The organism is Ferrimonas balearica DSM 9799 (assembly GCF_000148645.1).
GTDB lineage: Bacteria > Pseudomonadota > Gammaproteobacteria > Enterobacterales > Shewanellaceae > Ferrimonas > Ferrimonas balearica.
Map to the genome: position 1 here is coordinate 1,938,834 of NC_014541.1, position 230,686 is coordinate 2,169,519.

Sequence of the window (230,686 nt, forward strand, 5' to 3'; positions counted from 1 at the left end):
GTAGTTCTTCACGACGACCGGCGCCTTGAAGTGCTCTTCAGCCAGGAAGCGCTCGTGCTCGGAAGCCAGATCGATGCCCCACTCAACCGGGAACTCGAACGTCTTACCGCAGTTTTTCAGGATCTCAATGGCGTCGGTGTAATCCACTTGGGCGAAGTCGGCTTCAACGAAGGACTTCAGACGGGTGATCACCTCTTTGTTGACACGCTGTTCGAAGAACTGCAGGTCATCCATGCGCTCATCCAGCACCGCGCGGAAGCAGTACTTCAGCATCGCTTCGGCCAGTTTGGCGTTGTCTTCCAGATCGGCAAACGCCACTTCCGGCTCCACCATCCAGAACTCCGCCAGGTGGCGGGAGGTGTTGGAGTTTTCAGCGCGGAAGGTCGGGCCGAAGGTGTACACCTTGCTCATGGCACAGGCGTAGGTTTCAGCGTTGAGCTGGCCGGATACGGTCAGGAAGGTCTCTTTGCCGAAGAAATCCTGGTCGTAATCCACCTCACCGTTTTCCAGGCGTGGCAGGTTGTTCATGTCCAGGGTGGAGACGCGGAACATCTCACCAGCGCCTTCACAGTCAGAGGCGGTCAGAATCGGGGTTGAAACCCAGATGAAGCCCTGCTCGTGGTAGAAGCGGTGAATTGCCTGGGACAGGCAGTTACGAACGCGCATCACGGCACCGGTAATGTTGGTGCGGGGACGCAGGTGAGCCACTTCACGCAGGTATTCGATGGAGTGGCGCTTGGCCGCCATCGGGTAGGTGTCCGGGTCTTCAACCCAGCCCACCACCTTCACGTTGGTGACTTTCATTTCGAACTGCTGGCCCTGGCCGGGGGACTCCACCACTTCACCGGTCATCTCAACGGAGCAACCAGCGGTCAGGCGGAGGATCTCATTCTCGTAATTCGGCAGATTATTGGGCGCTACGCCCTGGATCGGATCAAAACAGGAGCCGTCATATACAGCCAGGAAAGAGATGCCTGCTTTGGAGTCACGACGGGTGCGGATCCAACCGCGCACCGTGACTTCGCTGCCGACAGCGTGATCGCCTTTGAGGACGTCCGCAATGGTTGCCAGGGTCATACTCGAAAAGTTCTCCAACGAGTCGTTTACTAAAGGGTTTCCCGGCGTGGCGCCGGACAGGACATCTTACCTTGAAACGCCAGTTTCTCAAGGCCCAATTATCAAGGGCCGAACGGGGATTCAGCGTAACCCAGGTGGCGAACTAACTGTTCAATCATAGCCGCTGTCGCGCCCCAGACATGATGGGGCATAAAGTAGACACCCTGGATGCCGTTGGGACGGCGTACCGGCAGGCGCCAGCGGCCTCTGGCATCGAGAAAATCGGTCAGAGGGGCGTGAAACAGGCGGGCGACCTCCCGCTCCGACAACACCGGACGGAAAGGCTCGGTGATCAGGCCTACCTGGGGGAACACCCGAAACCGGCTGATGGTATGGAACACCGGCAATTCACCCACCCGCAAAACCTGCTCCGGTGGCAGTCCGATCTCCTCCCAGGATTCGCGCAGGGCGGTGTGCCACGGGCTGGCGTCACCGGCGTCCATTTTGCCGCCGGGAAAAGCGATCTGGCCGGCGTGGGTGGGCATATGGGCGGTGCGCTCGGTCAGCAGCAGCTGCAACTGGCCGTCAATCTCCTGCAGCGCAATCAGTACCGCGGCGTCACGCAGCTTCGGGTGGTTGGCCATAACGCTTTTGAGGGGATCCTCCCCATCGCTGCCAGGCTGAAGCTGGAAGCGAAGCATAAATTCCGTGGTGTCCATGGGGTCTCGGGCTGGTGATGATGTTTCCAGCATGCCAGATGATGGCGTGGCTGCGAAGCCCGTCCGTCCGGGTCAGGGTTGGCTGGCGCGGTATTGCTGCAACTTGCGTTTCAGCCAGTCGGCGCTGGGTTCAACGGGCTGTTGCGGGCACTGGATCTGGTAGTCACGACCGGTGAAGCTGCTTTCGCTGGCGGCGTGTTCGATAAAGGCTTCCGCGTCCAGGGTATGGCCTTTACCCAGGATATAGCGGTACTTGCGCTCAATATGGGCGCGCGCATCTTCGCCGTCGTAGGCTTTGCCATTGCGTACAAACTGGCAGGGGGATTGCTCAACCTGGCTGAGCAGGTATTGGATGGCCGCTTCCTCGGCCGGATCGGTTTCGGCGCGCAAAGGCAGGGCAAACAGCAACAACAGGGCAAAACCGCTCAGGCGCATGGGGCGTACCTCGCTGCAATATCGGGCTTCCATGGTGCCTCAGAGTACGCAGGGGATCCAGTGCTGACAGAGCCTGTCGCACGGCGGTTCAGGAATCTGAAAGCGGCCCGGAAAAGGCGTCATTCGATAGGCAGCAGCTCTGTGTTTTGGCGTTCACAATACGGCATCCTCCTGACGGGGGAAATCCGGTTGAAGTGCGTTGGCCCAGATGCACGCTGTCCTGGTGCAGAGTGCCTATAATCCATCGGTAGTGTGGCCAGTCGGGAGAGCCAGAATGGAAAACGTGACCAAGAACGCCACGATCGACAGCAATGACGGTTTTGTTGAAGTGGACAGCGTGATTGATGAGACGGATGCGATCATGGCATTGGTGATTGAAGCGCCTAATGAATCCACTGCCCGAGCTCAGTTCCAACTGTTATTGGACCAGGCTCAGGGCCAGATCTCCGGCGTGACCGGGCAGGCTCAGTGGCAGGCCGGGCGGTTGGACGGCACCCTGCATTTTCCCAGTGCGGCACAGAGGTTGGCGTTTGAGATGGGGCTGCGTTAAGGCGTAATCCAGTAGCGGACACCTTGCGCCTGGATAAAGGCTTCCGCATCGGCGCCGTGCAGCAGCGCAGGCCTGACTTGGACAAGAGTTGATAAAGCTCGTGTGGGTGTATAGGCAGCGAAGTACGGATCATATCAAGGCGCGAAGCAAACAAAGCCTTCATCACGATTCCGGATATATGTCAGCATGCCGCCCTCCATCAACATGAGTTGTATTTTTGATGGTGTCCATATATGTCCAATTGGTCCCTGGATCATCAAGAATGCCCCCGCCTGCTCACTTAGCTTTCAATTCCTCGCTTCGATTACAGTAGATTGAGAACTGAGACATAACAACTGGAGATATATCATGAGACAGCTTAGAGAGCATGAGGTACTTACAGTTTCCGGAGGCCTCCCGTTTGCAGCAATGGCATTGATTCATCTCGCTGGAATGGCCGCTAACGCTTACGGTTGGTATGACTATGCAAAAAATAGAAGCGAACAGTAGGATATTATCATATGAGAGAATTAACAAAAAACGAGATTAGCAACGTACATGGCGGGTTTTGGGCTAGATTAGCAAGCTATCTAAAGTCAGCCGTCAGCCTCTCAGGACACGGAGAGTGGATATACAATGGTGGACAGGACCGCACTATGAATAAGCTATGAGAAGTTTATTTTCTTATTGCCAAAAATATATTAATTTATGTGACTGAAAGGTAAGTTGAGATGGAGTCTCTGTTTGTTGGACTGGTTAGATTCATCCTAGAGATTCCATTTCTCTCAGCGGTGATAAGCTCCTTGCAGGAAAATAAAGAGAAAGAAGGTTGTGACAAAGGCAATAATGACCACTATCAATCCACATCGGTTGAGGAACAAGATACGAATTAGAAGGGCGAACGATTTTAACCAGCGCCGTTACTGCTTTACTTAAAGCCAAATTAAACTAGAGAATTCTATTGTGGAGTCCATTTCCAATCTTAATTAACTCGAAATTTCGTCAATTCAGATTAGGACGCGTGTAGGTTGTTTGTTAGTTACTAACAGTAACCCTGGGGTGTCCAATATCCAGCCCCGCCGAAGCTTTTTGTGTGGTCAGGACCCTCATACCAGCAAAAGCTATGAACTGTAGTGGGCAATTAAATACGGAGACTTGTTTTGACCGATTCTCGGCTTCCGCAGGCGGCACCGCATCGTTATGTTGATGGGGACGCTGCTTGTTGTAGTAATCCATCAGGTGGGCGGTGATGTCCCGTATGGCTTCACGAGCGCTCATATACACCCAGTTGATGGGATCCATTCTGTTTTTAAGCTCCGGAATCACCTCTCCATAAGGGCATTACCTGCAGTTTCCACACTGGCTCATGCTCTGTGTTGTTCTGTATCGCCAGGAACGCTGCCTGAACTTTCGATTGGCATATTGGCTGCCTTGGTCTTAGTGGAGCATCACTCCTGTTGGACAACCTCGCTGCTGATAGGCCATATCAAGCACTTTAACCGCCAAGTCAGTATAGGGCTTTTCTGATATAGCCCAGCCCACGGTTCGACACGTATGAAGGTCGATCACCTCAGCCAAGTAAGGCCAACGACCACCGGCTCAGATATAGGTGATGTCGCCGCACAAAACCAGGTTGGCCTCAGTTACATCGAATTCTGAATCGCCCTCAGTTTTCCGGACTCACCGAGCAGGCGCAATGGCAGTCGGGGCGGTTGGACGGCACTCTGCATTTTCCCAGTGCGGCACAGCGGTTGGCGTTTGAGATGGGGCTGCGTTAAGGCGTAATCCAGTAGCGGACACCTTGCGCCTGGATAAAGGCTTCCGCATCGGCGCCGTGCAGCAACGCCAGGGAACTGAGTAGCCCCGCCTGCAGGCAGGTGGCACCGGCCACGGTTAGCTGGCGGGGGCCGCCTTGGGTGGCCCAGCCGGTTTTGGGGTTGAGCAGGTGGCTGTAACGAACGCCCTGGTGGTTCAGGCAGCGCTGGGTATCGCCACTGGTGGCCAGTGCGCCGTGACTGAGCGGAATGGGGGTGAGCGTGTGGTTCTGCTCTGGCTCAGAGGGGGTAATGCCGACCTGCCAGGGCGGCTGCGCCGGGCAGGACAGCGCCAGATCCCCGCCGAAATTCACCAAGACGCCCACCTGCGGCGCCAACTGCGCCATCAGGGCGGCGACGCAATCCACCGCGTACTCTTTGCCGATGCCACCGAAATCCAGCGCCATCCCCTCGGGCAGAATGATCCAGTCAGGATTCCACTGCACCTTGTCCCAGCCAACCCGCGTCAGCATGGCGTCGATGGCTTGTTGCTCTGGCACCTGCCCGGTACCGTCAAAGCGCCAGAGCTGATTTAACACGCCCGCCGTCAGATCAAACAGGCCGTCGCTTAATCGATAGCAGGTGTCGGCAAAGCTCAGCAGGCGGTGGGTTTCGGCATCAATGGCGACAGGCTGGCCCTTGTTGTGGTTGATGCGATGACACAGGTTGTCGCGGCGGTAGCGGCTGTACTTGGCTTCTATGGCAGCGGTGCGGTTGACCGCCGCTTCCAGCAGGCGTTGGGCCAGATCGTGATCGTCCGTGCGCATCAGCAGCTGGCAGTCACATGCCATGGCAGTGAAATGGCCCAGCCAGTGGTCATGCTGGCGGCGCAGATTCGGGGCCATCAGAAGCGATAGCCCAGCTGCAGGATAACCGCTTGTACCTCGGGGTAGAGCTCCAGTTCGGCCAGTTGTCCCGGGCCGGTCGGGCCATCCGGTTGCTGCAGGTAGTATTCCAGCCGGACTGACGCATGATGTTGACCGACGGGCAGCACGTACTTGAGGCCGAGGGTGTAGGTGTCCATCTCTGCCAGTCGATAATCGGCGCTGGCGTACTCCGGCAGGGGGGCGCCATCTATCAGGTATGGCCGGTAAAACTCTGCGGCACTTTGGCGGTAGAGGCGCAGGTGCGGTTCGAGACTGTGGCCGTTGCTGAACTGCCAGTTAAGGCGAAGGTCGAGGGTGTGGGAGTCGATATCCCAGTCGTCGGTCATAAAGCGATAGCTGACGTCCAGCACCGGTGCGCCAAAATGCGCCTTAGTCTGCCAGAACACCGCGTGCTTATTGCGCTGATCCGGCCGCGCTTCGTAGAGGTGGCGCTGGGCCACACCGTCACCGTCCACCACAGACACCAGCTTAAAGGCGTCGGTCTGGTAACCGTCCACCAGGGCATAGCTGTAATTGAGCTGAGTCACCATCCATTGGTTGATCACCTGAGTCAGCCCCAGCGTCAGTTCGGCAGTTTGCTTATGCTCCTTGGCGTTGCCCCGGGTGGCGGCAAAGGCGGCAGCAAACTCGGCTTCATCGGCAAAGTCGTCGCGCAGTGGCATGGCGGTGAGGGGTAGGGGAGCGCGGCCTTCCGGCTCGATGGTGTCAAAGAACAGGGCGGTGCCAAGGCGCAGGGCGGTGTTTTTACGGTCGAAGTAGCGCACTGCACCGCCATTGACTCCCAGTGAGGTGTAGTCGTACTCCTTGGACAGGCGGGCACCCAGATCGTAGTCCCAGTCGTTATTGAGCGCGCTGCTCCAGCCGACATTCAGCTGCACTCGGGTATCGCGGAAGGTGTCATCCAGCGGCGTGTCGCCGGGGGCTACCGCGTATTCGCCCCGTCCGGAAGGGCGGGTAAAGGTCTGTGCCGTATTCTGGGGAACTGCACCGGTTGGCGTTGCGCCGGTGAGGCTGTCAAAGGTCGCGGCGACGCTGAGTTGCTGTTCATCGGCGTTGAGGCGTGTCAGTTGCAGGGTGCCTTCCAGTGCCGTGACCCGATCTCCGTCTTCACCGTAGTAGAGCAGGGCCGCGTCACCGCGCCACTGGGCGTCGTCATCAAACCAGTCGGCTTGCGCCGGTGCCACCAGGGCCTGACTGGCGATCATCAGGCTGCCGGAGATGCTGGCAAAGCGGCGCTCCTGTTTCAGTTGCATCCGCACCCTCCGCCCGAGGTGCCGCGGCCGCCACTGCTGGCTTCCTTGGAGAAGTAGATATGGTCATCAAAGCCCTTATCCAGCGCGTCGGCTTCCAGTGCCATTCTGGGGTCGGCCAGGGTGGCTCTTTGCCAAGGGTCAACGCCTAGATTGGCGCACCCACTGAGCGCCAGTACCATGATGGCTGCGATGAATCCTTTCATCAGGCCCTCCTTCAGGGCAGGTAATCCGCGACTTCCGCCTTCAACTTATCGCTTTCGCTCTTTCGAAAGCCAACATGACGAAGCAGGATTTCGCCATCGCGGATGAGGTAACTGGTGGGCATCCCCGGCACCTGATAGGCCTCGGCAATGGTCCCTTCCGGGTCGTAATGGATGGTGAAATCGGCGGGGTACTTGGCCAGGAAAGGCTTGGCATCGTGGGGATCAACATCTACGTTGACCGCCACCACCACCAGTCCTTTCGGGCCCAGTTCCTGATGCAGTTCGTTCATAAAGGGGAAGCTGAAGCGACAGGGGCCACACCAGCTGGCCCAGAAGTCGAGATAGACCAGTTTCTCCCGGGACAGCTGAACCACGGTGGTGGCGTTGCCCTCCAGCGTCAGGGCAAAATCCGGGGCAGGTTCGGCCCGGGCGGGGAGAATCAGCAGCGCTGTGCAGAGCGCCAGAATACGGAACATCAGTTGGGACACGACGATAACCTCCTTGCTTCGTGGTCCGGGGTCTGCGCGATTGCGCCGCGCTGTAAACGCGTTACCCCTTGTCCTGGTTCAATAGTGGCAGGATCCGGCTCACCTTATCAAAGCTTTCCTGATATTCGCTGTCACAGTCGGAGTCGGCGACGATGCCGCCTCCGGCCCAACAGTGCAGCCGTCCATCCTTAGCCACCAGGGAGCGGATGGTGATGCTGGTGTCCATACGGCCATGCTGGCTGAGATAGCCGATGCTGCCGCAGTAAAGGCTGCGGCGGTGGGGTTCCAGCTCCTCGATGATCTCCATGGCGCGGATTTTGGGGGCGCCGGTAATGGAACCGCCGGGGAAGGCGCCGCGCAGCAGATCCAATGGGCTGGCGTCGTCCGCCAGAGTGGCGGTGACGGTGCTGACCAGGTGGTGCACCGCCGGGAAGCTCTCAATGGCAAACAAGCTGGGGACACGAACGCTGCCGGGGGCCGCATGGCGGCCCAGATCATTGCGCAGCAGGTCCACGATCATCAGGTTTTCTGCCCGGTCCTTCTCCGCCTGTTGCAGCTCCAGCGCACTCTGGGCGTCCCGGGCGGGGTCGTCGAAGCGGGGGCGGGTGCCCTTGATGGGTTTGGTTTGCACCTGAGCGCCCTGCAGTTGCAGGAAACGCTCCGGCGATACCGACAGCAGAACTGCATCCGGCAGGCGGATAAAGGCGGAGAACGGCGCGTTATTGTGCTGGCGCAGACGCTTGTAGGCTTCCCACTCGTTACCGCCGTAGTCGGCACTGAAGCGTTGGGTGAGGTTGATCTGGTAGCAGTCTCCGCTGGCCAGATAGGCCTGAACCCGCTCGAAACGGTCGCGATATTGGGCGACAGAGAGCTGGTTACGCCAATCGCTCTTTAACGAAAAGCCCGCCTGTCGGGGCGCCTGTGACAGCTGTTCCACCAGCCACTGGTACCGCTCCTGCCACTGGGTTTCGTCGCCCAGTACCACCAGTTCGACCTGATAATGGCCCTGCTCGATCACCAGTGCCCAGTCGAATATCCCTACCGCCATCTCGGCCAGGCCGATGTCATCCTCGGCTTGCTCGGGCAAGCGCTCGAAACGACGTCCCAGATCGTAACTGAAATGGCCCAGTGCACCGCCGATAAAGGGCAGGTCCTCCGGGCCGGAAATGGCCGGACCCAGCACCGCGTTTCGGGTGATCTCCAGCACTTCCAGGGGGTCTTCCTGATACCGGTTTACGTTGTCGCCCTGACGGACCTCGGTTTCTCCGCCCCGGGTGATGACGGTGGCGATGGGGTCAGCGACCAGGATATCGAAGCGGGCGTCCGGGTGCGCACTGGCGAGGTCGTTGATGGCTGAATCCAGCAGCATGGCCCAGCTCTGGTGAGCCAGGTGTTCAAACAGGGCGATGGGGTCGGCGGGCAGGGCGAGCGGGCGACGAAAGTACTGAGGCATGGCGGAATTGTGGTTACAGCTGTTGGTCGGGAGGGTAACACAAAGGCCCTCCCGGCCCAACGGCTCACTCCTCTGTCAGGCGCAGTTCCATCCACACCAGGCGGTGGTCAGAGGAGGCATTGCGATCGGCAATAAGGCGGCTTAACTCCAGACCGTCCACAGGCCAGAACACGCCACTTCGTACTGGCTCAAAGCCAAAGGCTGAGGGCAGAACGTAATCCACCTGCGCGCGCCAATAGGCAGTGTGGTAAGGGCCGTTGGGGTTGTCCGGGCTGTGCAGTTCGCCGCCGGTGCTGCGGGGGCGCTCGCTGGCGTTGACCCGGGGGTGGTTCAACAGTTGATTGATGGCGCCGGGGCGACTCTGGCCTTCGCTGGGCGAGGCGTTGTAGTCGCCGACAATCACAAAGCGGGTGTCCGCCGCCAGTCCACCGCGCTGGCCGGCGTCATCTTCCAGATAATCCGCGTTATTCAGGTAGTCCGCCCACAGTCGGATTTCGTCATGGTTGCGGGCACCGTTGCGGTCTTCCGGGCCATCAAATACCGGCGGCGTAGGGTGCGCCGCGAGAAGATGAATCTGCTCGCCGTTGACGTTGATGGGCACGTCCCAGTGGGATTTGGAAGAGAGCCGCAATCCTCGCCAGGTGGCGTCATCGTAAAACGGGGTGCCGTCCGGATTGAGGATGGGCTGAGCGCCCGGCATACGGTGCCAGGGGAATGTCTGAAACTGGCGAACCTGCTCGGTATCAATGGGATAGCGTGACAACACCACCATGCCGTACTGGCCTGGGTAGAGGCCGTAGCCCCAGGCGTCACCGCCGGTGCCGGAGGCGATGCCATCGCCGTCAATGTCAAAGGGGCTTGGCACCCCGGTGTTGACCGGCGCGGTATAGGCGTAGGGGTAATCCAGCGGTTCACGCCCCTGTTGGCTCACCATCAGATAGTGGCGACGAAAGGCATCCACCCCACGGCTGCGGTCGGCAATGTAGTCGAACTCATTGAGCAGCACGATATCAGGGCGAACCCGCTGCAGGATCTCGGCGATATTGCGGATCTGCGGGTGGTCGCCATTGGCCAACAGTTCACGGAGTCGGTCGGGGTTGGGCTGTTGGCCCCGGGGCGTATAGTTGCCCGCTTCCATGCTGACGTTAAAGGTCGCGACCTTGATGGTGGTGGGGGTAAAGGGGGCAGAGCTGGTTTCCATCGAACTTTCGCATCCGGTTATCAGGGGCAGCAGGCAAAGCAGCGCCCGCTTGAGCAGAGAATAAGGCAACAGTCACTCCTTGTCGTGTCACGTAAACGACCCACCCGCTGAATTGAAGCCGGGAGCGCCACGGCGAAGACAACCTGTCGCTGCATGGTAGTGGATGCAGCGCAGCAAGGCGATGACCAGATTCGGGAGGTGAACGTGCAGATGTAGGGGGCCGTTCAACAAAAAGGGCAGCCAATGGGCTGCCCTTTCTTATCGGCGCAACACTCAGAACGAGGTGCGACGGTAGTGGCGGTACTCGGCGGTCCAGAAGGCGGCGTCGATGGCGTCGCGCAGGTCGCTGTTCTTCACCTTGATGGCCACGCCATCGGCCATGGCCGCTTTGGCGACAGCAAAGGCGATCTGCTTACTCACTTCCTGGATCTCCTCCAGCGGCGGCAGCAGGTTGCCGTCGCCTTTCTGACCCAGCGGTGAGCATTCAGCCAGCGCGCGGCTGGACGCCATCATCATGCCGTCGGTGACGCGGTTGGCGCCACAGGCGATCACACCCAGGCCGATGCCCGGGAAGATGTAGCTGTTGTTGCACTGCGCGATGGCGTAGGTGTCGTCACCAATCACCACGTCCTGGAACGGGCTGCCGGTGGCCACCAGCGCCTTACCGTCGGTCCAGCGCAGGATGTCTTCCGGCACCGCTTCAATGCGGCTGGTCGGGTTGGACAGCGGGAACACGATGGGGCGCTCGTGGTGAGCGGCCATGGCGGTGATCACCTCTTCGGTGAACAGGCCCGGTGCACCGGATACGCCAATCAGGATGCCCGGCTTGGCGTTGTTCATCACATCCAGCAGGGAGACGTTTTCGTGCTCGAGGGTCCAGCCCTCCACCACTTTGGGGTCCTGCACCAGCTTTTGCTGGAAATCGAGCAGGTTGACCATGCCATCCTGCAGCAGACCCCAGCGGTCGACCATAAAGATCTGGCTACGGGCTTTCTTCTCAGACAGGCCCTGCGCCACCATCTCGGCGATGATCGCCTCAGCAATGCCGCAACCGGCAGAACCGGCACCGAGGAAGGTGATGCGCTGGTCTTTGAGCTCTTTGCCCTGGGCCTTACAGGCGGCCAGCAGGGAGCCGACGGTCACTGCGGCGGTGCCCTGGATGTCATCGTTAAAGCAGCAGATTTCGTCTTTGTAGCGCTCCAGCAACGGCATGGCGTTCTTCTGGGCGAAATCTTCGAACTGCAGCAGCGCGTCCGGCCAGCGTACCTTGATGGCCTGGATCACGTCGTCGACAAACTGGGTGTACTCCTCGCCACCGATGCGGGGGTTGCGCCAGCCCATGTACATCGGGTCGTTGAGGCGCTGCTGGTTGTCGGTGCCGACATCCAGCACGATGGGCAGGCAGTAGGCTGGGCTGATGCCGCCACACGCGGTGTACAGGGACAGCTTACCGATTGGAATGCCCATGCCACCGATGCCCTGGTCACCCAGGCCGAGGATGCGTTCACCGTCGGTAATCACGATCACTTTCACGTTGTGACGGGTGGCGTTGTTCAGTACGTCTTCGATCTTGTCGCGGTTGGGGTAGGAGATAAACAGGCCCCGGGAACGACGGTAGATGTTGGAAAACTCTTCACAGGCAGCGCCCACGGTCGGGGTGTAGATGATCGGCATCATCTCGCTGATGTGGTCCTGCACCAGGCGATAGAACAACGTTTCGTTGGTGTCCTGGATGTTGCGCAGGTAAACGTGCTTGTCCATGTCGTTGGTGAACGCCAGGAACTGTTTGTAGGCACGGGAAGCCTGCTCTTCGATGGTTTCCACCGCGTCCGGCACCAGTCCGGTGAGGTTAAATTCGCTGCGTTCCGCTTCAGAAAAAGCAGAACCTTTGTTCAGCAGCGGGGTTTCCAGCAGCACCGGGCCGGCGTAGTGGATGTAGAGGGGGCGTTTGTTGTCGTCCATTAAATGGGGCCTTTTGCAGCAAGGACTTGGATCTTGGTTTTCGGGCGTGAAGTGTATCACGTTTACTCCGTGGGTGGACCAGGGTTCGGGATCCGACCAGAGCCGGTCGGTGGGGTGGAAAGGGTTCATTGCCGCGGCGCCTCCTTGGCTGCTTGCCTGCGGCATAGAGTAGGCGGCCAGCCTGTTTAAAAAGTTAACCTTTGATTAACCTTTTCCGTCACTTAGAAGACGGCCGCCGTCTGATTGAGGTTATAGCAGGGGGCGCACTTTCACCGGTTTACCCTTGACCTCGCCGCCGTCCAGCGCCGCCAGCGCGGTCGCCACGTACCGCTTGCTCAGGGTGACGTAGCTGTGGTCCGGCATCAGTTCGATGGCGACAATGGCGTCGGCCGGTACGCCTGCGGCTTTGATCAGGGCGCCCATCAGGTCGCCTTTGCGCAGTCGCGCCCGCCGACCGGCATTGACCATCAGCGTGGTCACCAGGGTTGCGGCGACCTTGCCCTCAGGGGGCGTTGGCATGGGTTCGGCGTGTGGGCACAGAGCCTGCACCTGCGCGAGGTTTTGCTCATTGGCCAGGCTGATGGCAACCCCGGCGGCGCTGGCCCGGGCGGTGCGGCCGATGCGCTGGCGGTGGGTATCGCCGTCATTGGCCGGTTCGGCGCAGATCACCCGCTCAATGTCATCGATATCGAGGCCCCGTGCGGCCAGATCCGTGGCCACCAGCAGCGGCGCACTGCCATGACGAAAGCGGATTAGGGTCTGCTCCCGCTGCTGCTGGTTCAGGTCGCCATGCAGGGCCAGCGCCGGACAGCGTTGCCGACCCAGCGCATTCACCACTTCCCTGCAGCTGGCCTTGGTGTTCACAAACACCAGCGTCCGGCCCCCGACCGCCAGTCGGGCGATGGCATCGGCAACGGTTTGCGCATCGGATAACGGCAGCACTCGTTGGGTGATCGTCGGGGCGGCGTCATCCACCACGACCGCCTGTGGTGGTGCTATGGCGGCCAGTTCCGCCGGAAAGGTCGCGGAGAGCCACCACTGTCGGCAGCCCGGCTTCAGGGCGGCGGACAGCGCCGCCAGGTCATCGGCAAAGCCTTCGGCCTGCAACCGGTCTGCCTCATCCAGAACCAGAGTGTTTACCTGAGCCAACGCCAGTGTGCCATCGGCCAGCAGCGCGCGAAGCCGCCCTGGGGTGCCCACCACCAGATGGGCGCCCTGTGCCAGCGCGCGCCGCTGCGCTTCAATATCGGTGCCACCATAGAGTGCGGCCACGTGCAGATTCGCCAGGCAGCGGCCCAGTTGTCGCAGCACCCCCGCCACCTGTTCCGCCAACTCCCTTGAGGGCACCAGCACCAACCCCTGTGGCAGCCGCTGTTGTAGGTTAAGTCCGGCCAGCAGGGCCAGGCCAAAGGCGGCGGTTTTGCCACTGCCGGTGGGGGCCTGCACGCGCACGCTGTGGCCATCCAACAGCCAGGGCAGGCAGTGCTGTTGTACCGGGTTCAGAGGCAGCAGGCCCAGGGAGGCCAGTTGGTGTTGCAGGGAGGCGGGCAGTCGGGCGAGGGTGTCGGTGCTCAAGGGGCTACAGGTCCAGTGTTCAGAAGCGCTTATGGTACCAGAGTCGGACGGGGTGGGAACACGGGGTTTCAGGGGGTTTCCGCTGGCAGTTGCTCCAGCACCAGGGTCTGGCGGGTCAGCCAGTTTTCGCCTTTATCATCCAGATAGTCGACCTGCTCTTCGCGGCTCATGGCACCGGGCAGGCGGCGCCAGATCTGCTGTACCTTGACCGGCCTTTGCTGGCGGTTGGCGGAAAACTCAAAACGCAGGATCCACACCTCATCACTGACGTAGTGAAAGCCGGTCAGCAGGCGGTCCTGCTCATATTCGGCGTGTTCAAACTGCTGGATAATGCGATAGGGCGACACCGTTTCCACCCGCTGGGAAAACTGCGCCTGTGGCGTGGTGATGCGCTCCTCCAGCCACTGCCCGTCCTCGGTCAGGTCGATGCTGACCCGCACCGAGGTCTGGCTGACGTCGCCACTGTCCAGGTTCTGCCCGCGCCAATGCCCCTCCCACTTGCCCTGCAGGCTGAGCAGGGCATCCTGTTCCACTTCGGCGGCGGCTGAAAACGACAGCAGGGCGGCGAGGATCAGTGGGATCGTGGTTGGTCGAGACATGCACGCAGGGCCTCAATTTGTGGGGCGGTCAGGTCCGCACTGATGGTCAGCGCGGGGTGGTCGCAGCCGAAACGCACCGGAGCCCCCTGATTTAAGGCAAGAATCATGCTGTCGTCCAACTCCCAGCGTAAAAAATGCACGCTGCTGGTTTTGTGCTCGTCGCTGCGCTCGAGATCCTCATCCGCGATGGCAAAGACCGGCGCCTGCTCCCCCACCTGAACCCAAACCTTGTGCTCCACCCCCACCAGTTCGGCCAGGGCACGCCGCCGCACGTTCACATCGGCGTACTCCAGCAGCATGGTGGCTTTCCAGTTGCGGCCGTCGGGGATCAGCGGGTTGTAGGCGTCCAGCTCCTCCTGGATGGCGTCGGGCTCAAACACCCGCTCAATCCGCAGCATCTCCTGGATCTGGTACTGGATGGTCAGACGGTCTTCGAACAGCAACCGCAGTGGCTCACCCAGGGTCAATTGCAGGTCTCGTTTGTGGTCCAGCACCTGCTGGCGAAAACCGGCCCGTCGCTGGGCGTACTCCTCAAGTGACCACAAATCCTGTCGGGTCAGTTTGTCCATGATGGGTCTCCTACAGTCCGTACGCCTGCCGCAGCAGGCTGATGGGGTGGGGGGCATGGCTGGCTTTGCCGTCCGCCAGTTTCCGTTGTTCACCGATGTGGCTGGCGGCCATCGGGCAGTCGCTGATGTGGTGGTCCGGCCCGGCCTGATCCACCTGGCGCACCACCGGTCGGGCGATTTTCAGGGCATGTTCCCGGGTTTCCAGCTTGACCGCATAGGTGCCATCGTGGCCGGAGCAGCGCTCAATGGTGGTGATCTCGGTATCCGGCACCAGCGCCAGCACATCACGGGTGCGCGGGCCAAAGTTCTGCACCCGCTGGTGACAGGCCGGTTGATAGCTGACCTTGCCCAGCGTTCCCTGAAACTCGGTTTTCAGCTGCCCCCCTTTGTGACGCAGCCAGAGGTATTCGAACGGATCAAAAAACGCCCGCTGCACCAGCGCCACCTCGTCGTCATCGGGGAACATCAGCGGTAACTCCTGCTTGAACATCAGCACACAGGAGGGGATGGGGGCGATCAGGTCATAACCCTGGCGCACCAGTTCGGCCAGCCGGGGGATGTTGTGTTTGCGCATCCGGTCGACGCTGTTCAGGTCCCCCAGTTCCAGCTTGGGCATGCCGCAGCAGAGCAGGTCGAACGCCGGCTCGATATGGATGTCGTTGTGCTGGAACACCTTCATAAAGTCGTCGGCCAGGTCCGACTGGGTGTAGTTGGCAAAACAGGTGGCAAACAGCGCCACTTTGCCGCTGGTCTCTCCGACTGCGGTGGCGGGAATGGTTTGCACCTGCGTTTGCGCCCGCTGCTCCAGAGTTGGGCGCTGGTAATGGGGCAGAGGGGCGTCGCGGTGCACGCCCAGGGTCTTCTCCAGCGTGACCCGGAACACGTTGGTGTTGCCGACACCATTCATCAGTTGCGACACCCCGGGTGTCGAGGCGAACTTGCCCATGGCGTCGGTATTGGTGAGCACCCGATCCCGCAAGCGGGCGCCATCGCGCTCGAACTTCTGCGCTTTGGCCTGCAGCATCAGGTGGGGGAAATCGATGGCCCACTCGTGCGGGGGCACGTAGGGGCATTTGGTCATAAAGCAGAGGTCGCAGAGGTAGCAGTGGTCCACCACCTTGATGTAATCCGCCTTATCCACCCCATCCACCTCCATGGTGTCGGACTCGTCCACCAGGTCAAACAGCGTGGGGAAGGACTGGCACAAGCTGACGCAACGGCGACAACCGTGGCAGACGTCGTACACCCGCTCCAGTTCGGCCATCAGCTTGTCGTGGTCGTAGTAGTCGGGGTTTTGCCAGTCGATGGGGTGTCGGGTAGGGGCTTCGAGACTGCCTTCTTTGCGGGACATGGCGCCTCCTTATCGCAATCGGCGGGGCGACGGGCTCACTCCGTCGCCCCGGCGGTATCAGCTGTCCAGATTGTCCAGCGCTTTCTGGAAGCGGTTGGCGTGGGAACGCTCCGCTTTGGCGAGGGTTTCAAACCAATCCGCGATCTCGTCGAACCCTTCGTCGCGGGCGGTTTTGGCCATGCCCGGGTACATGTCGGTGTACTCGTGGGTTTCGCCGGCAATGGCGGCCTTTAGATTGGATTCGGTACCACCAATCGGCAGCCCGGTGGCGGGGTCACCCACCGCTTCGAGATATTCCAGATGGCCGTGGGCGTGTCCGGTTTCACCTTCGGCGGTGGAGCGGAACACGGCGGCAACGTCGTTGTAGCCCTCAACATCGGCCTTGGCGGCAAAGTAGAGGTAACGTCGATTGGCCTGAGATTCGCCGGAGAAGGCGTCCTTCAGATTTTGCTCAGTCTTGGATCCTTTCAGTGACATGGGGTCTCCTGTGACGCGTACGCGTTCGATTGCTGCACACAGGATCAAGGGTAGTCAGTGATTTAGCCGACACCGATAGGATTTCCTCAGTGACCTAATCGGCACGATCGATTGATCGGATTGGCGACGACCAGAAAATTGTCGTCGCCAGATTGCCATCTTGTTGGTGTAAGCTGACCAAAGTACGGATAACGCAGGGATTACTTTTGTCAGAGCCCAGGGGTGGAACCCCCGTCACTAAGCGTGAGATTTTTGGCTGGGCCATGTTCGACGTGGCCAACTCGGCGTACACCACCGTGGTGATCACCATCGTCTACAGCGCCTTCTTTGTGCATCACCTGGTGCCGGCGGACTCGGATTGGGGCAACAGCTATTGGGGCCTGGCCATGGTGGTCTCAAATCTGCTGACCATGGTATTGGCCCCGCTACTCGGCACCCTGTGTGACCTGCGGGGCGGCAAAAAAGCCTTTTTGCTGGGCAATATGCTGGTGTGTGCGCTGGCCACGGCTGGGCTGTTCTTTGTCGGTCCCGGTGCCATCGGCTGGGCGATCCTGCTTCTTACCATCAGTAATGTGGCGTGGATGCTGTCGGAGGTGTTTTGCGCCAGCTTCCTGACGGACCTGGCGACCCCGAAAACCATGGGGCTGATCTCCGGCATCGGCTGGGGCGTGGGCTACCTGGGCGGCCTTCTGAGTCTGGTGATGGTGCTGTTTGGGGTGATCACCAGCAGTGCCGAAAGCGACCTTTCCCTCTACATCCAGCAGAATCAACAAGCGATGCTGGCGGTGGCCGCCTATTTTGTGGTGGTGTCGGTGCCCACCATGTTGTGGCTGAAAGACCGTGACCCGGTGCGCCGGGATGTGGGCTTTGGCCAGGTCTGGCAGCATACCTGGCAGCGCCTGAGCCACTGCTGGCAGCTGGCCCGCGCTCTGCCGGCGCTGTGGCGGTTCTTCCTGGTGTTTACCCTCTATTCCGCCGGGATGGCCATTGTCATCAAGTTCTTTGGCATCTTTGTCGATGCCCGCCTGACCCTGACCGCCGCAGAGAAAACCACCATCTTTCTGGCCCTGCAGGTGTCCGCCTTTATCGGCGCGCTGGCGTTTGGCCTGCTGGAGAGCCGGATTGGGCCCAAAGCCACCATCTTTCTCACCCTGTTGTGGTGGATCATGGGGGTATTGTCGATCTACGGCCTGACCCCGCTGTCGCAATGGCTGGGGGTCAGTGAAAACCGCGTCTTTACCGTGTGCGCGCTGTTGGCCGGGTCGGGGCTGGGCTCCACTCAGAGTGCCAGTCGCACCATTGTCGGTCTGCTGACGCCCAACCAGTACAGCGCCATGATGTTTGGCTTCTGGGGGCTGTTTGGGCGGCTGGCGACGATTCTGGGCAGCCTCTCCTTTGCGTTGGTGGCGGATCTGTTCTCTCTGCAGCAGGGTTTGCTGGTGATTCTCGGCTTCTTTGTGCTCGGGGCTGCGCTGGTGCTAAAAGTCCCCATCGAACAGGGGATGGTGACCGCCGGTCACCGGCCTGCAACTTCGGGCAACTGAAACGCAAAACCCCGTTGCCTCTGCTAATTTTTGTTCTGACTCGGGTTGATGGAACAGGGAGCAGGGCATGAACGCATGGCGTTACCGGTTGTGGGCTGGCCTACTGGTCGGCAGTCTGGCGGCCTGTGGGGGAGAAGCGCCCCAGCAGGGGCCGCCACCCGCCGCTGAAGTTGGGGTAATTACTCTTCAGGCCCAACCCGTCACTCTGTCGGTTCAGTTGGCCGGGCGAACCAAAGCGTCGCTTGAGGCCGAAGTGCGCCCTCAGATCTCCGGCATTGTGTTGGAACGCAACTTTACCGAAGGGTCGATGGTGCAGGAGGGGCAGCAGCTCTACCTGATTGACCCGGCGCCCTATATCGCGGATCTCAACCGCGCTCAGGCGGATCTGTCGAAAGCGGCCGCGAATGTGAAAACGGCAAAAAACCGGGCCGACCGCTATGAGACTCTGGTGGCAGCGCGTGCCGTGTCGCAACAGGACTACGATGACGCGCTGGCGAACTACCAGCAGGCCCAGGCCGATGTGGCCACTGCCCGGGCGGCGGTGACCAGCGCCGAAATCAACCTCGATTACACCAAGGTCTACGCCCCGATTACCGGCCTGGCCGGCCGCTCCACCGTGACGGTTGGGGCGCTGGTGACCGCCAATCAGGGTGACCCGTTGGTGACGGTGCAGCAGTTTGACCCCATGTTTGTTGATGTGACCGAATCCAGTCGGGCGCTGAACCGAATCCGGCGACAGTGGGCCAGCGGCGAGTTGGTGCGGCAGGATTCCGCCAAGGTCAGACTCTACTTTGACGACAACGACCTCTATGACCAGGAGGGCGTGTTCCAGTTTGCCGACATCAACGTGGATACCGGCACTGGCACTTTCACCATTCGTACCACCTTCCCCAATCCCGATAACGTCCTGCTGCCCGGCATGTTTGTTCGTGCCGAAATGGTAAAGGGGATTGTGCCTAATGGTCTGCTGGTGCCTGCCCGAGGGGTGACCCGTAATGCCAAAGGCGAGGCAACCGTGATGGTGGTCGAGGACGATAAGGTGGCGCAGCGGGTGGTCGATGCGGAACAGATGGTGGGTCAGAACTGGTTGATCCGGAGCGGCCTGAAAGCCGGCGACAAGGTGATACTGGAAGGGCTGCAGTTTGTTCGTCCCGGAGTGCCGGTAGGCACTGTCCGGGAGCTGGACCAGAAGCAGCAGGGCTAGGGGGACAGCATGGCCAACTTCTTTATTGACCGCCCCGTTTTTGCCTGGGTGCTGGCCATTCTGGCGATGCTGGCGGGCATCCTTTCGCTGGTGCAACTGCCGGTAGCGCAATACCCGAACATCGCGCCTCCGGCCATTCAGGTCACGGCATTCTATCCCGGTGCGTCCGCCAAGACGGCGGAGGAAACCGTCACTCAGGTGATTGAGCAGGAGCTCACCGGTCTCGACGGCCTGCGTTACATCTCCTCGGAATCCGACTCCTTCGGTAACAGCATCATCACCCTGACCTTTGAAGCCGGTACCGACCCGGACATCGCTCAGGTGCAGGTGCAGAATAAGGTGTCCGGGGCCACCGCCAAACTGCCGGAAGTGGTGCAGCGGCAGGGGGTGGTGGTGGAGAAATCCAGTGACACTTTCCTGATGGTGATGGCGTTCTACTCCACCGATGGCAGTATGACCGACACGGATCTGTCCGACTTTGTTGCCAGTAATCTGGAAGACCCCATCAGCCGGGTGCCCGGGGTCGGGTCGGTGCAGCTGTTTGGGGCCGAATACGCCATGCGGATCTGGCTCGACCCGAATCGGCTGGAAAGCTACGGCCTCAACCCCAGTGACGTGACCGCCGCCATTGCCGAACAAAACACCCAGGTCTCCGCCGGGCAATTGGGTGCCACCCCGGTGGTGGAGGGGCAGCAACTGAATGCCACCATCACCGCACGCTCTCTGTTGCGCACGCCGGAAGAGTTTGAAGGGATCCTGCTGAAGGTCGAAGAGGACGGCTCCGAAGTGCGGATCCGCGATGTGGCCCGGGTCGAGCTGGGGGCGGCCAACTACAGCACCATTGCCCGCTACAACGGCCAGCCCGCCAGTGGGATGGGGATTTCACTGGCCACCGGCGCCAACGCTTTGGACACCATGAACGCGGTGAATGACCGCATCGCTGAGTTGCGAAACCTGTTTCCACCGGGTGTGGAGATGCAGGTGCCCTATGACACCACCCCCTTTGTGAAGCTCTCCATTGAGAACGTGGTCCATACCCTGCTGGAAGCGGTGGTGCTGGTGTTCCTGGTGATGTTCCTGTTCCTGCAGAGCTTCCGGGCCACACTGATCCCCACCATCGCCATCCCCGTGGTGGTGCTGGGGACCATGGCGGTGCTGATGGCACTGGGCTACAGCATCAACACCCTGACCATGTTCGCCATGGTGCTGGCCATCGGCCTGCTGGTGGACGACGCAATCGTCGTGGTGGAAGGGGTCGAGCGGGTGATGGAGGAGGAGGGCCTGCCCCCTCTGGAAGCCACCCGAAAATCGATGAAACAGCTGTCCGGTGCCTTGGTGGGGATCGGCATGGTGCTGTCGGCGGTGTTTGTGCCGATGGCGTTTTTTGGTGGCACCACCGGCATCATCTACCGACAGTTCTCCATCACCATCGTGACGGCGGTGGCGCTGTCGGTGCTGGTGGCGCTGATCCTGACACCAACCCTCTGTGTTCAGCTGATGAAACAGGGGCATGGCAGCGGCAGTGACAAAGGGTTCTTTGGCTGGTTTAACCGCACCTTTGATCGCGCCACCAATGGTTATGTCGGTCATGTCGATGGCTTTATCCGGCGAATGGGGCGGTTGATGCTGATTTTCGTCGCGCTGGCGGCGGTGGCCGGTTACCTGATGACCCGCCTGCCCACCAGCTTCCTGCCCGACGAGGACCAGGGCGTGATGATCGGCATGGTGATGTTGCCTACCGGCTCCACTCAGGCGCAAACCGTGGATGTGCTGAAACAGGCAGAGGATTACTTCCTTACCAATGAAACCGAGGCGGTGGCGTCAGTCTTCTCCGTGGCGGGCTTCAGTTTCGCCGGGCGTGGCGCCAACGCCGGTATCCTGTTTATGAACATGGTGCCCTTTAAGGAGCGCACCACCGAGGAGAGCTCGGTCTGGGCGGTGATGGGACGGGCCCAGCGGGCGTTCAGTCAGATCAAGGAGGCGATGGTGTTTGTGTTTGCGCCACCGGCCATCATTGAGCTGGGGACGGCCACCGGTTTTGACATGTACCTGCAGGATCGCACGGGTCTGGGCCATGATGCCCTGATGCAGGGGCGTAACCAGTTGCTCGGTATGGCGATGCAAAACCCCAACCTGATGAATGTGCGCCCCAACGGCCTGGACGACACACCCCAGTTTGTGATCGAGATTGACCAGCTCAAGGCGGAGGCGCTTGGGGTCAGCATCAACGACATCAACAATACCCTCACCACGTCGTTCGGCAGCGCTTACGTCAACGACTTTATCGACCGTGGCCGGGTGAAACAGGTGTATGTGCAGTCGGACGCCCAGTATCGGATGGTGCCATCCGATATCGACTTTTGGTATGTGCGCAACAACCAGGGCGAGATGGTGCCGCTGAAGGCGATCACCAGCACACGCTGGGAGTTCGGATCACCACGACTTGAGCGCTTCAATGGCGTGTCGGCGATGCAGATCCAGGGCCAGCCGAAAGCCGGCATCAGTACCGGGGTGGCGATGACCACCATGGAGCAGTTGGTGTCGCAACTGCCCAATAACCTCAATGTGGCCTGGACCGGGTTGTCGTACGAGGAGCGTGAGGCCGGTGGCCAGGCGGGCGCGTTGTACGTGCTTTCCATCCTGATTGTCTTTCTGTGTCTGGCGGCCCTGTATGAAAGCTGGAGTGTGCCGTTTTCGGTGATCCTGGTGGTGCCGCTTGGGGTGCTTGGGGCGGTGATTGCCACGGGCCTGCGCGGACTGGATAACGACGTCTACTTCCAGGTGGGGCTGTTGACCACCGTAGGGCTGTCGGCCAAGAACGCCATCATGATCGTGGAGTTCGCCAAGCAGTATTACGAGGAGGGCGCCGACATGGTTGAAGCGGCGCTGCATGCGGCGCGGGTGCGTCTGCGTCCCATCCTGATGACCTCGCTGGCGTTTGGTTTCGGGGTGTTGCCCCTGGCCCTCTCCAGCGGTGCCGGTTCCGGAGCCCAGAACGCGGTGGGCACCGGGGTGATTGGTGGGGTGATTACCGCCACCTTCCTTGGGGTGTTCTTCGTACCGCTGTTCTTCGTCTTTGTCAGCCGACTGGCGCATCGCAAGCAAACGTCGCCACCGGCTCCGGAGGCACCAGCACAGGAGGGCGCGGTATGAAACGACCCATTATCGCCGCCCTGGTGGCTGCCGGGCTGGCCAGCGGATGCAGCATGGCGCCGGATTATGAAACGCCGCCATCGCCGGTGGACGAGTTGTGGCCCATCAGTGCCGGAGAGTCCGATCTGGGCAACAGCGCCATCGAGGATTGGCGACAGTTTGTGCTGGACCCACGCTTGCAGGTATTGATTGAACGGTCGTTGGAGAATAACCGCGACCTGCGCATTGCCATCCAGACCCTGCGCCGGGCAGAGGCTCTGTATGGGGTTCAGCGCTCGGAGAAGTTTCCCAACATTGACCTGGGTGCTCAGGGCAGCAACCAGCGTCTCGGTGAAGCGGTGACCGGCGGAGCCAGCACGGTGCAGCGCCAATACAGCGTTGATCTGGGCATGACAGGGTATGAGATCGACTTCTGGGGCCGCCTGGCCAGCCTTGAGGAGCAGGCGCTACAGAACTACCTCGCTACTGAGGAAGCGCGACGCAATACCCATATCGCGCTGGTCAGTCAGGTGATCACCGCCTATCTGACCCTGGCGGCAGATCGGGCTCTGCTCAATCTGGCCAGGGAAACGCTGGAGACCCAGAGCGCTTCCCTGTCCCTGACCCAGCAGAGTTTCGATAACGGTGTGGCCACCGGACTCGATGTGGCGCAGGCGCAGGTGACTGTGGCGATCGCCCAGGTGGACGTGGCCAATTTCACCAACCGGGTGGCCGCCGACATCAATGCCCTGGCGGTTCTGGTGGGCACCGGTTACGACCCCATTCTGCTGCCGGACGGCAGCCGAGAAATCGCGTTGGGGCCGGTGGAGGTCGGGATGCCGTCGGCGATGTTGATGCAGCGTCCGGACATTCGCTCCGCCGAGCATTCGCTGATGGCGGCCAACGCCAACATTGGCGCCGCCCGGGCGACGTTTTTCCCCAACATCTCGCTGACCGCCACGGCGGGTTTCCTCAGTGGCGATCTGGATGACCTGTTCAGCGGCGATGCCCGCAGCTGGAACTTCACGCCGAGCCTGACCATGCCGATCTTCCACTGGGGCGAGCTGCGCGGCAATCTCGAAGTGGCCAAGGCGGACCGGGAAATCGCGCTGGCCCAGTATGAGCAGACCATTCAGCTGGCGTTCCAGGAGGTGGCGGATGCGCTGGCGGCACGGCGGAATCTGTACGACCAGTTCCTCGCCCAGCAGCAGTTGGTGGCGGCGTATCGGGACAGCTATGAGCTGTCCGATCTGCGCTTCCGCCAAGGGGTCGACAACTTCTTCTCGGTGCTGGATTCACAGCGTAACTATTACCAGGCGGAGCAGGACCTGATCAGCCTCAGACTGACTCAGCAGGCCAACCTGGTGGCACTGTTTAAGGCGATGGGCGGCGGTTGGGTCAGTACCACAGAGACCACCGCGTCCACCGAAGGGGATGAGCCTGACGAAGGGGCACAAACCCAGTAAGCCATTGTCTACACTTTAGAGGCGACTGAGTTTTGGGAGGTGATGCTTATGCTGTTGCGAGACACCCAATCGGGTGATCTGGTTGAAGTCATGGACACTTCGGCACTGGTTAACCCATTTTCTGACGCCGTGATGGTGCAATTCCAGTGCGGTCAGGATCTGCCTGATCCGGAGATCTGCAACAAGGAAAATCTGGTGTTCCCCTCCGGCGAAAATCTGCCGGAATGCTGGCGTAACGGACACTATCGCCAAGCCTGACGAAAGCCCCCGGATGGGGGCTTTTTGATCCACCCGCCATAAGCTTCGCTCAATCTGTGCGCCGACTGGATTGTCACCAATGGCCATTAAATCAAAGGGCTGTGTCAATTCGTTCCGTGCCCCGCCTCTGTTAGCTCGCGAAGCATTGACGCTTCGCTAATGCCTGCAATGAAACCAAGTCACCAATGGATATTGCCTAAAAATTATGCTCATATGAGCCGCTGAACGGGTGCGGGTTGAATCAGGAAGTAACGCCCGGCGCTCAGCAATACTCCAAAAACCGATCAGGAGAACAGGGATGCGTCTCACCCCTCTCGCACTGGCCATGATGGCTTCCTCAGTGCTGGTTGGCTGCGGTGGCAGCAGCGACAGCAACGACAACACAAACCAAGGTCCGGGCCCGGTATTGCCGCCACCGCCGGAGCTACTCAACTTTGCGATTGTTGGCATTGCCACCGACGCGCCAGTGGCCAACGCCGCCGTTGAAGTGCAGATTGGTGGTCAGGTCTACTCCGTACAGGCCGATGACAGCGGCATCTATCAGCTGGCGTTTGAGTATGAGGCGGGCAGCCTGGGTGACGATGAGATGGTGGTGATCACCGCCACCGGCGAGGGCAGTCAGGACCACATTCGCCTGATCAGCCAACTGGGCTCATTCAAAGCAATTCAGGCACAGGCTGGCGACAACGGCGTGCTGGAACCGTCCGAATCCTCCCGCACCTCGATTACTCAGATCAGCACCGCCCTTCATCTGTTGGCTCAGGATACCGGGGTATCACTGAGTGATGACGCCGCGCTGGCGGAGGCGGAAGCACAAATTGAAAGTGCGGAACTGCTTGAGCTGGCCGCGCTGATCAAGGTGCTGGCGGATAACCCGGAGTTCACACCGGAGCAGGGCACCATTCTGGAGCTGCTGACACCCGAAAATGGCCAGAGTGTGGAACAAGCCATTGAGGATTACCTGCTGGCGAACGGGCTGATGGACGAATCCGGGCAGTGGTCGGCTTCCTTTGCCGCCGCATTGGCGGAGGCAACCACAGAAACGCTGAATGATCAGGCGGTCACCCGTGCTTTCAGTGCCGATGAGTTGGTCGGTCTCCATGTGGTCACCGCAACGCCGGCCCCCGGTTGGGTGGCAGGGTCAGGCACCCTGATTCAGTTTTACCAGGATGGTCGTGCTGAAGTGCAAAATCCGAATGCCAGCGGTTACATGATGCGCGACAACCTGTCTGCTGATTGGCAGGTTACGGCGCAGGGGCAGGTGGTGCTGAGCTATGACGACGACGCGCTGGGATTGCTGCAGTTTGAAGAGTTGTCCCGTGAAGAGGTGGCCGAGCGTTGGGGGGAATCCGTTGTGCCCGCGGTCTTCGAATCTTTCGAAGAGGTGAAAATGCTGCCCACTCAGCGTCAATACCTGCGCGATAGCCTCATCCGCTTGTCCGATGGTGCGGTAAACACCATCGCCATGGTAAGGGAAAGCAAGGTGCTGATCGTGCTGGACGAGATGGGGATTGAGTGGTCCGGCACCCTGCCGTACTACACCGAAAGCCAACAAACTACCCATAGCTGGCACCTGCCGGGCGATGTGGCGAGCGTTTGGCAAACGGCTCCGACCGGTAGCTGGGCGCTGCCGTTACCTGCCAGCATTAAGGGCCTCTACGATGAGGTCGCCTGGGAGTATTCGGTGGCGCAACAGGTGACGCTGACCGAAGATGGCGATGTGCTGGACGCCCAAGGCAGTGCGTTAGGGGAGTGGCGCTTTGCTGATGGCGTATTGTCGGTGGATACCGAGAGTGGCTGGAGTGTCACCATACTGCCCTATGCCGAAGTGGACGGTTTGCTCAGCGCGGCGGTGCTCACCAACCAGGGGACCATCCGGGACAGTGACATCAGCTGGATTGCCCAGTTTGACCAGGCCACCAGCACGCTGGAGCAGGACCTGGTGCAGCCCCGTCCCTTCGTTCTCAATGCCTGGATCAACACCTGGCAGGCTTCGGTATCTGAGGACGGACTGCTGGATCCGGCGTCTGCTATCTGGGGCTACCTGATGCAAGAAGACGGCACCATGTACCGGGTGTACCCGGATCAGTGGATCGACGGTGACAGTGAGTGGGTGCCGGGCGACTACTACTTCTACGCAGAGAACCTGTTTAACTGGACCTGGCAGAAAGAGGGCGCCCATGAGTTCTCATACCAGGGCGAGCGGGATTACGGCAGTGTGATGATGGATCGTAAGCGCAACTGGACCGCCATCCGGACACTGTCGGACGGCCGTCACCTGGTGCTGGAGCGTTCTTACATGCGGTGGGATTACTACGACACCCCGGAGCTGAACTTCGAAGGGGTATTTATCCTTCCGCGCATCAATGTGCTGGCCCCGCTGGACCTGTCCCGGTACGACGAGATGTATCAGCGCAGTGAGTCGGCGTGCAGTCTGCCCTGGTTTGAAAGCTGCAGCTACAACCCGGCGCCGATGACCACCGAAAGCCTGACCTTACCCCGCGACTGAAAAGGCTAGGCGACGAAAAAAACCACCTGCCGAAGCAGGTGGTTTTTTGTTTGAGGCTTATACCTCCGCCATATTGAGCCAAACGTCGTGCAGGTTGCACATGCTCAGGGCGTAGATGGGGCCGCTGTAATCGGTCAGGGCGAATTCGGTAATGGGGGCGGCGTCTTTCATCGGGTCAAACAGCCGCTCTTCAATAAACTGGAAGTTACCGTCCAGCAGGGTGTGTTTGACGATGTAATGCTCGTAACCCTTCATCTCGTGACCGGTGATCACCTTGACCTTACCGGCCCCTTTATCCACTTCGATCACCGGCAGGTGGCCCGCCACTTTTTTGCTCCAGCGTCCCGGGGCGTCCTGGGTGTAATAAACACCACCGGCCATGGGTGAACCCTCAACGCCTGCCAGCACCTGACGCGGTGCCACCAGAGTCGCTGCCGCGCCGACCAGGCCCAGTCGGATCAGTTCACGTCGTTGCATAGTAGGTCTCCATTGCTCACTGTGTGGGCTGAAAGTGCCCGAATTTGCTCCTATCTATTGGTGGCACATGGAGTCCGGGTTGTCCATTTTGTGAACAGTGACGGGGTTGGACTTTGCTGGGCCAATCGTTCGGCCCGACGTCATCCTGTTAGCCATTGCACGCCACCTGGCCCCAGCCGGTGCCCAGCACCGTTTATGGCTATCGGAAATACGGGCCACGGATGCGGTGCGTGACGGGGATCAAACTCTGGCCCCATCAGGCTCACGGCGCTATCATAGTCGCCACTTCCAAAACCCTACAAAAACACTGGCATAGCAAAAAAGGGCGGGACGCCCGTGGAGTACATAATGGCCGTGATCCAGAAAGCGCATTTTGTGAGCTCAGTAGCGGATGCTTTGCAATACATCTCCTACTACCACCCCAAAGACTTCATCGACGCCTTAACCGAGGCCCACGCCAAGGAGATCAATCCGGCGGCCAAGGACGCCATGGCGCAGATCCTGATCAACAGCCGCATGAGCGCGCAGGGCCACCGCCCGCTGTGCCAGGACACCGGCATCGTGACCTGTTTTGTCAAAATCGGTATGCAGGTGCAGTGGGACAGCGACATGACGGTGCAGGAGATGGTGGATGAGGGTGTGCGCCAGGCGTACTCCAACCCGGACAACCCGCTGCGGGCCTCCATTGTGGCCGACCCGGCCGGTGCCCGTAAGAACACCAAGGACAACGCCCCGGCGGTGGTGCACATCGAGATGGTGCCCGGCGATACCGTTGAGGTGGCGATTGCGGCCAAGGGCGGCGGTTCTGAAAACAAATCCAAGATGGTGATGCTGAACCCCTCCGACGACATTGCCGAGTGGGTTGAGAAAACCTTGCCCACCATGGGCGCCGGCTGGTGTCCCCCGGGCATGCTGGGCATCGGCATTGGCGGCACCGCCGAAAAGGCGGCAGTGATGGCCAAGGAAGCGTTGATGGAGCACATCGACATCCATGAGCTGAAAGCCCGCGGCGCCGAAACCACCGAAGAGAAACTGCGCCTGGAGATCTTTGAGCGCGCCAACAAACTGGGCATCGGTGCCCAGGGCCTGGGCGGCCTGACCACCGTGCTGGACGTTAAGATCAAGAGTGCACCGACCCACGCCGCTTCTAAGCCGGTAGTGATGATCCCCAACTGCGCCGCCACCCGTCACGTTCACTTCCATCTCGATGGCACCGGCCCGGCAGAGCTGCCGATCCCGAAACTGGAAGATTGGCCGGAAGTGACTCAGGAAGCGGGCGACAACGTCAAACGCGTGTTCCTCGACACCATCACCAAGGAAGAGCAGGAGAGCTGGAAAGCGGGCGACGTGTTGCTGCTGAACGGCAAGATCCTGACCGGTCGCGATGCGGCCCATAAGCGCATTAAGGACCTGCTGGATTCCGGCGCGGGCCTGCCAGAGGGCGTCGACTTTAACGGTCGCTTCATCTACTACGTTGGCCCGGTGGATGCCGTGGGTGACGAAGTGGTGGGCCCGGCGGGTCCGACAACCGCCACCCGCATGGACAAGTTTACCGAGCAGATGCTGTCGGAAACCGGCCTGATGGGGATGATTGGTAAAGCGGAGCGTGGCCCGGCCACGGTGCAGAGCATCGCCGACCACAAGTCCGTCTACCTGATGGCCGTAGGCGGCGCCGCCTACCTGGTGGCCAAGGCGATCAAACACTCCCGCGTGGTGGCGTTTGAAGACCTGGGCATGGAAGCGATCTACGAGTTTGACGTGGTCGACATGCCGGTGACCGTTGCGGTGGACTCCACCGGCAACAACGTGCATGAAAGTGGCCCCGCCTACTGGCGTGGCCAAATCGCCGAACTGAGCGAATAAACCTGACCGAAGGCCCCGAGATACGGGGCCTTTTTTGTGTCCTGAACAATACTGTCATCTGGCAAACCGACACGGAGACGCCATGGAAACCCTCACGCTGCTGGGCCAGGTGCTGGCCTTTGTCTCAATGGTGATGGCCGGTGCGCTGCTGAACCGGCTGACCGGTCTGGAGATCACCCTGGCGTGTCTGGCCAGTGGGGTAGGGGCGGGCTTGCTGATCACCACCATGGGCTGGGATGTGGGGTTGCGGGCGGAGTATGTGCAGGACCAGGTGTTTTATCTGTTTCTGCCGATTTTGATCTTCCATGCCGCCTGGTCATTGCCCCCCTCGATGCTACGCCTATGGGCAGGCAAGGCGCTGTTTCTCGCCACCGTGGGGGTGGTGCTGACCGGCGCCATCTGTGCCCTGGTGATCTGGTGGGCCATTGGCCACCCAACCGGCATGCCGCTGGCGATGGCGGCGCTGACCGGGGCGATTCTGTCGGCTACGGATCCGGTGGCGGTGGTGGCCACCCTGAATCGGCTGCACGCGCCCAAAGATCTGGCCACGCTGTTTGAAGCGGAGAGTTTGCTGAATGACGCCACCGCGGTGGTGTTGTTTGCGCTGGTGATGGGCATCGTCCAACAGGAGATGGCCGACCCCAGCGTGCTTGGGGTAGTGCTGGAATTCGCTGTGGTGTTCTTTGGCGGCATTCTGATTGGCGCCGCGCTGGGCTGGCTGGCTCAGGGGCTTATCCGCTACCTGCTGCGGGAGGACCTGGCGATGATCACCCTGTTGCTGCTGGCCTTTGGCAGCTTCTTTGTGGCGGAGCACTGGTTCCACGTTTCCGGCATTATGGCCGCGGCGAGCGCCGCGCTGGTGTGCCGGGCCGGACTGGCCCGGGCCGAATCGAAAGCGATACCCCGATTGAGCGATGGCCTGGAGTGGTTCGGGCTGCTGTTCAATCTGCTGATCTTCTGCCTGATGGGGCTGGTGATCACCTTCGACATGTTTATTGAACGCTACTGGGCGATGGCACTGGCCATCGGCGCCGCGGTGTTCGCCCGCTTTGCCTCCGTGTATCTGTGCCAGGGCATTCTGACCCTCAGTGGCCGTCCGCTGCCTCGTGGCTGGTCGCTGTTGCTGAGTTGGGGCGGGCTGCGCGGAGCCATTGCCATTGCCCTGGTGCTGTCACTGCCGGTGGCGCTGCCGGGGTGGTGGACGGTGCAATCCATGGTGTTTGCCGTGGTGTTGTTCTCGTTGCTGGTGCAGGGCACCACCTTCGCACCGTTGCTGCAGCGGCATCTGAAGTCGGTATGACAGGCTGACAGCGCCACCGGAAAATGCTGTAGCACCGAGGTTGCACATCGGTTGCAAGCGTGGAAAAGTATGGGGGCTCAATACCCTAGCGGTGTTGTATCGGGCGGAAAATCCCGCCAGCCGCCATCAAGATGGGACACAATAACAATGAAACAATGGATTGCTGCGCTGGGCCTGGCGCTACCTCTGGGCAGTGCGTTCGCTGCCGAACCCTTCACCGTTCAACACCTGAACGACCTGAATAAAGTGCACTCTGCGGCGCTGTCTCCCGATGGCAGCACCGTGGTGTACGCCATTAAAACCGTCGACGGTGACCACAGCCAGTCCGACCTGTATCGCCAGGTGGTGGGCGGTGAGGCACAACGCCTGACCTTTGATAAAGGCACCGAACACTCCGTCGCGTTTGCCGCCGATGGCAAGGGCATCTACTTCCTCGCCGCCCGCTCCGGCACCACCCAGTTGTGGTACCTGCCGCTGGCTGGCGGTGAAGCGCGTCAGGTCTCCGATCTGCCGCTGAACGTCGATGGCTTTAAGTTCGATAACGCCGGCCAGCAGGTGGTGCTGCAACTTCGTGTTGATCCGGCCTGTGACACCCTGGCCTGCAGCGCCGAAAAGGCGGAAGCCAAAGCGGAACAGAAAACCACCGGCCAGCACTACACCGGCCTGATGTACCGCCACTGGGACACCTGGACCGATGGCCTGCGTAACCACCTGTTTGTGGCCAAGCTGGACGGCGACACCCTGTCCGAGCCGGTGGACGTGACCGCCGGGCTGGACACCGAAGTGCCGCCGCTGCCGTTCTCCGGTCTGGAAGAGGTGAGCTTCACCCCGGATGGCAAACACGTGGTGTACGCCGCCAAAGCGCCGGGCCGCGACCAGTCCTGGCACACCAATTACGACCTGTGGCAGGTGCCGGTTGCCGGCGGCGATGCCGTCAACCTGACCGCCGATAACCCGGCCTGGGACAGCCACCCGACCTTCTCCGCGGACGGCCAGTTTATGGCCTGGATGGCGATGAGCATCCCGGGCTACGAGGCGGATCGTTTCCGCGTCATGCTCAAAGACCTGCGCTCCGGCGAAGTCAAAGAGCTGGCGCCGGGCTGGGATCGCAGCGCCGGCTCCATTGCGTTTGGTGATGACAGCAACACCCTGTTCGTGACCACTCAGGACCTGGGCCAGGTCTCCATCTACGCCATGGACACCCGCTTCGGTGACCGCATCACCCTGGTGAACGAAGGCAGCAACAGCCTGCAGGCCGCCGCCGGTGGCAAGGTGCTGTACACCCGCAACACCCTGCATGAGCCTACCGACCTGTACCTGATGGACGAAGGCGGTCGCAACCAGACCCGCCTGACCCAGATCAACCAGGACAAGCTGAAGGATGTGGCGTTCGGCGACTACGAACAGTTCACCTTCAAAGGCTGGAACAACGAAACCGTTCACGGCTACTGGATTAAGCCGGTGGGCTATCAGGAGGGTGAGAAGTACCCGGTGGCCTTCCTGGTACACGGCGGCCCCCAGGGCAGCTTTGGTAACCGTTGGCACGGTCGCTGGAACGCCCAACTCTGGGCCGGCGCCGGCTTTGGTGTGGTGATGGTCGACTTCCACGGCTCCACCGGTTACGGCACCGAGTTTACCCACTCCATCTCCAAGGACTGGGGCGGCAAGCCGCTGGAAGACCTGCAGAAGGGCCTCGCAGCCGTGGGCAAACAGCAGCCCTGGCTGGATGTGAACAACGCCTGTGCGGCCGGGGGTTCCTACGGCGGCTACATGATGAACTGGATCGCCGGCAACTGGAGCGACGGCTTTAAGTGCCTGGTGAACCACGCGGGTCTGTTCGACATGCGCAGCTTCTACATGGTGACCGAGGAGCTGTGGTTCCCCGAGTACGAGTTCGGCGGCACCTACTGGGAGCAAACCGAGCGATATGAGCAGTTCAACCCGGTTAACCACATCGACAACTGGCAAACCCCGATGCTGGTGATCCACGGCGCGCTGGATTACCGCGTTCCGCTGGAGCAGGGCCTGGCGGCCTTCACCGTGCTGCAGCGCAAGGGCATCGAGTCCGAGCTGCTGATGTTCCCGGACGAGAACCACTGGATCCTGAACCCGGACAACCTGGTGCAGTGGTATGAGCACACCCTGGGCTGGATGAAGAAGTACACCGCTGAGTAAGGGTGAACTGGTCGAAAAACGGCGCCGAAAGGCGCCGTTTTTTATGTCGTAACGCCAGCAATTGAAAAAGCGTCTGGCTATCGTAAGAAGCCGGTGAAACCCGCAAGCCTGAACCAAGAGGAGGGCAGCAAGACACCGCAAATTGAAGGCCAATTGTGCACCAAAACCCGCTTCGCTGGCACCGGATGACTCAGCTCACGATTTTTCGTACTGGTGCGCAAACGACCATAGGGCGAGCCGGAATGACCTACCGGCAGCCGGGCCGCTTCATTACGTTTCTCTGTGCAACACCAATAACAAATGCAGAGGAATGATGATGAAGACAATAATGACCCAACGGGGTGCCTTAACGCTGTGTGCCAGCGCGTTGCTGGCCGCATTGGCCGGGTGCGGCAGCGACAGTGACGATGGTGGCCCCAGTGAAGAGAACCGCCCGCCGATGACCGTTACGGTATCCGCGATTGCGGTGATTGGGGAAAACACCGCGATCGACGTGCTGGCGGAAGCGACGGACCCGGATGGGGACGAACTGAGCCTGGCCGACGCCACTGTGGTGCAGGGCATTGGTGAGGTCAGCATCAAGGACGGTCAACTCTGGTACAGCGCCGAAGCGTACGGTTCCGCCCGGGTGGAATACACCATTCGTGACGCTCGCGGTGCTGAGGCTCTGGGTTTGCTGGATGTTGAGGTGAAAGCCAGTGTGCAGGAGTATGTAGGCACCGATACCTGTCTGCGCTGCCACCAGGACAAGGCCTCCTTTAAGGAGACCGGCCACAACTACAAGTTCACCAAGGTGGAAAATGGCCAGCGCCCGGAGTTCCCCTTTACCACGCTGAAAGGGGCACTGGATCTCTATGAAGGGGTGGAAAACAGCACCGGTAAGCCGGAAAGCTGGGCCGACATCAGCTATGTGCTGGGGGGCTACCAGCGTCAGGCGATTCTGCTCGACACCAACGGCTACATGATCAACGGCACCAAGGCGATGTTCGACGTGTTGCCCAAGGGTGAAACCCTGACGCCGGATCGTGCCGTGCCGTTTGCGCCGGGTGCCGGCACCGACAGCAAGCCCTACAACTGTGGTACCTGCCACAACACCGGCTGGCGCGACTACACCTCCGAGCCCGGCGACGATCGTAATGAGCACCGCCAGGATGACCTGATTGGCATGGAGGGCACCTTTGCCCTGACCGGCGTGCAGTGTGAAGCCTGCCACGGCGCGGGCAGTGACCACGCCAAGAGCCCGACCAAGGACAACATCACCCTGATCGCCAAAGGCCGCCTGCGTGCCGATCTGACCGCCATGAACATGGCCTATGGTGAGCCGGTCGCTTGTGGCGAGTGCCACACCAAAGCCGGTGAGCGTCACTATCCGGACTACATGACCAGCTATGATGCCGACTTCGGTGGCGATACCATTGGTGGTTACGTTGCGGATTACTTTGAGATGGGCCGGAACGCGGGGGATGCGCTGCTGGGCATTGATCCGGATACCGGCAAAGCCACCGGTGCCAAACGTCTGTTCCATTGCACCGAGTGTCACAACCCGCACTTGTCCACCAACTTCCAGGATAAGCCGGGCCATGGCGACGCGCTGACCAAAACCTGTCAGGACTGCCACCCCGATGTGGGCTTTGCTGATGGCGCGGGCGCCATCCACGAAGCCGCGGCGGAATGCACCGACTGTCATATGCCGATCAACTCCCACCTGTTCAAGATTGACCTGTCGGAGCCGTCAGACAGTCCTTACCACTCCTCTGCGGATGGTAAGTACCGTCAGCCGTGGCTGCGTGCTGACCAATCCTGTAAGGGATGCCACGCCGACAACTACGACGAAGTGGCGGAACGGGTAGGGCGGATCCACAACTAAGCCCCGGTTAACCAGGTGCCGGATGGCCGGCACCTGGTATTGAGCATTCTCTCCCTGAGTTTCAAACGATACACTCCGACACTATGACCGAACGAGTAATCAAACCCACCGCAAAGCCGGCCACCGTCGGGTGTGCGGCCCCTGGCATTGAAGTGATCGATCTCGGCCAGATCTACCGCGAACCCAGCGCCCATTGTGATGACCCATTCCAGCCCCACCGGGTCGACTATTTCTGCTTTATCTGCATCGATCGTGGCCGTGGCTCCCATTGGGTTGATGGGGTGTCGCACCCCTATCAGGATGGCAGCCTGATCTTTATCAACCGCGATCAGCACCACGCCTTTGACCGTAACGACAGCCCCCAGGGCAAACTGGTGGTGATCACCCCAGCCTTTTTTTCCGCCTGTGCGGCCAACATTCGCAACTCCTACTTTGTGCCGTTTCACCTGAGCCTGATGTGCTCGCCGGTGCTGCAGATGGCACCCAGTGACAGCCAAAACTGTCATGGCCTGCTGGAGCAGTTGATTGTCGCCATTGCCGAAGCTGACCAGGACACCACCATCGTTGAGTTGCTGTTTGCGGCGCTGGTACTCAAATTGTCCCGTCAGCGCAGCCTGCAGCGTCCCGCGGCGGATGACCTGTGCCGACGGCGCTTTACTGAATTTCTTAACCTGGTGGAAAACGGGTTTCATCAGAGCCGCGATGCCACGGTGTACGCCGGTAAGATGCACCTGAGCTACAAATCCTTGAACCAACTGTGTAAGCGCTGCAGCGGTCGTACCGCCAAGCAGATCATCGATTTTCGACTGAACCTGGAGATCACCCGCAAGCTTCGGATGAACAGCGACTGTATCCAGTCCATCGCCTTCGAGATGGGATTTGATGACATCACCAACTTTGTCCGCTACTTCAAGCGCCACAACAACGTGACTCCGGCGAACTATCGGGCCGCCTGCCAATAGTGATCCCACTCAGGATTGACCAACGCGGTCAGCCCTTAAGTGCTTGGTTGTCGTTCTGCCTGTAAGCGAAGGTTGGTTTACGCCTGGTCCAGCACCGGCGAGCGGAAGCCATCGGGCTTCAGTGTCACCACCGAGCAGTGCAGGGCATCGAGCAGGCGCTCAGCGGTGTTGCCGATAACAAAACCGGCGATGCCGCTGCGGCACAGGGTGCCCATCACCACCTGGTCAATGCCTTCCCGCTCCACCAACTCAGGGATCACCGTTTCGGTGCCGCCCTCCAGCAGCTCGATGCGTACCTTGTCGGCCGGAACGCCGGAGGAGGCGACTAACGCCTCCAGCCGCTCCAGTCGATGCTGACGCTCGCTTTGGGCGGCTTTGGCGATCTCCGTGTCGCTCCAGCGCGCCCAGGTACGCAGGTAGCCCTCGGCATCCAGTCGCCAGGCATGACAGAGCAGCAACTCAGCGTCCATCCGTTGTGCCATGGCGGCAGCGCGCTGGAGTATGCGTTCGTTCAGGCGGTGAGTTTCCGGCTCGCCGCTGGCCACATCCACCGACGCCGCGACCCGGCGCACCTGGTGTTCGGGCTGGGGCTGAAGTGACCAGATCGGAATCGCCGATTTGCGCATCAGGTGTCGGGTGGTACTGCCGTACTGGCAGGAGGTTTCCTTGTGGCCACGGCGCGCATCAATGCCGATCAGGTCGCACTGTGCTTTGGCGGCGTATTTGACGATCTCAATAAAGGGCTTGCCGCTGGCCACTGCCGTGGTTATCGAGAGGTCAGGATGCTGCTTGACCAGCGCCTCAGCCATCTGGTCGAGTTGCACCTTTTGCTCGTCGATGGTGCGCTCCAGGATCTCCAGCGGGGTAAACTCAGCCCGGCACACCATATCCAGGCTTTCCACCACCGTCAGCAAGATCACTCTGGCCTGGGATTGTTCGGCGTAGCTGAGCAGGGGGGTCATTACCGCGGCCATCGGTTGTCCGGGCGCGAGCGGGATCAGGATGGTTTCATTACGCATGGTCGCCTCCAGAGTTCCAGATTTGAGTAAACGCCTTCTCCCTTTAGCTTATGCAACCATCCGGGGTTCTGTGGGGTGACCTGTGGCGAATGCAAAACGGCGCCACAGGGCGCCGTTTTGCGTGCGGTTGGTACCGCTGAAATGCTACTGCCAGATCTCACCCAAGGTGGTGTCCGGTGAGAAGTGCCAGGCCAGTTGCGCCTGCAACAGTTCGGCGGTGGCCAGGGCATCGGTGAGGGCGTGGTGGGGCTGATAGGCGGGCAGGCCATAGCGCTCACGGGCACGCCCCAAGCGGACCGAGTCCGGCTTCTTGCCCCGAAGTCGGTTAAACCAACCCTGACAGGCGCGGTGCTGGATGGCGGCCTCGATATCCAGAGTGTCCACCACCGGGAACCGGATCCCTTCCCCCAGCCGGGCACGCAGCGCCCGGTCCAAAAACTCGCGCTCGATCTGCTTGTAGTGCACCACCACGATCTTGCCGGCCAGCGCATCCAGCACCTGGTCCAGTACCACCTCCAGATCGGGCGCTTGCTCCAGGTCCGAGTGGGTGATGCCGTGGATCACCACCGATTCCTCATTCAGAGGGCGGTTTGGATTGACGATCCAATGGGCGGAGCCCTTGCACTGGATGCGCTGTTGGGTAAAGGGCACCAGACCGATGCTGATGATGGCATCCTGATCCGGATTCATCCCGGTCGTTTCAAAATCCAGGGCGACGAACGGCACCTGGCTGACCGGGGTGTCCGGGCCAACCGGCAGCGTCTGGTAGAACCGCTTGAGCCGGGCATCCTTTGCGCTATTGGCCAATTCCACAAAGTGCTCAGGCCAGTTTGGCGTATCACTGGTGTCGAGCAGGGCCTGATTTCCCGGGGCGGCTCGCAGCAGGAAGATCATGAATGGCTCCTCTGATAGCGGAACTTAATAAAGCTCTGCGCGTTGCTGAGGATCTGAAACGCGGCCTTGAGGTTACGACGCTCAAAGTCAGACATATTTTCAGGCTCCACACTGTTATCCGGCTGCTCACCGTGCTCGATATCCAGCGCCTGGTGGCGAATGCGCACCATGTAGATCAGCTCCATGGCATCACGGAGATCCTGAGCCCGGCCCTTAGGCAGAATGCCGGCCTCGATGATGTCGTCCAGCCGCTCAAACGAGTTTTTCGCCAACGACCCCACCGCCATGGCGTGCACCCGCACCAGATCGGCCAGCGGAGCGGTGCCCCGGCGCTTGAGGTTGATGGAGTTGCGATGGCGGCCATCCTGCTCCATCACAAAATCTTTGAAAAAGCCCAGCGGCGGCGTCCGGTTGATGGCGTTGTGGGCCATGCAGGCGAGGAAGCGATTGTTGCGTCGGGCACGGCGGACCACAAAGCTCTGCAACTGCTCTGCCCATTTCACCCGGCCATACACCCCCTCAATGTCGAAGAAGATGGAGGAGTTGAGCAGGGTCTTCGGGTTGGGGTGATCGATCCACTCGGCGAAGCACTCCTCCCACTGGGTGTGGGTCATCCGCCATTGTGGGTTGGACGCCATGATGTCACCGGTGCAGTAGCTGTAGCCGCAGACATTCAGGCCGTCGCAGATGATGTCGGCCAGGCGTCGGAAGTAGTCGCCATGCAGTACCTCATCGTAGCTGTCATCGAGGATCAGCGCGTTGTCCTGATCGGTCACGATCAACTGCTCATCCCGGGCCATGGAACCCATGGCCACCAGGCAGTAGGGGATGGGCGGCTCACCCAGCTCCTCCTCGGCGATCTCCGCCAGGCGCTGTTTAAAGCTGCGGCCAATCACCGACATGGCGCTGCCCACCATATGGGCGTTGGCGTCCTCATCCACCATGCGGACAAAGCAGTCCTTCACCTGCCTGGAGACGGCCTGCAACTCATCGACGGTGTGGCAGGTGAAGATGGAGTTCACCAGCAGCAGACTGTTCTGGGATTCATGGCGGAGGATGTCGGTCATGCCAATGATGCCGATAACCTTCTTATCCTTGCGGATCGGCAGGTGATGCAGGTTATAACGCAGCATCATCAGCATCGCCTCAAACACGTAAGTGTTGTAATCCAGCGACACCACATCGGTGCTCATCACGTCCGCCACCGTGGTGTCGGCGGCATTCAGACCCGCGGCCAATACCCGCACACAGAGGTCGTGCTCGGTCAGGATACCAACCAGGGTATCGGCTTCTTCCTCATCGCCCTCATCCAGGTGACGCACCACCAGCAGCGCGGTGACGCTCTCATCCTCCATCAACTGGGCGGCGGCCTGGATGGTGGTGTCCGGACAGACGGTGACCGGTTCACGGGTGATCAGTTTGCGGGCTTTGACGGTGGTCAGGTCATTGCCCTTGGCCTGATTGGAGATGGCGTTGCGAAGCTGGCTGCCATCCTGCAACTCCATAAAGTCGGCAAACTGATCAAACTCATCGCAAAGCGCTTTGAACAGGGCGTCGGGAATGCAGTAGACCAGCGTATCTTCGATCGCTTTGGCCGGCATCCGCACCTTGTTGTTCATCAACAGCCCTTTCTGGCCAAACACCGCACCGCTGTCCAGGCGGTTGTAGAGTTCGCCTTCACGCCGGTAGATCTCAACCACGCCACTGCGGATCAGGTAGAGGTCGCGGATGGTGTCGCCCTGGTTGAGGATCATGCTGTCAGCGCGGTAATAGGCGACCTCGCTGTTGAGGGCAATCTCCTTGAGCTTCTCCTCCGGCAACTCATCAAAGGGCGGGTATTGAGAGATAAAGTTGAGTACTTCCAGCTGTTCGGCTTCCATCTTCGATTCCGGCAAGTATGAAGTTGATGTGATAGCAGACTGTAATGCTAACGGGTTCAAAAAAAGGGGCGCAGGGCCCCTTTTTCAACACTCAGCGTTCGCCTCAGCGAGTCGCGGTGGACAGAGATTTGGCGTTTTTGGCCGGCTTTCTGGGTTCACTGATCAGGCCCTTCAACAGAGAGAAGGTACCGAGCAGCAGAACCAGGGTAAAGGGCAGGCCAGTGGTCACCGCCATCGCCTGAGCCGCCGCCAGACCACCGCCCAGCATCAGGGCAATGGCGACCAGGCCAGCGAAGCTGCACCAGAAGATGCGCTGCGGCATGGGGGCGTCCACTTTACCGCCGGCGGCGATGGTGTCGATCACCAGCGAGCCGGAGTCCGCAGAGGTGATGAAGAACACCACCACCAGAATGATGCCCACCACAGAGGTGATCTCGGCCAGCGGCATCACGTCCAGCATGGCGAACAGCTTCAGCGGCAGTTCGGCGTTAAATACCGCTTCGTAACCGTCGTTGACGTATTGGCTGATGGCGGTACCACCGAAGGCGGTCATCCACAGTACACAGACGGTTGACGGAATCAGGATCACGCAGGTGATGAATTCACGCACGGTACGGCCACGGGAAACCCGGGCGATAAACATACCCACAAACGGTGACCAGGAGATCCACCATGCCCAGTAGAAGGCGGTCCAACCCTGAGAGTAGTTAACGTCTTCACGACCGAACGGCATCGACAGTTCCGGCAGGTAGGTCAGGTAAGACAGGATGTTGTCAAAGAACCCGGACAGAATGGCGATGGTGGGGCCAACGATGATGACGAACACCAGCAGCAGGGCAGCCATCCCCATGTTGATCTCGGACAGGCGCTTCACACCGCCATCCAGACCCGCCACAACGGAGACCAGAGCCAGCGCAGTGATACACAGGATCAGGATCACCTGAGTGGTATCGGTCATCGGCACATCGAACAGGAAGTTCAGACCGGTCATCGCCTGAGAGGCACCGTAACCCAGGGAGGTGGCCAGACCGAATACGGTGGCAACCACAGCCAGGATGTCGATAACGTGGCCAGTCCAACCCCAGATGCGCTCACCAAACAGCGGGTAGAAGATGGAGCGCATGGTCAGCGGCAACCCCTTGTTAAAGGAGAAGATGGCCAGACCGAGCGCCAGCAGCGCATAGATGGACCAGGGGTGCAGCGCCCAGTGGTAGATGGTTGCCGCCATACCCAGAGCCTGAGCGGAAGCGGGGTCGCCCTCGGCACCATTCAGCGGTGCCCAGTCGGTGCGCACACCGTTCTCCACGGTGATGCCACCGAGGGAGGAGCTGAAGTGGGACATCGGCTCGGACACGCCGAAGAACACCAGGCCGATGCCCATACCGGCGGCAAACAGCATCGCCAACCAGCCGGCGTAGCTGTAGTCCGGTTTGGCTTCGGTACCGCCGATTCGGACGCGACCCAGCGGCGTGACGATCAGCGCCAGACAGACCAGCACAAAGATGTTGCTGGCGGACATGAAGAACCAGTCCATATTGGACACCAGCCAGCCACGCAGGCCAGCAAAGAAAGGTTCAACACTTTCGCGAAATGCCAGTGTCAGCACCACGAACATGACGATGGCCATGCCAGAAATGGCAAACACACGGTTGTGGATATCCAATCCCAACGGACCGACTTTGAGGGCAATGTTGTCCTGCCCGATTTGATAATCCGTATCGATCGCCCTGACTTTACCGTCAGGGCGCTGAATACCACCGTTATTATCGCTCACGTTGTACTCCTTTGGTGCGATCTGCGTTGAACAGGTTGGGACCTGTATCAAACCGGTTGTGGTTGGCTTCGGTTCTCTCCGTTTTTGTCAGTTGGTTGAGAGCCGATGTGTTGCCAGAAAACCGCCTGAGAGTCGTTCTCAGGCATTAATGGTTTGTCCCACTGGTGCGGACTTCTGAATCCCCTTCGGTAGCCACCGAAGCGCAAAGTCAGCCGCCTTACCGTTGGCGCAGTCGCGGTTGTTGTTGCTTGAATCACGATCCCGATTTGGCTAAGCAAACCGGGGTCACATTTCTTAAGGGTCCGGATTATCTGTCGTGATGCATCCATAACGCAACATAAATGTGCCGCCAAGTTGTTGAGGTTAGGGCGGTGTTGCATGGCTGTTATTGTGGTGATAGTGAACACGACTGATTCGGTCGGTTTTATGGGGCGTGGTGCAGGAATGGCGGTTCGCAGGGCACCCGCTTATCGCTTTGCGGTGTTAACGCGTTAACACCCGGGGGGGGGGACGGTGCGCTCGACGCACTCGCTTCGATGTGCAGATTTAAGGTGATTGCCACTCTGGTTTCCCAGCGGATGTGTGGACATTACTCCGGGCCCTCTTATCTCTAGCGAGCGCGCATTTTAACGCAAAACGGCCACCAGGTGGTGGCCGATTTGGGACGAGTGGTTAAGATTTAGTCTCGCTTTTTCAGCATCATCATCTGATAGCCGTATTGGCCGAGGTACTGTTCATAGATGGCAATTTCCCGGGCGATGTCCTTGAGCGCAGCAGAGTCGGGCATCTGCGGCTGCAACTCAGACAGTCGTGCTTTCAACGGCTGATAGTAGTTGTCCCAGGCAGCCTGACTTAAGGCAAAGTGGTCAACCACCTGGTAGCCCGCGGCTTCAGCCTGGGCCAGGCGGGTGTCCACGCTCTGCATATCCGGGTACTCCTGGGCAAAGAACGCCTCAGCCGCCTCGCTGCGTTCATCGGTAAGCCACACCATATCGCTCAGCATCAGTATGCCGCCGTCCTGAAGCAGTGGCCGCCACTGCGACAGGGCTTTTGACACCCCCATAATGTAGGCGCTGCCTTCAGCCCAGATCAGGTCAAAGCTGCCGGGTTCAAACGGCAGGTCGGTCATGCTGGCGCAGACCGGTTCGACCCGTTCAGCCAAACCGGCCTGCTGCAGCATCTCGGTCAGGCGCGCCAGTGCCGACGGTTCATTGTCGACGGCGGTGATGGTGGCCTGAGTGTCGCTGGCTAGAATGGTGGTGGCCAGGCCTTTGCCGCAACCCACTTCAAGGATGGCGGAGGGCGTGTGGGGCACCCGACTCAGGGCGCGTCGGGTTTCCGTTTCGCTGCCGGGGCCCCAACGGTCGAGGGTTTCGAAGGCTGCCATAAAGTCAGCCATGTATTGTTCGTGTTCGTTCATGTCTTTTGATAACCATTTCAGTCGCAGGGCCTCTTTCTCGTTGAAACCCTGCTTCATTAACCAATCCAGGTGCGCGTCCGGGGCAACCCGGTCCACGCTCTCGTGCCACGCCTTGAGATCCCCCTGGCCCAGCAGGGCGGCCAGTAAGTCACGGGATTGCTGCTTCTGCGCCAGTTCCTGGTCCAACTGCTGCAGGCGTTGTTGCAGCAGTGGCCGGTCAATCCGGGCATCCAGACAGGCCTGGCACTCCTTCAGGGTGAGGCCCCCGGCCTGCAGCTTCTGAATCAGGCGCACCCGTTGCAGATCCTGATCGCTGTAGAGTCGGTAGCCGTTGGCCTGACGTTGCCCCTGGATCAGGCCCTGCTTCTCGTAATAAAGCAGGGCGGTACGGGATAACCCGACCTGCTGGGCCAGTTCGGAGATGCGGTACATGGGCAAGGCCCTCGTTGTCTGTCACTGTGGCGACTTTAAACTATGAAGCTGTAGACAGGTCAAGCGGGTCTGACCATGTGCAGGGCAAAAAAAACGGCGCCATGGGGCGCCGTTTTTCGAAGGGTCATATCAGAGATTCAGTTGCCACCGCTTTAGCGGCGCCTTGCCGTCGATACCCCGGCCCCAGCGGTCCAGGCTGTCGAGGCGAATCACCCTGACGTTGTCAATCCCTTCCAGCAGGGTGGCGGGCACATCACCGGCACTGAGCACCACCAGGGCGCCTTCCTCTTGGGCCAGCACTTTCAGTTCGGCTTTATCCTGTTCGGTCCAGGTCAGGGCGGGTTTACTGTTGCGCGCCAGCACGAACAGGCCGTTACCGCTGATGAAATCTTCCAGCCGATCATCCAGCACCACCACCGCATCCACACCGGCATTGAGCAGCGCTTGTTGCTGTTGCTGCTGCAACTGGGCGATGGCCTGCTTCAGCCCCGCCTGGTTGGCGCTGATCTTGTCAGCGTGGTTGGGGTACAGCGCTTTGAGATCGCTGGCCAGGATGTCGGTCATGCGGGACAGGTTGGCCGGGTTAAGCCAGACGTAGGGCGAGATCTCGCCGCTTTCCATCTCCCGCGTTACCACGGCGCTGCCTTTTGGGGTCAGGGCGCGGCTGGCGTCCAGCTCAATGGCGCGGATGTTGTGGGCACGGACGTGAGGGTAGAGCGGGTCCGCCGGCCACACGGAGCTGATGGTGATCACCGCATCGGCATCACGGGCGGCTTTGGCCACAGCCTCGCTGCCCTGTCCGGAGAACCAGGCAGGCAGTCGGCTGAGGCCATAACGACGGGGCGGCAGATATTCCACCTTAACCCCGGTGCCATCGGTCAGTTCAGTGGCCACCATATAGGTGGCGGGCAGGTGGGTCAGTAGGGCCGCCTGGCCGGGCAGTGCCAGCAGCAAGGCGGAACAGGCAATCAGAGCACGCAACATAGGGATTATCCTTTGACGACGATGCGGTAGCCGGTGGCCGCCAGAAAGGCGGTGGCCGACAGCAGAATGATGGCGGCGCCGGACGGAATGGGCAGGCCCATCTCCATCGGCAACAGGGTGCCAAGCACACAGGCCAACGTGGCCAGCAGGGCAGACAGGCGGACAAAGGCGCCCATATCCCGGGTCAGCAGGCGGGCGGTGGCGCCGGGGATCAACAGCAGCGCCCCCACCAGAACTGCGCCGATGATCTTCACGGCGGCAATGGTGATCAGGGTGATCATCACCACAAACAGGTAGTCATAAATGGCGGTTTGCCAGCCACGTACCCGCGCCAGATCGGGACTGATGCAGGTCAGCAGCATCCGGTTAAAGGTGGGCACAAAGAACACCGCAATCAGCAGGGTGGCGACCACCAGCAGCAGGATGTCGGCGTCGGTCACGGTCAGGATGGAACCAAACAGCACGTTTTCCAGCAGGTGGATGTTGATCTTGCGGGCCACAAACATCAGCAGCGCGGCGCCACCGGCCAGGGCCACGGCCAGGAACACGCCCACCAGGGTGTCATAGGGCACGTTGGTGCGGTTGCGGATGTAGTGCAGCAGCAGGGCGAAGATCATGCAGAAGCAGAACAGCCCAATCATCGGATTGTCGGTGGGCTCACCCAGCAGGATGCCAATCGCCACGCCGGTCAGGGCTCCGTGTCCTACCGCTTCAGAGAAGAAAGCCAGGCGCTTGGCGATCACCAGGGTGCCCAACGCGCCGAGGATCGGGCCGATAAACAGCGCCGCCACCAGAGCGTTGACCAGAAATCCATAACCAAAACTTTCCGGCAGGTAGCCGGCTGCGGCGCCGTTGGCGGCCAGTTCACGTAACCATTCCATCAGGCCACCTTACGACTGTGGTGCTGGAACAGGTTGGCCAGCTTGTGGGGGGCCAGCACCTGATCGGCCGGGCCGGAGTCGACGATCTCGCGGTTGACGACGTGCACCATCGGATTAGGCAGGCGACGTACGGCCCCGACATCGTGGTGAACGCACATCAGGGTGCAGCCGCGCTGGTTCAGATCGGCAATCAGGTCATCGAGGTAGCGCACGCCGGTCTCGTCCATGCCAGTGGTCGGTTCATCGAGGATCAGCAACTGGGGCTGGTCCAGCAGGGCCTGGGCAAACAGCACACGCTGCTGTTCACCGCCGGACAGCTGGCCCATGCGGCGGTCGGCCCGTTCGGCCATGCCAACCCGCTCCAGCTGGGCCAGCACCTGCTGTCGCTCTTTGCTGGCGCGACGCCAGAACAGCGGGCGGCGGCTCAGGTTCAGCAGCACAAAATCCATTACGGTCAGGGGCAGGCTGGACTCAAACGCCGCTGATTGGGGCACATAGCCGATTGCACCGGGACGATCCGGCCAGTGAATGGTGATGTCGCCGGTAAAGGGGGTGAGGCCCAGGATGGAGCGCAGCAGCGAGGTTTTTCCGCCGCCGTTGGGTCCCATCAGCACATGGCAGCAACCGGCTTCGAAGGTGTGGTCGATGTCCGACAACACCCGCTCGGGGCCGTACTGCAGGGACAGCCCGGTCAGTTCAATGCTGGGTCCGCTCATCAGGATTCGCCTTTTGCCGCAAAGCGGATCGCTTCCACCAGGGTGTTGAGGTTTTGCTGGGTTTCCAGGGCCACTTTATCGGTTTCAAACGGGCCGTGAGTCATGTGGGAGAACTGGTACAACTGCACGCCGGTGGCTTCTTCGATGGTGTCGACAAAGCGGTTGGGCATATCCAGTTCGTAGAACAGCACGTTGATGCCGGAGGCCTTGATGCGGTCGATGGTGTCCTGCAGCTGGCTGGCGGAAGGTTCTACGCCGTGGGCCGGTTCAATCACCGCGTCCACACCAATACCAAACTCCTGCAGCAGGTAGCCGTAGGCGTTGTGGGTGGTGGCCACCTTGATGTTGCTGGTGTCCAGCTCGGCAATCTGGGTGAGGGCGTCCTGTTTCATGGCGCGCAGTTTACCGGCGAAGGCCCGGGCATTTTTGCGGTAGGCGCGGGCGTTTTCCGGGTCCAGTTCACCCAGTTCCCGGGCGATGGTGTAGACCTTTTGAATGGTGGTGTTGATGCCGACGAAGCTGTGGGCGTTCACCGCACCATCGCCAACAGCAGCGCCCATGGCGGGCAGCAGAGCCACTTCCTGGTTGGCATAGATGATGTGCAGGTCCGGGCGGTTGGCTGCCTGAATCACCTGCATGGCAAAATCGTCGTGGCCAATGCCATTGACCACAAAGGCATCCATTTCTGCCAGTCGGCGCATATCCTGAGGCTGTGCCTGATAGTTGTGGGGATTAAACCCCGCGTCCACCAACGGCAGGATGGTGACGTGGTCACCGGCCACCTGGGAGACGTAGCTGTAGTAGGGATGCAGGGCCACGCCAACGGTCAGTTTTGCCTGAGCGGGCAGGGCCAGCGCCAGGCCGGCAAGCAGCGTAACAAGTGCGCGCATCAGTGATCCTTATGAGAGTGTGAAGGGTGTGAAACCAGTTGCTGACAGCCGTTCGCTTTTAGGGCGTTGTCATCGAAGGCCCGGGGGGCGTTATCGCAGACCCACAGCGCTGGTTCGGCGTGCTGGCTGTTGAGCACCAGGGCGTGGTCAGCCAGCAGGCCAAGGTAGATGGCGGCTTGCGGCTGTTGCCACTGGCCCTGGCTGAACGGCGGCAGGAAGGCGTCTTTCAGGTCGTCGACGCCGGGCCAGGCGGCCTCGGCGTCAAAACCGTCGTCCAGATTGTCCTGATGCCAGTCGCGGATCTCCTCGTGGGACAGTTTCAGGTCGGTGGCGGCGACACGCACATCGGTGGGCACCAAATCAAAGGTGACCTGATGCTCCGCCAGATCCGGGCCGCCGTGATGGGCCTGGTGATGGGGCAGCAGCAGTGCGCCAATCCCCAGAATGCCAGCGATGGCCAGGGCCACGTAACGACCCTCTGCCACCCCGTTATCCGCGGCCACCTTTTGGCTGTAACCGCGACTCATCAGCGATCCTTCATCTCAACGACGTCCACCTCAACCGGGGACTCGTGGCCCGGGTCGAACACCAGATAGAAGTCGCCGCCCGGTGCCGGGAAGGTCACGTGGGACTCGCTGTTGGTGCGTTCAATCGCCAGCAGGTTGTCGTCGTAATCAAACAGCTTGATGTCGTAGTTGCTGGCCTGGCCGCCGTCGGTCCAGCCAGTCTTGCAGTGGATCTCGCTGCGATCCTGCTCGAACCAGCACTCCATCAGACCAAAGTGGGCGGCACTGGAAGCGGAAAACAGAAACAGGGATGCAGGGAGGGCGCAGAGCAGGGATTTCTTGTTCATCGGAACTCACAAAGGGGGCCGAAGCCCCCGTACAGCAATCAGTCCAGCTGGACCTCAAAGGTGATGTTGAGCATGGTGCGGTGGGCGTCGGCCATCGGGTCGTTCTCCAGCACCTGGGTGTGGCTGGCGGCAGCGATGTAGCGGCCAGCCTGGGCCGGGGTAAAGGTCACTTCACCCTTGGCGTTGGTTTCCACGGAGATCGCTTCCTGAGACGCGCGGTACAGGGTGCCTTCACGGGTCACGTCCACTTTCAGGCCCTCGACCGGCTCGCCGTTGTAGAGGTACTGGAAGGTCACTTCCTCGTTTTCGATGATGTCGGCCGGGTGGGTTACCGGCACCATCTCAAACCCTTTTTTGGTGGCTTCCAGCGCAGTGCGGTTTGGCGCCATCACGGTCACGTAGCTTTCGCCACGGGGCTCAAACTTGATGGTTTTCACCTCGCGGGCTTCTTCCGGCACGATCAGCTCACGCTCGGCTTTGTTGGCCGGCACGCGACGCTCGCTGTCACGACGTCCCACCAGATAGGTGGTCATGTAGAACGGGGTGCGGCTGTTCACCAGCTTGTGGGTGCCTTCCTCAACAAAGAAGAAGTCGAACACGCTGCGGCGCTTGCCTTTGAACAGGGCATCGGGACGCTCACTGCGGCCGTCCGGCATGATGATGTGGGCCGGATCCGCACTGGTCGGCTTATCAAAGGCAAAGGTGGCGTGGGCCGCTGTCGCGTCTACGGTCACCCATTCGCCTTCCGCTTTGGAGATGGTGAAGTGGGACGGCAGGATCCACAGCGGATGCGCTTGGGCAGTCGCTACCATGCCCAGTACCAGGCCAGCGCCAAGCAGTGTCTTTTTCATGATGATGTCCTTATTGCTCAAGGTTGGTAATTCAGTTCAATGGCGCCCACTTCGGCCATGGGCTGGGTGGTGATGGCGAAAGCGTCGCCGCCCAGGGTGACGCGTTGGCGCACCAGGTCACGACCGCCGTGCTCACGCACCACTTCGACGTAGAGGGTGTATTCGCCCTGTTGCAGGCGCTGGCCGTCGTTGCCGGTGCCATCCCACTTCAGGCTGTGTACCCCGGCGGTGCGGGTGGCAGACGAGTAGCCATCAATGTGTTCGGCGTTGTAGCGGCCAAACTGGCGCCACCAGCGGCGGATGTCTTTCAACCAGTCGGTTTGGTTGCCGGTCCACAGGGCCAGATTGGCGACCGCGTCACGGTTGCTGTCTTCCAGCCAGATGGCGACATAGGGGCGGGCGTAGTTGGCGACATCCAGAGTCGGCAGCTCCAGTTTGACATCCAGCGTGGCGGAGTCCGGCAGCGGTGAGGCCCAGACCGGGCTCAGGCTCAGGGCGGACGCCAGGGCGATGGCAGTAATGCGCATAAGAGGTCCTTTACAAGCTCATCAGATAAAGGGAAACGGTTGCTCCGCTGCCCACCAGGGTCCAGGCCATGGCGGTGCGCAGGGTGCGTTTTTTCGGAACCAGAAGTACCACGCCGGTCAGAACGAACAGCACCATCAGTACCGCGCTAAGGTCGATAAACCAGTGCCAGGCGGCGCCGGTGTTGCGGCCTTTGTGCAGGTCGTTCAGCCAGGCCACGGTGCCGTAATCGGTGACGCTGACTTCGGCCATCGGTTCCAGCAGGTCGATGTAGACCGAAGCGTCGTAGCCCGGGCCTTTGAAATCGAGGGTGACTTCCCCCTCCACCAGCTCGCCATCTTCCACCTCGGTGTAGATCTGCAACGGAGACGCGAGGCCTTTCAGTCCGCCTTGCTGGCGCAGGGCATCCAGCAGGGCCTGTTCGCCACTGGGGTGGCGCAGAGCGTCCGCCGTTAACAGGGCAGGGGAGAGGGGCAGTTCGGATTCAATGCGTTGCGGTTCACCCACAAACCATTCGGGCCGGTTCAGGGTGACGCCGGTAATGGCGAAGAACAGCACCACCAGCAGCAGGCTCATGGAGACGTAGATATGAAGGGTGCGGGACCACTGTTGCACCGGCTTGGAACGAAGCATCCTGAATGCCACTGGTAAATGAGAATGATGCGCACCTTATCAGCGCCCAACCTAAATGGGAACCATTACCATCCGCATTCACACGGATTTACATTCAACAGTGATCCAACTCGCCTTTTCTGGCTTTTCGCAACAAAAATCCAACAATCACAGGGAGATAGGAGTGGTGACTCTGCCGGCGTGACGGCGATCACGCCGAGAACAAAAAATCCTCAAACGGCTTATTAACCACAAATAAACATTGTAATGAGAAGGATTCCCATTTAGATTTGGCGCCAACTTAAGCCCGGAACACGGACCGAATACCGGTTCAATTCATGGAGTCAATGATGATGAAACTCTCCCCCCTGTTCAGTGCCATGCTGATGGCTGGCCTTTGTGCCCCCGCCAGTGCTCTGGCAGTGGAGTCGAACGAGCAATCTGCGGATGAAACCCTGATCGTTCGCGGTAACAGCTTTGACGACTACAAAGTCGACAACGCCAGTGGCGCCATGCGGGGCGATATCCCGCTGCTGGAAACTCCCCAGTCCGTTACCGTGATTCCGGAGATCGTCATCGATGAGCAGCTGGCCACCAGCCTGAGCCGCGTTCTGGTGAACGACGCCTCCGTGACCGGCGGCTCCCAGAAGTGGAACCGTGAAGTGTTCTCCCTCCGTGGTTTTGAGCTGGATTCCGGTAACGGTTACCTGCGCGACGGCATGCAGCACTGGTCTCACTACGTGCAGCCCATCGAAATTCTCGAGCGGGTAGAGGTTCTGAAGGGCCCGTCCAGCATGCTGTATGGCCAGTCAAACCCGGGTGGCCTGATCAATATGGTCACCAAAAAGCCGACCGTTGAGCGCATCTTCGATATCGGTTTTGACGTGGATGACAACGGTTCCACCCGCTACCAGATCGACGCCGGTGGCGCCCTGGTGGAATCCGGTGCCCTGCGTTACCGCGCCGTGGGTGTGAAGCAGGACACGGTAGAAGCCCGCGAATACACCAACGGCGACGAGCGCGAGCGTGACCGCTGGCTGGGCTCCCTGATCGTCGAAGGCGACATCAGCAGCTGGGCCACCCTGTCTGTCCATTACGACAAAACCAGCGACAAGGCGGGTATCGACCGGGGTGCCATTCTGGATGCCAATGGCGATGTGGTGGGTGACCGTGACACCATCTGGGACATGCCCTGGGCCTTTATCGACAACAACATCGAGAACTACGGCGCCAACCTGAACCTGTATCTGGGCAGCAACTGGGAAGCCAAACTGGGCTTCAACCAGCAGAACTACGACCGTCAGCGTCTGGATTCCCTGCCGGGTGATCACAACGTGGCGGAAGGCACCTACGTGGTTCAGGAGTACGATCGTCTGGACGACTGGGAGTTCACCACCGCGTACATGGACTTCTCCGGCCTGGTGCAGGCGATGGGCATGGACCACCAGATCCTGTTCGGCGCCAACTACCTGGAGTACAGCTACCAGCGCATCCTGGCGCGCGGCGATAAGATCACCGTGTCCAACGACGGCAGCAACCTGCCGAACGCGCCGGTATTCGGGGCCGATGACTACAAGGTGTACGACCCGTCCACCTACGACTACTACGGCATCTACCTGCAGGACCTGATGACCATCAACGAGAGCTGGCAGGTGCTGCTGGGTCTGCGTTACGACAAGCTGAACGATGAAGCCAATGGCGATTCTGACTCTCTGCTGCCGAAGGTGGGCCTGATCTACCATCCGGCGCCGAACGCCTCTGTGTACCTGAACTACAGCCAGAGCTTTGTGCCCCAGGGCACCGTGATCAACGAAGGCCCGAATGGTGACGAAGAGCTGAACCTGGATCCGGAGATGGGCACTCAGTGGGAACTGGGCTACAAGTGGGAGCTGTTTGACCAGCGCCTGATGCTGTCCGGTGCAGTGTTCGACATCCTCAAGGACAACATCACCATCACCGAGAACGTGGACGGTTGGGACCTTACCACCCAGGGTGGTGAGCAGCGTCACCGCGGTCTGGAGATGGCCGCGCAGGGTCAGGTCAGCGAAGATCTGTTCCTGATGGCCTCCATGATGTACCTGGATGCCAACTACGAAACCCACGACAAGTACCAGGACAAAACCCCGGTGGACGCGCCGGAGTGGACCGCCAGCCTGTGGTCCCGCTACATGATGACCGAGAGCCTGGCGCTGAACGCGGGTCTGTTCTATGAGGGCGATCGTTTCGCCGACGCGGAAAACACCATCGTGAAAGACGGTTACGTTCGTGTCGATGCCGGCCTGTCTTACGGCATGAAGGTGGCGAACACCGATATGGACTTCCGTTTGAACGTGGAAAACCTGTTCGACAAAGAGTACCTGGGCGGCGGCACCAGCAGCATCAAGGACGGCATCTACAATGGTGACGTGGCCATTGGCAACGGTCGTACCTTCCGTGCTTCTGTGCAGGTGGCGTTCTAAGCCCTCGCAACACCATCGCGTCTAAATAAAAAAAGCGGACCCTTGGGTCCGCTTTTTTGTGCCCCAATGAAGCGGGCGATGTTCAGGCGGTTGCGCGTTTACTGCCAGGGGTTGGCGTGGCGCACAAAGGTCTCGATGTAGAGTGCTTCGACCTTGTCACGGGCCCATTGGGTTTTGCGCAGGAACTTGAGCGAGGACTTGATCGACGGATTACTGCCAAAACAGTTAATGCGGATCAGGTCATACAACTCGTCCCAGCCGTAGTGGTCCACCAGTCGGGTCAGGATCACTTCCAGCTTCAGGCCGTGCAGCGGGTTATTGGGTTGTTCTTGGCTCATGGCACAAGGTTCCTAATGACAGGGGCGCAGGGGGCGCCGGGCGTTGCGGCGCAGTCTACCAGACCCCCGGCGCCGGAGCATCCTCCTGAACTAACCCGGCCGGGTGCACTCCTCCATCAGGTACGCAAGATGGCGGTAGCTGATGCCGCTGTGGCGGGTTAACCCAATCTCACACATGCGGTTGGCGTAATAGCCCTCGCTGATCTGTTCCGGCAGACGCTCTTTAAGATGACGCAAGGCATCGGCGTTGATCTCCGGCTTAAACAGCCCCTTCTCACCGGCAAATCCGCAACAGTAGATCCCGGCTGGCCGCACTACTTCGTCGGCGAAGTGGTGGGCAATGGTCTCCATCTTGCCGCCCACGTTCATGTGGCTGGCGGTGCAGCCCACGTGCAGGGCGACCGAGGGTTTGCGCCGATAGACGGTCAGTTTGTCCATCAGCTCTGACGCCATAAAGTCGACCACATCCACCAGAGTGAAGTCGATCTCCGCGTCCTGCAACGTGCGCTTGGTGCAGGAGAGGGCGTCGATCAGCACCGGGTATTCCCCGTTGTTGGTCATCGCCTTCAGGGCATCAATCATCTCGGTGCGCTTGCTGTCCGCGTTTTTGTAATCCCCTTTGGACTCCCACATCTGGCCACAGCACAGGGCACGGGTGTTGTCCGGTACCCGCACTTCGTAACCGGCGCGCTCCAGCAGAGTTACCATCACCTCCGGCAGCGTGGTGCCGTCGGGATCTTTCGGCGTCGGGCCAAAGGTGCGGCCACCGCAGGCGGCGAAGTAGACCACCACCGGGCGGTCGTTACCGTGCAGGGTCGGCTTGGGCAGGGTGCCGCCACGGGGAAAATCCGGGTCCCAGTAGGGCACTTCGCTGCTGACCTTGCGCCCCAGCGCCATGATCTTGCCGGTGATGGTGTCGCCGGTCAGCTTATGCAGACCGTGCAGCAGGTCAAAGCCGCCGCTCAACACCCGGTTGACCGCGCCGTAGTGGTCGGCCTGGAAATCCAGCACCTTTTGCGCCGTCGAGGTCAACTGCTTTCCGCGCAGCTCCCGCACCAGCATGCCCATATTGTTGTCCACCGGGCAGGCGATGGTGCACAGCTGGCAGGCAGTGCAGGTGTCGATGACGTCGTACTGAGCGGCTTCTCGCATTTGCTGTGCCGCGGCCTGTTCTCCGCTTTGCTCCAACCGGGCGATCTCCCGCAGGGTGGTGATGCGGTGGCGCGGTGACATATTGAGGGAGGAGGTGGGGCAGGTTTTCTCGCAGAAGCCGCACTCGATGCAGCGGTCCACCCAGTCATCCACCACCGCAGCCTGCTTGATCGCCTTAATGTGGATCTCGCTGTCCTCATTAAGAATTACGCCGGGGTTGAGCAGTCCCTGTGGGTCAAAGGCGGCTTTGATCGCCTTCATCAGCTCATAGGCTTTCGGCCCCCACTCCAACTCCACAAAGGGCGCCACGGCACGGCCGGTGCCATGTTCCGCCTTCATTGAGCCGTCGTACTTGTTGACCACCAGATCGGCCACCGCCTGCATAAAACGATCGAACTGCTGAATGTCGGCCTGGCTGCGGAAGTGGGGGGTGATAATAAAGTGGAAGTTGCCGTCCAGGGCGTGACCGTAGATCACTCCCTCGGGATAGCCGTGGATCTGGAACAGCTCGGACAGGTCCGCGGCGGCGTTGGCCAGGTCCTCCACCCGGAAGGCGACATCTTCGATAATTACGGAGGTGCCCTTGGGGCGCTCGCCGCCAATGATGGGAAACAGCCCGGATCGCATCGCCCAGTACTGGCCAAATACGGCGGGGTCGGTGCTGAACTCAATGGGCCGCAGGGTTTCAATGTGGGCGATGGCGTCGGTGGCCTGGCGGGTAAAGCCCTCCAGCGTGGCCTGATCATTGGCGCGGCACTCAATCAGCAGAATTGCGGTGCCTTCCGGCAGTTCGGAAAGCCAGTCGGGCATCCCTTTTTTGCCGGTAACCGATTTGATGGAGGCCCAGTCCAGCAGTTCGGCGGCGGCAACGGCGTCGGTTTTCAGTGGCGGAATGGCTGACGCGGCGTCCACCATATTGCGGAACACCGCCATGGCGGAGGCTTTAAAACGGGCTTCGTCCACGGTTTGATAGGTGACCGACTCGACAAAGGCCAGGGTGCCCTCGGAGCCGACCACAAGGTGGTTGATCAGATCAAACGGGTCGGTGAAATCGACCAGCGCATTCAGGCTGTAACCGGTGGTGTTCTTGATGGCGTATTTATGGCGGATGCGTTCCGCCAGTGTGGTGTCGGCCTGGGTTTCCCGGGCTAATCCGGCCAGGGTCTCCAACAGCTCCGGGCGCGCCCGGGCAAAAGCGACTTTGGACGCTTCGTCCCCGGTATCCAGGCGGGTGCCATCGGCAAACAGCAGGCGGGCACTGGCGATGGTCTGGTAGCTGTTCTGTGCGGTGCCGCAGCACATGCCGGAGGCGTTGTTGTTGACGATGCCGCCGACCATGCAGGAGGCGAGGGTGGCGGGGTCCGGACCGATCTTCTTATCGAAGGGCTTGAGCTGGGCATTGGCATCCGCGCCAATGACTGCGGCCCCCAAAGTGACGTGTTGGTGGTCATCACTGATGGTGATCTGGCGGAAGCCGTCGTAGCCCAGCATCACCAGGATCCCTTCACCTACGGCTTGTCCCGACAGGCTGGTGCCCGCGGCGCGGAAGGTGATGGGGGCGTTATGGTGGCGCGCCACCTCCAGAATGGCGACCACCTGATTCGGCTCATTTACCCGCACCACCAACTCCGGCACGATGCGGAAATAGCTGCCGTCGGTGGACCAGGCAAAGCGCCGTACCGGATCATCCGTCACCGCATCGTGGCCCACCGCGGCCCGCAACTCGCTCAGTACCTGCGCGTAATCGATCGACATCCCGGACTCCTTGGTCGAGCAGACTGTTGAATCGACGATAGGTAATGGCGACGGTAACGTCCAGTGAATTACTGGGTAATGCGTTGCTCTGGCCGACGGGGAAAGTGCTGGTCGAGCACGTACTCGTCGTAGGCGGCCAGGGCTCGGCTCATCTTGGTCAGGTAGCGATTGGCGGCGGCGCGGCTGCGGTTGGGTTTGCGCACCAGGTTGCCCGGGCCCACGTTGTAATGGGACAGGGCACAGGCGTAGGGCGCAAACTGGTCTTCACAGAAGCGGGTCTTGTAGTGCGCCAGCACCACACCGGCACACAGCACATTGGTGCGCGGTTCGCTGACATCGCCGCAGGCAGGCTCCCAGACCTGGGGCATGATCTGGGCGGGGCCAATCGCGCCAACCACCGACTCCGCCTGATCGCGGAAATGGCTTTCGGTGTGGATCAGGGCGGCGATCAGCTCTTTGGGCACGCCGGAGTAGGAGGCGGACTCGAGAATGTAACCGGCGTAGCGCTGGGCTTTGGCCGGGTCGAGTTGGTAGGCCTCGACCAGACGGCGTGCATAAGCCTCCACTTCCTGATGAGGAGAGCGTGGATCAGCGTGAAACTCAGGGAGTGACAGCGCGTGCCGGCGCACGGGCTCAGTAGCGGTATCGCCAACAACGCTATCGCACAACAGGGCTGACGCGCCCAGTACCATACCGCCTGACAACACCCGAAGGGTCATTTTCATGGCGCGCATTATGCCAGAATTCCGGCGCCTGGATTCTAACGCCTTGTAAAAAGTGGGTAAAAGTCTGGTATGCGCTGGTGACTAGTTGTCACCATCTTCGACTGCGATCACCGCCTCACACATCGCCAGCCAGTAGGGCGGCCGCTGAGGGTGGCGTTTCACCTGATGTTCGGCCCGGGTGTGATGGTGGCGCACCCACTGACACAGCTGCGTAAACGCTTCGCTTTGCCAGAACTGGCTTTCGGGGTGGGGTGCGGCGGGATTGGCGCGTCGGGGCAGGCCAAAGGCGTCAGCCAGTTGCTGTTGCTCCTGATCGGTCAAGCTACTGAGGGGCAGGGCATGACGCAGATCGAATGCCCAGCAGCCGGGATGGCCGGGAAAATCCTCACCCAGATAGATTTCGCCCACCGACAGACTGCTGCCCTCTGGGCTTTTCAGATGGGGGCCGTCCGCGCCGACCATCCCTTCCCAGTCGCCACTGGCCAACGTCAGCAGGAAGAACCGGTTTGCCATAGTGCCTCCGGCGGCGCCCGCTCAATAAAGGGGTTACTGCACAGTGTAGGCCGGGAGCGTCGGGCGCAGCGAACCCCAAAGCTGACGCACCAGCAGGGTCATGGTGACGCTCTGGTACAGGATGCCGGACCAGGACAGCAGAGTCAGGGAGAGGGTCAGGTTCAGGGCGCAGCACAGCAGCAGCCCCAGCCGCAGCAGCGGCCCGCGCACCTGAAACACCAACACACTGCTGAGCATGGCGGCCAATACCACGCACCATTCTGCCCAGCTCTGCGCCAGCAACATCCCCTGAAACAGGGCCAGCAGGGCAAAGATGGCGGCCAGGTGAGGCGCGGGGCCTCGGCGGGCCAGGGCAAAGCGAACGGCGCCCAGCAGTTGAACGGCCATCCCCAGGGGGCTGCCAAGCAGGGCAAGGTGCAGGGCGGTCAGGCAGGCGGCGGCCATATTGCCGGTGAGCAGTCGCGAATCCGAGCGTTGGGCATTGGCCCACCAGCCCAGTAACATCGCCAGGCCTCCCAACGCCTGTGCTGCCCAGATTGTTTCGCCCACCACTGTGTTACCCCGTAAAAAAAGGGGCGTATTGTCCGCAATTTCGTCAACCAGTCCGTGACGGTGTACAAAGATTCGACACGGGTTTCGTGGATGTTCGGAAATTGTGGCGTGGCGCAGATTTCGGCAAACCGGGTTCGTGAGCCATTCGAAGAAATGTTGTGCGGTGCCTGGGCAAGGTTTCGATGACCGGTTTGCCAGAACGCCAAAGCCGTCACAGGCCGGACCAATGCACTTGGCTGACGTTTCGAAATGGGTATATTGGGCCCACCTAACCCTATGAGAAGTAAAATGTTCTTCAATAATAATAAGAAAAAATGTTTGGCCCTTGAGGCGGCCAACGCGGAACTGATTGAACGCGAGCAGGGAATGCAACAGCGGGTGGCTCAGCTGGAGTCCATGCTGGCGCAGCGGGAGGGTGAGCTGGTTCAGCGCGAGCGTCAGCATGAGACGGATGCCCGGTCAATGTCGCTGATGCTGCGCAGTTATTACGGCGTCGGTGACGTGCGCCAGACGGTGGCGGACCTGTCAGTGGCGATGCTGTCGCAACGGGATCAGGTTACCGGTTCGGCGGTGCTGTACGACCAGTCGATTCAGGTACTGCAGCATATGCACAGCGAACTTGGCCGGGTGGCCAGTCAGGCGGAAGCCAGTTTGGCCAGTCTGACGCAGCTGAAACAGGTGGCCAAACGGATTGATGAGTTTGTCGGCATCATCGGCAACATCTCCGAGCAAACCAACCTGCTGGCGCTCAATGCCGCCATTGAAGCAGCCCGGGCCGGTGAGCAGGGCCGGGGCTTTGCCGTGGTGGCCGGTGAGGTACGCGACCTGGCCGAGCGCGCCAATGGGGCCAGCAGCGAAATCGGCCAGCTGATGACCCAGATTGAACAGGATACGGAAAGCACCGATCGTCACTTGCAGGACACCCACACCAGCTGCAAAAGCCTGGTGCAGGAGGCGGATGAGGGGCTGCAGGCGGTGCGCGAGGCACTGGCGCTGTCCAAGCAGATGCACGGCGCCATCGAGCGCAATGCCGAACTGGGCTTTATCGAGACCGTGAAGATGGACCACCTGAGCTGGAAAGCGATGGTGTACCGTGCGGCGGTGTCCGGTGAGTGGCAGGGCGATCTGGGCGACCACACCAGCTGTCGCCTGGGCCAGTGGTACTACTGTGGTGATGGCCGACGTCATCATGCCGACAAACCCGCTTACCGGGATCTGGAAGCCCCCCATAAAGCGGTGCATGAGTTTGGCATCGCCGCGCTGGATGCGGTGAAGAAGGGGCAGCCTTCAGCGGACCTGCTGCTGGCGATGGAGGAGGCCAGTGATGCCCTGATGCAGGGGCTGGACCGGCTGGTTCAGGCGTAATCCACCGCAGCAACAGAAACGGGGCCAAAGGGCCCCGTTTTCGATCCACTCAGTCAGGATTACTGACCGAACATCCATTCAGCGACCTGCTCAAAGCGTTCGGCAAAGTGCACGGTGATGCCGGCTTTGACGTAATCGGGCAGTTCGTCGAAATCGCCGCGGTTGGCGTCCGGCAGGATCACCGTGGTGATCTTCTGGCGCTTGGCTGAGATCACCTTTTCACGAATGCCGCCCACCGCCATCACCTGGCCGGTCAGGCTCAGTTCACCGGTCATCGCCACGCCGGAGCGCGGAGCCCGGTTCAGCGCCAGTGACAGCAGCGCGGTGGCCATGGTGATGCCGGCACTGGGGCCATCTTTGGGGGTGGCACCATCCGGCACATGCAGGTGGATATGGGCGTTGTCGAAGTAGTTAGTGGCGTCGCCGTAGTGCGCGAGGCTGCCGCCCTCGGCCAGGTTGGCGCTGACGTAGCTGTGGGCGATGGTGGCAGACTCCTTCATCACATCCCCCAACTGGCCGGACAGGTGCAGGCCACGGCGTTGCTCGTGGATGCGGCGGGCTTCCACCGGCAGGGTGGCGCCGCCCAGCGAGGTCCAGGCCAGGCCGGTAACGATGCCAACGCCACTGAGCAGGTCTTCCGCTTTGAAGCGTGGCATGCCCAGCATCGGTTCAATGTCCTTGATGCCGATGGACGCTTTGTCCTGCTCGCTCTCCATCAGTCGCACCACGGATTTGCGCACCAGTTTGGCCAGTTGCTTCTCCAGTGCGCGCACCCCGGCTTCGCGGGCGTAACCGTCGATAACGATGCGCAGGGCCGGGTCAGAGATGCGCAGCTGGCTGCGTTTCAGTCCCGCCTTCTCCAGTTGACGCGGCCACAGGTGATGTTTGGCGATCGCCAGCTTCTCTTCGGCCAGGTAGCCGGAGAGGCGAATCACGTCCATCCGGTCGAGCAGCGGGCCGGGAATGCTGTCGAGGGTGTTGGCGGTACAGACAAACAGCGCTTTGGACAGGTCCAGACGCTGGTCGAGGTAGTGGTCCAGAAACGCCACGTTCTGCTCGGGATCGAGGGTTTCCAGCAGCGCCGAGGCGGGGTCGCCCTGGTAGCTTTTGCCCATCTTGTCGATCTCATCGAGCATGATCACCGGGTTCATCACCTCGGCCTCTTTCAGTGCCTGCACCAGCTTGCCGGGCATGGCGCCGATGTAAGTACGGCGGTGGCCCTTGATCTCGGCCTCGTCGCGCATCCCGCCCACACTGAAGCGGTAGAAGGGGCGGCCCAGGCACTCGGCAATGGATTTGCCGATGGAGGTTTTACCCACACCGGGCGGGCCCACCAGCAGGATGATGGAGCCGCCAATGTCGCCCTTAAAGGCGCCCACGGCGAGAAACTCCAGAATGCGATCTTTCACGTCTGCCAGACCATCGTGGTGCTTATCGAGCACTTTACGGGCCTTGGCCAGCTCAATGCTGTCTTTGGCGAACACGCCCCAGGGCACCTGGGTCAGCCAGTCGAGGTAGTTGCGGGTGACGGCGTATTCCGGTGAACCGGTCTCCAGCACTGACAGCTTCTGCAGCTCCTCATTGAGGCGTTTCTCTACGGCTTCCGGCAGGGTTTTGCCCTTGAGGCGCTCGCGGAACTCCTCCGCATCGGCGGTTTTGTCGTCTTTGGAGACCCCCAGTTCGCGCTGGATCACCTTGAGCTGTTCCCGCAGGAAGAACTCACGCTCCCGCTTCTCCAGCTTCTGATTCACCTGTTCGCTGATCTCGCTGTGCAGGCGCGCCGCGTCCAGCTCGTTCTTCAGCAGCGCCAGGGTTTTCTCCATCCTCGGCAGCAGGCTGACGGTATCCAGCACCGCCTGCAGCGGCTCCGCCTTGGCGGTGGTGATGGCGGCGGCAAAGTCAGTCAGCGGGGAGGGCTCATGGGGGCCAAAGCGCTCGAGGTACTGTTTCAGCTCCTCGGAGTAGAGCGGATTCAGGGGGATCAGCTCCTTGATGGCCGCGATCAGGGCGATGGCGTAGGCCTTGATCTCCTTGGTGTCCGGGTGCTCATCAATGGGGTAGGAGAGTTCGGCCATGTAGGGCTGTTCGTCACTGACCCAGCGCAGCAGGTTGCAGCGCTCCATCCCTTCGGCAACAAAGTGGAAGTGGCCATCTTCGGTTTCACGCACCTCATGCACCCGGACGACGCAACCGGTTTTGGCCAGCGCATCCTTGTCCAGCAAGCCTTCGGCGGCATTGGACTGCCGGGAGTAGAACAGCGCCATCAGCTTATGATCGCTCTCCTGCACCGCCTGGAGGGTGGCCTCCCAGTGACCACCCTTAACCGCCACCGGCATCACCTGGGCGGGGAAGAAGGGGCGGTTCTGGACCGGCATCACCGGGAGCGTCTCAGGCCGATTGGGCTGAGCCGGGATCAGTTCGGTGCCGGTGTCGCTGGGTTCATCCATATCGAGATGCCAGTCTGCGTTGAATTCGTCGATGGTGTGGGTCATGTCAAACAACACGTTGCCAATGATAGTGGCGATCTGGGGACGGGGTGGGCCGTTTGCAAGTTGTTGTGACCGCAAGTGGTCAGCTTCTGTACAACCGCCGTTGCTGAATCGTGATTTTTGGTCTTACCAGCGGACCAAAGCGCGAGCTTCGTCACGCTTAGGCTCAAAGCCGATGTTGGCAAGGGAACCCGGTTGATAGCCTTAGCGTCAGAAAAATCCGGGCCAGAGAGCCGGAACAACATATTCGACAGGTGGCGGCAGACGCCACCGGCATGATGGACTGTGATGATCGAGATAACCCTGGACACGAAGGTGGTGACCGCCGAAGCTGGCGTGCGCCTGTTGGACTTTGCCAAGGCTCAGGGGATAGCTATCCCCTCGCTGTGCGGCCGCAATACCGATGGCCCCAAAACCCCCTGTGACCTCTGCGTCGTTGAGGTTAACGGCGAGCTGGTGCGCAGCTGCGAAATCACGCTGAGCCAGCCGATTACCGTCATCACCCATTCCGAGGCGATCACCGCCCGCCGCCAAGAAGCGCTGAAGCGTATCCTCTCCGACCACCACGCCGACTGCGAAGCCCCCTGCAAAACCGCCTGTCCGGCTGCCGTGGACGTACAAAGTTACCTCTACCACATCGCTCAGGGTGATGCGGTTAAGGCCACCGAAGTGGTCAAGCAAAGCCTGCCGATGCCGTTGTCCATTGGCCGTGTCTGTCCCGCCTTCTGTGAATCCGAATGTCGCCGTACTCTGGTGGACGAGCCGCTGGCCATTCGTCAGCTCAAGCGTCACGCTGCCGACATCGATCTGGCTGGCGAACCCCACTTGGCCCCCATTGCCGACCCCATCGGCAAGCGCGTGGCGATCATCGGTGCGGGCCCGGCGGGCCTGGCTGCCGGCTACTACCTGACCCACGCCGGGGTGGAAGTGGATGTGTTTGAGGCGATGCCGGAAGCGGGCGGTTGGCTGCGCTACGGCATCCCTGAATACCGTCTGCCCAAAGCGACCCTGGCCCGGGAAGTGGAACTGATGTGCCGCGCTGGCATGCGCATCCACACCAATACCGCGCTGGGCCGCGAGATCAAGCTGGACACGCTGAAGCAGGATTACGATGCGGTCTGTCTGGCCATCGGCGCCCAGAAAGCGGTGCGGATGGACTACCCCGGTTCCAATCTGGATGGGGTGATTCTTGGGGTGGACTACCTTAAGGCGTTCTCCTCCGGCCTGCCGGTTTCCACCGGTAAGAAAGTCGCGGTGGTCGGCGGCGGTAACACCGCCATCGACTGCGCCCGCACCGCCCTGCGCCAGGGCGCGGAAGTCACCCTGATCTATCGCCGCACCAAGGCCGACATGCCTGCCGAGGATTACGAGATCCACGAGGCGGAAGTGGAAGGGGTGAACTTCCTGTTTATGTCGGTGCCGGTGGAAAACGTGGCGGACGACAATGGTCGGGTGTGCCGTGTCAAAGTGGAGCGCCTGGAGCTGGGCGAGCCGGATGCCTCCGGTCGTCGCAGCCCGCAGCCCACTGGTGAGTTCCAGTGGCATGAATTTGATACTGTGATTCCGGCGGTCAGCCAGAAGCCGGACACCAGCTTTATTCCGGAAGGCGCGATCCCGCTGACCCGCTGGAACACCGCTGACGCGTGTCCGGACAACCTGCACACCGGCATCGATAACATCTTTGCCATCGGCGACTTCCGCCTGGGGCCGGCCACCGCGGTGGAAGCGATTGGCGAGGGGCGTCGCAGCGCCGAAGCGATGCTGCGCTTCTTTAAAGAGGGCCAGTTCCGCCTCGACCCGGTTCAGTTCAACGCCCGTAAAGCGGCCAGCCTCAAAGAGGTGGAAGCCCGCTACTACGACGAAATTCCGTTTAAAGCCCGCCTGAAAATGCCGGAGCTTCTGGGCGAGCGCCGCACCGGCTCGTTCGATGAAGTCGAGCTGGGTTTCGGTGTCGATGAGGCGATTGCCGAAGCGGCCCGCTGCCTGGCCTGTGGTTGTCAGAAGAGCCAGAGCTGTGACCTGCGCGACTACGCCACCGAGTACCACATCCGCGACGAAGACCTGCTGAAACCCGCGCCGCAAAAGTTTGCCGTGGACGAAAGCTCGCCCTTTATCCGTCTGGATCGCAACCGCTGCATCAGCTGCGGCCAGTGCGTACAGGCCTGCCGTGAGCAGGGCGTCCACAATGTGCTGCGCTTCCCTGACGGTGCCCCGATGTGCCGGGTTCAGGTGGCCGATGGCGAGCTGATGGCCACCTCCGACTGTGCCCAGTGCGGCATGTGCATTCAGGCCTGCCCGGTGGGCGCGATCACCGCGAAAACCCAGCATCAGCACGGCCAGAAGGACGAGTACAAGAAGGTCAACACCATCTGCACCTACTGCGGTGTCGGCTGTGGCCTGACCCTGCACGTCGATGAGGCGAAAAACCAGGTGGTGAAAGTCACCGGGGTAGAGGGCTCGCCGGTCAACGATGGCATGCTCTGCGTCAAGGGCCGCTTTGGCTTTGACTTTATCGCCTCGCCTGAGCGCCTGACCCAGCCGCTGATCCGCCGTAATGGTGAACTGCAACCGGCCAGTTGGTCCGATGCCATCGCGTACGTCGCGGCCCGCCTGACCGAGCTGAAATCCGAGCACGGCAGCAACGCGCTGGCCGGTTTCTCCTCGGCTAAGGCCACCAACGAAGACAACTACCTGTTCCAGAAGTTTGTCCGTGTGGCGCTGGGCACCAACAACGTTGACCACTGCGCGCGTCTTTGCCACGCCACCACAGTCACCGGCTTGGAACCGGCGGTGGGCAGCGGCGCGATGACCAACGACATCCCCAGCATCGCTGAGTCCGACCTGATCCTGATCATCGGCTCCGACACCAGCAACGCGCACCCGATTATCGCCTCGCACCTGAAGCGCGCGGTGAAGCAGGGCGCCCGTCTGGTCGTGATCGACCCGCGTAAGATCGACATGGCCTTCCACGCCGATCTCTACCTCAGCCAGCGCCCCGGCACCGACGTGATGCTGCTCAACGCGGTGATGCAGGAGATCCTGCGTCAGGGTTGGCAGGACGATGCCTATCTGGCCGCCCGCACCGAGGGGCTGGATGAGCTCAAAGCGGAAGTGATGCGTCCCGAGTACAGCCTTGACAACGCCGCCGCCGTTACCGGCATCGCGGCGGATCAGATCGTCGAGCTGGCGCGGCTGATCGGCACTGCTGACCGTACTGCGGTGTACTACGCCATGGGCATCACCCAGCACACCACCGGCACCGACAACGTTCGTTCGCTGGCCAACCTGCAGCTGCTGTGCGGCAACATCGGCGTGGCCGGTGGCGGCATCAACCCGCTGCGTGGCCAGAGCAATGTGCAGGGTGCCTGCGATATGGGGGCACTGCCCAACTATCTGCCGGGTTACCAGAAACTGCCGGATGACGGCCTGATTGATCGCTTCCAGGCGTACTGGGGCACCGTATTGCCCCGTGATCCGGGCCTGAAGCTGACCGAGATGATCGACGCCATGGCGGAGGGCCAGATTAAGGGCCTGTACGTGATGGGGGAAAACCCGGTGCTGTCCGATCCGGATCAACATCACGTGCTGGAAGCGCTGAACGCGCTGGAGTTCCTGGTGGTGCAGGACATCTTCCTGACCGAAACCGCGCAACTGGCGGACGTGGTGCTGCCGGCATTTGCCTTCGCCGAAAAAACCGGCCACTTCACCAACACCGAGCGCCGGGTTCAGCGCCTGAACGCCGCCGTGCGTGCACCGGGTGAAGCCCGCGCCGACTGGGCGATTCTGCAGGCGGTGGCCAACGCCATGGGCGTGGACTGGCACTACGCCGACGAGCGGGCGATCTGCGATGAGCTTTGTGAGGTCACCCCGAGCTACCGTGGCATCACCTGGGAGCGCACCGAGACCGAGTCACTGCAGTGGCCCTGTCCCGATGTCCAGCACCCCGGCACGCCGGTTATGCACACCGAGCGCTTTATGCTGAGCGAGCGCGCCCAGCTGGCGCCGGTGTCGTTCCGGGTGGCGGCAGAGCTGCCCTGTGACGACTACCCGCTGGTACTGACCACCGGTCGACAGCTGGCCCAGTTCCACACCGGCACGATGACCCGTAAAACCCCCGGTCTTGACCTGATGGCGGGCCCGGTGGCGATGATTGCGGTGGCGGACGCCGAGCGCCTTGGCCTCACCAATGGCCAGCGCATCAAGGTGGCCACCCGTCGCGGTGAAGTAGAGGTACCGGCCTTCATCACCAAGCGGATGCAGCCCGGCGTGGTGTTTGTGCCGTTCCACTTTGTCGAAGCCGCCGCCAACGTGCTGACCAACCCGGCGCTGGACCCGGAAGCCAAGATCCCGGAATACAAGGTGTGCGCCGCGCGCGTTGTCGCCGCCTGATTCTGGTTGGTTAATTAAGAAAGCCCGCAGTGATGCGGGCTTTTTTGTTTGTTGCAGACAAGGGAAAGCAAAACCGATATAACACCTGCCAGAACATTTGAAACCCCGTACAGGAAGTACCATGAAGTTGTTGAAGATTCTGGCGGTTGCAGCGGTAATGAGCAGCCCGGTTCAGGCCAGAAATCTAGGAAGACACCCACTTTTAATCTGATTTAACTCGAAGTTACGCCATTTCAGGTTAGAGCGCGGGTAGGTTGTTGGTTAGTGACTAACAGTGAGCCTGGAGTGTCCTATGCCCCAACCCCGTCGAAACCAAATCAGTTTGCAGGACACCTGCTATTACCACTGCATCAGTCGCTGTGTGCGCCAAGGCTTTTTGTGTGGCGAGGACCCTCACACCGGAAAAAGTTATGAACACCGTCGGGGATGGGTAGAAAAGCGACTGCTCAGGCTGACGGATATCTTCGCCATCAGCGTGTGTGCCTTTGCGGTGATGAGTAATCATACCCATGTGGTGCTTTGCGTTGAACACCAAAAGGCTGAGGGTTGGGATACCCGCACCGTATTGGAACGCTGGCACACACTCTATAACGGTACGCCTCTAACTCAACGATATTGTCAGCCTGAAGAGTACGACCTTATGCCAAAGGCGGAGCGTCTGAGGGTTGAACTGCTAGCAGAGACCTATCGAAAACGCCTGATGGACATCAGTTGGTTTATGCGGGCACTGAACGAACCCATCGCCCGGATGGCGAATCGTGAAGACGGCTGCACAGGTCGTTTCTGGGAGGGGCGGTTTAAGTCCCAGGCTCTGCTGGATGAACAAGCGCTGCTGTCCTGCATGGCGTATGTCGATCTTAACCCGATTCGGGCCAATATCGCCCGTACACCGGAAACCTCAGAGCACACCAGCATTCAACTACGCATCAGAGCAGCCCTTAACGGCCAGCAGCCACAACCACTAAAGCGGTTTCGTACAGACGAAGACGAAGACAACGGCGACACGCTGCCTTGTCACCTGAATGACTACCTGGAGGTGGTGGAGTTTACCGGACGTGCTCAACGGCTGAATAAACCCGGGCACATAGCCGAAACCACACCCGACTTAACCACCCGTCTGGGCATTTCTCTTAGCAACTGGCTCACCCTGACTCAGGGCTTTGAGTACCAATTCGGCTGTCGCGCCGGCACATTAACCAGTTTGCGGCGTTGCCAAAATCATCATGAGGCGGCTCGAATACGTGGTTCAGGTAACGCCAGCCGCTTGTTTGCCGCGTAGAGACATCGATTAACTCCAACCTTGACCGTAATGCACGTCAGTGTAGGCGTGGCTATGTCTATCAAGCGGCAGATGTGTCAGGTTGTGGAACGAATGGGGTCAACAGTCCGGCTGAGTGTCACTAATCGGGCGGAGATTTCGATGGAAAGGGTAAGGAAAGGTTTGTGCTAGCGATGCTGATGCAAAAGTGGGTGATGAGATGGACGCCCCACCCAAACGGCGTCAGTGCGCCAGAATTAAGTTTTACCCCTTAATTCAACAGGCAAAAGGAGCGTCCATCATGACTATTAAAGTTGCTGGGATTGATTTAGCCAAGGCGGTCTTTCAGCTTTGCCTTATGTCTGACGACAACGCAGTGATCTCCAACAAGAAAGTTCCTCGAGCAAAACTGCTGGATGCGATGAGGCAACTGCCTCCTGGCACTCTCGTCGCTATGGAAGCTTGCGCTTCAGCACATCACTGGGCTCGCACATTCTCAAAAATGGGCCTAGCCCCTCGAATTATTCCAACGCAACATGTCAAAGCCCTGTGCCGCACCCAAAAGAATGACGCTACCGACGCCGTTGCCATCTGTGAAGCGGTGTTTCGGCCCAATATTCACTTCGTTCCGGTAAAGACTCTGGCACAACAAGACTTAAAAGCCACGCTGTGCGTTCGTGACCGGCTTGTCGAGCAGCGCACTGCGCTGGTTAACCTGATGCGCGGCATTGCGGCAGAGTACGGCGTTGTTTTTCCACGCACCATTGAGAAATTCCGACAAAGGTTGCCAGAAGCTCTTGAAGACGCCGAAAACGAATTGACCGTCGTGGCCCGTCGTCTACTGCGTGATATGGCCGATGACTTACGTTTGTTGTCACTCGATCTGGATGGTATTAACAACGAGCTGAATCAACTGGTCAAGCAACAAGCACGCTGGCGCGCGTTGTCATCGGTGCCAGGACTAGGCCCGGTTACCATTTCTGCGCTGTTGGCCGAAGTCGGTGATGGGACTCAATTCAGCAATGGTCGGCAAATGTCAGCTTGGGTGGGGCTGGTTCCCAGGCAGCACAGTTCCGGTGGGACACTACAACTTGGGGGGATCAGCAAGAATGGCAACCGACGTCTACGCACCTTACTAATCCATGGAGCAAGAAGTGTTCTGCGCTGTGGCGTGGGAAAAGACGATGCGCTTGGCCGATGGCTCAAACAGTTAGTCATGCGCAGGGGCAAGCACAAAGCCATCGTTGCACTGGCCAACAAGTTGTGTTGGATCGCTTGGTGCCTAACGGCAAGAGATGGCCACTTCGAGTTGTCTAAAGCATTTCATGCTAGCTAGCGATTAGCTCAGAACACCAGGAAGAGAGTACACTCGAAAGCAATGCAAGGTATTGATGGTTAAACGGTTACACCGGCTTCGCGAGAGCCTGATCTGGACAAGAGTCGATAAAGCTCGTGTGGGTGTAAAGGCGGCGAAGTACGGAACACATCAAGGCGCGGAGCAAGCAATGCCTCCATTATGACGCCGGATATATGTCAGCATGCCGTCCTCCATCAACACGACTTGTGCTTTTGAGGGCGTCCATATATGTCCAATTAGACCGGTTTCCAATTACCGGTTTTCCTGCGGATGCAAAGATGGTCATCCCTTTGGTCTTGGGAGCTGACTCATTGGCTGGCTGTTTTGGCGCCAAAGCCGGGTGCTCTAGGGTCATGGCACCTATTTCTCTGCGATTGCACAGACAGTCTCGTTCAATACACAAGATATTGATTTAAAAGGTTATAGTTGCTAGCTTGAGCTGATCCTATTTGGTCTTTTTTTACTTGCCACTAGTGTCAGATGCGACGAATGCGCTGACCTACCGATTAGAGAAATATAACAATGAATATGAATTCGGTTTTTATATCTCTATTTTCTTTCGTTGTTGGGATGTTGGTTTGTTTTTCAATCCTATATGAACAAAATGGTTCTGTTGCAATGGGCCATGAATCTAAAGAGATCAAATATTCTCACGTGAGTAGATTAGTTCTTTACAAAAAACCATGTGATTTTGATATAGAAAGTGTTGATGGAGAAAATATTCACTTCTACGACATTGTAGAGCCTTTGCGTGGTGGTAGTGAATATATTGGGGCACTGGGCTATGATGGATTGGCTGACAATAGATACAAGTACTTTATGGAGCAGGTAACAGACAACGGGATTTATAAATGTGGACAAAGAAATGTAAGGGCTTTTGACGTAAGTGAGAACTTTTTAAAGGGGCTAAGAACCATTCTTTCTGAAAAGGACAATGTCTCCCTATATTACAGGGAAGGATACATTGGAGTAGAGTGGGTAGAATAATTAAACCAATATTACAAAAGTTGCACAAGGGTTTGATTATATTATGGTACGTAGTGAAAGTTAATTGGGCGCACTCTTTGACGACCTTAATTACCCGTAGCTTGTCACGACCCTGTCTAGTTGTTTTTAGCTCGGCGACGGCGGATCGCCGGATGCTGAGTCGTATTGAAGCTTCCCTGCATGTCATGGCGTAAGGACGAAAATGTGGGTGTCCGGTTATCAGTACATCCGGTTATCAGTACATCCGGTTATCAGTACAGTCGCAATAATTATGCTTTTATAAGTTAGCGTGGAGATGAAAATGGATCGCTTTAAGTTGATGAAGGAGTTAGGTGCAAGCCCAGAATCCTTCGGGTTCAAGGAAGATGTGCCTAAGGAAGATATTGATAGATTCTGCCTGATCAAGGAGTTATGGAGCTCGATTGTAAGTAAGGATGACACTTCTTGGATTGATATATATATCAAAGGATCGCAAGTTTCTGGAGCAGCTAATTACATAAAAAGGTTTGGCAGGCATCTATCCCATATGCGCTCTGTTGGAATGTCCGACTCTGACATAGCAGAGGTTATCAACATATCACAGTATATGGCACTATCTGAGGTTATTGGTGTGATTGATATGGGAGTCGCTTCAAAAGCAAAATCAAAAGTTGGAAAAAGTAATGAAATATCTGATTTTGGATTGTTTTTCTGCGATGAAAAAGGCAATCCCTCTTGCTGGGTTGGTTACTTGCACGAATTCATGGAAGAGTCTGCACCAGATGGACAAAAGGAAGGTTATGTAGATCAGCTAACATAATTGGAGTTTTGCTGAATACTCAATTTGATTATTCTGGGTATAATCTATAGAAAGGATTGATAAAAGGTAGCTATGAATTCAGTAGTTGATAGACCTATAAATGGGTATTCGCTTTTGGGTCGAGGACCAGAGTGTACGGGACCGGGTGCGGGATGGACTAGAGATGATGCCATTTACCTTCGTTGCATAATGTGTGGTGATCTTATGCATTCGATGATTAACGATGATTATGAATGCACATGTGGTGAAATGTTTTTTGACTCCGGCGCCTCTCGATTTGGTGCAATGAGTGGTGATGAAAATGTGCTGGTTTACCGGAAGTGCTGAGTATAATAATCTTGCCAGAGATACGTGCCTCTCATTTATTCAATGGGCCGGCATTTCGATTAATGGTCGTTATTTCCTATCGAACTAAAGTGTGAGAGCGTTGCCAGTTACCTGCTTACTTTGGAGCATGCGCTCACCATTGCTTCAGCGATATCTGTCCCAGTGAGTGAAAAGCTAAACCTTCCCAGGTCCCCGGCGTCTATAACCATATCCTGATTATTAAGCGTAGCGGCCCATACGGCATCGGCTTCTTCGCCCAGCAAAAAATACAACCAACCGGATTCCGACTCGGTCTGGCTGGTTGCCTGAAACCTCAATGCTCCGGTACCAATAAAGAGCTCTTGCGGCTTAACGGCTGAGTCACCCTCTACTATCTGAATTTGAATGATCCTGCCTCGAACCTGTTCCCCTCTAATCGAAACATTGGATTCTGGCCGCGTTAACGCAACCACCACAGAGATTTGGGTGTTTTCAATGGCCTGGGTGATTGGCAGCATTGAACGGGCGTAGCAGGTATTATCGCCATAGGAAACTTCCCATCGATTGTTTTCGAGATTCCCGGCGGAAGCGCCGAAAGCTGCAGCAATCAGAATGGGGCTAAATATCTTCATCAGGATTTGTGGCACTTGCCAGTTTGGATTTACAGGTAGTACCAAAGCTATAAAAAATGTGGCTACTTGAGAAGATATACTCGGTCGTCGAACGGGATATCCATTTGATGCTTATCAAAGATACAGGGCAGGCGAATGGCGAGCGCTACCATTTTCCTGTTCAGCTCGCGAGCCACAGGCGCACGCTACGGCCGGTTTTGCGCCTTGAGTCGAAGCCGCGGCGTTAACCGTAGCGTGGGCCTGTGGCCCACGTAAACCCAGTGGATTCGGGCAGACTTAACGGGACACCCACCTTAGTCATTTTCAGGTGTTTAGCATCGCAAGGGCAGGTCGCTTCGCTCATCGGCCAAAGTCGTTTCCGGTTGGCGCCAAATTCTGAAGCAGACAATCGTCGGCAAGCACCTCTTGCGCAACTTTATGCGTACAATGATCGGTAGGCGCACAAATGCTCATGACACAGCGATTTACATGATCTGGATAATCATCTTACTCATCATCACATTAGGCGTCTTCTTGCCGGGGATGTGGGTCAAGCATGTGATGGAAAAGTACGGACAGCCGGCCGATCGTTACCGCAAGCAGGGTAGCGGTGGTGAACTCGCTCGCCATCTGCTCGACAGCCACGGCCTGGGAGACGTCCTGGTAGAGGAGACCGCTGTCGGTGATCATTATGACCCGACAGCTAAGGCCGTGCGCCTGACGCCGACAAACTACTCCGGATACTCGTTGACGGCAGTGACGGTTGCCGCTCATGAGGTGGGGCATGCCATTCAGGATTCACGCGGCGAATCGTTGTTCCTGGCGCGACAGAAACTGGTTAAGGCCGCAATGGCGGGTGAGCGTCTTGCCGGCATTATGCTCATGGCGACTCCGATTATCTTGCTCCTGACTCGCCTTCCGCAGGCTGGGGCATTAACGATAGTGATTGGCGTTGTTTCGATGGCACTGAGTACCCTGGTGCACCTGATTACCCTTCCGGTTGAGTTTGATGCCAGCTATGGCAAGGCGCTGCCGCTTCTGGAGAAAGGCGAGTATCTGCACGACGGTGACCTGAAACATGCGGAGAAAATCCTCAAGGCAGCGGCACTGACCTATGTCGCTGCTTCGCTGACCAGCTTGTTAAACCTGGGACGATGGGTCGCGGTACTTCGTCGTTAGAGTTTAAGCATTCAGAGTAATCGAAAGCTTAAATGACCCCTTGGGGCGCTTTCTGCCACATTCTCGGATTGTTCGTGCGCCACAGGCGCACGCTACGTTTGGCTTCGCACGCTGAACCGAAACGGGCTTAACCAAGTGGAGCCAGGCACCCAATAAACAGCCCGAAGGATCGCTCCTTCGGGCTGTTTTGTCTCTCGTGCACAGCACACTCATTTTTCAGGCAACGGTCCTACTAACAACAGGCCGTCACGGGACTTCTAAGCCAATTAGGCGAGCGTTAACCGACAGTCTGCGCTGACCGGTTTACCTGGCATCGCCACCTGTGTTGGCACTGGCGGACTGCAGCCATTGGATGATATTGCCTGCACTCCTCACGGCGCGGTCTCGCTCCAGCAACTGCCCGGAAGGCGAGAACAGCAGAATTTCAGCGGAGTTGGCCCGATATCTGGAACGGAACTCCTCACCGGTTGGTGAGCCTACCCGAGCGATCAAAAAGAACGCCGTATCGCCAATCTGGCGTCGGGCCTCATTCATCTGTTCTGTCTGGGCGTTGCTGACGGTGAAGTTGGGGTCGTAGACAAACACCACGGCCGGTTTTCCTGTGCCGATCTCTTCATGTGTCGTCTTAAACCCTTTCGGAATCGCGTTAAACACCATGACAGCTGCCAGTACCAGCGTGGCGAGAACGCCCAGCTTGACCCAAGGGCTGCGGCGCGCAGTTGGTTCGGTGTGATGCTGTTTGATAGTCGGGTCCTCGTATCTTGGTTTATGAGTCATTGTTTAATATACCGAATCAGCGGCAGGTTGCCTTTAACCCAGCCTTAATCACGGTGATTCCAGCTTCAGGTTGAGTGAGCCGAGCTAATAGACCCCCTTACGCCGCCACCGGGGTGAGAGTTCAGTCCGCGGGCCTGTTGCCCACGGAAATCCGAAGACAGGGCCTATCCCCCACAACCAAAATGTTCTGCACCTTAATCCCAATCCGGCCCAAAATCCGGGTCAGCCAGTCGCAAGCCCCGGTCCAGTCCCTCAAATGCGGCCATCTGTTCCGCACTCAATACCACTTGTTGGGAATCCAGGTTGGCTTGCAGGTGGTCGGGGTTGGTGGAGGAGGGGATGGTGGCCATGCCCAGTTGGCGGATCCAGGCCAGAGTGGCCTGGGCAGGGGTGCAGCCTGCTTGCTCTGCGACGGCAACGATGACCGGTTCCTCCAGCACGCGCCCTACGGCCAGCGGCATGTAAGCGGTGACCAAAATGTCATTGGCCTCGCAGTGTTCCACCACGGTGCGATTTTGCAGGAAGGGGTGCACCTCAATCTGGTTGGTGTAGAGGCGACCGGGGCCGAGGATGTCGATGGCATCATCCAGCTGCTGGCAGGTGAAGTTGGAGACGCCGATATGGCGGGTCAGGCCGCGTTGCTGTGCCACATACAGTTGAGTCAGATAGCTTTCCATCGGCACGGTGCCATCCATCAGCGGCCAGTGGATCAGCAGCAGGTCTACGTAGTCGGTTTTCAGCTTGCTCAGGCTCTCCTCGACGCTGGCAAGAAAGTGGGCGTCATCCAGTTTGTCCAGCCACACCTTGGTGGTGATAAACACGTCGTCACGGGGCAGGCCGCTGTCCTGAATCGCCCGGCCTACTTCCGCTTCATTACCGTAGATCTGGGCGGTATCGATATGGCGATAGCCCTGCTTTAGGGCGGTCAATACCGACTGGTAAGCGTCATCCTGTTTCAGGCGGAAGGTGCCTGCGCCGAGCAGGGGCATGGTGTGACTCATGATTCGGGCTCCCGGTTTGGATTGGATCGAGCCTCAGTGTTGCTGACCCGAATGACGAGGTAAAGGGGGATTTGGTCGCAACTGACGATAGGCCCGTATGCTTGAAAAGCACAGCAATGCCCCCATAGCTAGCAGTATCAGCGCAGCGCAAGGAGCGGGAATGGCGAAGAGTAAACCGGACCAGAAGTTACAGCAGGGCCTGATGGCGGCCGGGGTATTCCTGGCGCTGCTCTGGGGCATCAAGGCGGTGGAGCTGATAAGCGGCGCGGATCTGTCGGTGCTGGGCGTGCAGCCACAGACCCTGAGTGGCCTCTGGGGCGTGCTGTTTGCGCCGCTGATCCACGGTTCTTTGTCCCACCTGGCGGCCAACAGCGTTGGTGTGTTGGTGTTGGGCGCAGCGCTGTTCTTTGGCTACCCTAACAGCCGCTGGCGGGTGCTGGGGCTGGTGTGGTTGGGCTCCGGCATCGGGGTGTGGCTGTTTGGCCGCCCCAGCCAGCACTTTGGCGCCAGTGGTGTCACCCATGGCCTGTTTTTCTTCCTGTTTCTGGTGAGCCTGCTGCGCCGGGACAAACGCTCCATTGCCCTGATGATGATCGCCTTCTTCCTGTTCGGCGGCATGATCTACTCCATCTTTCCCCGCGAACCCGGCATCTCCTACGAATCCCATCTGTCTGGGGCGATCGCGGGCGTTATCGCTGCGCTGTTGTGGTGGCGGATGGACCCTAAGCCTGCGGTAAAACGCTATGACTGGGAGGATGAAACGGAACAGGAGGCCAGCAACACTGAGGCAGCTGACAGCGATCTGATTGGTGATCTCTGGCAACAGGCGCCGCCGGGGGAGTCGGAGCAGAAGCCGCAAGGCCGGGAATGACCCAGGTGGCATTTTCAGACAACGGGGCCTGACCCGAGGCGTCACTTGCCTGACACAAACTGTTGCCAGTATGTTGCCGAGAACGCGTGTGCAACCAAGGAATGCAACCATGAAACAGGGATTTTCTCGCCGCCACTTTCTGAAAGCCTCGGCGCTGGGCACCGGCAGTGCGGTGCTTTCAATGGGCCTTGCTGGCTGCAGCGATGACAATGACGATGAGGTGGCTCAGGCCAGCGTCAGCTTTTTGCACGGTGTCGCCAGTGGCGATCCCACCACCAATGCGCTGATCCTCTGGACCCGCGTGACCCCGGAGCAGGATGGCGAGATCACTGTCAGTTGGGAGGTGGCCAGCGACGCCGACTTTACCCAGCTGGTGACCACCGGCAGTACCACTACCAGCGTCGAACGCGACTACACCGTTAAGGTGGACGCGGTCGGGCTGGAGTCCGGCCAGTCCTACTTCTACCGCTTCAGCAGTGGCGAAGCCGTCAGCCCGGTAGGGCACGGCAAAACCCTGCCGGTGGGCGCGGTGGAATCCGTCCGTCTGGCGGTGGTGAGCTGTGCCAACTACCCGGCGGGCCATTTTCATGCCTACCGAGGCGTGGCCGAGCAGGAGCTGGATGCGGTGGTGCACCTGGGGGATTACCTCTATGAGTACGGGCAGGGCGGTTACGCCAGCGAAGACGCTGAGGCGCTGGGGCGTCAGGTGGAACCGGCCAACGAGTTGCTCTCCCTGACCGATTACCGCACCCGTTACGCCCAGTACCGCACCGACGCCAATCTGCAGGCGGCCCACGCGGCCCACGCCTTTATCGCAGTGTGGGATGACCATGAGATCGCCAATGACGCCTGGCGTGACGGGGCGGAGAACCACAACGACGGTGAGGGCGAGTACGACGCCCGCCAGTTGATGGCGTTGCAGGCCTACTTCGAGTGGCTGCCGATCCGCCCGCCGGCCAACATGGACACCAGTGACATCATCTATCGCAGCTTCAACTTTGGCGAACTGGTGGGTCTGCACATGCTCGACACCCGGGTGATTGGCCGTGACCAGCAGTTGGACTACGCCAACTACATCGACGCCACTACCGGCGTGTTCGACGCGGCGGCGTTTACTGCCGACGTCAGCGACAGCAACCGTACCCTGCTGGGGGATGAGCAACTGTCCTGGCTGCAGGGCACGCTGCTTAGCCACAGCGCCACCTGGCAAGTGTTGGGCCAGCAGGTGCTGATGGGGCAGATGGTACTGCCGGCGGCCATCGCCACCCAGCAGATGAGCATTCAGGAGTTTGCTGATCTGGCCTACATCGCCCAGCTGGCGCAACGTGCGCAGGCGGGGGATACCCTGACTCAGGAGGAGCAGGCCTATCTGCTGGCCAACGCCAGCCGCCTCACGCCGGAGGTGATCGCCACTCTGCAACTGCCCAGCATCCCCTATAACCTCGATGCCTGGGATGGCTATGCCTATGAGCGGGAAGTGGTACTGGGCACGGCACTGGCGGCCAACGCCAATCTGGTGGTGCTGGCAGGGGATACCCATAACGCCTGGGCCAACAACCTGAGCACCCTGCAGGGGGAAGCGGTTGGAGTGGAGTTTGCCACTGCGTCGGTCAGTTCACCCGGGCTGGAGGAATACCTCGGCATTGCGCCGGAGGATGTTCTGTCCACCGAAGCGGGCATCGTTTCGCTGGTGTCCGGACTGGCGTACCTGAATGCGGCGGACCGGGGCTTTATGACCGTTACCTTCACCGCCGACAAAGCCGAGGCGGAGTGGCAGTTCGTCAGTGACATCAAGTCTGAGCAGTACGCGCTGGATGAGAGTCGCCGTCAGCGTCTGTCGGTCAGTGCCGGCAGTAAGGTGCTCGACCTCAGCTGAATTCAGGCTGATGAACGGACATAAAAAACCCGGGCCAGGCCCGGGTTGTTCCGTTTTTGCAGGGAACGGAAGCACACGTTCGATTAGGGGAGGAACGTTTGCGTGACAAAGACAATACGCCGATTCACATTCACTCGACAGCGACTCGATCACATTTCCTTACATTTAACCGTGGCTTACACCGCTTCCAGCGCATCGTCCAGGCTGGGGTAGAAGTGCACCACGCCCTCAATCGGTTCCACCTTGGCCTTGGCCAGGGTTTTCAGGGGCTGGAACTGCAGTTCGCAGATCAACAGCCGGGTCCCGTTCTCCTGACAACGCTCAATCAATTTATTGAGGGCTGACAAGCCACCGGCGTCCAGCAGCGCCACGCTGTACATCTGCAATACGATGGTGTGGCAGTCGCGACTGAGCTGGCTGATCTCCCCGAACACGTTGTCGGCGGCGGCGAAAAACAGCGGGCCTTCCACTTTCAGGACGGCGGTGTTTTCCGGCAGCGGGCGTTGCACATAGCGGGGGTCGTCACTGATCTCCCGTACCCGGGTCATCTCTGCCACCTCTTTCATAAACAGCAGGGCAGCAAGGGCAATCCCCACACTGATGGCGATCACCATGTCGAACACCACGGTCAGGCTGAAGCAGATCAGGAACACCAGAATGTCGCTGCGCGGCGCGGTTTTGAGCAGGTGCACCGCTTTGGGGGCTTCACTCATGTTCCAGGCGACCACCAGCAACAGCGCGGCCATGGCGGACATCGGGATGTAAGCCAGCACGCCGGTCAGCGCCACCAGCGCCAGCAATACCACGATGGCGTGGATCATGCCGGACACCGGGCTTTGGCCACCGGCTTTGACGTTGGCAGCCGAGCGCGCAATGGCAGCGGTGGCAGGAATGCCGCCGAAGAAGGGCGCGACAATGTTGCCCAGGCCCTGGCCCAGCAGTTCACTGTTGGCGCTGTGGCGGGTTTTGGTCATGCCATCCAGCACCACTGCACAGAGCAGCGATTCAATCGCACCTAGCATGGCGATGGCAAAAGCTGAGGGCAGCAGCGCCTGCACCAGTGACCAGCTGATGGTCAGGGCCTGGCCATCGGGGCCCGGCTGCAGCCAGGGCCACTGGAACTCCGGCATCACCGGCGGGATGCCAAAGCCGGTGGTGCCATCGGCCAGGGTGTAGCTGAAACGACTGCCGATGGTGTCAACAGCGAGACCGTGCTGGTTCAGGTAGAGGCCAATCAGGCTGCCGATCACCACCGCTGGCAGGTGGGCAGGCACCGGCAGTTTCAGTTTGGGCCAGAGCAGCATGGTGGCGAGGGTCACGCCGGCAACCAGCAGGCTGGGCCAGTGCGCAGTGGGGGCGGCAGCGACCAACGTCGCCACTTTATCCCAATAGTGTTCCGGCATGCTGGCCACATCCAGGCCAAAGAAATCCTTCAGCTGGAGGGTGGCGATCACCACACCGATACCGGCGGTAAAGCCTAAGGTGATCGATTCCGGAATGTATTGGATCAGGCGCCCAAGCCGCAGCAGCGCCATCACCACCAGGATGACGCCGGACATCACCGTGGCCAGCAGCAGGCCTGCCAGCCCGAACTGCTCGGCGATGGGGAACAGCAGCACCACAAACGCGGCGGTGGGGCCGGAGATGCTGAAGCGGGAGCCGCCGGTCAGGGCGATCAGGAAACCGGCGATAACCGCGGTGTAGAGGCCGTACTGGGGCGGCACGCCGCTGGCGATGGCCAACGCCATGGCCAGGGGGATGGCGATGATGCCGACGGTGATGCCGGCCAGCAGATCCTGGCCGAAACGACGACCGTTATAGGGTTCGGCAACGCAAGCTTGAGACAGTGCGTGGCCAACCTTTAGTGAAAACAGGTGAGCTCTATGTGGCACGATGGTAACCCGCAAGAAAAATGGGGGGTAGGCAAGAGCCCGTTATAGTAGTGCACAAAAGCGATCGCCATTGTGAGGCGGATCGCAATTGCACTTGCTGTCACTTTTCTTTGCGGGGGGAGTGTGTTTGGCGGGTGTGATGGCCGTGGCTTTCAAAGAAAACCACGGTTTGCGCCAGTTCACATTGTCGGGTTACTCGGCTTTGCCCTTGGCCAGACGTCGGCTCAGCGCCGGTTGGCTGAGCCCCAGTAGCGCGGCCGCGGCACTTTGGTTGCCGGCGGTGCGGCTCATCGCTTCGGCAATCAACAGGTCACCGACCTGAGCCAGAGTGGGCAGTTCAGCGGGAAACACCAGCCGGTCTGGCACGGTGCTGGGGCTGACATCCCGCACCAGGCTGCTGAAGGGGTCGAGGCACAGGGCGGCTCCTGTGCTGCGACTGACTGCATCGTAGGCCAGCGCTTCCAGTTCCCGGACGTTGCCCGGGAAGGGGTAAGCCTTGAGCAGGGGGAACACCGCTTCGTCGATCTGCAGCGGCGCTTTTTCCAGATCGTCGCAGGCGCGATGGACAAAGTGGCTCAGCAGCAGCGGCAGGTCTGCCGGGCGCTCCCGCAGTGGCGGCAGTTGGATTTGATGGGCCCGCAAGCGGTAGTAAAGGTCCTCTTTCAGGCGGCCCTGTTCAAACAGATCGCTGAGCGGCTGGCTGGCGGCACACACGACCCGGCACTGGCTCTGCAGGCTGCGATCGGAACCCAGCGGGAAGTATTCGCCGGTTTGCACCAGTGTCACCAGTTTGCCCTGGACCTCCGGTGGCAACTCATCGATGCCGTCGATAAACAGCACGCCGTTGCCAGCGCTGCGCACCAATCCTGCTCGATGGCTGTCTGCCCCGGCAAAGGCGCCTTTTACGTGGCCGAACAGGGTGTCGTCCACCGCGGCGGTATTTAGGCTGGCCAGGTGGATCGAGACGAAGGGTTCATCGGGGCAGCTGGTTTGGTGAATCGCCTTGGCAAACAGGTGCTTGCCGGTGCCGGTTTCACCGCATATCGCCATGGGCTGGCGACTGACTGACAGCGCTTCGATGTAGCGGAAGATGTCCAGCATCGACTCGGAGCAGGTCAGAATGTCGGAAAACGCCTGTGGGGTTTTCAGCAGCTTATCGAGGAAGCGGCTGCTGAGGTTGAGGTAGGCCTGTTCCAGGTTGGCGATCTCAAGCGCCCGTTTGACGCTGGCGGCCATGGCCGCCACCTCACCGGTTTTGACGAAAAAGTCGTAGGCGCCTTTGCGCATGCAGCGCACGGCGGTGTCCACTTCGTTCACTCCGGTGACAATGATGACCCGCACCTGAGGGTGCTGGCGGCGGATCTGCTCCAGCAGCATCTCGCCACTGATGTAGGGCATGGTCAGGTCCAGCAGCACCAGGGAGAAGGGGCTTTGACCGAGCCGGTCCATCACCTTGCGGCTGTCGAGACAGGTCTCCAGCAGGGCATCGGGCACCAACCGGTTCAGGGTCATGGTCATGCTGCGAAGCCAGCTGGCTTCGTCATCAACGATCAGGATGGATTTGGTGTGGCTCATGCCAGTTTCTCCGGCGGAAACAGAATGCGGATCCGGGTGCCTTGCCCCGGCGTGGAATCGATGTTCATCTGAGCCTGGTGTTCAGCCAGGATCCGGGCGCAAACTGCCATGCCCAGGCCGGTGCCGCCCTCGGCGCGTCGGGTGGTAAAGAAGGGCTCAATGATGCGGTCGCGAATTTCGGGGCTCATGCCGTGGCCATTGTCCTCCACCTCCAGAAAGGGGCGATCGTCCACGCTGCCGGTGCGGATCCACAACTGTCCGCCTTCGGTAGGCAGGGCATGGCAGGCGTTCTGAATCAGGTTGATCAAGACCTGCTCCATCGCCTGCTGCTGAGCCTGGATCATCGGCAGGGTGGGGCACAGCTCGGTGGTCAGCTGAAACGCCTTGTGCTGGTTGGTGGTGAGGCGCAGCGCGGTCTCCACCACCGCGTTGAGGCTGATGGCCTGGGTCAGGTGTTCGTGGTCCGGCTGAGCGTAGCGCTTCAAATCGCTGACGATGGTGCTGATGCGGCGGGCACTGTCGTGGATGCTTTCATGGCAGTGCTGTAACTCGCTCAGCGCCCGCTGAGGCGGCAGTCCGGCGACTTCCCAGAAGGGATCGTCCTGTTCGTAGGCGTCGCAGGCGGGTTTGAGGTCCGGCAGTGCGTCGGCCAATAGGGCCACCTGTTGCAGGATCAGCCCGGTGGGGTTGTTGATTTCATGGGCCACGCCGGCGGAGAGCTCGCCAAGGCTGGCAAGTCGACTGGCCTTGTCGTTTTCCTGACGCAGCAGAACCTGCTCAGTAATGTCCAGACCCATCACCACCACCTGGCGCTGCAGCAGGGGGTGGCAGCGCAGCTCCCAGTGGCGGCCCTGGTCATCCTGATAGTGCTCCACCGAGGCGGCGCCACTTTTCAGCACCGCAACAATGGCGGCGTCCAGGTCCAGCGGTCCGTTGGCGTTGACCAGTTGGTGTTTGACCGACAGGAACGCCTGGGCCTTATCGTTCCCCCATAATCGGTTGCGCTGGCCATCGTAAAGGCCGATGCCGTGGGGCAGGCCATCCAGTACCGACTGAAACTGGCGGGACAGCAGGGCATAGCCATTCTCCGCCTTGCGGCGGTGGACCAGCTCGTTACGCAGTTCCGAATCCCGCTTCTTCAGGCCACGGCTCATCCGCCAGGTGACGATCATCCCCAGCAGCGAGATGATGGCCACCGCGTAGGCGGCCTGGGTGTAACGACTCTGGGTGGCTTCCAGGTCGACTTTTTCCCGGCCGATTCCCAGCCACTGATTGAGCAGGCGGTCGTACTCACCGCTGATTTTCATCTGCCGCAGCTGTTGGTTGATCTCAGCGATCAGCGCGTCGTTGCCAGCGTAACTGATGAAATTGAAGGAGCCGTAGATCAGGGGGTCAGAAGCGGAGTGGACCCGATCGTACTTGGGCTGCAAGCGCCGTGCGACGTACTGCTCGGCGATCACCAGGTCAACCTGCCCGGCCTGCAGGCGGCGGAACCCGGTTTCATAAAGGTCCACCGGAACGATCTCAAAGGGCCAGTCCTTGTCCGCCAGAAACACATCGACAAAAGAGCCAACCTTAACCGCGATGCGCATCCCGGCCAGCTGGGCCCAGTCGGTGATGTAGGGCTGGGAGGGCAGGGAGTAGGCTTTGGCAAAGGTGGTAAAGATGGGATCAGACTGGGGCAACTGGCGGCGTCGGTCTACCGGGCTGACTGCCACCACAAGATCGATTTCGTGTCGCTCCAGTTTGTCGAGCAGTGTCTGGAAGTTGTGGCGACGGATCTGAACATCCTGGCCCAGGCGTCGGCCGATCCGCAGCGCCAGATCGACGTGCATGCCGGTATCGATGCCATTCTGGCGCCATTCGAACGGGGGAGTGTGGCTGTGTACGCCCACCACAATGGGCTTGGCCAGTGCCAGCCCGGGCAGCAGGGCAAGGCATAAAAACAGAAGACGATTCATGAGGGCAATCATACCGGGGCGGCTGTTAGAGGGATGTTGCCCGGATCGCAAAAAGCCCGACTCAACCAAAGGGCTGAGTCGGGCGCGCGCTAGCTAACCGAAGTTAGAATTTGTAGTGCATGCCGACGGTGAACAGGTTGTCGGTGTCGTCATACAGGGTGGCCGCAGCGGTTTTCACTTCGGCGTCAAATACGCTGTAGTGAGCAAACAGTTTGGTTTGCTTGGACAGGGCGTAGTCCGCACCGACCGCGTAGTTGGTGACTTTGGTGCTGTCGACGGTGGTTTTGTCCAGGCCGTCGAGGCTGCCCATCACTTTACCGATGTAGCCACCGTTACCGGAGTCGTCCTGGCCGTAACGGGCTTTCAGGCTCAGTTTTTCGGTCAGGCCGTAGGCCAGGTCAACGATAAAGCCGTTGCCGTCCAGGTTGTCGAACTCTTTGTCCTGGGTGTTCTGGTACACAGCGCCGATTTTGAAATCGCCCAGTTTGTACTGGCCGGTGGCACGTACCGCTTCGTCACCACCGATGCCGCCGTTGTACGCCACCGCGAAGAAGAAGGGCTGCTTCTTCATCATCTTGTCGCCGTAGCTGACAGTCACGGAGTAGGGGTCAACGCCTTCCGGCGCTTTGCCGCTGGCGTAGTAGTCATCTTCCAGCAGGTAGGAACCGATGAACTGGAAGCCGGCCATGTTGGGGCTGAAGTACATCACCTGGTCGCCGTGGCGGTTGTTACCGGCCAGCAGGCGGTTCATATCGGTGTTGGTCAGGTTGAACTGATCCACTTTACCTTCGGCCAGCATAAAGGCCTGGTCGTGACGACCGAAGATCAGGCGGCCCAGTTGGCTGGAATCCAGACCCAGGTAGGTGTTACGGGAGGAGAAGGGGTCTTTGCCATTGTCCTGATCCATGCCGTTAACCTGGACTTCTGCCTGGTACACCACGTTCAGGGTATCGCTGACGGCGTGGCTGCCGCGCACACCAATCATGGAGAAATCGTTTTCAAGCTGGGTGCCTTCACCGCCGCCCGGGTTAGAGGCAAAACCGGTATCCGCATGGGTCACACTGGCGCGCAGGGCACCATAGAACTGCGGTGCTTCAGCCTGAGCCATCAGGCTGGTGGCAGACAGGGCAACGGCCAATGTAGACAACGCAAATTTGTTCATCATATCCCTCAATCATTTCAATTGTCTGTTTTAAGACAGCGCCAGAGTACTTCTCTGTCGGCTGTTTGGAGACAGCGCCAGAGTAGGCAGGGGAGTGCCCCGGAAATGTGATTTGAACCCCATTTCAATTTGCGCCGCTGAGGCTTGCTCAATTCTGTTAACTGGCTGACAACCCTGGCGTGAAAAAACAAAAAGGTTCCATCGGAGTATGCAAATTTGCATAGTGATGCCGTCGGCGTTATGCGTCCGCGCATAGTGCAAAAATCCTTTTGTGACGGTGTTTTAGTATTTTGTTCTAGTGAGTTTTCTGGCACTGGCAATTGGCGAATAGTGGTCAGGCATTGAAACACCCTGTCCGGCGCAAGGGGCCGAGGCAGGGGGTAACCCTCAGTGGAGAGAGATGATGAAAACACGCTTTACCCTGACCTTGGCCGCGGGCCTTGTGGCTGGTGTACTGGCTGCCCCGACCTTCGCCGCCGATAACCTGGCTGCCTTCCATAACGACATGGGCGGCTGTCAGAACTGCCACAGCGACGCCAACAAGCCGACCGACGACAACCTGACTCATGAGAATGAGCAGTGTCAGAGCTGTCACGGCACCCTGGCGGACGTGGCCGCGACAGAAGAAAACGTGGAACACAGCCCCCACCTGTCTCACCTGCCTGGTGAGCCGGCCTGTACCTCCTGTCACATGGGCCACGAAAAGTCCGTGGTGTACTGCGATTCCTGCCACAGCTTTGACTTCAACATGCCGTTCGAAGGCAAGTGGGAGCGTCATGAGCCCAGCATCAACGAGCTGCTGAAAGCCAACTCCGACATCGAAAAAGCCCTGAAAGCGGCACCGCGCGATACCACTGATATCGTGATCATCGGTTCCGGCGGTGCGGGCCTGTCTGCTGCGGTTGCTGCGCACGACAAAGGCGCCAAAGTGATCGTGCTGGAGAAAGAGCCGCTGGTGGGGGGTAACACCAAACTGGCTGCCGGTGGTATGAACGCCGCGCTGACCAAGCAGCAGAAAGCCAAAGGCATCGAAGACAGCCTGGAGCTGATGACTGAAGACACCATGAAGGGTGGTCGCAACATCAACGATCCGGCCCTGGTTGAGGTGCTGGTGACTCACTCCGCGGGTTCCGTAGACTGGCTGACCGGCCTGGGCGCGGACCTGAACGATGTCGGCCGTATGGGCGGTGCTTCCGTTAACCGTACCCACCGTCCGACCGGCGGTGCTGGCGTGGGTGCCCACGTGGTTCAGGTGCTGTACGACAACGCCGAGAAACGTGAAATCGACATCCGTTTCAACAGCCGTGCTGTTGAGATCCTGGAAGACGACAACGGCCAGGTTCGCGGCGTTCTGGTGAAAGGTGGCCACACTGGCTACTACTGGATCAAAGCGGATGCGGTTGTGGTTGCTACCGGTGGTTTTGCCCGTAACAACGAGCGTGTTGCCTCACTGGATCCGAAGCTGAAAGGCTTTGCTGCCACCAACCACCCGGGCGCAACCGGTGACGGTCTGGACGTAGCGTCCAACGCTGGCGCAGCGATGAAGGATCTGGAGTACATCCAGGCTCACCCGACCCTGTCCGTAGCGGGCGGCGTGATGGTGACCGAAGCGGTTCGTGGTAACGGTGCCATCCTGGTGAACCGTGAAGGTGACCGTTTCGTCAACGAAATCACCACTCGTGACAAAGCCTCTGCCGCCATTCTGGAGCAGACCGGCAAAACCGCATTCCTGATCTTCGATGATTCTGTTCGTCACTCTCTGAAGAAGATTGAGCGTTACATCGAACTGGGCGTAGTGCCGAGCAACTCCAGCCTGAAAGCGCTGGGTGACTCCCTGGGCATCAACGGTGCTGAGCTGGAGAAATCCGTGGCTCGTTACAACGAGTTTGTGGCCGCAGGCAAAGATGGCGACTTCGCTCGTCCGAACATGCCGCGCAGCCTGAACCAGGGTAACTTCTACGCCATTGAAGTGACTCCGGCGGTTCACCACACCATGGGTGGCGTGAAGATCGACAACCACGGTGAAGTGGTCAGCACCGAAGGCAAAGTGATCAAGGGCATGTTCGCTGCCGGTGAAGTGACCGGTGGGGTACACGGTGCCAACCGTCTCGGTGGTAACGCCATCTCCGACATCGTGACCTTCGGTCGCATGGCCGGTGAAAACGCCGCGGCCTTCGTTAAGAAGTAAACGGCAATCCTGACACAGTGTGTTAACGGCCCTTCGGGGCCGTTTTTTTGTTTCAGCCTCAAAGAGTTTTCATTGGCCTGGTAATTGCGTCTGTGTTCGCCATCGGGACGCGATGGGCATCAATGCACCATAACAGGGCGAGCCATCCCGTTCTTCAAGACCACTAAGCGGAGGAAACGGAGCGTGAAGATCGTGGAGTTGAGAACCACCCTGGGCAGGGAGCGTGCGCTGCAAGCATTGCTTGTTGATGCGGTCACCAGTGGGGCGTTAATCGGCTTTTTGCCACCGATCACATCGGCTGAAGCAACAGCATACTGGGCGGATGTTGAGTCCGGGCTTGGTGCAGGCCAACGGAAGCTGTTTGTGGCGCACGAGGGTGGACGTGTCATCGGCGCCGTTCAGTTGTCGCTGTGCCGGAAGGGAAACGGGCGTCACCGCGGTGAGGTGGAAAAGCTGATGGTCAGAACCGATCACCGGGGTCGGGGCATCGCAAGGGCGCTGATGGCCCACCTGGAGCAGGTCGCCCAACAGTGTGGTTTGTTGTTGCTTGTGCTGGACACCCGGCTGGGGGATGTGGCCTCTATGCTTTACCAATCCATTGGGTTTGTGGAAGCGGGCCAGATACCTCACTTTGCCCGCAGCGTAGATGGGCGGTTTGATGCCACCGTGATCTTCTATAAGTTTTTGAACATAAAGCCCATCACCGGGGAGGATAATGCGGTGAAAACCCCGGTGATCTGAATGGGATCTGTGGGACTGGACTCAGTCGACTTTTTATCCAGCGAGGAGGTAGGTATGATGTCGCCTCGTTTGTCTAGGAGGAATCGCGTGCGCGTTCTGATTTCACTGCTGATTTTTCTCGGGTTTTCTGCTCAGGCTGCCATCTATTCGGCCCCGCCGCAGGGCAGCCGGCTGCTCGGTTTCCCGATGGAACACCGAGTGGCTGAAGGCCAGTCGCTGGACCATGTGGCCCAGCAGTACGATATGGGGCTGCTGGCGATGATGGCCGCGAACCCCGGCGTTGATCCCTTTCTGCCGCCCACCGGCAGCACCCTGACCCTGCCGTCGCAGATGCTGCTGCCGGACGTGGAGCGTCGCGGTGTGGTGATCAACCTTGCTGAGCTGCGTCTCTACTATTTTGATAACGCTCGTGGGCGGGTCTACGTCTATCCCATCGGCATCGGCCGGGTAGGGCGTGAAACCCCTCTGGTTAAAACCAAGATCAGCCAACGCATTAAGGATCCGACTTGGACGCCGACGGCCAACACCCGCAAGGAGTGGCTGGAGGAGCGTGGTATCGAGTTGCCTCGTGTGGTGCCCGCCGGACCGGATAACCCCATGGGACATCGGGCATTGCGCCTCTCCTACGGTAATGGCGAATACCTGATCCACGGCACCAACCACGAGTTTGGCATCGGCATGCGGGTCAGCGCCGGCTGCATCCGGATGCGCCCTAACGACATCGAAGAACTGTTCGAGCTGGTGCGGGTGGGGGAACCGGTCCGCATCATCAATGAGCCTATCAAGATTTCAGGTGAACCTAACGGGCTCTACCTGGAGGTGCATGAGCCGCTCAGCAAAAATGAAGAGCTGGATAAGAGCGCCAAGACCCTGGAGCTTTCCGCCGAGCAAGTCAAGGTACTGAGCGCGCCGGAGCTGAACGACAGCAAGATCCAAACCCTGCTGCGTGAACAGCGCGGATTGCCGATGATGGTGAACTGAGTCGCGGCCAAAGCCGGAAAAAACGCATAAAAAAGGGCACCTCAAGGTGCCCTTTTTGCCGGGGAAGAAAGCCCCTATCACTTACGGTAACCGGTGGCCATGTTATCGATGCGAGCGTTAGCGCGAGCGGCTTCGGCTTGGGCATCTTCAGCAGCGGCACGAGCAGCGCGGATATCGCTGTTCATTTGGCTGTGGTCGGCACGCAGTGCGCCAACTTGATCAGACAGAGAGTCCACTTTATTGGACATGGACTGAACCTGAGCTTCCAGCTCAGAAGTGTTGGCACAACCGAAGAGCAGGGCGCTCATGGCAAGACCGATAAACAGTTTAGCTTTCATATCCTCTCCTTAAACCTGACAACGACGGCGCGAACGAGACGACCTGCGTTCGCCGACACAAACGTTGCGCCGTAGAGTATGGCACATTAATTCGCCACCTCAAGGTTGTCACATCCTATAAGTCTTTGCCAACAAAAACTTTTGGCATCAAATTGCGCCGAATCAACGATGAACAGGATCATTCCGTTAACATGGCGTGCCTATACTGGATCGCAGGAGGTGCCCATGAAACCTGTGGTTCTGGCGGTGGTGCTCTCGTTGTTGTTGTTGGTAGTCGGGCTGGTGTGCTGGGGCCAATACAAGCAGCTTACCCATCCCTACGTTCGGCATCAGGTCGGGCAGGTGCCTGAACACCTGAATGACCCCCCTCCGTTGGATGTTCAACGTCACCTGATGCTGACTGAACGCCCCCCGGAAACCGCGTCCTTTCCCATCGCGCTTGGGGAGACCGGCCCGGTGGTGCCGCTTTATGCCGGTGCCCGCCAATACCCCTTCTTCTGCATGACCCACTTTTCCAGTCTTGGCCAACCGCTGGTGGATAACCTCAGTGGGGACGGCGTGCCGGTTTATGCCGAAGATGAGAGCGGGCTGACCGACCAGGTGATTGGCTACGCCCGGGACTGCCAGCTGCCAACCGCCCTCAGTTACTGGTATGTCGATGCCAAGGGCCGGGTTTTGCCATGGAGTGAACAGGTGGATGAGAGCGACATCGCCCTTGTTGACCGGGGCGGTGAAACGGTGCCGGAGCTGTACCGACTCGAAACCGGCACCATCAATCGTTACCCCTATTACATCGCCATGCCCTATCGGCCCGGGGCGGGGCGCACTGATACCCCGGACTGGAATGGTCGCCTGATCTACCAGTTCCATGGCGGCAGCGGCATCGGATTTCGCCAGGGCCGGCTGCGCCCGGCGGGCTTTCTGACCAAGCGCCTGCAGCAGTTGCGTCGCGGCTATGCGGTGATCAGCTCCACCGGCAATAAAACCGCGTACACCTACAACATGCTGCTGGCGGAGGACACCGCACGTCGGGTTAAACGGCAGTTTGTCAGCTTGTACGGCCCGCCCCGTTACACCATTGGCATTGGTGGATCCGGTGGTGGCCTGGCCCAATACCTGATGATGCAAAACGGCAGTGGCGTGATTGATGGTGCGCTGGCGCTCTATGCCTATCCGGATATGTTGAGCCAGACGCTTTATGGCCTCGACTGTGACCTGCTCAACACCTACTACGCGTTTCGGGCTGACCAGCCGGAGCTGTGGCAGAACTTCGACGTGCGTCCTTCGGTAGAGGGCTTGAACGCGGCCGCGGGGTTTGACCAGCGGGCGCCGTTTCTGGAACCGCTGAATCAGCTGCTGCAGGGACGCTGGCCCCGTTGGCCATCCGGCTCCAGTGAGTGCATCAATGGCTGGTTTGGTTTGTCCTCGTTGATCCACAACCCCCACCAGGGCTACATCCGGCCAATGTTTCATGATGACGTGGTGGAGGGACGGCACTGGAGCTACTGGGAGGATCTGCACCAGATCTTTGGGCGTGACGAGGACGGTTTTGCCCGAACCACCTGGGACAATCGCGGCGTGCAGTATGGTCTGGCGGCGTTGCAGCAGGGCCAGTTGTCGGTGCGGGCCTTCCTTCATCTGAATCAGCGCATTGGCGGCTGGGTACCCGCCGGGCAGATGGAAGCGGAAACCCTGTGGGCGCCGTTGGGCAAACTGCTGCCGCTGTGGTTGACGCTGTGGGGCAATCACAACGTGCATGATGGTGAGTTTGCCCGCCGTACCGAAGGCGACCCGGTGGCGATTGAGCGGGCCTATCGCAGCGGTCAGGTGTTTCTCGGCTACAACCCGTTGCCGGTGATCGATCTGCGCCACTATCTGGAAGACCAGCTCGACATGCACCACCTGTCCGCCTCATTTGAAGCCCGCGCCCGGATCCAGCAGTGGCACGGCCATTATGACAACCAGCTTATCTGGGTGGCGGACAAGGCCCACACACCAATGGCTAATGCCTTTGATGCCATGGAGCGGTGGCTGGAGGCGCGCCAGCGGGGTGAAGGCAAACCTGCGGACCTGACTGACCAGTGCTTTGCCGCGGATGGCAGCGTGATTGCGCGGGGCGAAGCGGTGTGGGATGGCCCCTGGAATGGCCGTGAAAGCGGCCACTGTACCGTCGAGTTCCCGGCCTATACCAACGCCCGAATCCAGGCCGGCGGCCCCTGGCTCGGTGCGATATTCCAGTGTCATCGAATTGCGGTGGAGGACGCGTTGGAGGCGGGGCTGTATCAGGATGACCGAATGGCAGCGCACCGGGCGGAGCTTGAGCGGATCTTTCCCGAAGGGGTGTGTGACTATCGTCAGGGCGATGCCGCCAGACCGGCCGACCTGTCACCACAGGCGCTGTCGGCAAGTCTGGCGGTTCGGAAGTCAGGGGATAACGTACAGGGCGATGGTCAGGCAGTGGCAGACCGCGCCGCCGAGTACGAACAGGTGCCAGATCGCGTGGGTATAGGGGAAGCGCTTGGCGGCATAGAATAGGGTGCCGAGGCTGTAGCTCAGGCCACCGGCCAGCAAAAGGATAAAGCCCGCGGTGGGCAGTACGGCGTAGAGTTCTACGATCACCGCGAGGCTGGCCCAGCCCATCGCCAGATAGGTCACCATGGCCAGCTTTTTAAAGCGGTGTACAAACAGAGCTTTGAACAATACGCCCATGGCGGCCAGAACCCAGATAAAGGCCAGCAGCAGGTGTGAGGCGCTGTTGTCCAGGGCGATCAGCATCAAGGGGGTATAGCTGCCGGCGATCAACAGGTAGATGGCGCAGTGATCCAGTCGCTTAAGCACCGCTTTGGCGGGCTCATGCTGGATGCTGTGGTACAGGGTAGAGCAGAGAAACATCAGAATAAGGGTGGCGCCGTAAACGCTGATGGCGGCGATGCCGCTGGCGGGCAACACCGGAATGCCTTTGTTCAGCATCAGAGTTAACCCGACAATGGCGGCGGCGACGCCCAGCCCGTGGGTCACGGCGTTGGCGATCTCTTCGCCGATAGAGTAAGCCCGGATCTGCATAGGGTCGGTAGTTCCATTAGAGTTTTTATTCTGTGCCGTCATCCTAACAGTCCCCCCTTTGGGCGCACAAGTGTTCGCTGAAAAATTCATTGTAGCCATTCAATCAGCATCAGCAGAGTGTTTTGTCGCCCTGGCTTCTGCCAATCGATGTTGTCGTCGGAGATCAGCAGCAGGTACTGTCTGCCATCCCGTTCAAAGGCCGCAATCCCCTCAAAGTTGTCCAGCGCCTGCAGCAACTGGTGGCTGCGGGCCAGCAACAGTGGTCGCCCGCCGGGCCCATCTTCCGCCGTGAAGGCGCCTGCCGGGTAGTGGCTCAGGCCAATGGTGGTGATGCCGCGCTGGTAGTGGCGATGCAGCAATACCACGTCGCCATTTGCCAACTCGGTGGCATCCACCGGGGCGGCGCTGATGGCCAGTGGCAGAGACATCGGTTCAGCGTCCTTCCCCGGTTGCAAACGCCAGGCACGGCGGGATCGATCATCGTGATTATGGGATTTCTCTGAAATGGGCAGCAGCGGCCCGAACGGCCGAACCACGGCGATCGCTTCGATGCCATCGTTTCCTGCCGGATGATAATCGGGCAGAGTAAAACGGGGGATGGCACGACGGCGGTGGCGGTCGAGCTGATACAGCACCGGGCTTTCATCCAGCCCGACCAATATCAGCTCGCCTGCGATCACCATGGATTCGATGTTGTTCAGTCCGATGCCATTTGGGTCGAGGATCTGGCCGTGGTCGCGATATTGAACCCCGGACAGCTCACCCTCCTCAATCTCCACATCAAAGCTCAGCCAATGCCCATCGCGGTCTGAGGTGGCCTGAAAACCGAGATGGCTGCCCAGGTAGACCAGTGTCGACCAGGAGCCGCGGTGGCTGGGCAGGCCCTTTGGCGGGGCCAGGCGCAGGGTGCCCGCATACCGCAGTGACTGGGTGTCCTGGCTGAGTACCTCAAAGTCGGAACGCCAGGGTTCAGCGCGCAGTTCAAACGGCGCTTGCGCGTAGGTCGGCATATGGGCGAGGGCCATCAGCCAGATCAGAGCCAGGCGGCAGCTCATCGCGCGCTCTCCAGGTATTGGTCGCGGGTGATGCCGTAGATCTCCACCTCAAAACCCCGCACCACCTCGTCGCGCCAATAACGCTCCCCCAGTGCCAACGCCAACCGTTTCGACGCCAGGTTATCCGGGTGGATGATGCTGATCACCTCCTGTCGATTGGGGTCAGAAAAGGCCCAGTCCAGCGCCACTCTGGCGGCTTCGCTGGCCAGCCCCTGACCCTGATACTCCCGGGACAGGCACCAGCCGATTTCGAAACCGGGCCAGCCTTCCGGCTGCAGAAAGCCAACCCGGCCGATGCAGGCGCCAGTGGCTTTGTGTTCAACGGCCCAGTGGCCAAACCCTTTCAGTTGCCAGTGCCCCGCCATTACGGCCATATGGCGCCAGGCGTCCTCCCGACTGAGGGTATGGCCACCGAGATAGCGCATCACCTCTTCGTCGCCACATACCTCGGCATAGGCATCAATGTCCTGGTCACGCCATTGGCGCAGGGTCAATCTCGGGGTATCCAGTTCCAGGCTCAAGCCGTCTCTCCTTGCATAGGGTGCGCGGGCGCTATGTTCCATCAGGCTAATAGGTTACCCTGCGGCTCTTTATGACAAAAGCGTAACAACGCTTGGAAAGGGGGCAGGGATGCCGTTTAGAAGCCTGCTGAAATGGGGCCTTGCGCTGGCGTTTCTGGGATTTCTGTTGTGGGTAATCGCCCTCGCCAATCGGGGCGAAGTGGCGCAGTGGTTCGGCATCGTCCGGACACTGCCCTACGGCGATAAGTGGGGTCATATCGGGCTGTATGGCCTGCTGACCTTGTTGTTCAACTGGGCGCTGGGTTGGCGTGCCCTCTCGATTGGGGCCTGGGCGCAATGGGGTACGATTCTGGTGGCGCTGTTCGCGGTGGCAGAAGAGATGACACAGGCGTGGAACCCAAACCGAACCCTGGACATCTGGGACCTTGCTGCAGATGCGGTGGGATTAGTGTTGGCGACCGGGCTCTCCCTGTATCTGGCCCGCCTCAGCGGACCAGCTCGAGGATCTGCTCAGCATTAAGCAGGGATAACCGGCCCTGGGGATAGCCGGCGCCGGTATCCAGCCAGACCCGGTTGCCGTGGCTGCGCAGATTCTGCAGTGGCGTATGTCCCATCACCAATGCATCAATCCCGGGCAGGGGCTCGGGGTATTCCCCTTTGCCCATCTCCCGCAGGACGTCGCGGCTCCACAGGCAGTCAAACTGCTGGAAACGGTTTAACGGGTATTGGCACGCTTCCCGGAAAGCATCCCAGCTGTCGCCGGGGCAGTCGGCGTGAACAACGCCGATGCGGGCGTCCAGCGCCGGGATCTGCACTTCCAGCCCAAAGGGCAGGGCGGGTAACAGCCGTTCCGCCTTTACCATCATCGCTCGTTGCGTTGGCTCGTCGAGGTCGAGGTACCACTTGCCGCCACAGCGCAGCCAGCTGTTCAGGTTCTCCTGATCGCCGGACAGGGCGTCCATCAACATCGCTTCGTGGTTGCCCAGAACGCAGTAGAACCACGGCATCTCCAACAGATCCAGGCAGGCCAGTGAATCCTGGCCACGATCGATCAGGTCACCCACGCAGATCACCCGGTCGCCCATCTCCGGGGCAAAGTTAACCTGATTCAGCAATTGGCTCAGTTGGCGGCGCTCTCCGTGAAGATCGCCGATAAAGAAAGCCCGGCCCTCAACAACGAGGGTGGCAAACTGCCCTTGTGGTGTGGTCAAAACGCCTGTCTCATCACTAACTTCTTGAACTCAGTGTAGCGACAGCCGACGGCGAATCCCAAGCGACGGCATGAATGGGGGTCAGTAATTCCAGTAGAAGGCGAGACGACCGTAGCTGGTCCAATCCCGCGAGGCGTCACGGTAGGCCGCGCTGTCCCCCTGCACACTGAAACTGGCGCCGAAGCCCCGGTAGTGGCCACGGAGGCCGACCGCCCATCCGGCCTGCCAGTGGGCCAGGCTCACATCGGGGGCGTCGTCGGGCCGTGGCCCCTGCAGGGTGATGTCATTGAGGCGGTAGCGCACTTCGCTGCCCGCATAGAGAGTCCAGCCAGCACGTCCCGGCCCGGCAACCGGGCCCTGGCTCCAGTGACGCCCGCGCAGGGCGCCAAGTTCATTGCCCCAGCCCATGCTGAACCCCATGGCGGCCTCACTCTGCAGGTTGCCGCCCTGGATTCGGGGGTGAAGCAGCAGGTCCCAGCCCGTGCTGTCCCAGTCCACCTGATACACCCGTCGACTCTGCAGCCAGGAGAGCTGCATCAGCGGGGTGTTCTCAATCTGCTGGTCCCAGCCATCCGGGGCGGTATTGCCGAGCCATTTATGCACTTGTCGCTGAACCGCCTCAGCACCGGAGGCGGGGCCTATCACCCCAAGGCTGACGCCGTAGTGGTCGGCCCGGTTTTCCGATTCCTGACCGAGCCCCACCGTAGCCAACAGGGTGCCGGCGTAGGGGCGCTCCAGTGAGGACTGATCTTCGGGATCAAGGTCGGAGGGGGTCCACATCTTCTGGCTGAGTTCGCCGTGCCAGTAGACCTGGTGGTCAGGAATGCGACGGGCAAACGGTTTTAGTGGGGCGGGCAGTTCGCTGCCCGGTGCACTGATGTGGCCCAGAAACAGGCCGTTGGTGTAATCGCCATCGGTTTTGACCACGACGTCGTTGTCCATGGCCCAGTAACCACTACTGGCTAACGCGGGTGTGGCGCACAGCCACACCAAAACGCCCGACCCATACTTCATCGCCACTCCTGACTTCTGGGAACTGGGTTCACTGTACGTAACTGAGCAGACGGGTGCAAAAACCGGCCCGCTGGTGACTTTATCTTGTCACCGGAGTGGGATAGGCTGCGCCCAGACGGAACAGAACCAAGACAAGGATTTACATGTCGATTTACCGCCCCCTCAGCGCAGTTGCTGCCGCGCTTGCTCTGCTTTCAGGCTGTGCCAGCCAGGCCCCGGCAGATCCCGAGACCCCGAAGAACATCATCTTTATGATTGGCGACGGGATGGGCCCGGCGTTTACCACCGGGTACCGCTACTATCTCGCCGGTGAGGCGGGCTCCGAAGTGACCCCCACCGTCTTTGACCAACTGTTGGTGGGGATGGCGGCCACCTATCCGGATGACAACACCTGGGTGACCGATTCTGCGGCATCCGCCACGGCACTGGCTGCAGGGGTGAAAAGCTACAATGGCGCCATTGGCGTCGATGGCCAGAAACTGCCGGTGGAGGGGATTTTGGCCAAGGCCCGTAAGCAGGGCTGGTCTACCGGTGTGGTCGCCACCTCTCAGGTCAACCATGCCACACCGGCAGGCTTTGTGGCCCACGTCGCGTCCCGCAAAATGTATGACGCGATTGCGGAGCAGTATGTGCAGCAACGGATCGCGGACAACACCATGCTCGACCTGATCCTCGGTGGCGGTCAGCGCTACTTCTCCCGTGACCCGGGTGGACTGGCGGAGCAGATGGCGGAACAGGGCTACCAGCAGATCTGGTCGATGGAAGATCTGTCCCAGCTCAACCAGTTGCCCGCGATGGGTCTGGTGGCGGATGTGGCGATGCCTCACGCCATCGACAGCGACCAGCCGGAGCGCCTGGTGGCGATGACTGACAAGGCCCTGTCACTGATGTCGAGCCAGGATCAGGGCTTCTTCCTGCTGGTTGAGGGCAGCCAGATTGACTGGTGTGGTCACGCCAACGACATCGCCTGCGCTATGGCGGAGATGCATGACTTTGCCGGTGCGGTAGAGCGGGCCAAAGCCTTTGTGGATGCCAATCCGGACACCCTGCTCGTGATCACTGCTGATCACTCCACCGGGGGGCTGACCCTGGGGGCCAATCGGGTCTACGAATGGAAGCCTGAGGTGATCGCCCAGGTTCATGCCAGCGTTGTTCCGTTGACCCAATCCCTGTTGGCGGCACCGGTGACGGAGCTGTCTGCGCGCTGGTCTGAAAAAGTGGACTTTGCCCTCACTGATACGGAGCTGGCTGCCCTGCAGAAAGCCTATGGCGAGGGCGACAGCCAACTGGGCCGGGCGGTGCTTAAGGTGATCAACGACCGCAGTTTTACCGGCTGGACCACCGGTGGCCACACCGCGGTGGATGTGCCGGTGATGGCATACGGAGCCGGGGCGGAGGCCTTTATCGGTTATCAGGACAATATCGAGATCCCGCAACGGATGATGTCCCTGATGGGCTGGTAAGCCGGAAATCCGTCATCGGACACCATAAAAAAGAGGAAGCCCAGGCTTCCTCTTTTTTGGCGCTCACCCCAGGCAGGGCGTTTCACTGCAGGTTTGCACCTCAACGGTGATGTGGGCCAGTTTGGGCAGATGGCTCAACAACGCTTTGTAGTGCTCCGGCGATTGGGGATGGTGGGTGACCACCGAGACGATCACGCCGTAGTGGTTGCCGGACAGGGGCCAGAGGTGAAGGTCCGCAACGCGGTTATCCCGATCCGCCTCAATGCATTGGCGAACGGTGTCGGCAAGCTTGCTGTCCGGGGTGCGGTCGAGCAGGGCAGGGCCGGTTGCCTTGATCAGGCCCCAACCCCAGCGGGTAATGATCAGCGCGCCGACAATGCCCATCAACGGATCCAGACCCGGCATATCGAAATAGCGTGCGGCCAGCAGAGCGACAATGGCAGTCAGCGAGGTCAAAGCATCGGCGAGCACGTGCAGGTAAGCGGCGTAAAGGTTGTGGTCGTGGTGGCCGTGACCATGATGGTGGTCGTGGTCGTGGTCGTGGTCGTGGTCGTGGTCGTGATGATGGTGGTGATGGTGGTGATCGTGATCCTCCCCCTGATGCAGCAGGAAAGCACAGACCAGATTGATCACCAGACCAATCACCGCCACCAGCAACGCATTGTTGTAGTCGATGGTGACCGGCTCAATCAGGCGTCCGATCGACTCCACTGCCATCAGGACAGCCACAAGCACCAGAGCCAGAGCGCTGGTGTAACCCGCCAACAAATTCACTTTGCCGGCGCCGAAGCTGTAGCGGGGATCGTTGCTGGCTTTTCGGGCAAAGCGATAGGCGAACAGGGTTAAGCCAAAGGCGGCGACGTGGGTACCCATGTGCCAGCCGTCTGCGAGCAGTGCCATAGAGCCGGTCAGATAGCCGGTCACGATTTCGATCACCATCATGGCGGCGGTGATCAGGACGGCGTACCAGGTGCGGGTTTCGTTTTTCTTCTGTTGTTGAGCAAATTGGTGGTTGTGTTGCCACCGGTGCATGGAATGACTGTGCATGGAAGTAGGAATCAGTTGCATTTGATTCCATCAGTTTACGCCACCGTTACCAATTCAAAACGTGAGGCTGTTCACTGATTACGCACCCGGTAACGGCGACCACTGTGGCGCCCGGGGCAGGGGATGCTGATTAAAGTGCTCGGCCAGTAAGTGATAGAGCGCATTGAATCCGTGGTGCAGTGAGATGGGGTCAGTAAAAAAGGCCTCCACACACACCGCAAAGAACTCCGCTTCGCTTTCGGCCCCGTAGGGATCCACCCACACCCCTTGCCAGTGGCCTTTCACTTCGGCCTGCTCCACTGCGATGCAATGGGCCTGGAACGCTTCGGAAAACACCGAGAGCCAGCGCTGGCGCAGCGACGGGGACAGGTTAGGGTGGCCGTTGGCGATGCCGCCATTGGCGATATCCAGCTTATGGGCCAGCTCGTGAATGACCAGGTTGAAGCCGTCCCATTGGCCGCTGTGACTCAGCTCGGTCAGAGTCAGCAGCAACGGGCCTTGTTCCCAGGCTTCACCGGACAACTCCTCCATCCCCTGATGCTCAATGCCATTGTCATCGATGTAGTGGCGTGGGCTGACAAACTCTTCCGGGTAGATCAGCAGTTCGTGGAAGTGACCGTATTGGTCAACGCCGAGCGTCAGAACCGGCAGCGCCGCCTGCAGGCAGATATCGATGCAATCTTCATTGGTGAGGTTGGCGTCCGCCACTGGAGTGAAGCGTTTTTGGTGGAGGAATCGCCAACCGGTTTCAATCAACTGGCGCTGGTCAGCCGGGGAGAGTCCCGAGAGGATCGGCAGTTGATCGATGCGCATTTGCCACCGTTTGACGGTGGTGTCATCCAGATCGGCGAGAAGGCGCTTTTCGCGCCATTGAGTGAACCAGTTCAGCATGGTTGCCAGCCTATCCAAGAGCGAAAAAAAAGGGAACGTCAATCTCAGATCGGACTTGATTTTCTCAAGGGGTGATCTGAGGCATGGATCCCATTTCTCGTGGTGCCTGAGTGGCGGATTTTGGGGTACAGTGCGCCGCCTTCAATGGCCGGTTCCGGGCGGTCATCAATCCCCTGAACAACAAGTGAGCCGTTAGACGTCAGCTTGATCTCGATCACGGTAGACGCCGCCCACTTGCCGGAAAATGCACTATATATTGTGTTTGATGGTGGCTCCCGCACTAGATGTGGGTGCCGCTTTTTGGGCGTTATTACTTTACTTAGGAGTGAAGAGATGGGACCTGTTGTGATTAAGCGGGATGGATGCCGCGTGCCATTTAAACCAGAATTGATCCAGCAAGCGGTACTGCGCGCAGCGACTGCCGCGGGCTGTGATGATCTGGTTTATGCCGCTGGTGTTGCTCAGGCGGTGGCTGCACAACTTGAAGGTGAATCCGAGGTGGCGATCAACCGCATTCAGGATGCGGTTGAGAACCAGCTGATGGAAGGGCCTTACAAAGACCTCGCTCGCTCCTACATCGAGTATCGTCACGATCGCGATCTGGCCCGTGAAAAGGCCAGCCGCCTGAATCAGGAGATCCGTGGTCTGGTTGAGCAGAGCAACTCCGCGCTGCTGAACGAGAACGCCAACAAAGACTCCAAGGTGATCCCGACCCAGCGTGATCTGCTGGCGGGCATCGTGGCCAAGCATTACGCCTGCCGTCATATCCTGCCCCGTGACGTTGTCGAAGCGCATGAAACCGGCCAGATCCACTACCACGATCTGGATTACGCGCCGTTCTTCCCGATGTTCAACTGCATGCTGATCGATCTTAAAGGCATGTTGACCGGCGGCTTTAAGATGGGCAATGCCGAGATCGACACGCCGAAGTCCATCTCCACCGCCACGGCGGTGACCGCGCAGATCATCGCCCAGGTGGCCAGCCACATCTATGGCGGCACCACCATCAACCGCATCGACGAAGTGCTGGCCCCCTACGTGAAGTCCAGCTACGACAAACATCTGGCCATCGGTGAAGAGTGGCAGGTGGCGGATCCGCACGCCTACGCCAATGCACGCACCGAGAAAGAGTGTTACGACGCGTTCCAGTCGCTGGAGTACGAAGTGAACACCCTGCACACCGCCAATGGCCAAACCCCGTTTGTGACCTTCGGTTTTGGCCTGGGTGACAGCTGGGAAGCCCGCCTGATCCAGAAATCGATCCTGAAGAACCGCATTGCGGGTCTGGGCAAGAACAAGAAAACCGCGGTGTTCCCCAAGCTGGTGTTTGCCATTAAGTCTGGCCACAACCAGAAAGCGGGTGACCCCAACTACGACATTAAGCAGCTGGCACTGGAGTGTGCGAGCAAGCGCATGTACCCGGACATCCTCAACTACGACAAAGTGGTCGAGGTGACCGGTTCGTTCAAGAACCCGATGGGTTGCCGCTCCTTCCTTGGCGCTTTCGAAAAAGATGGCGAACTGGAACACGAAGGCCGCAACAACCTGGGCGTGGTTTCCCTGAACCTGCCGCGCATCGCCATCGAGGCTCAGGGCGACGAAGCGCGCTTCTACGCCATTCTGGATGAGCGTCTGGCCATTGCCCGTAAGGCACTGATGACCCGCATCGACCGCCTCGAAGGGGTTAAGGCGCGGGTGGCACCGATCCTCTATATGGAAGGGGCCTGTGGCGTGCGTCTGAAAGCCGACGACAATGTGGCGGAGATCTTTAAGAACGGCCGCGCGTCCATCTCCCTGGGCTACATCGGCCTGCACGAGACCATCAACGCGCTGTTTGGTGATGCCACCCACGTTTACGACAGCGAGCAGCTGCGTGACAAAGCGCTGGATGTGGTGCGGTACCTGAAGAAAGCGGTTGAGCAGTGGAAAGCGGAAACCGGTTACGGATTCAGCCTCTACAGCACCCCGAGCGAAAACCTGTGCACCCGTTTCTGCAGCATCGACACCAAGGCGTTTGGCCTGATTGATGGTGTGACTGAGAAGGGCTACTACACCAACAGCTTCCACCTCGACGTGGAGAAGAAGGTGAACCCGTACGACAAGATCGATTTCGAGATGCCGTACCCGGCGATCACCTCAGGCGGCTTTATCAGCTACGGTGAGTACCCCAACATGCAGCACAACGTTGAGGCGCTGGAGAACGTGTGGGACTACAGCTACGAGCGGGTTCCCTACTACGGCACCAACACCCCGATCGACGAGTGTTACGAGTGCCACTACACCGGTGAGTTCGAGTGCACCAGCAAAGGCTTTGTCTGCCCGAGCTGTGGCAACCATGACCCCGCCAAGGTGTCGGTAACCCGTCGTGTCTGTGGTTACCTTGGCAGTCCCGATGCGCGTCCGTTTAATGCGGGTAAGCAGGAAGAAGTGAAACGTCGGGTTAAGCACATGTAATCCGAATCAGGCCCTGATCCCCTCAGGGCCTGTTGTCGTCTGAGAAACGCCTTATGAACTACCACGCGTATTATCCAGTGGATGTGGTCAACGGCCCGGGCACCCGGGTGACCCTGTTTGTTTCCGGCTGCGAGCACCAGTGTCGCGGCTGCTATAACCAGAGCACCTGGCGCCTGGATTCCGGCCACCCCTTCGATGCCGCCATGGCGGATCGGGTGCTGGCGGATCTGACCGACAGTCGCATCCCTAAGCGCGGCCTTTCCCTGTCCGGCGGCGATCCGTTGCATCCGGCCAACCTGCCCGATGTGCTGGCACTGGTGCGGCGGGTACGCGCAGAAGCGCCGGATAAGGACATCTGGGCCTGGACCGGTTACACCCTGGAACAGCTCAGTGAGGCACAGCAGGCGCTGGTGGCTGAACTGGACGTACTGATTGACGGCAAGTTTGAAGAGAGCCTGAAAGACGCCAACCTGGTCTGGCGCGGCAGCAGCAATCAGCGGATCCACCGCTTCGAGCGGTGAACAAACCGCAACTGGCGCTAAAAACGGCAGTTGAAACGGTCGCTTATTGCTGACGGATCGCCCAGCCACTATGCTGGGCGGCCGTGTTCATTCGTGTTTGTTGAGTGCCACACATCATGAAAACCGCCTTAGTGGTGGGCGCTACCGGCGCCACCGGCAGTGCACTGGTTAACGCCCTGCTGACCAGTGACCAATACCGTGCCATCCACCTTGTGAGCCGTCGAACCACCCATTGGCGTCACCGCGAGGTAATTCGCGAGCATATCCTTCCCCTCAGTCGCATCGGCGATCTGACCACCCCCTACGCCATTGACGAGGTCTACTGCTGCCTCGGCACCACCATGAAAACCGCCGGTTCCAAGGCCGCGTTTCGTGCCGTGGATTACGGCGCCGTGGTGGCATTGGGCCAATGGGCCAAAGAGAACGGAGTGGGGCAGCTTCATGTGATCAGCTCCAAAGGCGCCAACGCGGGTTCCCGTAACTTCTACCTGCGCACCAAGGGTGAGATGGAGCAGGCGCTGTCGGCGTTGGACCTGCCCGCCCTGTACCTGTATCGCCCCTCGCTGCTCAGTGGTGAGCGTATCGACGACCGCCGTGGTGAGCGATTCGGTGAATTTATCTTGAACCGTTTGACCTGGCTGCCGGGCAGCGCCAAATGGCGTCCGGTGCCGATTGATACGCTGGCGCAGGCGATGATTGAACGTGCCCACCGCCATGAGGGTAAGGGTCGATTCCGGATTGAGTCGGAGCAAATCCTTCAGCTTGATTCAACAGCTTCCGAGTAAAAAACAAACAAACGGGGCGCGTCCCCGTTTTTTCCAGGCTCTCTCTGGCCTAGACTGGCTGCGTCACGTTCAGCCATCGACAGGGAGACAGCATGGCGAAGCAGATCCGTTTTGGCGATCCGGTCAACGAATCCGAGCGTTGGGCTTTTAAGCTGCTGGCGCAGGACCTGCCGGAAGACTACCTGTTACTGACCAACATCGAAATCCCCACCCAGACCGGGCAGGCACTGGAAGTGGACGCCCTGGTGATTGGCCAGTGGGGGATTTACGTGGTCGACGTCAAAGGCTATATCGGCCAGCTGGAAGCGGGGCAGCATGCCTGGCAGCTGGATGGCCGTGATGTCGATAACAGCCTGGCCAAGGCCAACTACGTGGCCCGGGTACTGGCAGGCCGCTTTAAGCACAAGTTTCCCATCGGTGTGTACGCCCCCTGGTGCCAGGGCATGGTGTTTGTCACCGGTCGGCGCGGCAGCGAAATCAGCCTGCGTAAAAACGAAACTGACCTCTCCATCTACACCCCCGAGCAGATTGTTGATGCCCTGACCGAAGACTGGGCACTGACCTCCCGTTACGCCCATCAGGTGACTGACCAGCAGAAGCAGTTGGTGCTGGACGCCATCGGCCAGGTGGCGCTGGTGGAGCAGCGCAACAACAAGATCCAGGACTTTGTGAAGCAGAAATGCCTCTACATCAAGCATGGCCTGGAGATCTGGCAGGCGGACTACAACCCCGGTGACTGGCAGGCCCCCTGGCTGCTGAAGATTCTGGTGCCCTCCGAGTGCGAAGACCGTGATCAGGCGGACCGCCTTGAAAAGCAGATGCGCGAGGAACTGTACCGACTGCAGAAACTGGCGGGATGCTCCGGCGTACCCTACAGCGCCCCGCTGATTCAGGATGGCCAGCAACTGGTGCTGCCCATCCGTATGCCCCGCGGTACCGCCATGCACCAGTTCGATTATCAGAAGTGCGACCGCACCCTGGCCCTGAATCTGCTGGTTCGGGCCGCTGTCGCGCTGCAACAGATCCACCGGCGGGGTGTAACCGTCTCCGGCTGGGGCGAAAACGGCATCTTCCTGAGTGAGGGCGGCGAGGTGGAGTTTATCGACATCCGCGACACCCTGAGCGAAGCGGACGATATCCAGCACTTTGCTGCGGTGTTCAGCGATCTTGCCCACTGCACCCACGAACCCCGCATCACCAGTTGGTTTGCCGAAGCGGCCCGCGGCCACCACACCAGCCTTGATGAACTGAGGGTGGATTTGGCGCTGGTGCTGCAACGTCCGGAAGCGTCGCGCCTGGCGGTGGACCCGGACGCACTCGCCGCCGGCATGGCCATCGACGGCCGCTACCAACTGGAGGAGCGGGTGGTACAGGGTAACGCCAGCCAGTTGTGGCAGGCCCGTCACCTGCAGGGCCAGTACCCCTGTGCGCTGTCGGTGTACCGGGGCGTGTCTGAACACTGGCCCCACCTGGCCAGCACCTATAAGGCACTCAAGGGGATCTACCACCCCAATGTGGAGCAGGTGCTGGATTTCGGTGAGATGGGAGGCAAAGAGGCGCTCTATATTACCCGGGCCTGGGTGGAGGGCGATTCACTGCGGGACCGCCAGGGGCAGATCGTGGTGGGGCAACCGGCGCAATGGTTCCCCCAGTTACTGACGGCGCTGTACTACCTGCACAACCAGCAGATCTATCACGGCGCCATCTGCCCGGCCAACATCATCTGCCAGCCGCAACGGGCGGTGCTGGTCAACTTTGGTGTGGGCCTCGATGTGGCCGCCAGTGGCTACGCCCGCAACTATGCGGATCCTGAGCTTTGGGCCAGTGAGGGTCAGGCGGAACAGGACCTGTTCGGGCTGGTGGCCAGTTTTGTCGATGTGCTGGCACCGGCAGGGGAATGTCGGGATCGGGAAGGGCTGTTGGCGGCGCTGGAACAGTTCTCGCCAGAGTTGATGCCGGAATCGTTCCGCGCTCTGTGCCGCCAGGTACTGAACTTTGAGTTGCAACTGGTGGATGGGGTGGATTACCTGACGCAGTTTGGATGGCATGACCTGCCGGGGCGTCCGGCGGGTGTGGTCCCGCCGGAGCTGATGGAAGCGTAATTCAGATGCAGCGGGCCGGTTTGGGCAGGCCCGCGATCTTGGTGGCCTGTTTAGCCGGGCCTTTGGGGAACAGCTTGTACAGGTACTTGCTGTTGCCCTTATCTTCGCCCAGTTTCTGGCCGATCGCCTTAACCAGCACGCGGATGGCGGGGCTGGTGTTGAATTCCAGATAGAATTCGCGCACGAAGTTGACCACTTCCCAGTGCGCGTCAGTCAACTCGATGCCTTCCTCTGCCGCCAACAGCGGCGCCATCTCGGGCTCCCACTGGCTGGCATCCAACAGGTAGCCCTGTTTGTCGGTGGCGATGTCGTTTCCGTTGTAGATCATGGTTACCACGCTTGCACGTTGTCGTATTGAAGAGTGAGGGCCACAAACCCCGGATAGTCCACGGTCGTGGCGGGCAGCACGGCGGTCAGGCCGCGGGCCTGGAGGTCCGGCCCCAGCAGGAACAGCGAGTAGGGCGCCAGCACCTCGGCAAAGCGAGGTTGTGCCGCCATGGCCACCGCGTCCTGGTACAGCATCAGTGCACTGCCGGGGGTCAGGTAGGCCAGGGTATCGGCCAGTGCCGCCGGTGAACCGGCCAACCGGCTGAGGGTATGGAGTACGGTCAAAACGTCAGTACCTGTTGGCTGTTGGCCAGAAGACCGGCAATTTCAGACGGGGTGCAGCGGGAGACCGGCAGCACCAGTTGTTCGGCGGTGAGGCCCCGTTGCTGCAGGGACTCGGCGCAGACCACGACGGTATCGACATCATAAAGCGGTAAAGCCTTAAAGGTGGCGATGTAATCTTTGGCGTCGATCAGGCCCGGTTGCTGGCCCTGGCACAGTTGATAGACCCCATCGCCGATAAACACAGCGGCGCATTGCTGGTCGTAACTGGCGGAGAGCAGCAACAGGTCCAGCCCCTCGCGACCACGGGCGCTGCCGTGGGGGGCGGTGCGGAATACCACCGCCAGGTTCAATGATGACTCGGTCATGACTTACCCAAACTGCACAGTGCGGTCGGCATTGGCGGCCGCGGTCACGTATTCGCCCAATCCGCCCAGGATAAAACTGGCGGACAGGTTGGCGGCGTCCAGATCCGCGTCTTCGGCGGCTTCCACATCAATCACACCGCGGCGCAAACCGGCAGAGACACAGCTGACCAGCGCCACATCGCGCTGGTGCAGGGCATCCCAACGGGCAGCCAGATCGAACTCATCACTGGCCGGGCACAGCAGGCGTGAGGCGTTGTACACCCCATCCTGATAGAAGAACACCTGGCGCACCTGGTGGCCGGCGTCCAGCGCCGCTTCGGCAAAGCGCAACGCCGAGTAAGCGTGCTGGCTGCCGTAGGGGGCGCCGTTTACAAAAAGGACAAATTGGCTCATAGCAATAAAAAAGGCCCCGTTAAGGGGCCTGATTGTAACGGATTAAAGCCGTTTAGTCGTCGCTCATGCCCAGCAGGCTCAGCAGGCTGACGAAGATGTTGTACAGCGACACGAACAGGGTCACAGTCGCGTTGATGTAGTTGCGCTCACCGCCGTGGATGATGGCGCTGGTCTGCATCAGGATGGCACCGGATGAGAACAGGATAAACAGGGCGGAGAGGGCCATCTGCAGCGGCTGAATGCTCAGGAACAGGTTAGCCACAAACAGGGCAACGATAACCCAGAAGCCGGCCTGCATCATGCCACCCAGGAAGGACATGTCCTTGCCGGTCATCAGTACGTAGGCGGACAAGCCGAAGAACACCAGTGCGGTGCCGCCCAGAGCCATCATCACCACGTCGCCCATGCCGGCGCCCAGGTACATGTTCAGGATCGGGCCGAGGGTGTAACCCATAAAGCCGGTCAGGGCGAACACGGCCGGGATGCCCATGGCACTGTTGGCGGTTTTAGCCACCAGGAACAGCAGACCATAGAAACCCACCAGGGTAATGATGATGCCGGGGTAGGGCAGGTTCATGGCCATGCTTACGCCCGCTACTGCGGCGGAGAAGGCCAGGGTCATGGCCAGCAGCATGTAGGTGTTGCGCAGGACTTTGTTTACCGCAATCCCAGAATCAACGCTGGCCGTTTCAAAACGACGGGTTTCCATTTGAGGCTCCTTAACTGAAGGCGTCTGTGCCTGTTGGTAGCTTAGAATACCGTAAAGCCAAAGGGTTTCATCCTTTGAACTGTGAGAAAGTATATCGGGATCAACCTGCGCATTTTCAACCCCTTGAGTTGAAAAGCCTGAATTTTATTCCGTTGGTGAAAACTGCGTCAGTTGAAGCACTTAGCGATAAAAGGGGCTTTACAGCCTGAGCGGAAGCCCCTAATATGCGTCCCCGTCGGAGGGATGGCAGAGCGGTTGAATGCACCGGTCTTGAAAACCGGCATACGTTAATAGCGTATCCAGGGTTCGAATCCCTGTCCCTCCGCCATATTAGAGAAAGCCTCCCAAGTGGAGGCTTTTTCGTATCTGGAACAACGCTCGGTGGACAGGGTGAGAACCCTGCGCGGGTTCGCAACGTCGTAGCGTGGGCTTTCAGCCCACGGGCAGAATGGTCTTTGGGTTGAGCTAACGCGCAGCAACAACACATCCCTGTGGCCGGGTTCCGGTCGACATCCATGCCTCCCCCTCGTCGAACTGCGATGCGCTGCATCGGTTCCGACTCGCCCACCATATTGAGAAAAGGCCCGCTTGCAGCGGGCCTTTTTGCGTTTGGGCTCTGTTGATAAGGCCGATGAGCCGGCCCCACCTTCAGAGATGTTCGATACTGGGGTCTTTACTGGCTTTCAGGGCTTCGACAGAAGCGCGGGCACGATTGACCAACTGTGGCTCGTCGCCCAGTTGGTTAAAGCCCCAGATTTCGGCATTCAGCATCAAACCGCACTGGGCGTTCAGCTGATCGCCATCCACCTTCATGTCACAGCGGTAGAGCAGCTCGTCACCCTGTTTGACCCGCAGATAGGCGCCGGGCTGGCGCTTACCATGAACCCGCCAGGTGGTTTCCACTTCGGTGGTTGCCCCAGGGGCGTCAACGCGACTGATTTGTGCGGCCCGTTGCTGGTGCAGCATATCCGCATTTTTATCGGCGACCATCACGTCAAACTGGCCGTACAGGGTGTTCTCGGTAATGACCGCCTCGTCGTCCAGCAGGATGCGGATGCGTTGACGATTGATGCGGTAGTTGGGGTTCAGCGCCGCAGCGAGTTGGTATACCGGGCCGGTGATGTTGGACTCACCCTTCCCCAACAGCCCCTGAATCATGACGTCACAGCGCAGGGCAGGACCGCCCCGGGCCATCACGTAGTCACGATTGCGTTGGGCCAGGTTCTCTGCCAGTGCTTTGCGGCCTGACACAATCAGGTGGCCGACCGACAACGTTGGCAGTTCGGCGGTATGCAGCGCGACACTCAGGGTGATGCCCACATTGGGGTTGGCGTCGTTGTACCAGGTACCGGGAAGGTACCAGGCCTGGGCCAGCGGGTGGTTGGGCTTGCCTTCACCGTCGTAGGGAAACTCGTGTTCGTGGCGCTCGTACAGCTCTTTACCCGCTTCACGGCAACGTTCGACAAAAGGCATCAGGGCGGCTCTGAAGCGGGCATCCTGATTATCGAGGCGACCAATCGGGGTTTGCGTTTCCCGGCTGTGCATCGACAGGTCTGTCGTGTTTTGTGCGTAAATCGGCAGGCTCAGCAGCGCCAACGACAATAAATGGATGTACTTCATCTGCGGTTGTCTTCTTCCCTGAATGAGCAACGTCGAACGGATTGGCCACACTATGGCGTTTTTTTGCTCTTGAGCCAAGCGTTGGAGCGAATGTCCGGTTGGCTGCTGTAAAGGATAAGCCAGTACAAACAAGGCTTTAATCGACTGTTTAAGGCCGGTTACAATGCGTTCGACACACCGTGATGTCCCAAATTGAGCCGTTTCTTATGCGTACCCGAACTCAAACCCACGTTGCCTTCTCCGAAGTGAACTGGGGCACCCTGAAATCCCTGTTGCCCTACCTGATGGAGTTTCGCACCCGGGTGGCGTTGGCGCTGTTGTGCCTTGTGGTGGCTAAAGTGGCGAGTGTTGGCCTGCCCTTTATTCTCAAACACGTGGTGGATGGCCTTGATGGCAAAGGAACGTCGGCGGTGATCACCCTGCCACTGGGGCTGCTGGTGGCCTACGGCGCGGTACGCTTCTCTAATGTGTTGTTTGGCGAGCTGCGGGATACCCTGTTTGGCCGGGTAACGGAGCGGGCCATGCGTCGCCTCGGCTTGCGGGTGTTTGAGCACCTGCACAGCCTGGATCTGGACTATCACCTGGGGCGCCAGACCGGCGGCATCTCGAGGGATATCGAGCGGGGCACCGCCGGCATCAGCTTCCTGATGCGCTTTATGGTGTTCAATATCGGCCCAACCCTGCTGGAGATCGCCATGGTGATGGGCCTCCTGTGGTGGAACTACCACCTTGGCTTTGCCCTGATCGTCGGTGTCGCGGTGGTGCTCTACATTACCTTCTCCGTCATTGCCACCGAGTGGCGCACCCACTTTGTCCGCGAGATGAACCAGGCCGAATCCCAGTCCAGCAGCCGTGCTGTGGACAGCCTGCTTAACTTCGAAACGGTGAAGTATTTCACCAACGAGGCGGAGGAGGCGCGCCTGTACGATCAGGGACTGGCCCAGTGGGAGTTGGCGCGGCGTAAAAACCGCTTGTCGCTGTTTGCGCTGAATGCCGGCCAGGCGCTGATCATCGCACTGGCAATGACTGCGGCGCTGATTCTGGCCGCCACGGATGTGATCAGCGGAGAGATGACGCTGGGGGACTTTGTCCTGATCAACGCCTTTATGATGCAGGTGTTTATGCCCCTTAACTTCCTCGGTTTTGTCTACCGGGAGATGAAGGGTGCCATGGCCAATATTGAGAAGCTGTTTGGCCTGCTCGACGTCAAAGCTAAGGTGGTCGATGGTCCCGAGGCCAAGCCCCTGCAGCCGGGGCCCGGGCGCATTGAGTTTGATGACGTGCGGTTCCAGTACCACCCGGACCGCCCAATTCTGAAAGGGATCCGTTTTACCGTTGAGCCGCGCCAGAAGGTCGCCATTGTCGGCAGCAGCGGGGCGGGTAAATCCACCCTGTTTAAGCTGTTGTTCCGGTTCTATGACGTCAGCGAAGGCGCCATTCGGATTGATGGGCAGGATCTCAGAAACGTCACCCAGCACTCTCTGCGCAGCGCCATCGGCGTGGTGCCGCAGGATACCGTGTTGTTTAACACCAGCATTCTGGAGAATGTCCGCTACGGTCGGGTTTCTGCCACCGATCAGGAGGTCTGGGAGGCGATCCGTCTGGCTCATCTGGATGGCTTTATCGAACGACTGCCGGAGGGCATCGATACCCTGGTGGGGGAGCGTGGACTGAAGCTGTCCGGTGGTGAGAAACAGCGGGTCGCCATTGCCCGGGCGCTGTTAAAACGGCCCCCCATTATGGTGTTTGATGAAGCCACTTCGTCGCTCGACAGTCACTCAGAAAAGAGCATTCTTACCGCCTTGCAGGAGGTGGCGTTGGAGCAAACCACACTGGTGATCGCCCACCGTCTCTCTACGGTGGTGGACGCCGACAGCATTGTGGTGCTGGAAGATGGGGAAGTGGTGGAGCAGGGCACCCACGACGCGTTGCTGCAACGCCAGGGGCACTATGCCCGTCTGTGGGCGCTGCAGCGGCAACAAGCGAGTTGATCGCTCTGCCAAAACGCCGCGTTTACGACCCTTTAATCTGGCGAACTGAGTGAATGAAGTGATGCAATCCACCCGGATACCAAGGGTTTGCAAAGGGCAATGCAACTGAATTATTGTGTGTCCTTACCTTTTATTTACAAGAGGGGACGTCTGGCGTGAGCAAGGAGCGCGTTCGCGAGACATTGTCTGAAAAACAGCTCAGTGAAATGGTGGAGTTGCTGTATCAGCAACTGCGCCAGCGCGCCCGTTCAGTCCGAAGCCGCCTTCCCCATTGCGCCACCATGGATTCCCGGGCGCTGATCCACGAAGCCTACGCCAAGATGGCGCAGGGCAACCATCAGTTCCACAGCGAAACCCACTTTCTGGCCACCGCCAGCACCGCGATGCGCCACGTGATGATCGATTACGTTCGGCAGAAAAACGCCGGGAAGCGTGACGATGATGGCGTCGAGCCCGCTCTGCTTATCCCCGAACAGGAGCAGGAGCGCCTGTTGGAGATCGACAAGGCATTGACGCGGTTTGAGCAGCATTACGAGCGCGAGCATAAGGTGGCGGTGTACCGCATCTTTGGCGGCATGACCCTGGAAGAGACCGCGCTGGCCGTCGGCGTCTCACTGGCAACGGTCAAGCGCGACTGGGCGTTTGCCCAGGCCTGGCTCTATAAGCAGATCGCCAGTTGACGGCCACAACCACGGACAAAAGGATTTGAACGTTGTCGAAGCCTGACGATATTCGCATCATGTTTGAGCGGGCAATGAACCTGCCCGAACCCATGAGAGCAGAGTGGATGGCCACTCTGGATCAAGTTACCCGCGATGAACTCACCGAGCTGCTCGATCACGCTGATGCCGGCCGCCACTACTTTAAGAGCCTGACCGGCTTTCTCTATGGCAGCGATGCGGACAGTCTCGAAGACCCGCTGGAGCTGCTGGGCAAAGAGATCGGCGGCTATACCGTCACGGAACTGCTGGGGCAGGGCGGGATGGGGGTGGTCTACAAAGGTTATGACCCTAAGCTGGAACGTTCGGTGGCGATCAAGCTGCTGGCACCGGGCCAGCACCTGTCTGATGTGGCACGCAGCCGTTTTCTGAGCGAAGCACAGCTGGTCAGCCGCCTTGATCACACCCACATCGGCATCCTCTACGGCCACGCCCTCACTCAGGAGGGGCTGGATGCCATGATCATGGCATTCTATGACGGCCAGACCCTCGACAAAGTGATTCAGGACGGTGCACTGACGGCCGACCAGTTGGTGACGATCTGCCGGGATGTGATTGAAGGGTTGAGCTACGCCCACGAGCAGGGCGTAATCCACAAGGACATCAAGCCCGCCAACCTGATGCTGCTGGGCAATGGCCAGATTAAGATCCTCGATTTCGGTGCCGCTGCCTACCTGGAACAGGAGCAGGAAGACACTGCGGTGCCGATAGGCACCACTGCCTATATGAGCCCGGAACAGATCCGGGCGGAACCCCTGACGCCGGCCACCGACTTCTGGTCGTTGGGGGTGGTGCTGTTCGAAGCGGCCATCGCTAATGGCTGGATTGAGCGGGTTAACGCCTTTACCTGGGCTCAGAATCCCGCCGCCAGTAGCCTGCGCGCGCCTGAAGAGGTCGAGCGGCTGCTGTTGGCGATGCTGCGGGTGGATCCGGAGCAACGGGCGCAGGCGGTGCGGCAGTTGGCTGAACCGACAGTGCCCACCGCCAATCAGGTGAAATTCGGGTTTACCCGAAAGGGGTGGCTTGGCGTGGCCGGTGCGACGTTGTTGAGCGTAGCCGGTGCCTTTGCCTGGTACGCGATGACGCCAACGGCGCTGCAATTGCCGGAACATCGCAAGCTGGCTCTGCACTTCGATCACGCTCAACCCATTGAAGCTGGCCTCGCCAGTGAGCTGTCGGACCGACTGACCGCCCTGGCCTATGAACAGGGCAACGTCTCCTACCTCGGCAGTTTTGATGGTGAGGGTGGTGCGGATGGGACAAACCCCGATGGCGTCGATCCGGCCAGCGCCAACCTGACCTGGTTGCTGGACCTGACGGACTCAGAGCAGGACGCCACCCTGGGTAAAGACCAGGTTCGTTTGTCACTGATTCTGACCGAAACCAGCACCGGTGATGTGCTGGTGGACTGGCAGCAAATCTATCCCCGTTCGCGCCTGGACCTGATCCCGGCGGACCTTTATCAGCAGGTGCTGGCCGCGTTGGCGATTGAGCCGGAGGGGCTGGCGCAGCTCACCGCGCAGGAGTCGATCACCAACCCCGAGGCTTACGCTCAATACCTTGAGGCCCGGGCGATTCTGGAGGATTACCAGTCTGATATGGATGTCAGCCAGGTTGAGCGGCTTGATGAGGCGTTTACCCTGGCCCAGGAAGCCAACCGCATCTCGCCCCAGGCCAGCTACCAGCTGTTGCTGGCCTGGTTACGGATGGAACAATACACCGTCAGTGATGAATCAGAGATACTCAATGACGCCATCTATTGGGCCAACCAGGCGCTGGCCACCAATGGCAACCTGATCGACGCCTACCTGGTATTGGGTCGACTGTATGGGGAGAAGGATCAAAACGGCAGCGCCATCGCGTCCTACCAGCTGGCGCTGCAGCACCAACCCAAGAATCTTGATGCCTATGAGGGGCTGGCTCGGGTTTACATCGGTATGGGCCGGTTTGATGAAGCCGAATCCACGTTGCAACAAGCGCTCGTACTCGACCCGAATCATTGGAAGACCCATTCGGCATTGGGTGTCACAGACCACTATGCCCAGCGGTATCAACAGGCAGCGGTTCACTATAAGGATGCCCTGGCACTGGCGCCGGGCAATCGCGCCATTCGCTCCAATTTGGCGGTCCTGCTGGTCGACCAGCAGGATTATACCGGCGTTCTCCAGGCCTATGAGGGCGTAGCCGATGCGCAACTGGACGGCTTTGAGCGGCTGAATGTTGCGGTCGCCCACTTCTACTTACAGGACTTCCACCAGGCAGTGCGCTACTACCAGCTGGCACTGGAGCAGTTTCCCAATATGCATGGGCTTTGGGCGCAACTTGGCCTGTCTCAGGTGCTGGCAGAGGGGGAGGCGAGTCCGGCTGCGCAGGCCAGCTTTGAACGTTCTCTGACCCTGGCGGAAATCAAGTTGAAAGATAACCCCTACAGCATTGCCATGCTGGCTAACATCGCCAATTGCCGCAGCTGGTTGGGTCAGCATCAGTCCGCTGCGGAATCGCTGAATGAGGCTCTGGCGTTGTGGCGCAGCCAGAGTGATGAAACTGGCTCTCGGCTCACCCGGCAGGTGGTCAGTACCGGCATATTGGTGCTGGAGCGCAGTGGCCGGCGTGATGCCGCCCTGGCGCTGTTTCAGGAGGGGCAGGAGCGGGGCTTTGATGCCAACGCATTAATGGCCATTCCCTATTTATCCGAATTGAAAGCGGACAGCCGCTTTCAATCGATTCTCAATCTATAAACCCTAAGGAGAGACTCCATGAACCTGGATGGTTACTACCTCGTCCCGTTGTCCATTAATCTGGATGGCGGCCAACCCGTCGTCAGCTATGACCCGCTGTCCAATGGCGAACAGCCGCAACTGAAAATCGACCTGCAGGATAACCCCGCTGACAGCTTTGACCAGCTGCAGTACGTCATCAGCATTGATCCCCGTGCCAAGCTCAGCGCCATTGAGTGGTCGTTTAAGCTGGCCAGCGCTGAGGCTGACCTGAGTGAAGTACTGGCGCTGTATCGTGTGGAGAAGGGTCAGTTGGTGCCGGTTGAAGGGCTGTCTATTGGCACTCAGCGCATTGCGGTAGAGGGCATTACCTCGCTGGAGCTGAATTTTGCCATTGCTCGCAAAGGTGCGCCTCTGGATAAGGCGATCGAGCTGAAAGACCAGTTCCTGAGCGTGACCCCCATCAGCGATACGCAGGTGAATACCGGATTGGGCGACCCACAGGATGAAGGTTTTCCACCGGGTGGAATCATCCGCATCTGACGCCAGCGCCGCCCATTTGGGCGGCGTTTTCTTTTCGGTTAAAAAAATTGAGCCAATCGGGGAGCGTGCTACGTCTTAATGAGTAAACCAGTGACATAACCCCAAGGATTGGACATGACAGACCGCACCATCACCGCCCCAAATACTCCTGGCCGAACGGCGCCCTCATCCTGGCAAACCCTGGTGGAAGCCCTGCCGCAACTGATGCTGGACCGGGAACTGGATAAGCAACTCACCACGCTATCGGCCCTGTTTGCCCAGTGCTTTCCGGGCAGCTATGTGGATTGGCACTGGCGCGGACGCCGTTACGCTAACCTGCATCCCGCTTGTGAAGAGCAGTTCCGGTTGAGCTGCAACAATCTGCTCAGTGGTCGTGTCTATGCCGAGCGTCGTGTAGACGAAGCGGTGGAAGCGGAGCAGAAAGCCTGGCTCAAAGCCTGCGGTGATGTGATCACCAGCCATGGCCGTACCCAGTTGAGCCGTGCCGACTTCAATGCCCTGAGTGACATTCGGGTGGCGTTGCCTGAGGCCGCGTATATTCAGGCTGCCAACCAGTACGTTGAGCTGTTTGATGAGCAGGACAACAGCCAGCTGTTCCGGGTCAACCTCCACCAGGTTGAGGCGATGTTTGGGGATGTGGTGATTCGCGTGCACCGCAGTTATCTGGTGAATGCCGCCGCCGTCACCGCGGTTGAGCGCAAGCGTAATGGCCGTTACGTGCTGAAAATCGGGGAAACCGTGATCCCCATTGGTGACAGCCACCTCGATGCGGTGCGGGAGCGCCACCCGGGTTGGTTCAGCCAACGCCCCAATCCACGCCCGCTGCAGAGCTGGTTGTACCCGAAAGGGGATGAAAATGGCGTAAAGCTGACCGGTTAAACTGCCCGGCTCTTTACAGACGCGGCTGAGCTACCTATTATGCACCGCGTCGGAGGGATGGCAGAGCGGTTGAATGCACCGGTCTTGAAAACCGGCATACGTTAATAGCGTATCCAGGGTTCGAATCCCTGTCCCTCCGCCATATTAGAGAAAGCCTCCCAAGTGGAGGCTTTTTCGTATCTGGAACAACGCTCGGTGGACAGGGTGAGAACCCTGCGCGGGTTCGCAACGTCGTAGCGTGGGCTTTCAGCCCACGGGCAGAATGGTCTTTGGGTTGAGCTAATGCGCAGCAACAACACATCCCTGTGGCCGGGTTCCGGCCGGCATCCCTGCCTCCCCCTCGTCGAACTGCGATGCGCTGCATCGGTTCCGACTCGCCCACCATATTAGAGAAAGCCTCCCAAGTGGAGGCTTTTTCGTATCTGGAACAACGCTCGGTGGACAGGGTGAGAACCCTGCGTGGGTTCGCAACGTCGTAGCGTGGGCTTTCAGCCCACGGGCAGAATGGTCTTTGGGTTGAGCTAATGCGCAGCAACAACACATCCCTGTGGCCGGGTTCCGATCGGCATCACTGCCTCCCCCTCGTCGAACTGCGATGCGTGGCATCGGTTCCGACTCGCCCGCCATATTAGAGAAAGCCTCCCAAGTGGAGGCTTTTTCGTATCTGGAACAACGCTCGGTGGACAGGGTGAGAACCCTGCGCGGGTTCGCAACGTCGTAGCGTGGGCTTTCAGCCCACGGGCAGAATGGTCTTTGGGTTGAGCTAATGCGCAGCAACGACACATCCCTGTAGCCGGGTTCCGGTCGGCATCCATGCCTCCCCCTCGTCGAACTGCGATGCGCCGCATCGGTGCCGACTCGCCCACCATATTAAGAAAAAGACCCGCTTGCAGCGGGCCTTTCGGCGTTTGGGCAAATAGGGTGAGCCAACGTAGCGTGGGCCTTCAGCCCACAGGCGGCATAAGCCAGAGATTCAAAGCGCGCTTATCAGCCTAAAGCTGGCGGGTTTGGAGAGGGTAACAACAAGTGGCCTGGCTATTTAGGCTGGGGGGATGCCGCCCGTTGCCATTTTCGCTCTGCTTGTTGCACCAGTCGTTGTGCATCGCTGGTGTGTCCGAGGCGCAGTTGGGCCTTGGCCAGATAAGCCAGGTGGGGCCATTCAAGTCCGGGGTGGCGCTCAATCAGGAAGTGATAACGCTGGTAATCGCCTTTGCGACCCTGTGCCAGTGCCAGCTGCGCCAATCCAATCAGGGCTTCAATCTGTTGACCGTCCAGTGCCAACGCCTGCTCGAAGCGTTGGCTGGCCTGATTGGTCAGCCGTTGTTCCAGTTCCACCTGGCCGAGCAAAGCCAACGTTCTGGGGTCATTACCGTGTTGCGCCAGCCTGGCACGCAACTGCTGCGCCATCGGTTCAAGGGAACCGGCAGAACAGCAACGGGGGAGTTGGCCCAGATTGGCGTGGCGGCGCAGGTCCGTCAGGTCCTCATAACCGAGGGGCACGAGATAGACCTGTTGGGGATTGAGTACGTACTCGGGCACCCGTGCCTCGGCAACAGAACCGTAAGGCGGCATCAGGGTAATAAGGGCGAGAAAAAAGAAAGGGGTCCGCATCATGGACCCCAGTTAAGCTAAGTCGTTCGCTTCGGGCAAGCGCCCGGAGTGAGCGGATCAGACCTCTTTGTCGGCCATCAGCTTGGCCAGCTCGAACGGGTCGATCTCAACCCCTTCCAGTGACGGATCCCAGTCGATGCCAACCACCACCTGATCTTCACTCAGGCTTTCCAGCCAGCTGTCAAAAAACTCGGCCACCGGAATGGCGGTCGGTACGTATTCCGCCCACTCATCCTGACAGATCGCCTTGGCACCGGCCTCGCTGGAAAACAGCGGCAGGGCATCGGTCTCTTCAAATTCGGCTGAGTCCACGACAACCCAGTCGTCGCCAGCGCTGAGTGCCCAGATCTGGCCGCTCTCGGTGACGGCATCGATAAAGGCACGGATTTCGGGTTGGATCGGGTTATCGCTCATGAGGGATCTCCTGTAGAAACTGAGCACATCGTCGCCCAGTGCACCCGCAAGCGCAACTGTGTTGCATCCGGTTTGTGGTGTAAGCGCTGAATTTCCCTGCTAACTGGCTGGCGATTCGGCAAAAAGGGGCTGGGAATGTGGCGCGGGATCTGAAAGGATCCCAACCGATCAGTTACTCGAACAGGACGTTCCCATGGTCAAACTGACCCCCAAACAACAGGTGTTGCTGCTGCTCGACGAAGCGTTGGCGACCGGCGTACGAGGCCGGGTCGCCACCATATTGAAGCAGGCCAAGGCAGAGATTGAGGGGCGGCCTGCGGCTGATGACCAGTTTTATGCCCAGGCCAGCAGCGACATCAGTGACCCCGACTGCCCGGGATTGGTGTTTAAAGTCGGCAAGCACAAGCGACGCTGGATCTACCGCTATACCCCCAAAGGCGCGCGCTCAACCCGACAGCAGACCCTTGGCCAGTTCCCCCAGATGGGGGTAGAGCAGGCCCGCGCCGCCTGGCAGGCCGCACGGGCGGCTCGCGATGGCGAGGTGGCGACGCCGGAGCAACCCACGTTTTCAGTACAGACTCTGGTGGAACGCTACGTTCAGTACGCAAGGAACCATCGGCCTCAATGGCGCCAGGAGCAGCGTTTGTTGGAGGGCGTGCTGTGGGAGCAGTACGGCGAGCGGGAAGCGGACAGCATCGACGGCGAGGTGATCGGGCTGTTGATCAGCCAGGCTCGTGAGCAGGCCCGCCAACGGGGCGGCCATGGTCAGCGCGCCGCCGAACATGCGCTGTTGTGTTACCGCCATCTGTTCAATGTGGCCCGCGGCGTGGCGACGCCGGCCCCCGAGTCCGGCCCCTGGTTGTCACCACGTTTGGCTAACCCTTGCGAGGGGCTTCAGGTTAGCCGCCAACCGGTGACCGAGCGGGCCATCACCCTGTCTGAAGTAGGGATCTATCTCAAAGCGTTGATCCGGTTACCGGTGAACGAGTCGCTCAAGCAGGTGCTGATGCTGCAGCTTGGATTGCTGCTGCCGTTTTCGGCACTGTGCCGGATGCGGTGGCAGGGGATCGACTGGCGTCGGGGCAGGGTGGTGATTGAGGACACCAAAGGGCAACGGCGCACCTTCCCATTGCCGGAGCAGGCGATGGAGATGCTGCAGCAGCGCAAACGAAATGCCCTGGCCAGCGACTGGGTTTTTCCCGCCATGAAGCAGCAACACAAACCGCTGCCAGCCACCTATCCCACCCAGCTTCTCGCGGCAGTACGTCACCACCTTTCATTGCCTGACCAATTTACCGCAGAGGCCATTTGTCGACTTGGGCGCGGTTGGCTCAAATCGGAGAATGACCTTCCTGTCGTTCGTTTGCCCATTGTGGAAGAGCAGGGCAGTGAACTCCAACTGGTGGCCATCAAGAGCCAGCTAGAGCAGTGGAATCGGCACCTGGCCAACCTCAGGCAGACCGTTTGAGTCCAATTTCATGCTGTAACGAAAAATGTAATCATCTAGCTGGCACGGTGTTCGCGGGCAATGTTAAAGGGGGTGGTGCCGGTAAAGTCGGGTGTTTCGTTTAGGGCGATGGATGCGGGTCAGTGGCTGCTTCGCTCAGCCAGGTGAGCGCAATCCGCGGTGCTTAAGCCGGGCAAGTCAGGCAGGAACTTGGCGCGTGAATGGCCTTGGGGGATGTCGTGAATGTGTCAGAAGGGATTCGGGTTGGTCACTGTTCTGGGTGGTATGACCAATTGCCCTGTTGGCAAAATGCCCGGCCGAAAGGTGACCGGGCATCATAACGATCAGGCTTTGAACGGGGCCTGGAATTCGTTACGCAGGCTGGCGTTACGACGGGCGGATTTCAGGTCTTTAACCATCATCTTGATGCCCTGCTGCAGCAGTTGCTCCATCATGGCGTTGGCCTGCTCGTCGTTGCGCTCTTCGCCTTCGGCGTTTTGCTCAACCATGGCCAGCAGCTCAGCGGTCGGGCCAACCAGGGTGAACGCGACCACAGCCTGGAACTGCTCGAAGCTGTCCATGATGTTGCGAGCGCTCTGGGGTTGAGCTTCCCACGCGTGGCGCAGCGGGCCTTCTACGGCGTTGTATACGGCAAATACGGCCTCGTGCTGGGCTTCCGGTGTACCCATAAACTCCAGTACCTGCTTCAGCTCTGCAGGCAGGGCAACGTTTTCGCTCATCGTGTTCTCACTATCAGGGGTTGGAAAGGGCGCTATCTTAGCGGATCTGGGGCAAATGTCAGTGCCTTTTGCCCCAGGGATATGACCCAAACGGTGAACCGACGCTCAACGCATTGGTGAACCGCCCCCCGAAGGCGCGGTAACACCGAGTGGGTTGTCGTCCCAGCCCATCCGGACGGCGCCAGAGCGCCCGGTTCTGGCTGGGGTTAATTAAAGATGCGGTCGGCCCACAGTGCCAGCCCGGTGGTCACACTGCCAAAGTTGTCCCCCTGTACCATCTCCGCGACAAAGCGGTCAGACAGGGCCTGGCGGATATGGGGAGAGCTGGCGCTGCCGCCGGTCAGGAACACCACATCCGGCGTGGTGCCTGCCTGCTCCAGGGCGTCATCGATCAAGCCACCAATCTGCTTCATCAACGCCTGAGACGCGTCGACAAACTGTCCCTGGCTGACCTTTGCCTCCAGTCCGGCCTCGATGTAGGAGAGGTCCGCACGGGTTTCGGCTTGGCTGCTGAGGGCGATTTTGGCCTGCTCCGCCACCGCACTTTGCTGGAATGTCATCTGGTTGGCCTGCAGGGTCAGCAGGCGCGACAACGGCTTCAGGGTAGGCTGGCGTTGCAGTGCCTGCAGCTCATTACGGTGCTGGGTGCTGTAGAAACGGGTTTGCGCCGACAGGTTGTTGACCGCTGCCGCGTCATGGAATGGCTGCGAGGGCAGGGTGCGGCCCTTTTCATCGGCCAGTCCCATGCCCAGCGAGGGCATCAGAGCCCGGTAGTTCAGGGCCACATCAAAGTCGTTACCGCCGATACGCTTGCCGCTGTGGCCCAGAACGGTGTTTTCCGGCGCATGGCGGTCCAGGTAGCCCGGTCCCATCAGCACCATGGAGATGTCGGTGGTGCCACCCCCGATGTCCACGACCATCACCCGCTTCTCTTCGGTCAGTTGCTGTTGGAAGGTCAGGCCGGCAGCCATCGGCTCGTACTGGAACTCCAGCTGTTCAATGCCCACATGCCGCGCTGCCCGGCGGATGATGTCGGTCGCCTGCTGGTTGCTGCGCTCACTGTTAAAACCCTGGAAGTTGATGGGCCTGCCCACCACCAGCTTGCGCACCTCGCCATGGCCTGCCTGTTGGATCTGTCCCAACAGGTGCCACAGCATGGCAGCGGTAATGTCTTCCAGCACCTGTTGCTGGCGATCGGAAAGGCCGCTGCCTCCCAGGAAGGATTTGTGGCTGCGGATGTAGTAGCAGTCGGAGGGGTCTTCCAGATAATGGGACAGCGCGGCCCTACCGAAGAACAACTCATCCTCATAGCCATCCAGCTTCGCTTCACTCAGGGCATGCAGGCTGGCGCTCAGACTGTTGCCCCGGGCCTGTTGAAACGCCGCTTCGCGACCCTGCGCTTTGAGCTGGCGGTAGAGCCAGCCGGCGATCACCTCGGAACGGGCAGCGTACAGGGTCGAAGGCATAAAGGCACCGTGCTCAGGCAGGGTCAGCAGCCTGGGCTGGCCCTCCTGCATGATGCCGACACCACAGTTTGAGGTGCCAAGGTCGAGTCCTGCGATGGCGTTCATGGTTTCTCCTGGAAGCGCAATGGAAAACGGGCGAGCGAGGGTAGGGGGAAGCGTTCTGGGATGCAATGGTTTGTCGACATAAATCCGACGGGGTGCACGGCACACTCTGTGCGTGCGCTGAATGCAACAAAGCCCGCTCAATGAGCGGGCTTTGTCTGGAATATGGTGCGTCTAAGTAGACTCGAACTACCGACCCCCACCATGTCAAGGTGGTGCTCTAACCAACTGAGCTATAGACGCAGAATGTGGTGCGTCCGAGTAGACTCGAACTACCGACCCCTACCATGTCAAGGTAGTGCTCTAACCAACTGAGCTACGGACGCACGGAAAAGTGGTGCGTCCGAGTAGACTCGAACTACCGACCCCCACCATGTCAAGGTGGTGCTCTAACCAACTGAGCTACGGACGCACAATGCTGTCGTTGACAGCGAGGCGTATAGTAATCAGCGTCTGACCATCTCGCAAGGGGATTTTCCCCTTTGGGGGTCTGGTTGGTGACGCTTTATGCAATACGGGCAGGGTTTAGCCCGGATTTGGGGTCGGAGAGCGATCGCAGCGTTGAAGCAGTGCCTGCCATGCCTCTGTATGTTGCTGGATAGCCTGATAAAAATGGTGGCGCAACTGGCCAGGCTGGTCACCCAGGTAGTAATCAAAGTAGGGGTGTTCAGGCCAGGGTGTCAGCAACTGGCGCAAGGGGGGAGTGAGCCGGCGGTCGGCCTTTTGCAGCTCAGCCAGCAGCGGTTGGACGCGTTCACCGTAGATGTTGCTCAGGATATTGGGCAGCACCGCCATCGCTTTGTCGTTGCAGGACAGGGGTTCGGCGTGTTGCAGCAAACCGGTGGCCTGATTTAACACTACGGTGGCGTCATGCATGCTTCGGTGCAGTGTGCGCGGCAGTCGCGAGCGATGCAGGGTGGCCAGTGCGTTCTCAAGGGTTTCGCTGCTGACGGTGGGGTGTTGCCAGGCCACCAGTGCGGTTTTGAGCTCGGACAGCTGCACCAGGCTTTGCTCGGTAACGATAACCGCACCCAGTTGCCAGGGTTGGGCATCGGCGCCAAGGTTAAACCACACCTCATCACTCAACAGGAAGTAGCGGGCGCCATAGTCGTTGAGGGTGTCGGCTTTTTGAGCCAGCAACTGGGCTCGCAGGGTCTGGCCATCGGATTTCAGCGACTGGGGGTCACAATGGTGAAGTCGATAGCCCATCTCGCGATGATAAAGCAGCTGTTGTGACGGGGCGGCGACCCGGCCCAATTGGGCGTTATGTTGGGCAATCAGGGGCAGTACGCCGCAGGGTTTCAGCGACAGTGGAGCCAACAGCGAGACATTCAGGCTGTCATCCGGCTCAAACGGGTGGCGTGCGGGGCGTTGTGGTGACGGCAGGGAGGATTCGGGGCGAGGCTGTTTCAGCACTCGTTCCAGGCGACTGAGGTAGTCATCCAGCACCGAGTCGGGCCCCGGTTGGCAGCCCGACAGGGTGATGAGGATAAGAAGCTTAAGCGGCCACTGCCACATAGCGCTTCTGAATGATCTTGAGGCGTAACTGCAGCAGGATTGCTGCGGCTGACAAGCCTGAGATAAAGCCGACCCAGAAACCACCGGCGCCCATGGGTTCCACCAGCCAGTCGGTCAGACCCACTACGTAGCCGACTGTCATCCCGACCCCCCAGTACGCTACAAAGGCGATCCACAGAATCGATACGGTGTCCTTATAGCCCCGCAGTGCGGCGGCGCTGACCACCTGGATGGCATCGGAGATCTGGTACAGGGCACAGAGGAACATCAACTGCACAGCCAGGGTGAACACCGGCTCGTCGTTGGTGTAGAGGTGAGCGATCCACTCGCGGCCCAGTACGGTCAGCAGGGCCGTTGCCAGAGCAACCGCAACACCCAGCAGGATGCCAAGCTTGGCCACCATGGCGGCGATGTCCGGTTGCTGACGGCCCAGGTAGTAGCCCACCCGGATGGTTACGGCGATACCGATGGAGAGGGGCAGCATAAAGATGATGCTGGAGAAGTTGGCTGCGACCTGATGCCCGGCCACAACGATGGCGCCCAGTGGGGCAATCATGACGGCAACGAAGGCAAACAGGGTGACTTCGAAAAACACCGCCAGTGCGACGGGCAGGCCCAGTTTGACGATCGCTTTCTGCTCAGTCCAGTCGATGGCTTTAAACCCTTTGAACAGTTCAAAACTCTTGAAACGACCGCTGATTGCCAGGTAGATCACCATCGCCAGCAGCATTCCCCAGTACACTAGTGCGGTAGCCACACCACAACCGGCGCCGCCCATGGCGGGCATGCCCAAATGGCCGTAGATAAAGACGTAGTTGGCGGGGATGTTGATGGCCAGGCCGACGAAGCCGATGATCATGGACGGCAGGGTCCAGCTCAGGCCCTCAGTAAAGCTGCGCAGCACCTGGAACAACAGGAACGCCGGCGCGCCCCACAGCACCGCATCGAGGTAGCCGCTGGACAGGGCCAGCAGAGCCGGTTCCAGATCCATGCGGCCCAGTACCTGATCGGCATTGGCGAGAATGATCATGGTCAGTACGCTGCAGCCCAGGGCCAGATAGAGTGCCTGGTGCACCAACGGGCGGATTTTGCCCTCTTCGTTGGCGCCATGCAGGTGGGAGATCAGCGGCGGCATCGCCATGATGATGCCGGCGAACAGTAATATGGTGGGTAGCCACAGGCTGGTGCCCACAGCAACCGCGGCCATGTCAGCAGGGCCAACGCGACCGGCCATTACGGTGTCGATCAGGCCCATCATGGTTTGCGCGACTTGCGCGATAAGGACGGGCAGGGCAAGCTGCACCAGTTTTTTTATTTGAAAGCCAGCGTTAAGCATTGGTATTTCGTCAACCAAAGTTCTGTTGAGTGTAAGCGAGTAGCGAAATGTTTACCGGCATCGTGACGACAACCGCGCCCATTGTGGCGATCGAGGAAAGGGATCAACTGCGCACTCTGGTAGTCGCGCTGGAAGATCGGGAAAGAGAGAACCTGGAGATCGGGGCCAGTGTGGCCAACAACGGCGTGTGCCTTACGGTCACTAAGCTCGAGGATAATAAGGTCTTTTTCGATGTCATGGAAGAGACCTTGCGCCTGACCAACCTGGAATTTGTTGAGGTCGGGAGCCGGGTCAACATTGAGCGGTCACTGGTGTTTGGTAAAGAGGTGGGAGGCCACGTGGTGTCCGGTCACGTCCATACCCGCGCCACGCTGACCGAACTGACCAAAACCGACACCAACTGTCGGATGCGCCTGACGCTGGACCCGCGCTGGATGAAGTACATCCTGCATAAGGGCTTTGTGGCGGTGAACGGCTGCAGCCTGACCGTAGGCGAGGTGTTTGAGGATGGCTTTGCGCTTTACCTTATTCCGGAAACGCTGAGCATCACCAACCTGGGCGAGGCCGTGGTCGGCACCGTGTTCAATATCGAGATCGACAGCCAGACCCAAACCATCGTGGATACGGTGGAACGAGTACTGGCGGCACGCGGTCAGTAATTCTGCTCGTCATCCGCATCGACGAACAGTTGCACCTTCTGCTCCAGTTCGTCGATGTGCAATCTCAGGTGGATGGGGCTGCAGCAGGCGCTGCAGTCCTCAAAGAACTCCTGATCGCCGCCGCTGCTGTCGATCTGCACCCGGGTGTGGTGGCCACAGTGTGGACAGGAGATGATCTGCTCAGTTGCGCCCAGTTTCATGGTCAGGCTCCTTGTAACGGGGCCAGGCTGCGGCCGCCATCAACGGCGATCACCTGGCCGGTCAGGTAGGTGGCATGATGGGTCAGGAACCGGGCGGTATTACTGATCTCGTCCAGCTCCCCCAACCGGCCCAGCGGCACCTGCGCCAGCACGGCCTGTTGGCCACTCTCATTCTCTCCTTGCGCCGGCCACAGGATGGCGCCCGGTGCGATGGCGTTAACCCGCACCCGGGGTGCCAGTTCCAGCGCCAGTGACTTGGTCATCATCTCCAGTGCCGCCTTGGCCATACAGTAGAGTGTATGCCCTTTGAGGGGGCTGCGGGCATGCACATCCACCATATTGATGATGCTGCCCTTGTGCTCGGCTAAGGTCGGTGCCAGCGCCTGGCTCAGCAACAAGGGCGCCATCATATTGCTGCCCACCAGGTCGTGCCAGGCGGCCTGATCAATGTCGCCAACCGGCGTCGGGTAGAAACGGGAGGCGTTGTTGATCAGCAGGTCCAGCCGATGCCATTGCGCCAGTGTTTGCTGGGCCAGAGTCGCCACCTGGCTGAGATCGTTGAGGTCAGCCTGGAGTACCCGGGCGCTGTCCGGGCGGTGTTGGTTCAATTCCTCCGCCAGAGCGTCGGCCTCAGCGCGGGAGTGCAGGCAGTGGATCACCAGGTTGAAGCCATCCTGGTGAAAGGCGCGGGCGAGGGCGGCGCCAACCCGCTTACCGGCACCGGTAATCAGTGCCACGGGAGTGTTACTGGCCACAGAACTGCTCCTGCAACTGCTGCTGACACTGCTGCAGATAACTGCCACCAAACAGGTTGAGGTGATTCAGCAGGTGGTAAAGCTGGTAGATGGGGCGACGACGGACGTACCCCGGATCGAGCGGCCACTCGGCGTCGTAGCCTTTATAGAAGTCGCCGGGGAAACGGGAAAACAGTTCCGACATGGCCAGATCGGTTTCGCGATCACCGTAGTAACTGGCGGGATCAAACAGCACCGGCTCGCCCTGGCAGAATCCCAGATTGCCGCGCCACAGGTCGCCGTGCAGCAGCGACGCTTTCGGCTGGTGCCCCTGCAGTGCGGAGGCACAGGCGTCGACCCAGCGGTTCAGGTCGCCCAGCTGAAACCCTTTCTCTTCGGCCAGTTTCAACTGCCAACCAATGCGTTGCTCTGCAAAAAACTGGGCCCAATTGCGCTGCCAGCGGTTGGGCTGTTCTGTGGTGCCAATAAAGTTGTCGTCGTCAAAGCCGTATTCGGCCTGAGTCTGGCTGCGATGCAACCGGGCCAGCTGTTGGCCGAACTCATACCACTGTGAGGCGCTGGCACTTTCCAGCTCAAGGTATTCCAGGGCGAGGAAGGCATGCTCCGCCGTGGTGCCGTAATGCAGCACTTCAGGGACGCGAATCTCGCGGCTCTGGGCGAGGCGAGTGAGCGCCAGGGCTTCCTGTTCAAACAGGGCCAGTCTGGGTTTGTCATTGATTTTGACAAACACCCGCGCGTGCTCGTCAGCAATAACGAACGCCTGATGGATATCTCCGCCGCTGATGCGGCGCTTTTCGATGATGGTGAACTCGCGCCCGAGGGCGTCACCCAACTGTTGACTGATACCGTTCCACATCCTGTCTGTCCTCGATCCTTTCAAGTGGCAGCACCCTATTATTGCCAACAAATCACAACCTTCACACTGATCTGGATAAAACTCCCATCGATTGACCCATTCGGGTCTTGTCATGAACTCGTCCTTGAGTGACTTGGGAATAGCCGATAGACTGCGTCCCTCAGCCTCGGTGAACTGGCACTGGTAACGTCATGGCCCGGGGTTGAACGCCAATTTTATTAAGACACTCATGTGGTCCTTGGTGTGGATCACCACTGAACTGGAGCAAGACATGCCCGTTATTACCCTTCCTGATGGCAGCCAACGCCAATTCGACAAACCCGTTTCCGTTATGGACATCGCCAACGACATCGGTCCTGGCCTGGCCAAAGCGTGCCTGGCTGGCCGCGTTAACGGCAAACTGGTTGACGCCTGTGACCTGATTGAGAGCGACGCCGACGTTGCCATCATCACCACTCGCGACGAAGAGGGCCTGGAGTTTATTCGTCACTCTTGTGCTCACCTGCTGGGCCACGCCATCAAGCAGCTGTTTCCGGAAACCAAAATGGCCATTGGCCCGGTTATCGACAACGGCTTCTACTACGACATCGACCTGGAGCATAAGCTGACCCAGGAAGACATCGACGCGCTGGAAAAGCGCATGCTGGAGCTGGCCAAGACCAACTACGACGTCATCAAGAAAGTCGTCAGCTGGCAGGAAGCGCGGGACACCTTCGAAGCTCGTGGTGAAACCTACAAGATGGAGATCCTGGACGAGAACATCAGCCGTGATGATCGCCCGGGTCTGTACCATCACGAAGAATACGTCGACATGTGCCGTGGCCCGCACGTGCCGAACATGCGCCACTGTCATCACTTCAAACTGATGAACGTGGCCGGCGCCTACTGGCGTGGTAACTCTGACAACAAGATGCTGCAGCGCATCTACGGCACCGCCTGGGCCGACAAGAAGCAGCTGAAAGCCTACCTGCAGCGTCTGGAAGAAGCCGCCAAGCGTGACCACCGTAAGATCGGTAAAGCGCTGGACCTGTTCCATTGGCAGGAAGAGGCCCCGGGCATGGTGTTCTGGCACAACGACGGCTGGACCATCTACCAGGAGCTGGAAGGCTTTATGCGCAAGCAGCTGCACAAGTACGGTTACGAAGAGGTTCGTACCCCGCTGGTGATGGATAAGGTGATGTGGGAACGTTCCGGCCACTGGGACAAGTACTCCGAGATGATCTTCGCCACCGAGTCCGAGAAGCGCACCTACGCGGTGAAGCCGATGAACTGTCCGGGCCACCTGCAGATCTTTAAGCAGGGCCTGAAGTCCTACCGTGACCTGCCGTACCGTATGGCGGAGTTTGGCCTGGTTCACCGTAACGAGCCGTCTGGTTCTCTGCACGGTCTGATGCGCGTGCGCTCCTTTACCCAGGATGACGCCCACATCTTCTGTACCGAAGAGCAGATCCTCGATGAGGTGACCAGCTGCATCAAGATGGTGTACGACACCTACAAGACCTTCGGCTTCGAAGAGATCGAAGTGAAGCTGTCCACCCGTCCGGAGCAGCGCATCGGTTCCGATGACCTGTGGGACAAGGCTGAGAAGTCTCTGGCCGAGGCGCTGGACGCCAATGGCCTGAAGTACGAACTGCAGCCGGGTGAGGGCGCCTTCTACGGTCCGAAGATCGAATTCACCCTGCACGACTGCCTGGATCGCGCCTGGCAGTGTGGCACCATCCAGCTGGACTTCTCCATGCCTCAGCCTGAGCGCCTGGACGTCAGCTACGTGGGTGAAGACAACAGCCGTAAAGTGCCGGTGATGATCCACCGTGCGATTCTCGGCTCACTCGAGCGCTTTATCGGTATTCTGATTGAAGAATACGCGGGTAAACTGCCGACTTGGCTGGCTCCGACTCAGGTACAGGTCATGAACATTACCGACAATCAGGCCGATTATGTGCGCCAGGTCGTCGAAATGCTGAACGACCAAGGTATTCGCGCAAAAGCGGACTTGAGAAACGAGAAGATTGGCTTTAAAATCCGCGAACACACTTTGAAGCGAGTTCCCTATCTGCTGGTCTGTGGTGACCAGGAGATGGAAAATGGGGAGATCGCAATTCGTACAAGAAACGGGGTGGATCTGGGCAAAATGAAGCTGGAGCAGTTTGCTGCTGCCGTTGCCCAAGAGATTCGCACCCGCAGTCTTACCATGCTGGAGGAATAAGCTATAAAAGGCGGAAAACAGAAAGGTCCAATGATTAAGGACCGCAACCGTATCAACGGAGAAATTCGTGCTCGCGAAGTGCGTCTGATTGATGCTGAAGGCGAACAGGCTGGCATCGTCACCCTGAACGAAGCGTTGGATATGGCTGCCGCGGCAGAGCTGGATCTGGTGGAAATCAGCCCCAATGCCGAGCCGCCGGTCTGTCGTGTGATGGACTACGGTAAGTTCTTGTACGAAAAGAGTAAGGCTGCTAACGAGCAGCGCAAAAAGACCAAGCAGATCCAGGTTAAGGAACTTAAGTTCCGCCCTGGAACTGATGTGGGCGACTACCAGGTAAAACTACGCAACCTGGTTCGCTTCTTGGAAGAAGGAGACAAAGTGAAAGTAACACTGCGTTTCCGTGGGCGTGAAATGGCACACCAACAATTGGGCTTTGACCTGCTGAATCGTATTAAAGACGATACTGCAGAGCTGGCTCAGGTGGAGTCCTTCCCGAAAATGGAAGGCCGCCAGGCCATCATGGTTCTCGCGCCCAAAAAGAAACAGTAAGGCCCACAAGTAACGAATCAGCCGGGCCTGAGCCCGGCTGATTTTGTTCGCCTTGCAGTTCATTTAATTTAACAATGCGGAGTTTCTTCCAATGCCGAAGATGAAATCTCACCGTGGCGCTGCCAAGCGCTTCAAGAAGACCGCCTCTGGCGGCTTCAAGCGCAAGCAGTCTCACCTGCGCCATATCCTGACCAAGAAGAGCACCAAGCGTAAGCGCCATCTGCGCGCTGCTGCAATGGTAGCTAAAGTAGACGTAGCATCCGTACAGCGCATGCTGCCGTACGCTTAATAGACTGGTAGGAGATAAACAATGGCTCGCGTAAAACGTGGTGTGACCGCTCGTGCCCGTCACAAGAAAGTTCTCAAGCAAGCTAAGGGTTACTATGGTGCCCGTAGCCGTATCTATCGTGTAGCATTCCAAGCCGTTACCAAGGCTGGTCAATACGCTTACCGTGACCGTCGCGCTAAGAAGCGCGTGTTCCGTCAGCTGTGGATCGCCCGTATTAACGCTGCTGCTCGTCAGAACGGCATGTCTTACAGCCGTTTCATCAACGGTCTGAAGAAAGCTTCTGTTGAGATCGATCGTAAGATCCTGGCCGACATCGCTGTATTCGACAAAGTGGTATTTGCCGCTCTGGTAGAAAAAGCGAAAGAAGCTCTGGCCAAGTAAGATTACCCTCACGGGTAATGTACCGAACCAGTTAAGAAGGGTGCCCTAGGGCGCCCTTTTTTCTTGCCTGAAATTCACCAGTTGTCCGGCACCACAAAAAGGCGTTCGCCGCTGTCTGCGGACAGCAGGTGGCGTGGCCAGGTCAGCGCTGGCCAGGGGGCAAACCGGGGCAACAGGCGCCAGTCACGGCCTGCCAGCCAGTCACTGCGGTGCAGCGATCGGTAGTGGCCCTGGGGCAGGGCATGGTGGTGATACCAGCGGCCTCGTGGCGCACGCGGATCTATCGGGGCTGGCGCAACGTCGTCGGCGCCGGGGTGGTACAGGCGCCCCTGTAACAGGGCGCGTTGTGTGCTTATCTTCCATCCACGCTGCTGAACCTGTTGCAGCCCTTCATGATGCATCAGCAGAGGCAACTGATGCTGCTCCAGCCGACTGAGTTTGTCGGCCAGCCTGTCCTGCTTGCCCGGACCCACCCAGTCAGCCAGTTCCGGGCCTCGTCCCAGGTAGAACTTTACCGCCACTTCCCAATGCTCCAGTGTGTCACTGGGGCGGTGTTGCACCACAAAGTCGGCGCTGCCGATCACCCGCTTGCCCTGTTTAACCAGAAGATTATGGGCCAACAACCGATAGTCGGGATGCAAGTCGATGGCCAGTCGCCAGAGCTGCTCATAGTAGTGCCCAAGGCGGGCGCCGGGACGCAGTTGCCACAGAGGCGACTGACAATATTGGTTCAAAGTTGGAAGGCGCGGCAGCAGTGGCGAGGCGAACTGCGCCAGAAAGTCGTTGTTGGCGTAGGGGGACCGGGTAACCAGCAGGGGGCTGGTCAACAACCAGTGGAGATCGCGCTGGATGGGGTGGGGGAGAGACATAAAGAAAAGCCGACCCTAGGGTCGGCTTACTTATTGGAGCTTAGAAGCCCCGGGGCATTTTGGAACCCTTGGACAGGTTCTTGGCCCAGGCGTCTTTGGGGCTGAGGCCACCCTTACCACCGCTGGCTTTAACCGGAGCCTTCTTGGCTTTAGCCGGTGCGGCTTTGGGCTTGGCAGTTTTCACCGGGGCCGCTTTGGCTTCCGGCGCCGCAGCTGCATCGCCACCCAGTTCAGCAGCCATCTCGGCCAGCTCACCAAGGCGTACGGACTTGCCGTCATCAACCTTGAACCAGCTGCCTTTTTGTTCGATTTGCGGCTCTTTACCGTGTTTGGCGAGGTATGCGGCGGTGAATTGCGCGATCACCTCTTCCTTGATCAATTTTGACATAGTTACATGGTCGCTGTTGAAAATGTCAGCGGCCGATAATACCCGTAAGACCCGTTAAGTTCAATCTAACCTGCCGTTAGATTACCCTGTCACCCTAAGAACTTAGGTTGGATCATAAAACGCGGTTGCGGTGATGGACGGCGTGGTTCAATCGGCTTTGCATAAGGCAAGGCAGGGCAAAAGCGCCTACACCTTTTGCAGGGGCAGGCGCTTGCCCGGAACCAGATAAAGAGGCAGTTATGGAACTGAAACGCGTTGCGGTGTTCTCCAGCAAACCCTACGACAAGCATTTTCTCGACGCGGCCAACTCGGCGGGCGGTTTGCAGCTTGAGTATTTTGAGAACCGGCTGCGACAGAGCACCATGAAGCTGACCGAGGGGTACGATGCGGTATCCTGCTTTGTGAATGACATTGTCGACCGGCCAGTGCTTGAGCAGCTTGTTGCCAATGGCATCCGGATGATCGCGCTGCGCTGTGCCGGCTTTAACAATGTGGATCTGGACGCCGCCCGGGAGTTGGGCGTGCAGGTGGCGCGGGTGCCGGGTTATTCGCCGGAGTCGGTGGCCGAGCACACCGTGGCCATGATGCTCTCCCTTAACCGCAAACTCACCAAAGCCTACAACCGGGTTAAAGAGCACAACTTCGACCTCGACGGCCTGCTCGGTTTTAACCTGCAAAAAAGTACGGTGGGTATCATCGGGACCGGCAAGATCGGCTTGGCGACCATGCGTGCGCTCAGCGGTTTTGGCTGCAAGATCCTCTGTTACGACCCCTATCCCTCGGAGCAGGCCGCCGCGCTGGGTGAATACTGCGACCTGGAACGGATCTACCGTGAATCTGACGTTATCTCACTGCACTGCCCGTTGACCGAGGACAGCTACCACCTGGTCAATGAGAACAGCATTGCGCAGATGAAAGACGGCGTGATGCTCATCAACACCTCCCGGGGCGCGCTGGTCAACGCACAGCATGCGCTGGATGGCATGAAACAGGGTAAGATTGGCTATCTGGGGCTGGATGTGTATGAACTGGAAGGGGATATCTTCTTCCGCGACCTCTCCGGCAAGGTGCTGCACGACGACGTGTTCGCCCTGTTGCTGAGCTACCCCAATGTGCTGGTGACCGGCCACCAGGGCTACTTTACCAAAGAGGCTCTGGAGGAGATTGGCCAAACCACCATCGCCAACCTGCAAGCCCATTTTGACGGCCGGACCACCGGCAACGAATTGTGAAGGACCCCATGTTACGAGATGAGTTATTGGCCCAGCTGGACCAACTGCTGAAACCCTGGCTGATGAAAGACTATGCCCCCAACGGGTTGCAGGTTGAGGGCAAGCCGGAGATCCGAAAAGTGGTGACCGCCGTGACGGCGGACCAGTTCGCCGTTGACGCTGCGGTTGCAGCCGGCGCTGACGCCTTGCTGGTCCACCACGGTTACTTTTGGAAAAACGAAGCGGCGCCCATTGTCGGCATGAAAAAGCGCCGCATCGAGCAGCTGATTAAGCACGACATCAACCTCATCGCCTACCATCTGCCGCTGGACGTGCACCCTGAACTGGGCAACAACGCGCAGTTGGCCAAAGCGCTGGGCATCGTTAATGTCCGGCCTTTTGAAGAGGGCAATGAAACCAGCCTGGTATTGCGTGGCGAGCTGGACCCACCGCTGTCGGGCCATGAGCTGGCCGTTAAGGTGGGCGATGCGTTGAGCCGCCCTCCGCTGCATATTGCCGGCCACCAGCGTGCCATCCGCACCATCGCCTGGTGTACCGGCGGCGCACAGGATTACATTGATGGCGTCGCGGCGGCCGGTCTGGATGCGTTTCTCTCTGGCGAAGTGTCAGAGCGCACCTATCACAGTGCGGTGGAGCAGGGCATCGATTACTACGCCTGCGGTCATCACGCTACGGAGCGCGGTGGGGTAAAGGCGCTGGGTGAATACCTGGCGGCGGAGCTGGGGCTGGACGTCGAGTTTGTCGACACCCCCAACCCGGTTTAACCCTTCTCGTCATTGTTAAGCAGTGCCAGTACCTCCCACCCAGGTCCCGGTTCAAACGGGGCCTGGGCGGTAAATACCCTCAGTTTTCTCTCTTTGTCGAAAGCAAACAGCGGCAACCCCTTCTTGCCTTGATTGGCCTGATAATCCTCCCAGCCGTAGCTGTCACTGAGCTTTGTGGCGCGCACCTGAGCGCCCTGGGCGACCAGACTGCTGAGCTTGCCAAAGTACGCTTCCTCTCCAAACAGCGATTGGTGTCGCTCCACCCGTCGCCGCCTTGGGCTGTTGTCCCTGACCGGCTCAGGCAGCCGGTACACCTTGTCTGCGCCAAAACGATCCTGATAGTGGTAGGCGACCTCGGCATTCATACGGTGGTAGGGGGCCAGCACCAACAGTCGGTTCACCAGTGAGAGGTCCAGTGTGGCGTCCGCGTGTTCCGACGTGGGGTTGCCATAGTAAACCGGCAGATCCTGCATCCTGGCCTGTCTGAGGCTTTCCCAGTTGGTATCGCTGAGCAATACGGGAATGTCATAGCGGGCCAGTGCCGAGGCGATGGTTCTGGCCAATGGATTGGCGCCAAAGACAAGAAAGCCGTTTCTCGGTGGTGCTTTGAGGTCAAGCCAGCGTGCCATCGGGGAGGTGAACAAACTTTGCATGACGACGGTGGCGATGATCACCAGGAACACCAGTGGCACCAGCCGCTCGGTTCCCACCAGATTTTGGTCTGCCAGTTTCAGGGCAAACAGGGAGGAAACCGCAGCCGCCACGATGCCACGGGGGGCCACCCAGCCAATCATCCAGCGCTCCTTGAGCTTCAACCCGGAACCGATGGAACAGATAAACACTGCCACCGGACGGGCGATCAGCACCAACACTGCTAACCAGAGCAGCGCGGCGCCGTCCACCTGGGCGATGTCAGCCCGGGTCAGGCGTGCCGCCAGAAGCAGGAACAGGGCGGAGATCAGCAGGATCGACAGGGTTTCCTTGAACTCGATAATGGGGTCGAGATCGATGCCCCGGGTATTGGCCAGCCATATCCCCATCACGGTTACCGTCAGCAGGCCGGATTCATGCATCATTTCGTTACTGATGGCAAAGGCCGCCAGCATCAGGGTCAATACCGCTACGGTTTCCAGGTAGTGGGGGAAGATCCGTCGTTTGAGTGCCTGTGCCAACAGGAAACCGGCCAAGGCGCCTGCCAGGATACCGGTCAGGACCGTCAGGCCGAATGCCCCCAAAGCGTGTTCCCAGGCCAGCCCCTGACGCACACTCAGATACTCATACACCAGCACCGCCAACAGCGCACCGATGGGGTCAATCAGGATCCCCTCCCAGTGCAACAACGTGGCCAGCTTGGGTTTCAGGCGGACGCTGCGCAGCAGCGGGGCAATCACCGTGGGGCCGGTGACCACCACCAGGGCGCCCAGCAGTGCTGACAGGCCCGCTGACAAGTCCAGCAGCCAATAGGCGGCGAGTGCACCGATGGCGAAGGTGATCAACATGCCCACCGTTACCATCAGGGTGATCAGTCTGTCCTGTCCCTCAAGGTCGGAAAAGCGCAGGGTCAGACTGCCTTCAAACAGGATCACCGCCACCGCCAGCGAGACGATGGGAAACAGCAGGTCGCCTAATAGCGGGTCCGGTTGCAGCCACTCAAGGCCCGGGCCCAGTAGCAGGCCCACCAGCAGAAGTGGCAGGATGGCGGGCACCTTCAGGCGGAAGGCACTCCATTGGCAGAGTATGGACAGCAGGCCCAACGCGGCGAGGGCCATCAGTGGCGAGACGGACACAGACTCGGCTCCACAAGTGGTGGAACCTGAGTCTAGTCAATCTATTGGTGGGTTGCGCCTGGCTCAGAGCCGGGGAGTGGAGGTGAACGAAAGCACCGCTTCTGCGGTGAGGACCCGATCCTGTTGTTGGGTTATCCGCTTAAGTCCGCGGGTCTGGCCCACCGCCTGTTCGCGGCTGGCACCCACCCGGTGATAGCCGGTTTTCGGATCGTATCGGGTGGCGGGCAGCGCCTGGTCGAGGGGGTGGTTGCTGGCGATCACCTGCAACATTTCGTAGCCAAATGGGGGTTCTACCTCAAACTCCCCCAGCAGAACCCACTTGTTGGCTTGCTCCGGCCCGATGTAGTGCTGGAACCGATGGGGGCCGGTTTCATCATTCAGCTCCAGCAGATAGCTGAAGCCCTGTTGTTCACCGGTGTGGCCCAGCACGTAGAAGTAACCGGAGCGGTTCAGCTTAACCATCAGTTGCACCGTTTCCCCCTGAGCGAAGCCAAGGGCCCGGCTGCCCTTGTTGGTTTGCAGGTCGACCGTCAGTGCGGAGGGTTCCACGTAACCGGCATACAGCAGGCGCTCAAAGTCGGGACTGGCGGGCTCGATGCTCAGGCCTTGGTACGCCTGGGGGCGCAGCGTCACCAGTTGGGTGTGCTGAACTTCGCCGCTGTTCAGTTCGACCAGGCTGTAGAGCAGGTCGATTCCCTGACCATTGGGTTGGTAGTTCCCGGTCAGCAGGTAACGGGCATTATCGCGGGAGGTGGCAAGCTGATTGGCCAGCCCCTGCTGCAGTTGGTTGGCGATACGCTGGCCAAACTCGGTCACTTGCTGGGAGTGCGGGTAGAGCGGGGGCCGCACCAGGATGCCCTGATAGGGCTTCAGATCGGCGACGATCCGTTCGCTGGCCAGCGCCAGGGTCGGCAGGGCATCGTTGTATTGGGCTAACTGGGTCTGCAACAGGGCGCGGTGTTCACCCAGTGAGGGCAGTTGAACGGGTTGCGGGGCTAAGAAGTCGTGCACCAGCCGGAACTGTTCCAGCTGCTGCTGCAGGGTTAACAGCTCAAGCAACTGCTGATACTGACCCTCTCCCAGCTGGCTTTTCAGCCGTGCCACGCCCTGGTGGAGCTCGCGGTTGAGCAGGTCAATGCGCTGGGCGTAGTTGGGCAGCACCTCATCCGGATTCAGTGAGCCACTGCAGCTGACTAACTGACTGTCCTGGTGGTAGTCACACTGCTGGCTGACGCCGATAAGGGGAAGGTTAGAGTGGGTCCGGGATTGCAGGGTGAACAGGGAGACCCCATCGGAGTTCTGAAAGCTGTCGCCACGGGATTCAACCTGCACAAAGATCTGCTTGCTCAATGAGGCCAGCACCGCTTGCTCCGCCGCCTCCCGGCACGCTTGCCGGCCCTCATACTGGCCACACTCGGTCTGGCTCTCGGCCCACAGTGTTGCGGCCTGAGCGGGAAGGGCGAGGGTAAGTAACGCGGTTAGTGCGATCCGTTTCATGGCCTCTCCTTGGCGATGAATTCACCGATTCGCTCTAGAGAGTAGGGAAAAACCGCTGGCCGCTCAAGATGTAAGCGAATTGTGAAATAAAAACGGAGCCCGTAGGCTCCGTTTTCGATTACATGATGCGTTGGCCAGGTTTGGCGCCGCTGTCGGGGTTGAGGATGTGGATCTCCTCACCACCCGGGCCGGCGGCCAGAACCATGCCTTCGGACAGGCCGAACTTCATCTTGCGCGGGGCCAGGTTGGCCACCATCACGGTCAGGCGGCCTTCCAGATCTTCCGGCTGGTAGGCGGACTTGATGCCGGCAAACACGTTACGGGTTTCGCCGCCCAGATCCAGGGTCAGCTGCAGCAACTTGTTGGCGCCTTTCACGTGCTCCGCTTTGACGATGCGGGCAACGCGCAGGTCAACCTTGGCAAACTCGTCGAAGCTGATGATGTCCGCGATCGGCTCTTTCTGAAGCTCGTCGTTGTGCTCCAGTTGCAGCGCCGCTTTGCCTGCCAGGGCGGCTTCCGCTTCGGCATCCGCCTTGGTGGCTTCTACAACCGCTTCGATCTTGGCCGGTTCAATGCGCTGGATCAGGGCTTTGAACGGGTTGATGGTGTGGCCGGTCAGCACGGTGTTGATGCTGTCCCAGGTCAGTTCGGCACCGAGGAAGGTTTCGGTCTCTTTGGCGATCTCGGGCAGTACCGGCTTGAGGTAGATCATCAGGATGCGGAACAGGTGGATGCCCATAGAGCACACTTCCTGGGTTTTCTGCTCCATGCCTTCCTGCTTGGCCAGTTGCCACGGTGCTGCGTCGGCGATGTAGGCGTTGGCTTTGTCTGCCAGGGCCATGATCTCGCGGATCGCTTTACCGTACTCGCGGCCTTCGTAGAAGTTGGCGATGGTCTCGGCCGCGTTCTGGAACTCGGCCAGCAGTTCCGGCTGATCAATGCCGTCAGCCAGCTTGCCGTCGAAGCGCTTGGCGATAAAGCCAGCGGTACGGGAAGCGATGTTCACCAGCTTGCCGACCATGTCAGCGTTAACACGCTGGGCGAAGTCTTCCAGGTTCAGGTCGAGATCGTCGATGCGGTCGTTCAGCTTGGCGGCGTAGTAGTAACGCAGGTATTCCGGGTTCAGATGGTCCAGGTAGGTGCGGGCTTTGATAAAGGTGCCGCGGGACTTGGACATCTTGGCGCCGTTTACGGTGACGTAGCCGTGGGCAAACACGTTGGTGGGCTTGCGCAGGTTGGCACCGTGCAGCATGGCCGGCCAGAACAGGCTGTGGAAGTAGATGATGTCCTTGCCGATAAAGTGGTACAGCTCGGCATCGGAGTCCTGACCCCAGTAGTCTTCGAAGTTCAGGTCATCGCGGCGTTCGCACAGGTTCTGGAAGGCGCCCATGTAGCCGATCGGCGCGTCCAGCCAGACGTAGAAGAACTTCTTGCCGTCGGTGCCGGGGATCTCGAAACCGAAGTAGGGCGCATCGCGGCTGATGTCCCACTGTTGCAGACCCTGCTCAAACCACTCGTTCAGCTTGTTGGCCATCTCGGACTGCAGCGCACCGGAGTGGGTCCATTGTTGCAGTACCTCTTTGAACTGGGGCAGGTCAAAGAAGAAGTGCTCGGACTCTTTCAGTACCGGGGTGGCGCCGGACAGCACGGATTTCGGGTTCTTCAGCTCAACCGGAGAGTAGGTGGTACCGCAGTTTTCGCAGTTGTCACCATACTGGTCTTCGGTGTCGCACTTCGGACAGGTGCCTTTTACAAAGCGGTCCGGCAGGAACATCTCTTTCTCGGGATCGAACAGTTGCTCGATCACCTTGGTTTTGATGTAGCCCCCCTCCTGCAGACGGCGGTAAACCTCCTGCGCCCACTGGCGGTTTTCGTCGCTGTGGGTGGAATGGTAGTTGTCGAAGGCGATGTGGAAATCGGCAAAGTCGGCCTGGTGCTCTTTGGACACCTGGGCGATCATCTCCTCGGGGCTCATGCCAAGCTGCTGGGCTTTCAGCATGATCGGGGTACCGTGTGTGTCATCCGCACACACGTAAGTGCACTTGTTGCCACGCAGGTTCTGGAAGCGAACCCAGATGTCGGTCTGGATGTATTCCAGCATGTGACCTAAGTGGATGGGGCCGTTGGCGTACGGCAGCGCACTGGTCACGAGGATTTTTCTACTCTCGGTTGCCATCGTCTCTCGATTCATTTCGGGCTACTACAAGGGAGCCAAGTCTAACCGAAGGGCAGGGCTTTTTCACCCACAGAGCAAACCTTTGCCTGCTTTATGGTCATACCTTGGCGAACCCTTCTGGTACACTGTGGCCAACTCAACAAAAAGGAGCGCGCCAGTGAGCGACCAAGCCATCCGCAACGGCCTTCCCGAACCCCTTTCCAGCGCCGTGATTGCCCGCCTGGAACAGCATATTGATCCCTATCTCGAACAAGACATTGTCAGCGCCGGTATTGTCCGTGCCCTGGAGCTGGACGGTCGCCGTCTGCAACTGGGTCTGGCGTTCCCTTACCCGTGCAAAAGTCAGTACCGTGACCTCGTTATGGCGTTGACTGAGAAACTGTCCGATCTGGACGAGGTGGATGAAGTTGAGTGCGAAATTGGTTTGGCGGTGCCCGCCATCAGCGCTGGCTCGATTCCGGCCATCCCGAACATTCGCAATGTGATCGCCGTGGCATCCGGCAAAGGCGGGGTAGGTAAGTCCACCACCGCCATCAACCTGGCGCTGGCCCTGTCTGCCGAAGGCGCCCGTGTGGGCGTACTGGATGCCGACATCTATGGCCCGTCTGTGCCGATCATGCTGGGCGTGACCGACTTCCGTCCGGTCAGCTATGACGGCAAAACCATGGCCCCGGCGTTTGCTCACGGCATCGCTGCGATGTCCATCGGCTTTATGGTTACCGAAGACAACGCCGCGGCGTGGCGTGGTCCGATGGCGGCGGGGGCGCTGGTGCAACTGCTGGAGGAGACCCAGTGGCCGGAACTGGACTACCTGGTGATCGACATGCCACCGGGCACCGGTGATATCCAGTTGACCCTGTCTCAAAAGGTGCCGGTATCCGGTGCGGTGATCGTCACCACACCTCAGGAGATCGCCACCTCTGACGCCCGTAAAGGGATCACCCTGTTCAACAAGGTGAACATCCCGGTATTGGGCATCGTCGAGAACATGAGCTACCACATCTGCAGCCAGTGCGGCAGCAAGGAGCATCCGTTCGGAACTGGCGGTGGCATTGAAACGGCAAAACGCTACAATGTGCCGCTTTTGGGCGATTTGCCCCTGAATCTCACCATCCGTGAGCACGTTGATTCTGGCCAGCCCAGTGTCATTGCGGAGCCGGAAGGCGAGATCGCTGCGGCGTATCGCGAGATCGCCCGCAAAGCGGCGGCAGCCTTGTTGGCACGTTCCGAACCGGAACCGTCACTGGCCATTGAGATCAGCAGCGACTGAACTTGGCGCCGTCCATAATGTGTTATTCCCCTGTTGAGAACTGAATCCATGCCCAGTCAAGCCCAGTGTGTCATCATCGGTATCGCCGGCGCGTCCGCGTCCGGAAAAAGCCTTATCGCCCGCACCATCTATGAAGAGTTGCGTCGTGATTTGGGGACCGATCAAATCGAGGTGATCAACGAAGACTGCTACTACAAAGACCAGTCTCACCTCACCATGGACGAGCGGGTGAAAACGAACTATGACCATCCGCAGGCACTGGATCATGCCTTACTGCTGCAGCACCTGAAGCAGCTGAAAGCGGGACAAAGCGTGGAAGTCCCCACCTACAGCTACTCCGAACATACCCGGATGAGCGACACCAACACTGTGACGCCGAAGAAGGTGATCATCCTTGAGGGGATTCTGCTGTTGACCGACGCTGGCCTGCGCGAGCAGATGCACGCGTCGATCTTTATGGATACCCCGCTGGATATCTGCCTGATGCGCCGTCTGGTGCGGGATGTGGAAGAGCGCGGACGCACCATGGAATCAGTACTGACCCAGTACACCCATACCGTGCGTCCGATGTTTATGCAGTTTATCGAGCCCTCCAAGCAGCACGCTGACATCATCGTGCCGCGTGGTGGCAAAAACCGCATCGCCATTGATATTCTCAAGGCGAAAATCATGCAGTTGCTGCACGGCGAATAACAACAACAAAACTTCTGGAAGGTAAGGATGCGCCTGAACGACATCGAAATCCTCGAATACCTGGACGCCGAGCGGATCGTCATTGAACCGCGCCCGTCTAACGACAAGATCAGCGGCGTGACCGTTGACGTGACCCTTGGCAACCGCTTCCGCGTGTTCCAGGACCATACTGCGCCTTACATCGATCTTTCCGGCCCCCGGGAAGAGGTGCAAAAGGCGCTGGAAGGGGTCATGAGTGACGAGTTGCTAATCGGTGACGATCAGGCCTTCTTCCTGCACCCCGGTGAGCTGGCTCTGGGGGTGACCCATGAAGCGGTCACCCTGCCGGCCGACGTTGTGGGGTGGCTTGATGGCCGCTCTTCGTTGGCCCGTCTGGGCTTGATGGTGCACGTTACCGCGCACCGGATCGATCCGGGTTGGTCCGGCCAGATTGTTCTGGAGTTCTTTAACAGCGGTAAATTGCCGCTGGCGCTGAGACCGGGTATGCCGATTGGCGCGTTGAACTTCGAACGTCTGTCCGGCCCCTGTGCCCGTCCCTATAACCAACGCCAGGATGCCAAGTACAAAGGGCAATCAGGCGCCGTAGCCAGCCGTATCAGCCAGGACGGATGACACGCTGGCTCGACGGCCGGCCAACCGCAACGGTTCCCGGCGACGACCGTGGCCTGACTCTCGGGGATGGCCACTTCACCACCATGCTGGTTCAGCAGGGTGGGGTGGTGCTCTGGCAGCGCCATCAAACGCGACTGGCTGAAGCCAATGACCGATTGGGTTTTGCCCAGCAGGACTGGCATCAACTGGAAGCGGAGATTCAGCAGGCCAGCCAGGGCGTTGAGCTCGGTTGCCTGCGCCTGACCCTGACCCGCGGCAGTGCGGGCCGGGGCTATCAGGGCCAATGGCCGGCGATTCCCCGCCGATTGTTGGCCCTCTCCCCCTTTCCCTCCCACTACCGTCAATGGCAACAACAGGGCATCGATGCTGAGGTGGCTGAACTCACTCTGGCGACGGGGGGCCCGCTGGTTGGTCTGAAAACCCTCGGGCGGCTGGAGCAGGTTCTGATCAAGCAGGAAGCGGCGAGTCGAAACGTCGATGAGTTGCTGGTCTGTGATGGCCATGGCCACCTGGTGGAAGCCAGTGCTGGCAACCTGTTTCTGGTGTTTGCTGATGGCACCGTCGTAACCCCAAGCCTGTCCGAATGCGGTATCGCCGGCGTCATGCGCGCAGAGGTTATGGCGTTGCTGGCCCAGTCCGGGTTAAAGGTGGTGGAACGCCGGGTCAGGGTGGAAGAGTTAACCGATGTGGCCGAAGCCTTTGTCACCAATGCCCTGATGGGCGTGATGCCGCTGCGCCATATCGGAGAGAAACGCTTAAACCGCCAACTGGCGGATCTGTTATTGGAGAGCCATCAATTATGGCGTTAAAGGCCTGGCTTAAAGGCATTCTGGTGGCCTCCGGCCTGACCATTACCGTAACCCTGGCAGGGGCAGGTTTTGCCTGGTACCAGACGCAACAAGCGATGGTGCAACCGTTGCAATTGACGCAACCGGAAGAGATTACCCTGACTCGGGGCGCCAACGCAGGAACCCTACTGGCAGACTGGGAAAAAGCCGGTTGGATTGAGCAACGTTTCTGGCTCCGTCTGGCGCTGAAACTCCAGCCCGAACTGACCGCCATTAAATCCGGCACCTATGAACTGGCCCCCGACATGACCGTGGCTCAGGCTCTGGCACTGCTGGTGGCCGGCGATGAAAAGCAGTTCCAGATCACCCTGGTTGAGGGCGGCACCGCAAAGCAGTGGCTGGCTCAGGTGCAGGCGCATCCGCGGATCCAGGCCACTCTGGAAGACATTGCGGCGCTGGACATGGCCCTTGGGCTGGCGGACCAGCCGGTAGAGGGCTGGCTCTATCCCGATACCTACGCCTTTACCGCAGGGACTACGGATCTGGCGATCCTTCAGCGCGCTTTCGATCAAATGGAGTCTGCGGTGGAAACCGTTTGGGCTCAACGGGTAAAAAACCTGCCCATCGACACCCCCTATGAGATGCTGATCCTGGCCTCCATCATCGAGAAGGAAACCGGCAAGCCGGAGGAGCGTCGCCTGGTCAGTTCGGTGTTCGTCAACCGACTGAATAAAGGGATGCGCCTGCAGACCGATCCGACCGTGATCTATGGAGTGGGAGAGGATTACCAGGGGCGCATCACCCGTAAGCACCTGAACACCTGGACGCCGTACAACACCTACCGCATTCACGGTTTGCCGCCGACCCCAATCGCCAACCCTTCGCTGGCCTCATTGCAGGCCGCGGTGAACCCGGAGCAGAGTGACTACCTCTACTTTGTGTCCAAGGGTGACGGGTCTCATCAGTTCTCCCGCACCCTGCGGGAACACAACAACGCGGTTAACCGCTACATCAGAAATCGTTAAAGCATGACAGAGCAAGGCACATTCATCGTAATTGAGGGTCTGGAAGGGGCGGGCAAAAGTACCGCCATTGCCGTGGTGGACCAATACCTCAAGCAACGCTTCCCGGAGCGCGAGATTGTTCATACCCGCGAACCGGGCGGCACCCCCCTGGCGGAAGAGATCCGGGCGATCTGGAAGCAACCCCGGGAAGAGGCGATGGCCCCCATGACCGAGCTGCTGATGGTGTATGCCTGTCGCGCCCAGTTGGTGGAGTCCGTCATCAAGCCGGCACTGGCTCGCGGTGCCATCGTGGTGGGCGACCGTCATGACCTGTCCAGTAAAGCCTATCAGGGCGGCGGCCGGGGACTGGCGGAGCCGGTGGCGCGCCTGTCGGCGCTGACGCTGGGGGATTTCGCCCCGGACCTCACCCTCTACCTTGATATCGACCCGGCCGTCGGTCTGGCCCGGGCCCGTGCCCGTGGTGAACTGGATCGCATTGAACAGGAGGCGCTGGCCTTCTTCCAGCGTGCCCGGGCCACCTATCAGGCGGAAGCGGCGGCCGACCCCCGCATTGTGACCATTGATGCGGGCCAAAGCCTGGAACAGGTGCATCAGTCGCTGATTAATGCGCTGGACGCGGGCCTATGATCGAAGGCTACCCCTGGCTTCTGCCGGTTGCCGAACAGTGGCAGCAACAGCGCCAGCAAGGGCGGCTGGGGCATGCGCTGATCCTGCAGGGGCCTGCCGGCGTCGGTAAGAGTCTGCTGGCCGACTGGATCGTCTCCCGTCTGCTCTGTCTCGAAGGGCGTGGTTGTGGCCACTGTAAAGGATGCCAACTGCTGGCTGCGGGTCATCACCCTGACCGCTACGAGCTGGCACCGGAAGGGCAGCAGATCAAAGTGGATGCGGTGCGTGGCCTGATCAGCCAGTTGGCGGGTACGGCCCACCAAGGCGGCGCGCGGGTGGCGATCATCCATCAGGCTCAACGTCTCAACGCGGCGTCTGCCAACGCGCTGCTGAAAACCCTTGAGGAGCCGCCAGCGGGCGTGTACCTGGTGTTGGTGGTCGGGCCGGGGCAGCCGTTGTTGCCGACCATTGTCAGCCGCTGTCAGCGGCTGGTGGTACCGATGCCTTCTGCCGCTGCGATTGAGCAGTTTCTGGGGGAGCAGGGCAACGCACTGGCATCGTGGGCATACTGGCCCCGTATTCTCGGGGGGCCATTGGCCATTCGTCATGCGGTTGAAGAGGGCAAGCTGGACCAGCTGGCGACCTTGCGCCAGGGCTGGCAGCGCAGTCTGAACCACGGGTTGCTGGATCCGGTATTGAGTCAAGTGGATGCGGAACAGGCGCCGACAGTACTCAAGGTGTTGTACTTTGAGCTATTATCGCAGTGTGAGGCAGACCCACAGCAAACGGTGTGGTGTTACCCCATGATGCAAAAGGTGGCGCAGACGCAACGTTGGCTGGACCGTCAGACCGGCATCAACTTGACGGCCACCTTTCAGCAATTGATAGTGGAATATCGACGCGGAGCCCAGGAGGGGGCATAAACCTGTATGGTGACATTGGAAGTTCAGTTCGACAGTTTGGCCCAGTTGTTTCGTGCCTACATGCCCTTTGTCCGGCATGGTGGACTGTTTTTCGTTTCCAGCCATGAGTATCAACTCGGTGACTGGGTCGAGGCGCGCTACCGTCTGCCGGAAAGTGCCGAATGGCATGAGTTCGGTGGCAAGGTGGTGTGGATCAATCCCCTGGGTTCTCAGGGTGGACGCCCGCCCGGTGTTGGCATCGCCTTTGGCGACGAGCAGAACCCCCATAAGCCCCGCATTGAACAACTGCTGGCTGACCAGCTCGGCTCCAATCAATTGACCTCCACTATGTAGCCGGGTACCCTTGCGGCCCGGTTTTTTAGTGGAGCGTTCCCCTGTGCTCATCGATTCCCATTGTCACCTGGACCGCCTCGTAGAAGGCGACCAGCCGGGTGATCTGCAACCCATCCTCGACGCGGCCCGAGCTCGTGGCGTAGAGAAGTTCCTTTGCGTCTCCGTATCGCAAAAGGGCTATCCCCGCATGAAAGCGCTGGCGGCGCCCCATCCCGAGGTGGTGATCTCCTGTGGCGTGCATCCCCTCGACATCAAGGATGGATTTGATCCGGCCTGGCTGGCGCAGGAAGCGGCGGCCACTGAGGTGGTGGCACTGGGTGAAACCGGTCTGGATTACTACTACAGCCAGGATAATGTCGAGGCGCAGCAAGCCGCGTTTGCCAGCCATATCGAGTTGGCCAACCAGCTGAATAAGCCGGTGATTATCCACACCCGGGATGCCCGTGAGGACACCCTGGGGGTGTGGCGTGAGTGCCAGGGCCAGAACGGTGTATTGCACTGCTTTACGGAAACTTGGGAGATGGCGCGTGACGCCCTCGATTTGGGCCTTCACATCTCCATCAGCGGTATCGTAACGTTCCGCAATGCCGAAGCGTTGCGTGACGTGGTGCGAAAAGTGCCCATGGATCGCCTGTTAGTGGAAACCGACTCTCCCTATCTGGCGCCGGTACCATACCGGGGCAAAACCAACCAGCCCGCTTACGTGCATGAAGTGGCCCAGTTTGTGGCTGACCTGAAGCAGGTGCGTTACGAAGCGTTACTGGAACAGACCAGCGAGAACTTCTATCGCTTGTTCCCCGGGGCGCGATAAGTCGTCCGCGGTGATCAGAAAAGGGCAGCCACAGGCTGCCCTTTGCGTTGTTTACGCACAAAAAAAAGCCCGCGACGACTCCGATGTCACGAGCTTAGGGGAAGGGGATCGTGCCACCTCGGGCACCTTGTAGGCTGTAAGCGTAGACCAGTCTGGTCGATTTGCAGCACCAATCCCCGATATTTCGTAACAGCACGTTTCTCAGCGGGTGCTGATCTTATCCCGCACCAGTTCTCGCGGCAGCGCATTCTTGAGGCGACTGCCCACCCATTTCGCCAATCCCAGCGGGTGGCCAAGCCAGGTTACAACAACCTCGCCCTTGCCTTCGGCGCTGCTGCGACTGACGTCGCGGCCCATCAGGTATTGCTCCGCTTCACCGTTACTCAGTGCCACCGCTTTGTCATCGTCCAGTGCTAAAGCCATGGCCGCTTCGTGGAACGTCTTGAACCCTTTCTTGTGGGTTTCTGCCAGTTTCAGGCCCATCCGATCCATCCGGATGGTACCGATCCAGTGTTCCAGCCCCTCAGGGAACCACCACAGTTCGCTGTCGCGTGCCATGATGCGCCCATCTTCGGGCAGGCTGAGCCCAAGCTGCCCGGCCAGGTACTCGGTAACCGACTCGACCTCCGCACGCTTGGCGGGCAGGTAGGGAAACTTGCCCAGCTTGTAGCGACGCTGTTCGGTGTCGATGCTGGCGGTTTTACGCAGGGCAGCCACAAAGAACCCTTCGGAGTCGTAGATCTGCGGCCAGACGTGCAGGTAGCCTTCATCAGTGGTGGCGCGATCCGCGCCGGGGAACAGGTCGGCCAGGTTTTCCACTTCCACTGCGTCCGGGTATTGGTCCAGCAGATGCTGGCACACATCCTGATTCTCCCGGTGGTTCAGGGTGCAGGTGGAGTAAACCAGCAGGCCACCGGGTTTGAGGGCTGCAAACGCGGACTCAATCAAACCCCGCTGCAGTTCAGCGATCTCCTCAACCGATTCCGGGTCCCAGTTGGCAAAGGCATCCGGGTCTTTGCGAATGGTGCCTTCGCCGGAGCAGGGCGCGTCCAGCAGGATGGCATCGAACTGTTCCGGCAGTGCCGGACCAAACACCCTTCCGTCAAAATGGGTCATCACCACATTGCGGATCCCCAGACGCGATAAGTTGGCGTGCAGGCCCTTGAGTCGGCTGGAGGAGTACTCATTGGCCAGCAGCAGGCCCTGGTTGTCCAGTCGTGCGGCAATCTGGGTGGTCTTTGAGCCCGGTGCGGACGCCACATCCAACACACGCTGGGGGGCATGGCTGTGAGTAAACAGCGCGGTAGGTGGCATCATCGAGGACGCCTCCTGAATGTAAAACAGGCCAGCAAGGTGCTCAGCCGTGTTCCCCAGGGTTTGGCTTTCGTCGTCGCGCTCAAGCCAAAAGCCCTCTTCGCACCAAGGCACCGGGGTCAGGGTCCAGCCCTTATCGCTCATTAACTCGACAAAGCCTTCCACGCTGATCTTTAACGTATTGACGCGTATGGAACGACGCAGCGGTTGGCCGCTGTACGCGATGAAATCATCGAGGGTAAGATGGGCGGGCAGAATCGCCTTGATGCTGTCCAGAAATTGTTGGGGGAAGGGCGCCATGTTCCGGGTCCTTGAGGGTAAAACGGCGGCAACTATAACACAGCGGAAGTGAGGTAGGCACAGAGTGTTAAACAGAGTTTGGGGCGGCTTCTTTCTGCTGTCTGGATTGGCGGCGCTTATGCAGTGGTACGGCGGCAACGATGCCATCTTTGCCACCCTGATAGAGCAGGTGATGTCGATGGCCAAACTGGCGGTGGAGATCGCCATTGGCCTGGCCGGCATCATGGCCCTGTGGATGGGCTTGCTGAAGATCGCTGAACATTCCGGGCTGACGGATAAACTGGCGCGCTGGCTGTCTCCGCTGCTGCATCGGTTGATGCCGGAGGTGCCCAAGGGCGACCCCGCCTTTGGTGCGATCACCATGAACCTGTCGGCCAATGTGCTTGGCCTGGATAATGCCGCCACGCCCATGGGGCTGCGGGCCATGAAGGCGCTGCAGCGCCTTAACCCCAGGCCGGATACCGCCAGTAACGCGCAAATCCTGTTCCTGGTGCTGAATACCTCCTCCGTCACCCTGTTTCCCATTGCGGTCCTGCTGTACCGGGCGCAACAGGGAGCTGCCAACCCCGCGGAGGTGTTTGTCCCCATTCTGTTGGCCACCACGGCCTCCACCCTGGCGGGATTGCTTTGTGTGGCAGCCGTACAGCGCATCAATCTGCTGAATCGGGTGGTGTTGCTCTGGGCAGCGGCCATCGTCGGCCTGCTGATGGCGCTGTTGGCCACCGTAGCCGGATACAGCGCGCAGCAACTGCAGGGATTTTCCGTATTCTGGGGCAATGCGGCGCTCTGTGCCTTTATCGGCATCATTCTGGCCAGCGGGTACTGGCGCGGCGTTGCGGTGTTTGACCGCTTTGTCGAGGGGGCGAAAGAGGGGTTTCACACCACCGTCAGCATCGCGCCTTACTTGCTGGCGATGCTGGTGGCCATCGGGGCACTGCGCGGTTCCGGCGCGTTGGAACTGTTTCTCGATGGGATCCGAAGCGTGGTGTTGGTACTGGGGTGGGATGGGCGCTTTGTCGATGCGCTGCCAACGGCGTTGATGAAACCGTTTAGTGGCTCCGGCGCCCGGGCAATGATGCTGGAAACCATGAGCAGCCACGGCGTTGATTCGTTTGCCGGTCGGTTGGCTGCCTTGTTCCAGGGCTCAACGGAAACCACCTTCTACGTTCTTGCGGTCTATTTTGGCGGGGTGGGCATTCGCCACACCCGCCATGCCATTCCGTGTGGTTTGGCAGCGGACCTGGCCGGCATTCTGGCGGCCATTGCCGTTGCCTATTGGTTCTTTGGCTGAGTGTTCAGAAACGCGGCTGCCAGTCCAACCAATCCGCTTTGGGACGCTCGGCCAGCTGGAACCGGGCACCGTTATCCAGCACGTCGCTGTCGGCCTGTTCGGTGGCAAAGGCGATACCACCGATCAGCAGGGTTTCCAGTGACTCCGCAGCCACCTGAGCGCCGCTGAACCAGCCCACATCCACGTAGAGACCCGATGCGTTCCAGAACTGGCTGGTGCGATTGACCAGGTGCTGGTAGCGCGGGTCAAACTGCACTTCGATGTCCACCGAGGCGCCATCCTCCGCCAGCCGGGTGTGAACCACTTCCCCCACCTTCATCTGGCGGTAGAGCACCGGGCTGCCGATCTTCAGTGAGCCCAGTCGGGACTGATTCAGCACCAGGCGCAGGCCATCGTCGTAGGGCAGCAGCAGAGGGGTATCCTGCAACAGCGTAAAGTGATCCTCGCGACTGCCGGATTGGCCGGGCAGGGCGGCGATGTAGTTGCCGGTAAGCAGGGTATCCAGATTCTTGGCGCCGGCCAGACTGACATCGGCGCTGACCAGATAGAAACGGGCATCGTTACGCAGGAAGTGGGTTTGCCACTTGGGCGCCAGACTGGCCTTCACGGTCTGGTGTTGCAGGTCATCACTGAGGGTGACACTGTCGACCTGACCAATGGTGTGGCCCAGATAACGGATGGCGGCATTTCGTTCTAACCGGACTTTGGCCGGGGCGTAAAGGGTCAGCTCGACGCTGGGTTCAATGGCGGATTGGCGGTCAGGGAAGATCCGCAGGTCGGCTTCGGCAGCGCCCTCCAACTGGTCAAAGCCGAGACCGCCACGCAGCAACTGCGGCAAGGGACCGGCTTCAATGGAAACGCCTGCCAGCGACCCTTCCACCTTGATGGGGCTCTGGTGCCAGAAACGAGCCCGCTGATCGACCAACTGACGATAGGCTGGCTGAACCGCCAGTTTCACCGCGAATCCGTCGCCCTGAAGGCCGATATCAGCCACCTTGCCAACTTCCAGCTCACGGTAGTAGAGCGGGGCGCCGAGGGTCAGCCCCTTCAGCTCATGGGCAAACAGAGTGACAGTAACGGCAGGGCCTTCCAGCGCCTGCTGGCGATTCGGGAAGACGGTAAAGACCTTGTCTGTCGATGCGGCGTCGCCCTCACCACTGCTGAAACTGATGCCACCCTTTATCAGATTGGCCAGCGGTGCTGCCTGCACTTTGATGCCGGACAGGTCGGCTTCCACGGCGACACCACTGTGCAGCCAGAAGCGGGATTGTTCCTTAACCAACTGGTCATAGGGCTGGCTGACCCAGGCGGTGGCTTCGATGCCGTCATCGGTCAGTGCCATTTGCAGCACTTCGCCAACCGGGAAACCGCGATAGAGCAGGGGGGCGCCGATGGAGAGGCCGGTGGCGTCGCTTTGACTGAGGTGGATTAATCGCCCCTGGCCGGGGTTCAGGGGGCGGGTATCATCCAGTTGGAACTGGTCTGAAAACGCTCCCTGGCCGGGCAGCAGAGCGATGAAGTCGCCAAAGATCAGGGTGTCCAGATGCTTCACCCCATCCAGCGCCAACTCGGCACCGGCGCGCCAGAAACGGCTGCCAGCGGTAAACAGGTGACGGTATTCACCGTTGATGCGGGCATTAAGAACGACACCGGATTCGGTCAGGGCGATGTGGTTGATGGCGCCCAGTTTCAGTCCCCGATGTTGAATTGGCGTGCCAACGCGAAGCCCTTCCGCGTGTTCGGCGGTGAATTCAATGTCAAAGCTGGGTTGCGCTTCATCAGCATTGGCGTGCAAGCGATACAGGTCACCGGATCGGGCTTCTTCACCTTCCGCCGGAGAGGAGAAACTGATGCCACCGGCCAGCAGCGTCGCCAGACTGTCGAGCTCCACGTTGATGCCGTCCAGGCCGGCCTGAACCCGGGCACCGGAAAGATTCCAGAAGCGGCTGTTATTGCGTACCAGGCTGCGGTACTTCGCCTCAATCGCTGCGGTGAGGCGGACTTTCAGTGTGTCCTGCTCCAGCTCGTACTTGATGATCTGGCCCACCTGAATCTGGTGGAAGTAGACGCCACTGCCCACATCCAGCGAGCCGCGCCGATCCGCCAGCAGCTCAATGGTCAGGCTGCCATTCTGGGCCGCTGCCAGAGGCGCATCGAAACTGCCTTCAAAGCGGGTACGACGGGAGCCTTCGCCGGGGGACATGGTGATGTAGTTGCCACTGAACAAGGCATCCAGTCCTTCGATACCGGTCAGGGAGGCTTTGGGAGTCACCAGCCAGAATTGGGTGCCTCGGCGCAGTAGGTCGTCTACCTGGTGGCTCATCTTAACGGTGACGGTGACACCGCCTTCTTCGTTAAGCTCAACCTGGTTAACCTGGCCAACCACCAGGCCCTGGTAACGCACCAGGGTTTTATTGGCTTCAATGCCATTGGCAGAAGGGAACTGAATCTCGATGTCGGTGCCACGTTCGCGAACGTAAGAGGCGAGCAGCCACGCTCCCAGCAGGAACGCGGTAATGGGCAGAATCCAGATCGGAGAGAGCAGCTTCTTCTTAGCGACTTTCGGTGTCTTGGTGGCGGTCATGGAACTCTTCACATTCGAGATCCCACAGTAAGCGGGGATCGAGGGTTTTCGCAGCCAACTGAGTGAACAGAATCACCAGGGCAAAAAAGGTGGCCGCGGGCGCAGGCTTGGCGTGGAGCAGTTGCCCCATATTGACCAGGCTTACCATGATGGAGATAACAAACAGGTCCAGCATCGACCAGCGGCCAATGAATTCAATCACATGAAAGCTGAAGGTAAGCTGTCGCCGTGACATTTTCAGACGAAACTGGATGGTCATCAGGATCAGGCTGAGGCCGATGATCTTGGCCATGGGCACCAGGATGGACGCGGTGAACACGATGATGGCGATGCCCACCATATCGCTTTCGACCAATGCCACGATACCGCTGTAGATGGTGTCGTAGGTGGTACGGCCCTGGTTGGTCAATTGGGTAATGTAGAGCGAGTTGGCCGGGAACAGCAGAAACACCGCGGTTATCAGCAGGGCCCAGGAGTATTCCAGGCTGCGCGGCTTACGGTCGTACACCGGCGTGTGGCAGCGCGGACAGTGATCGGCCTGATGCACCACCAGGCCACAACCGCCGCAAAGGCGCAGGTTGCGGTCAAGCCCGCGTTCCGGGCGGGGGCGTTCATTTGCCATAAGTTTCGTCATACCGTTGCCACATCAGCTCACGATTGTATTCGTATTGCACGTAAAAGGTTAGTACGAACAATAGGATGTAACACAATGTCCCCCAGCCGTAGGTGAGATCGGCGATGTCCACCAGCTTAAACACCGAGACGAAGAAGCTGATCATGTAGATCTCGATCATGCTGAGCTGATCCAGGGTAGGGTGATGCAACAGCAACCAGCGCACGGTTTCCCGGCGGATGCCGAAATGAAGCAGTACCAGCTGCGTCAGGATCGAGAGCAACAGCAGCAGTGGGGCAATTACTCCGGCCACCAATACAGCGATGCCCACCAGCACAAAGCCCTGGTCCATCACCACCATGGCACCGTGAAGCACCGTGGTTTGGCGGATATTGCCCACCAGATCGATCTCCAGAATCGGCATCAGGTTTGCGGGGAAATAGAGGATCAATGCCGCCAGTGCCAGCGCCATCAACCCACCCATATCGCAATAGGGCGCGTCATAAATTCGGCTGTGGCAGCGGGGGCAGAAGGCGCGCATACCCCGGGGCAGGGCACGGCGGCGCACATAGGTATCACAGGTGGGACACAATAACGGGCGACTGGACAAGAAGGCGCGTCCTGCAGTTTCCTTAAGATTGAGCTCGAGTTTACTCAAAATACCCGGGCTTTTCAGTTCAATTGCCCCGGAACTGTCCGTTTAGCGGCAACTCTCCGCGCTAGTCCTTGACTGACAGGGCGTAAACTGGATTAATGGCAGGCTGTTGAGAACTCTGCATTGCGGCCATGTCTGTACATACACCCGTGGATTATTCCTCCCTGCTTGCTCAGGCCAAAGCGTTGACCGACGGCGAGCCCAATCTGATTGCCAACCTGTCCAATCTTTCTGCTCTGCTTTATCACGGCCTGGGCCGGGTAAACTGGGCGGGGTTCTACCTGAAAGAGGGTGAGGGGCTGGTGCTGGGCCCGTTCCAGGGCAATGTCGCGTGTGTGCGCATTCCTTGGGGCAAAGGCGTTTGTGGCACCGCTGCCGCAAGCGGTGAAGTTCAACGGGTAGAAGACGTGCATGCGTTCGCGGGCCACATCGCCTGCGACGCCGCCAGCAATTCTGAAATCGTGCTGCCGATCCTGGTTAATGGTGAGGTAGTGGCGGTATTGGATATCGACAGCCCGGAATTCGGTCGCTTTACTGAAGAGGACCAGGCCGGACTCGAACCCATTGCTGAGTTGATCGCGACACGATTTGCGACGGCAGGATAATGAAAGAGTTTGTATCTGTTTATACCTACCTGGTAGAGCCCCACGAAGTGGGCGAGTGGGAAGGGGAAGAAGCACTGGCTGCTGAAAACCTGAACCGGCTCTATCATGCGGTTTATGATGCGGCTGATGATGACATTGAGCCTGGCTTGCTCGAAGAGATGTTGTCAGCCGTATGGCCTCACTGGCAATTTAATCCCCAGTTACTGGAACTGGATGATGATCTAACCGACGCTTTTGTCGAAACACTGTTTTCCCACTTTGACCCGAATGCGGGCCAGGATGAGTTTGATGACCACTGAACAACCGAACACCCAGGAATCCACTGCAGAGAAGCTGACGGACGTAAAAGCCGTTATCGCCTACCTGGCGGAGAAGTTTCCCGCGTGTTTTTCCCTTGAAGGCGATGCCAAGCCGCTGAAAATCGGCCTGTTCCAGGAACTGGCTGAGCGTCTGGAAGGTGATGAGCGGGTCAGCAAGACCCAGCTGCGCCAGGCTCTGCGTCGCTACACCAACTCCTGGCGTTACCTGCGTTGTCAGAAAGCCGGTGCCCAGCGCGTAGACCTCGATGGGAACGAAGTGGGCGAATTGGAAGCCGAGCACGTAGAACATGCTCAGCAGGCCCTGAAAGAGAGCCAAGACAAGGCCAAAGCCGCCCGCGCTGAGAAGCAGGGCAGCAAGCCGGCTAAGCGTCCTGAAGGTCGGAAGCCGGCTCGTGCCGAACGTCCGAAAACCGCTAAGCTCAAGAGTAAGCCGGAAACCAAGCGGAACCAGGCACCGCTGCAGACTGTCTCATCAGACAAGCTGAAAGTGGATCAGAACGTCATGGTTCAGCTGGGTCGCTCCCCGGCCAAAGGGGTTATCGTAGACATTAACCGCGAAGATGTGATGGTTCGTCTGGAAACCGGTCTCACCGTAAAGGTTAAAGCCGAACACATTCGCATCTAACGCATCAGCAGCGAAAAGGAGTTGCGAGTCGATGATGAAAAAAACCTTGTCTGCGCTGGTTGCGGGGGTTCTGCTCTCGACCCAGGCTTGGGCTCTGGCCCCGGACATTACTGCTTCTGACCTGCCGGTATTGGCTCAGGAAGCTCAACATCGCGTCGCCAGTAAGCGTGTGGCTGACCTGTTTACCCGGTCCCACTACCGTAAGTTCGACATGGACACGGCGTTCTCCAGTGACGTCTTCGACCGCTATCTCCAACAGCTGGATTTCAACCGTTCTTTGCTACTGGCAAAAGACGTCGCTCGCTTTGAGGGCCAGCGTGATGCGTTTGCCAAGCAGGTTGCCGAAGGTGACCTGACACTGGCCTACGAGATGAACCAATTGGCGATGCAGCGCCGCTACGAGCGCCTCGCCTATGCGCTGACCTTGCTCGACACGCCGATCAAATTTGATGTGGCTGGCGACAAGTATCACTTCGACCGCGAGGAAGCGCCGTGGGCCACCACCACGGCGGAACTCGATGAGCTGTGGCGTCAACGGGTCAAATACGACGCGTTGAACCTGGCACTGACCGGCAAAGAGTGGCCCGAGATCCAGGAGATGCTGGAGAAGCGCTACAACAACGCCATCAAGCGCCTGACTCAGACCAACAGCGAAGACGTGTTCCAGTCGGTGATGAACGCTTACGCCTACACCATCGAACCGCACACCAGCTACCTGTCCCCGCGTAACGCGGATCGCTTCCAGACCGAGATGAACCTCTCTCTTGAAGGGATTGGTGCCGTCCTGCAGATGACTGACGACTACACCGTGGTGCGATCGCTGGTCACCGGCGGCCCGGCGGACCGCCAGGGCGAACTGTCTCCCAACGACAAGATCATTGGGGTTGGGCAGGAAGGTAAAGAGGTGGTCGACGTGATCGGCTGGCGCCTGGATGACGTGGTGGACCTGATCAAAGGCCCCAAAGACTCCAAGGTGACCCTGCAGGTGTTGCCTGCCAAAGGCGGCAACAATGCCCGCGCTAAAGAGATCGTGATTGTGCGTGACAAGGTTCGCCTTGAAGACCGTGCGGTGAAATCTGAAGTGTTGGAGATTGAGCAGGGCAACGGCGAAGCGCGTCGCATTGGTGTTATCGAGATCCCCAGCTTCTACATGAACATCAGCCAGGATGTGGCTCAACAGCTGATCAAACTGGATGCTGAGAATGTAGAGGGCGTGGTGATCGACCTGCGTGGTAACGGCGGTGGTGCGCTGAGTGAAGCCAGTCTGCTGACCGGCTTGTTTATCCGCCAGGGGCCGGTGGTTCAGATCCGGGACCAGCGCGGGCGCATCAGCGTCAATGGCGACAACGACGGGCAGGTGACCTACGACGGTCCGCTGACCGTGATGGTTGACCGCTACAGCGCCTCCGCGTCTGAGATCTTCGCTGCGGCGATGCAGGATTATGGCCGGGCCCTGATCATCGGTGAGCAAACCTTTGGTAAGGGCACCGTACAGCAGCACCGCGGCCTGGGTCGGATCTACGACCTGTACGAAAAGCCGATGGGCAACGTCACCTACACCATTGCCAAGTTCTACCGCATCAACGGCGGCAGCACTCAACTGGAAGGGGTGATGCCTGACCTGCTGTTCCCGAGTTTTGTCGAGCACGGCGAGTATGGCGAGTCTCAGGAGAAGAATCCGTTGCCTTGGGATTCCATTCCGAGCGCGCGCTACGGCCGCATGGGTGAGGTGCCGGACGAGATGCTGGCGCAGCTGAAGCAGCGCCACCAGGCCCGTATCCAGGGCGAGCTTGAGTTCCAGTTACTGGACGAAGACATTGCCCGTTACCGCAAGGACAAGGATAAGGGTTGGATCTCGCTGGTGAAGGCGGAGCGCGAAGCGGAGTCCGAGGCGGAAGATGCCCGCGAACTGGAGCGCATCAACGCCCGTCGCCAAGCCATCGGTGAGGCGCCGATCGAGGACCTTGCCGCTGCAGAGGACGACACCGAAGTGCCGGACTTCCTACTGGACGAGGCGGGGGCCATCACCCTCGACATGATCGACTGGACTCGCTTGGCAAAAAGCAAAAACAGCTGATTAATCCATTGCTTAGATACCCCAAAGGGCCGCACTCAGTGCGGCCCTTTTTATTGCCCCCGCCTTGTTCTCACTAGCGCCTTCGTGTTAAATAATTTGATGCGTATCACAAAATAACAACAAACAGGACGTTTTATGACGCAGCAAGCAGTGACCCATGGACGGTGGTCGAGTCGTTTGACCTATATCCTGGCTGCCACCGGCGCCGCAGTAGGGTTGGGGAACATCTGGAAGTTTCCTTACATCATGGGGGAGAACGGCGGGGGCGCCTTCGTACTGGTCTATCTCCTGTGCATCCTATTTATCGGCATCCCCATCATGATGTCGGAAGTGATCATCGGTAAGTTTGGCCGGCAGACGCCAGCCCGTTCAGCGGTGCTGATGTCCGAGGCCTCCGGTGGCGGCAAGGGCTGGGCGGTCGTCGGCTGGTCCGGCGTGTTGGCCGGTTACCTGATCCTCTCTTTCTACGTCGTGATTGCCGGTTGGGCGTTGGCGTATACCTGGTATGGGTTTAACGGCGTATTCGAGGGGCGTGACCCGGCCCAGATCGGCGAACTGTTCACCGGGCTTAATGCCAGCCCTGGTCCTCTGATGGCCTGGAGTGCCGTCATCATCCTCGGCACCGTGCTGGTGGTTGGCAAGGGCGTTCGCGCCGGGCTGGAACGGGCGGTGAACTGGATGATGCCTGCGCTGTTGGTGCTGCTGATTGTGATGGTGATCTATGCGGCGCGCCGGGGCGACTTTATGGCGGCGTTCGACTTCATGTTCAATGCGGACTTCAGTGCTTTGAGCTGGAATGGTGTCCTCATCGCCCTGGGCCACAGCTTCTTCACCCTCTCTCTGGCCTCCGGGATCATGACCATGTACGGCGCCTACCTGCCTGAGCAAACCTCGGTGGTGAAAACCTCCATCTGGATCGCGCTGATGGACACCATGGTGGCGATGCTGGCCGGTTTGGCCATCTATCCCATCGTATTCGCCAATGGCCTCGAGCCCGGGGCCGGCCCGGGCCTTATCTTCCAGACGCTGCCCATCGCCTTTGGCTCGATGCCGTTGGGGCAACTGTTTGGCGGCCTGTTTTTCCTGATGCTGGTGGTGGCGGCCTTCACCTCCGCCATTGCCCTGATTGAGTCCTCAGTGGCCTGGCTGGTCGAGAAGCGCGGCATGAGCCGGATGGGCGCGGCCTTTACCGCGGGCTTCGGCATCTGGTCCCTCAGCTTGCTGACGGTGTTTTCGGTAACCGGTGCGCCCTGGGCGACGGTGTCCCTGTGGAGCGACATCAGCATCACCCTGTTTGACCTGCTCGACTACATCACGGCCAACATCATGCTGCCCCTGGGCGGATTGATGATCGCGATATTCACTGGGTACCGCGTTCGTAAGGAGATCACCTGTCGTGAGATTGGCAGCGTAAAATCGATCTACGCCATCTGGCGCATCTCGGTACGTTACGTGGCGCCCATTGCCATCACCCTGGTGTTCCTGCAACTGATTGGGGTGTTGGGCCTGTAATCGGCCACACTCACAGGGACTGTCTGACGCCGTCTTCGGACGGCGTCGCTATTTGAATAGTGGATGTTATGGAACCCAAATCCCCCTCACTTTTTGATGCGCTCGCGCCGGTGGCGGTTCTGATCGCCGGGCTGGCGGCATCGGTTACCCTCTATGGCGACAACGCGTCTTATGGGCCGAACCAGATTGTGCTGTTTCTGGCCGCCGGTGTCGCGATGATCATTGGCTGGAAAAATGGTTATGACTGGGAGCGACTGGAACTCGGCCTGCAGCAAGGCATCAGTATCTCCATCGGTGCCATTCTGATCCTGTTGGCGGTGGGCAGCCTGATCGGTACCTTCCTGCTCTCGGGCACGGTACCCACACTGATCTATTACGGCCTGCACCTGCTCAATCCCGCCATCTTCTACGCCGCGGCGTGTGTTATCTGCGCGGTGGTGGCGCTCTCCATCGGCAGCTCCTGGACGGTGGCGGCGACGGTCGGTGTGGCTTTGATGGGCGTCAGCCAGGGCCTCGGCATGGATAAGGCGATCACCGCCGGTGCGGTGATCTCCGGGGCATACTTCGGTGACAAGATGTCTCCCTTGTCGGAAACCACCAACCTGGCTCCTGCGGTGGCGGGCTCTGAGCTGTTCAGTCATATCCGCAATATGGCCCGCACCTCCATTCCGGCGTTTGTGCTGGCGTTGTTGGTGTTTGTGGCACTGGGCTGGGGGCAGGGCAGTGATTACGACCCGTCCCGACTCGATGCCATCGCGACGGGCCTGCAATCGCAGTTCACACTGGGCTGGTATCTGCTGCTGCCGTTGGTGCTGGTGTTGGTGTTGGCGGTGCTTAAAGTACCGGCGTTTCCCGCCATCGCCATCGGTGCCCTGACCGGCGGGTTGTGGGCCGCACTGTTTCAGCCGGAAGCGATTCAGAGCATGACAGACACCACCGGCAGCTATGGGCTGCAGGCGCTCACCGTTGTCTGGCAGGCACTGTTTGAGGGCATTACCGTTGAAACTGGTTCCGATGATCTGGATGCGCTGCTCTCTGGCGGTGGTATGGGCTCAATGCTCAATACGGTGTGGTTGATTCTGGCGGCGATGTGCTTTGGCGCGGTGATGGAAACTTGTGGCCTGCTTAAGCGGTTGGTGCAGGCGATCCTGTCTGGCGTTCGCAGCAGCGGATCGCTGATTGCCACCACCATCACCAGCTGTTTTGGCGTTAACCTGCTGACCGCGGATCAATACATCGCCATTGTGGTGCCGGGACGGATGTTTAAGTCCGCCTACGAGGAGCAGGGCTTGTCTCCGCTCAACCTCTCCCGGGCGTTGGAGGACGGGGGCACCATCACCTCGCCGTTGGTTCCGTGGAACAGCTGTGGGGCCTACATGCAGGGTGTGTTAATGGTGAATCCGATTGATTACGCTTTGTACGCCTTTTTTAACTGGTTCAGTCCTGTGCTTGGTATACTCCTCGCTCACCTGGGGGTGGGGATCAAGATGGCTCTGCCCCGTGCCACACGCCTCGAAGAGCAGTAAGGAGCGCGCTACATGACGGCCATGCAAGCCAAATTTCGCAAGGATTACCGGGCCCCGGAATACACCATCACTGAACTTGAGCTGGCGTTCCAGCTGGAACCAAACCACACGGTGGTAACCGCCACCAGCCAGGTTCAACGCCAGGACGCAGAGGCCCGTGAGCTGGTGCTGGACGGAGAAGCCCTGACGCTGGTGAGCGTGCAGGTGGACGGAGAGGTACTCAGCCAGGACCGTTACCGTGAGGTGGACGGTCAACTGGTGATTGCGCTCGACCAGGACCAGGCGACTCTGGTGATCACCACCGAGATTGATCCCGCCAACAACACCACTCTGGAAGGCCTTTACCAGTCCGGCGGTGCGTTCTGCACCCAGTGTGAAGCCGAAGGTTTCCGCCGCATTACCTACTTCCTGGACCGCCCGGACGTACTTGCCCGCTACCGCACCCGCATTGAGGCGGACAAGGCCAGTTACCCCTTCCTGCTCTCCAACGGCAATAAGATCGACAGTGGCGATCTGGATAACGGCCGACACTTTGCCGTGTGGGAAGACCCCTTCCCGAAACCGAGCTACCTGTTTGCCCTGGTGGCCGGCGACTTCGATCTGCTGGAAGACCACTTCACCACCGCCTCCGGTCGTGACGTGCTGCTGCAACTCTTTGTCGACCGCGGCAACCTTTACCGTGGCCACCACGCCATGGCTTCCCTCAAACGCGCGATGGCATGGGATGAGCAACGTTTTGGCCTGGAATACGACCTGGATATCTACATGGTCGTCGCCGTCGACTTCTTCAACATGGGGGCGATGGAGAACAAAGGGCTGAACATCTTTAACTCCAAGGCGGTACTGGCGGACCCCGAAAGTGCCACTGATGCTGAGTACCACCGCATCGAGTCCATCATCGGCCACGAGTATTTCCACAACTGGACCGGCAACCGTGTGACCTGCCGTGACTGGTTCCAGCTCAGCCTGAAAGAGGGCCTCACGGTGTTCCGTGACCAGGAGTTTTCTTCTGAGATGGGCTCTCGCGCGGTTAACCGCATTCAGGCGGTCAAAGTGGTTCGTAACCAGCAGTTTGCTGAAGATGCCGGTCCGATGGCGCATCCGATCCGCCCGGACAAGGTGATCGAGATGAATAACTTCTACACCGTGACCGTCTATGACAAAGGTGCAGAAGTGATCCGCATGATGCACACCCTGTTGGGTGAGGCCGGATTCCGTAAGGGGATGGACCTCTACTTTGAGCGCCACGATGGCCAGGCCGTTACCTGTGACGACTTCGTACAGGCGATGGAGGATGCCAGCGGCATCGATCTCGGCCAGTTCCGCCTTTGGTACAGCCAGAGCGGGACGCCGGTACTCAGTGTGGCAACCCAGTACGACGCAGAGCAGCGTCGTTACACCCTGACGCTGTCTCAGTCTACCCCCGCCACGGCTGACCAGTCTGAGAAGCACGCTCTGCATATACCGGTCGCGATGGAGCTGCTCGATCCGAACGGCAACAGTGTCCCCCTGGTGGTGGACGGCCAGCCCCATAATGGTCTGCTGGAGCTCAAAGCCGAGCAGCAAAGCTGGGTGTTTGAAGCGGTTCCGGCAGACGTTGTGCCTTCGCTGTTGCAGGAGTTCTCGGCGCCGGTTCGCCTTAACTACCGCTACCAGCCCCAGCAACTGGCTCGCATTCTGGCTCACGCCAGCAACGATTTTGCCCGCTGGGATGCCTCTCAGGCACTGTACCAGCATGAGATTTTCGCCCTCGCCAATGGCGAGCAGGAGCGGGTCAGTGACGTCACCATAGAGGCGATTCGTGCCGTGCTGCTGGGGCAGGGACAAGACCCCGCGCTGGTGGCTGAGTTGCTGATGCAACCTTCCGAAACCACGCTGGCTCAGGCCGGTGCCGATGCCGATGTGGAAGCGATCCATCTGGCCCGTCGTGACCTCCAGACCCAGCTCGCGCTCGCGCTTGAGGATGAGCTTGCAACGGTCTATCGCGCCAATCAGGATGCCAGCTATGGCAATGACGGCGTGTCCGTGGGACGCCGCACCCTGAAAAACGCCTGTCTGCACCTGCTGGCGATGGGCGGTCGCGTGGACAGCCAAACCCTGGTGGAACGTCAGTATCAGCAGGCAGACAATATGACCGACGCCCTTGCGGCCTTGAATGCGGCCAATCAGGGGCGCCTGCCGGTGGCAGCGGGACTGATGGACGCGTTTGAAACCAAGTGGCGTGCGGAGCCGCTGGTAATGGACAAGTGGTTTGCCCAGGTGGCGATGCAGCCCGGCGGCAATGCGCTGTCCGCCGTACAGGAAGCGATGGGTCACAGCGCGTTCGACATGTCGAACCCCAACCGGGTTCGGGCACTGATTGGCGCCTTTGCTGACGGCAACCCCAATGCTTTCCACGCCATTGATGGCAGCGGCTACCGCTTCCTGACCGACCAACTGATTGCGCTCAACAGCATCAACCCGCAATGTGCCGCCCGCATCATGACGCCGTTGATGCAGTGGCAGCGTCAGGACAGTGAGCGCCAGGCATTGATGTTGGCGGAACTGCGTCGACTGGCTGAACTGCCGGGGCTGAGTCGCGATCTGTTCGAGAAGGTCAGCAAGAGCCTCGAACAAGCGAACTGAAACGATGCAGCGTTACCAGTTTGATTTGCGGATTCCCGCGCAGGCGATGTTGCGCTACTACCAGGGGCGAGCCCAGTTGGTGGTGATCCGGGATCGGCAGGGCAAAGTGTTACATCTGCACCCCCGTTATCTGCGACCACATCTTCGCCCTGAAGGTGTGGTGGGCAGCTTTGAACTGCGGCTGAGTCAGCAGGGAGAATTCGTAGAACTGGTGCGGATTTAGAGCAAATGCTTCAAACGCTAAGAGGTCGGCAACATGCCGGCCTCTTTTTTAATGTCTGGGATAAAAGTTCTTTTAAAACAAATGGATGACAAATAGGGGAGGGGATTCAAACCAACCCACGTTGCTGCATTTAAATGGATTGATTTAAATGGTCGTTTGAAAGTTAGTAAGCCGTTAAATTTGAAGTGCTTTCCATGTCACAAAGTGGTTGCTAGCCCCTAACCCTTGTTGTAACAATGGGGTTAATTTCGGCCTCGTTTTGGATCCGAAATCTCATAAAACGATAACATCAGGGAAGGGAGAACAGCGACAATGACAGCAAGCGTATCCCGCTTTCGCCGCTCAGTCCTGGCCGCCAGCATCGGTTTGGTGCTCGCAACGCCGGCTCAGGCGGTGACGTTCGAATGGGGAGACATCCAGGGGAGCTTTGACTCCACATGGACCCTTGGGGCGGCCTGGCGCGTCGAGGAGCGCGATCTGGATAAGATCGGTAAGAGTAATCGGTTCCAATGGAGCCCGGGTTACGGCTTTGACTTCGCCAATGGTGCCTTTAATGATGGCGGCCTGGAATCCAGCCAAATTTTCGGCCTGCCGGGTTCCTACTCCTCCAACGGCGATCTCGCCAACATGCTCTACGATAAGGGCGATACCTTCAGCGAGATCTTCAAAGGGCTGCACGAACTGGAGCTGGTGTACGAAAACGTGGGGATTTTCGTACGTGGGTTCTATTTCTATGACAACAAACTCGAAAACGGCAGCTTCGATTACCGCAATCCATTGACCGGCGAAGAGTTTGACGTCTGCGCCGATGACAAGGCTTCCGAGTACGCCTGCTCCGACATCCGCTTGCTCGACGCCTATTTCTTTGCCGACTTCGACCTGGGCGAAATGCCGTTCTCCATCCGTATTGGTGAGCAGGTGGTCAGCTGGGGTGAAAGCACCCTGATTGCCCACGGCATCAACTCCATCAACCCGGTTGACCTGGCTCGTCTGCAGGCCCCGGGTTCCGAGCTGAAAGAAGCCTTTATTCCGGTGGGCACCGTTTGGGCCAGCCTTGGCCTGACCGAGAACTTCAACATTGAAGCCTACTACCAGTACCGCTGGGAGGAGACCCGCCTGCCGGTAACCGGTACCTACTTCTCCAGTAATGACTTCGCCGGCGCCGGTGGTTACGTCAACAACGCGCAGCTGGGCTTTACCTCCAACCCGGACATCACCCTGGATCACCTGCTGAACGAATACCAGCTGCTGGCCCAGGCCAGTGCCGGTGCGATTGCACAATCCGGTGCCACTACACCGGAAGAGCTTCAGGCGGCGCTGGCGCCGTTGGCCCCGTTTGCCGTGCCCTACGGCACCAAAACCACCCTGGTGGGTTACGAGCAGGAGCCTGACGACCAGGGCCAGTTCGGTGTGAAACTGGGCTACTTTGCTCCGTCCCTGAACGACACCGAGTTTGGCCTGTACTACATCAACTATCACAGCAAGCGTCCTCTGATCTCCGGTCAGGCTGCTGACTTCAGCGGTGCGGCATTGATTGAAGACCTGGCTACTCTGAGCGCCATTGCCGGTGCCGGTGGAGAAGTCAGCCGCGATGACCTGCTGGGCCTGAACGCCTTCTCCAAGGCGGTGATCGAGTATCCGGAAGACATCAAGCTGTACGGCTTCTCCTTCAACACCACGTTGGGTGATACCTCTGTGGCCGGTGAGATCGCCTACCGTCAGGACGAGCCGCTGCAGATCGATGACGTTGAACTGCTGTACGCCGCAATGCCGGAGCAGCTCTACAACGCCGATAACGATGCCTATGATGTGTTTGAGGACCTCTCTCAGTACCGTAAGCCCAATGGCGAGCGCCTGATGCCCGGCGAGTTTGGTTCCGGCTACGTGCTGACCGACTCCACCCAGGCTCAGATGACCTTTACCCACATCTTTGGCCCAACCTTCGGCGCGTCCAACTTCCTGATGTTGGCGGAAGTCGGTGGCGTCTGGCTGCACGATATGCCGGACCCGAGTGTGCTGCGCATGAACGGCCCGGGTACCGAGCGTGCTGGCCTGGCTGGTCGTGAGGACAATGCCGGTGTTCTGAACCTGTTGCATAACGGTCCGGAAGAGGACGCGTTCCCGACCGACAGCTCCTGGGGTTATCGCATTGTCGCTAAGGCGGACTACACCAACGCCATGTTCGGCTGGAACCTCTCGCCGCGAGTGGTGTTCTCCCACGACGTGTCCGGCACCACACCGGATCCGCTGTTCCTCTTTATTGAGGACCGTAAGTCTGCCTCACTCACCCTGTCCGGTGATTACCAGAATCGCTGGTCATTCGACGTCAGCTATAACGCGTTCTGGGACGGCAAGGGCAGCACCAATTCCCTGGAAGATAAGGACTTTGTGTCCTTTAACGTGAAGTTCTCCATCTAAGAGAGGCGGGACCCTAATGAAAAAGATCACAGTAATGGCGTCTGCAATGGCGCTGATGTTTGGCTCAGGCCTGGCAATGGCCAAGGTCAGCCCGGAAGAGGCAGCCAAACTGGGCAAAGAACTGACGCCGATGGGTGCTGAGATGGCGGGTAACGCCGACGGCTCCATCCCGGCCTGGACCGGTGGCATCACCACGCCGCCGGCCGGTTACCAGCCTGGCACCTTCCACCTTGATCCGTATGCCGGCGACGCCAAGATCGCCACCATCACCAAGGACAACATGGCTGAGTACGCCCCGTTCCTGAGTGCGGGCGTTCAGAAGATGTTCGAGATGTATCCGGACACCTTTAAGATGAACCTGTATCCCACCCATCGCAGTGGTTCTTACCCTCAGTTCATCTACGACGCCACCATCAAAAACGCCACCAGTGCCGAACTGGTGGACGGCGGTAACGGCATCCGCGGTGCCGCGACGGGTGTACCGTTCCCGATCCCGGCCAACGGCCTGGAAGTGATCTGGAACCATATCCTCCGTTATCGTGGTGAGACCGCTGAGATCCAGCGTAACCAGGCGGCGCCGACCGCTGGCGGCTCTTACACCTTGGTGGAAACCAACGAACAGATTAAGTTCCTGTACACCATCCCCGGTGCTGACGCCGCAACGCTGGCGAAAGACAACCTGCTGTTCTACTTCAAGCAGGTGGTGACCGCACCGGCCCGTCTGGCGGGTACCGCACTGCTGGTTCACGAAACCATGGACCAGAGCAAGCAGCCTCGTCAGGCCTGGACCTACAACACCGGTCAGCGTCGCGTGCGTCGTGCGCCCAACGTTGCCTTCGACACCCCGGGCACCGCTTCCGATGGCATGCGTACCACCGACGATTTTGACCTCTACAACGGTTCGCCCGAACGCTACAACTGGGAGCTGGTCGGTAAGCAGGAGATGTACATCCCCTACAACGACTACAAGCTCCACAGTGGTGACGTGAAGTACGATCAGATCCTGCAGGCCGGCCACATCAATATGGACCTGGTACGTTGGGAGAAACACCGCGTATGGGTGGTTGAAGCCACGCTGAAGGATGGGGTACGTCACCTGTACAAAACTCGCCGCTTCTACATCGACGAAGACAGCTGGCAGATCGCCCTGGTTGACCTCTATGACAACCGTGACGAGATGTACCGCGTGGGCATGGCGCACACCGTGAACTATTACGAGCAGCCGCTGGTCTGGACCACCCTCGAGGTGTTCTACGACCTGAACTCCCGCCGCTACATGGCCATGGGTCTGGATAACGAAGGTAAGGTGGCGAATTTCGACGCCGACATCTCCGCCAAAGACTTTACGCCGCAGGCGCTGCGCCGTCAGGGCCGCCGTTAATCCCATCTGATAAAGGCGCCCCAAATCGGGGCGCCTTATTCGAGAGTTCCTATGTTGTATCGAATCCTTTTTTCCACGGCTTTGCTCAGCACTTCGGTGTTGGCGGCACAAGCCGACAATCCCCACGCGGCATACCTGGCGCCCAAAGCGGCTCAGGCTCCGCTGTTGGATATTGAGCGCCGCGGTGATGGCTGGTTGCTGGTGGGGGACCGTGGCACGGTGCTTCAGGGCGATGGTCAGAAGTGGCAGCAAGCTGCATCGCCACTCAGTGTCATGCTGACTTCCGTGACCTTTGCCGATGAGCAGCGTGGCTGGGCTGTTGGCCACGACGTCACCGTACTTGCCACCAGCGATGGCGGCCAGAGTTGGCAGATTCAGCAAAACTTGCCCAATAAGGACAAGCCATTGCTGGATGTGCTCGCACTGGATGGTAATGAAGCGATCGCCGTTGGTGCCTATGGCCTGTTCTACCGCTCTACCGATGGCGGCCGAAGCTGGCGTGAAGAGTTCCACGATGAGCTGTTGTTCGAGGAAGACCGCGAGTATCTGAATGAGCTCAAGGCGGAAGATGAGGCGCTGTATCTCGATGAGCGCAGTGCCATCCTGCCGCACTTTAATCGCATCAAGCGTCTGGCCAATGGCGATCTGTTCCTGCTGGGCGAGATGGGCTTTATGGCACGCTCCAGTGATAACGGTCATCACTGGGAGAAACTGGAGGAGATCTACTTTGGCTCCTTTATGGATCTGGTAGAGCTGGCGCCAGGCCACTTGTTGGCGGTTGGCCTGCGTGGCAATGCGTTCCGTACCGATAACGGGGGTCTGGACTGGCGCCCCGTGGAAACCGGCATTCAGTCGACCATTAACAGTGGCATCGCCCTGGAAGACGGACGAGTGGTACTGGTTGCCAACGGCGGCGTGTTGTTAAGCAGTGACGACCAGGGGCAAAGCTTTACCTCTAAGGTGCTGCTCAAAGGGGAAGACCTTGTGGCTGTGGCGCCGGCGGGCGAGGGCAGCCTGCTCATTGTTGGCAGTAATGGTGCCAACCTCTATCCGTTGGCGGAATAAGGAGTTGTACCGTGCTGGATAAATGGATAAACACCATCGAGTTGATGGTATTCCGCCACCGTGCGGCCGTACTGATCCTGTTTACGCTGATGAGCGCGTTTCTTGGGTACAGTGCTACAGAATTGAAGATGGACGCGGCGTTCACCAAGAACATCCCGCTAAACCATCCCTATATGCAGACCTACATGAAGCACCGCGAGCAATTCGGTGGCGCCAACAGCATCATGGTGGCGGTATCGGACAAAAGCGGCGACATCTATAACCCGAAATTCTTCGAGGTTCTGCGTCAGATCCACGATCAGTTGTTCTTTATCCCGGGTGTGGATCGCACCCAGGTCAAATCGCTCTACTCTCCCTCAACCCGCTTTACCGAAGTGGTTGAGGACGGTTTCCGTGGCGGCCCGGTTATCCCTGCTGACTTCAGCGCGGATCCCGCGGGCCTGGCCCAGGTTAAAGACAACGTCGAGAAAGCGGGCATCGTGGGTCGCCTGGTCTCTGACGATTTCAGTGCAGCGATGGTAACCGCACAGTTGCTGGACTGGGTACCCATTCCGGAAGAGGAACGCGTCGAGGGTGGCCCGGTGACCCGCTCGATGGATGTGCTGGCCTTTGCCGAACAGCTCGAAGCGGAGATCCGCCAGCAGTACGAGGATGACCAGATTCAGGTGCACATCATCGGTTTTGCCAAGATGTCCGGTGATGTGGCTGACGGTGCCAAAGACGTACTGCTGTTTTTCCTGATTGCCATCCTGATCACCGCTGTGATGGTGTTCTACTTCAGCCGCAGCGTGATGATGACCCTGTTGCCGCTGGGCTGTTCGCTGATCGCCGTCGTGTGGCAGATGGGCGGACTGACGGTCCTCGGCTTTGGCCTCGACCCGATGTCGATCCTGGTCCCGTTCCTGGTGTTTGCCATCGGTGTGAGTCATGGCGTACAGATGATTAATGCGGTGGGACACCGGGTGGCGGAGGGCTCCACCGCCAAAGCGGCGGCGCAATCGGCCTTCCGCTCGCTGTTGGTGCCCGGAGGCGTGGCCCTGCTGTCTGATACGGTGGGCTTTCTGACCCTGCTGGCGATCGACATTGGCATCATCCGTGAACTGGCCATCACCGCGTCGCTGGGTGTGGGCCTGATCATCCTGACCAACCTGGTGTTGCTGCCGGTGTTGCTCTCCTACGTGAAGTTTTCACCCGCCTATCTGGATAAAATCCGCGCCAGCCATGGCAAGGTTGCCCCGATTTGGCACACCGTGTCCCGCTTTGCTGAGGGACGCCGTGCCAAGGTCGTGGTTGGTGCAGCACTGGTGTTGTTTGGTTTGGGGTACTTCCAGGCCCAAACCATGAAGATCGGTGATCTGCACGCCGGTGCGCCGGCGCTGAAGGAGGAGTCCAGATACAATCAGGATACCTTCTACATTACCGACAACTTTTCCATCACCACGGACGTGTTGACGGTGATTGTGGAAGCCTATCCGGAGGCCTGTACCTACCATGAGGTGATGGAGCGCATCGACCGGTTCCAATGGCGAGTTGAGAATGTGGCGGGCGTGCAATCCACAGCGAGCCTGGCATCCATCGCCAAGATCGTGAATGGCGGCTATAACGAAGGCAACCCGAAGTGGCGGACTTTGCCCCGTACCACCGCCACACTGGTGCAGGCTACCTCGCGGGTACCGACCTCATCCGGCCTGCTGAACGGCAACTGCAGTGTGATGCCGGTGTACCTGTTCCTGCAGGACCATAAAGCCGAGACGCTGGACCGGGTGGTGGCAGCCGTGAAAGCGGAAGCGGAGCGCTTTAACACCCCAGAGGTCCAGTTCAAGTTGGCTTCCGGCCCGGCGGGCGTCATGGCCGCCACCAACGAAGCGGTGGCCGAAGCCCAGACGCCGATGATGATCTACGTCTACGGCGCGGTGTTCCTGTTGTGTCTGCTGAGCTTTAAGTCGCTACGTGCCACGCTGGCGGTGATTCTGCCCCTGTATCTGGTGTCCACTCTGGCGCAGGCGCTGATGACCTTCCTGCAGATTGGCCTGACGGTCAGCACCCTGCCAGTGATTGCACTGGGTGTGGGCATCGGTGTGGACTACGGTATCTATATCCTGTCGACCATGACACCCTATCTGCGGGCCGGCATGGCGGTACAGGATGCCTACCTTAAAGCGTTGTGTGAGCGCGGTAACGCGGTGGTGTTTACCGGTATTACCCTCGCGGTCGGCGTCAGCACCTGGGTGTTCTCCAGCCTGAAGTTCCAGATGGACATGGGCATCCTGCTGACCTTTATGTTCCTGGTGAACATGGTGGCCGCGGTAGTGGTACTGCCTGCACTGGTTCGTTTGTTGTGGGGCAAGGGCCATCCTGTGTCTCAACAGGCACCCTCGACGGACACCCGCCAGGCGGCGTAACGCTAAGCCATTGAAACGAAACGCCACCTCCGGGTGGCGTTTTTGTTTGTCAGGCCAATCAAAAAATCCGGTCAGGGCAATTCACTGGTCTTACCAAGTCAGTTTGCTGCATAAAGGCGCCCGGTTCCTGCGTGAATTTGCAGTTTTTGCGGCACTGACTGACTGAGTTGTCAAAGTTGCTCAAAACCCATACAAAACCCCCAATTTCAAAATGCGTAACGGCTCACATTGAGTAGTAAAGGGTGATACACTTCGCCTCGCAAGTGCCGCCAAGGCCGCGGCAGATCAAACGGCAAAACAATAATTAGCGAACAAGCGCCATCGCAGAAAGGACAAGCAACATGGCCATGCAACCGTCAACGCCCCAAGTCCTGCTCGACAACGTCGTGGAGCTGATCCACAAGAAAATGCCGGAGCAGCAAGCCCCCCTAATCGACGCCTTTGCCCGCCTTATTTTTGGCACCCTGGCAAAAGATGAACTCTCCCAGCGCAGCGACAGTGATCTGTACGGCGCGACACTGAGCCTCTGGAACACCCTTAACCAGACTCAAGCCGGTGAATTCCGCAATCGGGTGTATAACCCGGTGCAAAGCACCCACGGTTGGCAGTCCGCCCACACCATCATCGAAATGGTGTTGCCGGACATGCCGTTCCTGGTGGACTCCGTATCCATGGCGCTTAACCGCTCTGGTATTGCGTCTCACCTGATGATTCACTCCCCGGTCGCCATCACCCGTGACGACAAGGGCGCAGTAAATGGCGTGCGTCACGTACTGGAAGGGCAGGCCGACGATGAGCGCGTTGCGGTCTTTCTGGTGGAGGTCGATAACATCGACGATGCCAAGCGCATGACCGCGTTGGCCCGCGAACTGGACTCCGTGATCCTGGACGTGACCGCCGCAGTAAATGACTGGCAGCCGATGCAGGACAAGCTGGCGGAAGTCACCAACATGGTCAAAACCGGCCCTCATGCCGGTCACGAGAGCGACCGTGAAGAAGCGGTGGCGTTCCTTGAGTTTCTGGCTAACCACCACTTTACCTTCCTGGGTTACCGTCACTACGACCTGACCCGGGTTGAAGGCGACATCAATCTGCAGGGGGATAACGACAGCAGCCTGGGGATCATGCGAGAGCAACCCAGCCAGGGTCTGCTGCTTTCCTCATTGCCGGAGCAAGCGCGCAAAGAAGCGCTGGGCAGCGGTCGTCTTATCCTGACCAAAACCAACACCAAAAGCCGGGTGCATCGCCCCGCTTACATCGATTACGTTGGCGTCAAATGCTTTGACGAGAACGGGCAGGTGGTCGGAGAGCATCGCTTTATTGGCCTCTATGCCTCGTCAATGTACAACCGCAGCCCCCGCGAAATCCCACTGATCCGCCGTAAGCTGGAACAGGTCGTGAGCCGTTCCGGGCTGGCGCCGAACAGCCACGATTACAAAGCGCTGATGAACATCCTGGAAACCTATCCCCGGGATGAGCTTATCCAGGCCAGCGAACAGCAGCTGTTTGAAGGCGCCATGGGCATTCTGCACATGCAGGACCGCGACAAGGTTCGACTCTTTGTCCGTCGGGACCCCTTCGGTCGCTTTTTCTCTGCATTGGTGTTCACCACCAAGGAACGCTACAACACCCAGCTGCGCATTAAGACCCAGAAACTGCTGGCGGAATGCTTCCAGAGTGAAGATGAGGTGGAGTTCACCACCTATTTCTCAGAGTCCACACTGGCGCGCACCCACTACCTGGTGAAGGTGGAAGACAACAATATGGATATCGACGTAAAAGAGCTCGAAAACAACCTGGTTGAACTGGCACGTTCCTGGGAAGACAAGCTCGACAGCGCCCTGGTGGAAAGCCGCGGTGAAGCGCAAGGCAAGCAACTGTCCCGCCGCTTTGTGAACGCATTCCCCCGCAGCTACAAAGAAGATGTGCTGCCCAGTGCCGCGCTGGTGGACATCGAGCACCTCGAGAAGCTGGAAACCTCTGACGAACTGGGCATGCTGTTCTATCAGCCGCAGGAGAAAAAACTCGGCGGCAAACAGGTGTGCCTGAAGCTGTTCCACAAGAACGAGCCAATCCATCTGTCCGATGTGCTGCCGATGCTGGAAAACTTTGGCCTGCGCGTTATCGGTGAACGTCCGTATCAGGTGGTGACGTCTGAGGGCAACGAATACTGGATCCTCGACTTCTCCATGACCTTCAAAGGGGAAGTGGAGGAGGACATCAGCTCCTATCAGGCCCGTTTCCAGGAAGCACTGGGCAAGGTGTGGGCGGCAGAGTATGAAGATGACGGCTTTAACCATCTGGTGCTGTCTGCCGGCCTGACTGGCCGTGAAGTGACTGTGCTACGGGCGTACGCCAAGTACATGCGTCAAATCGGCGTGACCTTCTCCCAGGAGTACATCGCCGAGACTCTCGATAAGTATCCTCACATTGCCCGCCTGCTGGTGGACATGTTTGCCAAGCGTTTTAACCCGAAGAGCCGGGCAAACCGCACTCTGGACAAGCAGCTGGCCCAGGTTGAGGCCTACCTGGATGACGTCGCCAACCTCGACGATGACCGCATCATCCGTCGCTACGTTGAGCTGATTGAAGCGACGCTGCGCACCAACTTCTACCAGCCGGTCAGCTCCGGTGAAGACAAGCCGTACGTTTCCTTTAAGGTGCTGCCTGAACTGATCCCTGAGATGCCGCTGCCGTTACCGAAGTTTGAGATCTTCGTGTACTCGCCGCGGATGGAAGGGGTGCACCTGCGTGGCGGCAAAGTGGCGCGTGGCGGTTTGCGTTGGTCCGATCGTCGTGAAGACTTCCGTACCGAAGTGCTGGGTCTGGTCAAAGCCCAGCAGGTGAAGAACACCGTGATCGTTCCGTCCGGTGCCAAAGGTGGCTTTGTCTGTAAACAACTGCCGGCAGAGCGTGATGCCATGCTGGCGGAAGGTCAGGATTGCTACCGTATGTTTATCCGCGGCCTGCTGGATGTTACCGATAACATTGAGCAGGGCGAACTGGTCCCGCCGCTGAATGTGGTGCGCCACGACGAAGATGACCCCTACCTGGTGGTGGCGGCGGATAAAGGCACCGCGACCTTCTCTGACATCGCCAACAGCATCTCTGAAGAGTACAACTTCTGGCTGGGCGACGCGTTTGCCTCCGGCGGCCAATACGGCTACGACCACAAGAAGATGGGCATCACCGCGCGCGGTGGCTGGGAATCGGTCAAACGCCACTTCCGCGAAATGGGGGTCGACTGCCAAACCACCGATTTCACCTGTCTGGCGATTGGTGATATGGCCGGTGACGTATTTGGTAACGGCATGCTGTTGTCACGCCATACCCGCCTGCAGGCGGCGTTCAACCACATGCACATCTTTATCGACCCGACGCCGGATGCGGCCACCAGCTATGAAGAGCGTGAGCGCCTGTTCAAGCTGCCGCGCTCCAGCTGGGAGGACTACAATGCTGAGTTGATCTCCGAAGGCGGTGGCATCTTCAACCGCAGCGCCAAGTCCATCAAGCTGACGCCGCAGATGAAGACCATGCTGGCCACCAAGAAGGTGCAGATGACGCCGAACGAGCTGATTCAGCACCTGCTGCAGATGGAAGTGGACCTGCTGTGGAACGGCGGCATCGGCACCTACGTCAAAGGCGCTCGTGAAACCCACGTTGAAGTGGGCGACCGTGCCAACGATGCGGTGCGCATCAACGGCAGTCAGCTCAAAGCCAAAATTGTGGGCGAGGGCGGTAACCTGGGCCTGACCCAGCTGGGCCGCATTGAGTATGCGCAGGCTGGCGGACGCATCAATACCGACTTTGTTGATAACGTTGGCGGGGTGGACTGCTCCGATAACGAAGTGAACATCAAGATCCTGCTGAACCGCCTGGTGGCGGAAGGCGAGATGACCGTTAAGCAGCGCAATAAGCTGCTGGTTGAGATGACGGATGAGGTTGCCGAGATCGTCCTTGAGGACTGCCGCAACCAGACTCTGTCCATCTCAGTAACGCAAGCCCGTAATGGCGAGCAGCTGAAAGAGCAGATCCGCTTTATCCAGTACCTGGAGAAAGAGGGCAAGCTGGACCGGGCGCTGGAGTTCCTGCCCAGCGATGAAGAGCTGTCTGAACGCCTGGCGGCTGGCCATGGCCTGACCCGTCCGGAGCTGTCGGTTCTGGTGGCTTACGCCAAGATGGTGCTGAAAGAGCAGCTGGTGGATCCGAGCGTTACCGATGAGCCCACCATCTCTCAGCGTCTGTTTGAGTACTTCCCGGTACGCCTGCAGGCCAAGTACAGCGAATGGATGAAAGAGCACCCGCTGCGGGCTGAAATCATTGCGACGTCGTTGGCCAACGACATCATCAATAATATGGGCCTGAACTTTATCCAGCGTATGCAGGATGAGACAGGTGCCTCAGTCTCGGAAGTGGCACTGAGTTACACTATTGCCGCCCAAGTGTTTGGCTTAGATAGCATTAAGGCGCAGATCATCGAGCAGAACGGCGTTGTCGATGCCGAGCGACAACACGAGATGCTCTACCAGTTGCAACGCACGGTACGCCGTGCCACACGCTGGTTCCTGCGCCGCCGCACTGGCAACCTCGATGTCGAAGCGAGCGTGGCGTTCTTCCAGCCAGTGGTTCAAGAGCTCAATCAGAGCTTTGGTTCCCTGCTGCAGGAGGAGGAAGCCCGTGGTATCGAGGCCCGTGCTGAGAGCCTGGTGGCAAGTGGTGTGAATGCCGAATTGGCACACACGGTAAGCCGCCTGAGTACCCTGTTCTCAGCGTTGGATCTGGCAGAGATCGCGAAAGACGATAATAAGCCGGTTTCCCTCGTGGCCGAGACCTACTTCCGCCTCGGTGCCGGCATCGAGCTGCACTGGTTCCTTGAGCAGATCAACGAGCAGCCGGTTTCAAACCACTGGCAAGCGTTGGCTCGCGCGGGCTTCCGCGAAGAACTGGACTGGCTGCAGCGCCGTTTGACCCTGGTGGTACTGCGTAACTGCGGTGCCCAATGCCAGGCGGACGCTATCATTGAGCAGTGGGTAGATGACAATAACGCAACCCTGGACCGCTGGTTGCACATGATGGCGGAGTTCCGTACCTCCAAGAGCCATGAGTTCTCCAAGTTCTCTGTGGCACTGCGGGAACTGAACCTGCTTATCATGCGCTGTGACTCGATCGCTGAGGCACGTTAAACCAACCTATAGGGAAAAGCCTCGGCCGTAGCCGGGGCTTTTTTTAGATCTGGAGAAAGAATGTTTTACCGCATCGCACAAAAATTCCTGTTCCAAACCAATCCGGAATTTGCGCACGACTTCGCCATGGGCAGCCTGCGTCGCACCGCGAACACGCCGCTGGCCTGCTTCTATGCACAGAATGTCCCTCACGCCCCGGTGGAATTTATGGGCGTGCAGTTCCCCAACCCAGTTGGTCTGGCCGCGGGTATGGACAAAGATGGTGAAGCGATTGACGCGTTTGCTGCCATGGGCTTCGGTCACGTGGAAGTGGGTACAGTGACTCCGCGTCCCCAGCCGGGTAACGACCTGCCGCGTCTGTACCGCCTGAAGCCGGCGCGCGCGATCATCAACCGGATGGGTTTCAACAACAAAGGCGTCGACAACCTGGTCGCCAACATCAAGGCGTCCAACCCCGGCAACTGCGTTATTGGTGTGAACATCGGCAAGAATAAAGACACGCCGCTGGAAGAGGGTAAGAACGATTACCTGATCTGCATGGAGAAGGTGTATGACGTTGCCGGTTACATCGCCGTCAACATCTCCTCTCCCAATACTCCTGGCCTGCGTACCCTGCAGTACGGTGAGATGCTGGATGACCTGTTGGCGTCGCTGAAAACCAAGCAGCGCGAGCTGGCAGAGAAGTACGGTAAGTACGTACCGGTTGCCCTGAAGATCGCCCCGGACCTGTCTGATGAGGAGATCCGTCAGGTTGCTGCGTCGCTGGTTCGCCATGAGATTGATGGCGTAATCGCAACCAACACCACGCTGGCGCGCGAAGGGGTAGAGCACCTGCCTGAGCATACTGAGGCGGGTGGCCTGTCCGGTGCTCCGTTGACCGAACGCTCCACGATTGTGATCCGCAAGCTGGCGGACGCGCTGGATGGCAAGTTGCCGATTTTGGGAGTTGGTGGTATCGACTCTGCACAGCATGCCATGGACAAACTGGATGCTGGTGCCAAGATGGTGCAGATTTATACCGGATTTATTTACAACGGTCCGGAATTGGTAAAAACGATCACTGAAGCGTTTTTGAAGCGCAAATAATGCCTCAATGATGAAATAAAAAGGGGCTTCGGCCCCTTTTTTGATCGAGCGATCAAAGATCCGATCCGGCGATCAAAATGTGATCACCTAAGATCCTGATCATAAAAGGATATTTTTTAAGCCAAGCTTGTCAGGCGGTTAATTAATAGTCTAATATAATGTTGGGCTAGGGAATGGAATAAGCATCATGTACATCACACCAGAACCCTGTTGGGCATGGATGTATCATCATGACGAAGATAAGTTAGCGCTGGAACTCGGTGAGGATTGGTTATTTCTCAGCCCGTTCAGTGCTCGTCATCTTATTCCCGACAGTCTGCACGGTGCCGCTTTCAGTGCGCAACACGCCGATTATTACAACGATGTGCTTGATCGGTTGCGTAAACAGCTGCCTAACAGCGCGCCGGAAGTGGTGCAAATTGCACTGAATCTCACAGCCGCGCATTTCTTCAGCCTCCCGATGATGCCAAAAAGCTGGTTTTTCCAGACCAGTGCGCACATCGCCTACGCCTGTAATGGTAAATTGGTTGAGCTCGATACTGGCTCAGAGCGCGCTCGTTTTGCTGTGGTGGATGGCGGCGAGCAGTCGTCATTGCTGATGTTGCTGGAACAGAGCCTGGCTCTGGGCAATAAGAAAACGATGAAACAGTTTGAGCTGATTAAAGTGATGAACGACAGACTGTCACCCTGTCAGAGCTTGAAGCACCGGCGCATCGTCGCCGCCTGAATACCAACGCCTCGCTGAACAGCGAGGCGTTTTTCTTTGCGCAAACTCCGCCCTAAGCGCCAGACGCTACACTGTTTCACGGTGTCTATAGCGAGGCTGGCTCATGTCGACTCGAACGTTATTTCCGTTGCTCATCGCCTTGTCGCTTTGTGGCTGCAGCAGTGTTGAGCGGCAACCCGTACCTGAATCGATGTCTGAATCTGTAACGGTGTTAGGCAGGGATGATCTGCGGGAGTGGGGAGACGAGATTGGCATAACACCAACGGACATCCTTAAAAAATACGGGGAACTGGAAACCGTATTCCCGGCGATCATGCACAGGGAACATCACTACCTTGTGCTCTCAGGTGGTGCTGAAGACGGTGCTTATGGCGCTGGTGTGCTGGCCGGGTGGAGTGAGGCGGGTACCCGGCCTGAGTTCACTATGGTGACCGGGATAAGTACCGGAGCTCTGATCGCACCCTTTGCGTTTCTGGGTTCTGAGTACGATCCGGTTTTGGAAGCGATCTACACCACCCTGGGCTCAAAGGACCTCTACACCCAACGCAGTTGGTTAAGTTTATTTACTGCCGATGCGGTCGGCGATACGACGCCTTTTAAAGCCAGTATTGCTCGGTTTCTGGATGACCGGACACTGGATGCCATCGCCGCTGAGTATCTTCGGGGCCGACAACTGCTGATTGGCACCACCAATTTGGATGCGGGTCGTCCGGTAATCTGGAATGTGACGCGAATTGCCGCATCTGGTCACCCTGGCGCCTACCCATTTATTCGCTCGCTGTTTCTTGCATCCGCCGCGTTACCGGGCCTGTTTCCGCCGGTTTATGTGCCTGTCGAAGGCCCTCAGGGACAACCGATGGATGAGATGCATGTGGATGGCGGAGTCACTGCCCAACTGTTTTTCGCGCCCAGCAACATAGACTGGTCAGAAGTGATCCGCTTGCTGGATGTGAAAGGAACGCCAACGCTTTACCTGATCCGAAATTCACGGGTCGAGTCACGCTACCAAACGGTTGACCCTAACCTGAAGGCGATCGCCGGTCGCACCATCGGCACACTGATTCGAACTCAGGGGGTAGGGGATATCTACCGGCTGTTGTACCTGTCGGAACGGGACCATATTCGCATCAAGTCCACCTGGATCCCGGTCGATGCCGTTGTGGATGTTTCCATCGACGAGGTGTTTGATACCGACTATATGAAGGCGTTGTATCAGTACGGTCGGGAGCGGGCCCTTTCCGACAGGCTTTGGTTTATTAAGGGCGCCTCCATCAATGACGGTGAGGACGATGAGCCATAAATGGCAACGAATTGATGACCTTGGTTCAGAGTATGTTTAACCGCGCTATGGCATTATTTTTCGCTGCTGTGAATGATCCGTTTGTCCTGCCTTTGCGCATTTTGCTGCCTGAATAATGACCAGGCAGCAAAAACGTTTTGTGATGACCATGGCACACCATATCACCGTCACCGAGTAAGATATTGGCGCTGAAGTATTGAACAGTTCGACACTTTACGCGTCTTCTTTGTTTTTTCATGTTGGTGCACCGCCAACCAGTATTAGGGAACCTCGCCCATGAACGACTCCGTTTCTGGCCCTTCAACCAACGCGACGTCCAATGAGTCTGCACCGTCTGAGCCTCAGGATTCGGGGAAAACACTCAACAGTGCGCGCCGTTTTACCTTCATTCTTCTGTTCGCAGCACTCACTATTTGGCTCTACACCTTGTGGGTTGACCGCCTCACACCGATGACCGATCACGTCCGGGTTAATGGCCAACTGATTCGGTTAAGCCCTCAGGTATCCGCACAGATCGAAAAAGTGTTAGTACCGGACAATGCACGGGTTTCTCAGGGCGAACCCCTGATCCAACTTGAAAAGCACCAGTTCCAACTCAAAGTGGATTCCGCCAAAGCGGCATTACAGCAAACTACCCAGTCCGTGGATGCAGACACCGCTGCAGTCGCGGTTGCGAAAGCCAATCAGGTCGCGGCCCGGGTGCGGTTGGACAACAGCCGCCAACACGCTGAGCGCAACGTGGCTTTGGCTGAAAACGGCGTTATCAGTCAGTCTGCCCTGGATGACAGTCTTGCCGACGTTCAGTCCGCAGAAGCGCAGTTGGCACAAGCGACGGCAAATCTCGAAAAGGCCAAGCAGGCGCTGGGCCCGATTGGCGAAAACAACCCACAACTGAAGTCTGCGCTTAACCAACTCGATCAGGCCCTGCTGAATCTCTCCTATACCACCCTGTATGCGCCGGGCGATGGGGTTATCACTAATATGGAGCTGGCGACCGGCGATTACGCCGCTGCCGGTAAACCGCTGCTTACCTACATCAACAACGACTCGCTTTGGCTGACCGCCATGGTCCGGGAGATCTCACTGGCCTACGTTAAACCCGGGACGCCGGTAAAGATCATTCTGGACTCCTATCCGGGCCGCAGTTTTGAAGGCGAAGTTCAGTCTATCGGCTGGGGCAGTGCCGGTAATGGCAGTCTGGAAGTGGACGCGAACAGTGGACTGATGACCTCACCCAATGGGTTGCAGCATGCGCAGCGTTTCCCGGTCAACATTCGCTTTCTTGAGCTGCCCGATGACGTTCAGTTGAGATATGGCGGCCGGGCCACCGTCAGTTTCTATCCGGGACAGACTGAAACCGGTGAGAAACTGCTCGACCTCTGGACCTGGATCTGGAGTTATCTGAGCTATGTTTCATAGTCGAGCTAACGGCCTGATTCGTCTGGCGGTATTTCCGGTCTTACTGCTGTTTTTACAATACCAGTTTGGCACCCGTTTACCGCTGATTGCGCCAGCGTTGGCGGCGGTCTTTCTTTCCGTTTCTGCAGTCGCCCCCCCGGTGATCATGGTGGTGATGATGGCGTCAGTACTTGCCGCCACGGCATGGGTGCAGGCGCAGATCAGCATTCTGTTGATTGACCACCCGTTGGTCTACTACATCATGCTGTTCGTGCTGGTGTACTGGTGTATGCAGCGGATCCGCGATAACCCGGCCGACCTGCTTGGCATCCTGATGCTGGTTTCGACAGCGATCGTCGCGGTATTTACCCAACAGAAAGGCGCGGAAGTGAGCCAGTTATCACTGAGCCTGCTGCTTGAGATGGGTTATGCCGGACTGACCGCCTATCTGGCCTATTTCCTGTTTCCCGGTGGCGACCCCATTGCGGAAACGCCGAAAGCGCCGCCCAGTCAGGCGTTGCACACGGAGATTTGGCATCTGGTGGTGAAAGCGGCCGTCGTAATCCTGGTGCTATGGGCCGTGATTCGCATGGATCTGGCCCAAAGCACCATTGTCGCCATCACCGTCGCGAACATCATTAAAGACCCAAACCCCATCGTGGGTAAGCAATATGGCTGGTTCAGGGTGGCCACCACCTATGGTGGTTTTCTGTTTGCCTTACCGGTGCTGCTAATGAGCTTGCTGCAGACCAATTTCATTGGCCAACTCGGCGCCGCTTTGGTGTGTGCAATGCTGATGGGGATTTATGCGATCAAGCGACAAGCCAGTTTTAACACTCTTCAACTGCTCTATACCGGCTTTATTGTGCTGGTGTATTACGGGCTGACAGAAACCGCTGGCACCGCACTGCTTGCCGATGGAAAACGCCTGCTGTCGATTCTGGGCGCGGTTGTGTTGGGTATGCTGGTGCTGATAGTGCTGCAACCTAAGACAACGACGGAACTGGAGTCCCGTACCTAGAACGCCAAAAGGCTGATGACCCTTCAAACTGGGTCATCAGCCTTCTTTTGTTTGTGCGGCCAATGGGTCGCGCAGCTGTACTTCCCCTACATGACGCTATCCCGTATCACCAAAAGCACTCTCGGTTTGCACCAGTTCGAACTGCCACGTCATTGACTCAAAAAATCAGTCAGCATTGTCCTGCAAGGAATACGGGGGAGGGGACGGATACAAAAAAAGCCAACGTGATGTTGGCTTTTCTGTTTGGGCGATGGCCTGAGGGTTATGAAGACCGATTCAGGTCATCTTGAAAGTGATTGCGGGGGCCGGATTTAACGGGCTGTCCCACAGCGACGGCCTGAGGGTTATGAAGACCAACTCAGATCATCTTGAAAGTGGTTGCGGGGGCCGGATTTGAACCGACGACCTTCGGGTTATGAGCCCGACGAGCTACCAGGCTGCTCCACCCCGCGTCCGAGTATCGTTTTACTTCTGAAGGGAAGTGGTTGCGGGAGCCAGATTTGAACTGACGACCTTCGGGTTATGAGCCCGACGAGCTACCAGGCTGCTCCATCCCGCGTCCGAGTATCGTTTTGCTTCTGAAGGGAAGTTGGTTGCGGGAGCCAGATTTGAACTGACGACCTTCGGGTTATGAGCCCGACGAGCTACCAGGCTGCTCCATCCCGCGTCCGAGTATCGTTTTGCTTCTGAAGGGAAGTTGGTTGCGGGAGCCGGATTTAAGGGGCCGTCCCACGGTGATGGCCTGAGGGTTATGAAGACCGATTCAGAACATCTTGAAAAGTGGTTGCGGGGGCCGGATTTGAACCGACGACCTTCGGGTTATGAGCCCGACGAGCTACCAGGCTGCTCCACCCCGCGTCCGAGTATCGTTTTGCTTCTGAAGGGAAGTTGGTTGCGGGAGCCGGATTTAACGGGCCGTCCCACGGCGATGGCCTGAGGGTTATGAAGACCGATTCAGATCATCTTGAAAAGTGGTTGCGGGGGCCGGATTTGAACCGACGACCTTCGGGTTATGAGCCCGACGAGCTACCAGGCTGCTCCACCCCGCGTCCGAGTATCGTTTTACTTCTGAAGGGAAGTGGTTGCGGGAGCCGGATTTAACGGGCCGTCCCACGGCGATGGCCTGAGGGTTATGAAGACCGATTCAGATCATCTTGAAAAGTGGTTGCGGGGGCCGGATTTGAACCGACGACCTTCGGGTTATGAGCCCGACGAGCTACCAGGCTGCTCCACCCCGCGTCCGAGTATCGTTTTACTTCTGAAGGGAAGTGGTTGCGGGAGCCGGATTTGAACCGACGACCTTCGGGTTATGAGCCCGACGAGCTACCAGGCTGCTCCATCCCGCGTCCGATTATCATTTTACTTCTGAAGGGAAGTTGGTTGCGGGGGCCGGATTTAACGGGCCGTCCCACGGCGATGGCCTGAGGGTTATGAAGACCGATTCAGATCATCTTGAAAAGTGGTTGCGGGGGCCGGATTTGAACCGACGACCTTCGGGTTATGAGCCCGACGAGCTACCAGGCTGCTCCACCCCGCGTCCGAAAGAGGCTTGTGAGAATTGGTTGCGGGAGCCGGATTTGAACCGACGACCTTCGGGTTATGAGCCCGACGAGCTACCAGGCTGCTCCATCCCGCGTCCTCAAAAGCGGGGCGTATCATATTCACTGGCATTTCAGTATGCAAGGGAAAACTCGATTAGCAGGGACTGTTCGGTCAGATTTTGCACCAAGGTGTTTTTCCCTATAGAGGAGGGGCTTCGAGGCGCAATTGCCGGTATAATACGGCCTTTGTCACCGAATTAAGATCCCATCCATGAAGCGCTTTTATGCCGCCACCCCCAAGGGGTTGGAATACTTGCTGGTCGATGAACTGACCGAGCTCGGAGCCGTTAATGCCAAAGAAGGCCAGGCTGTCGTCCACTTTGAAGCGGAACTGGATGCCGCCTACCGGATCTGTCTCTGGAGTCGTCTGGCCAGCCGCATCGTGCTGGTGCTGGACGAAGTCCAAGCGAAAACAGCAGAACAGATCTACGACGGCGTAAAAGGGATCTTCTGGCCGGGTGTCTTCGCGCCTCAAAACGATTTTGCGGTGGACTTCCACGGCGGTAACCGCGAGATCCGTAACAGCCAGTTCGGCGCTTTGAAAGTCAAAGACGCCATCGTCGACAGCTTTATGGAAGAGTGGGGCACGCGACCCACTGTATCCAAGCAATCCCCGCAGATCCGTATCGACTGTGCATTGCGAGCCGACAAGTTGCTGGTCGGTCTGAATCTGACTGGCGCCGCTATGCACCAGCGTGGATACCGCCTGGACAAAGGCAAAGCCCCCATGCGTGAAAACCTGGCTGCGGCTGTGCTGATGCGCAGCGGTTGGACTCAGGCCATGGACAAACCGCTTATCGATCCTTTCTGTGGCTCCGGCACCTTGTTGGTCGAAGCCGCACTGATGGCCACCGACACCGCGCCGTTGCTGCAACGCCAAAGCTGGGGCTTCGATCACTGGGCCGGCCACCAGCCTGCGCTGTGGCGCGAAGTACTGACCGAAGCGCAGGTGCGCGCTAACCGTGGCCAGAACCACTGTAAAACCCGCTTTATCGGTCGCGACATCAATCGCCGGGTTCTTTCGATCGCCAAAGAGAACGCCGAGCGTGCGGGCGTGGCCTCGTTGATTCAGTTTGAAGGTGGCGATGCCACCAATATGCCGTCTCCGCCAGCAACCCAAGGTTACGTGGTGGCTAACCCACCTTATGGTGAGCGTCTAGGCGATATGCCGGCACTGCTGCATCTGTTTGCCCGTTTGGGGCAGCAGTTCAAAGCGGAGTGGGCCGGCTGGCAGGTGAGCCTGTTGTGCAGCGATCCCATGCTCCTCAGTGCGCTGCGCCTGAAAGCGGAGAAGCAATACAAGCTGTACAACGGTGCCCTTGAAGTGATTCTGGCAAACTACCCCATTACCGAAGGGGTGGGCGGGCGTGTATTTGGTGAAGATTTTGCCAACCGTCTGAAGAAAAACCTGAAGGGCCTCGCCAAGTGGGTGAAGCAGCAGGATATCGACTGCTACCGCGTATACGATGCCGATCTGCCGGAATACAACGTGGCGATCGACCGTTACCAGGACTGGGTTGTGGTACAGGAGTACGCGCCGCCGAAGTCCGTACCGGAGCAGAAAGCCCGTCAACGCCTGATCGACGTACTGTTGCACCTGCCGGAAGTGCTCGAAGTGGATCCGCAGCAGGTGATCGTCAAGGTGCGCCAACAGCAGAAAGGCAAAGGCCAATACGAGAAGTTGGCTCAAGAGCACGAAGAGCTGAAGGTGAACGAATATGGCGCCAAGTTCCTGGTGAACCTGACCGACTACCTCGACACCGGCCTGTTCCTGGACCACCGCCTGGCCCGCCGCTATATCCAGGAACATGCACAGGATAAGCGCTTCCTAAACCTGTTTGCCTACACCGGCAGTGCCTCGGTACATGCTGCCGTGGGCGGCGCCCGTGCGACCACCACCGTCGACATGTCGAAAACCTACCTGCGCTGGGCCGAAGATAACTTCAGTCTTAACCGCCTGCGTGGTCGTGAGCATCGCTTTATTCAGGCGGATTGCCTGGCCTGGTTGGAAGCGTGCCCGGAGCAGTTCGATTTTATCTTTATTGACCCGCCGACCTTCTCCAACTCCAAGCGTATGGAGAAAACCTTTGATGTTCAGCGCGATCACTTGTGGCTGATGACCCAGCTTAAGCGCATTCTGGCGCCGGGCGGTGAGATCCTGTTCTCCAATAACAAGCGTCACTTCAAGATGGACGAAGAGGGGATCCGCGAGTTGGGCCTGGTGGCAAAAAACATTACGGCGCAAACCCAATCTCCGGACTTTGCCCGCAACAAGCAGATCCATAACGCCTGGGTTCTGCACCATGCCGAATAACACGGTAGTGCTGTTCCATACCGATGGCTGCCATCTGTGTGAGCAGGCGGAAGCTCTGTTGCTGGAGGGCGGCATCGCCCACAGCAAAGCCGATATTGTTGATAAGCCGGAATGGGTGGAAGCCTATGGCATCCGAATTCCGGTTGTGCGCCGTCAGGACGGCGCCGAACTGGGCTGGCCGTTTGATCTGGCCCAGTTGACCCAATTTGTTGAGGATGACGAATGAGTCTGATCCGGTTGAACCAGGCGCAGTTGGCGTTTGGTCATATTCCGTTGCTTGATCACGCCGACTTCGTGCTAGAGCCGAACGAGCGTGTGTGTCTGGTTGGCCGAAATGGCGCCGGTAAATCCAGCCTGCTGAAAGTGCTCGCTGGTTTGCAGGAGCTGGACGACGGCCAGCTTGGTTTAAACACCGACATCACCATCGCGTACCTGCCGCAGGACCCGCCGCGCGCAGAGAGCGGCACGGTATTCCAGTACGTCGCCGAAGGTCTGGCGCAGCTGGGGAAGGTGATTGAAGAGTTTGAGCTGGCCAACCAGAAGGTGATGGCCGACCCCAGCGAGAAAAACCTGGCCCGCCTGGCGCGAGCGCAGGAGGCGATGGACCACCATAACGGCTGGCAGTTTGAAACCCGCATCCACCAGACCCTCAGCCACCTTGAGCTCGATGGCCAGCAACCGATGACCGCACTCAGCGGTGGCTGGCAACGTCGTGCAGCGCTGGCGCGTGCGTTGGTACAGGCCCCGGACGTGCTGCTGCTGGACGAGCCCACCAACCACCTGGACATCGACGCCATTGAGTGGCTGGAAACGCTGTTGTTGGGCTTCTCTGGCTCCATCGTGTTTATCAGTCACGACCGTGGCTTTATTCGCCGGATGGCAACACGGATCATCGACCTCGACCGCGGCCAAATCCTCTCATTCCCGGGCGACTACCAAACCTACCTCGATGGTAAAGAGGAAGCGCTGCGGGTCGAGGAGGAGCAGGCGGCGCTGTTTGACAAAAAGCTGGCCAAAGAGGAAGCGTGGATCCGCCAGGGCATCAAGGCCCGCCGTACCCGTAACGAAGGCCGGGTTCGCGCGCTGAAAGCGATGCGTAATGAGCGCGCCGCCCGCATCAACCGCCTTGGCAAAGCCAACATGTCGATGAACCAGGGTGAACGCTCCGGCAAGCTGGTGTTCGATGTTGAAAACCTGGGTTACGCCTGGGCCGACAGCCCCATTGTTAAGGGACTGACCACCTCGGTTATGCGGGGCGACCGCATCGCCCTGATTGGTCCCAACGGCTGCGGCAAGTCCACCCTGATTAAGCTGTTGCTGGAGAAGTTGCCGGCACAGCAGGGCACAGTGAAGCAGGGCACCAACCTTCAGGTGGCGTACTTTGATCAGCATCGACTGGAACTGGACCCGGCAAAAACCGTTCAGGAAAACGTTGGCGAAGGCAAAGACACGGTGACAGTGGGCGGGCGAGACCGCCACGTTCTGGGTTACCTGCAGGACTTCCTGTTTGCGCCGGCGCGGGCGCGCAGCCCGGTAAGTTCGCTGTCTGGTGGCGAAAAGAACCGCCTGCTGCTGGCCAAGCTGTTTTTGAAGCCCGCTAACTTGTTGGTGATGGATGAACCTACCAACGATCTGGATGTCGAAACCCTCGAACTGCTCGAGGCCAAGCTGGCCGAGTTTGACGGTACGCTTCTGCTGGTATCGCACGACCGGGAATTCATCGACAACACCGTCACCACCACCTGGTGGTTTAATGGTGATGGCCAGTGGGATGAGTTTGTCGGTGGGTACCAGGATGCGGTAGCGTTAGGCGCCAAGTTCTATCGTCCGGAGGCTCAGACCCAGGAAGCGGTTGAAGCGCCGAGCGAACCTGTGTCCAGTAAGCCGGCAAGCGCGCCTTCAAGTGCAGCGCCGAAGAAGCTAACATACAAGCTCCAACGCGAACTGGATGCATTGCCCGCCAAGCTGGAAACGCTTGAAGCGGAGATCGAATCTTTGCAGGCTCAAATCGCAGAACCCGGATTTTTCGATGGCGACAGCCAGGCGGTAAACGCGGTCCTCACTCGATTAGCTGAAAAAGAACAAGAATTGGAACAGGACTTTGCACGCTGGGAAGAGCTCGAAGCGATGCAGGGTCAGGCTTAAGGGGAAACTATGAGCCCAACGTTGTTTGCCACCCGGAAGGTGGCGGTTGCTGTCAGTGCAGCAATGGCCCTGGGCGCGACCAGCGTCCAGGCCGAGGCCAATTGGCCAGCCTACGAGATTCAGAACATCAATGAGGTGTTCTCGATTCGCGGCACTCTGGACAACTCCCGAAATGGTTATGGTGCCGCCTTTGCGGGCGAGACCGCCCTCGGTATTGCCAAGGGGGTAAATGATGCGACCACCTCCGAAGACGATAACGTTATCGACGACGTCGTAGACGCCATCCTGCCGGAAGAGTCAGCCACCACCAACAGCATCTACCGCCCCTTTAACGGCAACAACTTCCTGTTTGAACAGAGCGCGGCGACCAACTGGGAGCCCGCCTATGTGCCGCTGCTGGAAAACACCCCGCCGGTACTGAACCCGGATGAGGATGAGAACCCGGACGCCATTCCGCGCACCAACGCGTTCTATTTTGATGCCACACCCCTGGGCCTGCGCACCGGCAGCACCTCTGCGCTGCAGGCAACGCCGCTGCCCAACGAAAACTGCGACCCGGCAGAAAACTCGGACTGCAGTGAGTTCCTCTACTACCGTGACTTCGAAAGCCGTGCGTTTGTGCAGTCCGACGCGGGCTACCTGCTTTTGCCGCCGGAAGCGGCGTCCATGGCTTATGTCACCGCCGACGAAGATCTCGACCCCACTCCGGTTCAGACGGGCGGCAGCAGCGTTGCTACCGCAGTTAACGACAATGGCGTGGTAGTGGGTTATGCCTCAACCGAGTTCAGCGAAACCGCCGGCGACAACATCGACCTCTGTATTGAAGCCCTCGCTGACGAAGACAGCGAGACCGTTCCGCTGCCGATCGAAGCCTGCGTTCAGAACCTGCAAAATGGCTCGGTCATTGGCTACCAAACCCGTGGCTACGTCTGGCAGGTTGATACCAGCAGCATGAGCATTGTCAGCCAGCAGCCGCTGCCGCTGACCTTCACTCCGAGTGAACTGCCAACCGAATCTGACCGCGACAACGTCTACCTTGGCCAGGCTCTGGGTCTGTCCGACGGCAATAACGACTTTATCGTTGGTCGAGGCAATCAACTGAGTAAAAGTGACCGACCGCTGAGCACGTTGTACGCGCAGGCTTGGAAAGCGAACGGTGGTGATTACTCCACCTATCTGATCGGTCCGACCGTTGAAGACAGCGAGCGTGTTGAGCAGTCCATTGCCTACGACGTGAACGACAGTGGTCTGGCCGTGGGTGTCGTACGCCGCTGGATTGATGGTTACGTTCGTAACAAGTTTGCGGTAGTAGACCTGAGCGCGGAGCCGGAAGAGTACCGCGACGGGCAACGTTACATGTTTACTGAGCCCAATGACTTCTTCGACAGCCAGTCCGATCTGGCCTCCATTGGTCGCTCTATCAACAACAACGGCATCGTTGTCGGTAACATCGAAGTGGACCGGGTTAAGAACCTGCCGCGTCGGGTTCGGGCCTTTGCGTACGACCACACCAACGAAGACTTTATCAACCTGAATGAGCTGCTGACCTGCGATTCCCGCGGTTACGTACCGGCTCAGGAAGGGGATGAAGGCGTTGAGATTGATGAAGCCGGCAACCTGTGGAAGAGCTACACCGTCGTCGATGACGAAAACTTCTCTACCACCATCACCTATAACGTTGAGATCACTCTGGTGGACGCCAACCAGATCGACGATAACGGCAACATCGTGGCGACCGCCCTGGTGCGCCTGCCACGGGTGAAAACCGAAGAGGTGGAAGAGACCGACGAAGATGGCAACACCACCATCCGAACCGTTGTGGTGATCGACGAGGCAACCGGCAAGCCGGTGATCGAGACCGACGCCAACGGCAATCCGACCACCAACCAGGTGCCGCGCTCCGTAGTGCTCAAGCCCGTGGATGCTGCACAAACCTGTACCCTGACCATCGAAGATGGCCTGAACCCGCCGCCGAACGAGCGACAGGGCGCCAGCTTTGGTTGGGCCTGGTTGATGGCACTGGCCCCGCTGGCCTGGTGGCGTCGCCGCCAGAGCTAAGCGAAAGGTGTTGAAAAAGGGGGCTTCGGCCTCCTTTTTTGTTTCAATCCGCCAGAGCGCGATTTAACCAATAGCGTTCAGGCACCTATCCTCGCCTGCGTCAAAAGCCAGATGAGCGCCAACAGTTTGACGATTTTCAGCCGGTTAGGGTTGCGCCGGGCATGGATCTTCAGCCGCATCAAATTTTCTTGAATTTTTAATCGTTCTGTCTCAGAAGCTTAAAGTTCAACCGACATTGTCAAGGGTTTTGGCCTGTTGATCTCGGCGAAAAAAACATCAACTATTGTCTGGAGGCTGACGGCCTCTTCCACATTTGCACATCACTGTTACGAGGGATGATATGCCAATGAAAAGACAAAAACGGGATAAGATGGATCGGGCTTTTTCCCGCGGTTTTCAAGCTGGCCTGACCGGCCGCTCGAAAGAGAATTGCCCTTATCATGCACCGGACGCAAAGATGCACTGGCTCGGAGGATGGCGGGAAGCCATTGATGGCCGAGAAACGGGATTGTTTACCAAGTAACCCCTCATCAGTCGCCCTCCCATTGGAGGGCTTTTTAAGGCCCGGTGGTTGCCGTATGCTGGAAGCGCATAAAGGAGGACAACCATGTCAGGGAACATCTACCAATTCAGTGCCGACCTCAACGGCGGCGAGCCCCAATCCTTGGAAGCCTATCGCGGCAAAGTGCTCCTGGTGGTCAATACTGCCAGTGCGTGCGGTTTTACGCCCCAGTATGAAGGCCTGCAGAAGTTGCAAAACGAGTTTGGCGAGCGTGGCTTCTCGGTGTTGGCCTTTCCGTGTAACCAGTTTGGCAATCAGGAATCCGGAGACGACGAGGCGATCCGTGGCTTTTGCGATTTGCGCTTCAATATCGACTTTCCGCTGTTTTCCAAAATCGACGTGAACGGCAACAACGCGCACCCCTTATTTGAGTGGCTTAAAGCGGAGAAGGGCGGTTGGCTGGGCGACAACATCAAGTGGAACTTCACTAAGTTTCTGGTGGACAGAGAGGGGCGGGTGGTTGAACGATTTGCGCCGACGACCAAACCTGAGTCGATCGCCGGCGCCATTGAGAAGCTGTTAGCTTAGAAGCTGTTAGCTTAGAAGCTGGAAGTGTCCTGGAACACGCCCACTTTCAGGTCGGTCGCGGTGTAGATTTCGCGGCCGTCCACTGACAGGGTGGCGTCAGCCAGACCCATGATCAGTTTACGGTGAATGGTGCGCTTGAGGTGGATATGGTAAGTCACCTTCTTCGCCTCAGGCAGCACCTGGCCGGTAAATTTCACTTCACCGACACCCAGAGCACGTCCCTTGCCTTTGGCCCCTTGCCAGGCCAGGAAGAAACCCACCAGTTGCCACATCGCATCGAGGCCGAGACAGCCCGGCATCACCGGATCGGACTCAAAGTGGCAGTCAAAAAACCACAGGCTGGGGTCGATATCCAGTTCGGCGATGATTTCGCCTTTACCGTATTTGCCGCCATGCTCATTGATGGTGGAGATGCGATCCAGCATCAACATGTTGTCTTTAGGCAGACGCGGCGCGTCTTCCCCAAACAGGCGGCCGTGACCGCTTTCAACCAGCGCCTCCTTGTCGTACTCAGAGGCGTTGATGGGTTCTAATTTTTCTGCCACTTGCATCGTTGTAAATCTGCTTTGCTTCCAAAGGAGCAACCAGATTAGCGAACAGTTGTACGCCAAACAACTCCGATCAGCTAAAACCGAACAGACGTTTCCAGAAGGGGCGGCGCTCGGGCTCATCGTTGCCGGCCATCTGGTCCAGTCTTTCCTGTACCAATCCGTAAAGCGTGCCGTCTGGGAAGCGGTTATCCTTATCGGGCTCACCCACTTCACAGCCGGTCAAAAGCGCCAGCGCTTCCTCTACATTGTCGACTTGAAACAGGTGGAACTGTCCGGATTCAACCGCTTCGATAACATCATCGCTCAAATTCAGCTGACGAGTGTTTGCTCTAGGCAGGATCACGCCCTGGCTTCCGGTGAGGCCACGGTAGCGACAAACGTGGAAGAAGCCTTCGATCTTCTCGTTTATCCCACCAATTGCCTGCACATTGCCAAACTGGTCGATCGCTCCGGTGAGCGCCAGTCCCTGCTTTACAGGGGCTTCGGCAATGGTGGAGATCAGGCTGCAGTATTCTGCCAACGACGCGCTGTCACCATCGATGGTCTGGTAGGACTGCTCAAAAACGATGTTGGCGCTCAGGTGGAGCGGCTCATCCTGGCCAAAGATTCGGTAGAGGCAGGCGGACAGGATCATCATCCCTTTGGCGTGGATGTTGCCACCGAGCTCGGACTTCCGCTCAATGTCCGCAACCTCACCGTCGCCGTAGTGCACGGATACGGTAATGCGTGCCGGCTCGCCGTAGCTGTGGCCACAATAATCCACTACGGTCAGGCCGTTAATCTGGCCAACCTTTTCGCCTTCGGTATCGACACGAACCAGCGCCTCTTCGACGTTGCGTTGAGCGTAGATCTCGACACTGTTATGGCGATGTCGCTGCTGCTTCAGCGCATCCTGCACCCGTTCGGAGGTGATGGGGCCTTCGCTTTCGCATTGTCCCAACAGCAAACCCATTTCGTGCCAGGCCAGTGTCAATCTGCCCTGGTGTTCACAGGAGCGACTGGCGTGGCGGGCGAGGGCAGTCAGCGCCCCATTCTCCAGTCGTCGACCGGTGTAGAGCAATGACACTTGTTGTGCCGACGCTCCCCAGAGTTGGGCGTCCTCATCGGAATCGACAAACCACTCGGGTTGGGCTTCCGCCATCAGGCTGAACAGGTCGGTGAAGTTGGGGTCCAGTGCGTCGAGGGTGTCATAGTCGAGCACATCGCCGAGGATAACCACCTTGCAGCAGACCGGGATCTGAATGGGAGAGCCACTGAAGGCGATGTAACCCCGCTTCAGCGCTTCCTTGACCATAAACCAGCGGCTGGGCTTCTGCAGCAGTCCTTCGGCCGGGATCACCAACACCTCGGAGCTGGCCAACAGCCCTGCGTGATAGGCGCCGCTTTTGTCGACGCTTCCCAGCATCGTGTTGCGGGACAGGGGTTGATCTACGAACCGGAGTGGCGTCAGTTCCACCAATGCGGAAAGGGTTGCCTCGTCTGGAATGGCTTCGCCGTTGGGCAGTGTCCGCTTGGCGAACTGTTCCGCCGTGAGCTTGACCAGAGCTTGCGCTTCACCGTTAACCACGGACGCCAATATACCCGGGCTGACCTGCAACGGTTGTTGCTGGTGCAGGGCTTCGATCAGTGCTTCACCGTCAAAGCCTGGGAAGGCGGTGACAAAAAGGTGCTGGTTACTGCAGCGGCGAAACAGAGACCAGGCGCTAACGCACCGCTCCTGACCCAGCATCCAGGGGCTGGTGTGTGGGGCAGTGGCGTCGGGATCAAGTTGAGGGTAGTGCGGCTTAAGTGCCGACGGGGCCAAGCGCAATTGGGGCAAGGGTGGCTCTCCGGAAAAAAAACAGTCCGCCACTATACCATAGCGGCTGTAGGACAGCCCGGATGGCGGCCTGAATGTTGGCCAACCCCCTTTGGTTAAATGACAAAGTGTGGGTTTAAGTGCGATTTTTATGGGATACTGTATGGGCATACAGTATTGGGTAAAACTATGACCTCTGACCGTCCACCAGCGCTGCCTCTGTTCGATACCTTGCGACACTTTGAGTCCAGTAATCCCTTCATTAATCAGCATCTGGCTTCGTTGGTTTGCCAGGGTATTGATGACGCATCCCTGAGTTATGAGCACGCCCTCGATTTTCTGGTGGAGCAGCGCCATAACGAGAACAATTACAAATCACACCGCAGTGAACTCACCACTTTTTTGCACTGGTGTTGGTGCGAAGAGGGCGTGTCGTTGCAGCAGGTGGATCGTCGCCTTCTCGTGCGCTATCTGGATTATTGCCAGTCACCACCTCCAGCGTTGATTGGCTATCGGAACGTGGCACAGTTTCTGGCAGCCAAAGGGGAAACCGAACGTCGACCTAATCCAAACTGGCGTCCGTTCTTGGGGCGGATGGAGATGGGGGAAAAACTGCCTTATCGGCTTAGTGTTTCTGCCATCAAGACCAAGCTTGCACTGCTTTCTGCCTTCTTTACTTACCTCAATGATGTCGAATACACCGACCGTAATCCGGCGGCCCTGTTACTCAAACGGGCAAAAGCGCGCTACGCCGGACAAAGCGGCCTGGGTGAAGAGACGCCGATGAAGGCGTTTACGGAACTGCAGTGGTCGTACGTACTGGGGGCCGCGACACGATTGGCCAATGAGCAACCGGAACAGTACGAGCGCACACTGTTTCTGGTGTCGTTGCTGTACAGCTGTTATTTGCGGGTTTCCGAAGTGTCAGCACGTCCCGGCTTCAGCCCGGTGATGGGGCAATTTCGCCGGGACAGTAAAACCGGCGTGTGGGGATTCTTTGTGCCGATGAGCAAAGGCGGTAAAAGTCGGACCGTTGCGCTGTCCGATGCGATGCTGAACGCGCTGAAGCGATACCGGGAATATCTCGGTTTGCCCGCGATGCCGGCACCGAAGGAACTGACCCCGCTGTTTTGCCGCCACCGTGCGGCGCAGCGAGGCCGGGATGTGGGTGAACTTAATGCCAACCTAGGTCAACGCCAAATCCGGGAGTTGGTGGATGGACTGATCTCAGTGGCCTCTCAGGACGCTGCCGCGGATGGGTTGGCGGATGATGCCAGGGAGATGGCTGAGATGACGGTGCACAGTTTGCGTCACACCGGCATCTCTCACGACATCAATCTTAACGGGCGACCTTTGTCTCACGTTCAGGCCGATGCGGGCCATGATTCCATCGATACGACCAGTCACTATTTGCACACCAGTCAGGTAGAGCGCCATCAGACCGCGAGGACCAAGCCTCTAGACCATCTTGGGTTTGCTGCTGACTAGTAGAGTCCCTGACCCGGGTGGCTGTTGAAGTGCCCAAGGTCGTCCAGATAGAGCATCAGGGTTTTGGGATCACGGTGCCCGGAGATCTTCATGACTTCACTGATCGGCGCGCCTTTGAGCAGCGCCGAATCGATAAAGCCCCGACGCAAGCTGTGTCCGGATACGCCGCCGTGGCTTGCCTCCATGCCAATTCCCTGAGCCCTTTTCATAATGATTCGGGCAACGGAGCTGGGGTGCAGAGGTTTTGCTAACGGCTGGCGATTGCGGTTTGCACGGCGGAACAGCGGGCCCTGTTGGGCGCCAAGTCGCATCATATAGCGTTGCAACAAGGCAACCGGGCAGCGGCTGGGATCCTGGCCCGCTACAATCGGCACCTGACTGAATTCACTGCGTCGCTTTCGGGTTTCGAAACCCAGGTTGGCGCCATTAGGGTAGAGCCGAACATCTTCAATCTTGAGAGAAGCGAGGTCACTCACCCGCAGTGCGCCGGCAAAGCCAACCGCCAGTAGCGTCTTGTCTCTCAGGTCGACAAATTCCTGTTCCTCCATCCGGTGCATCAACTCGGCCATCGGGTCGCTACCCAGACCTTTTGCTCGTTTCGGGCGAGTCGGCAGCAACCGAACGACACCGGCAAGGTGATCCTGAACCAGGGTGCTGGCTGCAGGATTGGGGGATCGTCCTTGCTGAGACATCCACCATTTCAGCGTTGAGAGTCGACGACGAATGGAACGTACTGAGAGGGGAGGGCCGGAAACCAACGTGGACTGGCCATTGTGGGGATTGTAGGTCAGTCGGTTGGGACGTCCTTCACAGGCCATATGTGTCATCCACAGGCACAGGTCAGCATCGGTTGCTCGTTCTGGATTGATGCCATGCGCCTGACACCAGTAACCATACTGCCTTAGATCAGAACGTCGCGCCTGCCAGGTTTTCTCCGACAGTCGAGCTCGATGCACCTGGTCCAGCAAGGCCTGATCGATCGAATCGACTGCGATGCTAAGCCCTTGTTTTGGCGAGATTAAAGCAGGTGCATCCGGTGTCATCGGAGAACGGAACCTAAGGTGTTTATATGCGTGGATCGGATCCTAATGGGTTTGGCATATTAGATCAACTAACGGCAATTATCTGATCTAATCGGTGCCAGCCTTCAACAAAAGGGGAGCGCAAACTCCCCGGTAACGGGTCTTCAGAAATCGGTGTTTTCGAGCTCTCGAGCCATCCAACAGATGGTTTCAGAGTAGGAGTCCAGCTGGTATTGCTGGCGAATCTTGTCGAGGGCAGCCAGTGCATCGGCATCGAGATCGATGGCTTTCTTAGCCCGGCTTTGACGATGGAGATGGGTGCTGTAGCGGCGGCGTAACATAGGAAGACGCCCAGCGCCGAAGGTGAGCTCAATAAACTCCGTCAATTCTTGCTCTAAGGTGCGGTCGAATTCCGCTTCCCGCGCTCGCCATTGTGGCATCTGCTGTTCTCGGATGCGCAAGCGCCAGTTGTCGGGGTCGGCCAGACTGGCGTAACGAACCAGGAATGGCGATGAACGGGTAATCAGAAACTCGACGAAATCACAGGTGATGGGAAGCGGGCGGGCCATAAAACACTAAAATGATGGAACAGGGTCATGATTGTACCACATGTGACAGCGGTGGAATTGCTCAGACTCGCCGGTCATCCTACTGATTTTTGCGCGAAATTAACCCTCTCTCCTGAGGTAGATACTGGGCGATTTTCACGCTATCACTGTCACATGATTCATTGTCATTTTCTGTCGTTTTTGAGGGCAGGGCATCGGTCAAGTGGTGACAATTTGCGTTGTCACATGTGGTAACCGGAGGCGAAAGTGTCAGTAATGGGACTGCGATTTAATCTGTTAGCGCAGCGCGCGGCTGATAAGGGCTACGGCATCAAAGTGAATCAGCATCACCCGGAGCGGTATGATTTGTATGCGCTCAGTGATCACAGCCACGACCACAGCGTTTACGACATCAGTTACGAAGCGCTGCTCGAAGAACTCCAGGAGATTGAAGAGGAGGACAGTTAGTTGATAACGCTGTTTCAGCCCGAATGCCAGTTGGCAAGAAGAGCAGGGCGGCCGGACCAAAATTGTCGAGTCAGGAATAGTCTGCCAACTGTTGGCTAAAGGGCTCCGAGTCGATAGGCAAAGCCATCTCTGTCTGCGGCGCACGTCGTTACCGAAAAGTCGAGGCGCTCCCAACGTAAAGCGCGGCACCATGCGCTTTACGCTTTGAGCTGTTCGGGCCACTAAAAGGCTCAAATCTCATCGTTTCCTACGCGCCTGGATCAGCATCATGGCTCAGCCAACAGGCCGGATCCACCACTGTCACATGTGATAGGTAAGTCTGCCTGGTGCGGTTCGGCTGTTAACTAAAGCGCCGGGTTAACAGACTTCGATGCCGATAATCCTAATTATCGGCATTACGCTGTCGATGGCCTGAGTTGTTTGATTCTACTGGACGCCAGAACCTTAACGAGGCGGTTCAAAACTGATTCTGCAAAGCAAGTGACGGTCACCAGCGTTGTTAATCCCATCAGGCTCGCAGCCAATAGCGATTCTTAAAACTGGCACTGCTGGAAACATCCAACCTTCGATTGGTCAGTGTGGATTGCCGACCTAGCCAGGTACAGTTTGGCGTAGCCGTTTTTCCTATAACTAGACTCGGCTACGCAGGACGGTCATCAGCGGACTCCGACACAGACCACGACACGTAACGGCAGGCATCCTTGAGTTCACACCTCGAGGAATATTTATTTGGCTCGGCCGATAATCCGGATTGAATGTCGGAGCGTCAGTCCAGGACTCAAAGCGCGTACGGCAATGGATTATCGGCACCGGTTGGGTTGATCGTTCGCATGCAACCATCCAGAAATGAAGTCGGCTTGATGCGAATCGCCACAGCAACCGTTAGGATGGTTTTGGAACCAGAGGCTGCCGATAAACTAAGTGCTCAGTGATGATAGACGTAAAGTTGCAATCCGTTGTTATGCAGACCAACGCGAGAATCACGAAGCAACGCAGGAACCCTGAACGGTCAAATTCCGTACTAAGCCCCAAACCCTGACCCGGGATTCAATCTGATACTACACTGCGCACAATGTATATTATGTTAAATACGCAGTGGATGAACACAGGGCTCCCGCCTTTTTGGATTTCGCGTTCGCTCAGACACCCGTGCCGTCTGACCTGCTTTGGTCTAATCGTTAAAATGCGCGCCAGCTTTTACCGAGGCTCGCTTGTCCGGAAAAATAGCCATTGTTTGGCTCAGCAGCTTTGTCCTACTCGGTATCCCGGCCACTGCTATCGGCTTTTCAGAAAATGGGATTGTGACATGGTTGCCACCCTGATGGTGGCTGGTTGGTGTGCCCAGTTAAGGCACTCAATCTCTCGCAGTATATCTGGCATTGGCCAATTAGTCGGTTCCTGGTTCGGGACTATCCCGCTGAGAAACGAGATAGCGATATCGGTTTCACCAATAACCATAAATCTTCCGTCTTGATATGCGCCTGTCGAAGAGAATGCATTCCTTTCGATTAATGCGGGATCGCCTAATCCTTATTCGCGGTTTAAAGGGCTAAACCACCTGGTGAATCGATATATTCTTGTCAGGTACAGATGCCGATGATTATGCGTTTTCAGCACGTATCGTGAATGCATCATCTGTCCTTATTGTGTGTTTTACGCAGGCATTCTCAGCCGATGCCTGCACATTCGCGACAACCTGTAGCCATTTCATCCGGTGATGAACGCCTGGTAATCTTTCGGTTCTAGTGCGGTCAAAGGCTGAATGCCACCATCTCGTCGACGTGGAGTATATTACATTTCATTAGACAGATAGTTTGGCCTTTGACTTCCCTACCCTATTTTTGGTTCGCATCAGGGACAAAAAAAGCGCCATCAGGCGCTTTTTATTTCAGGCTGTTTTAGGCTGTCCCAACCACTGGAAATGATGATTAGCTTTTTTCCCGACCAGACCGGCCGTCATCATTTCATCGAATAAGGCATTCACTTCATCCACTGAAAGCTTAAAGTGTCGGGCTACCGCTTTTTTACTGCAGAGCACCTGGTGGGTATCCAATGCCTCGCTGACCTGCTTCAACAGTGACACTGGCTCCGTTGACCCCTGCGCCTCGGAAGCACCTTCATCTGACGGCTCCAGGTAAGGCAGATAACCCGCGGGCTCTTCCCGCTTGGGCTCGTCGGCCTGCGCATGGTCCCGGCGCTCATTACGGCAATAGTAGTGGCGGAAGCGCTGCTCCTCACCAATCAAACCGACGAAGAACGCTGCGAAGAAATCGAGCAAGATAGAGAGGAACACCACCAGCCCGAGCTGGGCTTGTTGTGAGGTGGTGCCGAACGCCTTGGCCAGACTGTCGATCAAACCCAGCACCGAGCCCTGGGCTACAGGCGGCAAGCTGTCCCGCTCCATCGCGAGACGCTGCTGTTGCTCGCGCAGCGCGTTGTTTTGCTCCTGTATGCGGGTCACGCCAGTGGCGATGCGCTCCATCTCGATGTACTTCTCGGCGGCGAGGTTATTGAGTGCAATCTGTTGGTCGATAGACGCTATCTGGCGGTTAAACGCCTCAACTTTGGCCTGCTCGACCGCCATGTGGCTTTGGGCAGTATTGGTGGCACTGTTGATGCCGCCGATGCTGCCACCGATCGAGATCACCGCCAATACCAGATAGAACACCAGTGCTGTTGCGGCTCCACTGAGGTTTTTGTGGGAGCGACGTTCGCCAAACTCATACCAGGCGTAGAATTTTCCGGCTTCAAAGATGATTGCCAAGCCGCCGAACAGCGCCTGCATCATCGGGTTTTCATCGATAGACAAAAACAGCAAAAGAGAGAAAACCGTGGAGGCCAGAATCGCGGCGCCAGTAAAGGTATAAACACTGACCATGGCGAATCGGCCTTTGGGATATCGATACCCGATTTGTTGCTCGTATTTCATTAGGGATGTTCAGTTGCGCCCAGAGAACTCTGGCTATGTATCGGAAGGCGCAAAAGAATACTCCACTGCCGGCCACTTTGCAGTCGCAAAGGATTTATTTCCGAACAAGTGGATAAACACCCATCAGCTCGCGGAAATATTCGTCGTTGAGTGGTGGTTTTACGGCCAGAGAATAACCGGCCGGTTGGCTATTAGAAGGGCGATTCGTTACTCAGTGGGCGCATCCGCTAACCAGTCAAACAGATGGTGGTGCTGCTCACCCTTTTCATCTTCGGTGGTCACAAACAGACGCCACACCATGTAGCCGGAGGAGCAGGACCCGTAGATCACTTCAGCATTCCCCTGCTCATCAAACCGAACGGGGATGACGCCCATAAACATGTCGCGGCCCTCAATGCGCGAAGCAACCAGTTTTTGGTCATCAGGTAGCGTCAGGTGGAATGTCAGCGGCTCTTCGCTGGGAGCGGAAAATGGGGTGACGGCCAGCGTGGCACCATTGCGGGTGCACTCGCCCTGCTGAAATTGACACAGCGTCGGGTCCCACGTTTCGTTCTTTTCAGCCTGGGGATCTGAACAGCCGGAGAGGGCTGCCGCGACAATAATGATTGGTGCGTACTTCATAACAAATCCATCTGACAAGGACAGGCAAATGGTATCGAAACACGGCTTGAAGGTCAGCTTTTTGTATCGTGCATTAACCGCTGGTCAGTTCTTAACCCCTTGCCGGACGGTCACTTTTACATCAGTAGTCCATTTCTTTACCTATCTGATAACAGTTGTTTGCTACTTTGATCCAGATCAGTCTTTTCCGTTCAGCCCTCACTGGGTTTTTTGACCTGCCTCAAGTATCATGGTCGCGCCTTGATAAATATCACGTTGCGGCAAACAGTGGGACGCGAGCAGGCCCAAGAACTGTCGTCCTGCCGCCAGGCACACAGTAAATGCAGAAATTGCAGTGGAAGCATCGATATGAACCTGACTCATTCGCAAACCGACTACAACTATAAAGTTGTAAGACAGTTTGCCATCATGACTGTTGTATGGGGCATCGTCGGCATGGCTGTGGGGGTGTTGATCGCCGCCCAGTTGATCTGGCCCGCCCTGAATTTTGACACTCCGTGGCTGACCTACAGCCGTCTTCGTCCCCTTCACACCAACGCGGTAATCTTCGCCTTTGGTACCAGTGCCCTGTTTGCCACGTCCTACTACGTGGTTCAGCGCACCTGCCAAACCCGCCTGTTTTCCGACAAGCTGGCTGCCTTCACCTTCTGGGGTTGGCAGGCGATCATTGTGGCTGCCGCAATCACCCTGCCGCTCGGCATCTCCACCAGTAAGGAGTACGCTGAGCTGGAATGGCCGATCGACATCGCCATTACCGTTGTCTGGGTGTGTTATGCCCTGGTGTTCTTCGGCACCATGATCAAGCGTAAAACCAGCCACATCTATGTTGCCAACTGGTTCTTCGGTGCCTTCATCATTACGGTAGCGGTGCTGCACGTTGTGAACTCCATGGCCATTCCGTTGAGCATGTGGAAGTCCTACTCCATCTACGCCGGGGCCGTCGACGCCATGGTGCAGTGGTGGTATGGCCACAATGCGGTAGGCTTCCTGCTGACTGCCGGGTTCCTGGGTATGATGTACTACTTCGTACCGAAGCAGGCTGAACGTCCGGTTTACTCCTACCGCCTGTCCATCGTGCACTTCTGGGCGCTGATCTCCCTCTACATCTGGGCTGGCCCGCACCATCTGCACTACACTGCCCTGCCCGACTGGACTCAGTCTCTGGGTATGGTGATGTCCCTGATCCTGTTCGCACCGTCCTGGGGTGGCATGATCAACGGCATCATGACCCTGTCAGGCGCCTGGCATAAGCTGCGCACCGACCCGATTCTTCGCTTCCTGATCGTGTCTCTGTCCTTCTACGGTATGTCCACCTTTGAAGGCCCGATGATGTCCATCAAGACCGTAAACGCCCTGTCTCACTACACCGATTGGACCGTAGGTCACGTACACTCCGGTGCGCTGGGTTGGGTTGCCATGGTTTCCATCGGTTCTCTGTACCACCTGATCCCGATTCTGTTTGGCCAAACCCGCATGTACAGCGTCAAGCTGATCAACACGCACTTCTGGCTGGCCACCATCGGTACCGTGCTGTACATCGTTGCCATGTGGATCTCCGGCGTAATGCAGGGCCTGATGTGGCGCGCGGTTAACGCCGACGGCACCCTGACCTACAGCTTCGTTGAAGCCCTGTCGGCCTCCTATCCGTTCTACTTCGTACGCTTCGTGGGCGGTGTCTTCTTCCTGGCTGGCATGTTCCTGATGGCGTACAACGTCTACCGTACCGTGAAAGCACCGAAGGGCAGCATCGCGGATCAACCGGCAGTCGCTGCGGCATAAGGAGTACCGACCATGAAATTCAAGCACGAGATTGTTGAAAAGAACGTCGGTCTGCTGGCCATCTTTACCGTGATCGCCATCAGTTTCGGTGGCGTAGCAGAGATTGTCCCGCTGATTTTCCAACAGGAGACCACGCAGCCGGTTGATGGCCTGAAGCCCTACACCGCACTGCAGATGGAAGGTCGCGACGTTTACATCCGCGAAGGTTGTGCCAACTGTCACAGCCAGATGATTCGTCCGTTCCGCGCCGAAACCGAGCGCTATGGCCACTACTCCGTTGCCGGTGAACACGTTTGGGAGCACCCCTTCCTGTGGGGCTCTAAGCGTACCGGTCCGGACCTGGCACGCGTTGGCGGCCGTTACTCCGATGATTGGCACCGTGTCCACCTGATTGACCCGCGTGCCGTTGTGCCGGAGTCCAACATGCCGGGTTTCCCCTGGCTGGAAGACAACGAGCTGGACGGCAAGTACACGGCTGAAAAGCTGAAGTTGTTCCGGGATAAGTTCGGCGTACCTTACGGCTCTGATGAAGAGATCGAGAAGGACGCAGAAAGTGTCAAAGGTAAAACCGAGATGGATGCCATCATCGCTTACCTGCAGGTCCTGGGCACCGCGCTGAAATAAGGAAGAGACAATGGATTACGGTACCTTTCACGGCTTTTACACCCTGTTCCTGATGTTCGCGATGATCGGGGTGTTCGCCTGGGCTTACTCCAAGAAAAGGAAGCCGTCTTTCGACGAGGCCGCCAATCTGGTGTTCGACGACGAAGACAAAGCGAAGGGATCCATTAAGGAGTAATCGCAGATGAGTAACATTTTGAGTGTGATCGTCATCTTCTGTGTTCTGGCGGTCATGGTAGGCAGCTTGCTGCTGCTTATCTGGTGCCAGAAAGACAAGATGGGGAAAGAGGAAGGTGAGTCCATGGGCCACACCTTCGACGGCATCGAGGAGATCAACAACCCGCTGCCGAAGTGGTGGAGCTACATGTTTGTTCTCACCATCGTGTTTGGTGTGGGTTACCTGGCGCTCTACCCGGGCATGGGTAACTTCGCCGGCCTGCTGAACTGGACCTCCGCCAACAAGCAGGTGGTTAACCTGGAGCAGTCCCGCGAGCAGGCAGAAGCCGCCCGCGCCGAGGGCGCCACCGCACGGGTTCAGTACGACCGCGAAGTCGCCGCAGCTGATGACCATTTTGGTCCGATCTTCCAAGCGTTCGCTGCGCGTTCCATTGAAGACCTGGCCCAGGATGAAGACGCCAAGAAGATTGGTCAGCGTCTGTTCCTACAAAACTGTTCACAGTGCCATGGCTCCGACGCCAAGGGCAGCCGGGGTTTCCCTGACCTGACCGATGGAGGCTGGCTCTACGGTGGTGATCCGCAAACCATCAAGACCACCATCCTTAATGGTCGTCGTGGCATGATGCCGCCGAAAGGTGGCCTGCCGATCACCGACGAGGAGATCCCGGCGCTGGCTGAGTATGTGCTGAGCCTGTCCGGTCGTGACCACGATGCCAGCCAGTTGGCTGCCGGTCAGGCTGCCTTTATGAAAGGCTGCTTCGCCTGTCACGGCATGGACGGCAAAGGCAACCCGCTGCTGGGTGCCCCGAACCTGACCGACGACGCTTGGGTGTATGGTGGTTCTCGTGGCTACATCATTGAGTCCATCACCAACGGTCGTGCTGGCGTTATGCCGGCCTGGAAAGACCTGCTCGGTGAAGACAAGGTACATCTGATCACCGCCTACGTGTACAGCCTCAGTGCGGACAGCACTGGCAGTGCAGAGGCCGCTGAGTAAGCCTGATACGCCCCGCCCAGTGCGGGGCGTTTTCCTTTATGGGCCCAGTGCAACATGCCACTAACGGCGCCCAAACGAATTCCCAGCATTGTCGATTGATTACACAAACAGCAAATGGAATCGGCAATCGTAAAATTGATAGTGCGATCCCCTTATCGCCTCAGTAGTATGGGAGCCCGCTCCCAATGGAAGGTAGAAACATGAAAGTGACCCCCTGGTATAAGCAGTTCTGGCCCTGGTTCCTGATTATCCTGCCCCTCTGCGCCGTCGCCGCTTCGGTTTACACCTTTTATCTGGCTTCAACGTCCCAGTTTTCGATGGTCTCCGAGGACTATTACAAGGAAGGCAAAGGCATTAACCAGGACCTGTCCCGCATTCGCGCCGCGAAAAACCTGGGACTGACCTTTGCACTGGAAGTGGATAACGATGAGATCCGCATCGTCCAGCACGGTGGCAAAACCATTGATACCGCCATCGAACTCGAATTCCACCATGCCACGCTGGAGCAGCACGACTTCGTTGAGAAGTTGTTCCGTGATGGCACCGGCACCTACCGCCTGAACCTCGATGCGCCGTTGGAAGGCCGCTGGTTGGTTCAGATTGACGCCTACGACCAAAGCTGGCGCCTGCAGACTCGCGCTACCCTGCCCCACGATGGTGTGATCTGGTTGAACTGAATATGAGCGTCGCGATGAGTTCAGTGCGTTGTTACCACTGCGATGAGCCGGTGCCGGCCAATGCCCCTTTCTCCGCCACCATCGACGGTGTCGCCCAGCCCATGTGCTGCCCCGGCTGTGCGGCTGTAGCGGACGCTATTGTCGCTGCTGGGTTGTCGGACTATTACCGTTATCGTACCGAGAAGGGCCAGCAACAGGATGTGCCCGAGGCACTGGCCAGCCTGATCGCCTACGACCTCGATGAAGTTCAACAAGAGTTTGTCGCGGCCCGGGGTGACCTGAAAGAGGTCCTGTTGTCGGTTGAGGGGATCAGCTGCGCCGCCTGTGCCTGGTTGATCGAGAAACACCTGGCCGCTCTGCCGGGTGTGGCACAGATCTCCGTAAACACCACCACTCAGCGTGCGGTATTACGTTGGGATGCCAGCCAACAAAAACTCTCTGACCTGCTGCTTTCAATGAATCTGATCGGCTATCAGGCTGCGCCGTTCCAGCAGGACGCTCAGGAAGCGAAAAACGCCCGGGAGAGCCAGAACTTCCTGCTTCGCATCGGTTTGGCCGGCTTGGCTACCATGCAGGTGATGATGCTGGCTGTCGCACTCTATACCGGCTACTTCTACGACCTGGAACCGGAGTACCGCGACTACTTCCGTTGGGTCAGCATGATCTTCGCCACCCCGGTGGTGCTCTACTCCGCCCAGCCCTTCTATTTCAGTGCACTGCGTGCGTTAATGAGTCTGCGGGTCAACATGGATGTGCCGGTATCCATCGCCATTCTTCTGGCCTACGTGGCCAGTTGCGTGGCCACCGCCCGGGGCACCGGTGAGGTGTTCTTCGAATCCATCTCCATGTTCACCTTCTTCCTGCTGGTCGGTCGCTTCTTTGAACAGCGGGCCCGCCGTAAAGCCAGCGAGAACGCCAGTAACCTGCAGAAGCTGATCCCCGCGACGGCCCTGTTGCTGGAGGACGGGGATGCGCGACAGGTTGCAGCAAAAAGTCTGAAGCCGGGCCAGGTGTACCGGGTATTGCCTGGCCAGCGTATTGCTGTGGATGGGGTATTGCTGTCAGGCCAGAGCGGCGTCAATGAATCGATGCTGACCGGCGAACAGGAACCGGTTCAAAAGCAGCCCGGTGCCCCCCTGTATGCGGGCACCGTTAACCTGGACCAGACCATCGAAGTGGAAGTCACCAAAGTGGGCGCGGAACAGCGCATCAACACCTTGGTTCGCCTCCAGGAACAAGCCGCCGCACAAAAGCCGCAGATTGCGGAGTTCGCCGACCGGGTCGCCCAGTACTTTGTGCCGGTAATCCTGGTGTTGGCACTGGTCACCTATCTGGTGTGGCACCAACTGGCGCCGGAAGACGCTTTCTGGATCATGCTTTCGGTATTGGTCGCCACCTGTCCCTGCGCGCTGGCACTGGCCACACCGGCCGCCCTCACCTGCGGCACCAACCGCATGATGCAGCAGGGACTGCTGGTGAAAAGCGCTCGGGTGCTGGAAGCGCTCCCCCGAATTCAGCATCTACTGTTTGATAAAACCGGCACTCTGACTGAGGGACAGCTGAGCGTTAAGACCGTTCACGGCTTTGACAGCGCTGTATCTGAAACGCAGCTGCTTGCCCTTGCCGCCGCGCTGGAATCCCACTCCTCACACCCGGTAGCCCGCGCCTTCGCCCTTCACCGCGATGCCTCCATTCAGGCCAGTGACGTAAACAATCATACCGGCCAGGGTTTGGAGGGCGTTATCCATGGTCAGCATTATCGCATCGGCCAACAGGCCTTCGTCGGGACTGACCTCGGCCAATCCGGTTGGGTGTTTCTGGCCCGTGACGGCAAGGTGATCGGTGCCTTCGAACTGGCTGACCGACTTCGCAGTGACGCGGCTGACACCATCAGTAAACTGTCCGGTCAGGGCCTCAAATGCGAAATGCTGTCCGGGGATCCAAACCCCCGTGCACTGGAACTGGCCGAGCAGGTTAGCTTGAAGACCGCCCACTACGGCTGTTCACCCGAGCAAAAACTGGCGCGGGTTGCAGAGCTGCAACGCCAGGGCTGCCAGGTTGCCATGTTCGGTGACGGCATCAACGATGCCCCGGTTCTGGCCGGCGCCAACGTGTCAGTCGCGATGGGAAGCGGTACCGATTTGGCCAAATGCCACGCCGATCTGGTGCTGCTTGGTGATAAGCTGGGTCCGGTGGTCAATGCCATTGAAACGGCGCGTCAGACCAACCGGGTGATCCGTCAGAATCTGGCGATTTCGCTTTGCTACAACCTGCTGATCCTGCCTCTGGCAGTCAGTGGCAATGTACCGCCCTACCTCGCAGCAGCCGGGATGTCCCTCAGCTCCCTGGTGGTAGTGGCGAACAGCTTGCGCCTATTGAAGAAAACCTCATGAGCATCATCTACGTTCTGATCCCCATCGCTATTCTGTTTGTCTGCGTTGCCGTCGCCGCCTTCTTCTGGGCCGTGCGCAGCCGCCAGTATGACGATCTCGATCGCGAAGGCTACTCCATCCTGTTCGACGAAAAAGACCCGAAAGAGAAAAAGTGAACGGCGATTACCAATTCTTTGCCGCCATGTTGGTCGGCCTGATGGGGGCCGGGCACTGCTTCGGCATGTGCGGCGGCATCGTGGGGGCCTTTGGTCAGGCGCTGCCGCCTCATCGCCCCATGGCTGAGCGCATGGGGTTTCTGTTTGCCTATAACCTGGGTCGGATCAGCAGCTATACCCTGGCAGGTGTCGCGGTGGGCGGACTTGCCGGGGCACTGGGCACACTGTTCGCGGTAGACAGCTATTTGGCAGCCCTGCAACTGCTTGCCGGAATCATGCTTATCCTTATGGGGCTCTATATCGGCCAGTGGCTGCCTCTGCTCGCGCATATTGAACGCGCCGGCAAACCGATTTGGCAGGCGATGGCACCGCTCAGGCAGCGTTTGTTACCCATTGACTCAACGGCCAAAGCATTCGCGGCCGGGGGATTTTGGGGTTGGCTGCCCTGTGGTCTGGTGTACTCCACCCTGACCTGGGCGCTGGCTTCCGCCGATCCTGTTGCCGGCGGCATGATCATGGCGGGTTTTGGACTGGGCACCCTGCCCGCCCTGGTCGCAATGGGCGCCGCAGCCGATAAAATCGCGCAAATGATTCGAAAAAAACAGCTTAAGTTATTGAGTGCTTTGGTATTAATTGCCTATGGTGGGCAAATGACCTATATTGCGCTAAATCAAATTGTGTAGCTTGAATGGGACCGCTCAGGTAACATTAAACGGACACCAGCAAATGGGATCAGCATGAAATTGGATAGCCTACACGCAAAGCGGCCTGCTGGCAGTGGCTGCACTATTCACTGTCACGACTGCAGTTTGTCAGAGTTGTGTATTCCTTTCACACTCAGCACAAATGAATTGGACAAGCTCGATTCCATTATCGAGCGTAAACGCCCGATCCAGAAAGGTGACCTGCTGTTCCAGTCAGGTCAGCCGTTGCGCTCGCTGTTCGCCATTCGTTCTGGCTCCATCAAGTCCTACACCATCACTGAATCCGGCGAAGAGCAGATCACCGCTTTTCATTTAGCCGGCGATGTCGTGGGTTTCGACGGCATTCATGCCGACGCGCACCAAAGTTTCGCGCAAGCGCTGGAAACCGCCATGGTGTGCGAAATCCCCTTTGACACGCTGGACCAACTCTCCGGCACCATGCCCCGCCTGCGCCAGCAGATCATGCGTCTGATGAGCAATGAGATCATGGGTGACCAGGAGATGATTCTGTTGCTGTCCAAAAAGAACGCCGAGCAACGACTCGCCGCCTTTATCAGCAACCTCGCCACCCGTTTCGGCAACCGCGGCTTCTCCTCTAAGGAGTTCCGACTCTCCATGACCCGTGGCGACATCGGCAACTACCTGGGCCTGACCGTCGAAACCATCAGTCGCCTGCTTGGCCGCTTCCAGAAATCCGGCATGATTGAGGTGAAAGGGAAATACATCACCATCACCGACCCGGAAGCGATACAGGAACTGGCCGGCCACGCACGCATCGGTCGCTAAGCCCTCTTACAACGCCCAGCTTTTATGCTGGGCGTTCTCTTATCGGACACTGATCTAGGACAAGGAAAAAGGCCCAGCTTTTGCCAACCTATAGGTATGGGCCATTGGCTAAAGGAGACACCCATGGGAACCTACAAACGCATCCTGGTCGCAATTGATCCTACCCACGAAGCGCAACCGGCGCTGGTACGGGCGGCGCATCTGGCCAAGTGTTGTGGAGGGCAATTGACGCTGCTGGCCTGCATCTTTGACTTCTCATACGAGATGACCTCGATGCTCTCTGTCGATGAACGTGAAGCGATGCGCAACAGCATCGTGACCCAACGTCAATCCTGGCTCGAGCAGGTGTCCGCCCCCTATCGTGAACAGGGCATCTCGGTGGACAACAAAGTGGTTTGGCACAACCGCCCCTTTGAAGCGATCATCGAGCAGGCGATCACCGGCCAGCACGACGTTATCGTGAAATCGACCCACCACCACGACAAACTCAAGTCCGTCATCTTTACCCCTACCGACTGGCACCTGTTGCGCAAAGCACCAGTGCCGGTGCTGTTGGTGAAAGAAGGCGAATGGCCAGCCCAGGGGAAAGTTCTGGTTGCGGTCAACGTCGCCGCGGAGGATGACGCCCACCAGACCCTGAATGATGAGATCATTGGCCATGCCAAAAAGCTGAGCCGAGCCATCAACGGCGAAATCCACCTTGTGAACGGCTATCCCGGCACCCCGGTGAACATCGCCATTGAACTGCCGGACTTCGATGCCCACGCTTACAATGAGTCTCTCAAAGCCCATCACCAGCAGCGCATCACCGAGCTGGCTCGCAATCACCAGTTGGACGAAGCCCACTGCCACGTGATCGAAGGCCTGCCTGAGGATGTGATCCCCGAACTGGCTGAAGAGCTGGAAGCGGAATTGGTGGTTCTGGGGACCGTCGGCCGTACCGGTTTCTCTGCTGCACTGATTGGTAACACCGCTGAACATGTGATCGACAGTCTGGAGTGTGACCTGCTGGCGATTAAGCCCGAAGGGTTTGAGTCACCGGTAAAACCGGAGTAATTCCGACGCTTCACCATCACGACGGCGGCTGATACAGCCGCCGTTTTGTTGTTGTGGCCCTTTACCCGCATCGACCTTGCTGGAATAATGCCGCACCTGTTCACTAGGCCTTTGAGGACTCCATCAGTGCAAGAGCTGAGTCAGAAGCAACAAACCCGGCTAAACAAACTGCAAAAACGCCTGCGCCGCGAGGTTGGCAGCGCCATCGACGATTACAAGATGATCGAAGAAGGCGACGTGGTCATGGTGTGCCTGTCTGGTGGTAAAGACAGCTATACCCTGCTGGACATCTTGTTGAATCTGCAGCATCGCGCACCGGTGAACTTCCAGCTGGTGGCCGTTAACCTGGACCAGAAACAACCGGGTTTCCCCGAAGACATCCTGCCGAACTACCTGAAAACCCTGGGTGTGACCTATCACATTCTGGAAAAGGACACCTACTCCATCGTTAAGGAGAAGATCCCGGAGGGTAAGACCACCTGTTCCCTGTGTTCACGACTGCGTCGCGGCACGCTGTACGGTTTTGCCCAGAAGATCGGCGCCACCAAGATCGCCCTCGGCCATCACCGCGACGACATTATTGAAACGCTGTTCCTCAACATGTTCTATGGCGGCAAGCTTAAAGCGATGCCCCCCAAGTTGTTGTCCGATGATGGCGCCAATATGGTGATCCGTCCGATGGCCTACTGCCGCGAGAAAGACATCTCCGAGTACGCGGACCTTAAAGCGTTCCCGATCATTCCGTGCAACCTGTGCGGTTCTCAGGAGAACCTCAAGCGTAAGATGGTCAAGGAGATGCTGAACGACTGGGACAAGCAGTTCCCGGGCCGCATCGAAACCATCTTTACCGCGCTGCAGAACACCGCGCCCTCGCAGTTGGTCGACCGTAACCAGTTTGACTTTGTCAGCCTGGAACGAGATCCCAACGCCGAGTTTACCGGCAGTGTTGCCGAAGCGGACCTGCCAGCCTTTGACTTCCTCGACGTCGAGAACTCCGGCCATATCCAGCTGGACAAGCGCCAGGAAGAGGCGCGAATCGACGTGGTCAACGTCTACCAGCCGTAATACAAAAAGGGTCGCGTATGCGACCCTTTTTGTTAGCGTTCGATATAGGGACTTATCCAGACCGGGGGCAGGCTAAACTGCACTGCCTCTCCATTCAGCTCACTGAGCAAAATGGTGACCCGCCCGTCCTGATCCGCTACCCACTTGGCAGGAACCATCACACTGCCTTCCGCCAGCTTCACCACAACGCCTGAGACATCCGGTTGCAGCCAACGGAATGGGAACCCGGCAAACCGTTTCAGTACACCATCAAACTGGCTCACCATCGCCTTCCAGTCACGGTCGGTAAACCGTTGCTGAGCGGTATCGCTGTAGCGAAGCTGCATGGCAAAGTCGCACTGCGACTCGTCCACCACATCCAGGCTCAACACCGCCTTATGGTCCTTCAGTTCGGCATCAAACGGCACCAGCAGCTCCTGACGCGGCCCCACCACCAATGGCAACTCATTGCCACGGTCGACAATGACCCCGCCATTAATTTGGCACGGTTGGCGATGTTCGCGGTGGTTCAAGTAGAACGCCATAGAGACCAGCGGATAATCCGCCTTATTGACGATTTTGAGGCGATCGTAGAAGCCGCCATACTCGAGATTCAGTGCCTGTACCGGCAGTGACAAGGCGGCGCTCAGCGCCGCCACAACAGTCCATTGTTTCATAGCAGGAAAGATTGGTTCTGATTAAGCATGCTCAGCAATTCGTCCACGTAGGCTTCCTTGCGCTCGGAGTAGCGGATAAGCCCGGGGATCAGGTCTTCCGCTGTCGGGGTTTTACCGGCCAGTCGCAGCTTTTGTCGGATATCCCGAAGTTCACGGTAAGCCGGGTTGGTGTTGAGGTTACGCAAGTAGGAAGCGACCGAGTCCTGAACACTGTCAAAACGCGCCACTTCATGGTTCATACCACCCTGGCGCTGATTCGGCACCAGACCACAGCCTTTTCGAAAGCACCATTGACCGAAGTAGTTCAACCCCTCTTTGGCGAAGCGGGAACTGCCCCATCCGGTTTCGTTCGCCGCCTGCACCAGCACCATCGCACTGGGCACCTCATCGACCCGTACCAACAGATCAGACAGGGTTTCCGGCGTAAAAGCGCGGATCTCAACCCCATAGTTGCTGGCCAGGTTGGACAGGTGGGTGGTTTCAGCGTCGCTGAGCGGTCGGTCCATCAACAGACGCTCCTGGGCCCGTTGAATGAAGGCACGCTGCTCGGCAATCTTGCGGTTCTCAGCGTCCACCATGGGCCGCAGGAAGTCGAAGAAAGCGGCTTTCTTTGCTCTGATGTCGGTATAGGCGTCAAAGTCAGGTTGCTTGCTGACCGGGGCATTCTTGACCACGGTTAAGCCCGCCATTGGCGCACTGGGGCGCTCTGCCTGAGTATCAAGCCACAGCAAAGTGGCTGCAACAGTACTGAGGCCCAGCACCACGCTGGCCAGGCGACCGGTTTTCACTGCCATGATTAAGCCTCGAAATGGGAATCGGAGCGGGCGTTATCATTGGCTTCCGGTGTGGCCTCCACCGGGGCGTCCGGTGACAGTTCCGGGAACAACTCACGGAACAATACCCCTTTCATGTGGAAAAACATCGGAATCGCCAATACCAGGCCCAGCCCCATTGGAATCATGGCCAGCATCATGATGGCGATCATGGCAGAGTACAAGGTGATCACAGCGAACAGTTGACCGTGTACCACCTTGGCAGAGTCGATCATCGCCTTCATGGGCGAACCCTGGTGGAACAGATAGTAGAGATTGGCTTGGCTGAGCACCGCCATCAGGTAGACACCCGGCAGGATGAGCAGGGCCAGGCCGAGGTTAACCAGAACCGCGGTGACCAGAGCAATGAGTGCCAGCGGCAGCGCCATCGCGAAACTGCGGAACAGCATGGTCAGGCTGGTGTCCTGTCCGGTAGCCCGACGCCATCCCATGTAGGCAAGCGACGCTTCAAACGGTGCCAACAGAATGACCAGAACCAGCTGGATTGGCTGCATTGCCTGTTGCAGTTGCTCGGCGTCTGTCAGGTCCAGCCCCTGCATGGAGGCATAGATTTGCACCAACACCATGGCACAGGCCACCAGAATGGCAAAGGTTAACAATGAGGCCCCAAGCAGGGGGTTCAGGTTTTGGCGGGTGAGGTCCCACGCTTCCCTGAGTACGGCAAATACGTCCAGTTTCTGCATCGATTTTTTGGGTCAGGTCTTCGGGTCAAAGGCGTGATTATACCCTTCCCCACGTCTGCAAAAAACGGCGAAACCGGTGATTCCTCTGTAAGAAATCCGTTGCTTATACCTTGACGGGGACGAGTAGGACGAAAATCACCAGCACAATGGTGCTGAGCAGGTACAAGCGCAGAATCGATCCCTGTTTCATAACTGGCCCTGTGTCGTGAATTTCAGTGGGCCACTGAGTATAGGCAACTTTTCGACAGGCAAAGAAAAACCCCCACCGATTGGTGGGGGTTCGAAGATGGAGGCGCGTCCCGGAGTCGAACCGAGGTCCACGGATTTGCAATCCGCTGCATAGCCACTCTGCCAACGCGCCAGTGCTTCTCGGGGCTCCCCGAAAGCGCGAGCAATTAAAACAGAAAGGTGGCAGGGACACAAGCGCCAATCGCTGCTCCACAGAGCATTTATTTGAACTTGCTCTAATTTTTCAGTGGTTTCGCTGTGGTTTGGCGGCCGGACCACCGAAACGCTTAGGCCAGTGATGAAAAAACCAGCGCAATTCATTCGTTAAGGGGCTGGGCGGGACCGGGGATAGCGGAACCCAGACCGGGCAAAAAGACAGCCCTCAAACAAAAAAGGCGCCTCATGGGCGCCCTTTTCATCAATCCATTATTCAGGAGACCGCTGCGATCGCTTTGATCAGCGCTGGCAGGTTGGACTCGGTCATGCCTGCGACGTTGATGCGGCCGGAACCCACGATGTAGATACCGAACTCCTGCTTAAGCTGCTCAACCTGGTCTTTGTTCAGGCCTGAGAAGCTGAACATGCCGTTCTGCTGCTCGATAAAGCCAAAGTCACCTTCTACGCCAGCGTCCGCCAGCCCTTTAACGAAAGCGGTACGCATACGGTGAATGCGCTGACACATCTGAGCCAGTTCGTCCAGCCACAGGGCTTTCAGCTCAGCGTCTGCCAGGATGGTCGCCACAACCTGAGCGCCGTGAGACGGCGGGTTGGAGTAGTTGGTGCGAATAACACGCTTAACCTGAGACATGCCGCGCTCTGCCGCATCGGCATCTGCGGCAACCAGGGTCAGTGCGCCGATGCGCTCGTTATAGAGGCCGAAGTTCTTGGAGAAGGAGCTGGCGACCATCAGTTCATTCAGCTCACCAGCAAAGTGGCGCAGGCCGGCAGCGTCGCTTTCCACATCCTTGGCAAAGCCCTGGTAGGCAAAATCGAACAGCGGCAACCAGCCTTTGGCCTTGGCACTGCTCGCCATCTGCTGCCACTGCGACAGAGACGGGTCAACGCCAGTCGGGTTGTGGCAGCAGCCGTGCAGAATGACCACGTCATCACTGCCCATGCTGTCCAAATCGGCCATCAGGCCGTCAAAGTCGAGGGTATTATTTGCGGCGTCGTAATAGCGGTACTCTTTCACTTCCAGACCCGCGCTTTCGAAGATGCCGCGGTGGTTTGCCCATGACGGGTTGGAGATCCAGACGCGCTTGCCGCTGAGGTTGGAGGCGATAAAGTCCGCTGCGATGCGCAGCGCGCCGGTGCCACCTGGGGCCTGTGCCGCACGGGCACGTTGGGCCTGAACAACATCGTGCTCGGCACCGAACAGTAAGCCCAGAACTTGCTCACGATACGCCGGGTGGCCATCGATACCCAGATAGCCCTTGGTGGTTTCGGTTTCCAGCACACGGGCTTCTGCGTGTTTCACGCAGGTGAGGATCGGCGTTTGGCCGGCTTCATCCTTGTAAACACCAACACCAAGGTTGATTTTGTCTTCACGGGGGTCAGCGCGGAACGCTTCGTTGAGGCCAAGGATCGGGTCGGCAGGAGCAAGTTCTATCTTTTCAAACATGGGCTTAAGGGCTTACAGCTAGAGGAGAGTCGAGCGCCCGTTATACCATGCTGGCCAGCGCCTGTCAGCGGGACGATTCGCTTCGTCCGGTCATCTCGACGAAGCCCTGGCCGGGATGCGTTCCAAAGACCCGCACCGGACCCTCCCAATATAAAATATCCAACTTGTTGCGTTGATCCTGCGAACGGGTGCGGATCGTCAGCGAAATCTCCCGTTCCGGGATGTTCAGTTTCCACTCGACCGGGTATTGGGCGCCATCCAGTGTCACCCACTGAGTCGCCCGCCAGTCGATGACGTCATTCACCAAGGTGATGACCTCTGCATTGGCGCTGATCAAGCTGCCATCACAGTGCGGCGCATTGCCTTCCGCCGGTCGAAGGCAAAACAGCATTAGATTGTGCCCATCAGCCAACTGCAGCCCCATCCAATCCCAACCAACAAAACGATCATCCAGCAGCGCTGACGACCACTCCCTGTCGAGCCAGGCCTCGCCCTTTACCGAGCGCCAGCCCGTACCATCGTCGAGATGTCCCGATACCTGAAGACGCGGCAGACTGTAGTAGTAAGACGCGAGGCTGCCGTCGCCACTCTTATCACTGAATCCCCGGTCACCATGGGCCACTAAAGGGCTGTCACTCAGACTCAAAGCGACCGCAAAGTTCTGCTCGCTGGCCACCAACTGCAATGGCTGAAAGGCATTACCGACGCTGCGCAGCCACCAGTGGTCGATTCCGGCCGCGAAGGGTTGGGCGGTGATCTGAACCTGAGGCGCCCTGCCCTGACGTTGCCAGGCCCGATGGCGGTCGCCGGACTCATGCATCATATGGCCGAGATACCCCTGGCCCTGCCAGAGGGTCTCGTCACCTTCTGCCCCGCGAAAGCGGAACAGTGTCCATTGCAGACCGTGATGTTGGCCCCGTTCATCTTCAAGATTGGCCGTCACGTACCACCATTCCAGACCGTATTCAGGGTGAGCGCCATGATCACGAGGAAACGACAGTGCCATCCCCGGAACAACATCTTTGCCACTGCCCGCGCTGATAAAGGGCGCCGGATCCGAGGCTTTGTGGCAGGCGGTCAACAGCAGAACCCACGCAATCCATGCCCACCTCATTACACTCCCTCCGTCGCGATCATGCTGGCCGCTGGCGTTTTCAGCTCTCTGGCCGCCGGCCACAACGCCAACAGCAATCCACCAAACAGCGCTGCGGCAAGGTAGGGCCACCAATGGCCACTTAAAGGATTGACCGCCATGGTCCAGCCAAAGCTCAGCGGGTTGACCAGACTGAGCAGTTGATAGCCCAACACCTGGCCGCCGAGTACGCCGATCAGTAAAATCGCCACCAGTAACGCGAACAGCTGCCACAGCCGCGCCAGCATCAATTGGCGGGGTGTGCAGCCCAAGGCCAGTAATACGCCATGGTCATGCCGCCACAATCGACTGGCCGACGCCACACTGGCCAGCCAGCTGACAAAGGCCACCAGGAGAGTCAGGCTAGCCAACGCATCGGTAATCACAAAGGTCCGTGAGAACAGGGTCAGCGCCAGTTGACGAATGTCACCCTGGGGGCGGATGGCGCCATCGGGAATCCCTATCTCGCTCAGGCGTTGTCTGACCCAATCGGGGTTGCCCGGGGTGGTCACCGCCAACCCTTCCAGCGGCACGGTGCCCAGCGACGCCTCGACGACCTGCCGCTGCAACACCAGGTGCCCCGCAGGATTGCCATAGTCGTATTGGATGCCCGCAAGGCGACACTCCATATTGCCCTGGCCGCTGTTGACCTGAAGTACCTGGCCCAGTTCAAGGCCCAACTTCAGTGCTAAAGGCTCATTGGCAATGCATCCGCCCTGCCCCAACTGGCCCCACCAATCGTTGCCGGCCTCCTTCAGGTGGACAAAGGGCCATGGCGTCGCGCCGGGCTCGTGCACCACCAGTCGAATCGGGGTATCGGCAAGCTCGGCATCCCGGGAACCGATGGTCTCGACATAGACCTCGGGGGGCAAAGCAGCCAATTGCTTCTGCCACGTTTTCAGTGACGGTTCGCTGCCGCCAATGTAGTGATCGGCAAACAGTCGTTGATTCAGGTGATCCACCAACGCTTGCTCAAAGGAACCCACCATTACGCGCGTGGACACCGCCATGGCCAGTGCCAGGGTGATGGCCATGGCCGCTAATGAAAGGTGGCGACGCTGCGCGGCCTGATCAGACACCGCCCACAGCAACGTGGCGGCTTCCCCCGGCCACATGGACAAGCTGAAGCGCCCCAATAACCGTTGAACCAGCGCCATCAGCCCGGGAGCGAGCAACAACAGGCTCAGTACCGTCAGTCCACAGACCAGCAGCGCCTGCCAACCGGTGTCGGCCTGCCACCACAACAGTGCGGTTGCTGCCATCACCAATGGCGTGATCCACCGCCCCCAACGACTGCGGGGACGCCACAGCAGCCAGGCTCCCATGACCAACATCGAGGTCCACAACAGTACCGCCGCTTCCAAAGCCTGCCAAGGGGTCCAATAGACACTCAGGTTCTGCCGAAGCCCGTAGAGGTTAACCAGGGTATCCCCCAGTCCCGGGGCCAACAGTTTGGCCAGCTCAACGCCGAGCATGCTGCCGATAAAACCGCACAACAGCGCCAACGCCGTCCATTCCATTAACAGCACCACCAGATAGCCGCGACGGGTAATGCCCAGCTGGTGCATCACTCTGTGGGCACGCTGACGCTTCTGCAACAAGCGTTCGAAGGCGTGAAACGCCAGCAATAAGGCCACCAGAAAGGCCAATACGGACAGCGCGGTCAGGTTCAGATTTAACGCGGCCAGTAAGCTGTCCTGGGCAGGGTCGTGCTTGGCGGTCAGATTGAGGTGGGGAGGCAACAGGCGTTCAATCAGTGAACGCTGGGCGTCTGTAAGTTCCGGCAGGGTCAGATAGGTGAGAAAGTCGCCGCTTTCCAGAACCCGGGACAATGGAGCCAGGTCGAGTAACAAAAAGGGGCCGAGATCGTCAATCAGGGTCAGCGGAGGCAAACGATCCCCGTTGGCCAACACCAGTTGCTGTCCGGCATCCCAGCCTCGGCGCTCAGCCAACTTGCGGTCCGCCAACAGCGCCCAGTCACCATCAAAGGCCAGCGTGGACGTGCCGGGGTTGTGCAAGCGCAGCCAGTCGCCATTATCGAGCAGAGCCTGCCCCTCCAGCATGGGCTCCGCATCAATGCCGGCCCGACGCAGGGACAGCCACAGGTCGATATCGATTCGGTGGCCACTGATGGCGGATTGGATGCGCCACGGTCTGGGTTGTTCGGTCTGGGCGCTGGCGTCGGCAAAGCTGGTTCTGGCTGAGCGGTTCAGCACTTCGATGGCGCTCAACAGGGCCGCAGCATTGATTAGGCCCAGCAGCAGCCACAGCATCAAACCGCGGTGGCGACGCCACTCTCCGGTAACCCAGCGCCACCAAAGCCCACTCATGGTCGGTCTGCCTGGTGCAGTTGTCCGTTGTGAAGGCGCAGTTGGTATTCGAACCCGCTGGCCAGACTTTGGCTGTGCGTAACCATCACCACGGTACTGCCCTGTTCCCGGGCTAACCGCTTCAGCTGGCTGACCACCTTGTGGCTGTTGCTTTCATCCAGATTGCCGGTGGGCTCATCGGCTAACACCAGCCCCGGCTCATGCACCAGCGCCCGGCAAACCGCAACCCGCTGCTGCTCACCCCCACTGAGCTGATTTGGTAAACGTGACATCAGGTGATCGATTCCGAGCGCCTCGGCCAGTGCCTCAAGGCGAAGCGGCTTACCACTGCGCCCCAACAGACGATGAGGCAGCAGCAGGTTGTCCAGGATCGAGAGACTTTCGAGCAGCTGGAACTGCTGAAAAACGATGCCGATATGGCGTCGATACAGGGCCAGCTCCGTCGCTGAGCGACCCACCAGCGACTGCCCCATCACATTGACCTCACCCCGCTGACAGGGTTCGAGGCCCGCCAACAGGTTGAGCAGTGTGGTTTTGCCGGTTCCGCTGTCACCCACCAGACTGCACTGCGCGCCCGCGGGCAGTGAGAGGCTCAGGTCCTGCAGGATGGGCCGGGGTTGGGTGCCGTCCAAACGACTAAAGTGCAACGCGTTGATCTCAATCATGATCACACCTTACGACAGGAACCGGGTTCAGGCTCACCCTTTGGTGAAAAAATTCCCTTCTGCGAGCAACCGGTCGACCATGCCCCGGCTGTAATCATTGATTTTCCAGTGTTCAGGCGCCCAGCCATCAAGAAACCGGGCAAAGTCCGCCACCGCCACCGGGTACAACTGCCGCCATTCCGATTCGAGGTCGGCCCATTGCGGCGCGGCCAGGCTCAAAGCCGATTGCAGTGCGCTGAAATAATAGTCCAGCCAGTGTTCCGCCTCGGCCGCCAATCGGGGACCATCCAGCTCACTGCCCAGAAAGTAAGCTACGTCGACGACCCCAGGTCCGTGGCCTACGTATTGAAAGTCCACGGCGGCGACCCGGTCCGCACCAAAGCAGAAGTTCGCGACCTTGGCATCACCGTGCACCAGAGTTTGCCAGCGGGCGTTGGCGAGGCAGCGATCCAGTTGCGCTGCGGCTCGCTTAAGCGAAGTATCCTGCATCCGCTGCCACTCCTCCTGACGGGTGGCCAGATGCCAGTATCCGCCCCGTGCCCACAGTTGCTCATCCCTGACGTTAAGGAAGCGGGCATGAAACTGCGCCAACCATTCGAGGCACAGGGTGATCTGATGGGGTGACAGCGACTCCGGTCGCCCTGCAAATCCCTCAGCGTCGAGATCGGAGAGCAGCAGGTAAGTGGTGCCATCCTCGCTGAACGTCCCGAGCGTATTGGGCCAGTACGCAGCGGCGGGCGAGAAATGCTGATACCAGTGCTGCTCGACCCGATAGCTGGTCAGTTTTCGCTGGTGGCCCACCTCGCTGTGCCAGCCTCTTGGGTGTTGGACTTCGTTCGGCGGCGCGATCCGCTTCACGATGATGGTACGGCCATCGTCCAGTTGCCAGCGCTCTATCGCACCATAACCACTCCACAGAGACTGCAGGGTATCGACTAACTGGGGCGGTTTCTGACCCAAATACTTGCCCAGCCTAAGGGCCGTTTGCTGACTCATAGTTTTGCGAGCTGTTTATCGTGCCAGCGCGACAGCAGCACTAAAGCGGCAATGGCGCCGGTCAGGGCAAACGCCATATCAGACTGGGTGTCCCAGGCGTAACCCTGAGTGCCAAGAAACGCTTCGGCAGATTGGCCGCTGGCGAGCGCGACCCACCATTCAATCAGTTCGTAGAAGGCGCTGAACGCGAGGCAGATGGAAACCACAAACAGGGTCATCCAGCCGTGACTTTTCACGACCTGCCGACGAATGAGGATTTCACGGGCCAAAATGGCAGGCACAAAGCCCTGCATCAGGTGGCCAACTTTGTCGTAGTTGTTTCGCTCGAAACCAAACCAGGGCTTGATGGTGTCAAACAGGGGCACTTCCGCGTAGGTGTAGTGCCCGCCAACCATCAGCACGATACAGTGCGCCAGAATCAGCAGATAGAGCATGGGGGTCAGGGGAAAGCGACGGTAGGTCGCGACCAGAAGGACGGCGCCGATCAGCGCAGGCAAAACTTCCAGAAACCAGGTAAAGGTGTCTTTCGGCTGGTAACCGGACCAGAGCAGCACTGCAGTAAAGCAGCCTGCCCACAGGAATGATTTGGTGTTCAATGTAAAAAACTCGCTGGGTGGACAGGTAGTTATGGTAACCCGCGGGGAGGGGCAACGGCGACCCTCACCGCAAGCGGCCCTGTTGACCGAGTCGCTTGCTGTACAGATAAAGCAGCAACGCCACGACAAAAATGGTGGCGGTAAAGCCCAGGGAGAAAGGATCGCCAATCACCGCCATGCCATCCACCATCAGGTAGTTGTGTACGGTGGTCAGAACCATCGCCAGTAACGAAATCAGGAACACGCCGATGGCCAGACGACGGCGCATCAGCAGCAGGATAGCCCCCAGCACCCCACCCCACACAGCGATGGCCCAAGCGGCAACCACCCAGGAGGGGAAACCGTAGAAAAACGCCAGTTGTTCCTGACTAAACTGGGCCATGTACTCACTGTTTCGGGTCTGGGTCAGGAGGTAATCCATCGCTCCCATCCCATTCCAAAGCAGCGCCAGTATCCCCACCAGCCATAGATGCCAGGGAGTGGATGGCGTTTGCGTGCTGAACAGGGAGCGAGCCATAGCCGGTATCCTTAGTTGAAACGCTCTTTCGACCCTAGACCCTGTCCGGTCGTGACGCAACCCGGCTCAGCGCCTTAGTTCGGCCTGAATCAGGAGGTTGCGTGGTGTGACCGCTCGGTCGGTAAAGCGACTCAGGGTCACGTGATAACCCTGCTCGACGAGAAAGCAGACCCTGTCCAGCACCAGAAAAAGCTCAAGCGGACGGGCAAAGACTGCCCTGACCAGACTAAGGCGCCGCAGGCGATGCCAGCGCTGTTCCCCCTCGCGCTGCCAATGAGGCCAGTCCACGTCCTCGCCAAGCGTGACTGACTTGCGCTCAGCCGCCCAGCGGCAGAAACCCTCAAAGCCCTGGCCCAGCAGCGCCTTAGGACAGGAGGGCACGCCTTCATCCCGGCGCTCTGGTGCCAACCGTTCTATCAGGGCCTGATAGCCCAAACGGAAAGCCATCTCGGTGGCTCGCAACCGTTGCACCCGTGCCGGGGCCGTGGCGGTTTCCTGTACCGCAATGCGTAACTCATCACGACTTAGCGCCAATTGGCATGCCTGGCCCTGCCGGGAAAACGGCCGGTAGTGTGACTGAGCGGTCAGGTGGTAACAACAGGGGCTGATGGTGAGCCCTTGGGTACCGCGCTTGATCGCGTGTCGAATTAAGCTGGCATGGAGATCACCACAAGCGTGAAGCGCCACCGCATGCTGGGTCGGTTTAACCGCGTTGGCGGTTTCTGGTGTCAACGCATCAGCACAGACAAACTGCTGAGGCAGCGCGGCACGCAATGCCAGTTGTTCCCCCTCCTGACACAGGATTTGATCCCACTCCAGGCTGGTTACCGCAACCTCACACTGCTGGCTGATCAATCGACCAAGGTGGCCCTTTCCTGCGCACCATTCCAGCACCGGTGCCTTGGGTTGGCCCAGTGCGCCAACAAAAGCGGTGATCTGTTGCCATTTCCGGCCGGGAATATGGGCGAACTGTCGCCCCTGGCGAGGCGCCGCAGCGTGCTCCTCAGCCACTGGCACTGCAAGCAATGGAGCTAATTGGCCCAGCGTCGGCAACACGTCGGCAAATCGCGCCAGAGCCTGCTCTGGGTGCTGCTCAAGATGCGCAACGGTGGCATCATCCAGCGACAACACCTGGTGGGCCAGTTGTGGATGTTGTTGGATCCAGGCCGGTGTGAGATCGCGAAACGGGTTGGCTCGCCAAAGCGACTGGTGGGCGTTCAGTTGGTCAGCCAGGCGTTGCAAGCGGGAGTGGTGGGACATGGTGCCAAACGGAGAAGGGGAAAACGTTATGGTACCAAATGGCCGGGTCAGCCCAAAACGATCCGGTTCCTGCCCTCCTCTTTGGCCCGGTACAACGCCATATCCGCGCGTTTCAGCACCGTGCCGATCTGTTCATGCTGACCGTGACGCTGGGCAACGCCAACACTGATGGTCAAGGAGGCCCTCACCGGCAGTGTATTCCCATCTTTGCCACTTTGGGTGACCACCATCGTCCCCTCCTCTACCGCGACGCGTAGCGCTTCCAGGGCCGCCACCACTTCGGTTCGGTTGGCCTTTCGGAACACCAGGGTAAACTCCTCGCCACCGTAGCGGTAGGCACGCGCTCCCTTTACCCGGCGTAACTTGGTGGCCAGTTCCCGCAGTGCCAGATCGCCCCAGGTGTGACCGTGGGTATCGTTGAAGGCTTTGAAATGGTCGACATCCAGCATGGCGATGTGAACCAGCGCGCCGGTATCACTCAGATCGCCGTCCAGAGTTCGTCTTGCCGGCAAGCCGGTCAAACCATCGCGAAACGCCAACCGATAGGCACCATCAAACACCACCAGCATCAGAATCCCGGCGATGCCGCTGTAAAGCAGTACCCCACCCGGCCAGGGCATCGGCCAACCGCTGACCAGCCATGCCATCGCCCCAAGCAGCAGCGGGATAAGGTCCTCTTGCTTGCCCTGCGACAGCGCCCAGAAAAACCGCGCCGCCGGAACCACAAACAGGTAGTGCATCGGCGTATTCAGCAGTCGTGGGCTGACCATGGGATAGAGCCAATCCCAGGACAGGTGCTGCAGCAACAGGCACTGCCCCACCAACCAGCCCAACCAACCTGCAAGATAAGCTCCAGTAGCCGGTGCTTTTGGCAACAGCAGCAAGTTAAGCGCCAGCAGCAGGTAGATGTCGTTGGTACTGAGGATAAGCAGTGGCGTCAAACCAGACAGCGGGGATTGGAACGGGTAAGCAACCAGCAGCAACAGGCCGAGGTAACTGTGGTAAGACAACCGGAAACGCCAGGCCAAACCAATCGCCAATAGAAGCAGCCCCACCGGGATAAGCTCCAGCGAGAGGGCATAATGGTTCAGGTGCGCCTGCCAAAGTGGCAGACCGAGCACCACCGCCACCACCACCAGTGCACACCAGAGGATGGGGCTCAGTTCCCGCGTCATAGCGTCGATGCGTATTTAGTGTAAGGCCAAGGTAAGGTGAACAGTCGACGAACAGGAGCCAAAGCTTGAGAGTGGGGACAAAAAAAGCGGCCAGATGGCCGCTTCTTATTCAGAGCAATCGCTTGAGGAGCAGGTCTGCCTTTACCCGGCTGAGCCGTCGCAACAGGCGCGCCACGGGGGCGGGATAGTCTTTGACGCTTTCGAGATCGGTGTAGCTGTTCACTCGGTTCGTGTGCTCCAGAATGCAGGCTCGTTCCCGATCGAAACGGGATTTGAGCTGCTGCTCCGGGTCGGTGATCAGCAGGCCATTCTCCAGATCCAGCGCCCAGGCACGCGGGTTCAGATTGTTGCCGGTGAGCAGGTAAGCGTCATCGTCGATCTGCATCCCCTTCAGGTGGTAGCTGTTGTCCTCGTGCCACCACAGTTGCAGATTTAACAAACCGGCGTCGATATGGCGCTGGTGCCGCTTGGCAAAACGCTTAAGGTTCTGCTCATACAGGTAGGGCAATGCCCCCACCGGTGAGAACGGCTGATCCGGACCGATATAGAAATCGTTGGCGGTCTTGTCCCCCACCACGATGGTGACCTTGACGCCCTGCTTCAACAGGCGGCCAATGGTCTGAGTCAGCGGACTGGGCAGATTGAAGTACGGGGTACAAATAAAGACATCCCGCTCGGCCACTCGCAGCAACCGGACGATGGTACGGTTGAGCAGATTAGCCTGACGGCCAAGGCCCAGCAGCGGGAAGACACTCAGCTGATTCTGACCACCACTGTGTGGCAGATGGTAGCGTGCCCGACTCAGGCGATGTTTGAGGGTCTTAATCTCACGACGCAGGGTCTTGGGACCGGGAACCGGCGCCTGCAGCAGTGACACCACGGCCGGGCTGGCGATAAGCTCGTCGCGCATAAAGCCCAGCAGGCTTTCCGCCAGTTCCGCATTCTGGATCAGGTGGTAACGGTCATATCGATAGCGTTCGCCGACACCGAGATAGACGTCATTGATGCTGGCGCCGCTGTACACCACGGTATCGTCAAACACGAAGCCTTTCAGGTGCAGAACACCTGCCCACTCGCGGTTCTTCACCGGCACTCCGTAGATGCCGATGTTGACGCCGGGGTATTGGGCAGCCGTATCACGATAGAATTGGTCATTGCCGACCTGGGGCCCTTTACCAATCAGGCCACGCTGGGCGCGGTGGTAATCCACCATGATCTGGATATCGAGCTCAGGGCGACGCTGTTTGGCCTGGTAGAGGGCATTGAGCACCTGGCGGCCGGCGCTGTCTTCCTGCAGGTACAAGGCTGCAATGTAGATGCGTCGGGTTGCCCCCTCGATCAGAGCCAGCAGGCGCTGGTGGTAATCACGGGTGTCGGTGATGATCTCAACCTGGTCCGGGCTCAGGGATTGACTGGCCAGCCCGGAAAGCCAGTGATACTTAGAAGTGCTCGCCATTTTCGTAATAATGACGCTGACTTAAAGGGGACACAATCACCGCCACATCCAGTTCCGGCGCCTGGCACAGAGTACGGATGGTATCGGTGATCAAGCGAGCGACCTGGTCCTGCACGTCCAGTCCACGATCAAACCACAACAGTTCCACCATGGGGTAACCGCCACCAGGGGCACCTCGAAAGAAAAAGGTGCTGGCAATGGCTTCGATGGTGATGTGATCGTCCGGGCAGCCGAACAGTTGGCTTAACGGGTCGGTGAGTTGCTCACTCAGCGCCTGAACCTGTTCGTTCGCCAGTCCGCGGACACGCAGATGGGGCATGGGTCGCTCCAATAGAATCAAAAATCTAGCGCGCTAGTTAATCAGACCCTTAAGAATTGGGCAAGAGGGGCGGACCGCGTTCACGAGTAAGCGGAGATATTTGCGGCTAAAACAGCAACAAGCCGTGACCCGAATCACGGCTTGTTGCTTAGAACTGCTGGCATTTTAAGCGTATTGAATGGCAACCACTGCAAGCAGAACAATGGTGCCCAAAGCAAACGCGGTTGCCAGCAAAGCATTGCGCAGATCCGTATTCATCCCTTTTCTCCCTATTCCAGATCACCTACTCTCATTATGGACAGCGAATAACCACTATTGCAACAAACGCTTAACAGCCCTTTTATGCGACTGATTTCATCCTTTTTATTGCTCCTGACACCCTGGGTTTTTGCCACCCCGGCCGATTTTGAATCTCTGCTGCCAACCGGCAGCCAGGCCGGCCTGGTGGTGATAAACCAACAGGGTGAGACTCTGGCGGCCCACAATGCGGATACCCTGATGGTGCCCGCCTCGACGGTCAAACTGTTTACCGCCACGGCGGCCTGGGTTTCATTGGGTCCCGAGTTTCGATACCAGACCGAGTTAATGGGCCAGAGCGGAGGCGGTACCATTCGCGGCGATCTGACCCTTAAGATGCGCGGCGACCCCACCCTGACCCGCGCTGACCTCTATCGTCTGCTCAGTCACCTGCCACGTCAGGGAGTGCGCCATATCGATGGCGACCTTGTGGTGGACGGTACTGTGTTTGCCGGTTACGACCGTGCCCGGGGCTGGCCCTGGGATGACCTTGGTATCTGTTTCTCGGCACCGGCCTCGGCCTACATCCTCGACCACGGCTGTGCCGACGTAAGGCTCACCCTTCGCGCCGGTAAGGTCACGGTAGACAAACCGGCCCACCTGCCGCTGGATATCGATGCTCAGGTTCGCGCGGCTCCCAGCAGCGATGCCTGTCCACTGGAGATGGCTCGGCTCGGCGCCAATCGCTATACCCTCAGCGGGTGCACTGAGCGCAGCCTGCCGCTCTCCCTGGCCATCGATGATCCCAAATCCTACCTGCGCGCCGTCATACGCCAGCAGTTACTGGAACTCGGCATCTCCCTGCGGGGGGTCATTCGGTTCGGGCCTGGCCAGGGGCCAGTGATCGCCCGACACCAGTCAGAACCCTTGCCGGAGCTCATCAGAGAGTTGCTCCACGACTCCGATAACCAGATATCCGATTCCCTGCTGCGCACCCTCGGCCAACACCGCTATGGCCAGGGCCGGTACGCCCTGGGCGTCGACGCCAGCATGGCAACGCTGCGCCAACTTGGCCTGGATATGCGCCACTCTGAGTTGATCGACGGCTCCGGTTTGTCTCGCTACAACCTGGTGACGCCCCGTCAACTGGCCCAGTTACTGGCCCTGTGGCAACACCACCCCAAACTGGAGGGGTTGACTGAACTGCTGCCTGTTGCTGGCGTCAGCGGTACCCTCGCCCACCGCCCAGGCACCCGGGACGTTAAAGGGCTGCTTCGGGCCAAAACCGGGACGTTTGGTCAGGTCGCCAACCTCGCGGGACTCCTGGAAACCCAGAGTGGTGAACAGTGGGTAGTGGTACAGATGGTTAATGGGCTGGTCGGAAGGCCCGCCACCCGTAAGCAAAAGCTCAACGAGTTTGAATCCCTCTGGTACCAGTGCCTGCTGAGCCGTTGCCTGCCTGAGCTTCAACCTTCTCTGTCATCGGCCGATAACCCGGTTGAGCATCCCAACAGCGAGCCCCACTCATGAGCGAAGCCTGGCGACGATTGGCACAAACGGCCCGAGGTGAATCCCTGATTCACCAGGTGGCGCAGTCCCTGTATGCCGATGGTCGCTGGTCCTTTGTTGCCCTTGGGCATCACCTGAATGGCCAGGTGCGCATTCAGGTAGCCAGTCAGGCCGGACAGGCACTCGCGCCAATCGAATACCCACTCGACACCGCGCCCTGTCGGCTGCTCTATCAAGCCAATCGCCCCGTTGACTCCTTAATCTACTACCCACAGCTTAAGCGCTTTAGCCACTGGCCCCTGGTCCACCAGTTTGAGCTGGGCTGTTACCTGGGCCGGCGCCTGGACCTGCCGCCCGCGTTGGGCGAGTTCCACCTCTTTATCATGGATAAGATCAGCAGGGCCGAGCAGGAGTTGCCCAAGCGGCTGCTGGTTACTGCAGCGGATAGGGTCGCTGATGATCTGCGTCGTCGTGCCGACGAACAGGAGCTGAACGCGCTGCGCCAGATGCAGCAAAGTAATCCCCTGGCGTTTGCCCGCCTGAGCCCTTCGGGCCAGATCCATCAGATCTCTGAGGGGTTTGCACAACGTCTGGATAAACCGCAATCGGAACTTCAGGGGCGCCACCTTGGTGAACTGGTCGATCTGGGCGAAAACCTCAGCGTACGAGACCTGCTGGCCAACCCCGCCGGGATTAAACGCCCTGCCAGGGTCACTGACCGCGATGGTCGCCCGGTTTGGTTTAGCCTCGAACTGAGCCCCATCGACGGTCAGCTTGGTTTTGTCGTCACCTTGACTCCGAGTGCCCCCAATGAACACAACGCCTTCGAGAGCGGCCACCTGGGAGACGAATCTCTGCTGCACGACCGGGTTCAGCATGAGTTGGCTCGCCTGCATCGTAACCAGCAGGTTGCGGCGCTGTTCTTTATTGGCATCGACGGCGGTGAGGTCAGCGAGGCCCAGTGGCACCAGCTCAATGATCTGTTGCGACCTCTGCTCCGCTCTGAGGATTTGGTGGCACAACGGGATGACCAGTACCTGGCGGTGCTGACCGCCTGCTTTGACAACCGCGGTAAGCCCCCCCGTGAGCAGATGAGCGCCATCGCCGGCAAACTGCATCAGCAACTGCAGCAGTGGCCGGCGCGCGAAGCGGGACAACTGGTGATTCGCAGCCGCCTGCTGACCAGCTGGGACAACGATCCGGCTCAGGTGCTGGACCCCGCTCAGGCGACCCGCTGGCGGGTCCCGGATGCTTCACTTCATTCCACCGGCTAGACCATATTTGCTTTCAAATCGAGGCACTTTTTCAGCGGCTTAGGCCAATTTTCGCTAGGTAGCCCCCGGGATTTTGTCTATACCTAAAAGACTGCATGCAGTATCGCAGTCTGAAATAGGGAGGCAATCCAATGTCTATGAAGAGTGCGAAAGAGTTTGCAGTCTGGATGATTGAGCGGTTTGGCGATGTTGAGTCGGGTGTCTACTTGAGCAAATCTGAGCTCAGGGAGTTGTCAGGACGACAAACGTTGCGCCAGGACTTTATCGCTGATGTCCACTTCGAGTTGACTCGCCATGGTATGGGGTTTGTCAGCGACGCGATGAAAGGAAAATACTACCTGTTCTATCTTCCGGAAGTGCACTGGAAGAGCGTTGCAGACCGTTACGCCACCCCCAACAACATCCATCCACTGTCTCGACCGAAACTCAGCCATCAGAACGGTTAACGCAAAGAGGGGGCCAGCAAGCCCCCTCTTTATTGTCGCTAAAACACCGATTAGAACTGATCAACCGACAGTGCCATAACCGCCTGTTCAGAGGCGCGGGCCGAGGCCAGGTGCGCGTGGAAGCGCGGGAAAAGACGGGCAAAGTAGAACTTGGCAATCGCCTGTTTCCGGGTCACGAAGGCCCCATCCAGACTGGCTTGATCGCGCTCAGCCGCGTTGACCATTTTCAGCCACAGGTAACCGTAGGTGGCATACCCCATTGCGTGCAGGTAATCGACGGCGGCAGCATTAACGGCATCGCCCATGCGCTCGCGGGAGCGGAATTCACCAGCGGCGTCCAATAACTGCCCGAACGCCTGACGCACCAGTTGTGCCTGGTCTGCCCACTCGGCACCGGTCTCGGCCAGATCCGCTTCAACCATGGCGATCAGCGTTTTCAGCATCGCCGCGTCACGGGGCAGCACTTTCCGACCCAGCAGGTCGAGCGCCTGAATGCCATTGGTGCCTTCGTAGATCTGAGCAATACGAACATCGCGTACCAGCTGCTCTACCCCCGTTTCCCGAACATAACCGTGACCACCAAACACCTGCTGCGCCGCGACGGAACTCTCCAGGCCGGTATCAGTGAAGAACGCCTTGGCCAACGGCACCAACAAACCCACCAGATCATCCGCCTGGGCGTCCTTGAGGTGCTTCTGCTTGTCCAGGCTTTGCCCGGTCAGTACCGCAAGCGCTCGTCCGGCTTCCGTCATTGCCGCAATCTGCATCAGCATACGACGCACATCACCGTGGACGATGATGGGGTCAGCGCCGTTGCCGAGCCCCTGACCGCTGCCCTGCCCCTGCTTGCGCTCCAGAGCGTAATCACGAGCCATCTGGTAGCCGGCTTCGGCACAGCCCAAGCCCTGGATGCCAATGGAGAGACGTTCGTAGTTCATCATGGTGAACATCGCCGCCAGTCCGCGGTTGACCTGACCGACCAGATAACCCTTGGCGTCATTGAAATTGATCACACAGGTGGCAGAAGCCTTGATACCCATCTTGTGCTCAACTGAGCCACACTCAACGCCATTCGGGCCGCCGACGCTGCCATCATCAGCGACTTCAAATTTGGGCACCAAGAACAGGCTCAGGCCGCGCGAACCGCCCGGGGCGTCCGGCAACTTAGCCAAGACCAGGTGGATGACGTTTTCAGTCAGGTCATGGTCACCGCCGGTGATGAAGATCTTGGTGCCGGACACCCGGTAGCTGCCATCCTCCTGGGGTACCGCCTTGGTGCGGATATGGCGCAGATCGGAGCCAGCCTGCGGTTCCGTCATGTCCATGGCGCCGCTCCATTGGCCACTGTAGAGCATCGGCAGGTAACGCTGCTTCAGTTCGTCGGAGCCATGACTGGCGATGCACAGCGCGGCGCCTGCGGTCAGTGAGCTGTACAGCGCAAACGCGTTAGAAGCGCCGTAACACATCTCGTCAAACAGCACACCCAGCATCTTGGGCATGCCCATGCCACCAAATTCCGGTTCGCCCCCAAGCCCAACCCAGCCAGACTCAGCAAAGGTGGCGTAAGCCTCTTTGTATCCCTTGGGCGTGGTCACCACCCCGTTGGCAAATCCCACGCCTTCTTCGTCACCAGAACGATTCAGCGGGGCCACCAGCTCATGGGTGATGCGCGCGCCCTCATCCAGGATGGCCATGGCGGTGTCCATATCGACCATTTCAGCCAGCTCAGGCATGGTTTGCCACAGGTCGCCAGCCTGAAACACGTTGTCCAACAGAAACTGCATTTCGTGGACGGGGGCCTTGTAGTGCATGGGGGCTCCTTGCAGATGTAAACGGGTTTTTAAAACACTCGTTTTAGTTTAGGGGCGCGGACGCGCAGGTCAAGAGGCGGATGATGTCATAGCACCGTCAATTCGCACCGGACCGGCTTCAAAGAAGTGGAAAAAGAAAAAGCGGCCTTAGCCGCTTTTGTTCAAAGATTGAGTCAGGTGACTCATGGCAAGGCTGACGCCACCCAACGACCAGCCCCCGTCCACGGGCAATACCACCCCGGTGATGTAGCTCGCCAGCGGACTGCTCAACAGCTTGGCGGCATTGGCCATATCCTGCCATTGACCCAATCGGGCCAACGGAACCGTCGCCGCGACCTTAGCCTGCAGCTCCTCTCCGGGGGCCAACCGGTCCATCCCTTCTGTGTTGGCAATCGGGCCAGGCACCAGAGAGTTGACCCGGATCCCCTCTCTGCCCCACTCCATCGCCAGAGTGCGGGTGAGCATATCCACGCCAGCTTTGGCCGCGCACACGTGCGCCTGCATCGGCAGTGGCTGGTAGGCCTGGGGTGCAGAGATATGGATAAGGTGGCCGCCCGGGCGGGTCAACATCGGATAACCGAAGTGGGCAACGTGGAAGGCGCCGTGGAGGTCAATTTCCGCCACGGCTTTAAATCCATTAGGGGAGAGCTTGGCTGCGGGTGCCGGGAAATTGCCCGCAGCCCCGCTGACCAGAATGTCGATGCTGGCCCAATGCTGTGAAAGGGCCTGGTACATCGCGGATACTGTGTCCGGGTCACGGACATCAACCTGAAAGCCATACACCGCTTTGGCGCCGGCCTGCAAAAGTGCAGCCTTGGCCTTATCTACCTTAGCGGCGTCACGGCTGGCGACGGCGACTTCGGCTCCCTCTTCGGCGAAACCCAGGGCGATGCCAAGATTAAGGCCGGATGTGCCTCCGACCACCAGTACCCGTTTATCCTGAAAACTCATACTGCCCTCCTTGGCGGGGTTTCAACCTTTTACAGGGTGGCGTTGATCGCCTCCAGCGTGGCCAGCGGATCCGCTGACTGGGTGATCGGGCGGCCAATCACCAGGTAATCACTGCCTGCAGCCACCGCTTCAGCCGGGGTCATCACACGGCGCTGGTCACCCAGATCGGCACCCGCTGGGCGGATACCCGGTGTCACCAACTGGAACTCGGCACCCAGCTTGGCTTTCAGCATAGCGGCTTCCTGCGCAGAACACACCACGCCATCCAAACCGGCTTGCTTGGCCAGGGTGGCCAGTGCCAGCACCTGCTCATCGTTACTGCGGGTGATGCCCAGCTCAGGCAGTTCCTCTTCGCCCATGCTGGTCAGCACGGTCACAGCAATCAGTTTCGGGGCTTTATCGCCATAGGGCGCCAGCGCCGCTTTGGCCGCCGCCATCATCTTGCTGCCACCGGTGGCGTGCACGTTCACCATCCACACGCCCAGTTCTGCGGCCGCTGCAACGGCGTGCGCAACCGTATTGGGGATATCGTGGAATTTCAGATCCAGGAACACCTCAAAGCCTTTGCCGGACAGCGCTTTAACAAACTGCGGACCAAACAGGGTAAACATCTCTTTGCCCACTTTCAGGCGGCACTGGCTGGGGTCGATGCGCTCGACAAACGCCATCGCGTCTTGCTCGGAAGCGAAATCCAGAGCGACCAGTACCTTAGGATCGGAATGCATGTTGTTCTCCATTATTACTCACCATCCAAGCCACGGATCCGTTTGATCTGTCCCCATGACTTGCAAGAGGGGCAATGCCAATAAAGCGTGTGGCCGGGAAAGCCACAGTTCTGGCATCGATATTTGGGCCGCAGCCGAATCTGTTTTTCCACCAAATCAGACAACAACACCAGGCTGTCTTTGGCTTGCTCAGAGTCCACCATCGCTAACTGCAGGCGCATCAGGCGGTGGAAGCCGCGCATGGTAGGCTGGCGCTTCAGCTGCGACAAAATCAGTTGCTGGGCCGCATCGGTGTCCTGTTGCTGTTCAACCAGGTGCGCCAGCGCCAGCAGCACGCTGACCTGCCCCTCATTGGCCAGCAGGTCTTCCAGCTGGTCGTGGTAGCGTTCAGCCTGACCACGACGTTGGTACGCCACTTCAATGGCATCCACCATCTCCACGGCGAACCCACCACTTTGACGGCAAAGGCGCTCAAAAGCCGCGATGGCATCGTCGTGACGTTCCTCGCTCAGGGCCAAACGCGCCAGCTGCACATTGGCGCGGGCGCAGTCCGAGTCGGTTTTCAGCGCCGTATTGAGGAGCTTGATCACGGTCGCCGAATCCTGCTCCTGCGCGGCCAGTTCACAATAGTAGTGGGCAACGGTCGGCATCAGCGCTTTGCGGCTGGCGCGTCTAAAGCGCTTGGCCACACGGATCGCTTTCCACCACTCCTTGGTGGCCTGGTAGATCGACAGTAACTGGCGCTCAGACTCTTCGCTGTGGTCCGGGTCTTTGACCAGCTGCAGAAAGATCTCTTCGGCTCGGTCATAGAGGCCCGCAGCCAGATAATCTTTACCGAGCTCCATCATCGCCAGGTCGCGCTGCTCAAAGCTGATATGGGGACGGGCAATCAGGTTCTGGTGGATGCGGATAGACCGGTCCACTTCACCGCGCTTGCGAAACAGGGTGCCGAGGGAAAGGTGGGTGTCGAAGGTTTCCTCATCCACCTGCAGCATGTCGATAAACAGGTCGACCGCTTTGTCAGGCTGATCCGACAGCAGGAAGTTAAGGCCTTCGTAGTAGTTTTGCGACAGGCGGCGCTGGCTGTTTTCCTGCTTAATACGAACGCTGCGCCGGCCCATGTACCAACCATAGGCCGCGGCGATAGGCAGCAGCAGAAACAGCAGTTCCAGCATCAGGAAGCGTCAGTGACCGTGGTGTCATCCTTGCCGGCCTTCGGGCGCAGCTTTCGGATGGTCAGCTTCTGGCGAAGGATGATGCCCAGGGCAAGCAACCAACTGATGATAAAGCCTGTAAGGAAGGTGCCTGCCAGCAACATCGGCAGTGAAACCTCACCTTTGGCGATAAAGTAGTTTACGGTGACGGTTTGGTCGTTCTGTGCACCAAAAGCCATCATCAGTACGAATAACGCCGCGACCACGGCGGTGATCAAAAAGGCTTTCACACTGACCCCGCATACCTTCTCAATAGACTGATTCGATTATCCATTAAAAACCAGTCCCTTGCCATAAGGGGTAAAAAAAACCCCGCCAGGTTGGCGGGGTTTTGTTCAGCTCACTCAGAGCGAGTCATTTACGCGTTCTCGCAACTCTTTGCCGGGTTTGAAATGGGGGACAAATTTGCCGGTGAGTTCAACCGATTCCCCAGTCTTGGGGTTGCGGCCAACTCGGGGAGCACGGTAGTGCAGAGAAAAGCTTCCGAAACCACGGATCTCGATACGGTCGCCGTGTTCCAGAGTGCTGGCCATCTGCTCCAACATCTCCTTAATGGCACCCTCCACTTCCTTACCGGAAAGGTGGGACTGCTTACTGGCCAATCTTTCGATAAGTTCGGACTTAGTCATCCTCGCTCTCCTGCAAGCCAATTGCCGTCACCATCAGGGGAGGTCGCCCTCCCCTGCAACTGGTGATCAGTCGTTACGGGCAGCCTTGAAGGCTTCAGCCATGGCGCTGGAGAACACAGTTTCGTCTTGCTGGTTCAGAGCGTCGATGGCTTCTTTCTCTTCCGCTTCGTCCTTAGCTTTGATGGACAGGCTGATGTTGCGGTTCTTGCGGTCTACACCCATGAACTTAGCTTCAACAGACTCACCAACGCTCAGTACGGTGGAAGCGTCTTCGATACGGTCGCGAGAGATGTCAGCCACACGGATGTAGCCTTCGATGTTCTCGCCCAGCTCTACGGTAGCGCCTTTGGCGTCAACTGCAGTGATGGTACCAGTAACAATAGCACCTTTCTTGTTGTCAGACAGGTACTTGTTGAACGGGTCTTCTTCGATCTGCTTAACGCCCAGGGAGATGCGCTCGCGCTCCGGATCAACGGACAGTACAACAGCGGAGAT

197 protein-coding genes, 15 tRNA genes and 2 pseudogenes (2 of these 214 only partly in view) are annotated in these 230,686 nt (G+C 58.9%); 98 read left to right on the forward strand and 116 right to left on the reverse strand.

Going from position 1 to position 230,686, the window contains the following annotated elements; genetic code table 11:
• The 3 genes from asnS to FBAL_RS08825 form a co-directional block, all read right to left on the reverse strand.
• Window positions 1–1,077, reverse strand: partial view of an asparagine--tRNA ligase gene (gene asnS / locus FBAL_RS08815; protein WP_013345252.1) — the 5' portion only. 324 nt of this gene lie to the left of the window's left edge; 1,077 of the gene's 1,401 nt are visible here — the first part of the coding sequence; the start codon lies at window positions 1,075–1,077; its stop codon lies beyond the left edge, outside the window.
• Window positions 1,078–1,178: 101 nt separating this feature from the next.
• Complete coding sequence (locus tag FBAL_RS08820) at window positions 1,179–1,775, reverse strand: NUDIX hydrolase (protein WP_013345253.1); 597 nt, start codon at window positions 1,773–1,775, stop codon at window positions 1,179–1,181.
• Between the two features lie 72 nt (window positions 1,776–1,847).
• Complete coding sequence (locus FBAL_RS08825) at window positions 1,848–2,243, reverse strand: YfeK family protein (protein WP_216086814.1); 396 nt, start codon at window positions 2,241–2,243, stop codon at window positions 1,848–1,850.
• A 241-nt stretch (window positions 2,244–2,484) separates the two neighbouring features.
• Between FBAL_RS08825 and FBAL_RS08830 the strand changes: the two genes are divergently transcribed.
• On the forward strand, window positions 2,485–2,760 hold the full coding sequence (locus tag FBAL_RS08830; RefSeq protein WP_013345255.1) for a YfcZ/YiiS family protein: 276 nt from the start codon (window positions 2,485–2,487) through the stop codon (window positions 2,758–2,760).
• A gap of 1,119 nt (window positions 2,761–3,879) precedes the next feature.
• Here FBAL_RS08830 and FBAL_RS20615 read toward each other — a convergent pair.
• The 13 genes and pseudogenes from FBAL_RS20615 to FBAL_RS08895 form a co-directional block, all read right to left on the reverse strand.
• Window positions 3,880–4,395 (reverse strand): annotated as a pseudogene (locus FBAL_RS20615) (IS3 family transposase); the annotation flags it as partial.
• Window positions 4,396–4,513: 118 nt separating this feature from the next.
• Window positions 4,514–5,398, reverse strand: coding sequence for an FAD:protein FMN transferase (locus FBAL_RS08840; RefSeq protein WP_013345257.1), 885 nt, complete (start codon window positions 5,396–5,398; stop codon window positions 4,514–4,516).
• A complete protein-coding gene (locus FBAL_RS08845) occupies window positions 5,398–6,693 on the reverse strand; it encodes a DUF3570 domain-containing protein (RefSeq protein WP_013345258.1) in 1,296 nt (431 codons plus the stop codon). The genes FBAL_RS08840 and FBAL_RS08845 overlap by 1 nt, the downstream gene beginning before the upstream one ends.
• On the reverse strand, window positions 6,684–6,896 hold the full coding sequence (locus tag FBAL_RS08850) for a DUF4266 domain-containing protein (RefSeq protein WP_013345259.1): 213 nt from the start codon (window positions 6,894–6,896) through the stop codon (window positions 6,684–6,686). The genes FBAL_RS08845 and FBAL_RS08850 overlap by 10 nt, the downstream gene beginning before the upstream one ends.
• Before the next feature lie 11 nt (window positions 6,897–6,907).
• Window positions 6,908–7,384: a TlpA family protein disulfide reductase gene (locus FBAL_RS08855; RefSeq protein WP_013345260.1), complete on the reverse strand. Its 477-nt coding sequence runs from the start codon at window positions 7,382–7,384 to the stop codon at window positions 6,908–6,910.
• A 61-nt stretch (window positions 7,385–7,445) separates the two neighbouring features.
• Entirely contained in the window at window positions 7,446–8,837 is a 1,392-nt protein-coding gene (pabB, locus tag FBAL_RS08860; RefSeq protein ID WP_083771277.1) for an aminodeoxychorismate synthase component I, read from the reverse strand.
• A gap of 64 nt (window positions 8,838–8,901) precedes the next feature.
• Complete coding sequence (locus FBAL_RS08865) at window positions 8,902–10,107, reverse strand: endonuclease/exonuclease/phosphatase family protein (protein ID WP_013345262.1); 1,206 nt, start codon at window positions 10,105–10,107, stop codon at window positions 8,902–8,904.
• A gap of 204 nt (window positions 10,108–10,311) precedes the next feature.
• On the reverse strand, window positions 10,312–12,000 hold the full coding sequence (locus FBAL_RS08870) for an NAD-dependent malic enzyme (protein ID WP_041251241.1): 1,689 nt from the start codon (window positions 11,998–12,000) through the stop codon (window positions 10,312–10,314).
• A gap of 249 nt (window positions 12,001–12,249) precedes the next feature.
• Window positions 12,250–13,575: a DEAD/DEAH box helicase gene (locus FBAL_RS08875; protein ID WP_013345264.1), complete on the reverse strand. Its 1,326-nt coding sequence runs from the start codon at window positions 13,573–13,575 to the stop codon at window positions 12,250–12,252.
• A gap of 68 nt (window positions 13,576–13,643) precedes the next feature.
• Window positions 13,644–14,174, reverse strand: a complete 531-nt coding sequence (locus FBAL_RS08880) for a hypothetical protein (RefSeq protein WP_013345265.1) — start codon at window positions 14,172–14,174, stop codon at window positions 13,644–13,646.
• Complete coding sequence (locus FBAL_RS08885; RefSeq protein ID WP_013345266.1) at window positions 14,147–14,743, reverse strand: DUF3501 family protein; 597 nt, start codon at window positions 14,741–14,743, stop codon at window positions 14,147–14,149. Before FBAL_RS08885 ends, FBAL_RS08880 begins: the two co-directional genes overlap by 28 nt.
• A gap of 10 nt (window positions 14,744–14,753) precedes the next feature.
• Window positions 14,754–16,094, reverse strand: coding sequence for a heterodisulfide reductase-related iron-sulfur binding cluster (locus tag FBAL_RS08890; RefSeq protein ID WP_013345267.1), 1,341 nt, complete (start codon window positions 16,092–16,094; stop codon window positions 14,754–14,756).
• A gap of 57 nt (window positions 16,095–16,151) precedes the next feature.
• Window positions 16,152–16,571 (reverse strand): rubrerythrin family protein, encoded by a 420-nt coding sequence (locus FBAL_RS08895; RefSeq protein WP_013345268.1) that lies wholly within the window; start codon window positions 16,569–16,571, stop codon window positions 16,152–16,154.
• Between the two features lie 263 nt (window positions 16,572–16,834).
• On the opposite strand from FBAL_RS08895, the gene FBAL_RS08900 reads away from it, so the two are divergent.
• The 6 genes from FBAL_RS08900 (at window position 16,835) to FBAL_RS08925 (ending at window position 26,684) form a co-directional block, all read left to right on the forward strand.
• Complete coding sequence (locus FBAL_RS08900; RefSeq protein ID WP_041251242.1) at window positions 16,835–18,115, forward strand: MFS transporter; 1,281 nt, start codon at window positions 16,835–16,837, stop codon at window positions 18,113–18,115.
• A gap of 67 nt (window positions 18,116–18,182) precedes the next feature.
• On the forward strand, window positions 18,183–19,319 hold the full coding sequence (locus FBAL_RS08905; protein WP_013345270.1) for an efflux RND transporter periplasmic adaptor subunit: 1,137 nt from the start codon (window positions 18,183–18,185) through the stop codon (window positions 19,317–19,319).
• Between the two features lie 9 nt (window positions 19,320–19,328).
• A complete protein-coding gene (locus FBAL_RS08910; RefSeq protein WP_013345271.1) occupies window positions 19,329–22,472 on the forward strand; it encodes an efflux RND transporter permease subunit in 3,144 nt (1,047 codons plus the stop codon).
• A complete protein-coding gene (locus tag FBAL_RS08915) occupies window positions 22,469–23,917 on the forward strand; it encodes an efflux transporter outer membrane subunit (protein ID WP_013345272.1) in 1,449 nt (482 codons plus the stop codon). The genes FBAL_RS08910 and FBAL_RS08915 overlap by 4 nt, the downstream gene beginning before the upstream one ends.
• Window positions 23,918–23,965: 48 nt before the next feature.
• Window positions 23,966–24,175 carry a hypothetical protein gene (locus tag FBAL_RS08920; RefSeq protein WP_013345273.1) on the forward strand — a complete coding sequence of 70 codons (210 nt, stop codon included), beginning with the start codon at window positions 23,966–23,968 and terminating at the stop codon, window positions 24,173–24,175.
• Window positions 24,176–24,473: 298 nt separating this feature from the next.
• Window positions 24,474–26,684, forward strand: coding sequence for a hypothetical protein (locus FBAL_RS08925; RefSeq protein WP_013345274.1), 2,211 nt, complete (start codon window positions 24,474–24,476; stop codon window positions 26,682–26,684).
• Window positions 26,685–26,741: 57 nt separating this feature from the next.
• On the opposite strand, the gene FBAL_RS08930 is transcribed toward FBAL_RS08925, so the two are convergent.
• Window positions 26,742–27,161, reverse strand: a complete 420-nt coding sequence (locus FBAL_RS08930) for a desulfoferrodoxin family protein (protein ID WP_013345275.1) — start codon at window positions 27,159–27,161, stop codon at window positions 26,742–26,744.
• A gap of 348 nt (window positions 27,162–27,509) precedes the next feature.
• Here FBAL_RS08930 and FBAL_RS08935 point away from each other — a divergent pair, with 348 nt between their 5' ends.
• From FBAL_RS08935 to FBAL_RS08955, 5 genes are all read left to right on the forward strand, one after another.
• Entirely contained in the window at window positions 27,510–29,024 is a 1,515-nt protein-coding gene (locus FBAL_RS08935; RefSeq protein ID WP_013345276.1) for a fumarate hydratase, read from the forward strand.
• An 82-nt stretch (window positions 29,025–29,106) separates the two neighbouring features.
• Entirely contained in the window at window positions 29,107–30,324 is a 1,218-nt protein-coding gene (locus FBAL_RS08940) for a cation:proton antiporter (RefSeq protein WP_013345277.1), read from the forward strand.
• Window positions 30,325–30,471: 147 nt separating this feature from the next.
• Window positions 30,472–32,499, forward strand: coding sequence for a S9 family peptidase (locus FBAL_RS08945; RefSeq protein ID WP_013345278.1), 2,028 nt, complete (start codon window positions 30,472–30,474; stop codon window positions 32,497–32,499).
• 328 nt (window positions 32,500–32,827) lie between these two features.
• The gene (locus tag FBAL_RS08950; RefSeq protein ID WP_245544386.1) at window positions 32,828–34,366 is read left to right on the forward strand and encodes an Ig-like domain-containing protein; all 1,539 of its coding nucleotides are present in this window, start codon (window positions 32,828–32,830) and stop codon (window positions 34,364–34,366) included.
• An 83-nt stretch (window positions 34,367–34,449) separates the two neighbouring features.
• The gene (locus tag FBAL_RS08955; protein WP_013345280.1) at window positions 34,450–35,328 is read left to right on the forward strand and encodes a helix-turn-helix domain-containing protein; all 879 of its coding nucleotides are present in this window, start codon (window positions 34,450–34,452) and stop codon (window positions 35,326–35,328) included.
• A 77-nt stretch (window positions 35,329–35,405) separates the two neighbouring features.
• Here FBAL_RS08955 and FBAL_RS20260 read toward each other — a convergent pair whose 3' ends face one another.
• From FBAL_RS20260 to FBAL_RS09025, 14 genes are all read right to left on the reverse strand, one after another.
• Window positions 35,406–36,347: a universal stress protein gene (locus FBAL_RS20260; RefSeq protein WP_013345281.1), complete on the reverse strand. Its 942-nt coding sequence runs from the start codon at window positions 36,345–36,347 to the stop codon at window positions 35,406–35,408.
• 144 nt (window positions 36,348–36,491) lie between these two features.
• Window positions 36,492–37,241, reverse strand: a complete 750-nt coding sequence (locus FBAL_RS08965) for a 3'-5' exonuclease (protein WP_013345282.1) — start codon at window positions 37,239–37,241, stop codon at window positions 36,492–36,494.
• Window positions 37,238–39,121 carry a DUF294 nucleotidyltransferase-like domain-containing protein gene (locus tag FBAL_RS08970; protein WP_013345283.1) on the reverse strand — a complete coding sequence of 628 codons (1,884 nt, stop codon included), beginning with the start codon at window positions 39,119–39,121 and terminating at the stop codon, window positions 37,238–37,240. Before FBAL_RS08970 ends, FBAL_RS08965 begins: the two co-directional genes overlap by 4 nt.
• 103 nt (window positions 39,122–39,224) lie before the next feature.
• The gene (locus FBAL_RS08975; protein WP_013345284.1) at window positions 39,225–40,895 is read right to left on the reverse strand and encodes a BCCT family transporter; all 1,671 of its coding nucleotides are present in this window, start codon (window positions 40,893–40,895) and stop codon (window positions 39,225–39,227) included.
• A gap of 679 nt (window positions 40,896–41,574) precedes the next feature.
• Window positions 41,575–42,747 (reverse strand): MerR family transcriptional regulator, encoded by a 1,173-nt coding sequence (locus FBAL_RS08980; RefSeq protein ID WP_013345285.1) that lies wholly within the window; start codon window positions 42,745–42,747, stop codon window positions 41,575–41,577.
• A gap of 129 nt (window positions 42,748–42,876) precedes the next feature.
• On the reverse strand, window positions 42,877–43,731 hold the full coding sequence (locus FBAL_RS08985; RefSeq protein WP_013345286.1) for a metal ABC transporter solute-binding protein, Zn/Mn family: 855 nt from the start codon (window positions 43,729–43,731) through the stop codon (window positions 42,877–42,879).
• A gap of 5 nt (window positions 43,732–43,736) precedes the next feature.
• The gene (locus tag FBAL_RS08990) at window positions 43,737–44,612 is read right to left on the reverse strand and encodes a metal ABC transporter permease (RefSeq protein WP_013345287.1); all 876 of its coding nucleotides are present in this window, start codon (window positions 44,610–44,612) and stop codon (window positions 43,737–43,739) included.
• Entirely contained in the window at window positions 44,612–45,328 is a 717-nt protein-coding gene (locus tag FBAL_RS08995; protein WP_013345288.1) for a metal ABC transporter ATP-binding protein, read from the reverse strand. Before FBAL_RS08995 ends, FBAL_RS08990 begins: the two co-directional genes overlap by 1 nt.
• Complete coding sequence (locus tag FBAL_RS09000; RefSeq protein WP_013345289.1) at window positions 45,328–46,218, reverse strand: metal ABC transporter solute-binding protein, Zn/Mn family; 891 nt, start codon at window positions 46,216–46,218, stop codon at window positions 45,328–45,330. Before FBAL_RS09000 ends, FBAL_RS08995 begins: the two co-directional genes overlap by 1 nt.
• Window positions 46,218–46,745 carry a DUF6162 family protein gene (locus tag FBAL_RS19575; RefSeq protein WP_013345290.1) on the reverse strand — a complete coding sequence of 176 codons (528 nt, stop codon included), beginning with the start codon at window positions 46,743–46,745 and terminating at the stop codon, window positions 46,218–46,220. Before FBAL_RS19575 ends, FBAL_RS09000 begins: the two co-directional genes overlap by 1 nt.
• Window positions 46,745–47,071, reverse strand: coding sequence for a hypothetical protein (locus FBAL_RS09010; protein WP_013345291.1), 327 nt, complete (start codon window positions 47,069–47,071; stop codon window positions 46,745–46,747). Before FBAL_RS09010 ends, FBAL_RS19575 begins: the two co-directional genes overlap by 1 nt.
• A 38-nt stretch (window positions 47,072–47,109) precedes the next feature.
• Window positions 47,110–47,922 carry a DUF4198 domain-containing protein gene (locus tag FBAL_RS09015; protein ID WP_013345292.1) on the reverse strand — a complete coding sequence of 271 codons (813 nt, stop codon included), beginning with the start codon at window positions 47,920–47,922 and terminating at the stop codon, window positions 47,110–47,112.
• 17 nt (window positions 47,923–47,939) lie between these two features.
• Complete coding sequence (locus tag FBAL_RS09020; RefSeq protein WP_013345293.1) at window positions 47,940–48,449, reverse strand: DUF2271 domain-containing protein; 510 nt, start codon at window positions 48,447–48,449, stop codon at window positions 47,940–47,942.
• Between the two features lie 10 nt (window positions 48,450–48,459).
• The gene (locus FBAL_RS09025) at window positions 48,460–49,080 is read right to left on the reverse strand and encodes a PepSY-associated TM helix domain-containing protein (RefSeq protein WP_013345294.1); all 621 of its coding nucleotides are present in this window, start codon (window positions 49,078–49,080) and stop codon (window positions 48,460–48,462) included.
• A 326-nt stretch (window positions 49,081–49,406) separates the two neighbouring features.
• Here FBAL_RS09025 and FBAL_RS09030 point away from each other — a divergent pair, with 326 nt between their 5' ends.
• Complete coding sequence (locus FBAL_RS09030; protein ID WP_041251243.1) at window positions 49,407–51,518, forward strand: TonB-dependent siderophore receptor; 2,112 nt, start codon at window positions 49,407–49,409, stop codon at window positions 51,516–51,518.
• Between the two features lie 98 nt (window positions 51,519–51,616).
• Here the strand turns inward: FBAL_RS09030 and FBAL_RS09035 are convergent, their stop codons facing one another.
• The 5 genes from FBAL_RS09035 to FBAL_RS20795 form a co-directional block, all read right to left on the reverse strand.
• Window positions 51,617–51,856, reverse strand: coding sequence for a VF530 family protein (locus FBAL_RS09035; RefSeq protein WP_013345296.1), 240 nt, complete (start codon window positions 51,854–51,856; stop codon window positions 51,617–51,619).
• Window positions 51,857–51,946: 90 nt separating this feature from the next.
• Entirely contained in the window at window positions 51,947–54,763 is a 2,817-nt protein-coding gene (locus FBAL_RS09040; RefSeq protein ID WP_013345297.1) for an FAD-binding and (Fe-S)-binding domain-containing protein, read from the reverse strand.
• Between the two features lie 68 nt (window positions 54,764–54,831).
• On the reverse strand, window positions 54,832–55,497 hold the full coding sequence (locus FBAL_RS19580; protein WP_013345298.1) for a transglycosylase SLT domain-containing protein: 666 nt from the start codon (window positions 55,495–55,497) through the stop codon (window positions 54,832–54,834).
• A 72-nt stretch (window positions 55,498–55,569) separates the two neighbouring features.
• Window positions 55,570–56,001 (reverse strand): hypothetical protein, encoded by a 432-nt coding sequence (locus FBAL_RS20265; RefSeq protein ID WP_013345299.1) that lies wholly within the window; start codon window positions 55,999–56,001, stop codon window positions 55,570–55,572.
• A gap of 33 nt (window positions 56,002–56,034) precedes the next feature.
• A complete protein-coding gene (locus FBAL_RS20795; protein WP_083771278.1) occupies window positions 56,035–56,997 on the reverse strand; it encodes a YgjV family protein in 963 nt (320 codons plus the stop codon).
• A 258-nt stretch (window positions 56,998–57,255) separates the two neighbouring features.
• On the opposite strand from FBAL_RS20795, the pseudogene FBAL_RS20800 reads away from it, so the two are divergent.
• Window positions 57,256–57,483: pseudogene (locus FBAL_RS20800) on the forward strand (methyl-accepting chemotaxis protein); the annotation flags it as partial.
• A 129-nt stretch (window positions 57,484–57,612) separates the two neighbouring features.
• Window positions 57,613–57,918, forward strand: a complete 306-nt coding sequence (locus tag FBAL_RS20805; RefSeq protein WP_267918534.1) for a CZB domain-containing protein — start codon at window positions 57,613–57,615, stop codon at window positions 57,916–57,918.
• Between the two features lie 59 nt (window positions 57,919–57,977).
• On the opposite strand, the gene lon is transcribed toward FBAL_RS20805, so the two are convergent.
• The gene (gene lon / locus FBAL_RS09065; RefSeq protein WP_013345302.1) at window positions 57,978–60,410 is read right to left on the reverse strand and encodes an endopeptidase La; all 2,433 of its coding nucleotides are present in this window, start codon (window positions 60,408–60,410) and stop codon (window positions 57,978–57,980) included.
• A 285-nt stretch (window positions 60,411–60,695) separates the two neighbouring features.
• Here lon and fdhF point away from each other — a divergent pair, with 285 nt between their 5' ends.
• The 5 genes from fdhF (at window position 60,696) to FBAL_RS09090 (ending at window position 69,197) form a co-directional block, all read left to right on the forward strand.
• Window positions 60,696–64,796 (forward strand): formate dehydrogenase subunit alpha, encoded by a 4,101-nt coding sequence (fdhF, locus tag FBAL_RS09070; RefSeq protein WP_013345303.1) that lies wholly within the window; start codon window positions 60,696–60,698, stop codon window positions 64,794–64,796.
• A gap of 292 nt (window positions 64,797–65,088) precedes the next feature.
• Window positions 65,089–66,075, forward strand: coding sequence for a hypothetical protein (locus FBAL_RS09075; protein WP_013345304.1), 987 nt, complete (start codon window positions 65,089–65,091; stop codon window positions 66,073–66,075).
• Between the two features lie 280 nt (window positions 66,076–66,355).
• Window positions 66,356–67,390, forward strand: a complete 1,035-nt coding sequence (locus FBAL_RS09080; protein ID WP_013345305.1) for an IS110 family RNA-guided transposase — start codon at window positions 66,356–66,358, stop codon at window positions 67,388–67,390.
• 543 nt (window positions 67,391–67,933) lie between these two features.
• The gene (locus FBAL_RS09085) at window positions 67,934–68,398 is read left to right on the forward strand and encodes a hypothetical protein (protein WP_148226728.1); all 465 of its coding nucleotides are present in this window, start codon (window positions 67,934–67,936) and stop codon (window positions 68,396–68,398) included.
• A 301-nt stretch (window positions 68,399–68,699) separates the two neighbouring features.
• Window positions 68,700–69,197 carry a hypothetical protein gene (locus FBAL_RS09090; protein ID WP_041251245.1) on the forward strand — a complete coding sequence of 166 codons (498 nt, stop codon included), beginning with the start codon at window positions 68,700–68,702 and terminating at the stop codon, window positions 69,195–69,197.
• Window positions 69,198–69,631: 434 nt separating this feature from the next.
• On the opposite strand, the gene FBAL_RS09095 is transcribed toward FBAL_RS09090, so the two are convergent.
• Window positions 69,632–70,135 carry a hypothetical protein gene (locus FBAL_RS09095; RefSeq protein WP_148226729.1) on the reverse strand — a complete coding sequence of 168 codons (504 nt, stop codon included), beginning with the start codon at window positions 70,133–70,135 and terminating at the stop codon, window positions 69,632–69,634.
• 468 nt (window positions 70,136–70,603) lie between these two features.
• On the opposite strand from FBAL_RS09095, the gene FBAL_RS09100 reads away from it, so the two are divergent.
• A complete protein-coding gene (locus FBAL_RS09100) occupies window positions 70,604–71,293 on the forward strand; it encodes a zinc metallopeptidase (RefSeq protein ID WP_013345306.1) in 690 nt (229 codons plus the stop codon).
• 303 nt (window positions 71,294–71,596) lie between these two features.
• Here the strand turns inward: FBAL_RS09100 and FBAL_RS19585 are convergent, their stop codons facing one another.
• Both FBAL_RS19585 and dkgB read right to left on the reverse strand, forming a co-directional pair.
• A complete protein-coding gene (locus tag FBAL_RS19585; RefSeq protein WP_049779423.1) occupies window positions 71,597–72,070 on the reverse strand; it encodes a hypothetical protein in 474 nt (157 codons plus the stop codon).
• A gap of 194 nt (window positions 72,071–72,264) precedes the next feature.
• On the reverse strand, window positions 72,265–73,071 hold the full coding sequence (gene dkgB / locus FBAL_RS09110) for a 2,5-didehydrogluconate reductase DkgB (RefSeq protein WP_013345308.1): 807 nt from the start codon (window positions 73,069–73,071) through the stop codon (window positions 72,265–72,267).
• Between the two features lie 160 nt (window positions 73,072–73,231).
• Here dkgB and FBAL_RS09115 point away from each other — a divergent pair, with 160 nt between their 5' ends.
• Together FBAL_RS09115 and FBAL_RS09120 are read left to right on the forward strand one after the other, a co-directional pair.
• Window positions 73,232–73,942 (forward strand): rhomboid family intramembrane serine protease, encoded by a 711-nt coding sequence (locus tag FBAL_RS09115; RefSeq protein WP_013345309.1) that lies wholly within the window; start codon window positions 73,232–73,234, stop codon window positions 73,940–73,942.
• A 109-nt stretch (window positions 73,943–74,051) separates the two neighbouring features.
• Window positions 74,052–75,818: an alkaline phosphatase D family protein gene (locus tag FBAL_RS09120; RefSeq protein ID WP_013345310.1), complete on the forward strand. Its 1,767-nt coding sequence runs from the start codon at window positions 74,052–74,054 to the stop codon at window positions 75,816–75,818.
• 176 nt (window positions 75,819–75,994) lie between these two features.
• Here the strand turns inward: FBAL_RS09120 and dauA are convergent, their stop codons facing one another.
• From dauA to FBAL_RS09140, 4 genes are all read right to left on the reverse strand, one after another.
• Window positions 75,995–77,710, reverse strand: a complete 1,716-nt coding sequence (gene dauA / locus FBAL_RS09125) for a C4-dicarboxylic acid transporter DauA (RefSeq protein ID WP_013345311.1) — start codon at window positions 77,708–77,710, stop codon at window positions 75,995–75,997.
• Between the two features lie 192 nt (window positions 77,711–77,902).
• Window positions 77,903–79,285 (reverse strand): sigma-54-dependent transcriptional regulator, encoded by a 1,383-nt coding sequence (locus FBAL_RS09130; protein WP_013345312.1) that lies wholly within the window; start codon window positions 79,283–79,285, stop codon window positions 77,903–77,905.
• Window positions 79,282–81,246, reverse strand: coding sequence for an ATP-binding protein (locus tag FBAL_RS09135; protein WP_041251247.1), 1,965 nt, complete (start codon window positions 81,244–81,246; stop codon window positions 79,282–79,284). The genes FBAL_RS09130 and FBAL_RS09135 overlap by 4 nt, the downstream gene beginning before the upstream one ends.
• A gap of 103 nt (window positions 81,247–81,349) precedes the next feature.
• Window positions 81,350–82,411, reverse strand: coding sequence for a porin (locus FBAL_RS09140; RefSeq protein ID WP_083771199.1), 1,062 nt, complete (start codon window positions 82,409–82,411; stop codon window positions 81,350–81,352).
• Window positions 82,412–82,808: 397 nt separating this feature from the next.
• Between FBAL_RS09140 and FBAL_RS09145 the strand changes: the two genes are divergently transcribed.
• From FBAL_RS09145 to FBAL_RS09155, 3 genes are all read left to right on the forward strand, one after another.
• Window positions 82,809–84,596 (forward strand): flavocytochrome c, encoded by a 1,788-nt coding sequence (locus FBAL_RS09145; RefSeq protein WP_041251248.1) that lies wholly within the window; start codon window positions 82,809–82,811, stop codon window positions 84,594–84,596.
• A 183-nt stretch (window positions 84,597–84,779) separates the two neighbouring features.
• Entirely contained in the window at window positions 84,780–85,337 is a 558-nt protein-coding gene (locus tag FBAL_RS09150) for a GNAT family N-acetyltransferase (RefSeq protein ID WP_013345316.1), read from the forward strand.
• An 87-nt stretch (window positions 85,338–85,424) separates the two neighbouring features.
• Window positions 85,425–86,318, forward strand: a complete 894-nt coding sequence (locus tag FBAL_RS09155) for a L,D-transpeptidase family protein (protein WP_245544387.1) — start codon at window positions 85,425–85,427, stop codon at window positions 86,316–86,318.
• 77 nt (window positions 86,319–86,395) lie between these two features.
• Here the strand turns inward: FBAL_RS09155 and FBAL_RS09160 are convergent, their stop codons facing one another.
• Window positions 86,396–86,656: an Lpp/OprI family alanine-zipper lipoprotein gene (locus FBAL_RS09160; protein WP_013345318.1), complete on the reverse strand. Its 261-nt coding sequence runs from the start codon at window positions 86,654–86,656 to the stop codon at window positions 86,396–86,398.
• 225 nt (window positions 86,657–86,881) lie between these two features.
• Here FBAL_RS09160 and FBAL_RS09165 point away from each other — a divergent pair, with 225 nt between their 5' ends.
• A complete protein-coding gene (locus tag FBAL_RS09165; RefSeq protein ID WP_013345319.1) occupies window positions 86,882–89,191 on the forward strand; it encodes a DUF6351 family protein in 2,310 nt (769 codons plus the stop codon).
• Here the strand turns inward: FBAL_RS09165 and trhA are convergent.
• The 3 genes from trhA to FBAL_RS09180 all read right to left on the reverse strand — a co-directional run bounded on the left by trhA (window position 89,081) and on the right by FBAL_RS09180 (window position 91,295).
• Complete coding sequence (trhA, locus tag FBAL_RS09170) at window positions 89,081–89,719, reverse strand: PAQR family membrane homeostasis protein TrhA (RefSeq protein ID WP_233537686.1); 639 nt, start codon at window positions 89,717–89,719, stop codon at window positions 89,081–89,083. The two genes, FBAL_RS09165 and trhA, sit on opposite strands and share 111 nt — an antisense overlap.
• An 86-nt stretch (window positions 89,720–89,805) precedes the next feature.
• The gene (locus FBAL_RS09175) at window positions 89,806–90,774 is read right to left on the reverse strand and encodes an esterase-like activity of phytase family protein (RefSeq protein ID WP_013345321.1); all 969 of its coding nucleotides are present in this window, start codon (window positions 90,772–90,774) and stop codon (window positions 89,806–89,808) included.
• Window positions 90,771–91,295 carry a GNAT family N-acetyltransferase gene (locus FBAL_RS09180; RefSeq protein ID WP_013345322.1) on the reverse strand — a complete coding sequence of 175 codons (525 nt, stop codon included), beginning with the start codon at window positions 91,293–91,295 and terminating at the stop codon, window positions 90,771–90,773. Before FBAL_RS09180 ends, FBAL_RS09175 begins: the two co-directional genes overlap by 4 nt.
• A gap of 109 nt (window positions 91,296–91,404) precedes the next feature.
• Between FBAL_RS09180 and FBAL_RS09185 the strand changes: the two genes are divergently transcribed.
• Window positions 91,405–91,815: a VanZ family protein gene (locus tag FBAL_RS09185; protein WP_013345323.1), complete on the forward strand. Its 411-nt coding sequence runs from the start codon at window positions 91,405–91,407 to the stop codon at window positions 91,813–91,815.
• Here the strand turns inward: FBAL_RS09185 and FBAL_RS09190 are convergent.
• Together FBAL_RS09190 and FBAL_RS09195 are read right to left on the reverse strand one after the other, a co-directional pair.
• Window positions 91,781–92,506, reverse strand: a complete 726-nt coding sequence (locus tag FBAL_RS09190) for a metallophosphoesterase (protein ID WP_013345324.1) — start codon at window positions 92,504–92,506, stop codon at window positions 91,781–91,783. The genes FBAL_RS09185 and FBAL_RS09190 overlap by 35 nt on opposite strands.
• 81 nt (window positions 92,507–92,587) lie before the next feature.
• Entirely contained in the window at window positions 92,588–93,520 is a 933-nt protein-coding gene (locus tag FBAL_RS09195) for a lipid A deacylase LpxR family protein (protein ID WP_013345325.1), read from the reverse strand.
• 143 nt (window positions 93,521–93,663) lie between these two features.
• On the opposite strand from FBAL_RS09195, the gene FBAL_RS09200 reads away from it, so the two are divergent.
• The gene (locus tag FBAL_RS09200; protein WP_013345326.1) at window positions 93,664–94,983 is read left to right on the forward strand and encodes an alkaline phosphatase; all 1,320 of its coding nucleotides are present in this window, start codon (window positions 93,664–93,666) and stop codon (window positions 94,981–94,983) included.
• A 63-nt stretch (window positions 94,984–95,046) separates the two neighbouring features.
• Here FBAL_RS09200 and dmeF read toward each other — a convergent pair whose 3' ends face one another.
• Window positions 95,047–96,051: a CDF family Co(II)/Ni(II) efflux transporter DmeF gene (dmeF, locus tag FBAL_RS09205; protein ID WP_013345327.1), complete on the reverse strand. Its 1,005-nt coding sequence runs from the start codon at window positions 96,049–96,051 to the stop codon at window positions 95,047–95,049.
• 57 nt (window positions 96,052–96,108) lie between these two features.
• On the reverse strand, window positions 96,109–96,921 hold the full coding sequence (locus FBAL_RS09210) for a M90 family metallopeptidase (RefSeq protein ID WP_013345328.1): 813 nt from the start codon (window positions 96,919–96,921) through the stop codon (window positions 96,109–96,111).
• Between the two features lie 333 nt (window positions 96,922–97,254).
• Between FBAL_RS09210 and nrdD the strand changes: the two genes are divergently transcribed.
• The 4 genes from nrdD (at window position 97,255) to FBAL_RS09230 (ending at window position 102,783) form a co-directional block, all read left to right on the forward strand.
• Complete coding sequence (nrdD, locus tag FBAL_RS09215; protein WP_013345329.1) at window positions 97,255–99,375, forward strand: anaerobic ribonucleoside-triphosphate reductase; 2,121 nt, start codon at window positions 97,255–97,257, stop codon at window positions 99,373–99,375.
• Window positions 99,376–99,428: 53 nt separating this feature from the next.
• Window positions 99,429–99,896: an anaerobic ribonucleoside-triphosphate reductase-activating protein gene (gene nrdG, locus FBAL_RS09220; RefSeq protein ID WP_013345330.1), complete on the forward strand. Its 468-nt coding sequence runs from the start codon at window positions 99,429–99,431 to the stop codon at window positions 99,894–99,896.
• A 116-nt stretch (window positions 99,897–100,012) separates the two neighbouring features.
• Window positions 100,013–100,681: an NAD-dependent epimerase/dehydratase family protein gene (locus tag FBAL_RS09225; protein WP_013345331.1), complete on the forward strand. Its 669-nt coding sequence runs from the start codon at window positions 100,013–100,015 to the stop codon at window positions 100,679–100,681.
• A gap of 92 nt (window positions 100,682–100,773) precedes the next feature.
• Window positions 100,774–102,783, forward strand: a complete 2,010-nt coding sequence (locus FBAL_RS09230; protein WP_013345332.1) for an NERD domain-containing protein kinase family protein — start codon at window positions 100,774–100,776, stop codon at window positions 102,781–102,783.
• Window position 102,784: 1 nt separating this feature from the next.
• Here the strand turns inward: FBAL_RS09230 and FBAL_RS09235 are convergent, their stop codons facing one another.
• Genes FBAL_RS09235 through FBAL_RS09255 form a run of 5 tightly spaced genes read right to left on the reverse strand, consistent with a single transcriptional unit; the run spans window position 102,785 to window position 104,862 of the window.
• Complete coding sequence (locus tag FBAL_RS09235; protein WP_013345333.1) at window positions 102,785–103,111, reverse strand: TusE/DsrC/DsvC family sulfur relay protein; 327 nt, start codon at window positions 103,109–103,111, stop codon at window positions 102,785–102,787.
• A gap of 2 nt (window positions 103,112–103,113) precedes the next feature.
• Window positions 103,114–103,395, reverse strand: a complete 282-nt coding sequence (gene tusB / locus FBAL_RS09240) for a sulfurtransferase complex subunit TusB (RefSeq protein ID WP_013345334.1) — start codon at window positions 103,393–103,395, stop codon at window positions 103,114–103,116.
• A complete protein-coding gene (gene tusC, locus FBAL_RS09245) occupies window positions 103,392–103,760 on the reverse strand; it encodes a sulfurtransferase complex subunit TusC (RefSeq protein WP_013345335.1) in 369 nt (122 codons plus the stop codon). Before tusC ends, tusB begins: the two co-directional genes overlap by 4 nt.
• Window positions 103,761–103,763: 3 nt before the next feature.
• Window positions 103,764–104,153, reverse strand: coding sequence for a sulfurtransferase complex subunit TusD (gene tusD, locus FBAL_RS09250; protein ID WP_013345336.1), 390 nt, complete (start codon window positions 104,151–104,153; stop codon window positions 103,764–103,766).
• A gap of 52 nt (window positions 104,154–104,205) precedes the next feature.
• A complete protein-coding gene (locus FBAL_RS09255; protein WP_013345337.1) occupies window positions 104,206–104,862 on the reverse strand; it encodes a Bax inhibitor-1/YccA family protein in 657 nt (218 codons plus the stop codon).
• A gap of 237 nt (window positions 104,863–105,099) precedes the next feature.
• Between FBAL_RS09255 and FBAL_RS09260 the strand changes: the two genes are divergently transcribed.
• A tRNA-Ser gene (locus tag FBAL_RS09260) sits at window positions 105,100–105,190 on the forward strand.
• Window positions 105,191–105,510: 320 nt separating this feature from the next.
• Here FBAL_RS09260 and FBAL_RS09265 read toward each other — a convergent pair.
• Window positions 105,511–106,482 (reverse strand): hypothetical protein, encoded by a 972-nt coding sequence (locus tag FBAL_RS09265; RefSeq protein WP_013345338.1) that lies wholly within the window; start codon window positions 106,480–106,482, stop codon window positions 105,511–105,513.
• Between the two features lie 206 nt (window positions 106,483–106,688).
• Between FBAL_RS09265 and FBAL_RS09270 the strand changes: the two genes are divergently transcribed.
• From FBAL_RS09270 to FBAL_RS09295, 6 genes are all read left to right on the forward strand, one after another.
• Entirely contained in the window at window positions 106,689–108,473 is a 1,785-nt protein-coding gene (locus FBAL_RS09270; RefSeq protein ID WP_013345339.1) for an ABCB family ABC transporter ATP-binding protein/permease, read from the forward strand.
• Between the two features lie 155 nt (window positions 108,474–108,628).
• The gene (locus FBAL_RS09275; protein WP_013345340.1) at window positions 108,629–109,153 is read left to right on the forward strand and encodes an ECF-type sigma factor; all 525 of its coding nucleotides are present in this window, start codon (window positions 108,629–108,631) and stop codon (window positions 109,151–109,153) included.
• A 32-nt stretch (window positions 109,154–109,185) separates the two neighbouring features.
• Complete coding sequence (locus tag FBAL_RS19590) at window positions 109,186–111,930, forward strand: serine/threonine-protein kinase (protein ID WP_148226730.1); 2,745 nt, start codon at window positions 109,186–109,188, stop codon at window positions 111,928–111,930.
• 18 nt (window positions 111,931–111,948) lie between these two features.
• On the forward strand, window positions 111,949–112,452 hold the full coding sequence (locus tag FBAL_RS09285; RefSeq protein ID WP_013345342.1) for a hypothetical protein: 504 nt from the start codon (window positions 111,949–111,951) through the stop codon (window positions 112,450–112,452).
• Between the two features lie 114 nt (window positions 112,453–112,566).
• Window positions 112,567–113,331: a LytTR family DNA-binding domain-containing protein gene (locus FBAL_RS09290; RefSeq protein WP_013345343.1), complete on the forward strand. Its 765-nt coding sequence runs from the start codon at window positions 112,567–112,569 to the stop codon at window positions 113,329–113,331.
• Between the two features lie 51 nt (window positions 113,332–113,382).
• A tRNA-Ser gene (locus FBAL_RS09295) sits at window positions 113,383–113,473 on the forward strand.
• An 893-nt stretch (window positions 113,474–114,366) separates the two neighbouring features.
• Here the strand turns inward: FBAL_RS09295 and FBAL_RS09300 are convergent.
• Both FBAL_RS09300 and FBAL_RS09305 read right to left on the reverse strand, forming a co-directional pair.
• On the reverse strand, window positions 114,367–114,945 hold the full coding sequence (locus tag FBAL_RS09300; RefSeq protein WP_013345344.1) for a tetratricopeptide repeat protein: 579 nt from the start codon (window positions 114,943–114,945) through the stop codon (window positions 114,367–114,369).
• A gap of 54 nt (window positions 114,946–114,999) precedes the next feature.
• Window positions 115,000–115,356: a DUF2750 domain-containing protein gene (locus FBAL_RS09305; RefSeq protein ID WP_013345345.1), complete on the reverse strand. Its 357-nt coding sequence runs from the start codon at window positions 115,354–115,356 to the stop codon at window positions 115,000–115,002.
• Between the two features lie 193 nt (window positions 115,357–115,549).
• Here FBAL_RS09305 and FBAL_RS20095 point away from each other — a divergent pair, with 193 nt between their 5' ends.
• The gene (locus FBAL_RS20095; protein WP_013345346.1) at window positions 115,550–116,824 is read left to right on the forward strand and encodes an integrase family protein; all 1,275 of its coding nucleotides are present in this window, start codon (window positions 115,550–115,552) and stop codon (window positions 116,822–116,824) included.
• A 323-nt stretch (window positions 116,825–117,147) separates the two neighbouring features.
• Here FBAL_RS20095 and FBAL_RS09315 read toward each other — a convergent pair whose 3' ends face one another.
• The 7 genes from FBAL_RS09315 to FBAL_RS09345 all read right to left on the reverse strand — a co-directional run bounded on the left by FBAL_RS09315 (window position 117,148) and on the right by FBAL_RS09345 (window position 121,965).
• Window positions 117,148–117,543, reverse strand: a complete 396-nt coding sequence (locus FBAL_RS09315; RefSeq protein WP_013345347.1) for a DUF3069 domain-containing protein — start codon at window positions 117,541–117,543, stop codon at window positions 117,148–117,150.
• 206 nt (window positions 117,544–117,749) lie between these two features.
• Window positions 117,750–119,114, reverse strand: a complete 1,365-nt coding sequence (gene yegD, locus FBAL_RS09320; RefSeq protein ID WP_013345348.1) for a molecular chaperone — start codon at window positions 119,112–119,114, stop codon at window positions 117,750–117,752.
• Window positions 119,115–119,277: 163 nt separating this feature from the next.
• A tRNA-Val gene (locus FBAL_RS09325) sits at window positions 119,278–119,354 on the reverse strand.
• A gap of 6 nt (window positions 119,355–119,360) precedes the next feature.
• Window positions 119,361–119,437, reverse strand: a tRNA-Val gene (locus FBAL_RS09330).
• A gap of 9 nt (window positions 119,438–119,446) precedes the next feature.
• A tRNA-Val gene (locus tag FBAL_RS09335) sits at window positions 119,447–119,523 on the reverse strand.
• Between the two features lie 113 nt (window positions 119,524–119,636).
• Window positions 119,637–120,629, reverse strand: a complete 993-nt coding sequence (locus FBAL_RS09340; protein ID WP_013345349.1) for a DUF3080 domain-containing protein — start codon at window positions 120,627–120,629, stop codon at window positions 119,637–119,639.
• Window positions 120,610–121,965 carry an MATE family efflux transporter gene (locus FBAL_RS09345; RefSeq protein WP_013345350.1) on the reverse strand — a complete coding sequence of 452 codons (1,356 nt, stop codon included), beginning with the start codon at window positions 121,963–121,965 and terminating at the stop codon, window positions 120,610–120,612. The genes FBAL_RS09340 and FBAL_RS09345 overlap by 20 nt, the downstream gene beginning before the upstream one ends.
• 47 nt (window positions 121,966–122,012) lie before the next feature.
• Here FBAL_RS09345 and FBAL_RS09350 point away from each other — a divergent pair, with 47 nt between their 5' ends.
• A complete protein-coding gene (locus FBAL_RS09350) occupies window positions 122,013–122,624 on the forward strand; it encodes a riboflavin synthase (protein ID WP_013345351.1) in 612 nt (203 codons plus the stop codon).
• On the opposite strand, the gene FBAL_RS09355 is transcribed toward FBAL_RS09350, so the two are convergent.
• From FBAL_RS09355 to FBAL_RS09365, 3 genes are read right to left on the reverse strand one after another with little or no spacing between them, the layout of a single operon-like run.
• Complete coding sequence (locus FBAL_RS09355; protein WP_013345352.1) at window positions 122,618–122,824, reverse strand: CPXCG motif-containing cysteine-rich protein; 207 nt, start codon at window positions 122,822–122,824, stop codon at window positions 122,618–122,620. The two genes, FBAL_RS09350 and FBAL_RS09355, sit on opposite strands and share 7 nt — an antisense overlap.
• A gap of 2 nt (window positions 122,825–122,826) precedes the next feature.
• Window positions 122,827–123,579, reverse strand: coding sequence for a pteridine reductase (locus tag FBAL_RS09360; RefSeq protein ID WP_013345353.1), 753 nt, complete (start codon window positions 123,577–123,579; stop codon window positions 122,827–122,829).
• A complete protein-coding gene (locus FBAL_RS09365; protein WP_013345354.1) occupies window positions 123,569–124,435 on the reverse strand; it encodes a fructosamine kinase family protein in 867 nt (288 codons plus the stop codon). The genes FBAL_RS09360 and FBAL_RS09365 overlap by 11 nt, the downstream gene beginning before the upstream one ends.
• A 271-nt stretch (window positions 124,436–124,706) precedes the next feature.
• On the opposite strand from FBAL_RS09365, the gene thrS reads away from it, so the two are divergent.
• From thrS to rplT, 4 genes are all read left to right on the forward strand, one after another.
• Window positions 124,707–126,641 carry a threonine--tRNA ligase gene (thrS, locus tag FBAL_RS09370; RefSeq protein ID WP_013345355.1) on the forward strand — a complete coding sequence of 645 codons (1,935 nt, stop codon included), beginning with the start codon at window positions 124,707–124,709 and terminating at the stop codon, window positions 126,639–126,641.
• Window positions 126,642–126,671: 30 nt separating this feature from the next.
• Entirely contained in the window at window positions 126,672–127,190 is a 519-nt protein-coding gene (gene infC / locus FBAL_RS09375; protein ID WP_013345356.1) for a translation initiation factor IF-3, read from the forward strand.
• Between the two features lie 91 nt (window positions 127,191–127,281).
• Window positions 127,282–127,479 (forward strand): 50S ribosomal protein L35, encoded by a 198-nt coding sequence (rpmI, locus tag FBAL_RS09380; protein WP_013345357.1) that lies wholly within the window; start codon window positions 127,282–127,284, stop codon window positions 127,477–127,479.
• A gap of 21 nt (window positions 127,480–127,500) precedes the next feature.
• Window positions 127,501–127,860 (forward strand): 50S ribosomal protein L20, encoded by a 360-nt coding sequence (rplT, locus tag FBAL_RS09385; protein ID WP_013345358.1) that lies wholly within the window; start codon window positions 127,501–127,503, stop codon window positions 127,858–127,860.
• 74 nt (window positions 127,861–127,934) lie between these two features.
• Here rplT and FBAL_RS09390 read toward each other — a convergent pair whose 3' ends face one another.
• Window positions 127,935–128,729, reverse strand: coding sequence for a DUF1853 family protein (locus FBAL_RS09390; RefSeq protein ID WP_013345359.1), 795 nt, complete (start codon window positions 128,727–128,729; stop codon window positions 127,935–127,937).
• Between the two features lie 40 nt (window positions 128,730–128,769).
• The gene (locus FBAL_RS09395) at window positions 128,770–129,117 is read right to left on the reverse strand and encodes a hypothetical protein (protein WP_013345360.1); all 348 of its coding nucleotides are present in this window, start codon (window positions 129,115–129,117) and stop codon (window positions 128,770–128,772) included.
• Window positions 129,118–129,356: 239 nt separating this feature from the next.
• Here FBAL_RS09395 and FBAL_RS09400 point away from each other — a divergent pair, with 239 nt between their 5' ends.
• On the forward strand, window positions 129,357–130,349 hold the full coding sequence (locus FBAL_RS09400) for a 2-hydroxyacid dehydrogenase (RefSeq protein WP_013345361.1): 993 nt from the start codon (window positions 129,357–129,359) through the stop codon (window positions 130,347–130,349).
• 8 nt (window positions 130,350–130,357) lie between these two features.
• Window positions 130,358–131,113 (forward strand): Nif3-like dinuclear metal center hexameric protein, encoded by a 756-nt coding sequence (locus tag FBAL_RS09405; RefSeq protein WP_013345362.1) that lies wholly within the window; start codon window positions 130,358–130,360, stop codon window positions 131,111–131,113.
• On the opposite strand, the gene FBAL_RS09410 is transcribed toward FBAL_RS09405, so the two are convergent.
• The 3 genes from FBAL_RS09410 to metG form a co-directional block, all read right to left on the reverse strand.
• Window positions 131,110–132,900 (reverse strand): cation:proton antiporter, encoded by a 1,791-nt coding sequence (locus tag FBAL_RS09410; RefSeq protein WP_013345363.1) that lies wholly within the window; start codon window positions 132,898–132,900, stop codon window positions 131,110–131,112. The two genes, FBAL_RS09405 and FBAL_RS09410, sit on opposite strands and share 4 nt — an antisense overlap.
• Before the next feature lie 63 nt (window positions 132,901–132,963).
• A complete protein-coding gene (locus tag FBAL_RS09415) occupies window positions 132,964–134,397 on the reverse strand; it encodes a DUF4384 domain-containing protein (RefSeq protein ID WP_013345364.1) in 1,434 nt (477 codons plus the stop codon).
• A 118-nt stretch (window positions 134,398–134,515) separates the two neighbouring features.
• A complete protein-coding gene (gene metG / locus FBAL_RS09420; protein WP_425357362.1) occupies window positions 134,516–136,588 on the reverse strand; it encodes a methionine--tRNA ligase in 2,073 nt (690 codons plus the stop codon).
• Window positions 136,589–136,730: 142 nt separating this feature from the next.
• Here metG and apbC point away from each other — a divergent pair, with 142 nt between their 5' ends.
• From apbC to FBAL_RS09465, 9 genes are read left to right on the forward strand one after another with little or no spacing between them, the layout of a single operon-like run.
• On the forward strand, window positions 136,731–137,843 hold the full coding sequence (gene apbC, locus FBAL_RS09425) for an iron-sulfur cluster carrier protein ApbC (RefSeq protein WP_013345366.1): 1,113 nt from the start codon (window positions 136,731–136,733) through the stop codon (window positions 137,841–137,843).
• A gap of 48 nt (window positions 137,844–137,891) precedes the next feature.
• Window positions 137,892–138,536 carry a uridine kinase gene (gene udk / locus FBAL_RS09430; RefSeq protein WP_013345367.1) on the forward strand — a complete coding sequence of 215 codons (645 nt, stop codon included), beginning with the start codon at window positions 137,892–137,894 and terminating at the stop codon, window positions 138,534–138,536.
• 27 nt (window positions 138,537–138,563) lie between these two features.
• A complete protein-coding gene (gene dcd, locus FBAL_RS09435; RefSeq protein WP_013345368.1) occupies window positions 138,564–139,148 on the forward strand; it encodes a dCTP deaminase in 585 nt (194 codons plus the stop codon).
• The gene (gene pabC, locus FBAL_RS09440) at window positions 139,145–139,957 is read left to right on the forward strand and encodes an aminodeoxychorismate lyase (protein WP_013345369.1); all 813 of its coding nucleotides are present in this window, start codon (window positions 139,145–139,147) and stop codon (window positions 139,955–139,957) included. The genes dcd and pabC overlap by 4 nt, the downstream gene beginning before the upstream one ends.
• Window positions 139,948–140,961 (forward strand): endolytic transglycosylase MltG, encoded by a 1,014-nt coding sequence (gene mltG / locus FBAL_RS09445; RefSeq protein WP_013345370.1) that lies wholly within the window; start codon window positions 139,948–139,950, stop codon window positions 140,959–140,961. The genes pabC and mltG overlap by 10 nt, the downstream gene beginning before the upstream one ends.
• A 3-nt stretch (window positions 140,962–140,964) precedes the next feature.
• Window positions 140,965–141,588, forward strand: a complete 624-nt coding sequence (tmk, locus tag FBAL_RS09450) for a dTMP kinase (protein WP_013345371.1) — start codon at window positions 140,965–140,967, stop codon at window positions 141,586–141,588.
• Complete coding sequence (gene holB, locus FBAL_RS09455; protein ID WP_013345372.1) at window positions 141,585–142,490, forward strand: DNA polymerase III subunit delta'; 906 nt, start codon at window positions 141,585–141,587, stop codon at window positions 142,488–142,490. Before tmk ends, holB begins: the two co-directional genes overlap by 4 nt.
• A gap of 6 nt (window positions 142,491–142,496) precedes the next feature.
• Window positions 142,497–142,823, forward strand: coding sequence for a PilZ domain-containing protein (locus tag FBAL_RS09460; RefSeq protein WP_013345373.1), 327 nt, complete (start codon window positions 142,497–142,499; stop codon window positions 142,821–142,823).
• Between the two features lie 43 nt (window positions 142,824–142,866).
• Window positions 142,867–143,634, forward strand: coding sequence for a TatD family hydrolase (locus FBAL_RS09465; RefSeq protein ID WP_013345374.1), 768 nt, complete (start codon window positions 142,867–142,869; stop codon window positions 143,632–143,634).
• A gap of 201 nt (window positions 143,635–143,835) precedes the next feature.
• Here FBAL_RS09465 and rsmF read toward each other — a convergent pair whose 3' ends face one another.
• Window positions 143,836–145,248: a 16S rRNA (cytosine(1407)-C(5))-methyltransferase RsmF gene (gene rsmF / locus FBAL_RS09470; protein ID WP_013345375.1), complete on the reverse strand. Its 1,413-nt coding sequence runs from the start codon at window positions 145,246–145,248 to the stop codon at window positions 143,836–143,838.
• A 64-nt stretch (window positions 145,249–145,312) separates the two neighbouring features.
• On the opposite strand from rsmF, the gene FBAL_RS09475 reads away from it, so the two are divergent.
• Complete coding sequence (locus FBAL_RS09475) at window positions 145,313–146,539, forward strand: nucleoside recognition domain-containing protein (RefSeq protein ID WP_013345376.1); 1,227 nt, start codon at window positions 145,313–145,315, stop codon at window positions 146,537–146,539.
• A gap of 4 nt (window positions 146,540–146,543) precedes the next feature.
• Here FBAL_RS09475 and FBAL_RS09480 read toward each other — a convergent pair whose 3' ends face one another.
• Genes FBAL_RS09480 through FBAL_RS09490 form a run of 3 tightly spaced genes read right to left on the reverse strand, consistent with a single transcriptional unit; the run spans window position 146,544 to window position 150,346 of the window.
• Window positions 146,544–149,123 carry a PqiB family protein gene (locus FBAL_RS09480; protein ID WP_013345377.1) on the reverse strand — a complete coding sequence of 860 codons (2,580 nt, stop codon included), beginning with the start codon at window positions 149,121–149,123 and terminating at the stop codon, window positions 146,544–146,546.
• A complete protein-coding gene (locus tag FBAL_RS09485) occupies window positions 149,092–149,745 on the reverse strand; it encodes a paraquat-inducible protein A (protein WP_013345378.1) in 654 nt (217 codons plus the stop codon). The genes FBAL_RS09480 and FBAL_RS09485 overlap by 32 nt, the downstream gene beginning before the upstream one ends.
• Window positions 149,735–150,346 carry a paraquat-inducible protein A gene (locus FBAL_RS09490; protein WP_013345379.1) on the reverse strand — a complete coding sequence of 204 codons (612 nt, stop codon included), beginning with the start codon at window positions 150,344–150,346 and terminating at the stop codon, window positions 149,735–149,737. Before FBAL_RS09490 ends, FBAL_RS09485 begins: the two co-directional genes overlap by 11 nt.
• A gap of 176 nt (window positions 150,347–150,522) precedes the next feature.
• Here FBAL_RS09490 and FBAL_RS09495 point away from each other — a divergent pair, with 176 nt between their 5' ends.
• The 18 genes from FBAL_RS09495 to FBAL_RS09580 all read left to right on the forward strand — a co-directional run bounded on the left by FBAL_RS09495 (window position 150,523) and on the right by FBAL_RS09580 (window position 177,885).
• Window positions 150,523–150,996: a GAF domain-containing protein gene (locus FBAL_RS09495; protein ID WP_013345380.1), complete on the forward strand. Its 474-nt coding sequence runs from the start codon at window positions 150,523–150,525 to the stop codon at window positions 150,994–150,996.
• On the forward strand, window positions 150,996–151,295 hold the full coding sequence (locus FBAL_RS09500) for a hypothetical protein (protein WP_013345381.1): 300 nt from the start codon (window positions 150,996–150,998) through the stop codon (window positions 151,293–151,295). Before FBAL_RS09495 ends, FBAL_RS09500 begins: the two co-directional genes overlap by 1 nt.
• On the forward strand, window positions 151,285–151,941 hold the full coding sequence (gene proQ, locus FBAL_RS09505; RefSeq protein ID WP_013345382.1) for an RNA chaperone ProQ: 657 nt from the start codon (window positions 151,285–151,287) through the stop codon (window positions 151,939–151,941). Before FBAL_RS09500 ends, proQ begins: the two co-directional genes overlap by 11 nt.
• 31 nt (window positions 151,942–151,972) lie before the next feature.
• Window positions 151,973–154,018 (forward strand): carboxy terminal-processing peptidase, encoded by a 2,046-nt coding sequence (gene prc / locus FBAL_RS09510; protein WP_013345383.1) that lies wholly within the window; start codon window positions 151,973–151,975, stop codon window positions 154,016–154,018.
• Window positions 154,019–154,153: 135 nt separating this feature from the next.
• The gene (locus FBAL_RS09515; RefSeq protein ID WP_013345384.1) at window positions 154,154–155,530 is read left to right on the forward strand and encodes a sodium-dependent transporter; all 1,377 of its coding nucleotides are present in this window, start codon (window positions 154,154–154,156) and stop codon (window positions 155,528–155,530) included.
• A gap of 68 nt (window positions 155,531–155,598) precedes the next feature.
• The gene (gene nhaC, locus FBAL_RS09520) at window positions 155,599–157,056 is read left to right on the forward strand and encodes a Na+/H+ antiporter NhaC (RefSeq protein ID WP_013345385.1); all 1,458 of its coding nucleotides are present in this window, start codon (window positions 155,599–155,601) and stop codon (window positions 157,054–157,056) included.
• Between the two features lie 12 nt (window positions 157,057–157,068).
• The gene (pepN, locus tag FBAL_RS09525) at window positions 157,069–159,681 is read left to right on the forward strand and encodes an aminopeptidase N (protein ID WP_013345386.1); all 2,613 of its coding nucleotides are present in this window, start codon (window positions 157,069–157,071) and stop codon (window positions 159,679–159,681) included.
• Window positions 159,682–159,685: 4 nt separating this feature from the next.
• Complete coding sequence (locus FBAL_RS09530; RefSeq protein ID WP_013345387.1) at window positions 159,686–159,904, forward strand: DUF2835 family protein; 219 nt, start codon at window positions 159,686–159,688, stop codon at window positions 159,902–159,904.
• A gap of 312 nt (window positions 159,905–160,216) precedes the next feature.
• A complete protein-coding gene (locus FBAL_RS09535; protein ID WP_013345388.1) occupies window positions 160,217–162,322 on the forward strand; it encodes a DUF1302 domain-containing protein in 2,106 nt (701 codons plus the stop codon).
• A gap of 16 nt (window positions 162,323–162,338) precedes the next feature.
• Window positions 162,339–163,703 carry a DUF1329 domain-containing protein gene (locus tag FBAL_RS09540; protein WP_013345389.1) on the forward strand — a complete coding sequence of 455 codons (1,365 nt, stop codon included), beginning with the start codon at window positions 162,339–162,341 and terminating at the stop codon, window positions 163,701–163,703.
• A 51-nt stretch (window positions 163,704–163,754) separates the two neighbouring features.
• A complete protein-coding gene (locus FBAL_RS09545; protein ID WP_013345390.1) occupies window positions 163,755–164,768 on the forward strand; it encodes a WD40/YVTN/BNR-like repeat-containing protein in 1,014 nt (337 codons plus the stop codon).
• 11 nt (window positions 164,769–164,779) lie between these two features.
• On the forward strand, window positions 164,780–167,170 hold the full coding sequence (locus FBAL_RS09550; RefSeq protein ID WP_013345391.1) for an efflux RND transporter permease subunit: 2,391 nt from the start codon (window positions 164,780–164,782) through the stop codon (window positions 167,168–167,170).
• Between the two features lie 341 nt (window positions 167,171–167,511).
• Window positions 167,512–172,353: an NAD-glutamate dehydrogenase gene (locus tag FBAL_RS09555; protein WP_013345392.1), complete on the forward strand. Its 4,842-nt coding sequence runs from the start codon at window positions 167,512–167,514 to the stop codon at window positions 172,351–172,353.
• A gap of 60 nt (window positions 172,354–172,413) precedes the next feature.
• Window positions 172,414–173,439: a quinone-dependent dihydroorotate dehydrogenase gene (pyrD, locus tag FBAL_RS09560; RefSeq protein WP_013345393.1), complete on the forward strand. Its 1,026-nt coding sequence runs from the start codon at window positions 172,414–172,416 to the stop codon at window positions 173,437–173,439.
• Between the two features lie 187 nt (window positions 173,440–173,626).
• Window positions 173,627–174,166, forward strand: a complete 540-nt coding sequence (locus FBAL_RS09565) for a cell division protein ZapC (RefSeq protein WP_013345394.1) — start codon at window positions 173,627–173,629, stop codon at window positions 174,164–174,166.
• A 103-nt stretch (window positions 174,167–174,269) separates the two neighbouring features.
• The gene (locus tag FBAL_RS09570) at window positions 174,270–175,466 is read left to right on the forward strand and encodes a patatin-like phospholipase family protein (RefSeq protein ID WP_013345395.1); all 1,197 of its coding nucleotides are present in this window, start codon (window positions 174,270–174,272) and stop codon (window positions 175,464–175,466) included.
• A gap of 450 nt (window positions 175,467–175,916) precedes the next feature.
• Window positions 175,917–176,885 carry an HlyD family secretion protein gene (locus FBAL_RS09575; RefSeq protein WP_245544388.1) on the forward strand — a complete coding sequence of 323 codons (969 nt, stop codon included), beginning with the start codon at window positions 175,917–175,919 and terminating at the stop codon, window positions 176,883–176,885.
• Window positions 176,875–177,885 (forward strand): DUF2955 domain-containing protein, encoded by a 1,011-nt coding sequence (locus tag FBAL_RS09580; RefSeq protein ID WP_013345397.1) that lies wholly within the window; start codon window positions 176,875–176,877, stop codon window positions 177,883–177,885. The genes FBAL_RS09575 and FBAL_RS09580 overlap by 11 nt, the downstream gene beginning before the upstream one ends.
• A 375-nt stretch (window positions 177,886–178,260) precedes the next feature.
• Here the strand turns inward: FBAL_RS09580 and FBAL_RS09585 are convergent.
• The 9 genes from FBAL_RS09585 to FBAL_RS09625 all read right to left on the reverse strand — a co-directional run bounded on the left by FBAL_RS09585 (window position 178,261) and on the right by FBAL_RS09625 (window position 179,521).
• A tRNA-Met gene (locus FBAL_RS09585) sits at window positions 178,261–178,337 on the reverse strand.
• A 30-nt stretch (window positions 178,338–178,367) separates the two neighbouring features.
• Window positions 178,368–178,444: transfer RNA gene (locus tag FBAL_RS09590), tRNA-Met, on the reverse strand.
• Between the two features lie 31 nt (window positions 178,445–178,475).
• Window positions 178,476–178,552, reverse strand: a tRNA-Met gene (locus tag FBAL_RS09595).
• Between the two features lie 114 nt (window positions 178,553–178,666).
• Window positions 178,667–178,743: transfer RNA gene (locus tag FBAL_RS09600), tRNA-Met, on the reverse strand.
• Window positions 178,744–178,857: 114 nt separating this feature from the next.
• Window positions 178,858–178,934 (reverse strand) — tRNA-Met (locus FBAL_RS09605).
• Window positions 178,935–179,047: 113 nt separating this feature from the next.
• A tRNA-Met gene (locus FBAL_RS09610) sits at window positions 179,048–179,124 on the reverse strand.
• Between the two features lie 30 nt (window positions 179,125–179,154).
• Window positions 179,155–179,231 (reverse strand) — tRNA-Met (locus FBAL_RS09615).
• Between the two features lie 114 nt (window positions 179,232–179,345).
• Window positions 179,346–179,422 (reverse strand) — tRNA-Met (locus FBAL_RS09620).
• 22 nt (window positions 179,423–179,444) lie between these two features.
• Window positions 179,445–179,521: transfer RNA gene (locus tag FBAL_RS09625), tRNA-Met, on the reverse strand.
• A 176-nt stretch (window positions 179,522–179,697) separates the two neighbouring features.
• Here FBAL_RS09625 and rlmKL point away from each other — a divergent pair.
• The 6 genes from rlmKL to FBAL_RS09650 all read left to right on the forward strand — a co-directional run bounded on the left by rlmKL (window position 179,698) and on the right by FBAL_RS09650 (window position 187,093).
• Window positions 179,698–181,800, forward strand: a complete 2,103-nt coding sequence (gene rlmKL / locus FBAL_RS09630; RefSeq protein WP_013345398.1) for a bifunctional 23S rRNA (guanine(2069)-N(7))-methyltransferase RlmK/23S rRNA (guanine(2445)-N(2))-methyltransferase RlmL — start codon at window positions 179,698–179,700, stop codon at window positions 181,798–181,800.
• A complete protein-coding gene (locus tag FBAL_RS09635) occupies window positions 181,790–182,026 on the forward strand; it encodes a glutaredoxin family protein (protein ID WP_013345399.1) in 237 nt (78 codons plus the stop codon). The genes rlmKL and FBAL_RS09635 overlap by 11 nt, the downstream gene beginning before the upstream one ends.
• Entirely contained in the window at window positions 182,023–183,945 is a 1,923-nt protein-coding gene (gene uup / locus FBAL_RS09640; protein WP_013345400.1) for an ATP-binding cassette ATPase Uup, read from the forward strand. The genes FBAL_RS09635 and uup overlap by 4 nt, the downstream gene beginning before the upstream one ends.
• A gap of 9 nt (window positions 183,946–183,954) precedes the next feature.
• Window positions 183,955–186,003, forward strand: coding sequence for a DUF3466 family protein (locus tag FBAL_RS09645; RefSeq protein ID WP_013345401.1), 2,049 nt, complete (start codon window positions 183,955–183,957; stop codon window positions 186,001–186,003).
• A gap of 346 nt (window positions 186,004–186,349) precedes the next feature.
• Window positions 186,350–186,526 carry a ribosome modulation factor gene (gene rmf, locus FBAL_RS19940; protein ID WP_013345402.1) on the forward strand — a complete coding sequence of 59 codons (177 nt, stop codon included), beginning with the start codon at window positions 186,350–186,352 and terminating at the stop codon, window positions 186,524–186,526.
• 84 nt (window positions 186,527–186,610) lie between these two features.
• Window positions 186,611–187,093 carry a glutathione peroxidase gene (locus FBAL_RS09650; RefSeq protein ID WP_013345403.1) on the forward strand — a complete coding sequence of 161 codons (483 nt, stop codon included), beginning with the start codon at window positions 186,611–186,613 and terminating at the stop codon, window positions 187,091–187,093.
• Between the two features lie 11 nt (window positions 187,094–187,104).
• Here the strand turns inward: FBAL_RS09650 and fabA are convergent, their stop codons facing one another.
• Both fabA and FBAL_RS09660 read right to left on the reverse strand, forming a co-directional pair.
• Window positions 187,105–187,644 carry a bifunctional 3-hydroxydecanoyl-ACP dehydratase/trans-2-decenoyl-ACP isomerase gene (fabA, locus tag FBAL_RS09655; protein WP_013345404.1) on the reverse strand — a complete coding sequence of 180 codons (540 nt, stop codon included), beginning with the start codon at window positions 187,642–187,644 and terminating at the stop codon, window positions 187,105–187,107.
• Window positions 187,645–187,714: 70 nt separating this feature from the next.
• On the reverse strand, window positions 187,715–189,463 hold the full coding sequence (locus FBAL_RS09660) for a S16 family serine protease (protein ID WP_013345405.1): 1,749 nt from the start codon (window positions 189,461–189,463) through the stop codon (window positions 187,715–187,717).
• A 168-nt stretch (window positions 189,464–189,631) separates the two neighbouring features.
• Here FBAL_RS09660 and FBAL_RS09665 point away from each other — a divergent pair, with 168 nt between their 5' ends.
• Window positions 189,632–190,930, forward strand: coding sequence for a tyrosine-type recombinase/integrase (locus tag FBAL_RS09665; protein ID WP_013345406.1), 1,299 nt, complete (start codon window positions 189,632–189,634; stop codon window positions 190,928–190,930).
• Here the strand turns inward: FBAL_RS09665 and FBAL_RS19945 are convergent.
• Together FBAL_RS19945 and FBAL_RS09675 are read right to left on the reverse strand one after the other, a co-directional pair.
• Window positions 190,927–191,748, reverse strand: coding sequence for a tyrosine-type recombinase/integrase (locus FBAL_RS19945; protein ID WP_171814260.1), 822 nt, complete (start codon window positions 191,746–191,748; stop codon window positions 190,927–190,929). The genes FBAL_RS09665 and FBAL_RS19945 overlap by 4 nt on opposite strands.
• Window positions 191,749–192,116: 368 nt before the next feature.
• Window positions 192,117–192,521 (reverse strand): hypothetical protein, encoded by a 405-nt coding sequence (locus FBAL_RS09675; RefSeq protein ID WP_013345408.1) that lies wholly within the window; start codon window positions 192,519–192,521, stop codon window positions 192,117–192,119.
• Window positions 192,522–192,776: 255 nt separating this feature from the next.
• On the opposite strand from FBAL_RS09675, the gene FBAL_RS09680 reads away from it, so the two are divergent.
• Window positions 192,777–192,968, forward strand: a complete 192-nt coding sequence (locus FBAL_RS09680) for a hypothetical protein (RefSeq protein WP_041251256.1) — start codon at window positions 192,777–192,779, stop codon at window positions 192,966–192,968.
• A gap of 1,888 nt (window positions 192,969–194,856) precedes the next feature.
• Here FBAL_RS09680 and FBAL_RS09685 read toward each other — a convergent pair.
• Both FBAL_RS09685 and FBAL_RS09690 read right to left on the reverse strand, forming a co-directional pair.
• A complete protein-coding gene (locus FBAL_RS09685; RefSeq protein WP_013345410.1) occupies window positions 194,857–195,897 on the reverse strand; it encodes a FeoC-like transcriptional regulator in 1,041 nt (346 codons plus the stop codon).
• 207 nt (window positions 195,898–196,104) lie between these two features.
• The gene (locus FBAL_RS09690) at window positions 196,105–196,518 is read right to left on the reverse strand and encodes a hypothetical protein (RefSeq protein WP_013345411.1); all 414 of its coding nucleotides are present in this window, start codon (window positions 196,516–196,518) and stop codon (window positions 196,105–196,107) included.
• A 348-nt stretch (window positions 196,519–196,866) separates the two neighbouring features.
• On the opposite strand from FBAL_RS09690, the gene ccoN reads away from it, so the two are divergent.
• The 11 genes from ccoN to ttcA all read left to right on the forward strand — a co-directional run bounded on the left by ccoN (window position 196,867) and on the right by ttcA (window position 206,928).
• Complete coding sequence (gene ccoN / locus FBAL_RS09695) at window positions 196,867–198,297, forward strand: cytochrome-c oxidase, cbb3-type subunit I (RefSeq protein WP_013345412.1); 1,431 nt, start codon at window positions 196,867–196,869, stop codon at window positions 198,295–198,297.
• 12 nt (window positions 198,298–198,309) lie between these two features.
• Window positions 198,310–198,921: a cytochrome-c oxidase, cbb3-type subunit II gene (gene ccoO / locus FBAL_RS09700; protein ID WP_013345413.1), complete on the forward strand. Its 612-nt coding sequence runs from the start codon at window positions 198,310–198,312 to the stop codon at window positions 198,919–198,921.
• Between the two features lie 10 nt (window positions 198,922–198,931).
• Window positions 198,932–199,096, forward strand: coding sequence for a cbb3-type cytochrome oxidase subunit 3 (locus FBAL_RS09705; RefSeq protein WP_013345414.1), 165 nt, complete (start codon window positions 198,932–198,934; stop codon window positions 199,094–199,096).
• 6 nt (window positions 199,097–199,102) lie between these two features.
• A complete protein-coding gene (gene ccoP, locus FBAL_RS09710) occupies window positions 199,103–200,092 on the forward strand; it encodes a cytochrome-c oxidase, cbb3-type subunit III (RefSeq protein ID WP_013345415.1) in 990 nt (329 codons plus the stop codon).
• A gap of 200 nt (window positions 200,093–200,292) precedes the next feature.
• A complete protein-coding gene (locus tag FBAL_RS09715) occupies window positions 200,293–200,769 on the forward strand; it encodes a FixH family protein (RefSeq protein ID WP_148226731.1) in 477 nt (158 codons plus the stop codon).
• Window positions 200,770–200,783: 14 nt separating this feature from the next.
• Window positions 200,784–203,162, forward strand: coding sequence for a heavy metal translocating P-type ATPase (locus FBAL_RS09720; RefSeq protein ID WP_013345417.1), 2,379 nt, complete (start codon window positions 200,784–200,786; stop codon window positions 203,160–203,162).
• Window positions 203,159–203,317 carry a cbb3-type cytochrome oxidase assembly protein CcoS gene (gene ccoS / locus FBAL_RS09725; protein WP_013345418.1) on the forward strand — a complete coding sequence of 53 codons (159 nt, stop codon included), beginning with the start codon at window positions 203,159–203,161 and terminating at the stop codon, window positions 203,315–203,317. The genes FBAL_RS09720 and ccoS overlap by 4 nt, the downstream gene beginning before the upstream one ends.
• Window positions 203,318–203,343: 26 nt before the next feature.
• Complete coding sequence (locus FBAL_RS09730; RefSeq protein ID WP_041251656.1) at window positions 203,344–204,000, forward strand: sulfite exporter TauE/SafE family protein; 657 nt, start codon at window positions 203,344–203,346, stop codon at window positions 203,998–204,000.
• Window positions 204,001–204,054: 54 nt separating this feature from the next.
• The gene (locus FBAL_RS09735; protein WP_013345420.1) at window positions 204,055–204,807 is read left to right on the forward strand and encodes an FNR family transcription factor; all 753 of its coding nucleotides are present in this window, start codon (window positions 204,055–204,057) and stop codon (window positions 204,805–204,807) included.
• A 123-nt stretch (window positions 204,808–204,930) separates the two neighbouring features.
• On the forward strand, window positions 204,931–205,863 hold the full coding sequence (gene uspE / locus FBAL_RS09740; RefSeq protein ID WP_013345421.1) for a universal stress protein UspE: 933 nt from the start codon (window positions 204,931–204,933) through the stop codon (window positions 205,861–205,863).
• Window positions 205,864–205,950: 87 nt separating this feature from the next.
• Entirely contained in the window at window positions 205,951–206,928 is a 978-nt protein-coding gene (ttcA, locus tag FBAL_RS09745) for a tRNA 2-thiocytidine(32) synthetase TtcA (protein ID WP_049779438.1), read from the forward strand.
• A gap of 32 nt (window positions 206,929–206,960) precedes the next feature.
• On the opposite strand, the gene FBAL_RS09750 is transcribed toward ttcA, so the two are convergent.
• From FBAL_RS09750 to FBAL_RS09825, 15 genes are all read right to left on the reverse strand, one after another.
• A complete protein-coding gene (locus FBAL_RS09750; protein WP_013345423.1) occupies window positions 206,961–207,584 on the reverse strand; it encodes a DUF2987 domain-containing protein in 624 nt (207 codons plus the stop codon).
• Entirely contained in the window at window positions 207,581–208,378 is a 798-nt protein-coding gene (locus FBAL_RS09755; protein WP_013345424.1) for a glucosaminidase domain-containing protein, read from the reverse strand. The genes FBAL_RS09750 and FBAL_RS09755 overlap by 4 nt, the downstream gene beginning before the upstream one ends.
• Window positions 208,379–208,380: 2 nt before the next feature.
• On the reverse strand, window positions 208,381–209,100 hold the full coding sequence (locus FBAL_RS09760) for a hypothetical protein (RefSeq protein ID WP_013345425.1): 720 nt from the start codon (window positions 209,098–209,100) through the stop codon (window positions 208,381–208,383).
• Window positions 209,101–209,387: 287 nt separating this feature from the next.
• Window positions 209,388–209,461, reverse strand: a tRNA-Cys gene (locus FBAL_RS09770).
• 297 nt (window positions 209,462–209,758) lie between these two features.
• Entirely contained in the window at window positions 209,759–210,949 is a 1,191-nt protein-coding gene (locus tag FBAL_RS09775) for an amino acid aminotransferase (RefSeq protein ID WP_013345426.1), read from the reverse strand.
• Between the two features lie 64 nt (window positions 210,950–211,013).
• Window positions 211,014–212,063 carry a lipocalin-like domain-containing protein gene (locus tag FBAL_RS09780; protein WP_013345427.1) on the reverse strand — a complete coding sequence of 350 codons (1,050 nt, stop codon included), beginning with the start codon at window positions 212,061–212,063 and terminating at the stop codon, window positions 211,014–211,016.
• Window positions 212,063–214,411 (reverse strand): FtsX-like permease family protein, encoded by a 2,349-nt coding sequence (locus tag FBAL_RS09785; protein ID WP_013345428.1) that lies wholly within the window; start codon window positions 214,409–214,411, stop codon window positions 212,063–212,065. The genes FBAL_RS09780 and FBAL_RS09785 overlap by 1 nt, the downstream gene beginning before the upstream one ends.
• A complete protein-coding gene (locus FBAL_RS09790) occupies window positions 214,408–215,076 on the reverse strand; it encodes an ABC transporter ATP-binding protein (protein WP_013345429.1) in 669 nt (222 codons plus the stop codon). Before FBAL_RS09790 ends, FBAL_RS09785 begins: the two co-directional genes overlap by 4 nt.
• Window positions 215,077–215,109: 33 nt before the next feature.
• Window positions 215,110–216,072: a phosphotransferase gene (locus tag FBAL_RS09795; protein ID WP_013345430.1), complete on the reverse strand. Its 963-nt coding sequence runs from the start codon at window positions 216,070–216,072 to the stop codon at window positions 215,110–215,112.
• The gene (locus FBAL_RS09800; protein WP_013345431.1) at window positions 216,069–216,668 is read right to left on the reverse strand and encodes a DUF2238 domain-containing protein; all 600 of its coding nucleotides are present in this window, start codon (window positions 216,666–216,668) and stop codon (window positions 216,069–216,071) included. The genes FBAL_RS09795 and FBAL_RS09800 overlap by 4 nt, the downstream gene beginning before the upstream one ends.
• Window positions 216,669–216,732: 64 nt before the next feature.
• Window positions 216,733–217,185 carry a membrane protein gene (locus FBAL_RS09805; protein ID WP_013345432.1) on the reverse strand — a complete coding sequence of 151 codons (453 nt, stop codon included), beginning with the start codon at window positions 217,183–217,185 and terminating at the stop codon, window positions 216,733–216,735.
• Window positions 217,186–217,251: 66 nt separating this feature from the next.
• Complete coding sequence (locus FBAL_RS09810) at window positions 217,252–218,445, reverse strand: methyltransferase (RefSeq protein WP_013345433.1); 1,194 nt, start codon at window positions 218,443–218,445, stop codon at window positions 217,252–217,254.
• 47 nt (window positions 218,446–218,492) lie between these two features.
• The gene (locus tag FBAL_RS19595) at window positions 218,493–219,620 is read right to left on the reverse strand and encodes a GGDEF domain-containing protein (RefSeq protein WP_013345434.1); all 1,128 of its coding nucleotides are present in this window, start codon (window positions 219,618–219,620) and stop codon (window positions 218,493–218,495) included.
• Between the two features lie 109 nt (window positions 219,621–219,729).
• Window positions 219,730–221,076, reverse strand: a complete 1,347-nt coding sequence (pssA, locus tag FBAL_RS09820; RefSeq protein ID WP_013345435.1) for a CDP-diacylglycerol--serine O-phosphatidyltransferase — start codon at window positions 221,074–221,076, stop codon at window positions 219,730–219,732.
• The gene (locus tag FBAL_RS09825; RefSeq protein ID WP_013345436.1) at window positions 221,060–221,395 is read right to left on the reverse strand and encodes a DUF1904 family protein; all 336 of its coding nucleotides are present in this window, start codon (window positions 221,393–221,395) and stop codon (window positions 221,060–221,062) included. The genes pssA and FBAL_RS09825 overlap by 17 nt, the downstream gene beginning before the upstream one ends.
• Before the next feature lie 366 nt (window positions 221,396–221,761).
• Between FBAL_RS09825 and dacB the strand changes: the two genes are divergently transcribed.
• From dacB to FBAL_RS09840, 3 genes are all read left to right on the forward strand, one after another.
• Window positions 221,762–223,162 (forward strand): D-alanyl-D-alanine carboxypeptidase/D-alanyl-D-alanine endopeptidase, encoded by a 1,401-nt coding sequence (gene dacB / locus FBAL_RS09830; RefSeq protein ID WP_049779442.1) that lies wholly within the window; start codon window positions 221,762–221,764, stop codon window positions 223,160–223,162.
• On the forward strand, window positions 223,159–224,415 hold the full coding sequence (locus FBAL_RS09835) for a hypothetical protein (RefSeq protein ID WP_013345439.1): 1,257 nt from the start codon (window positions 223,159–223,161) through the stop codon (window positions 224,413–224,415). The genes dacB and FBAL_RS09835 overlap by 4 nt, the downstream gene beginning before the upstream one ends.
• Window positions 224,416–224,546: 131 nt before the next feature.
• Entirely contained in the window at window positions 224,547–224,861 is a 315-nt protein-coding gene (locus FBAL_RS09840) for a hypothetical protein (protein WP_013345440.1), read from the forward strand.
• 50 nt (window positions 224,862–224,911) lie between these two features.
• Here the strand turns inward: FBAL_RS09840 and FBAL_RS09845 are convergent, their stop codons facing one another.
• The 7 genes from FBAL_RS09845 to rpsA all read right to left on the reverse strand — a co-directional run.
• On the reverse strand, window positions 224,912–226,672 hold the full coding sequence (locus FBAL_RS09845) for an acyl-CoA dehydrogenase family protein (RefSeq protein ID WP_013345441.1): 1,761 nt from the start codon (window positions 226,670–226,672) through the stop codon (window positions 224,912–224,914).
• Between the two features lie 147 nt (window positions 226,673–226,819).
• Window positions 226,820–227,623, reverse strand: coding sequence for an SDR family oxidoreductase (locus tag FBAL_RS09850; RefSeq protein WP_013345442.1), 804 nt, complete (start codon window positions 227,621–227,623; stop codon window positions 226,820–226,822).
• A 29-nt stretch (window positions 227,624–227,652) separates the two neighbouring features.
• The gene (gene pyrF / locus FBAL_RS09855) at window positions 227,653–228,348 is read right to left on the reverse strand and encodes an orotidine-5'-phosphate decarboxylase (RefSeq protein ID WP_013345443.1); all 696 of its coding nucleotides are present in this window, start codon (window positions 228,346–228,348) and stop codon (window positions 227,653–227,655) included.
• A gap of 14 nt (window positions 228,349–228,362) precedes the next feature.
• Window positions 228,363–229,523, reverse strand: a complete 1,161-nt coding sequence (lapB, locus tag FBAL_RS09860) for a lipopolysaccharide assembly protein LapB (RefSeq protein ID WP_013345444.1) — start codon at window positions 229,521–229,523, stop codon at window positions 228,363–228,365.
• Window positions 229,523–229,792 (reverse strand): LapA family protein, encoded by a 270-nt coding sequence (locus FBAL_RS09865; RefSeq protein ID WP_013345445.1) that lies wholly within the window; start codon window positions 229,790–229,792, stop codon window positions 229,523–229,525. The genes lapB and FBAL_RS09865 overlap by 1 nt, the downstream gene beginning before the upstream one ends.
• A 114-nt stretch (window positions 229,793–229,906) precedes the next feature.
• On the reverse strand, window positions 229,907–230,191 hold the full coding sequence (ihfB, locus tag FBAL_RS09870; protein ID WP_013345446.1) for an integration host factor subunit beta: 285 nt from the start codon (window positions 230,189–230,191) through the stop codon (window positions 229,907–229,909).
• A gap of 66 nt (window positions 230,192–230,257) precedes the next feature.
• A protein-coding gene (rpsA, locus tag FBAL_RS09875) for a 30S ribosomal protein S1 (RefSeq protein WP_013345447.1) crosses the window boundary here: on the reverse strand, window positions 230,258–230,686 show its final stretch. It continues 1,242 nt past the right edge of the window; only the last 429 of its 1,671 coding nucleotides appear in the window; its start codon lies off the right edge, out of view; it ends in the stop codon at window positions 230,258–230,260.

Coding starts and splice junctions, on each gene's coding strand:
- FBAL_RS09010 (WP_013345291.1), bottom strand. CDS start 47,071: ATGAACAAGAAATCCCTGCTCTGCGCCCTCCCTGCATCCCTGTTTCTG.
- FBAL_RS09570 (WP_013345395.1), top strand. CDS start 174,270: ATGTCGACTCGAACGTTATTTCCGTTGCTCATCGCCTTGTCGCTTTGT.
- FBAL_RS08895 (WP_013345268.1), bottom strand. CDS start 16,571: ATGTCACTGAAAGGATCCAAGACTGAGCAAAATCTGAAGGACGCCTTC.
- FBAL_RS09075 (WP_013345304.1), top strand. CDS start 65,089: ATGCCCCAACCCCGTCGAAACCAAATCAGTTTGCAGGACACCTGCTAT.
- FBAL_RS08840 (WP_013345257.1), bottom strand. CDS start 5,398: ATGGCCCCGAATCTGCGCCGCCAGCATGACCACTGGCTGGGCCATTTC.
- FBAL_RS09015 (WP_013345292.1), bottom strand. CDS start 47,922: ATGAAAAAGACACTGCTTGGCGCTGGCCTGGTACTGGGCATGGTAGCG.
- FBAL_RS09755 (WP_013345424.1), bottom strand. CDS start 208,378: ATGGCAGTGAAAACCGGTCGCCTGGCCAGCGTGGTGCTGGGCCTCAGT.
- mltG (WP_013345370.1), top strand. CDS start 139,948: ATGGCGTTAAAGGCCTGGCTTAAAGGCATTCTGGTGGCCTCCGGCCTG.
- dmeF (WP_013345327.1), bottom strand. CDS start 96,051: ATGCAACTGATTCCTACTTCCATGCACAGTCATTCCATGCACCGGTGG.
- uspE (WP_013345421.1), top strand. CDS start 204,931: ATGGGAACCTACAAACGCATCCTGGTCGCAATTGATCCTACCCACGAA.
- fabA (WP_013345404.1), bottom strand. CDS start 187,644: ATGCAAGTGGCAGAAAAATTAGAACCCATCAACGCCTCTGAGTACGAC.
- tusC (WP_013345335.1), bottom strand. CDS start 103,760: ATGACCGAGTCATCATTGAACCTGGCGGTGGTATTCCGCACCGCCCCC.
- FBAL_RS08950 (WP_245544386.1), top strand. CDS start 32,828: ATGACCCAACGGGGTGCCTTAACGCTGTGTGCCAGCGCGTTGCTGGCC.
- rsmF (WP_013345375.1), bottom strand. CDS start 145,248: ATGGCGCCCTTCCCCCAACAATTTCTGGACAGCATCAAGGCGATTCTG.
- FBAL_RS09635 (WP_013345399.1), top strand. CDS start 181,790: ATGCCGAATAACACGGTAGTGCTGTTCCATACCGATGGCTGCCATCTG.
- FBAL_RS09000 (WP_013345289.1), bottom strand. CDS start 46,218: ATGCGCGCACTTGTTACGCTGCTTGCCGGCCTGGCGCTGGCCCTGCCC.
- FBAL_RS09690 (WP_013345411.1), bottom strand. CDS start 196,518: ATGAAGTACGCACCAATCATTATTGTCGCGGCAGCCCTCTCCGGCTGT.
- FBAL_RS08870 (WP_041251241.1), bottom strand. CDS start 12,000: ATGGACGACAACAAACGCCCCCTCTACATCCACTACGCCGGCCCGGTG.
- FBAL_RS19945 (WP_171814260.1), bottom strand. CDS start 191,748: ATGGCCTGTGAAGGACGTCCCAACCGACTGACCTACAATCCCCACAAT.
- FBAL_RS09345 (WP_013345350.1), bottom strand. CDS start 121,965: ATGCTTAACGCTGGCTTTCAAATAAAAAAACTGGTGCAGCTTGCCCTG.
- dkgB (WP_013345308.1), bottom strand. CDS start 73,071: ATGAGTCACACCATGCCCCTGCTCGGCGCAGGCACCTTCCGCCTGAAA.
- FBAL_RS09850 (WP_013345442.1), bottom strand. CDS start 227,623: ATGAGTTTTCAGGATAAACGGGTACTGGTGGTCGGAGGCACATCCGGC.
- FBAL_RS09195 (WP_013345325.1), bottom strand. CDS start 93,520: ATGAAGTATGGGTCGGGCGTTTTGGTGTGGCTGTGCGCCACACCCGCG.
- FBAL_RS09350 (WP_013345351.1), top strand. CDS start 122,013: ATGTTTACCGGCATCGTGACGACAACCGCGCCCATTGTGGCGATCGAG.
- FBAL_RS08915 (WP_013345272.1), top strand. CDS start 22,469: ATGAAACGACCCATTATCGCCGCCCTGGTGGCTGCCGGGCTGGCCAGC.
- FBAL_RS08830 (WP_013345255.1), top strand. CDS start 2,485: ATGGAAAACGTGACCAAGAACGCCACGATCGACAGCAATGACGGTTTT.
- FBAL_RS09650 (WP_013345403.1), top strand. CDS start 186,611: ATGTCAGGGAACATCTACCAATTCAGTGCCGACCTCAACGGCGGCGAG.
- FBAL_RS09485 (WP_013345378.1), bottom strand. CDS start 149,745: ATGGCAAATGAACGCCCCCGCCCGGAACGCGGGCTTGACCGCAACCTG.
- trhA (WP_233537686.1), bottom strand. CDS start 89,719: ATGCAGATCCGGGCTTACTCTATCGGCGAAGAGATCGCCAACGCCGTG.
- pabB (WP_083771277.1), bottom strand. CDS start 8,837: ATGCCTCAGTACTTTCGTCGCCCGCTCGCCCTGCCCGCCGACCCCATC.
- FBAL_RS09120 (WP_013345310.1), top strand. CDS start 74,052: ATGAAACAGGGATTTTCTCGCCGCCACTTTCTGAAAGCCTCGGCGCTG.
- ccoS (WP_013345418.1), top strand. CDS start 203,159: ATGAGCATCATCTACGTTCTGATCCCCATCGCTATTCTGTTTGTCTGC.
- FBAL_RS08935 (WP_013345276.1), top strand. CDS start 27,510: ATGGCCGTGATCCAGAAAGCGCATTTTGTGAGCTCAGTAGCGGATGCT.
- tmk (WP_013345371.1), top strand. CDS start 140,965: ATGACAGAGCAAGGCACATTCATCGTAATTGAGGGTCTGGAAGGGGCG.
- FBAL_RS09500 (WP_013345381.1), top strand. CDS start 150,996: ATGAAAGAGTTTGTATCTGTTTATACCTACCTGGTAGAGCCCCACGAA.
- FBAL_RS08920 (WP_013345273.1), top strand. CDS start 23,966: ATGCTGTTGCGAGACACCCAATCGGGTGATCTGGTTGAAGTCATGGAC.
- FBAL_RS09405 (WP_013345362.1), top strand. CDS start 130,358: ATGTTACGAGATGAGTTATTGGCCCAGCTGGACCAACTGCTGAAACCC.
- FBAL_RS09305 (WP_013345345.1), bottom strand. CDS start 115,356: ATGAGCGATAACCCGATCCAACCCGAAATCCGTGCCTTTATCGATGCC.
- udk (WP_013345367.1), top strand. CDS start 137,892: ATGCCCAGTCAAGCCCAGTGTGTCATCATCGGTATCGCCGGCGCGTCC.
- nrdG (WP_013345330.1), top strand. CDS start 99,429: ATGAACTACCACGCGTATTATCCAGTGGATGTGGTCAACGGCCCGGGC.
- FBAL_RS09040 (WP_013345297.1), bottom strand. CDS start 54,763: ATGTCGATCGATTACGCGCAGGTACTGAGCGAGTTGCGGGCCGCGGTG.
- uup (WP_013345400.1), top strand. CDS start 182,023: ATGAGTCTGATCCGGTTGAACCAGGCGCAGTTGGCGTTTGGTCATATT.
- FBAL_RS09235 (WP_013345333.1), bottom strand. CDS start 103,111: ATGATCTACAACGGAAACGACATCGCCACCGACAAACAGGGCTACCTG.
- FBAL_RS09255 (WP_013345337.1), bottom strand. CDS start 104,862: ATGGAAACCCGTCGTTTTGAAACGGCCAGCGTTGATTCTGGGATTGCG.
- FBAL_RS09540 (WP_013345389.1), top strand. CDS start 162,339: ATGAAAAAGATCACAGTAATGGCGTCTGCAATGGCGCTGATGTTTGGC.
- FBAL_RS09020 (WP_013345293.1), bottom strand. CDS start 48,449: ATGCGCATTACTGCCATCGCCCTGGCGTCCGCCCTGAGCCTGAGCCCG.
- FBAL_RS09095 (WP_148226729.1), bottom strand. CDS start 70,135: ATGAAGATATTTAGCCCCATTCTGATTGCTGCAGCTTTCGGCGCTTCC.
- FBAL_RS20260 (WP_013345281.1), bottom strand. CDS start 36,347: ATGCGTAATGAAACCATCCTGATCCCGCTCGCGCCCGGACAACCGATG.
- FBAL_RS09085 (WP_148226728.1), top strand. CDS start 67,934: ATGAATATGAATTCGGTTTTTATATCTCTATTTTCTTTCGTTGTTGGG.
- FBAL_RS09665 (WP_013345406.1), top strand. CDS start 189,632: ATGACCTCTGACCGTCCACCAGCGCTGCCTCTGTTCGATACCTTGCGA.
- FBAL_RS09230 (WP_013345332.1), top strand. CDS start 100,774: ATGGCGAAGCAGATCCGTTTTGGCGATCCGGTCAACGAATCCGAGCGT.
- FBAL_RS09390 (WP_013345359.1), bottom strand. CDS start 128,729: ATGTCTCTCCCCCACCCCATCCAGCGCGATCTCCACTGGTTGTTGACC.
- FBAL_RS08995 (WP_013345288.1), bottom strand. CDS start 45,328: ATGAGCGGACCCAGCATTGAACTGACCGGGCTGTCCCTGCAGTACGGC.
- FBAL_RS08940 (WP_013345277.1), top strand. CDS start 29,107: ATGGAAACCCTCACGCTGCTGGGCCAGGTGCTGGCCTTTGTCTCAATG.
- FBAL_RS20095 (WP_013345346.1), top strand. CDS start 115,550: ATGGTCAAACTGACCCCCAAACAACAGGTGTTGCTGCTGCTCGACGAA.
- FBAL_RS08930 (WP_013345275.1), bottom strand. CDS start 27,161: ATGCAACGACGTGAACTGATCCGACTGGGCCTGGTCGGCGCGGCAGCG.
- FBAL_RS20265 (WP_013345299.1), bottom strand. CDS start 56,001: ATGGCAAACCGGTTCTTCCTGCTGACGTTGGCCAGTGGCGACTGGGAA.
- FBAL_RS09315 (WP_013345347.1), bottom strand. CDS start 117,543: ATGAGCGAAAACGTTGCCCTGCCTGCAGAGCTGAAGCAGGTACTGGAG.
- FBAL_RS09845 (WP_013345441.1), bottom strand. CDS start 226,672: ATGCACTACAAGGCCCCCGTCCACGAAATGCAGTTTCTGTTGGACAAC.
- FBAL_RS19580 (WP_013345298.1), bottom strand. CDS start 55,497: ATGCGCGCCATGAAAATGACCCTTCGGGTGTTGTCAGGCGGTATGGTA.
- FBAL_RS09675 (WP_013345408.1), bottom strand. CDS start 192,521: ATGGCCCGCCCGCTTCCCATCACCTGTGATTTCGTCGAGTTTCTGATT.
- FBAL_RS09685 (WP_013345410.1), bottom strand. CDS start 195,897: ATGAAATACGAGCAACAAATCGGGTATCGATATCCCAAAGGCCGATTC.
- FBAL_RS09735 (WP_013345420.1), top strand. CDS start 204,055: ATGAAATTGGATAGCCTACACGCAAAGCGGCCTGCTGGCAGTGGCTGC.
- dcd (WP_013345368.1), top strand. CDS start 138,564: ATGCGCCTGAACGACATCGAAATCCTCGAATACCTGGACGCCGAGCGG.
- rplT (WP_013345358.1), top strand. CDS start 127,501: ATGGCTCGCGTAAAACGTGGTGTGACCGCTCGTGCCCGTCACAAGAAA.
- FBAL_RS09285 (WP_013345342.1), top strand. CDS start 111,949: ATGAACCTGGATGGTTACTACCTCGTCCCGTTGTCCATTAATCTGGAT.
- pyrF (WP_013345443.1), bottom strand. CDS start 228,348: ATGCATTCCGATCCTAAGGTACTGGTCGCTCTGGATTTCGCTTCCGAG.
- FBAL_RS09200 (WP_013345326.1), top strand. CDS start 93,664: ATGTCGATTTACCGCCCCCTCAGCGCAGTTGCTGCCGCGCTTGCTCTG.
- FBAL_RS09555 (WP_013345392.1), top strand. CDS start 167,512: ATGGCCATGCAACCGTCAACGCCCCAAGTCCTGCTCGACAACGTCGTG.
- nrdD (WP_013345329.1), top strand. CDS start 97,255: ATGGGACCTGTTGTGATTAAGCGGGATGGATGCCGCGTGCCATTTAAA.
- FBAL_RS09545 (WP_013345390.1), top strand. CDS start 163,755: ATGTTGTATCGAATCCTTTTTTCCACGGCTTTGCTCAGCACTTCGGTG.
- FBAL_RS19585 (WP_049779423.1), bottom strand. CDS start 72,070: ATGACTCATAAACCAAGATACGAGGACCCGACTATCAAACAGCATCAC.
- FBAL_RS09535 (WP_013345388.1), top strand. CDS start 160,217: ATGACAGCAAGCGTATCCCGCTTTCGCCGCTCAGTCCTGGCCGCCAGC.
- FBAL_RS08905 (WP_013345270.1), top strand. CDS start 18,183: ATGAACGCATGGCGTTACCGGTTGTGGGCTGGCCTACTGGTCGGCAGT.
- FBAL_RS09030 (WP_041251243.1), top strand. CDS start 49,407: ATGATGATGAAACTCTCCCCCCTGTTCAGTGCCATGCTGATGGCTGGC.
- pepN (WP_013345386.1), top strand. CDS start 157,069: ATGACGGCCATGCAAGCCAAATTTCGCAAGGATTACCGGGCCCCGGAA.
- FBAL_RS09805 (WP_013345432.1), bottom strand. CDS start 217,185: ATGGCTCGCTCCCTGTTCAGCACGCAAACGCCATCCACTCCCTGGCAT.
- yegD (WP_013345348.1), bottom strand. CDS start 119,114: ATGAACGCCATCGCAGGACTCGACCTTGGCACCTCAAACTGTGGTGTC.
- FBAL_RS08890 (WP_013345267.1), bottom strand. CDS start 16,094: ATGTCCCGCAAAGAAGGCAGTCTCGAAGCCCCTACCCGACACCCCATC.
- thrS (WP_013345355.1), top strand. CDS start 124,707: ATGCCCGTTATTACCCTTCCTGATGGCAGCCAACGCCAATTCGACAAA.
- pabC (WP_013345369.1), top strand. CDS start 139,145: ATGACACGCTGGCTCGACGGCCGGCCAACCGCAACGGTTCCCGGCGAC.
- FBAL_RS09355 (WP_013345352.1), bottom strand. CDS start 122,824: ATGAAACTGGGCGCAACTGAGCAGATCATCTCCTGTCCACACTGTGGC.
- proQ (WP_013345382.1), top strand. CDS start 151,285: ATGACCACTGAACAACCGAACACCCAGGAATCCACTGCAGAGAAGCTG.
- FBAL_RS09165 (WP_013345319.1), top strand. CDS start 86,882: ATGAAACCTGTGGTTCTGGCGGTGGTGCTCTCGTTGTTGTTGTTGGTA.
- FBAL_RS08910 (WP_013345271.1), top strand. CDS start 19,329: ATGGCCAACTTCTTTATTGACCGCCCCGTTTTTGCCTGGGTGCTGGCC.
- FBAL_RS09645 (WP_013345401.1), top strand. CDS start 183,955: ATGAGCCCAACGTTGTTTGCCACCCGGAAGGTGGCGGTTGCTGTCAGT.
- ttcA (WP_049779438.1), top strand. CDS start 205,951: ATGCCGCACCTGTTCACTAGGCCTTTGAGGACTCCATCAGTGCAAGAG.
- FBAL_RS09460 (WP_013345373.1), top strand. CDS start 142,497: ATGGTGACATTGGAAGTTCAGTTCGACAGTTTGGCCCAGTTGTTTCGT.
- FBAL_RS09835 (WP_013345439.1), top strand. CDS start 223,159: ATGAGCGAAGCCTGGCGACGATTGGCACAAACGGCCCGAGGTGAATCC.
- prc (WP_013345383.1), top strand. CDS start 151,973: ATGATGAAAAAAACCTTGTCTGCGCTGGTTGCGGGGGTTCTGCTCTCG.
- FBAL_RS09185 (WP_013345323.1), top strand. CDS start 91,405: ATGCCGTTTAGAAGCCTGCTGAAATGGGGCCTTGCGCTGGCGTTTCTG.
- FBAL_RS08985 (WP_013345286.1), bottom strand. CDS start 43,731: ATGTTGCGTGCTCTGATTGCCTGTTCCGCCTTGCTGCTGGCACTGCCC.
- FBAL_RS08820 (WP_013345253.1), bottom strand. CDS start 1,775: ATGGACACCACGGAATTTATGCTTCGCTTCCAGCTTCAGCCTGGCAGC.
- FBAL_RS08845 (WP_013345258.1), bottom strand. CDS start 6,693: ATGCAACTGAAACAGGAGCGCCGCTTTGCCAGCATCTCCGGCAGCCTG.
- FBAL_RS09080 (WP_013345305.1), top strand. CDS start 66,356: ATGACTATTAAAGTTGCTGGGATTGATTTAGCCAAGGCGGTCTTTCAG.
- FBAL_RS09750 (WP_013345423.1), bottom strand. CDS start 207,584: ATGAAACAATGGACTGTTGTGGCGGCGCTGAGCGCCGCCTTGTCACTG.
- ccoO (WP_013345413.1), top strand. CDS start 198,310: ATGAAATTCAAGCACGAGATTGTTGAAAAGAACGTCGGTCTGCTGGCC.
- FBAL_RS09265 (WP_013345338.1), bottom strand. CDS start 106,482: ATGAAGTACATCCATTTATTGTCGTTGGCGCTGCTGAGCCTGCCGATT.
- FBAL_RS09210 (WP_013345328.1), bottom strand. CDS start 96,921: ATGCTGAACTGGTTCACTCAATGGCGCGAAAAGCGCCTTCTCGCCGAT.
- FBAL_RS09130 (WP_013345312.1), bottom strand. CDS start 79,285: ATGAGCCACACCAAATCCATCCTGATCGTTGATGACGAAGCCAGCTGG.
- FBAL_RS09025 (WP_013345294.1), bottom strand. CDS start 49,080: ATGCTTCGTTCCAAGCCGGTGCAACAGTGGTCCCGCACCCTTCATATC.
- FBAL_RS08970 (WP_013345283.1), bottom strand. CDS start 39,121: ATGGAAGCCGAACAGCTGGAAGTACTCAACTTTATCTCTCAATACCCG.
- FBAL_RS09140 (WP_083771199.1), bottom strand. CDS start 82,411: ATGATGAACAAATTTGCGTTGTCTACATTGGCCGTTGCCCTGTCTGCC.
- FBAL_RS09480 (WP_013345377.1), bottom strand. CDS start 149,123: ATGACCGCCACCAAGACACCGAAAGTCGCTAAGAAGAAGCTGCTCTCT.
- FBAL_RS09775 (WP_013345426.1), bottom strand. CDS start 210,949: ATGTTTGAAAAGATAGAACTTGCTCCTGCCGACCCGATCCTTGGCCTC.
- lapB (WP_013345444.1), bottom strand. CDS start 229,523: ATGCTGGAACTGCTGTTTCTGCTGCTGCCTATCGCCGCGGCCTATGGT.
- FBAL_RS09790 (WP_013345429.1), bottom strand. CDS start 215,076: ATGATTGAGATCAACGCGTTGCACTTTAGTCGTTTGGACGGCACCCAA.
- FBAL_RS09795 (WP_013345430.1), bottom strand. CDS start 216,072: ATGAGTCAGCAAACGGCCCTTAGGCTGGGCAAGTATTTGGGTCAGAAA.
- FBAL_RS09530 (WP_013345387.1), top strand. CDS start 159,686: ATGCAGCGTTACCAGTTTGATTTGCGGATTCCCGCGCAGGCGATGTTG.
- FBAL_RS19595 (WP_013345434.1), bottom strand. CDS start 219,620: ATGACGCGGGAACTGAGCCCCATCCTCTGGTGTGCACTGGTGGTGGTG.
- FBAL_RS09495 (WP_013345380.1), top strand. CDS start 150,523: ATGTCTGTACATACACCCGTGGATTATTCCTCCCTGCTTGCTCAGGCC.
- infC (WP_013345356.1), top strand. CDS start 126,672: ATGATTAAGGACCGCAACCGTATCAACGGAGAAATTCGTGCTCGCGAA.
- FBAL_RS08990 (WP_013345287.1), bottom strand. CDS start 44,612: ATGGAATGGTTACGTGAACTGGCCGCCAACGGCGCCGCAGCCGGCTAC.
- FBAL_RS09575 (WP_245544388.1), top strand. CDS start 175,917: ATGACCGATCACGTCCGGGTTAATGGCCAACTGATTCGGTTAAGCCCT.
- FBAL_RS09145 (WP_041251248.1), top strand. CDS start 82,809: ATGATGAAAACACGCTTTACCCTGACCTTGGCCGCGGGCCTTGTGGCT.
- rmf (WP_013345402.1), top strand. CDS start 186,350: ATGAAAAGACAAAAACGGGATAAGATGGATCGGGCTTTTTCCCGCGGT.
- FBAL_RS08980 (WP_013345285.1), bottom strand. CDS start 42,747: ATGTACCGCATCTCCGAACTGGCCCAGCAGGTCGGGTTATCCCGTACC.
- FBAL_RS09270 (WP_013345339.1), top strand. CDS start 106,689: ATGCGTACCCGAACTCAAACCCACGTTGCCTTCTCCGAAGTGAACTGG.
- FBAL_RS09090 (WP_041251245.1), top strand. CDS start 68,700: ATGGATCGCTTTAAGTTGATGAAGGAGTTAGGTGCAAGCCCAGAATCC.
- FBAL_RS09840 (WP_013345440.1), top strand. CDS start 224,547: ATGTCTATGAAGAGTGCGAAAGAGTTTGCAGTCTGGATGATTGAGCGG.
- FBAL_RS09760 (WP_013345425.1), bottom strand. CDS start 209,100: ATGCAGAAACTGGACGTATTTGCCGTACTCAGGGAAGCGTGGGACCTC.
- FBAL_RS09035 (WP_013345296.1), bottom strand. CDS start 51,856: ATGAGCCAAGAACAACCCAATAACCCGCTGCACGGCCTGAAGCTGGAA.
- FBAL_RS08885 (WP_013345266.1), bottom strand. CDS start 14,743: ATGGACAAACTGACCCGACAGGATTTGTGGTCACTTGAGGAGTACGCC.
- FBAL_RS08945 (WP_013345278.1), top strand. CDS start 30,472: ATGAAACAATGGATTGCTGCGCTGGGCCTGGCGCTACCTCTGGGCAGT.
- pssA (WP_013345435.1), bottom strand. CDS start 221,076: ATGGCGAGCACTTCTAAGTATCACTGGCTTTCCGGGCTGGCCAGTCAA.
- rlmKL (WP_013345398.1), top strand. CDS start 179,698: ATGAAGCGCTTTTATGCCGCCACCCCCAAGGGGTTGGAATACTTGCTG.
- pyrD (WP_013345393.1), top strand. CDS start 172,414: ATGTTTTACCGCATCGCACAAAAATTCCTGTTCCAAACCAATCCGGAA.
- FBAL_RS09225 (WP_013345331.1), top strand. CDS start 100,013: ATGAAAACCGCCTTAGTGGTGGGCGCTACCGGCGCCACCGGCAGTGCA.
- FBAL_RS09415 (WP_013345364.1), bottom strand. CDS start 134,397: ATGAAACGGATCGCACTAACCGCGTTACTTACCCTCGCCCTTCCCGCT.
- rpmI (WP_013345357.1), top strand. CDS start 127,282: ATGCCGAAGATGAAATCTCACCGTGGCGCTGCCAAGCGCTTCAAGAAG.
- FBAL_RS08955 (WP_013345280.1), top strand. CDS start 34,450: ATGACCGAACGAGTAATCAAACCCACCGCAAAGCCGGCCACCGTCGGG.
- tusD (WP_013345336.1), bottom strand. CDS start 104,153: ATGAGCCAATTTGTCCTTTTTGTAAACGGCGCCCCCTACGGCAGCCAG.
- FBAL_RS20805 (WP_267918534.1), top strand. CDS start 57,613: ATGGACCACCTGAGCTGGAAAGCGATGGTGTACCGTGCGGCGGTGTCC.
- holB (WP_013345372.1), top strand. CDS start 141,585: ATGATCGAAGGCTACCCCTGGCTTCTGCCGGTTGCCGAACAGTGGCAG.
- FBAL_RS09810 (WP_013345433.1), bottom strand. CDS start 218,445: ATGTCCCACCACTCCCGCTTGCAACGCCTGGCTGACCAACTGAACGCC.
- FBAL_RS08825 (WP_216086814.1), bottom strand. CDS start 2,243: ATGGAAGCCCGATATTGCAGCGAGGTACGCCCCATGCGCCTGAGCGGT.
- nhaC (WP_013345385.1), top strand. CDS start 155,599: ATGGAACCCAAATCCCCCTCACTTTTTGATGCGCTCGCGCCGGTGGCG.
- FBAL_RS09175 (WP_013345321.1), bottom strand. CDS start 90,774: ATGAGCTGCCGCCTGGCTCTGATCTGGCTGATGGCCCTCGCCCATATG.
- FBAL_RS09100 (WP_013345306.1), top strand. CDS start 70,604: ATGATCTGGATAATCATCTTACTCATCATCACATTAGGCGTCTTCTTG.
- FBAL_RS09290 (WP_013345343.1), top strand. CDS start 112,567: ATGACAGACCGCACCATCACCGCCCCAAATACTCCTGGCCGAACGGCG.
- FBAL_RS09780 (WP_013345427.1), bottom strand. CDS start 212,063: ATGAGGTGGGCATGGATTGCGTGGGTTCTGCTGTTGACCGCCTGCCAC.
- metG (WP_425357362.1), bottom strand. CDS start 136,588: ATGAATCGAGAGACGATGGCAACCGAGAGTAGAAAAATCCTCGTGACC.
- FBAL_RS08850 (WP_013345259.1), bottom strand. CDS start 6,896: ATGAAAGGATTCATCGCAGCCATCATGGTACTGGCGCTCAGTGGGTGC.
- FBAL_RS20795 (WP_083771278.1), bottom strand. CDS start 56,997: ATGCTGACGCTCGCGCTGAACCAGCTCACCCTCCCGCTGCGCCAGCAT.
- ihfB (WP_013345446.1), bottom strand. CDS start 230,191: ATGACTAAGTCCGAACTTATCGAAAGATTGGCCAGTAAGCAGTCCCAC.
- ccoP (WP_013345415.1), top strand. CDS start 199,103: ATGAGTAACATTTTGAGTGTGATCGTCATCTTCTGTGTTCTGGCGGTC.
- FBAL_RS09680 (WP_041251256.1), top strand. CDS start 192,777: ATGGGACTGCGATTTAATCTGTTAGCGCAGCGCGCGGCTGATAAGGGC.
- FBAL_RS09300 (WP_013345344.1), bottom strand. CDS start 114,945: ATGATGCGGACCCCTTTCTTTTTTCTCGCCCTTATTACCCTGATGCCG.
- FBAL_RS09515 (WP_013345384.1), top strand. CDS start 154,154: ATGACGCAGCAAGCAGTGACCCATGGACGGTGGTCGAGTCGTTTGACC.
- FBAL_RS09400 (WP_013345361.1), top strand. CDS start 129,357: ATGGAACTGAAACGCGTTGCGGTGTTCTCCAGCAAACCCTACGACAAG.
- FBAL_RS09340 (WP_013345349.1), bottom strand. CDS start 120,629: ATGTGGCAGTGGCCGCTTAAGCTTCTTATCCTCATCACCCTGTCGGGC.
- FBAL_RS09160 (WP_013345318.1), bottom strand. CDS start 86,656: ATGAAAGCTAAACTGTTTATCGGTCTTGCCATGAGCGCCCTGCTCTTC.
- FBAL_RS09825 (WP_013345436.1), bottom strand. CDS start 221,395: ATGCCCCATCTGCGTGTCCGCGGACTGGCGAACGAACAGGTTCAGGCG.
- FBAL_RS08925 (WP_013345274.1), top strand. CDS start 24,474: ATGCGTCTCACCCCTCTCGCACTGGCCATGATGGCTTCCTCAGTGCTG.
- FBAL_RS09785 (WP_013345428.1), bottom strand. CDS start 214,411: ATGAGTGGGCTTTGGTGGCGCTGGGTTACCGGAGAGTGGCGTCGCCAC.
- FBAL_RS09705 (WP_013345414.1), top strand. CDS start 198,932: ATGGATTACGGTACCTTTCACGGCTTTTACACCCTGTTCCTGATGTTC.
- FBAL_RS08880 (WP_013345265.1), bottom strand. CDS start 14,174: ATGTCTCGACCAACCACGATCCCACTGATCCTCGCCGCCCTGCTGTCG.
- lon (WP_013345302.1), bottom strand. CDS start 60,410: ATGACCCACACCATCGACGAATTCAACGCAGACTGGCATCTCGATATG.
- FBAL_RS09720 (WP_013345417.1), top strand. CDS start 200,784: ATGAGTTCAGTGCGTTGTTACCACTGCGATGAGCCGGTGCCGGCCAAT.
- FBAL_RS09365 (WP_013345354.1), bottom strand. CDS start 124,435: ATGTGGAACGGTATCAGTCAACAGTTGGGTGACGCCCTCGGGCGCGAG.
- FBAL_RS09115 (WP_013345309.1), top strand. CDS start 73,232: ATGGCGAAGAGTAAACCGGACCAGAAGTTACAGCAGGGCCTGATGGCG.
- FBAL_RS09580 (WP_013345397.1), top strand. CDS start 176,875: ATGTTTCATAGTCGAGCTAACGGCCTGATTCGTCTGGCGGTATTTCCG.
- ccoN (WP_013345412.1), top strand. CDS start 196,867: ATGAACCTGACTCATTCGCAAACCGACTACAACTATAAAGTTGTAAGA.
- FBAL_RS08900 (WP_041251242.1), top strand. CDS start 16,835: ATGTTCGACGTGGCCAACTCGGCGTACACCACCGTGGTGATCACCATC.
- FBAL_RS09730 (WP_041251656.1), top strand. CDS start 203,344: ATGTTGGTCGGCCTGATGGGGGCCGGGCACTGCTTCGGCATGTGCGGC.
- FBAL_RS09395 (WP_013345360.1), bottom strand. CDS start 129,117: ATGTCAAAATTGATCAAGGAAGAGGTGATCGCGCAATTCACCGCCGCA.
- fdhF (WP_013345303.1), top strand. CDS start 60,696: ATGATCGAGATAACCCTGGACACGAAGGTGGTGACCGCCGAAGCTGGC.
- FBAL_RS09565 (WP_013345394.1), top strand. CDS start 173,627: ATGTACATCACACCAGAACCCTGTTGGGCATGGATGTATCATCATGAC.
- FBAL_RS09715 (WP_148226731.1), top strand. CDS start 200,293: ATGAAAGTGACCCCCTGGTATAAGCAGTTCTGGCCCTGGTTCCTGATT.
- FBAL_RS09135 (WP_041251247.1), bottom strand. CDS start 81,246: ATGAATCGTCTTCTGTTTTTATGCCTTGCCCTGCTGCCCGGGCTGGCA.
- FBAL_RS08965 (WP_013345282.1), bottom strand. CDS start 37,241: ATGATCTTCCTGCTGCGAGCCGCCCCGGGAAATCAGGCCCTGCTCGAC.
- FBAL_RS19575 (WP_013345290.1), bottom strand. CDS start 46,745: ATGAGTCGCGGTTACAGCCAAAAGGTGGCCGCGGATAACGGGGTGGCA.